Source organism: Bacillus sp. BC08, from assembly GCF_054326875.1.
Map to the genome: position 1 here is coordinate 57672 of NZ_JBTGPA010000037.1, position 230686 is coordinate 288357.

Genomic DNA, 230686 nt, shown 5'->3' on the forward strand with positions numbered 1-230686 from the left:
GATCCGTGCGTGTAAATAATTAATAAGGGAAGTTATTTGCACGGTAATGAAAGAAAACGGTACAATAGAAAGTAGTAATGCGGTATCGGTGTCATATTCGAATCGTTATCAGTGAAAGTACAAGAAGAAGTATGCTCATTCTAAAGGTTGCGTTCTTACACCTAGTTGCTTATGATAAAGTGAAACTTTAATCAGTGGGATGTTTATTCTCCACTGATTATTAGCCCGCACCAATCGGGGTAAATGAACAGAAAATAATATTTGTTAGAATTAAAGGAGACGTTTATGCAAAAGTTTGAACAAGCTGTTTCATATATTGAAAATGGTGAAGCGGAAAAAGGATTACAATTATTAAAAGAACAATTAAAAGTTGCGAATGATGAAGAGAAGTATGATATCGCTCGTTACTATCATACACTTGGATTTACGGATGAAGCGCTATCTATTACAGAAGACTTGCGTTTATTGTACCCAGAAGAAAGTGAATTCACTGTATTTTTAGCAGAATTATATATTGATCTAGACAAAGAAGATGAAGCGATTGAAGTACTTCATGATATTCCAGAAAATGATGATTTGTATGTTCAATCGTTATTACTTGTTGCGGATTTATTCCAAATGCAAGGTTTCGATGATGTAGCAGAACAAAAACTATTAAAGGCGAAAGAAATGATGCCTGACGAGCCTGTTATTACGTTTGGATTAGCAGAGTTATATAGTAGTAAAGGGGAAGAACAAAAGGCAATCACTTATTATGAGACGCTATTAGCGGAACATAAAGTAATGGGTGGTGTTGTCATTGCACTTCGCCTCGCAGAAACGTTAAGTGCGATTGGAAATTGGGAAGAAGCGATTTCTTATTATGAAGCAGGTTTAGAGGAACAAAAAGATATCCACTCATTATTTGGATATGCCTTCACATTATACCAAGGTGAAGAATACCAAAGAGCAATTGGTGCTTGGCAAGAATTAAAAGAATTAGATCCGGAGTATGCATCACTTTACATGTATTTAGCGAAAAGCTATGAAAAAGAAGGAATGCTTCAAGAAAGCTATGAAACACTTCAAGAAGGAATTAAAGTAGATGAGCTTTCTGTACCATTTTATGTAGAATTAGCGAACATTGCGGCGAAATTAGGAAAAATAGCGGAAGCAGAGGAAGTGCTTCAAAAAGCGCTGGAGTTAGATCCAGGACATTTAGGTGCAATATTAAAATATGCGTATATCCTAAAAGAACAAGAAAAGTATGAAGAGCTAATTGCAGTTGTAGAGCGTGCGATTGATAGCGGAGAGCCAGATACACAACTACTTTGGGATCTTGCATTTGCAAAAAAACAATTAGAAATGTATTCGGATGCATTAAAACACTATGAAAGTGCATATACTTCTTTTAAGAATCATCCAGACTTCTTGGAAGAGTACGGTTATTTCTTATTGGAAGAAGGTATGCGAAAAGAGGCGAAAGAAGTATTTACTCAGTTAATACAACTAGACCCGACACAAATTCATATTGAAGAATTGTTATATAATTTAGAGGATTTTTCATAAGTTGGAAGGAAACTGAATGCCGCTTCTTGAATCTAAAAAGAAAAGAGAAAGACAGAGGAGGGACTTAATTGCTATGAATACCCCTGTTTCTGTAAACGAGAAGAAGGATTTTGTAAAATGGTTTTTGAATAATTACCAACTGAAACAGCGTGAATGTGTATGGATTTTGAATTATTTAATGAGTCACGACCAATTGATGCATAAAGTCCACTTCGTAGAGCATGCAAAATATTGTCCGCGTGGCTTAGTGATGTCCGCGAATTGTGTAAAAGATACACCGTTTCACTTTTTTAAACAAAATGTTATGACAACAGATGCTGAAAAATCGTTTCATGATATTCGTTTAAATCGAGATGAGGATATTTATATTCAACTCAATTTTAAATCATCGTTTCAAAATGCCAATTATGTAGCTGTATTAGAAGAAAACCCGTATTTACCGAAGCATATTGAAGTAAACGAGAAAGATCGTTTACTTGCAGAAAGATTTTTAGAAGAAAGTGTATTTTCTTTTAGAAGAGAACGCCTTTTGAAACAAATTGATGAAGCGCTGGATAAGCAAGATCAGGAAGCGTTTCATAGGTTAACAGCTGAGTTAAAGATGTTATAGAATTCATTTGGATTCATAAAATTTTACAAATTTCAGACTTTTTGAGAAAAACTACCTTAATATAGGTAGTTTTTCTTTTTTTACCTCTTTTAGTATGGTTTAATATATATAAAGTGAAAGTTCTGTCATTTACAGGTGAGGGGAGGGAAGAAATTTGAAATGGATTGTAAAAGATGTGGAACAGTTTGAGCAAGCAAGAGAGTATGTAGATACAGGTGTTATACCGCTTTTATCAATTTCGGCAGCAAAAGAAATGAAAATGGTAGTAGAACAAGGCGAATTTATCGAATTGTTGAGTATGGAGTTGGAAAGGGAATATAAGGGAAGAGTACTTTTACTACCATCATTTACGTATTTAGTAGAAAGTCAAAAAAATGAAAAAGGTCGTTTGCAAGAATGGACAAATCATTTACAAGAGCAAGGTTTTAAGCATATTGCTTATGTTACAAGTGATTTTTCATGGAAAGAAGGTATGCAAGAATTGCAGGGAGATTTATTTTGGTTTCCTTCATTAGCGTTAGAACAATTTAGTGATCAAGCGAAAAGAGAAGTTATTCATGCGCATATAAAAAATATAATGGTGATGTTAGAAGAAAAATGGGGAAAACAACAATAAACAGAAAGTTCTTATTATTATGAGTAGTATGATATTGACCTGTGCATGAGCGTATTATATCATGATAGTGTCCTAGTTTTTATTTTTTATATAATTTATCACGAGGGGACAATTTCTGACAGAGGGGGGAAATTTTCGTGAGCGAGAAAGAACATCGTGTATCAAGAAGACAGTTTTTAAATTATACCCTTACAGGGGTAGGAGGCTTTATGGCAGCGGGTATTTTAATGCCGATGACGCGATTTGCGCTTGATCCGGTGTTAAGAAAAGAAGCGGGAACGGATATGGTTGCTGTTGCACAAGTAAAGGATATTACAACAGAGCCGAAACGTTTCGACTTTAAGGTGAAGCAGGTTGATGGTTGGTACAAGTCCGAAGAGCCAAAATCAGCTTGGGTTCATAAAGATGAAAGCGGAGACATTGTTGCGTTCTCTCCGGTATGTAAACATTTAGGATGTACAGTGAACTGGAATTCGGACAAAGCACATCCGAATCAATTCTTTTGTCCATGCCACGGGGGCCGTTACACAAAAGACGGGATGAACATTAAAGGCACGCCGCCCCTTGCTCCACTTGATGTATACGAATCTAAAGTGAAAGATGGAACGCTGTATTTAGGAAAAGCGAAGCCAAGAGGGGGTGCAAAGTAGATGCTAAATAAAATTTATGATTGGGTAGATGAAAGGTTAGATATTACACCAATATGGCGTGATATCGCTGATCATGAAGTACCTGAACATGTAAACCCGGCACATCACTTTTCTGCATTCGTTTATTGCTTTGGAGGACTTACCTTTTTCGTTACTGTAATTCAAATTTTATCTGGAATGTTTTTGACGATGTATTATGTGCCTGATATTAAAAATGCTTGGGAATCGGTTTATTATTTACAAAATGAAGTTGCATACGGGCAAATTGTTCGTGGTATGCACCACTGGGGTGCTAGTCTCGTCATTGTAATGATGTTTTTACATACACTTAGAGTTTTCTTCCAGGGTGCGTATAAAAAGCCTCGTGAGTTAAACTGGATTGTTGGTGTTCTTATTTTCTTTGTTATGTTAGGTCTTGGTTTTACCGGATATTTATTACCATGGGATATGAAAGCATTATTTGCTACGAAAGTAGGGATTCAAATTGCAGAGCAAACACCGCTCATTGGTCCTTATATTAAAACATTACTAGCTGGTCATTCCGAAATTGTTGGCGCTCAAACACTAACTCGCTTCTTTGCTATTCACGTCTTCTTCTTACCAGCAGCACTTCTAGGTTTAATGGCCTTCCACTTCATCATGATTCGCAAACAAGGTATTTCCGGTCCGCTATAAGAGATTGCTAAATAAAAGGGGAAAGAACTAAAGGAGGGAGATTATGCATCGCGGCAAAGGGATGAAGTTTGTAGGAGATTCTCGGGTACCAGTAGCTCGGAAACCAAATATTCCAAAAGACTATTCTGAATACCCAGGAAAAACAGAAGCATTTTGGCCGAACTTCTTGTTAAAAGAATGGATGGTTGGTGCAGTTTTTTTAATCGGTTATTTATGTTTAACAGTGGCGCATCCGTCACCACTTGAGAGAATGGCGGATCCAACTGATGCCGGATATATACCACTTCCAGATTGGTATTTCTTATTCTTGTATCAGTTATTAAAGTATTCTTATGCTTCTGGTTCATTTACTGTAATTGGAGCGTTTATTATGCCAGGGATTGCGTTTGGCGCATTACTGTTAGCTCCATTTCTTGATCGAGGACCAGAAAGACGCCCGTTGAAGCGTCCTGTAGCAACTGGATTTATGCTTTTAGCAATTGCATCGATTATCTTTTTAACTTGGGAATCTGTAGCGCACCACGACTGGGAAGCTGCAAAAAAACAAGGAGCAATTGTAAAAACAGCACCAGTTGATAAAAATGATGACGGCTATAAATTAATGCAAAAAAATACTTGTTTAACGTGTCACGGTGACAATTTACAGGGCGGGGCAGCGGCGCCTGCACTGCAAAACTTAACTTTAAAGCCAGAAGAAATTGCTAAAATTGCGAAAGATGGAAAAGGTTCCATGCCTAAAGGTGTATTTAAAGGTACAGATGAGGAACTGAAGAAACTTTCGGAATTCGTTGCAAAGTATAACAAAAAATAATAAAAAGCTGACTACAAAAATTTGTAGTCAGCTTTTTATTTTGATGAAAGAAAGTTTACTATATAATAGAGTAGAGTTTGAGGAAAGAATGACTTTGTTTGAAAGGTGTTGGACATACAGCTTGGTTTACTTGTATGCAATGTTAAGACAACGCTCCGTATTATTATTTTTATTAGTTGTTAACATATTAGGTACAATATACGGATTTATATGGTATGGAAATCAATTAAAAGAAACTTCACCTATATTTTGGCCGTTTGTACCTGATAGCCCGATGGCGAGTCTCTTTTTTGTCTTTGTTTTAATTGCTTTTTTAATAAAGAGAAATTTGGGATTAATAGAGGCGTTAGCGATTGTTACTTTAATAAAATATGGTATATGGGCTGTTGTTGTAAATGCAATTATGATCTATGTAAAAGGTCCTATTGGTGTTATGGGGTATATGTTAATGCTTTCGCATTTTGCGATGGCAGTACAAGGATTGTTATATGCACCGTTTTATCGTATAAAAAAATGGCATTTTGCGGTAGCAGCTATATGGACATTACATAATGATGCAATTGATTATTTATTTTGGCAAATGCCAAGATATGGAATTATGCATTTGTTTGTAGAAGAAATTGGTTATTTTACGTTCTGGCTAAGCATCGCTACACTATGTATTACATATTATTCTTGCTTGCGTGAGAACCGAAAACAGTTTTCTTTATGATAGTTAAAACATGTAGGGGGAGAAAATGAAGAAAAATAAGAGTGGTACAAAAATATGGGATCGATTGATTACGATAGTTGTTTCATATAGTATAGCATTTTCTATATTTGCACTCGCAACAACGGCGGTTGTATACGGAAAATGGTTGTATTATTTTGAAATTGATTTTTTAAACATTCCAGATTTAGCGGATATGACGAAGGGTGATATTAAAAGAAATTATGATGTGCTTATCACATATTTATCGCCATTTTATGATGGGGCATTACAGTTGCCAACATTAGATATGTCTACAAATGGCCGTATTCATTTTGTAGATGTTAAAAATATTTTAGTAAAGATTCAATATGTGATGTATGCGACAATTATGATTGCGATGATAGGCGGCATTTATTTATTAAAAAAGAAAAATGAAAAGTTTTTACTGCACGGATCGATTTTAACAATTATCTTTCCGATAGCGCTGATGCTACCGATTGCTATTAATTTTGAAAAAAGCTTTGTATTATTCCATAAACTTTTATTCAGTAATGATTATTGGATGTTTGATATTGAAACGGATCCGATTATATTAATGCTACCAGAAGAATTTTTTATGCATGCAGCGTGTGCTATTTTATTATTTATTTTATGCGGCAGCATACTTTGTTACAGCTTGTATAGATATTTCGTAAAAAAGAAAAGAATTTCAAAGGAAAAATTCTCTGTTTAAAGAGAATTTTTTTTGTTTGTAAAACGATAATATATTTTTCGGTTCAGTTCTGTTCTATTCTTGTCCAAATTAACATATTTTGTACTAGTAGTTATAGGGGGGACCGTGATGAAGAGAACATTAATTGGATTGATAGCATTTCTAATTATAATGTTTCCGTTACGTATATATGCTGAAGAGTGGAGTGAACTAACAGGGTTGTTAGACGACTCATTACAATTAGTGAAGCGTAATGAAGATGAAAAAGCAGTACAAGTATTACAACATTTCTCGGAGCAGTTTGTAATAAAGGGGAATGAAGAGAAGCAAGAAATAACGCCAGATCAAGTTAGAGTTATTTCTTTAGCTTACGACAGGGCGAAACAATCTCTCGCGGAAACAGATTTAGGTAAACAAGTTAAAATTGATAATGTGTTAGCACTGCAGCTCGCTGTTGATGCGCAAGTGTCGAAATATCAACCACTTTGGATGGAAAGAGAAACAAAAATAATGGGTGCTTTTTCTCAAATGGAAAAAGCGATGAAAAAAGAAGATACGGGACAGTTTCAACAAACGTTAAACACATTTTTACATGAATTTAATATTATTTATCCCAGCTTAATGATCGCCTTGCCAGAAAAAGAAGTGCAGCGTGTAAATGCCCATTTGTCTTATTTGGATGAATTTCGTAACGTAATGTTAAATACGAAAGGTGGGCAAATGCAAATAGGAATCATTAAAGGGGATTTGCAAAAAATATTTCATACGGTAAAAAAAGATGAAATTGCACCCTCGCTCATTTGGTTTATGACAATTACTGGAGGTCTTATTCTATTCACATTAACTTATGTTGGATGGAGAAAGTATAAAGGGGAGAGAGAAAAAAGAAAAAGTAATGTACACTCTAAAAATAGATAATGCAATAAATAAAGATACGGATTGTAAGGTTTATTCATTGACAATGATGGCGGAAGAAAATAGAATGAGAAGTACTATAATTAAAACTTCAATGGAGGTTCATGATGTTTTATTTAATTTACTTCGCGATCATAATGATCATACCGTTGTATGCACAGTCGAGAGTACGTAGTGCTTATAGCAAGTATTCACAAGTTTATTCAACATCGGGTATGACAGGAGCGGAAGTGGCTCGAAAAATTTTAGATGAAAATGGATTATACAACGTAGCTGTAGAAGAAACACCAGGTCATTTATCAGACCATTATGATCCAACTGCCAAAACAGTTCGATTATCAACAGATAACTATTACGGTCATTCAGTTGCTGGTACAGCAGTTGCAGCACACGAAGTAGGACACGCAATTCAAGATGCAAAAGATTATAACTTTATGCGTGTACGTCATTCATTAGTGCCAGTTGCCAATTTTGGTTCCAACATGTCATGGATTTTTGTCCTAATTGGTGTATTTGCACAAATGTCTGGTTTATTGTTATTAGGTATTATCTTAATGGCAGCAGGTGTTGTGTTCCAACTTGTTACATTACCAGTTGAGTTTGATGCATCAAAGCGTGCAATGCAACAAATTGAAGCGTTAGGCATCGTATCAACAGATGAATATGGCCAAGCTCGTAAAGTATTAAATGCGGCAGCATTAACATATGTAGCGGCTGCAGCTGTAGCGGTATTTGAATTATTACGTCTCGTATTAATGTATACTGGTATGCAGCGTAGCGACGACTAAAGACTATCATTTGATAGTCTTTTTTTTGTTTTGTGGATTGAATTATATAATGTACTGCAAATAGAAATAATAGAAGCAATGCGGAAAGGCGGTGGGGGAAATGAAATATCCAGACCATTTAGTAAAACAAGTGAAAGAACGTAGTGCTCCTTATCAGCTAGAGGGCTTTTTAAGTGGAAAAGGTCCTGAAAATCCAAAATTTATGTTGCTAGGAGAAGCGCCTGGTGAAACAGAAATTCATAATGGGATTCCATTTAGCGGGAGAGCGGGAAAACAATTAATGGAGTTTTTAGAACGGATTCACGTTACAAGGGAAGAAGTATATATTACGAGCACTGTTCGGAGCAGACCTTATAAGTGGCGAGAGAAAAAAGAACGAAGTGGTGAAATCATACAAAAAAAGTATAATAGAACGCCAAATCAAGGAGAAATACTTGCCCATGCACCTTTGTTAGATTATGAATTAGAGAAAATAAACCCGAAGCTTATCGTCACGCTTGGAAATATCGGCCTTCAACGTTTAACAGGAAAAAATACAAAAATCACAGATGTGCACGGACAATTATTAAAACAGCCTATTCAAAAATTAAAGGATATGCAAAGTGCAGAGTTTACATGGTCAGAGAAAGAATATCATATTTTCCCGACTTTTCATCCTGCTTCCATTTTTTATAATCGGAGTTTATTGGAGCTTATTTATGAGGATTTAGATAAACTTGAAAAATATGTAAGAAAAAACTAGAAAAGTTAGAGAGCTTTTCTAGTTGCATTTATGTATGTAACGGATTTTTATTTTCATCTAATGTAAAACCTTCACCAACTACATCATGTACATCACTTACAGCAACAAAGGCATGAGGATCTACAGACGTAATAATATTTTTTAATTTCACGATTTCATTTTTAGCAACAACGCAATATAATACGTTCCGTTCCACTTTTGTATACGATCCAACAGCTTTTAAAAAAGTAGCTCCGCGTTCCATTTCAGATAAAATCTTGGCAGCAATTTCATCATTTTTATCCGAGATAATAGTTGCTCCTTTCGCAGCATAGGCTCCTTCTTGCATAAAATCAATGACTTTCGCACCGATAAAAACAGCAACTAACGTATACATGCCTTCGCGGTATGATAAATAGGTAAGAATCGAGACGATAATGATGATAGCATCAAACATAAACATCGTTTTTCCCATACTCCAGCCAACATATTTATGAGCGAGTCTCGCGATAATATCTACACCGCCGGTAGTCCCGCCGTATTTAAATATTATGCCAAGACCAATACCAATAAATGCCCCAGCGAATAGAGCCGCGAGTGTCATATCATTTTGTAAGTTTAAATGTAAGTTAAGAACTTCGTATCGCTGAAAAATCCATAGAAATAAAGATACGCTAAAGGTGCCGATTAGTGTATAGATAAATGTCGTTCTTCCAAGTAACTTCCACCCAATAAAAAATATAGGGATATTTAAAATTAAGTTTGAATAAGAAGGATCAAACTTAAATAGAAAATACAATAATAGTGTAATACCGGTAAATCCACCTTCTGCAAGATGATTTTCAATATTGATATTCACAATACCGAAAGAAAAAATAGCGGAACCGATTAAAATGAAAATGATATTTCGAATCTTCAAATTTGATGTCATATAGAAATCCCCCTAATTATGTAGATTGCATTGCTCCGCTGATACGGTAAAACATAATGATAAGTAATTTCTAGTTGTTAGTAAAAATAGTGCAGGCTATAAAAAACGATTGGTTCGGGCTGATCTTTTGCAAAAATCGCAAAAGAAAGTTTCACTTTACCCCGTTCCAACGGCTGGTAGGGGATAAAGCTTTGAAGGAGGGCAAACCAGCCGTAGAAACCCGATTGGTTCAACTAATCTTTTGCGAAAAGCATGCAAAAGAAGTTTCACTTTATTATAGTGTATCCAAAAAAGGGTAGCAAATAGGTGTTTGGCGGGGAATAATATTTGTCAAATCGCGATGAATTGGCTAACATGAAAGAGGAAGGATTAGAGGTGAGTTGTATGGAAGCGAAAACGATGAAGGATATGCAGAAAGAAGTAGATGCATATATTGGTCAGTTTAAAGAAGGTTATTTCAGTCCACTTGCAATGATGGCTCGTTTAACGGAAGAAATGGGGGAGCTTGCAAGAGAGGTTAATCATTATTATGGTGAGAAACCGAAGAAAAAAACTGAAAAAGAACGTAGTGTTGAAGAAGAGCTTGGAGATGTATTATTTGTTATGATTTGTATGGCAAATAGTTTAAATATTGATTTAGAAACAGCACATAACATTGTAATGAATAAATTTAATACTCGCGATAAAGATCGCTGGACACGTATTGATGAGGGAGAGAAAGAATAATGAAAGAAATTAAAGTAATTATCGCTGGACCAAGAGGACGTATGGGACATGAAGCAGTCCTTCTTATGGAAAGAACGGAACATTTTAATTTAGTAGCAGCAGTAGATTATAAGCATGGCGGAGAGAAAATTTCTGATTTACCAGGCATGCCAGCGATAAATGCACCGATTTACGCAGATTTACATACTTGTTTAGAAGAAGTAGAAGCTGATGTGTTGTTAGATTTAACAACGCCAGAAATTGGGAAACAACACGTTACACTTGCAGTTGAGCGTGGACTTCGTTCTGTTATTGGTACAACTGGATTTACAGAAGAAGAACTAAAGCAATTAACAGAGACTGCAAAAGAAAAAGCAGTAGGAACTATTATCGCTCCAAACTTTGCAATTGGTGCAGTTCTTATGATGAAATTCTCACAAATGGCAGCGAAGTATTTCCAAGATGTTGAAGTAATTGAATTGCATCATGATCAAAAATTAGATGCACCATCTGGTACAGCGGTAAAAACAGTAGAATTAATTCGTCAAAACCGTGAATCAAAGCAGCAAGGTCATCCAAATGAAGTAGAGCAACTAGAAGGAGCTCGTGGTGCAAATGTAGACGGCATTCACATTCATAGTGTACGTTTACCAGGACTTATTGCACACCAAGAAGTAATGTTTGGTGGAGATGGGCAAATGTTAACGGTTCGCCATGATTCATTCAATCGTGCATCATTTATGTCTGGTGTAAAACTATCAATTGATACAGTAATGAATCTAGATCATCTTGTGTACGGGTTAGAAAATATTATCGACTAAAGGGGAGACAACGGATGAAAATTGCCTTAATCGCACATGACAAAAAGAAAAATGACATGGTTTCGTTTGCATACGCATATAAACCAATTTTTGAAAAACATGAATTATTTGCAACGGGAACGACAGGACTTCGTATTATGGAAGCGACTGGCTTAGTTGTAACAAGATATCAATCGGGTCCTCTTGGTGGCGATCAAGAAATTGGTGCAATGATTGCAAAAAATGATATGGATATGGTGATTTTTTTCCGGGATCCACTAACTGCTCAGCCACATGAACCAGATGTAAATGCATTGCTTCGTCTATGTGATGTATATGCGATTCCACTTGCAACGAATATGGCAAGTGCTGAAATGTTAATGCACGCATTAGAGCGAGGAGATTTAGATTACCGCAAGTTAAGAAAATGAGGGGAACAATTATGAGTGGATTACATATATTAGCGTTTGGTGCTCATGCCGATGATGTTGAAATCGGCATGGCTGGTACCATTGCAAAATATACGAAACAAGGGTATGAAGTAGGTATTTGTGATTTAACAGAGGCTGATCTTTCTTCTAATGGAACGATAGAGTTGAGAAAAGAAGAAGCAAAGGCGGCAGCTCGTATAATGGGAGTAAAAACGAGACTGAATTTAGCGATGCCAGACCGTGGTTTGTATATGAAAGAAGAGTATATACGTGAAATTGTAAAGGTGATTCGTACATATAAACCAAAACTAGTTTTTGCGCCGTATTATGAAGATCGTCATCCAGATCATGCAAATTGTGCGAAACTTGTGGAAGAAGCTATTTTTTCAGCGGGAATTCGTAAATATATGCCAGAGGTTCCACCACATCGTGTGGAGTCTTTTTATCATTATATGATTAATGGTTTTCATAAACCGAATTTTTGTATAGATATAAGTGAGTACCTTTCTATAAAAGTGGAGGCATTAGAAGCTTATGAAAGTCAGTTTTCAACAGGGGGTGATGGTGTGAAAACGCCGTTAACAGAAGGTTATGTTGAAACTGTGGTCGCTCGAGAGAAAATGTTTGGAAAAGAAGTTGGAGTCTTATATGCCGAGGGATTTATGAGTAAGAAACCGGTTTTATTACATGCTGATTTAATAGGGGGATGTAAATGAAATTAAAAATAGGTATTACATGTTATCCTTCTGTAGGTGGTTCTGGGGTTGTTGGAACAGAATTAGGAAAGCAATTAGCGGAACGCGGGCATGAAATACATTTTATTACATCGGGTTTACCATTCCGGTTAAATAAAGTGTATCCAAACATTTATTTTCATGAAGTGACGGTAAATCAATACTCTGTATTTCAATATCCACCATATGATTTAGCGTTAGCGAGTAAAATGGCAGAGGTTGCACAAAGAGAAAACCTAGACATTTTACATGTGCATTACGCAATACCACATGCAATTTGTGCTTATTTAGCAAAACAAATGATTGGAGAGCGTATTAAAATTGTTACAACCTTACATGGAACAGATATTACTGTGTTAGGTTCCGACCCTTCGCTAAATAATTTAATTCGTTTTGGTATTGAGCAATCTGATGTTGTGACGGCTGTTTCGCATTCATTGATTAGCGAAACGCATGAGCTTGTAAAACCAAATAAAAACATTCAAACGGTATATAACTTTATAGACGAGCGTGTATATTTCAAGCGTGATATGTCTCAATTAAAGAAAGAATACGGTATAAGTGAGAGTGAAAAGATATTAATTCACATTTCAAATTTCCGTAAAGTAAAACGTGTGCAAGATGTTGTTCAGGCATTTGCTAAAATTGTTACAGAAGTAGATGCGAAGTTGCTTCTTGTTGGAGATGGACCAGAATTTTGCACGATTCTACAGTTAGTGAAAAATTTACATATTGAAGATCGCGTCTTATTCTTAGGAAAGCAAGATAATGTTGCAGAGCTACTTGCGATGAGTGATTTAATGTTGCTTCTATCAGAGAAGGAGAGTTTTGGTCTTGTTTTATTAGAAGCGATGGCGTGTGGTGTACCTTGTATTGGAACAAGGGTTGGAGGTATTCCAGAAGTCATTCAACATGGTGAAACAGGATATTTATGTGAAGTTGGCAATCCAGCAGGAGTGGCAAATCAAGCCATTCAGCTATTAAAGGATGAAGAATTTCACCGTAATATGGGAGAGCGAGCAAGAGCAAGTGTTTACGAGCAGTTCCGCTCTGAAAAAATCGTCTCACAATATGAAACGATTTACTATGATGTACTAAGGGATGACAAAAATGAAAAGATTTAAAAAAGCTAGTTCTATTATTGAGACTTTAAAGCAACAAGGACATGAGGCCTACTTTGTCGGTGGAAGCGTACGAGATCTTATTATCGATAGGCCGATTGGAGATATTGATATTGCGACATCTGCTTTACCAGAAGAAGTGATGGCTATATTTCCAAGACATGTTCCTGTTGGTCTTGAGCATGGAACTGTAATTGTGGTAGAAAATGGTGAACCTTATGAGGTGACCACTTTTCGAACAGAGAGCGAATATGAAGATTTTCGAAGACCTAGTAGTGTTCAATTTGTTCGTTCATTAGAAGAGGATTTAAAACGTCGTGATTTCACAATGAATGCAATTGCGATGACAGAAGAAGGCGAAATGGTTGATTTATTTGCTGGACAGGAAGCGATTCAAAAGAGAGAAATTGTGACAGTTGGCAATGCTGCGGATCGTTTTCAAGAAGACGCCCTGCGAATGATGCGTGGTATTCGTTTCGTAAGTACGTTAGGTTTTTCTTTAGAAATGAAAACGAAACAAGCAATTGAAACATATGGACATTTACTAGAACATATTGCAATTGAGCGAATTACAGTGGAATTTGAGAAACTGTTAACTGGTACATATTGTGTGAAGGGCTTGCAAGAATTAGTAGAAACGAAGCTATTTTCTCATCTGCCATATTTACAAATGTCAGAAGAGAGATTATTAAGAGCTACGCAGTATAACTGGGATTCTTTTGAAACGGACATTGAGGCATGGGCATTCTTCTTATATTGTATCGGAGAAGAGCATCCATCTGTCTTTTTACGTCAATGGAAGTTTTCGAATAAAAAAATAAAAGATATCGTCGCAGTTTTATTAACAATTCATACGAGAAAGGAGAAGGATTGGGATACAGTCCTTCTTTATAAAACGGGAATTCATATCGCTGAAATGGCCGAAAGAGTATATGAAGCGATGATTGAAAGCTATGATCATACATCTGTTAAACGAGTACAAACGTTGTTTGAAGCATTGCCAATCAAGAGTCGCCAAGAAATGAATGTGACTGGGAATAATTTATTAAACTGGGCAAATAAAAAGCCCGGTCCATGGGTTGCTGAAATGATTCGAAAAATTGAAGAAGCAATCGTACAAGGAAAAGTAGTTAATGAGAAAGAGTGTATAAGGGAGTGGCTGCAAGAATGCAATCTACTATAAGAAAGCAGTTATTGCAAGTTTTTTCGGAAGCGGATGGCGCGTTTGTATCTGGCCAAACGATTAGTGATAAACTTGGTTGTTCAAGAACCGCTGTGTGGAAACATATGGAGGACCTTCGGAATGAGGGATATGAACTTGAAGCTGTGCGTCGATTAGGTTATCGCATTGCGGGTAAGCCAGACAAAGTAACTGCTAATGAAATTCAGTTAGGGTTACAAACGAAACATATTGGTAGAACGGTATATTTTGAAGAATCTGTTGAATCTACGCAGCATATTGCAGCAAAACTTGCTTATGAAGGTGCAGAAGAAGGCACCATTGTTGTGGCAGAAGAACAAACATCGGGCAGAGGCCGTTTAAGTAGGAAATGGTATTCACCAAAAGGAACAGGAATTTGGATGAGTATTATTTTACGTCCATCAATCCCGGTTCATCATGCACCACAACTTACTTTATTAGCGGCTGTTAGTGTTGCACAAGCAATTGAAAAATGCACAGGTGTAAACGTAGGAATAAAATGGCCAAATGATATTTTAATTCAAGGTAAAAAGGCTGTAGGTATATTAACAGAAATGCAGGCGGACCCTGATAAAATTAATGCTGTCATTATGGGTATTGGTATTAATGCGAATCAAAAACAAGAACATTTTGATGAGGAGATTCAGCATATTGCTACTTCTTTAACGATTGAGTCCGGTAAGCCAATTGTTCGTGCAGAGCTTATGCAACAAATCTTTTTACAACTAGAAAAATTATATGAAGAGTATTTACAAAATGGTTTCTCTGTCATTAAAATTCTTTGGGAAAGTTACGCTGTGAGCATCGGGAAAGAAATTACCGCTCGAACGATGAGAGAGACAATTATAGGGGTAGCAAAAGGGATTACAGAGGATGGTGTATTGCTTCTGGAGGATCATGAAGGGAAAGTACATCACATTCATTCTGCGGATATCGAAATTAAGTAAAAGAAGTTCCTTTTTGGAACTTCTTTTTATCCCGCTTTAATGGGCAGTAAGCCCCCCACCTCAAAATTCAGCGAAAGCAAAGAAATTAGGTGGGGATCGGGCTGCCCATTAAAGTCCGATTGGTGAGGGCTGATAATCAGTGGGGGATGAAGAGAACCCCCACTGATTAAAGTTTCACTTTATTTGACAATTACTTTGCCTTCCATTCCTTTAAGAAGATGGTACCGGCATATTAATTCATATGTACCAGTATTTTTAGGTTTCACGGTAATATTTTTTTCTTTTCCTGACTCGACTACGACGTCAATGCCAAGTTTCTTCACTGTAAAGGTGTGTTCATTTTTACCTTTGTTTTTTAATAATAATGTTGTTGACTCTTCAATTGGAATCGTGATGACGTTTGGCTGAAAGTAATCATCGTTTAATTCAACCTCAATTATTTTCGTTGAATCGATAGGTTGTGTTACGGCGTTAACTGAGGCAAATGCATGGAAGGAGTTAAACGTTATCACCCCTACAATCACCACAAGCAGACCGCTGAATCGAAATAACCATTTGTTCATAGACATTCGCAATTCTCCTTTTGTTAAGTATGTTCTTCCATTAACCTGCATCATTAGTTTAAGAGTTATTCGAGGCTAAAGGTTTATCTTTCTATGTTTGAGTTATTTATAAAAAATTTCACATACCGTAATGAGAATAAAAATTATTTTTTCAAAAAAATGTAGTAATCCCGTTTTGGAGTTTGCTATAATTAGTTCGAATGTGGGCAGTATCAGAGCGAACTGCACCATGATTCGAAGCAATACGAAAAAATAATAACTTGGATTCTGCCTTGATCCAATAACGGACTGGGACAGAGGGATGAATAATGCCGACTAACACACAACCCTTCTGCCCTTTTATGGCCAGAGGGGTTTTTTATATGATTTCGGCCATCTCCTCTCTCCTGCATAAAGGAGGAGTAGTTTTTGAAAACAAAAACAGATTTTTTGAAGATGAAAGAGCAAGGTGAGCCGATTACGATGCTAACGGCGTATGATTATCCATCTGCTAAATTAGCAGAAGAAGCTGAAGTTGATATGATTCTAGTTGGAGATTCCCTTGGGATGGTGGTGCTCGGATACGATTCAACAGTACCTGTAACAGTAGAGGATATGATTCATCATACGAAAGCTGTACGCCGAGGAGCGAAAGAGACGTTTATTGTAACTGATATGCCATTTATGTCGTATCATGTGTCGCCTCAAGATACGATGGTGAATGCACGCCGCATCGTTCAAGAGAGTGGTGCTCATGCATTGAAGGTAGAAGGTGCAGGGGAAGTAGTATCAACAATTCATTACTTGACGAACGCGGGAATTCCTGTCGTGGCGCACTTAGGCTTAACTCCTCAATCTGTAGGAGTACTAGGTGGGTATAAAGTACAAGGAAAAGATGCTGAAAGTGCAAAAAAATTAATAGAAGATGCGAAGAGATGTGAGGAAGCTGGTGCGATAGCGCTTGTGTTAGAATGCGTGCCAATGCAGTTAGCAGAATTAATTTCGAAGCAACTAACAATTCCAACAATTGGAATTGGAGCAGGGAAAAAAGTAGATGGGCAAGTACTTGTTTATCATGATCTTATCTCATACGGCGTAAATCGTGTTCCAAAATTTGTGAAGCAATATACGTCTGTTCAAGAGGAGATTGTGCGAGGGATTTCACAATACGTTACGGAAGTAAAGACAGGGCAATTTCCAGAAGAAAAACATTCATTCACAATGAAAGAGGAAGAATGCTTAGCGTTATACGGAGGAAAACAATAATGAAAATCGTAACTACAGTGCAAGAGATGCAGCAAATTACAAACGAACTTCGTACAAGTGGAAAAAGTATTGGTTTTGTTCCAACGATGGGTTATTTACATGAAGGTCATGCGACTTTATTACGTAAGGCAAGAGCAGAAAATGAAATTGTAGTTTTAAGCGTATTTGTCAATCCGCTACAGTTTGGACCGAATGAAGATTTAGATCGATACCCTCGTGATATTGATAGAGATGAAAATGTAGCAAAAGAAAACGGTGTAGATTATTTATTTTATCCGGGCGTAGAAGAAATGTATCCAGCAGAACAAACGACAACAGTAGCAGTTGTGAAGCGTACCGATGTATTATGTGGCAAACAAAGACCTGGTCATTTCGCTGGTGTTGCGACTGTACTAATGAAACTATTTAATATTACATTGCCAACGCGTGCTTATTTCGGTATGAAAGATGCACAGCAAGTTGCTGTCATTGAAGGATTTGTCGCTGATTTTAATATTCCGGTTACGATCGTACCAGTAGATATTGTAAGAGAAGAAGATGGATTAGCGAAAAGTTCTCGTAACGTGTATTTATCACAAGAAGAGCGTGAAGAGGCTCCTCATTTATACCGCAGTCTATGTATAGCAAAAGAAAGAATTGAGGCGGGCGAGCGTAATGCAGAAATCATTACAAATCTCGTGAAAGAGTATATTGAGACGTATACGAAAGGCACTGTAGATTATGCTGATTTATATGCTTATCCTTCACTACAAGTAATAGATAAAATTGAAGGGCGAATTATTTTAGCAATCGCAGTTAAATTTGAGAATGTACGATTAATTGACAATATAACAGTAACGGTAAAATAAGGGGGAGCATCTATGTTTCGCACAATGATGAGAGCGAAGTTACATCGCGCAACAGTAACAGAAGCAAATTTAAACTATGTAGGTAGTATTACAATTGATGAAGATTTAATGGATGCAGTAAATATTGTAGAAAATGAAAAAGTACAAATTGTAAATAATAATAATGGTGCTCGATTAGAGACATATGTTATTAAGGGCGAACGTGGTAGCGGTGTTGTTTGTTTAAATGGTGCAGCTGCAAGGCTTGTACAGCCAGGGGATAAAGTTATTATCATTTGCTACGGTTTAGTGGCAGAAGAAAATATTCATAAACAAGCGCCGAAAATTGCAGTATTAGACGATGAGAATCAAATTATTGAAATGTTAGGTGCTGAAAAAGCGGGTACGATATTATAAGTAAGAAGGCTATCTCTATTACGGAGATAGCTTTTTTGTGCATCTTTTCATTAAGATGAGATAAAACGTGGTATAGTAACATTATATAATTTTGTGTTTGATAGGTAAGAAATTGAGGTGTTACATATATGAGTAAGCGTTATGTCGTTGTGGATTTAGAGACGACAGGGAACTCCTGGAAGGATGGGAAGGATAAAATTACCCAAATTGCAGCTGTTGTAGTGGAAGATGGAGAGATATTAGAGATTTTTTCATCTTTTATTAATCCGAAGAGAGAGATTCCGCCATTTATTACAGAGTTAACAGGGATTGATGAGAGTATGGTTAAGCAAGCCCCGTTATTTCAAGATGTAGCCCCGATGGTTGTTGAGCTATTACAAGGTGCAGCTTTCGTTGCACATAACGTTCACTTTGATTGGAATTTTTTAACGGAAGAATTAAGGCAGGCTGGATATACAGAAGTACATTGTCCTAAAGTTGATACAGTTGAGTTGGCACAAATTCTTTTGCCGACGGCTGATAGTTATAAATTACGTGATTTAGCTAAACAACATGAACTAGAGCACGATCAACCGCATCGTGCGGATAGTGATGCTCTTGCAACAGCTGAATTGTTTTTACAATTTTTAAATGAAATTGAAAAGTTACCACTTGTCACCTTGCAATCGCTCTACGAATTGAGCGATGTTTTTCAAAGTGATATAGCGGATGTACTTTCTGAAAATATTTTAAAGAAAATGATGCATGGTAAAAAAGCGGCTGAGGGGTATGAAGTGTATCGAAATATTGCGCTTCGAAAGCGGAATTATTCTTTAAATCTCAGTGAAACATGTTCATCTAAATTTGATGCTTTCTTGTATAAAACAATCGATAAACTTGCATTGAATATGCCAAAGTTTGAAAAAAGAGAAAGCCAACAGATTATGATGAAGGAAATATATACGGCACTAAGAGATTCTAGGTTTTCACTAATTGAGGCAGGAACAGGAACAGGAAAGACTCTTGCATATTTACTTCCAAGTATTTATTTTGCAACGAAAAAAGAAGAACCTGTCATCATTAGTACCCAAACAGTACAACTGCAACAACAGATATTAGAAAAAGAAATTCCATTATTACAGAAAATAATGCCATTTTCATTTGAAGTAGCTCTTTTGAAAGGAAGAAAGCATTATCTTTGTCTACATAAATTTGAATATGCTTTGCAAGAGGAAGAGAAAAATTATGATATGGCGCTCACAAAAGCAAAGATTTTAGTATGGTTATTGCAAACAGAAACTGGTGATCGGGATGAGTTAAATATTCCTGAGGGCGGAAAGTTACTTTGGAACCGTATTTGTAGTGATGTACATAGTCCAGGCGGGATGCAAAGCAACTGGTATAGTCGTTGTTTTTATCAAAGAGCAAAGAATAAAGCATTATTTGCCGATATCGTTATTACAAATCATGCTTTATTATTTCAAGATTTTTCAAGTGAAGAACCACTTTTTGCTTCATGTGAACATATTATCTTTGATGAAGCTCATCATATTGAGGAAGCGGCGAGTAAAACATTAGGTGAACAGTTCTCCTGTATGTATTTCCAGCTAGTGTTATCTCGACTTGGTACGCTAGAAACAGATGATGTACTTTCTAAAGTATATAAAATGATGAAAAAATCAGAGCAAGCCTCTCGTTCAACTTTCCGTATGGTGAGTCATAGTTTAAAGGAATTGAAATTTGATGCGGATGAGCTATTCCAAATGTTACGTGCTTTCATCTTTAAACAAACAAAGCAGGAACAAGGGATAAGCAATATGCCACTAATTTATCGATACAACACGGAAGTAGAAAAAGGTAAGTTATGGGATAGCATTACCGAGTTAACAAATCGTTTTGTATACGATGTAAGAAAATTGTTGACTACACTTGAGAAGCAAGTTGACATATTGCAAAGTAAATTAGAATGGGAGATGCATGTTGTTACAGGTGAATTTATGCATTTAATTGAGTTGTTGAGAAAGATGGAACAATCTTTACAATTACTCATTTTAGAAAAAAATTCATACGTGACATGGATGGAGACTGAAACGAAGGGGACAATTCATTCAACAGTTTTATATGCACAACCTGTTCATATTGGTGAAAGGTTTGCAGATGAATTTTTAACACAGAAAAAGAGTGTTATTTTCACATCAGCAACGTTAACAGTAAACGATTCATTTGACTATATAAAAGAGGAGCTTGGTTTACATGATTTTGCTCCAAATACATTACAGGTCCCGTCACCATTCCGTTTTGAAGAACAGATGAAATTAATGGTTTCAACAGATGTGCCGTTTATTAAGCAAGCAAGTAATGAAGAATATATTGGATCTGTGTCGGCCCATATTGCAAAAATAGCGAAAGCTACAAAAGGTAGAATGCTCGTTTTATTTACTTCGTATGAAATGTTGAAAGAAGCGTATACAAATTTGAAAAATGATGAGGAATTAGAAGGTTATTTATTATTAACGCAAAGTGTGAATAATAAGAGCCGAAGTCGTCTCATTCGTAAATTTCAAGAGTTCGACAAATCGATTTTGTTAGGAACAAGTAGCTTTTGGGAAGGGATAGATATACCTGGGGATGCCCTTAGTTGTCTTATTATTGTCCGGCTTCCCTTTACGCCTCCTCATCAACCGATGATGGAAGCAAAAGGAGAGTGGTTAAAAAATCAAGGAGAAGACGTATTCGCTAAGTTAGCACTCCCGCAAGCGATTTTGCGTTTCAAACAAGGATTTGGTCGTCTGATTAGAACAAGTACAGATACCGGAACGGTATTTGTATTAGATCGTCGTTTGACAAGCGCTTCTTATGGGAAACGTTTTTTACAATCAATCCCAACTGTCCCGCTTTATGAAGGCCCTTTAGAAGAATTGTTAGAACAATTAAAAGAACGGCCAACTGAATAAAATTGGAAGAAAAATACGCCTGAAGTACATTTAAACTTCAGGCGTAAAAAATGTGGGTAGGAGGAATTTTATTTTTCTTACTTCTTGTATACAAAATGTATTGGTTTTCGACTTGAAACCTTTTTTTGCAGTACATGTCCTGCTATAATAGATGGGTGATGAAGCAGGGGTTGTAAAGAATGTACTCTTATTGTAACCGCATTGCGTTCTTCTATAATTAGAAATTTTTGTGTAACGGAGGAGTTTTTTCATGGATAAGAAAATCGAAGTCCTATCAACGACGCGTCTTAAATATTCGTCTGACTTGTATAAAGTCGTTGATAGTTTGAATCGTACGTTAAAAGAGCAGGACCTCATGTTCGGATTAGCATTAGACGAAAAAGATAAAGAAACAGCTGTATTTACGATTTACAGAACGTAGTGATACAATGAAAAAGTGGATCTTTGCAATCGTTATCGTAATCGTTGCTAGCGGAATATATGGGGCGTATGTTTATAATAAAGCAATGGAAAAGAAAATCCCTAAAGAGGCAAAATCTGTAGAAATTGCGAAAGAAAAGGCAAAGCTTACAAAAGTAAAATCTGTTGATTATTATAACGGAGAATCTTCATATACAGTCGTACAAGGTACAGATGAAAAAGGAGAACAACTTATTGTTTGGGTGCCTGAGAAAAAAGGGGAAACTATAGTAAGGAAAAAGAGTGAAGGTATTTCTGAAAAAGAGGCTTTACAAAGAACGATTGAACAAGTCGGAGATGACAGTAAAGAGCCCAAAAGTAAGCCTAAAGAAATTTTAAAAGTAAAATTAGGCTTTGAAAACAATATACCATTATGGGAAGTTACATATATTGATGATGAAAATCGTTATAGTTATTACTATCTTGCATTTAAAGATGGTCAGTTTTTACGACGATACAGCATTGAAAAATAGATGTAGGGGGAACCACAAATGAAATTAGCAAAGCGAGTAGCTGCTTTAACACCATCTGCAACTCTAGAAATTACAGCAAAGGCACAAGCGTTAAAAGCAGAAGGTCATGATGTAATTGGATTAGGGGCAGGAGAACCTGACTTTAATACGCCAGAACATATTATGGATGCTGCACATAAAGCGATGTTAGAAGGACATACGAAGTATACGCCAACAGGTGGATTACAAGCGTTAAAACAAGAAATCGTGAAGAAGTTTACTCGCGATCAAGGAATTGCGTATGATCCATCTGAAATTATTGTATGTAACGGCGCGAAGCATGCATTATATACATTATTCCAAGTATTACTTGATGAAGGAGATGAAGTTATCATCCCAACTCCTTATTGGGTAAGTTATCCTGAGCAAGTAAAGCTTGCTGGTGGTAAGCCGGTTTATGTAGAAGGTCTAGAAGACAATGAATATAAAATTACAGCGAAGCAGCTGCGTGAGGCAATTACAGAGAAAACGAAAGCAGTTATTATTAATTCACCGAGCAATCCAACAGGAATGATTTACAGCAAAGAAGAATTACAACAGCTTGGAGAAGTATGTTTAGAACATGATATTTTAATCGTTTCAGATGAAATTTATGAAAAATTAATTTATGGTGGAGCAGAATATACTTCGGTTGCCCAGCTTTCTAATGCATTAAAAGAACAAACACTTATTATTAATGGTGTATCTAAATCTCATTCTATGACAGGATGGCGTATTGGATATGCAGCAGGAAATAAGCAGCTTATTAAAGCGATGACGAACTTAGCGAGTCATAGTACGTCAAACCCTACTTCAATCGCTCAATACGGCGCAATCGCGGCATATGCAGGCTCACAAGAACCTGTAGAAACAATGCGTCAAGCATTTGAAGAGAGATTAAACATTATTTATGATAAATTAATTCAAATCCCTGGCTTTACTTGCATTAAACCACAAGGTGCATTTTACTTATTCCCTAATGTAAAAGAAGCTGTAGCTTTATCAGGATACGAAAATGTTGATGATTGGGCAAAAGCTCTATTAGAAGAGGAAAAAGTGGCTCTTGTACCAGGTACAGGATTTGGTGCTCCGAATAACGTTCGTTTATCATATGCGACTTCTCTTGAACAAGTAGAGAAAGCATTAGAACGCATTCATACGTTTATGAAAAGTAAAGTGCAAGCTTAATTGTATATTTTATTAACGCAATACAAAAAACCTTCCTACATAATAGGGAGGTTTTTTTGACGAATTGTGGCAAAAAGAAATAGTGAAAGGTGTGTTATACTAGAGAACGAGGTGTTTGGTGATGAAAAAGAAAATGATGTTACAGTGGTTTGAGCAGGGAAGCATTGCAATTCCAAAATTACTTATGATGCATTATAAAAAATTAGGGTTAAATGAAATGGAATTTATGGTTGTACTTCATGTACACACATTTTTAGAATCGGGCAATTCGTTTCCGACTCCGTCAGAGATTTCAGAACGAATGACGATTACTGAAATGAAATGTATGGAAGTCATTCAGGCATTGATTCAAAAAGGTTTTTTATCACTAGAAGGTGGACAAAAATCAGAAGCAATGATGTGTGAAAGTTATTCTTTACAACCGCTGTGGGAAAAAATATTGCATTTCTTAATGAATGAATCAGTAGAGGAAGAACAAAAAGAAATAAAACAACTGCAAGTAAATTTATATACAGTATTTGAAAAAGAATTTGGAAGACCACTTTCGCCGTTTGAATGTGAAACGTTGGGTATGTGGGAAGATCAAGATCAACATCATCCGAATTTAATTCAAGCGGCCCTCAGGGAATCTGTAATGAGTGGTAAGCTTAATTTCCGATATATTGATCGTATTTTATTTGAGTGGAAAAAGAATGGTATTAAAACAGTAGATCAAGCCCAAAACCAAGGACGAAAATTTAGAGAAAATCAACAACGAACGCAGCAAACGACAAAACAAGAGACGAAATTTACTGGGAAAGTGCCTTTTTATAATTGGTTGGAGCAGTAATGTAGGAGGAAGTATATGTTAAATAAAACGCAAATTCGCTATTGTTTAGACACAATGGCGGATATGTATCCAGAAGCACATTGTGAATTAATTCATGATAATCCGTTTGAATTAGTAATTGCGGTGGCATTATCTGCACAATGTACAGATGCACTTGTAAATAAAGTGACGAAAAATTTATTTCAAAAATATAAAACACCAGAAGATTATTTAAGTGTTTCCCTAGAAGAGTTACAACAAGATATACGTTCTATTGGGTTGTATAGAAATAAAGCAAAAAACATTCAAAAATTGTGCCGAATGTTGCTGGATGATTATGATGGAAAAGTTCCAGAAGACCGTGACGAGCTGACGAAGTTACCAGGGGTAGGGAGAAAAACAGCAAATGTAGTTGTTTCGGTAGCATATGGCATTCCGGCAATTGCTGTTGATACGCATGTAGAGAGAGTGAGTAAACGGTTAGCGATTTGTAGATGGAAAGATTCGGTGTTAGAAGTAGAAAAGACATTAATGAAGAAAATTCCGATGGATGAATGGAGCGTTACACATCACCGTATGATTTTCTTTGGGCGTTATCACTGTAAAGCACAGCGACCACAATGTGAAGAGTGCCCTTTACTAGAAGTATGTCGTGAAGGAAAGAAACGAATGAAGGTGAAATAAAGGATGGAGCGAGTGATAGAAATACCGAAAGAATTTCGATGCTTACCATTTTTTAAAGAAAGTATGGATTCGATTACGTATCATACAGAACAATCTTTTGAAGAAATCATACAAAATACTTACTTTATATATGATATGGAAAGACAAGATGAGCCGTGGAATGAAATTGAAAATAGTATTCCTATACTGTTGAACGTATGGAAAAGTAAGCATGAAAACATCGCTACACTATTTCGAAACAGAAATAAGCAAGAAGCTGAAGGTCCAATGATTCTTTTTGCGGCACATTTGTTATCGATTGTATATTGGCTAAATGAGCAACCTGTTCATAGTTTGAATGAACTGGAAGCTTATACGAGTAATTTAGAAGTACAACCAGTTAATTTTATGGAGCGATATTCGTTTATTATAAAGAAACCGAATAATTATCATTCCTACATTCAGTTAGTGCAGTTGTATATTGAAATAGAAAAGCTATATGTAAAGAAAATGATAACAAAAAAGAAGTCTTTTTCTCGTTAAGAGAAAGGACTTCTTTTTTTGTATTAAGACTCTGTTGTAACAACATTTCCGTCTGCGTGAGGTGTATCTCCACCTGTATTTTGTTGTTGCTGCTCTTGTTGTTTCTTAGCTTCTTCTTCAGCTTTTTTCTTGGCTTCTTCTTGTTTTAATTTATCTTCATTAGCCTTTTTCTGAGCTTCCTCATCAGCCTTTTTCTTAGCTTCTTCTTCGGCTTTCTTTTTGGCAGCTTCCTCATCAGTTTTCTTCGCATCTGGAGTTCCGCCAGGCGCAGTGAAGGATGCTCCAACTGCTGGGCTTGTTCCAGTGCCTTTTTTCGCTACTACAGAGAAGCTGTAAGTAACGCCTGGTTTAATACCACCAAGAGTAGCTGTCGTACCACTTATTGATAGGCTACCACTTGAACCGTCAGTCGCTTTATAGCTTGCTGCATACGCATCAACTTCTGCTGGTCCAGACCAGTTTAGTGTAACGGTGCTAGCCCCATCGAAAGTAACATTAAGACCACTAGGTGCATCTACTTTAATTTGTTTCACTGCATCTTTCTTAGCACCTTTTACGTACAATTCACCGTTTAATTCTTGTACAGAAGAAGGGCGTTCGAAACGTGAGTTATCTGTAGCGAATTTGCTCATCATTACTTGGAACATTTGTTGCGCAATTCTAGTATAACGATCACTAATGTAGTTTTCTGGGCCGTTTTTTTCGTAACCTGTCCAAACAGCCATTGTATATTGCGGCGAATATCCAGCGAACCAACTATCTCTGTTTGCATCAGCTGGAATACCATATTTTTTAATAACATCTTCATCAAAGTTTTGTGTTCCTGTTTTACCGGCAACATCAACACCTGAAACGTATGCTGTTGGACCAGTACCGCCAGAACCAGGTTTTACTACGTCACGAAGAACGTCAGTCACCATGTAAGCTGTGTAGTCTTGCATCGCACGTTGTTCTTTCGGTTTAAAACTTTTCTTTTTCCCATCTGGGAAGATAACTTCTTTTACAAAGTGTGGTTTATTGTAGTTCCCACCGTTACCAAAGGCTGCATATGCCCCGGCTAATTGTAATGGAGAACTATCGTTACTACCAATTGCTGTTGATTCATATGTTTTGCCGTCTTTAAATGTCATACCTAAACCTTCAGCAAACGCTTGTGACTTAGGAAGACCAACCGCTTGGGCTGTTTTTAAAGCTGGAATGTTTAATGACTTTTTCAAAGCTTCACGTAGTGAAACGTCACCTTTGTAACTATTTGTTGCATTTCGTATTTTTTTACCAGTGGAATACGTATACTCTGAGTCATTTAATTGATGGTATGTAGACCATTGTAAATTCTCAATTGCTGGTCCGTAGTCGAAAATTGGTTTCATTGTTGAACCAACTTGGCGTTTTAAATCAGTGGCCATATTATGACCTTTGAAAGTAGACTTGCTTTCTTTACGCCCAGCTCCAATTGCTCGAACTTCTCCAGATTGTGTATCCATAAATACGAATGATCCTTGGAATTGATCGTTCGGATACTTAATAAGATTGCCATCCATAATTTTTTCAGCATAATCTTGAGCATCTTGATCAAGTGTTGTATGAATTGTTAAACCATCCGAGCCGATATTTACATCAGGATATTCTTTTTCAACTTCTTTTACAACCGCATCTAAAAATGCTTGATACTTCATCTCCGTTATTTCTGAAGATGGTTGAAGACCCTCTGTTACTGTGATTTTAACTGCGTTATTCATTTCTTCTTTTGTTATATAACCATGTCGATTCATTAATGATAATACGACGTTACGACGTTGTGTAGCTCGTTCAACGTTATCTGGTTTTGTTGGATCATAAATATTAGGACCTTGGGGTAAACCTGCAAGCATTGCAGCTTCATGTAACTGTAAGTCTTTTAAATCTTTACCATAATATTTTTGTGCTGCTGTCGCAATACCATATGAACGGTTACCTAAATTAATCTTATTTAAGTACATTTCTAAAATCTCATGTTTAGAATATTGTTGCTCTAATTTGTAAGATAGGTACCATTCTTGCACTTTTCTCTTTGCAGTTTTGTCCATCGTTAGAAAATAGTTTTTGACTACTTGTTGTGTAATCGTACTACCACCTTGAGATCCGAATCCTCCAGTGACATTTTCCATAACTGCTTTTGTAGTTCGTTTAAAATCAATTCCATTATGATCATAGAAACGTGAATCCTCAGTTGCAAGGAATGCATTTTCAACTACTTTTGGAATTTGATCATACGTAACATGGGTTCGTTTTTCAGCACCGTATTCATAGAAAAAGTTCCCGTCCTTGTCAAGAAACTTTGTTGATAAAGGATTGACAAGTTTTGATTTGTCTAATTTTGGAGCATCCTTTACCATAACAAAGAAAGCGGAAACGCCAGCTACAAGACCAACGATACCAAGAAGTAGACAACCTATAAGGAATTTTTTAAAAAAGGAGCCTTTTTTCTTTGGTTTTTTCTCTGTATTTGTTTCTTGCTTTTGATTTTTTACATGATTTCGTTCTGTACGAGAACGATAATTATCTGACATTATACTTTCTCCTACCTTTCATTCTCTCCCCAAAAGTCGAAAAAAGAGCCTTAGTGATGACTCTATCACGAAAAATAAACCGTGTCTAGTACACGGATATAATCAATCCGAGGGTGATAACCGCACGATAATAAAGATCCATGCTCTTCTATTTCTTCTTTCGTAATCGATTTTCTTCCACCAGTATTTTGACGATTCCAAAATGCAATAATATGTTTTGCATCTAATAAATAAAGTTCATCAAAAAGTGTAAATTTAATAATAACAAATGCAATTCCATTATGAGCGATTACTTGCTTCATATGTTCAATTTGATGAAGGTGGAAGTTTTGAAGTGGAAAGCTGGTTTTATTTTTTGTTTCTTTCGCTTCAAAATCGATGTACTTCCCTTTATATACACCGTTGTAATCTGTTGTAGAAGGTTGTTTAAAATACGCTTCTTTTACCACTGCAGCACTTCGAGCGGGGTAATCTACTTTTACAATTTGAAGAGGTGTAGGTTTTTTATGTACGCATGCAATATTATGGGTTAAGTAATATTCATTTGTTTCATTCAATTCCTCTTCAAGGGACATACCTCTATTACTATAAGTATGTTTTTTAATTGGTGTTTTATGAGGTTGTGAAGCTTGATTGTACCGTTTTCCATTTGGGTAACGAATGGTCATAGTGTGTCCACTCCCAACTTGCTAAGAATTACTTACAAAGGTGATTATAACAAAAAATGAAAAAAGATGTGACCTTTTTGAAGAAAGGTATGATGACTTATTTATGATTACTTGGAAAGATTATGAGAAAATTAAACAATATCGTAAAGATATGGTCTGCACAGAAGAAGAAAAAACAATCGTTTACAACATTAAGAGGGAAATAGAACTAGCTAATATGGACAACATTTCTCGAACACAGTCCTATCAAGAATATTATGTAAGAAATAGTGAAATTAGGTGGGCTTTTTTAGCAAGTATGGTCTCAAGAAATGCGGGATGGAATATGACTGATTTAAAAGGGCGATTTTATGCTACTGTTTTACCTCAAACAGTAAAAAAACATTTATTTCTGACTTATGAAGAAGCGAATTGGGTTATTTTTTTAGATGCATTTCCTCAGCTATTGTTATACGAAGAAAGTAAGAGGAGGCAAGTACCGCTATTCCATTTGTTACAATATTTCAACGTATCAATTTTTATGGAAAAAGAATGGATATATTTTTGGGAGAAAAAAGATAGAAATAGGCTCATGACAGCGCTTATTATAAATGAGCAAAATAAAATTCAAAAACCAGTTATTGAGAATACATATTTTAAAAAACATGTATTTCATACTGCACTTTTTAAATTGCAAGAAATGCTTCATATAAGTGCTGTTATTTTTCCAACCGTTGAAGGGGGGATGTATGGGTTTTCAGTATATCAATTTGAAACGTTACAAAAGCGTATAGAACTAGGGAAGAAATTAGCGGATTTACTGTTTCATCCGAATTATAAAAGTTTATTCCATAGGTTTGCATTGCAAACTATACACACAGGATCAAGAGCAGACTTTGAATGTTATGTAAGAGAAGTTAGAAAATCTTGTACGCCAGCCCTTAGAGAGGTTTATCCTGTCGTTGCACATAAGGAAATAAGTATGAGAGATTGGTTTTGTAGAGATACGGAAATACATGAGTTGTTTTTACTGGAAGAGTATAAGGGGGAAGTTGATATAACAGAATGGTATAAAAGAAAGAGGGAGCAAATCTATGTTGCTTCTATTGTAAATCGTTTTGTTAAAAGGATGGATGAGTTCGTGATATAATAACAAAGAAGTCCCGTCTTCATTTATGAAGACGGGACTTCTTAATGAGAAGTAATCCTGCCATGTGTGCGAAAAATTTAATCTCAAAACGTAATGAACATAAGAGATTAAGGATGCTCCAGAAATTAGCTTTTTGTAAAAGTGCTAAAGTTTCACTTTATGTAGCAGGGAAGTTTGGACCATCTAACTTTGGATTGCCAGTCTCGGGTTTATTTTGTTTGTTTTGTTTTTTCTTTTTTTCGTTTTTGTTCTTTGTCATTTTCATACACCTCCTTTTTGTATTGTTACCATTTCTATCAATGACATACAAAATGATTTCTTTGACGAATAACAACTAGTTTTGTCATGTGGGCAGGAGTGAGGAATCATTCGGCGAAATTACATGACAAAGGAAAAGCAAAGAAGGGGGCGTTTTGTATATGGCGATGGTTCAGAAGGAAGATGTAATGAAAACAATGGATCAAATGTTAAGTTCTCTCGATTTGCTGGAAATGAATATAGGGATTAGAACGAATCATGCATTGAAGGATAAGAGTGAAAAAATATGCAATAAGATAGAAATAACAGAAATGCATATTGAACATATGGAAAATAAATTAGTGCATCACGAAGAAAAAGGGAATTGGGTGAAGGCATTTCAAAACGTCGTAGTGAGTGCATAATAAGGTGGGAATAAAATGAAGTATGAAGCATTAATACAATCTTCAGAAAAACTCATGCAGTATAATAATGAAGCGAATGTGAAAAAAAGAGAAATGATTGAGTACGATTTTTATAAGGATATGAAACCATTTGTGGATATGGTAGATGGGGAGTTAAAAGTGTGGAAAGAATTAGCTTATAAATGGATTAAGGAAGAAAAACCGAAGTATATACATGTACAGCAAATTGATCAAGTGTACGATAATTTACAGACAAATGTATTGCAATGTTTTGTAAATAAAGGTAAAGGTAAGCGATTCTTTGAAACACATCAAGCCATTTCGTATACTTTGCAAAATATAATTGAGCAATGTAAGTAACAAGAGGGGAAACCCTCTTGTTTTTTTTATGCTTCTGTCAATGTTGTAGGTTTTGTTGCACCGTTTATTTCTAATTCTTTTATTAATGTTCGGTAATCTGAAATGCATATTTTTCCTTCGAGATACCAATGTCTCGCAAAGTCTAACAATTCATTTACATTCTCTGTGTAATACCCCTTTTTTTGAGAAAACGCTTGTTTTAAATCCCCTAATACCATGTTGATTCCTCCCCCATGAGAATCTTCTTCTTCATTATCATAGCATGGAAGGGTTTTCTTTTTTAATTTTTTAAAAATTTAAACTTCCGACAAAAATAGACAGATACTCCGTCACACATATTATTTTACTGGTACATATTATATATGTAGAAACTTATGTGAAGGAGGAGAGAATGCATGTTTCAACAACCAAACGTATATCAGCAATCTAATCCATATGCACAGCAAAATATGTACCAATATAATACGGATACATATTTACGGTATAATATGTATCCTTTCGAGCCTCATTATGGAAATCAAAATTATTACCAGCCATTTGAAGTGTCGTTTATGAATCAACAGCAACAGCAACAGCAACCTTATATGAATCAACAGCAACAGCAGCAGCCCTATATGGATCAACAACAACAAACTTATATGAATTCACAATACTATATGCCACCACCATCTCCCTATGGAAATCAACAAGCGATGTTTTATCCACCAAAACAACCGTATCCGACGCAGAATAAACAAAAACAACAACAGCAACCGAGTCAATTTTCTAGTTTTGTTTCCCAATTTAAAAACTCAGATGGTAACTATGATGTAAATAAAATGATGAATACAGCTGGACAAATGATGAATGCGATGAATCAAGTGACAGGTATTGTAAAACAAGTTGGAGGTTTTTTTGGTAAGTAATTTTGAAGGATTGTCTATAAAAAACATTGTATAGGAAGTGGGGACTAGACAAATTTCCTTGTAATAAATGGGTATATATAACAAGCGGCTTAACCTCCTTTCTCATATTGTAAAGTGTAATCAGATTTTTTTTATGAGAGAGGAGAGAAAAAACTATGCATCATTGTCATCCTTGCTTTGGAGGGCATAAGCCTACAGGACCTATTTGTACAACTGCTCCTGTCATTCATCCGACGAAACAATGCGTAACACATTCTTTTTCGACAACGGTGGTGCCACACATTTTCCCGACGCATACAACACATGTACACCATCAACAAATTAAAAACCAAAACTTTTTCCCGCAAACAAACTCGAATGTAAATGTTGTAGACCCGGTTGATCCAGGATTCGGCGGCGGATGTGGACCATGTGGTCATGGTCATCATGGTCATCATGGACATCAAGTATCTCCATTTGGTCCAGGACCAAATGTATCTCCATTTGGACCAAACGTATCTCCATTCGGGCCAAATGTATCACCATTTTTACCAAACAATGTATCACCAGTAGGTCCGAATATTGGACCAAACGTTGGTGGAATGTTTAAAAAGTAAATGATATGTTAGAACTAGCGAAATGCTAGTTCTTTTTTTGTAATTGGAGTGTTGATATGAAAGTTATTGCTATAACGGGATATAAGCCGTTTGAACTTGGTATATTTAAAAATGATCATCCAGGGGTGGACTGTATAAAAAAAGCATTGCACCGAAAATTAACTACTTTTGTAGAAGAAGGTTTGGAATGGGTGATAATAAGTGGACAGCTAGGGGTCGAATTATGGGCTGCTGAAGTTGTTTTTGACATTCAAGTAGAATATCCAGATTTAAAATTAGCGGTATTTACTCCGTTTTTAGAACAGGAAGAAAGTTGGAAGGAAGATAACCGTGAATATTACGAATATATTCTCTCTCAAGCAGATCATATTGATAGTATTACGAAACGGAAGTACGAAAGCCCAGAGCAATTTAAATTAAAAAATCAATTTTTTATTGAAAAAAGTGATGCACTTTTAGCTGTATATGATGAAGAAAAACCAGGGAGTCCTAAATATATTGTAGAAGCAGCAAAGAAAAAAGGAGAAATAGAAAATTATCACAGTTATTTTATTCTTTTTTCTGATTTACAAGATATAATAGAAGAGGAACAGTGGAATAATGCTGAGTAATATGTAATATAGTACTCGTATATATGATTGACAAAAGGCATTGTTTCTGAAAAAATTTAGGTAATGAAAGTTTTGGCAAAAATTTGAGGTGAAGAAAATGATTTCGGATAAAATTAAATTAACGGCGAAAGATATTTTAGAAAAAGAATTTAAAACAGGCATGAGAGGCTATCAACAAGAAGAAGTAGACAAGTTTCTTGATATGATCATTAAAGACTATGAAGCTTTCCACAAAGAGTTTGATCAATTAAAGCAACAAAATGCTCGTTTAAAGCGTGAATTAGAGGAACAAAAATTAGTAGCAACGCAAGTGCCACAACAACCAGTTGTACAAACACCAGTTGCACAACCTGTATATAACAACACGAATACGGACATTTTAAAACGTCTATCTAATTTAGAAAAAGCTGTATTTGGAAGTAAGTTATACGAATAATTTCTAGTGGTAAAAAGGTTAAAGCATTTTACATAGAAAAAAACATTGCAAAATCTTTTTGTTTCCACTATACTAATGGATGTCATAACGTTTGGGTAATCGCTGCAACGCCAACGTTGTAGAGGAAAGTCCATGCTCGCACGGCCTGAGATGGCTGTAGTGTTCGTGCCTAGCCAATTCATAAGCTAGGGTATTCTGGCTGTAAGGCTGGTTTAACGGCAGGGAAAAAACCTAAGTCCTTTCGGATATGGTTTGACTACCTTTAAAGTGCCACAGTGACGAAGTCCTTGAAGAAATGATAGGAGTGGAACGAGGTAAACCCCACGAGCGAGAAACCCAAATAATGGTAGGGGAATCTTTTCCAAGGAAATGAACGATGGGAAAGGACAGGTTGTATAACCTGTAGATAGATGATTGCCACCGGAGTACGAGGCGTGGGCCGTTTGCAGTACAAAGGAACAGAACATGGCTTACAGAACGTTATGAACCAACTATGAAATAACTCAGCTCTCCTTTGTTAGAGGAGGGCTTTTTATTTGTATGAAGTTATAAATTATGAGTTAAAATGGTTAATGAGAAATTTCTTCGTAAAATGTAATGATTAATAGGACAAATTGCTATTAATTATTGTTTGACTATACATAAGAGGTGAATGCAAATGGGAAAAGTTACTTTAATTGCAACAGCGGCAATGGGTATTGAAGCACTAGTTGCCCGAGAAGTTCGTGATCTTGGTTATGAATGCCAAGTGGAAAACAGCAAAGTAACATTTGAAGCAGATGAAAAGGCGATTTGTCGCACGAACTTATGGTTACGTACTGCGGACCGTGTGAAAATTAAAGTTGGCGAATTCAAAGCGACAACATTTGATGAGCTGTTTGAAAAAACGAAAGCATTAAACTGGGGAGATTATATTCCAGAGAATGGAGAGTTCCCAGTAATCGGTAAATCATTAAAATCTGAGTTATTCAGTGTTTCGGATTGCCAACGTATCGTTAAAAAGGCTGTCGTTGAAAAATTAAAAACAACATATAAACGTACAACTTGGTTTGAAGAAGATGGTCCGTTATTCCGTATTGAGATCGCAATGCTAAAGGATATTGCAACGTTAACAATTGATGCAAGTGGTGTTGGACTTCATAAACGTGGATACCGTATGGATCAAGGGGAAGCTCCATTAAAAGAAACATTGGCTGCGTCTTTAATTAAGTTAACAAACTGGAAGCCAGATCGTCCTTTCGTGGATCCTTTCTGTGGATCAGGTACAATTCCGATTGAAGCAGCATTAATTGGCCAAAATATTGCACCAGGATTTAACCGTGGCTTCGCATCAGATGAGTGGGGCTGGATTGGTAAACAAAACTGGCGTGAAGCTCGTCAAGAAGCGGAAGATTTAGCGAATTACAATCAACCACTACAAATCATTGGATCAGATATCGATCATCGTATGATCCGAGTTGCTCAAGATAACGCTGAAGAAGTAGGTTTAGGTGATTTAATCACATTTAAACAAATGCAAGTAAAAGATTTCACGACAAAAGAGGATTATGGCTATGTTGTAACGAATCCTCCATACGGAGAACGTTTAAGTGAAAAAGCACTCGTTGAACAATTGTACAAAGAAATGGGACAAGTATTCCGCCCATTAGACACATGGTCAGCGTATGTATTAACAAGCTACGAAGCATTTGAGAAGTGTTACGGAAAAGATGCATCGAAGAAACGTAAACTGTTTAATGGATTTATCCGTACAGATTACTACCAATACTTCGGAAAACGTCCACCGCGTAACTCATAGTATAAAACTCCTCCAGCGCGCATATACTGGCTATTATGTAATGCGTAAAGGAGGGCGTGATATGGATAGTTTCCAATTATCGATGATTCAAAAAGCTATTCATCGTACGTATGATGAGATCGGGAAAGAAGTGGATAGCCAAGGTACGATTGTAGATGAAATACAAAAAGCACAAGAAGAATATTTGTCAGCTCTTTCACACGAAACAGCGATTGATAAACGGTATTTAAAGTCATTAATATAGAAAAAAATTTTCCTTTTTCGAAAGGAAAATTTTTTTTCGTGTATTTCTATGTATGGCAACAGGGGAAAGTGGCTGCACACATATGAGTAGCAGTTGTTATATCTTTTTATAGAAAAACTTTTTGGTTGGAGGCTAAGGATGTTTACTGAGAAGAGATTACCATTTGAAGTAGGAAAACAAGATAATTTTTATGATAAGTTGAATGAATGGATTGGAGATGTGTTTTACGATATCCTTCCGGAAAAAGGCTTTGAAGAGCGTGATGAACAAATTTTTATGGCGTTTCAATTAGAGCGTGCTTTCCAAGAAAAGAAAGTAATGTTCGCAGAAGCGGGTGTAGGAACAGGGAAAACAATTGTATATCTTCTATATGCAATTTGCTATGCGCGTTATACTGGAAAACCAGCTATTATCGCTTGTGCTGATGAAACGTTAATTGAGCAGCTTGTGAAAGAAGAAGGGGACATTGCTAAGTTATCTGAAGCATTAGGACTATCTGTTGATGTAAGACTTGCGAAATCAATGGATAATTATTTATGTTTACGTAAACTTGAAGATGTTATGAGTGGACGAGCTCCAGAAGTAATTGAAGATGTATATTACGAATTACCGCAGTTTGTATTCGATCATGGTACGATGCAAAACTTTACTCACTACGGTGACAGAAAAGAATTTCCTCTTTTAAATGATGAGGAATGGTCAAAAGTAAATTGGGATTACTTCCAAGATTGCTTCACTTGTGATTCTCGTCATCGCTGTGGTCAAACTCTTTCTCGTGAACATTATCGTAAAGCGGCAGATTTAATTATTTGTTCTCAAGATTTCTATATGGATCATATTTGGACGTACGATGCTCGTAAACGTGAAGGGCAAATTCCGTTATTACCAGAAAGTAGCTGCGTTGTATTCGATGAAGGACATCTTGTAGAATATGCAGCTCAAAAAGCTTTAACGTATCGTTTAAAGCAGACGATGATGGAGCAACTTTTAACGAGATTGTTGCAAAACGATATTCGTGAAGAGTTTGCACATTTAGTAGAAGAAACAATTTGGCAAACAGAGCGATTCTTTGATGTGTTACAAGAAAATAAAAAGGAAATTGCCGGTTCTGATCGTTTAGGAATTACTGTGACAGAAAAAGTAACTGCTGAAGCGAAGCGACTTTATGCGAAAATTGGTGAAGTCGGCGATGCATTAGTATTTGAAAGTGAAATGCATACAGTAAACACGTATGACTTAAATATCGTTGATGAACATCTAGATGTATTAGAACATTCACTTCGTCTGTTCATGCACGAGAAAAATGTAATTACATGGGGTGAAGAAGGTGATGGAGCCTTCACGTTAGTGATTATGCCACGTGCAGTAGAAGAAGTATTACAAGAGAAAGTATTCTCGAAGAAAATCCCGTATATTTTCTCGTCTGCTACATTATCTAATAACGATTCATTCGCATTTACAGCAAATAGCCTAGGGGTAAAAGATTACTTATCATTCTCAGTTGCCTCACCGTTTGATTATGAGGAGCAAATGGCAGTAAACTTACTATCGCATACGAAAGAAAATGAATGGGAAAGAAAGTGTCAATATACACTTGAAAATATACAGAAAACAAATGGACGTACACTTGTATTATTCCGTACAACACAAGAACTTGCAGCGTTTAAAGAATATGTAAGCAAAGAACAAATGTCCGTTCCGTTCCTATATGAAGGGGATCAAGAAATTAGTCAGCTCGTTTCTCGTTTCCAAAATGAAGAAGAGACTGTACTTTGTGCCGTTCATTTATGGGAAGGTTTAGATATTCCTGGTTCATCATTATCACATGTTATCATTTGGTCATTACCATTCCCTCCAAACGATCCTGTATTTGAAGCGAAGCGTAAACATGTAAATGATCCGTTCTGGGATGTAGATGTACCATATATGATTTTACGTCTTCGTCAAGGGATTGGACGTTTAATTCGTACGAGCGACGATAAAGGTGCTATATCAATCTTCTTATCTGATACAGAAGATGAGAAAGTGATAGAAGCGGTGAAAAACGTACTACCAGTAGAAGGTAAAGAATTATAAGGAGAAAGCTTGGCGCTTGCCAAGCTTTTTTTCTATTATAAAAGGAATTTAGATTTCCATGTCGAATTAAGTTTGAGGTAGAAAAGGGAGGTTTTATACGATGACAGTAGCTACATATGAAGTAGAAAAACAATTTTTAACATATGTGAAGAAGATACAAAATTACGGAGAAGCATTAAGCTTAATGTTTTGGGACTTAAGAACAGGTGCGCCTAAAAAAGGTGTAGATCAGCGTTCAGAAGTAATTGGTATGCTTTCATCAGAAGTATTTGTAATGTCGACTTCAGATGAGATGGGGAATTATTTAACAGAACTTGAAGCTTTAATACGTGAAGATAAAATTTCTGAAACGACGAAGAAAATGGTTGAAGAATGTCGTAAAGAATATGATAGAAATAAAAAAATTCCACAAGCGGAATATGAAGCGTATGTGAAATTAGAAGCGAAAGCGGAAAGTGTGTGGGAAGAAGCTCGCGAAAAATCTGATTTCGAAATGTTCCGTCCGTATTTAGAACAAATAGTTGAATTTAAAAAGAAATTCATTACATATTGGGGTTACGAAACATATAAATATAATACATTATTAGATATGTATGAGCCGGGTATTACAGTAGAAGTGTTAGATCACGTATTTGGTCAGCTTCGTGAGCGTATCGTTCCGCTCGTAAAAGAAATATCGGAGTCACAAAAAAGATTAAAGACAAGTGCTTTATCAGAACATTTTTCAAAAGAAAAACAAAAAAACTTTACATTAGAGCTATTAAAGCAATTAAATTATGACTTTGAAGCAGGTCGTCTTGATGAAACGGTACATCCATTTGAGATTACATTAAATAGAGGGGATGTTCGTATTACGACACGCTATGACGAAAAAGATTTCCGTATGGCTGTGTTTGGAACAATTCATGAATGTGGTCATGCTGTATATGAGCAAAATATTGCTGAGAAATTTGAAGGTACACCGCTATGTAGTGGAACATCTATGGGGATTCATGAGTCACAATCATTATTCTTTGAGAACTTTATCGGTCGTAATAAATCATTCTGGAAGAAAAATTATGATTTATTAAAAGAGTATAGCGATGGCCAATTCAATGATATATCAGTAGACGAGTTTTATGATGCGATTAACGAATCGAAGCCATCATTCATTCGTATAGAAGCAGATGAGCTTACGTATCCGCTTCACGTTATGGTTCGTTATGAACTTGAGAAAGAATTATTTGATGGTACATTACAAGTGAAGGATTTACCAGCGGCTTGGAATGATAAGATGGAAGCATATTTAGGAATTCGTCCGGAAAACAATGCACAAGGTGTATTGCAAGATGTTCACTGGGCTGGTGGTTCATTTGGGTACTTCCCATCTTATGCGCTTGGTTATATGTATGCAGCGCAATTTAAGCAAAGAATGTTAAAAGACATTCCGAACTTTGATGCATTATTAGAAGAAGGAAACGTAACGCCAATTCGTGAATGGTTAACAGAAAATATTCACCAATACGGTAAAACGAAAAAGCCACTTGAAATTTTAAAAGATGTGACAGGTGAAGGGTTAAATGCAAACTACTTAGCGGATTATTTAGAAGCGAAGTATAAAGAAATTTATGAGTTATAAAAAAGAGCTGCTTAATTGCAGTTCTTTTTTTAAAGGGGATAGAAGAATGACTTATACATATACAGTAATGACGCAAGAAGAAGCAGAAAAAATTGCATATAACTGGCATTATGAAGGGGAATATTCCTTTTACGATATAGAGGCAGATGAAGAAGATTTAGCTGAGTTTTTAGCGGGAGACAGTAGAGGAGATCATACATTTTCTGTGAAGGAAAATGGCGCTCTAATTGGTTTTTTAACTGTTTGTAAAATAAATGATGGAGCGGTTGATATAGGTCTTGGAATGAAACCTGATATAACTGGAAATGGATTTGGATTACAGTTCATAAACGCTGGACTAGCTTTTAGTAAAGAACAATATGGTTGCAATTATATAACATTATCAGTAGCGACATTTAATGAGAGAGCAATCAAAGTGTATAAAAGAGCAGGGTTTGAAGCAGTTGGAACGTTTGTTCAGAAGACGAATGGTAGTTGTTTTGAGTTTTTGAGAATGAGTTATATATGTAAAAAATAAAAAAACAGAAGAATCTTCTTCTGTTTTTTTGTAACTTCATTAACTTTCAGTTGCTAGCATGTGTACAGCTATTTCATGCATGTCTTTCAAACCTGACACTTGAGCGTATTCAGCAACAGTGATACCACTCGTTGCTAGAAGTTCGATAATATGTTCATCCATTCTTGACCAAGTTTTACCGCCAGCGTTGTCATAAGAGTGAATTAAATTTGTTAGTCCATCTTTCCCAAAGAGCAGATAATGAGATGTGAAATCGATTGAAACATCAGCAACCCCTACTTCTGTCCAATCGATTAAGCCTGTTACATTATTTTTATTATCAATCAGGATATGACCTGGATGTATATCCCCATGCTTTACTCCTACATGAGATGGCCAAAAAGAGTCTTCAGCTAGCCATGCTTGCCAACGATCCCATAAGTTTTGATTGATATCGTATTGTTCCTTCACTCGATTCATCCTTTGTTTCATAGAAGTTCTTAATTCATTAGCAGTAAGCATTTCAACACCTATATTGTTAAATTTTTGTTGAGGTAATGAGTGTAAATTCGCTAGAACTTTTCCTAATGAAATATTGTATTCAGTCGGTACATTCTTTTCATTAAAGTTCCATACATATTCTTGTCGTTCTATATCGATAGTAGCGGCAGGAACGCCACTTAGTTGTTTATAAGCGATTAGTTCCTCAGAGAATATAGACCAATCAGGAACTTGGAATTCTGCATGTTTTTTCATGAGTTCTAATGCTTTTTTTTCTCGGTGGGAATGTCTCATAGATTCTGGTCTACGAGGAATTCTTAGTATCCATTTATCCCCGTTTTGTTCTTTAACGTGTGCTACTTGAAAGTCAACGCCAGATTCATTAATTACTATTGAATCTTCTAATATATTTAGGCCTTCCATATTTGCTAATTGTTTAACTTTAAGTGTATTCATTTATATTTCCTCCAAATGTTTATTCTAATTTTCATGTTTTCTGTTACTAATTGTTTCTAACTACATCAATATGATTAAAGTAGCGAGATATGAGAAAATGTAATCATAAAAAAACCACAGACGGGCTTCTGTCTGTGGTTAAGAGTAAACGAGGATATAATGAATAAACGCCTCTCTTTGTATGAAGAAATATACGAAAAAAAGACAGACATATATCTGCCTTTCTTCATGTGGAAAGTGTACTCTTCCGTTGAAGATTATTAAAAATGTGCAGACTAATCCCGTTTACTCTGCTTTATGAAAACAGAGCCTTTGAACATATTAAGTTACTTATTGTTCAAAGTTTGCTGACGTAGTCTTCCTGCGTGCATCATCTTTAACAATCCTCCTTTTAATAGTATAGTAACAATATACTTTGTTTATAAATAAACATCAATAAAAAATACTAGATGTAATACCTAAAAAACGAATGAAATAAAAATTTACATTCAGAAAATAGGGAAAATGATGTTTGGTTTTATAATTGGGAAGTTTTTGGGAAATGTTTGTGTTAGTAGCAAATAGTATTTTAGCAAGGAGAGGTAGCGTGGTTACAATTAAAACGAAAAATGAAATAGATTTGATGCACGAATCTGGGAAATTACTTGCTTCATGTCATAGGGAAATTGCGAAAATAATGAAACCAGGTATTACGACAAAAGAAATTGATACGTTTGTTGAAGCGTATTTAGAAAAGCATGGTGCAACATCTCAGCAGAAAGGTTACAACGGGTATCCATATACGATATGTGCATCTATAAACGATGAAATGTGTCATGGGTTTCCGGCCGATATTCCTTTAACTGAGGGCGATATTGTAACAATTGACATGGTAGTAAACTTAAATGGTGGTCTTTCAGATTCTGCTTGGACGTATAGAGTTGGAAAAATTTCTGATAAAGCAGAAAGGTTATTAGTAGTAGCTGAGAATGCTTTGTATAAAGGGATTGAACAGGCAGTAATCGGTAATCATGTAGGGGACATTGGCTATGCAATTGAAAGTTATGTAGCAAATGAAGGTTTTTCTGTTGCAAGAGACTTTACAGGGCACGGGATCGGTAAAGAGATTCATGAAGAACCAGCGATTTTTCATTTTGGTAAACAGGGACAAGGGCCTGAGCTACAAGAGGGAATGGTAATTACAATTGAGCCCATTGTAAATGTAGGCATGCGCTACTCTAAAGTAGATTTAAATGGATGGACTGCAAGAACGATGGACGGTAAATTATCAGCTCAATATGAGCATACAATTGCGATTACAAAAGATGGTCCAATCATTTTAACGACGCTTTAATAAGAAATGTAAGAGTTTGCAAAACTCGAACGAAAATAGTGTTTTTATAAAATTTGTACGTGTTTTTTTAATAAACGCTTTCCAAAATGTAAAAAGTGCGTTATAATCCTTCTATAAAATAAATAGTTAGCTACACTCATATAATCGCGGGGATATGGCCTGCAAGTTTCTACCGAAGTACCGTAAATACTTTGACTATGAGTGAGGACGAATATATTTGCTTGTTTAGCATTCTTTTTTGCGAAACTCCAAAAGCGCGTCTCTCACTTGTAACGAGTGGTGGCGGCTTTTGGAGTTTTTTATTGCATAAGAGGGGGAACAAACATGAAAGTATTACAAGAAAAGATTTTGAACGAAGGAAAGGTATTATCTGGTGACGTATTAAAGGTAGATGCATTTTTAAATCATCAAATTGACCCAGTACTTATGCAAGAGATCGGAAAAGAATTTGCTAAACGTTTTAAAGAAGAGAACATTACAAAAATCGTGACGATTGAATCTTCAGGCATTGCACCAGCAGTTATGGCTGCATTAGAGCTTGGTGTAAAAGTAATCTTTGCAAGAAAACGTAAATCGTTAACGTTACAAGATAATATGTACGTTGCAAACGTATACTCATTTACGAAACAAGAAACGAATGAAATTTCATTATCTCGAAATCATATCGATGAAACTGATCGCGTTTTAATTATCGATGACTTTTTAGCAAATGGTCAGGCTGCTTTAGGTTTAATGAGTTTAGTAGAGCAAGCAGGAGCAAGTATTGCAGGTATTGGTATTGTTATTGAAAAAGCATTTCAAGATGGAGGAAAGAAGCTGCGTGAACAAGGAGTTCGTGTTGAGTCACTAGCAGAAATTGCATCACTTGATAACGGCACAGTTACATTTGTACAGCATGAAACTGCGGAGGTGAAATAAGCGATGAAGCAACATCCATTTAAAATCGCATCGCTTGGTATGCAGCATATGCTTGCTATGTATGCTGGCGCAATTATCGTTCCGCTTATTGTGGGCGGTGGACTTGGTTTAAATCAAAAAGAGTTAACATATTTAGTCTCAATTGATTTATTAATGTGCGGCGTTGCGACAATTTTACAAGCATTATCAAATCGCTTTTTCGGTATTGGACTCCCAGTTGTACTTGGTTGTACATTTACAGCGGTTGGGCCGATGATTGCAATCGGAAAACAATACGGCGTGTCTTCTATTTATGGGGCAATTATTGCTGCCGGGTTATTCGTTGTTATTTTTGCGAAATTATTTGGAAAGCTTGTAAAACTGTTTCCACCAGTTGTAACAGGATCTGTCGTTACCGTAATTGGAGTTACACTTGTTCCAGCAGCAATTAATGATATGGCTGGAGGAGTAGGAAGCAAGGATTTCGGTAGTCTTGAAAATTTAGCATTAGCATTTGGTGTGTTACTATTTATTATCATTATGTATCGTTTCTTTGACGGGTTTATCCGTTCGATCTCTATTTTACTAGGTCTTTTATTTGGTACAATCGTTGCAGCATTTATGGGGAAAGTAAGCTTGCAAGCAGTTGGAGAGGCTGATTGGTTCCATGGTATTCAGCCATTTTACTTCGGTACACCAACATTTGAATTGACGCCAATTATTACGATGATTTTAGTCGCTTGCGTAGGGATTGTAGAAGCAACAGGTGTTTACTTTGCATTATCTGATATTTGCAATAAAAAGATCGGTGAAAAAGAATTAACAAAAGGCTATCGCGCAGAAGGATTAGCGATGGTGTTAGGTGGTATTTTTAACGCGTTTCCATATACAACATATTCTCAAAACGTAGGACTTGTTCAATTAACTGGAGTAAGAAATCGCGTTATTATTTATACTTGTGGTGGTATGTTAATCGTTCTTGGGTTCATTCCAAAAATCGCAGCTATTACAACAATCATTCCGAAATCAGTACTTGGCGGTGCAATGTTAGCAATGTTCGGTATGGTAATGGCATATGGTATTAAAATGTTAAGTAGTGTTGATTTTGGAAGACAAGAAAATTTATTAATCGTTGCATGCTCTGTCGGAATTGGACTTGGAGTTACAGTTGTTCCAACATTATTCTCACAACTTCCTGAAAATATTCGTATTTTAACAGATAACGGAATTGTACTTGGAAGTGCGTCAGCAGTACTTTTAAATATCGTATTTAATATGGTGCCGCAGCGTAAAGCGAAAGTAAAAGAAGAGCCAGTTTCTATACAAAGTGCAGTAAGAGAAGCGTAAAAAAAGCAAGGTCTCGTTATGAGACCTTGCTTTTCTTTTTAAGTGGCATCATTTTCCCGTACGTACCAAGACGCCAAATGTACTCAAGTGGACCGTATTGATAACGTGACAGCCACCAGCGGCTAATAAAGATTTGTAACGTGTAGAAACCGACGCAGAATAGCGGTCCTACCCATAATGGAGCAAGATAATCATTTTTGAACAATAGTCCGAATACAAGTAACGTAACAATTGTATGTGAGATGTAATTTGTTAACGCCATTCGACCAACGTATTGGAATGGACGTAATAATGTTTGCCATTTTTCTTTTTGTAATAAACGCATGAGCGTGAAAATGTAGAAGATGAATAATGTCTTTCCGCTAAACATTGTAAAGGCCTGCATATAAATTGGTTCATAAGATGGTTTTGATAAGAAATAACGGACCATGAAGAACCACATTGGCAATGTTAAAATGAACATAATAATTTGCCATTTTTTAAGCTTTGGATCTAACTCTTTCGTACGGCGGAAAATATCCTTTTTACCGGCATATAAACCAAGTAAAAATAGCCCAACTGTTTCTGGGAGCATGAATACGTTTAGTCCAATTCCATCAGCATAAAATGCATGGAAACGATTTTGTATTTGTGACACCCAGTCTTCAAGTGGCATGATTGGTAAGGATAACCCAAGTTCCTCCTTTGGCATGAAGGCAATACCAATACTAGCAATTAGCATAAGAAACTGAAAAATACTTAATAAAACGATTGCCCATATTAAAATGGTACGAGGTTCTCTCTTATAAAATAAAAATAAGAAAAATCCAGCGATTGCATACGTATGTAAAATGTCTCCGTCCCATAAAAGAACGTAATGTAAGAAACCAAATAATAATAAAATAAGTAAGCGACGAACAAATAAAGTTTTTGGACGATCTGTTTTCGCTTCAGCACGAGTCATAAAAATGTAAAAGCCTAGGCCAAATAAAAATGAAAAAATAGTATAAAACTTTGTTTGAATAAACATATCGTAAAACAGACGGATATAGCTATCTAGCCCCTCATAAATTCCTGAAAGATCACGTGAGTCAATCCCAGCGATAACAGGCCAGTTAACAAGAAAAATACCTAGTACAGCTATTCCTCTAATAATATCGATGGAGTGTATCCTCTCGCCTTGCGCAATATTTTGTGTCATTATTTTCCTCCTTGTTAATTAATTCCCTTTTATTATACAAAATGTAAGATGGAGGGTATAGGGTAGATTTCCATTTTTTTTAACTATTAAGTTGCGTAGTATGAGATATAATAAGAGTGCACAACAAGTTTTAACCTTCTTCAAAACAGGCAGTAAAGCTCCTTCTTATAAGGGGCTTTCTTTATGAAAAGTGTTGATAATGATTCTCTTTAATGATAAAATGTATTCAAAAGTGATAATCATTATCAAAAAAGGTTGGTGCATGAGTATGGTATATGCATTAGTAGCAGGTACAGTTGCTGTATATGCAGTTATTGCAAAGTATGTTTTAAATGGAGTAGGAACAGCAAAATGAGTGATATGACATAAAATCCCTTTCATTTGTAAAAAGAATGAAAGGGATTTTTTATTTTTAATGAGAATATGCTGAAAATTTAGTATGATAGTAAAGTGAAACTGTAATCAATGAGAGGATGTATGTCCCGTTGATTATGAGCTCGCAAATAGCGGGGAAAAGTATATACATCTTGGATAAAGGGGAACAAGGGGATGACAAACATAGTACAGACAAACGGTATGAAAAAACTTGTTTGTTTTTATGAAGAGTGGCAAAAACACGGCGATGCAGAGAATAGTTTAAAGTTGTTTGAGGTGATTCAAAAATATAAGCAAGAGCAGCTTATGATTGCGTTCTGCGGTCACTTCTCTGCAGGGAAATCAACGATGATGAATCATCTATATAAAGCACAGTTGTTACCAACAAGTCCAATTCCGACAAGCGCTAACGTTGTCAAAATTGAAAAAGGGATGGATCGTGTTGTTGTAACGGTTAAATCTGGAGAACAGTACGAGTATGACGGTGCATATTCAGCTGAAGAATTAAAACAAATTTGTAAAGACGGTGATGAGGTAATTGGTGTTCACATTTATCGGAATGATGCGCCAATTCCTGAGGGTGTTATGTTAGTTGATACACCAGGGATTGATTCAACAGATGATGCCCACCAACTAGCGACAGAATCAACGCTGCATCTAGCAGACGTAATTTTTTATATGATGGATTATAATCACGTCCAATCGGAAGTGAATTTACAATTTGTTAAAGAATTGAAACAACGTAATAAAACGGTTTATCTCGTTGTAAATCAAATAGATAAACATAAAGAAAATGAATTATCGTTTGAGGATTATAAAGATAGTGTAAAACAATCGTTCTCTAACTGGGATATTGAAGTAGATGGAGTGTATTATACTTCATTACGAATGATGAACCATACACATAATGAAATTGGAAGCTTAGAAACATTAATTACTTCTATTATGAAAGAAAAAGAGCAGTATGTAAGAGATGGAATGGAGCGAGAAACAGAATATTTAATGGGGGAACATTTATCGTTTATTCTTTCTGAAAATGAAAAAGCTCTTTTGAAATATGAGGAAGAGTTAGCATCACCGCTTTCCATTTCAGAGATAGTTGAAAAGAAAGAAGAGCTAACGGAAACTAAACATCGCGAGGCTAGTAAAGAATCTCATGTGAGAAACGAATTTATAAAAGGCTTACAAGCTATATTAGATAACGCGTATTTAATGCCATTTGAAATGAGAGAATTGGCAAATGCGTATTTAGAAACGAAATTAACTAAGTTTAAGGTCGGTTTGCTATTTGCGAAAGGAAAGACGGAGCAAGAAAAACAGAGACGTTTAGATGCTTTTTATTCGGCCTTGCAAAAGACTGTTGAAACGCAACTTGATTTCCATGTGAAAGAATTTCTTGTTACCTTCTTAAAAGAAGAAGGATTGTTTACAGAGGAAATTGGGAAAGACATATATGCATTAGAAATTGCTTTTGGACCAGAAATGTTAGCCGAAGTCATTAAACAAGGTGCAGGTTTCACAGGTGATTACTTACTTCTTTATACAGCGGATGTAGCGAATGAACTGAAGAAACGTTATTTTACAAAAGCACGGCAAATTTTTGATAAAAGTGCAGTCGTTTTAAAGCAAAAGGTGAAGGAAGAAGTTGCTCGTATTGAAGAAGAGATAGAAAAATATACGATGTTGCAAACGGCAAAAGAAACGAAATTGCAATACAGTAACAATTTTGGGACATATGAAAGTTATTTGCAAAATGTTTGGCATGAGCGTATTGCTACACCAGAAGGATTGCAAATAGAGGAGATATTGCAAAGTAAAACACAAATTGTTAGTGAGAAATTCACACTACAAGAGCAGGAAAGCGTAAACGGTAACGTAATGGCTCGTGAGGAAGAGATAAAAGGAACGGTAGCTTTAAATATTCAGCGTATATTAGAGAAAGTGAAGAAAGCTGAAACGATATTAGAGCCATTGCCAGCGCTGAAACACGTACAGAAAGAGGTAATAGAAAAAAGGCGTCGTGTGGAAACGAAACAATTTACAGTAGCGTTATTCGGAGCTTTTAGTGCTGGGAAATCATCATTTGCCAATGCGTTGCTTGGTGAGAAGGTACTTCCTGTGTCACCAAATCCGACGACGGCAACGATTAATCAAATTTTGCCAGTTACAGAGGAAAAACCACATGGAACAGTAATTGTTCAATTTAAATCAAAGCAAGCTCTATTAGAAGATATGAAAGCTGTTTATAAGCTGTTTCATTATGAGATTACTACGTTAGATGAAGCGTTAGCACAAATTGATAAAGTTATGAAATATCCTTCACCAACTGGGAAGCAAAAAACAACATTTAGTTTTTTACGAGCGGTACAAAAAGGGTATGATACGGTTTCTACTCATTTAGGAGAGCAAGTACAAGTTACATTAGAAGAGTTTTCTGATTATGTAGCGAATGAAGAAAAATCATGTTTTGTTGAGTACATGGAGTTGTATTATGATTGTGCTTTAACAAGGCAAGGAGTAGCGCTTGTAGACACACCTGGAGCGGATTCCATTAATGCCCGCCATACGGACGTTGCGTTCCAGTATATTAAAAATGCAGATGCTATTTTATTTGTAACATATTATAATCATGTGTTCTCTCGTGCTGACCGTGAATTTTTAATCCAGCTTGGTCGTGTAAAGGATACGTTTGCTCTTGATAAAATGTTCTTCTTAATTAATGCGGCCGATTTAGCAGAGTCTGAAGAAGAACTTGAAATGGTAAAAGGGTATATCGCAGACCAGCTACTGCAATACGGTATTAGAAATCCGCGTTTATTTGCAATTTCAAGTTTATGTGCGCTTGAAGAGAAACAAGGAAAGAATATTGAAAAAGAGAAGTACGGTATTTTACAAAACTCTGGGATTGCTAAGTTCGAGGAATCATTTACATCCTTTATGATGAGAGATTTAATGCTCGTATCTGTTCATGCTTTATATGGTGCATTGCAAGGCGCAGATCAGCTTTTAGTAAATATGATAAATGGTGCAAAACAGGGGAATGAAGAGAAAGAGGAGCAAACGAAAAAATATGAAGCAGAGCGTGATCAACTACTTCATATTATTTCATCATATAGTGTGCTTGCTGAAGAGCAGGCGATGCAAAATGAAGTGAAAGAATTGCTGTATTACGTGCACCAGCGTCTATTCCTACGCTATAACGATGTGTTTACTGAATTTATTAATCCAGCATCGCTGCGAACAGATGGAAATGTGAAAGTGCAGTTGCAACAGTGCGTTATGGAATTAGTAGCATTTATTCAGCATGATTTATTACAAGAAATGCGTGCGACATCATTACGTCTTGAAAAATGGATAGATGAAGCGATGAAACGTGCAAAGAATGAAATTGTGGTGAACTGTAAAGTAGAAAATGAATCAATTTCTATGAGTGGAACAGTGGATTATGAATATAAAGATATTACACATAAAGAACCGTTCCCGTCAGTTGAAATAAAAGATTTCAAAAAAGCATTGGCACATTTTAAAAATGAAAAAAGCTTTTTTGAAAAAAATGATAAAGCTTTCATGCAAGAAGAGGCTAAAGTTGTATTAGAGCCTTTCGTATCAAACTATGTAGCTGATGAAAAAGATTTATTTGTTCATCATTATGAGAAAGAATGGGATATGAAATGGAACTTATTCCAAAAAGTGATGCAGCAAGATGTGATGAACTACTATGAAAGTATATTATTTGCATTGGCTGAAACGATTGATGTATCACTATATGAACAAAGTAAAGAGCAATTGCGAAAGCAGTTAGTGGAGATTGAAAAAGAAATTTATGTAATCTAGTCGTTATGAGAAAAAGATTCGTTCAATTTTCTTTTGCAGTACTGTATCTAAAGATTTGACAAACCCAGCAAATTCATCGGTAGAAATCATATGAGTAAGAACGAGTCGTCTGCCGTCTGGTGTTTCACCGCATAAGACGAATGAAGAAAATTCATATGTTTTGTTTTCTACTACTAATTTTGGATAGGAATACGTGTCGCTTTTCTTCTTCTTTCCATCAATAGAGATGACGTTGCATTTTTTCTCATTGTTGTCCATGGTGAATCCCTCCTTTCTATTACTTATGGTAGACAAGGAGGGATTAGAACAATAGAGAAAGGGGAATTTTTTATGAGTGTAGTAATAGAGTATATTTCGAAAGAAGCTATACCGAAACCGTTATTATTGCTTGCTGATCCAAGTGAGGGGCAAATTGATGCATATGTACAAAGAGGCTTAACATATGTAGCTAAGCAAGAGGAGAGTGTTATCGGTGTATATGTTCTTTTGGAAACAAGGCCGAAGACGATGGAAATTATGAATATTGCGGTTGTAGAGCATTTGCAAGGAAAAGGGATTGGGAAGAAGTTAGTAAGTCATGCCATAGAAACTGCTAAAGGATATGGTATGTCAAAACTTGAAGTTGGTACAGGCAATTCTAGTGTTTCACAACTTGCTTTATATCAAAAATGTGGATTTCGTATTTTTTCTATTGATTTTGATTACTTTTCGAAGCATTATGAAGAAGAGATTATTGAAAATGGGATTGTATGCCGTGATATGATTCGGCTTGCAATGGAATTGAATCAGAACGTATAACTTATTTAGGGGGAAGAGAAGATGGAAGTACATAAAGCAATTACAGCACATTCTCGTAAACAAAATGAAAGCGTAAAAGCATGTTTGCAATTAGATGCGCAGCGTGAAGCAGCTATTGAAGCAGCCGTATCTCTTGCGTCAAATGGGAAAGAATTTTCGGTTGATGTCATTAATGTTGTAACAAAGCAAATTAATGCTCTTGCAAAAAATGGTGTTACCTTGCAGCGTAAATATGTTACAGAAGAAATGGTTATGGAGTATGTAAGTCGTTTGCAACAGAAAGAAGGTCGTTAAAGATGATAGTTACAGTCGAATGGTTACGTGAGCATATAGAAGATGAGAATGTCCGTATAATCGATTGTCGTTTTGATTTAGCGAATCCTAATTGGGGTAGAGAAAAGTATGAGGAAGAACATATTCTTCATGCATTATATTTTGATTTAAATTCAGATTTATCAAGTCCTGTAACAGAACATGGTGGTCGCCATCCATTGCCGAATATTGAGGAGTTTGCAGACAAGCTTTCACAAGCTGGTATTGATGAACATACGACAGTAATTGCATATGACAGTCAAGCAGGTGCAAATGCTTCTCGTCTCTGGTGGTTATTAAACTATGTAGGACACGAGAAAGTATATATCTTAGATGGCGGATTTCCAGCTTGGAAAAAGAATGGACTACCGATAACAACGGAAATTCCTGTTGCTAAACGAAAAGCATTCAAAGCAAATGTACAAGATCATATGCTTGTAACGATGGAAACGGTGAGAGAGAATATTCATGCAGGTGCAAATGTTACGTTAATTGATTCTAGAGAACCAAAACGTTATGCTGGTGTAGAGGAACTAGTTGATCCAAAAGCAGGGCATATTCCGACAGCAGTAAACTATTTTTGGAAGGATGGAATTGTCCAATCAGGACAATTTAAGAATGAAGCTGGACAACAAGAACGATTCCAAAATCTTTCGAAAGATAAGGAAACAATTGTATATTGTGGTTCTGGTGTTACAGCATGTCCAAATATTCTTGCATTGAAATTAGCTGGATTCCAAAATGTTAAATTGTATGCAGGTAGCTGGAGTGATTGGATTTCTTATCCAGAAAATCAAATTGTAAAAGAAGAAGATTAATCACTTGCATGCAAAAATAATTTGTATTAAAATAAGGTCACAAGCAAGAAATTGCTCGAAAAACTTTGTATTTTACACATTGGAAACAATGTGATAATATAACGACAAGTAAATAATACATCCTGCGGTGTACGTAACTTATTTATGTCTAAAACCGATGTTAGTTATACGGAAGCTCAATATTTAGCGACCATCATCAAGCCTTCCTAGTGGAGGAAGATGTACGGTAACTGTGAGGGCATCCACCTGCGAGTAGCGGGTTTTTGGACATTTACGAGGAGCGGCACGTGCGGGGGTCTTATTTCAACTAACATTATATAAAATTCCTATGGTGTACGTAGCTTATGTATGTCTTAAACCAATAAGTTTAATATGGAAGTTCAATATTTAAATGTAGCTAACATGCCATCTTTTTAAGAAGGAAGTTACAAACATTTGTGAGAGCATCCACCTGTGAGAGCAGGTTTATGGACATCTAGAGAGAACGGCATATGTGGGGCTAAATAAAAACCTTACGTTTTATACGTAAGGTTTTTTTGTTGCATAAATGTATCCATGTTATCCCGCTTTAATGGGCAGTAAACCCCCACTGATTAAAGTTTCACTTTATCTCGATTCACCTGTGAAGTTTCCATAATAAATATAGCATTTTCTATCTTCATCAATTTCTCTTGAATCTAAAGTGAACTCCATATGCATGCCGTCGCGCTGAATATATATAATATCTGAATGAAGAGATGGTAAAATTTCTTCATAGTTCCATACATCTTTACTTTCAATCAAGTTTGAACTCGTATCCTTTAGCTCTCTAATTTCAAAACCGATGTGGAAGTAAGTAGGATCTGAAGGGTCGTTAGAAAAAGTCTCTTGTTGAATATATATAACTGCTGTGCCGTCTGGATCTACTGAAGTTGCAGTAACAACATATGTATTTTTATCTTTTATAAAATATTCACAAGTCATGCGGGCGATAATTTCAGAATTAGAAATATTTGCGTAGTTCCATAAAGCAGGATACCCTTTCGTTTCATCATTAAGTCGATATTCTAAGCGCATTTTATCCCTCTTCTTCCTTTTTCTTCTACTTTATCATGTCATCCTATATAATAGGAATAGAATTTAAAAAGGGGAGTGCGAAGGTGACAAAAACGAAATGGCTAGTAGGTGGTGTCGTAACGTCTTTAATGACTGGCACCTTATTTGGTTGCGCACAAGATCTTCCCCCAAAACCGAATGATAAGAGTTGTTCAGATTGGGATTGGGATGATGAACTTGGGGTATGGCAGTGTGATGATAGTAGTTCAGGTTATCGTGGACATTATTTCTATGGTGGGCGATACTATCAAAATAAATCCACTTTTAAAAATTCATCGGCGTTTAAATCGTATCAATCGTCTGCCGAATTTAAAGGGGGAATTGGAAGCGGTTCAAAGGGAGGATTTGGGGGCTAACATATGTCGCAATACATAAGGGATCGAAAAGAGTTTTATTCGAAATATCCGGATTTTTGGTCGGATTTATATGAATGTGAGTATAGTTTGTTTCATGTTTTCTCTATAACAAATGAGATTATGAAACAATTGCAATTAGCAACTGAACGAATGGGGAAAATATTTTTTAAGACTGCTAGACTTTTGCGTAATTTAAGTGACGAACAGCTTCTTGAGCTTGGATTTCCTACTGCGAGCTTATCCTTCATTAGAATGAAAGGATTATATCCTGAATCTGTTATTTCGCGTTTTGATTTCGTTTTATCAGGTGATAACCGAATTAAAATGCTTGAGTTTAATAGTGATACACCAACTTTTATTATGGAATGCTTTCAAATGAATGGAAAAGTTTGTGAAAAACTAGGCTATGATGATCCGAACTTGGGGCAAGAACAGTTACTATCTTCTGGTGTTACAAAAGCTGTTATGGAAGCAATAAAGGGAATAGATAACCCAAATGTTGTTTTTACAGCACATCATGAACATATTGAGGATTGGAATACGACTATGTATTTGAGCCAGTTATGCCATGTTGAAAATAAAGCAGTGCCAATGTCAGAACTTAGAATTACAAAAGATGCTTTAGTGGATAGTGATGGAGTACCGATTGATGTTTTATATCGTCAAACATATCCGATAGAAGATTTAATTGAGGACCAAGATCCTGAAACAGGAGATTTGGTAGGTGTGGAACTGTTGCAACTTGTAAAAGAAGGGAAGCTTTTTATTGTTAATCCTATATCGGCATTTTTACTTCAGCCAAAATCAATTCAGTGTCTAATTTGGGGGCTAGCAGAAGAAGATGTTTTTTATACAAATGAGGAACAACAGTGGATTAAAGAATATATGTTACCTACATATTTAGAACCAGATTTATTTTTAGGAGAAAGTTCTTTCGTTCAAAAACCTTCATTTGGTAGAGAAGGGGACACAATTACCGTTCGCGATAAGGACGAAAATATTATGATTCAAAATGTATACCAAACGTATAAAGCGTCACTGCCGATATTTCAAAAGTATACAGAACTTCCAGTCGTATCCTTGGAAACAGAGAAAGGGATAGAAAAACTGTCGTATGTGTTTGGTTCGTTTTTAATTGCTGGAAAAGCGAGCAGTATCGGTATTCGCGCCGGGGAAAAAATTACGGGGAATGAATCGTACTATTTACCGGTAGGGATAAAAAGGGGGAAAGTATATGATTAATTTTTTATTATATTTAGCAGTAACACTGGGTCTTTTATGCATTGGTCTTTTCCTAATGGAAGTGACAACGAAAGTAAAAGAATTTAAGTTAATGGCTCAAGGAAATAAGGCGGTAAGCTATGTGCTTGGAGGACGATTACTTGGGTTAGCTATTGTTTTATATTCGACAGCAGCTAATTCCATTTCACTTCTTGATATGGTTTCGTGGGGAGCTGTTGGTATTTTGGCTCAAATTATTGTTTATTATTTAGCTGAGTGGCTTACACCACGCTTTAATATAAACAAAAGTCTTGAAGAAGATAATCAAGCAGTCGGTCTGTTTCTTATGTTTTTATCGCTTTCCATTGGGATTGTAATTGCAGGTTGTATAACTTATTAAAAAACTTTACGCTCAACGTAAAGTTTTTTATTTTTATATACGTTAGTTTGCCGTACCTTTCGAAAAAATTGTAGGCTACTGTTGACATCTATTTTAAATAAGAGTAACATTTTCTATGTAATAAAAATAAGTCTCTGTTAGGTGAGGCTCCTGTATAGAGAAATGCTACTGCCCAAAAATGTCGAGAGACGCCAATGGGTCAACAGGAATGATCGAATTAAGGTTTTTCTTAACGTAGCTGGTAATGTACCTATGCTATACAGTGCTAAAACTCGGCGAGGGAGAGGTCCGTAGATTTCTAATTCTATTAGGAATCGTTTATTTGTGTATGTCATGACCTTTACTCTTTTCAGAGTAAGGGTCTTTTTGTTACCAAGCTATGAGTAATTTCATAGTATAAACTATAAAATTAAATGAGGAGGTGAGGAGCATGTCAAATTCTGACTCGGTTCCGTTACCCATATACTTCAATTCAAAAATATATGATGTAGGCAGGAAACGACTTGTTCCTCCCTCTATATTTATCATAATGTAGCGTTTATATGCATGTTTAAGCGCTAGACACTGTTACGGTAAAGTGGATAAATTGAGAAACAAAGCGTTTCTTCCTATGTTGTACAGGAGGAGACGATAATATGTTATATGCAAACAAAACTGTGGGTAACACGTCATATAAATTAAGTAAAAAATCAATGAAAGAACAAACAATGCTTCAAAAAAATAAAGATTTATTAATTGAGATCGCAACGAGAGATGTAAAATCTGTATTTGCGTATTTTAAAACAACAAGAGACGGATTATCTATGAAAGAGGCGCAAAAACGCATTCAAGTATACGGCCGAAATGAATTAACTTCAAAAAGAGCGCGTATTGCGGAAGTAATGATGAAGCTAAGTGGAATGATTCCAGGTTTTTCAAAACAACATGTGCGTGATGGATCACAATGTGAGAAAATTATTGTGTCTCGAGTAGAATGTTCTAGTGTAACAGGGTTAACCGGTGAATTAAAAATGATGAATTTGCCAGTACAAGAGCTTGTTCCTGGTGATATGATTTTTCTTTCAGAAGGTGATATAGTACCAGCAGATGTACGTATCATTTATGCGAATGATTTATTAGTAAATGAATCTGTGCTAACAGGAAAAGATACAAATATTGAGAAATTTGAAAGCTGCTATCACCTTGAGCGCAAAAGATTTATTCCTTTAAAACGAATGAAAGACTATAATCCACTTGAACTTGAAAACGTATGTTTCAAAGGGACGTATATTGTTGGCGGAAACGCAAAGGCTGTAGTTGTTTCGACTGGGAAAAATACGTATTCAGGAATTCTTCATACTTGTTGTAGTAGAATGTCTTAATGTGTAATTGATGCTAAATATACAAAAACAATGTATAATAGACAAAGTTGAAAAACGTAGAATGGTAATCTATTTATATAACCTTACGTGATAACGTGGGGTTATTATTTTTTGTAGTAGGAGAGGGATTATGAAAAAAGTATTATTAGTTGATGGTATGGCACTATTATTTCGTGCTTTTTACGCAACAAGTGTCTACGGACAATTTATGAAACGACAAGATGGTACCCCTACAAACGGGATTCATGGTTATATGAAACATTTATTAACAGCTATGCAAGCAATTGAACCGACACATATCGTAACATGCTGGGATATGGGTAGTACGACATTTAGAACAGAATCGTTCTCAAATTATAAAGCGAATCGTGCAGCGCCGCCTGAAGAATTAATTCCGCAATTTGATTTAGTACAAGAAATGACTGCGAAATTGTCTATTCCAGTTATCGGTATGAAAGGGTATGAAGCGGATGATTGTATCGGTACGCTTGCAAAACAATACTGCAATGAAGCAGAAGTATATATTTTAACAGGCGATACGGATTTACTTCAGCTTGTTAATAAGAACGTTACAGTTATGCTCTTGCGCAAAGGAATTGGAAATTACGAATATTACACACCAGAGAAGATCATGGAAGAAAAAGGTGTGGAGCCTTGGCAAATCGTGCATGCGAAAGCATTCATGGGAGATACGAGCGATAATTACCCAGGTGTAAAAGGTATCGGGGAAAAAACAGCGTATAAACTGATTCAAGAGCACGGAACAGTAGCAACTGTACTAGAAAATGTAGCATCATTAACGAAAGCGCAGCGTACAAAGATTGAAATTGATTTAGAGAACTTAAATATTTCATTACAATTAGCACAAATTCACTGTGAAGTTCCAATTTCATGTTCACTAGAAGAAGGATTACACACAATGGATGAAGAAAAACTTAGATTCGTTTGTGAAGAAATGAATTGGGGAAGACCTGAAATATTAATCAATATGCTATAAATACTAGGAAGACCGATTACAAGTAAAATGAATCGGTCTTTCTTTTTTTGTATGTTCACAAAGTTGTCAGAAAATAAACGGAATTTTCATATGAAGTTCAAATAGAATTCACAACAATCCATTATTATAAGAACAACCAGATAACTCTTTATCTTTTATATAAACCATCCCCCAAGGAGGAAAATGAAAATGAGAAAAAAAGTGAGAAAATCTTTTAAACAATTATTAATTGAAAATAAACAATCACTATTAAATAATAAAGAAAATATGAAAGAAATTGAAGAAAGAATTGAGAAACGACATGTAGCATACAGAGTTGCTAGTAATTGAGTATGATAATTTTGCATATGAAAAAAGCTTGTAGTTTGGATAGTATCTAAACTACAAGCTTTTTCTTTTTTTATTATTTCCACCAAATCCAAGCCCAAAAGTAATTTCGTATATTTCGAGGAGTGATGCGTATAAAGCGTTCCCCGTCAAAGAAGCAATTTAAATTTGGAAGTGTTTCATTTGGATTTTCTGAAATAAAGGTGACGATATTTTCGTTGCTTGTAACGGTTACTGTAATTGGTGGGTCGGTAGGTGAAACTTGAAGTTGTAATGAAATATTCGCCGTGTTTTTAAATTCATTAGTAATAGGCGGGCTTATCACTTGTACTGTGAATAACACGATAATTGTTTCGTTTGGTTCTAAATTAGTAGCGACTAGGAAGCCGATATTCGGATTCGCTAGTGGAGAGCGTTCGCCGTTAATAAAGACAGTGCCGTTCATAAATTGTAAACCTGCTGGAATGGTATCTTGTAATGAAACATTTGAAAGTGAAATATCAGAAGTATTCGTAATACGCACCGTATAATCAAAATATTGGTTTAAATAAGCTAAGCTGACGGAAGCGTTTTTTACTACTGTCGCAGTTATAAATTGAACTGGTATACGAACGATATTTGAATTAACAATAAAAGTAATAATTGGATCTTGTGGTGTCAACTGGAATGCGGCTGTAACTGTTGCGGAATTAATAATTGTACTGTTTGAAGGAATAGAAGTGACGAGAACTTTAAATGTTATCGTTGCTACTCCATCTGCAGGTAGGGCGCCGATATTAATACCAGTGTCTGGACGAACATTTGGTACCGGAGTATCGTTAATTGTTACGCTATTTTCTATAAATGTTGTACCAGTTGGAATGGTATCTAAAATAGAAGTACTTATCGTAGGAATAGGGGAATGGTTCAATACCTCTAATGTGAATGTAATAACATCTCCTATAACGGCGATAGATGTGTCGGCTGTTTTGTTAATTCGAACCATTGGGTCTATTATAGTTGTTGTAACGGTATTTGTTTGCTTTGTGATTGTAATAGGCGGTTCATTCGGATTAATGGTAACAGTATAGGAAACAGAAGCATCGTTATTGATAGTAGATTGGAGAGTTGAAGGAGATATTGTTACTTGGAAAGTAATGATAGCAGATTCATTAGGAGTAAGGTTTCCTAACGTAATACCATTTTCAGGATTTGCATTAGGTTGATTGATTCCGTTAATCGTAACGCTACCCGTAACGAAGGTTGTATCTACTGGTACGGTGTCTATGGCAAAAAGATCTTCAATCGTTATATTACCGTTATTCGTAATTGTAATTGCATACGTTAAAGTTTGACCAGGTAAGGCATTCGCTACATTAGCGGACTTAATAGCAAAGACATTATCATTTTGCACAGTTGTTGTGACGGTATTTGTTGTAGTTGTATTCGTAGCAGGTACGTTATTTGGGTTGACTATATAGTTAAAGGTAGTAATTGCGTTGTTGTTGAGTTCATTTGGTATTGGAATAGAAGTTACAGAAACTTGGAATGAAGCATTAGCATCTCCGCCAACAGTTATAGGACCAATTGGTATACCGCTTACTGGATTAACTCCCGGAAGATTTTCTCCGTTTACAATGACGCTATTTTCTATAAACGTAGTACCTTGAGGAATCATATCTTGAATGATTACATCATTTGCTGCAACATTACCAGTTTGATTGAGTGTAATCGTATACGTTAACGTATCACCGATTGTTGCAAATGCAAGGTCAACAACTTTATTACTATTCAAATTTGCGTGATTAATTGTTGTTACGGCAGCTGATGAAATAATAGTTTCAGTAATAGGTGGTCGATTCGGTAACGTGTATTGGTATTCAATTGTACTTGTGTTAGAGATTGGATTGGTTTGCGGAATTGAAGTAACTCGTACTTGGAATAGAATAGTTGCTGTTGTATTAGGCGGAATGTTATCAAGTTGTATCCCGTTAAGTGGATTGTCATTTGGACGAGCGTTTCCATTCACAATAACACTATTCTCTATAAAGCTCGTATTTGCTGGAATGATATCTGTAACGATAATGTTTTCAACTTGTATATTCCCATTATTTGTGATGGAAATTGTGTAAGGGATAATCGTTTGTAGGTCAGCATATTGGATAGGTGTTGTTTTTGTTGCAATTACATTAGCAGAAATAACTTCAGTGAAGGTAATATTACTAGTCGATACTTGTTCTTCGCCACTAATTGTATAACGAGAAGTGGATTGATTTTGAATAAGACCGCTAGCTGGAAGAGCTAACACAGTAACGGAAAACGTGACTGGGATAGAAGCGTTAGGAGCAATCGTTCCTACAAGTATACCAGTACTTGGATTCGCGTTAAGCTGAGGAATATGATTTACTAAAACGCTACCGTCTATAAAGGTTGTTCCAACAGGAATATTGTCTGTAAATACAACAGCAGTAGCATCTGCATTTCCTATATTCGTTAAAGTTGTAGTATAAGTTAAAATGTCACCAATCGTAACAGAATTCAAATCAACAGTTTTCAGTGAAACGATATCAGCGTCATTAATTTGGACGAAAGTAGTATTGGAAGTAGTCGATTTTTGAATAGGTGCAAAGTCAGGGTTGAAAATAAAATCGTAGACGATGTTTGCAGTATTAGGTGTTGGGTTTACAGCAGGTAAATTCGTAACGGACACTTGGAACGTTATTGTAGTCACTTGACCTGACGTAATATTAGGGATGGAAAAGCCGATATTTGGATCTGCTGCAGGAAGTGCAGTATTGTTAACTATTACACTTCCCGGAATAAATACTGTTCCATCCTCTATAGTATCTGTAAAAAAGATGGAGTTAGTTGTAGTGGATCCGTTATTTTGAATGAATACTGTATATTCAATGGTGTCATCAATATTAGCTAATACTTTATTAGTAGATTTTGTAGCGATAAGAATCACATCAATAAATTGTATATTTGTACTATTGGAAGATGTCGTTTCTGAAATTGGTGGCAAGCTTGGGTCTGGTTGATACTCATAGTGGATGACGGCGATATTATTAATGTTATTTTGAGAAGGTATAGAGACTACATTTACTTGGAATGTAACGATAATTGTATTGTTTGGAAGGATAATATCAAGGGTGATTCCGGTAATTGGATTTTCATTAGGTCTTGGTATGCCATCTACAAGAATGCTATTTGGAACGAATGTGGTGCCAGCAGCAATTGCGTCAATTAGGAGAGTATTTGTAATAGGTACTGTACCAGCGTTTGTAACTGCGACTGTATATGTGATGATTTGACCTATGCGTGTAATAGATCTGTTAGCGGATTTAATGGCACTCACATTTGCCGTCCGCACTTCAGTATTTACTGCATTTGATAATGATCTACGCTGAATAATCGGAGAACTAGGGTCAATTTGGTATTCATACGAAGTGTCTGAAATGTTAATGACTGTGTTGCCCTCTGGAATATTTGTAAGTTGTACTTGGAATGAAATAGTGACTGTTTCATTTGGTTGTATCGTGCCGAGGGTTACTCTATTTTCAGGGTTCACACCAGGCTGAATAACATTATTTATTGATAAGCTATCTTCAATGAATATAGTACCTTCTGGAATGTTGTCAATGAACAACGTATTGTTAGCTGGAACAGTTCCTATATTTTGTAGTGTATTTGTGTAGGTAACAATTTGCCCGATGGATACGAAAGTAACATCCGCCTGTTTAACAGAAATAATATTTGCATTTTGAAGTGATGTTGTAACAATATTAGAATTTGCAGAGCGATTCACTGGTGGAGCTGTAGGAATACTTACATATTGGTAATTTACAGATGATTGATTTACAATTTCGGTTTCAGTAGGTGGATTATTTGTTTGTACTTGAAATAGTATCGTTTTGGAACTATTTGGTGGAATCGTTCCAATTGGTATTCCGTTTTCAGGATTTGCATCAGGCTGAAGTACACCGTTAATTGTGACACTGTCTGGAACGAATGTAGTCCCAGCTGGAATAGCATCTGTAAAAGTAATATTTATTGCGTCAACATTTCCGGTATTTTTCACTTCAGAAATATAAAGTATAGTTCCGCCAATATCTACAGTGATTGGATTGGACGTTTTTGTAACTGTCAATTGTGCTTGCACGAAATTTGTAATGACAATATTACTTGTAGATGTTTCAGTAATAGGCGGTTGCCCTGGGTCTGGTTGAATTGTATATGTTGTATTAGATTGATTTGTAATCGATTGTTGCGAGAATGAATCGTTAATAAGAATTTGGAACGAAATAAGGTGAGTAGCGTTTGCTACTAGGTTAGGCAAAGTAACACCTGCATTTGGATTTGCACCCAGTATAGCTGTTCCGTTAAGTGTAAAACTATTTTCTACGAATGTAGTCCCTTCTGGAAGCGTATCTGAAAATATGAGATTAGTAGCTGGAATATTTCCGGTGTTTTCTAGCGTTATCGTATAGGTCAAAATGTCACCGGTTGTTGCTTGTTGTGCATTGACTGCTTTTAAAGAAAGAACATTCGCATCCGAAATTTGTGTGAAAGCTGGATTAGACGTAATCGTTCGAGAGATGATAGGAGCAGTTGGATCGGCGATAAAAGTATAGTCAATACGGGCTATATTAGAAATTGGATTCACGCTTGGAATGGATTGAACGATAACTTGGAATGTGACGGTGACGATTTCTGAAGGTGCAATGGCGTTTAAGGAGATTCCTACGTTTGGATCAGCACCCGGAGCTGAAACGCCATTTATGGTTACGCTATTCGGAATAAATACAGTTCCTTCTGGGACCGAATCTGTTAAAGTAACTGTATTTGCAGTTGTATTCCCGTTATTTTGAACGACTACAGTGTAAGTGATTGTACCGTCAGTAGACTGTACGAGGGAATCTGTATTTTTAATTACAGATAGCGATGCATCAACGACAGCTGTATTTACCGTATTTGATGAAGATGTTGCTGTAACTGGAGGTTGACTTGGGTCGACAATATACGTGTAACTTGTAAGTGCTTGATTTATAATTGCTCCTTGCGGTGGATTAGAACTTGCAAGAAATTGGAACGTAATAGTAGCAGAATCACCTGGTGCGATAATACCAACTGGAATACCGAGAGTTGGACTTGCATCTGGAAGTGAAATCCCGTTAAGCGTGACACTATTGGGAACAAATAATGCCCCTTCAGGAACTCCGTTAATGAGTAATACAGAATTTGCAGGGAAGTTTCCAGTATTCGTTAATGTTGCTGTGTACGTAATGATATCTCCAATAGATACGATTGTACGATTTGCTTCTAAAACAGTTGTAACAGTCGCGTTATTAATTTGTGTGGAAGCATTATTAGAATTTATTGTTCCTGTAACAGGAGGAGAGGCCGGATTAACTATAAATTCGTATTGAATAGATGCAACGTTTGTAATCGGATTCGAAGGTGGAGTAGATGTAACTATGACTTGGAAAATAACAGTTAAGGAACTACCCGCGTTAACGGTTCCGATATTCACTCCGTTATTTGGATTTGCACCTGGAATGGTACTTCCATTTACAGTGAAACTATTTTCAACAAAAGTCGTTCCTGCTGGAATCGAGTCTGAAAAATTTACATTCGTAGCGTTTGTATTGCCGCTATTTTGAAGTAAAACTGTATAAGTGATCGTGTCGCCGATGTTTGCAAAGGCAGTATTAGCAGTTTTTACGGCTGAAAGTATTGCTGAATTAATAGAAGTAACGAAGACGTTCGTTTCCACATTGCCAGGCTGAGCTTGTAATGCATTTCCTACGTTATATTGGAAGTTTACAAATCCTAAGTTTTGGAGCTCTGGTGTGAATGTTGTTGGATTGCTTACGATTTGAACTTGGAATATGATTGTTACAGTTTGAGTTGGAATGATCGTATTTATGCCAATACCGTCAATGATAGAAGCGGATGGTAACGGAGTGCCATCAACAATAACTGATCCTGCAACAAATTGTGTCCACGATGGTATCGGGTCTGAGAAAATAACGTTATTGGCAGGAATATTTCCAGTATTCGTAATCGTAGTTGTATACGTAATCGTATCACCAATCGTTGCAAAAGCTTTATCTCCGATTTTAGTAGTAGTTAAAATAGCACTTTCAATTGTTGTTGTAACACTATTTGAAGTAATGTTTTTTGAAACAGGAGGATTAGCTGGATTAACGATATGCTGGAAGCTAACGCTAGCTTGATTAGAAATTGGATTTATAGGCGGAATTTCATCGGCACTAATATGAAATGCTACGATGACAGACTGGTTTGGCGCGATATCATCAATTGGAACGCCTGTAATTAGGTCTGCATTTGGGATGGTAGTTCCGTTAAGTGTAAAACTATTCGGTTCAAAGGAGGTTCCGTCTGGAATAAGGTCGGTAAAAATAACATTCGTTGCACTAACATTTCCGCTATTTGTAATTGTAACGGAGTAGACGATATCCTGCCCGATATCTACTGTTTCCGCATTTGAATTTTTTTGTGCAGTAAGGATAGCGCTATTAATTTGTGTTGTCGTTGTATTAGATTGATTAGAAGTTGAAATGAACGGCTGATCTGGATCAACAATATAACGGTAAGTGGTAAGAGCCGAATTAGAAATAGGATTGTTGATTGGGAGGGTTAAAACGATCGCTTGGAATGTGACGATTGATGTGTTTCCACCAGTAATTGAACCGATATTTACACCAGTAGATAAATCAGCATTTGGAATGGTTTGCCCATTAACTGTGAAACTGTTTGGAACGAAACTTAAATTGCTATCAAGTATATCGATAACGGTAACATCAGTTGCAATCACATTCCCGGTATTAGGAAGGTTGAGTGTAAATGTTATTGTATTACCAACATCTGCAAAAGTAAGATTTGCTGTTTTTGTACTAATAATAGTTGCGTTGTTTATTTGAAGAAGCGTAGTGTTAGAATTAGCTGTACTTGAAACGGGAGGGGTAACAGGATCAACAGTAAACTCATACGTCGTTGATGCTGTATTTGGTGCCGGATTAATAGGTGGGATACTGTTAACCGTAACTTGAAATACAATACTATATATTTCATTTGGTGGAAGTGTTGCAAGTAATACACCTGTATTTGGATCCGCATTAGGTTGTAAAATGCCATCGACAGTTAATGTGTTAGGAACAAATGTGAATCCACTTGGTAATACATCTGTAAACACAATATTAGTCGCATCCGTATTTCCTATATTTGAAATAGAAGTAGTATAAAAAGCAGTTTGCCCGATATCTGCAAAGGGGACACTTTCATTTTTCGTCATGGATAATATAGCTTCTTTTATTTGCGTTGAAACAGGATTACTAATTGAAGTTTCTGCATCAGGCGGTGAGACTAATTGATACGATGTTGATGAGAAATTTACAATTGGGTTTTCGGTTGGTAATGACGCCACGTTTACTTGGAATGAAACATTTACTGTAGAGCCAGCTGTTATAGGCCCAATATTTACACCATTCGATGGGTCCGCACCACTTTGAGGAACCCCGTTAATAGAAAATGAGTTTGCAATAAATGTAGTTCCGTTCGGCAATGTATCTGAGAAAATAACATTTTGTGCGGATGAGTTTCCATTGTTTGTTAAAGTAACAGTATAGGTGAGTGTGTCTCCAATACGACTAAAGGATTTATCGACTTGTTTTAATGAAAGAATGGTAGCTGTGTTAATTGTAGTGAACACTGTGTTTGAAGTAACATTTCTTGAAACAATAGGGGCATTAGGATCAGCGATAAATGTGTAAGAAGCACTAGCGGAATTGGCAATAGGATTTTGAACTGGAGTAGAAGTAGCTGTAACTTGAAATGCTATTGCTATTGAGCTGTTAGGAGCAATCGAACCAATTGTAATGCCTGTATTAGGATTAAGACCAAGTTGTGTGATGCCATTTATTGTGACACTATCCGAAACGAACGTTGTACCGTCTGGAATAGGGTCAGTGAACGTAATATTCGTAGCATTTGTATTCCCACTATTCGTTAAAAGTGTCGTATAGGTAATGGTATCACCTAGCGTTACAAGTGTTTGATCGACTGATTTAATCATCGTAATCATAGCATCTAATACAGGGTTTGTAACAATATTCGTTGAAGTAGAAGTAGTAGCAGGAGCTCCGTTTGGATCAACAGTGTAAGAGTATAAAATCGTATCGTTACCCATAATCGAGCTTGAAGGGGGAACAGAAATAACATTTACTTGGAAAGTAACAGTTACTGTATCACCTGGAGCGATATTTGGTATAGTTACTCCAAGTGCTGGCTGTGTACCAAGCTGTTGGATGCCATTTACTGTGACTGAATCCGGTACGAAAGTAGTGCTAGGAGGAATGGCACTTGTAAAAGTTATATTTGTAGCAGGTGTATTTCCTGTATTCGTAATCGTAGTTGTATACGTAAGTGTATCACCGACGGAAATAATAGATTTATCAACAGTTTTTGTCGTATTTAATATTGCACTATTAATTGTTGTTGAAACTGCATTAGATATATTCGTTTGTGTTACGGCAGGTTGGCTAGGATCGACCACATGTGCAAATTGCACAGAACTAAAATTCGAAATTGGATTTATACTTGGAATGTTTGTAACAAGTACATTGAGAGTAATAACGGTCGTTCCACTTGGGTTTATATTTCCAATCTGTATTCCGTTCCCAGGATTTCCAATTTGCTGTGTACCAGAATCATTTGTTAAAGTTCCGGAAATAAATGTTGTTCCTTCAGGTAAAATATCAGTAAATATCACATTTTGTGATGCTACATTTCCAGGATTACTTAATGAAATTGTATAAGAAAGTGTATCCCCAATTGTTGCGAAATTTTTATCTACAGATTTAACGAGTGCAACTTCTCCAGAATTTATTTGTGTCGAAACAGGATTAGATGTTGTACTTCGTGAAACAAGTGGTAAATTAGGTCCTGTCATAAATTGATAATCAATTGAAGCGCCGTTTACAACCGGTGAGTTTGGACCTCCAGGTCCAATTGTGAAAATTGGATTTGGAATACTAACTACTTGCACGCGGAAGGTGACGTTTGTAAAATCTCCTGCAATAATATCCCCAATTGGTATTCCATTTGCTGGATTTACCCCAGGTAATAAAACTCCACCTACTCGAACGCTATCTTCTATGAATATTGTGTTATTTGGAATTGGATCTGTAAAAATGATATTCGTAGCAGTTGTGTTTCCTATATTCTCTAATAAAACTGTATACGTTAAAAATGAATTTCCAGGAGCGATGTCAGAAAATAGACGATCCACGCTTTTCGTTGCTTGGATGATTGCTTCGTTAATTTGCACTAAAGTTGGATTACTTGTAGCTGTTTCTGTCACTGGCGGCTGGGTAGGATCAACAATGATAGAATATGTCGTGCTAGATTGATTCAACGTTGGATTTGTAGCTGGTATTGAACCAACGATCGCTTGAAAACTAATTGTTGTCGTTCCTCCAACTGGAATTGCGTCTAAAGAAATTCCGCTATCTGGTCTAAAGCCGAGTTGTGGGATAGTGTTAATTTGTACGCTATCAGGCACGAATGAAAGTTCAGGTGGTAATATATCGATAAAAACAGGTGTGTTAGCGGTAGTATTTCCGTTATTAGTGAGTGTAGTTGTATACGTAATTGTATCTCCAACAGCGGCAAATGCACTGCTTGCAGTTTTTGTTGCGATAACGGAGGCAGTATTTACTTGTGTAAAAGTTTTATTGGATTGAACTGTTCGTGAAACAGGCGGCTCATTTATATCAACAATAAAGCTATATTGAAGAGATGATTTGTTCGGAATTGGATTAGGGTTTGGAAGAGTTGTAATATTTACTTGAAAACTGATTGTAATCGATGCATTTGAATTCAAGTTACCAATATTAATACCGTTTTGTGGATTTGCATTCGGGACGGTTACACCGTTTATTTTAAAACTATTTGGGACAAAGGCAGTACCGTTTGGAATTGTATCTGTAAAAACAATGTTGTTCGCAGTAGTATTTCCTGTGTTTGTAACAGATGAAGTGAATGTAATCGTATCACCAATCGTAGCGAAAGTTGTACTCGCATTTTTATTTAAAACTAAAGTAGCGTCAATAATTGGGGTAGCAGTCGTGTTTGTTACAGTGCTTCCAACAGCAGGTGTTTGGTTTGGATTCACTGTATATTCATAATTTACAAGGGCGTTATTCGTTAAAGTACCGCTAGGAGGAATTTCAAGAATTTTTACTTGGAATGTAAGAAAAGTAGTTCCTCCTGGTGAAATATCGTCTAAATGAATACCTAATGAAGGATCTAATCCAGGTTGAGAAACGTTATTTATCGTAACGGAATTCGGTATGAAGGATGCACCTGGTCCAAGTCCGTCTGTTAAAACGGTTGCACTAGCAGGGATATTACCCGTATTTGCCATTGCAATCGTATAGGTAACAATATCACCAATTGCAGCTGTCGGTGTATTCACTGACTTCGTAGCGATAATAGTAGCGTTATTAATTTGAGTTGTTATTACGTTACTTAGTGTATTGGCGGATGCTGGAGGTAAGTTCGGGTCTACGACATATTGGTACGTTGTGTTACTTTGATTTTGGATTGGATTCGGATTCGGGATGGAATTTACTTGCACTTGGAACGAGATGGTCGTATTTGCATTGGGGTTTATTGGATTAATTGCTATGCCATTAGCTGGATTTGCATTAGAGAGTGGAGTACCATTTACTGTTACACTATTTGGAATAAAAGACGTCCCGCTTGGAATAGCATCTGTAAATACTATATTTGATGCAAGTGTGTTTCCGTTATTCATTAAAGTAGTCGTATACGTAATAATATCATTTACGTTCGCAAACTGTTTATCCGCAGATTTTGTAGCGGTAATAGAGGCGTTATTAATAGTTGTCTGTACAGTGTTAGATGCCACCATCTGCATGACAGTTGGTTTGGATGGGTCGTACGTGTATTGGAAAGTAGTGCTTGATTGATTTGTAATCGGATTTAAAGCAGGAATAGTTGGTACAAAAACTTGGAATGCAACAGTACGTGATGAATTTGCTCCTATCGTACCGATAAGAATCCCGTTAGCAGGATTTGCATTTGCTATAGGAACACCGTTAATCGTTACAGTGTTAGGAAGGAAGATAGTACCAGCTGGAATGATATCTGTAAACGTTACATTGGAGGCAGGTATATTGCCATTATTACTTAAAACTGTTGCATAAGTTATGACATCACCAACATCAGCGAAATTTGTGCTCGTTAGTTTCGTAGCAACAATATTAGCGGTATTAATTTGTGTCGTTACTATATTGCTAGTAGCATTTCTAACAACAGCAGGTAAATTTGGATCTGCGATAAAGCTATATTGAAGTGCAGCGCTGTTTTGAACTGGATTTGGTGAAGGTAAACTATTTGCACTAATTTGGAAAACAATTGTTGTAATGCCGCCTGCTGGAATCGTACCAATTTGAAGACCGACACTTGGATCCGCACCTAGCTGTAAAGCGCCGCCTATAAAAGTACTATTTGGTACGAGAGCTGTGCCAGGAGGGAGTATATCGGTAACGACTACATTATTTGCTGGAGTATTTCCAGGGTTAGCTAGGGCAATTGTGTATGTGATCGGTTGCCCAACATCTGCAATAGTTAAATCTACCTGTTTGACAATAACTACATTTGCTAAGTTGATTTGTGTACTTACAGTGTTACTTAAAGATGTTTCTATAGTTGGTGGGTCGCCCGGATTTAAAATAAAGCTATACTGTGTACTAGATGAATTTATTGTTGGGTTTTGTGTGGGTAAAGAGGTGACAGTTACTTGATAAGAGACGGTAAGTGAGCCGTTAGCAGGAATGGAAGGTAACGGAACACCGACATTTGGATCGGCGTTATTTTGGAGTACACCATTAATAAGGAAAGTGTTTGGGATAAAGGTAGTACCATCTGGATTTGTATCTACGAAAGTTGGACTATCAGCAGTAACGCTTCCTGCATTCGTTAAAAGAATGGTATAAGTTAATATATCTCCTACGGTAGCAAACGCTCGATCCACTGCTTTGTCTGAAATGACATTTGCGTCATTCACTTGAGTAAATGTAGTGGTTGAAGTTGTGTTCTTACTTACAGGGGAAGCATTTGGATCCACGATAAAGTTATAGGAAATAGAAGCACTATTTGAAATAGGGTTTGGATTTGGGATGCTAGTTATTAATACTTGGAATGAAGCAGTAATTGTAGTATTAGCATTGATGCTACCAATATTGATGCTAGCTGGTGTAACACCTGGCTGAGCAACATTGTTAACTATAACACTGTCTGGCACAAAGGCAGTACCATTCGCAATTGAATCGGATAGTACTACATTGTTCGCCGCAACATTTCCATCGTTTGTAAGAGCAAAGGTATAAGTTAATACATCTCCAACTTCCGCAAATGTTTTATCTACAGATTTTAAAGCATGAAGATTTGCGAGTCTAATTGTTGATGTAACAGAATTAGAATTTGCTGTTTTTGAAGTTGGTGGTAAACTCGGATTTACAGTATATAGATAAGACACGAAAGCATTATTAATGATAGGATTTTGGGCGGTAATATTGATGACTGTTACTTGGAAAGAAAGGGTAAAAGTAGCTCCGCCAGGAATTGTGCCGATAGGTAAGGCAATGAGAGAATCTACATTTTGCAAAACTCCGTTTAGTGTTACAGTACCAGGAGTTAATATCGTTCCATTTGGAAGTGGATCTGTTAGTTGCACGTTCGTAGCAGCTGTATTTCCACTGTTTGTAATGAGGATTGTATAACTTATCGTTTCGCCAATTGTGGCAAATTGTTTATTTGTTGATTTTGTTAATGTTAAATTCGCATTGTTAATTTGAGTGGAAACGAGATTAGAAGAAATGTTTTTTGTAGTGGGTGATTGGCTAGGATTGACGGTATATTGATAAGAAGCGCTGGATCCATTAGATACGACATTTGACGCGGGTATTGTGTTTACTACTACTTGAAATGAAACATTTTTTGTTGTACCAGTTGGAATAGATCCTATATTCACACCAGTAGCGGGATTTGCTCCAACTTGTGTCGTGCCATCTATTGTTAAACTGTTGAGAACAAAAGTTGTTCCAGTAGGAATGACATCTGTAAAAATAACGTTATTCGCATTCGTATTACCTGTACCTGTAAAGGAAACAGTGTACGTTAGTGTGTCACCAATATCTGCAAAATTTTTGTCTACTGCTTTCGTCATTGTTACAGTAGCATTATTCACTTGAGTGGAGACAATATTCGTCGTATCAGTCCCGCTTACTGCCGGTTGATTTGGCACAGGAATGTATTGATAAGTTGTTGTACCACTATTTAAAATTGGATTTGTTTGCGGGATAGAAGGAACGAATACTTGAAATGAAACCGTAGTCGTAGAATTAGCAGCAATAGATCCAATTGATATACCGGTAGCGGGATTTGCGCCAGCTTGAGTAACCCCGTTAACAGTTACACTCCCTGGAATGAAAGTAGTTCCGCTAGGAATCGGATCCGTATATATAACGTTCGTTGCCGCGATATTTCCTACATTAGCTAAGGCAATACTGTAAGTTAACGTTTCTCCAATATCAGTAAATATTTTGTTAACTGATTTTGTGCCATTAATATCTGCGAGGTTAATTTGTGTTCCTGCAGAGTTGCTTGTTGCAAGACCATTAAAAGTCGTTCCACCGGCAATTGGTGTATATTGAAATGTAATATTAGCAGTGTTAGAGATAGGGTTTTGGTTTGGAAGAGAAACGACAGTAGCTTGAAAAGTTACTGTACGAGAAGAATTATTATTAATGGTTCCAAGAGATATACCAGCAGCCGGATTTGCATTTGTTTGTGGTACGTTATCTACCGTGACAGTGCCAGGTATAAAGGAAGTGCCGTTAGGGAGTATGTCTGTAAAAGTAACGTTATTAGCAGGCAGAAGACCGGTGTTAGGGATAGTAACGGTATAAGTGAGAATATCTCCAATTGCAGCGACGCTTTTATTCACGCTTTTCGTTGCTTGTATGTTAGGTGAATTTATGTTGATTTGTAAACCGACTGTATTCAACATATACGCGTCTCCGTTAGTTGTTAAACGGATTGCGGCGGATACTTGGGAATTTGTTAAATAAGGAGAAATATCAATAGAAGTAATGTCCCAGCCTTGCCTTCCTGCGGAGATATTTGTACTTGTAGAAGCGCTTTGATTTCGTGTTCCAAATGTCCCGGTTGTATCTAAATTTCCGGCGGCATTATTTACTTGAGAACCGAAGAAATTATTTACAGCATTATTTGGCCCGGATAAAGCATTTAATGAACTGAAATTTGGTCCAAATAATGCTTGATCCCCAGTTAAATCAGCATCCCCTTCAGTAGAACTTATAAATAATCTCCCGCTTACAGGTCCTCCGGCAGGTGTTAAAAACCCTGAAACAGATACATCTGCACTACCAGTTTCTACAGAAACACGGTTACCGGCTACGTAAATTGTTAAATTTCTTGCGGGTAAGGAACCGTTTTGATAAGCGACAATGAGTGTCCATCCAGAAGAATTGATAGCTCCGTTAGAAGCATCTAAAGGATCAACAAGTCCAGGGACAGAGCCGGTTGTATAAGAGCCAGATCCTCCAGATTGAACGAGGGATGTTACATCTGCGGAACGTGTATAGAATCCAAATGTGACAGATCCAGAAACGAATGTTTGATTAGAAGCTGTAACGGTTGAAGGGGTAATTGAGTATGTTGACACAGGTGTTGTAAAAGAAACAGGGTTCCCTAATACACTCGTAATGTTTTGATCACGAGATAAATAGTTTCCACCCCAAACGAGTTCTGCGTAAAGAATAGTACTACCAGCAGGGATATTTAAAATAGCGGTAGAACTATTTTGTGTATAGTTTAATGTTGTACCAGCAGGAAAAGTCGTTACTTGTAAAGCAGTATTCGTAGTTACGAATGCACCAATTGCCCCGATTGTACCAGCACGGTTTTGATTACTAATTTTACTTAACCCGAGTGTATTACCTGTAATTGCGAGTGCGCCGTTAGTGGTGGTAGAAAATCGATTCGTAATGGGCATGTTGTCACCTCATTTCCAATATAGTCTTGGTCAAAATAGGATATGTGTGTGACAAATAAAGGGAAACATGTACAAGTTGATTTGGTAATAATGATTTAAATGTCTAGATAAGGGGATGGAGTATGCTTGAATTGGAAATTAAGGTGGAGCGTCTTAGGGAAGAACAAATAGGTGATATTGTAGCATTATCTTCTAATATTGGGTGGGATTATAATAAAGAAGAAATTGAGACTATTTTTGATTCAGGTATTATATACGGTGTGTGGAATAAGAGAAAGGAACTTATTGCTAGCGCGGCAATTATATTATATGGGGAGAAATTAGCGTCTATCGGAATGGTCATTGTACATCCAGATTATAAGGGGAGAGGGATTGGAAAGACGATAACGAATGCATGCATGAAGAGCGTATCGGTTCAAACTCCCATTATGCTTATTGCTACGGATGAAGGAAAGTCGTTATATGAAAAACTAGGATTTAGGGCAGTAAGCTATGTTTCTAAATACATATGTAACTCGTACAATGTGAATGATTATTGTGTAGGAAATGAAGATTATATGGTGAAGTATGAAGAGTGTGATTTAGAAGAAATAATAAAATTAGATGAACATGCGTTTGGAACAAATAGAAAAGCATTTTTAACGAAAAGAATTATACAAAGTGAACAGTGCATCGTTGTAAAGGACAACAAACAAAATGTATTAGGTTACGGTTTAAGTATACAAACATCAGAAAATAAAATAATAGGACCAGTCGTTGCAAGAAACGATGCGATGGCAATGAGGATTGTACATGATTTAGCAAGAGAGCATCATGGTAAATTAAGAATTGATGTACCAGAAGGAAAGAAAGGTTTTATGAAAGAATTAGAGGTTACTGGTTTTCAAAAGGTTCATACACCACCAATTATGATGAGAAATAGCGATAAATTATTAAAAAGGAATAATGAACTGTATAGTATTGCAGCACAAATTTTTGGATAAAAAAGAACCCTTCTGAATGAAGGATTCTTTTTTATAGCCAACTTAATCGCGATATTGATCATGAATAGGTTGAAAAAGGTCTTCCTCGACACCTCTAACCATTGAAAAATGATCCACGTTATAATGTCCATGTAGAATTTTATTATGATGAGCAATAATTTGCTCTGCAGATAATACGTTAGAATCAGTTGTGGAATGACCGTCTTTAATTAATGTAACGTCAAATCCTTGTACAGTAGCTGTTCTAACAGCGGTATCGATACAATGTTCTGTTTTACATCCACCGATAACGATATGGTTAATTTTTTCTTCTTTTAAAAGTTCGAGTAAAGAAGTGCCATAGAATGCGTTTGTTGCTGCTTTATTAATAAGGATTGCAGACTGAGGTACTTTAATTTGATTATGTACTTCAAATCCTTCTCCGCTGCCAGAAGCAACATCGATATCTCTTACGAAAACAATAAGGGCATTTGAATCTATCGCTTTTTGTACGGCTGTATTTAGTGTAGATAATAACCCTTTTTTACGAAAAACTTCTTTTTCTTGTTCATTCCCATCCATTAATTCTTGCTGCGCATCGATAATTAATAGTGCTTGTTTCATCGTGTCTCCCCTTTAATATGAAATAAGTTCCACTATACATATTCATTCATATTGCAAGGAAATCCTCTATTGTCTATGCAGTAGACGATAGATTTACAAAGTTGTCAAAGAAATTTCATTCTCATAGCGTGTAAAAACATGTATGATAGGAGATGGAGAATTTTTGAGTAGGTGGGAATAACATGCAGACAGTAGAAGATTATCTTTCATTCTTACATACGAAAGGATTTAAATTATCAGAAGAAGCACAAGGATTTATTATGTTCGGACAAGGATATACTGGTGCATCTGATGGAATTGTGAACGCAGCAATAGAAGCGACAATTAAACATCAATTACAGTTTGATGGGAGTTATTTTGTTGCGTTATTAGAACGATTGAAAGAAGAAGAAATTACAGATAAAAAAAGCGCTAAGGCTTTTATGCGGAAGTTACAAGCGTAACTTCATGCAGCCTGCGCTTCTTTTTTTGTTTTGGAAGGTAGTTCAACAAAAACCATGCCTAGGAAAATACATAGGCATCCGATAATAGCAGAAACAGAAAGTTGTTCGTTTGCAACGAGAACGCCTGTTAAGGCAGCAAAAACGGGCTCCATTGCGAAAATGATTGCTACTCTCGTTGGAGACGTATGTTTTTGCGCTGATGTTTGAATGAAAAAAGCAATGGATGTTGCGAATAGAGAAGTTAAAAATAGGGCGAATAAAAAGGAAGAATTCGTCCATAGTGCTATTGAAAATAATTTTTCCCAATCTTCAAACAAAAAGGCGCAAATAGAAGAAAACATGCCGACAGCTAATACTTGCGACGTGCTTAATAATAAAGGTGATATTTTTTTAGAGAAGAAGCCGTTAACAAGAATATGAGCAGCGAAAGCAACTGCACAACCGAGAACGAGTATATCTCCAATGTTTAATTGAAAAGAATCACCAGCTGTTAATAAGTATAAACCTGCTGTTGCTACAGCAATGCCCATTACGATAAAAATAGTAGCTTTTTGTTTTAAAAAGATAAAAGACAAAATGGGTACCATAACGATACTAAGTCCTGTTAAGAAACCTGCTTTTGAAGAAGTTGTATAAAGTAAGCCAAATGTTTGTAAAACATAGCCAACACATAAGAAGAATCCAACGATTAATCCAGCGAGGCTACTCTGTTTTATATCTTGTTTTGTAGTTTTTTTTGCAAAAATCATTTGAACGAATAATAAAATAATTCCAGCAAATAAAAAGCGAATACCATTAAAGGTAAATGGACCCACGAAAGACATAGCATTTTGAACGACAACAAACGTAGCTCCCCAAATAAAAGAGACAAATAATAAAGCAAGAGGAGCAATCCAATCTTTTTTCACACCCATACCCCCGTTAATTTTGTAAGATAGCTTTTCTAGCTAATTCATCAGCTACTTTATTTTGGCTACTTGGAATCCACTTAATAAAAAAGAGATCGAAACTTTTTATGTACTGCAGTGCTTCCTCTAATAGTGGTGCGAACATTTTATTTTTTGCGTATTCTTTTTCGACAGCTCGCTCGACAAGTTGCGAATCTGTACGAAAAGAGACAATGTTATAATTATGCTCCGTGCAATATTTTAATGCAGCAAGTAAAGCGTGGTATTCTGCTTCATGATTGGACATTGTCCCAAGGGGCAATGATAATTGTACAGCTGGTTGCACCCCTTTAATAAATACGCCTGCACCAGAAGGACCAGGATTTCCTTTTGATGCACCATCAATATATACTTCAATCAAAATGAGAAACCTCCAAATGATAAGATGATCCCCTACTTATATGTTTCCTTTTAAGTAGGGGATAGAGTAACTTAGCCGATTGTAATACTATAACGACATGTAAATGTTTCATTCGCTTGTAAAGATTGAATTCCTTTTTTTTCCTTGAAATCTTTTGCTGGATTTACTTCATCAGCAATCCCGTACCAAGGTTCAATACATAAGAAAGGTGCGTTTTCCCCTGGTGTCCATACGCCGACAAATGGGAACCCGTCAAATTCTACTTTTACAAATTTATTATGTTTATGAGAACGAATAGAGATTTCATCCGTATTCATATTTTCAAAAATAAGTGCATCATTTTTGAATAAATCGTATGTAAGTGGTAATTCATTCGTATTTTCAGCGATTAATTGCGTTTTGCTTGAAAGGTAAGGTCCTTCTAATACGCTTGTTTCTAAGCGTTCAGAACCATTAAATGATAAATGATAATCTGTAAATGCTTCGCCCTCTAATAAGGGGAAGTTGAACCCAGGATGTGCTCCGATTGAGAAGAACATCTCTTTTGAAGCAGGGTTATTTACTTCATATGTTACATGGACGATTTGTCCGTCTAGCTCATAAGAAACGAGTAATTCGAATTCGTATGGGTATTTTTTTAATGTTTCTTCATTACTAGTAACAATATAAGTGATTTTCGTTTCACTTTGTTCTTTTACAGAGAATGTAAGGTCACGAGCAAAGCCGTGTTGTGTTAAAGAATATGGTTCACCATCTACGTAGTATGTATTATCTACTAATCGGCCGACAATCGGGAATAAAATTGGTGCGCGGCGCCCCCAATAAGTAGAATCGCCTTGCCATAAATATTCAGTGTTATCTTCTTTTAAGCGAACGCTTTGTAATTCTGCACCTTTGTCAGAAATGGAAACGATCACTTTTTTATTTTGAATTGTTGCTGTCATGAAGTGAAACCTCCTAAAACTTTCATATGTTTTATTATACGTTGTCTAAAAGAAAAAAGGTAGTTAATGATAGGAATCTATTGACGAAAGAGTGTGTATTGCGTAGAATATAATCTTGTTGCTTAAAAAACGAATAACGTGGTTCGAGACCATCCCACGTAAAAAAACTAAGGAGATTTTGTCATGAATATTAGAACATTAGTCGGTAATGGTATTTTAGCGGCATTATATATTGCTGTTTCTATGCTTATTCAGCCATTTGGCTTTACGAATGTACAGTTTCGTATTTCAGAGATGTTTAATCATCTTGTTGTATTTAATAAGAAAGCAATTTACGGAATTGTATTAGGTGTATTTTTAACAAATCTCTTTTTCTCACCAATGATCGCTTACGATTTAGTATTTGGAGTAGGGCAATCTATTCTTGCATTAGTTGCAACGATTATTTCTATGCGATTTATTAAAGGTGTTTGGGCTCGTATGATTTTTAATACAGTTATTTTTACAATTACAATGTTTATGATTGCAATTGAGCTTCATCTTGCATTTGATTTACCATTTATGTTGACTTGGTTAACATGTGCAATCGGTGAATTTGTTGTCATGGCAATTGGTATGCCTGTAATGTACTGGATTAATAAACGAGTACAATTTGAAAGATTTATGTAATAGATGAAAGAGCTATTCCTATAGGGATAGCTCTTTTTGTATGTAATCACATTGAATATAATGCTGTGACTCTTGATACAATATAATAAAATAAAGTGAGGCTTTCATTAGCTGGCTACATATAAGAAGTCTTATATAAGGGGAATCTAGTATGAAATATAAAATTCATTGGTTGTATAAAACAAAGCGCGGTTTGCAGACGGAATTAACGACAGATTATATGAACATAGAAGATGTACTACAATTTGCAGATGATTTCGAGAAAACAGGAAGAGTGAAAGAACTATCATTTTATGATGAAATGGATGCAGAATGGTCATTAAAGGAAATGAAAAAGCTGAGTAAACAAGTGGAGGAAGAGCCCCAAGAAATACTTGTTTATTTTGATGGGGGGTATGATGTTCAGACGAAAGAAGCTGGAGTAGGTATATGTGTATACTATAAAAAAGGAAATACAAAATACCGAATTCGCCGTAATGCATATATAGAAGGTATATATGATAATAATGAAGCGGAATATGCATCATTATTATACGGAATGAATATACTCGAGGAATTAGGGATTAAGTATGAAGCAGTTACGCTTCGCGGTGATTCTCAAGTTGTACTGCAGCAATTGGCTGGAGAATGGCCATGTTATGATGAGCATTTAAATCATTACTTAGATCAAATTGAACAAAAAGCGAAGCAAATGAAATTAAAACTTGTATGTGAGCCGATATCTAGAAAACAAAATAAAGAAGCGCATCAATTAGCTACGCAAGCATTAGAAGGAACAGTCATTGATAGTCATAAAGAAATAACCGAATAGAGAGGTGCAAAGGTGGATAAAAAGCAACTCATTACAGAGGTAAATGACTTATTAGAAACGTATTGTGAAGGGTGTTTCTTGAGAGAACATAATCGAAAGACAAATAGTAAGTATTATGCTCATTCCTTTTGTATTAGGCAATGTACAGTTGGAGAAACATTGAAAAAGTATGGAGAACAGTTATCATGAAAAAACATCCAGAGAAAATTCTCTGGATGTTTTTTAGTGTCTTGCTTCATTTAATTGATGCTCGCATTTACTTAATTTCTTTTCCTCATTCATTAAAAATGGCTCATCTAAATCTGTCGCAACAGATTTCATAATTTCAAGCTGAGAGCGAGCGGCTTCTACAGCAGTAGTCGCATGCTCTAATGTATCTGGATCCATTGAAATTGTCGCTGACCCTACCATTTTTTGTGCTGTTTCTACACGGAATTTCACTTCTTCAAAATCATTTACTTCTGATCCCATTGATAATTCCTCCTTTATATATTGCGCATTTCACATAGTTTTTGCTCTGTAAAACGGAAATATACAAAGGAATAACAAAGGAGGTTACCAAATAAGGTAACCTCCTGTTATATGTTGGATTAAAGTTTTACTACGTTAGCAGCTTGAGGTCCGCGGTTGCCTTCAGTGATATCGAAAGATACTTCTTGACCTTCTTCTAAAGCTTTGTAGCCGTCACCTTGAATAGCAGAGAAATGTACGAATACATCGTCAGCGCCTTCCATTTCGATAAATCCAAAACCTTTTTCGTTGTTAAACCATTTTACTTTTCCTTGCATGTTACAATTCCTCCTAAAAACATTTGCTTTTTTCATTTAGTGAAATTCATTTGAAAGATAATATAAAATAAAAATGCTATAATCTTGAATATTCTGCTAAATGATTAATTTAAATATACACGAATTGGTAGAATTTAGTCAAGTAAGCGATTTTATTTTTTTGTATTTTTAAATAATTTTTCAGCCAGATTTTTAAATAGGTATAGGACAGGCCGAGTATGTAATATTCTTAATTGAATGCTATACATAATGAGGTGAAAGAAAGAATGAATGAGTCTTATTTATTAGATAATGAAGGAATGAGAACGAGAACTGACATACCAAATTGGGTTACAAAAGAATTTCAAAATTTTTCGAGTGTCGTGCTAGAACCAACTTTTCCGTGCTATTTCGGCTTAACAGCTTTGAAAAAGAATGAACTTCGTTATTCATTTCTCTCTCATAATGATTGGAGTCATTTGCCACATACAATGTTATCCTTTTTAGAGTTAATGAAAGAGCGCCCAATTGTAAGAAGAGGATTTTTTCTTTTTGTGGAACCGGAATGTGGGGAACAATCACTGGAATATTATCGTGATTACTTTTGGAAAATACTACAATATTTACATGGAAACGATGATCAAACATGGCCGAAGCAAATTCCTGAAGATCCAGACCATTACTTATGGGAATTTTCATTTGGTGGTGAACCGATATTCGCATTTGGAAATGCGCCAGCTTATAAACAACGAAAAACGAGGCATTTAGGAAATTCTCTCGTTATTGGGTTTCAACCACGCACCATCTTTGATGGATTAGAAGGGGATCGTCCTAAAGGGGCATATTCAAGACAAACGGTCCGAGATCGAGTTGAAAAGTGGGATCAGCTGCCGAAGCATCCTAATATTAGTCATTATGGTGATCCAAATCATCGGGAATGGAAACAATATTTCATAGGAGACGATGTAGAGCCGATAAAAGGAAAATGTCCTTTTCTTCATAAGTTGGAAAAGTAAGAGCCATCATCCAGATGGCTCTTTTGTATATTTTGGATAAAAAAGGGTATTTTAGTAGTAAATATTTTGATGAAAGCTAGTCTATTTTTAATCATTACATCATTACTTAATAGTAAAGGAAGTAGAAAGGATAGAGCGATGTTTGGAGCGATTATACAACAAATTGTATTAGGTATTTCATTAGCTGCGCCGGTAGGTCCGATTAATATTGAAATGTTAAAACGAGGAATTGAACGAGGTTTTTGGCATGCGTGGGTTGTTGGAATTGGTGGAATGACTGCGGATATTTTGTTTATGCTTCTCATCTACTTCGGTTTATCTTCTGTGTTTATGTATACATATGTACAAGCTTTTATGTATTGCACAGGGTTTTTCTTATTATTTTATTTAGGGTTTCAAAGTGTAAAACAAGGAATTTCCCACACGAATATGGAATATAAAAAGGAAGAGGTAGGTGGCCTTAAACAATCGTTTATAGCAGGTTTTTTAATTGCGATATCCAATCCATTAAATCTTGTTTTTTGGTTTGGTATATACGGAAGTACACTTAGCTCATTGCTTACGAAAGTAACGAAACAAGAAGCCTTTTTGTACAGTCTTTGTATTATCGTTGGTATTATTTTATGGAATTTAAATATTGCTTTTTCTGTCCATTTTGGCAGAACTTTATTAAAGCAAAAAGCACTTGGCTATATAACAGCCGGAGCAGGTATTATTTTAGTAGGATATTCTATCCATTTTGCATACAAAGCTTTACAGTTGTTCACATAAGATTGAAGGGGAGATTTTTATGTATCGAACCACTATTGACGGAAAAGAAATTATTATTACGTTAGCACCAAAAATCCGAAAAGAAATCACTGATAGGAATCCACTATATGAAGCGGTATTTCATACTGCAGCAAGATTACTACAAACAAAGCAACCAACGTTTGCGGTAAATCATGAAGTATTTGGGCTCATTATTGGAGAGGTGCAAAGAGGAGAAGTAACAGTGTTTGCGGTGGAACATATTATTCCAAAGCAAAATATATTTGGATCGAACAATTTTTTCTCGACAATAGAGCAGCAGGCAAATTTGTAAAGTGAATAGAATAAAATAAAAAATAAAAGAAATAGTCGTAACGATATGTTGCGGCTGTTTTTTTGGAAAAGGGGGAAGGAAGATGAAGAGAGTGGGGAAAGAGTTCTTTTTACAACATGATATCGTTATTATGTATAGTATTTTATTTATTTTCATCATTATTTTAAAAATGCAATTTTTCACATGGATCGGTATGTTGGCGTGTTTGTTTGGAATTGTTTTTTATACGCTTAACGAATATATGACACATCGATTTTTATTTCACTTAAAGCCACCAAAAAACGTATTTTTATTAAAAATGTTAAGAAGATTACATTATGATCATCACGTATATCCAGATGATTTAAAACTATTATTCTTGCCTGTATGGTTTAGTATACCTAGCTTTACTATATATTTACTTATATCATACGCTATAACAAAAAGTGTTACTATTACACTTTCATTTGGAATCGGAATGATTATTATGCTTCTCGTTTATGAATGGAAACATTATATTGCACATAAGCCAATTCGTCCGTTCACAAAGTTTGGGCGCTGGCTTAAAAAACAGCACATATTACACCATTATAAAAATGAAAAGTTTTGGTTTGGTGTTTCAAATCCAGTATTTGATTTCCTATTTGGAACGCTTAAAGATGGGAAAGACGTTGAATTAAGCGAAACAGCTCGTAATTTAGAAAAAGAGAAAAAGACAGAAGTAGTGCGATAAGCACTACTTTTTTATTTGATTTTAATGAGCATCACATCTTGACTAGTATGAGATTGCAGTACGTAAATTTTATGTTGAAAAAGTATATTAAAAACTTAGGGGAAAATGCCGAAAAATGTCTATCGAAAAATCTTTGCAGGAATGTATGGATTGTCTAAAATGAAAATAAGTTTCTGAATATTTATAAAATTTAGTCTTTAGCTATGCAAGGGGGAATTGTATTTCTAGTAAGAGAGGGGATTGGAGAATGAAACGAGATGATACGTCAGCACGTAAGTTACAAAATAAGGTCAATTATACAGAGGTTGTTCAGTCAGAAGAATTTCAATTGCTATTAAATACGAAAAAGAAGTTTATCGTTCCGATGAGTATTTTCTTTTTAAGCTTTTTTATTGCATTACCTATTTTAACATCGTATTCAAAGGTGCTCAATACACCAGCATTTGGGGATGTTACGTGGGCATGGGTGTTTGCATTTGCACAATTTATCATGACGTGGTCATTATGTATGATGTATAGCAAAAAAGCAGAATCCTTTGATAAAATCTCTCAAAACATTCTGCAAGATATGCAAAAAGGGAGGGGCTGACTTTGAATACAACTGCATTTGCACTATTTTTAATCATCGTTCTTGGTACGCTCGTCATAACTTATTTTGCATCGAAGAAAACAAAAAATGCGAGCGAGTTTTATACAGCTGGAGGGGGATTAACTGGTTGGCAAAATGGTCTGGCTATTGCGGGAGATTATATGTCTGCTGCGTCTTTTCTTGGTATAGCTGGAGCGATCGCGTTAACTGGTTTTGATGGGTTCTTTTATAGTATCGGTTTCTTAGTTGCTTACTTAGTTGTATTATACTTAGTTGCAGAGCCACTTCGTAATTTAGGGAAGTACACGTTAGCAGATATGATTGCGGCGCGTTTTGATGCGAAAAAAGTTCGCGGCGTTGCAGCGCTTAATACGATGACGATTTCAATTTTTTATATGATTGCACAACTAGTTGGGGCGGGTGCACTTATTAAATTATTATTAGGGATCGAATATACGACATCCGTTTTAATCGTTGGTACATTAATGACGGTGTACGTTATTTTTGGCGGAATGACTGCGACGAGCTGGGTACAAATTGTTAAGGCTGTATTACTTATGGCTGGTACATTTATTATTTCTGTTATCGTTTTCTCAAAATTTAATTTTAGTGTGACTGAAATGTTCGCTCAAATGAAAACAGCTACACCATTAAAAGATTCATTTTTAAATCCAGGAGTAAAGTATAAAGATGGTCTTGATACACTGTCTTTAAATTTAGGACTAGTCCTTGGTACTGCTGGATTACCACATATTCTTGTTCGCTTTTTTACAGTACGTGATGCAAAAACAGCACGTCAATCTGTTGTATACGCTACGTGGTTAATTGGCGCATTTTATATTATGACAATTTTCTTAGGGTTTGGGGCAGCGGCATTTGTAGGGAATGAGGCGATTATTAAAGCGAATCCTGCTGGTAATATGGCAGCACCTTTATTAGCGAAAGCGTTAGGCGGAGATTTCTTATTTGCTTTCGTATCAGCAATTGCCTTTGCAACGATTTTAGCTGTAGTGGCGGGACTTGTATTAACAGCAGCATCAGCATTTGCACATGATTTTTATAATGAAATTATTCGCAAGGGGAAATCAACGGAAAAAGAGCAAGTGTCAATGGCTCGCTATGCGTCTATTGGAGTAGCGGTATTATCCATTATACTAGCGTTATTTGCCCAAACATTGAACGTAGCATTTTTAGTTTCATTAGCATTTGCAGTTGCAGCGAGTGCAAATCTACCAGTTATATTATTCACAATTTATTGGAAGCGCTTCAATACAACAGGTGCTATCTCTGGTATGATTGTTGGTCTTGTATCAGCAATAGTTCTCGTAGCGTTAAGTCCAAATGTTTGGAACCCTGTAGCTGGAAAAGCTATATTTGTTGGGGAAGCGATTTTCCCATATACGACACCTGGAATTATTTCCATTCCGCTTGGATTCCTTGCTGCATATTTAGGAACCGTGTTATCTAGTAAGAAAGAAGATGAAGCGAAATTTGATGAGATTCTTGTGAAATCTAATACTGGTCATGGTATTAGTGATGCATCTTCCCATTAAAAAGAGAAGGGCTTTTCGATATATAAGAAAAGCTCTTTTTTCTTGTAAATATTACTGTAGTGTAAGTAGGATTTTGTCTTAATTTTGTGGAATGAAAATAAGTAGGGAGAAATTTAAATCATCATGGCACCAGCGCAGCTTTTGTGAAAAATAAGTTGTTATGGAAGGTGGAAGAAATGATGAAAACGAAACAGACTGATGAATTGTTAGCAAAAGATGAGCAATATGTTTGGCACGGAATGCGTCCCTTTAGTCCAAATAGTACAATGGTAGGGGCAAAAGCAGAAGGGTGCTGGGTTGAAGATATAGAAGGGAAAAGATATTTAGATGGTATGAGTGGTCTTTGGTGTGTGAATAGTGGATATGGCAGAAAAGAGCTCGCAGAGGCGGCATATAAGCAATTACAAACATTATCATACTTTCCGATGTCACAATCGCATGAACCAGCTATAAAGCTTGCTGAAAAATTAAATGAGTGGCTTGGAGGAGAGTATGTTATTTTCTTCTCTAATAGTGGTTCGGAAGCGAACGAAGCAGCTTTTAAAATAGCGAGGCAATACTATGCGCAAAAAGGTGAACCGCATCGTTATAAATTTATGTCACGTTACCGCGGGTATCATGGAAATACAATGGCTACGATGGCAGCGACGGGACAAGCGCAGCGTAGATATCAATATGAGCCATTTGCTTCAGGATTTTTACATGTAACGCCGCCAGATTGTTATCGTATGCCTGGAATAGAAGCAGAGAACATTTATGATGTAGAATGTGTAAAAGAAGTAGATCGCGTTATGACATGGGAGTTAAGTGAAACGATTGCAGCTTTTATTATGGAACCAATTATTACGGGCGGAGGCATATTAATGCCGCCACAAGACTATATGAAAGCTGTTCATGAGACGTGTCAAAAACACGGTGCATTGCTCATTAGCGATGAAGTGATTTGCGGTTTCGGACGTACAGGGAAAGCATTTGGATTTATGAATTATGATGTGAAGCCAGATATTATTACGATGGCAAAAGGGATTACGAGCGCATATTTACCATTATCAGCGACAGCTGTGAAAAAAGAAATATATGAAGCATTTAAAGGGAAGGGAGAATATGAATTCTTCCGTCATATTAATACATTTGGTGGAAATCCTGCAGCTTGTGCATTAGCACTTAAAAACTTAGAGATTATGGAAAATGAAAATTTAATTGAGCGATCTGCACAAATGGGTTCGCTTTTATTAGAACAATTAAAAGAAGAAATTGGAGAGCATCCACTTATTGGGAATATTAGAGGGAAAGGTCTACTAGTTGGAATCGAACTAGTAAATGATAAAGAAACGAAAGAGCCAATTGATAACGACAAAATTGCAAGTGTTGTAAATGCTTGTAAAGAAAAAGGGTTAATTATAGGACGAAACGGCATGACAACAGCAGGATATAATAACGTCCTAACATTAGCGCCACCACTTGTTATTTCAGGTGAAGAAATTGCCTTTGTTGTTGGAACGTTGAAGACAGCGATGGAACGTATTTAATGAATCGAGCGAGCTGTAATATACAGCTCGCTTTTGTTTATTATGTGAAATATAATACATTTTCAAAGGGAGGGGAATTTATTATGAAGAAATATGATCCTAGTCAACATTATCACATCGGATATTATGAAGATGGATATGATTTAGAAGTGACGGCGTACAAAAGAATAAATGAACCAGTTTGGGATGCATATATTCCGCACTATGAGGCAAGCGATTTTTATAAGAAAGTGGAGAAAATGAAACTAGGTGAATATATAGATGATTACGGCATTTTGGTGTATTCATTTCGTAATGATATGGATGATGAAGAAGCCCGAATTTTTTTGAAAAATGGTTAAAAAAGAACGGGATTGTGTAAAGATAAAATAAAAAAGAGATTGCTATCTTATAAGATAGCAATCTCTTTTTTTATATATAAAATTTATTTACTTGCTTTCATTGCTTTATCTTTTGCACCAAAAGTGTATTTTAACATTGGTGGTGTAATCATTGTAGTTAAAATAACGACAATAACGATTGCTGTAAAGTAATCTTGTGCTAATAGGCCTGAAGAAAGTCCTGTTCCTGCGATGATAAGTGCAACTTCACCACGAGAAACCATTCCGGCACCAATAATGGCAGAAGACTTAGCGTCAAATCCAGTCATTCGTGCACCGAATCCACAACCAATTAGTTTCGTTAATACAGCGATTACTGTTAATGCTAGGATGAACCAAATTTGATTACCAATACCGTCAAATGTAATATTCATACCGATACTTACGAAGAACACTGGAACGAACATAGCGTAAGCGATTGGTTCTACTTTCTTTTCTACTTCATGTTTGTAGTTCGTTTGAGAAATAGCGATACCAGCTGCGAAAGCACCGATAATACCAGCAATTCCTAATAACTCACCGAAATATGCAAATGAGAAACAGATGATAAGCGCCGCGCTCACGATAGACTCAGATACGCGAAGTGGTGATAACCAGCGCATAATCGCAGGAACACCTTTCCATCCGATTAAAATAATAGAAGCGAAGAATACAACTTTCTTTAAGATAACCATTGTTAAGTTAACATCGTCTGTACCTAAGAAGCTCATTGCAAATGCTAATAAAATAACGACAAGAATGTCATCAAATACAGCTGCGCCCAGCATAGTTGTACTCTCACGTGTTTTCATCTTTCCTAAATCGCGAAGTGTTTGTACGGAAATACTAACACTTGTCGCACATAGAAGTAATCCTAAAAATACTGCATTTCCTTGTTCCATTCCCATAACAAGACCTGCAACGTAACCACCTACGAATGGAAGAATGATACCTCCGAGTGCAACGGCTAAAGAAGAATTACGATTTGCGTTTAATTCCTCTAAGTCTGTTTCAAGTCCTGCCATAAACATTAAAAGAATAACACCGACATTACTTAATTGTGTTAGAAGTTCTGAATTTTCAATCCAACCTAATACAGCTGGACCGATAACGATACCGACAATTAATTTACCGAGTACAGAAGGTTGACCTAGTCTAACACTAAGATCACCAGCAAGCTTTGTACTTAATAAAATAAGTGCAATTTGAAAGAAAAATTCGAATTCCATCGGATCCTCTCCTCATCATTTTTATTTTTATCATACGATTTCTCGGAATTTGCCTAATGAAAATATGTAAAACCCATTAAACAAAGGATCTGATTACGAGTTCTTTTGAACTTGTAATTTGAACCTGTAATTAATATATAATAAAATGTATGAAAAATCAATGAAAAAATAGCAGATTTTCATGATAGGATTCGATTTAGGTATGGAGGAAATCACTATATAATAAGAAGAAACAAGGTGACATTTTTTATGAATTGGAGAAGGACATATGTTATTAAATAAACGCTTTACAATTGGAGAAATGGCAAAAATGCATAATATAGCAGAATCTACATTACGTTATTATGATGAAAAAGGTATTTTTCATCCGTCTACTGTAGATCCGCAAACGAATTATCGTTATTACACAATCGATCAATTTTCACTATTAGATACGATTAAGTTTTTACGCCAATTAAATATTCCATTAAAGGAAATTAAGAAATATATTGATGAAAGAAATCCAGCATATGCACTCAATTTACTGGAAAAACAACAAGAAATGATGTTGAAAAAACAAAGAGAAATTGAGTATGCTTTGGCGAAAATGGAGCATAGAATTCATTTAATTAAGGAAGCAACAAAAGCAAAAGCTGAACAAATGGTAATTAAAGAGATCCCGCAGAGGAAAATTACAGCCATCGCGGTTGCCCCGAATACGACGGATGATATGTTTGAGTACTATATTCATTCGCTGCAAAAAAATATGAGACAAATGGATGATAGCTTATTTTCTGGAGATATCGGTGTAACAGTTGTGAAAAAAGGATTAATGCAAAATGAGTTTCAAGCATATAGTAGTGTTTTCATTCTTTTAGATTACATGCCTTTTCAAGTACATAGCTCAGATGAAATTAAAGAAGGTATGTTCGCTTGTGTATACCATCACGGCCCATATGAAGAAACGGATGAAACATATAAGAAATTAATGAAATATATTGATCAAGAAGGATACGAAGTAAGTGGAGATGCGATTGAGATTGCATTAATTGATTGGTCTGTAACAGAAAATCCAGAGGAGCAAGTAACTGAAATTCAAATTCCTATCATGAAAAAACAAAGCAATAAGATGTAGAACTCGTATCATTACAAATTGACGTCAAACAGAATAATTAAGTTACCTATTTTTCAAATTCTCTATTGACCTTCAAGTAACTTTAAGGTTTAAACTGTGAACAGAGCATTGAAAAAAGGAGCATTTATATGATGGAAACAACAGAAAAGTTAAGAGAAAAACCGATAAAAAGTTTATTTATTTCATATTTAATACCAGCCGTTCTTGGAATGGTGTTAATGTCAGTTAATATTGTGATTGATGCGGTTATGATTAGTAGGGGAGTTGGAGCAAACGGTTTAGCAGGAGTAAACGTGGCTATTCCAGCCTTTTCAATTTTCTTCTCTATTTCATTATGGATTGGAATGGGTGGGGCAACGTTATACTCCATTGCACTAGGTGAAAATAAAGTAGAAAGAGCAAGGTCTATTTTTACGCAATCTATGACGGTAGCAGTAATTATCGTAGGTGTTTTAGCAGCAATTTGCGTATGGAGAATAGAAGATATAGCGTACTTATTCGGTGCAAATGAAGTGATTTTACCGTATGCGTTAGACTATTTACATGTGTTATTAACATTTGGAATGATATACGTTTTAGAAAATATTTTAAGTACATTTATACGAAATGATGGAAATCCTAATTTAGCAATGGCAGGTCTAGTTGTAACGGCTGTATTAAATATAGTGTTTGACTATATCTTTATTTTTATCTTTGGATGGGGTGTAACAGGTGCTGCTTCAGCGACTATTCTTTCAGCAGCAATTGGCTTCCTTGTCTTATTAACGCACTTCTTTAGAAAAAGTAGTATTTTAAAGTGGACGAAATTCCATTTTGAATGGGATACAGTTAAACAAATTATGATAATCGGTTTCCCGAGCTTTACAGCAGAAAGTACAGTTGCAATTGTAACAATCGGTTTTAACATTGCATTCGTTCAATATGCGGGAGAAGTAGGAGTCGCTTCTTATGCGATGGTGAATAGTATTCATGCGATGACATTACTATTATTCTTCGGTGTTGGAGCAGCATTACAACCGATCGCTAGTTTCCATTACGGCGCAAATTTATCAGAGAGATTGCGCGAAGGATTAAAGTTCGCTGTAAAAATTGCGGTAGTACTCGGTGGTATTGCAATAATTGTCGGATTATTCTTCGGGAAATATATTATTGGTTTATTTGATGTCCAATCCCCCGAGCTGTTGGAGTTAACATTAACGGGTATTAGCTTGTTCTTTATCCAATATGTATTTTTAGGTTATAACATTGTGTATGGAGAGTACTTCCAATCAGTGCGACAAACGACAAAATCAGTGCTGATTATAATGAGTCGAGGGTTACTATTTATTATTCCATTATTATGGATTATGCCAAAATTATTTGGGATAAATGGAATTTGGCTCGTTATGCCAGTAGCTGAAGTATTGACAGCGATTATCGTATTTACGATGAATCGTATGAAACATCCTGTTCCATTAAATATGGCGGGAGAGAAAGAAGCGATATAATGAAGAAAATCCCCTTGAGCAAGTGAGGGGATTTTTTTATTCTTTTAAACTAATCGCAAAAGATCCATCTGTTTCTTGAACAGATGCGAAAGCAACGCTTTTAATATTAGTGATGCCTTTTTCTTTTAATTCTTTATATAACCATTTTTCGTCCTTATGAATTAACTTTAAGTTATCGTATTGAATTTGCGAATCAACGATAAGGGCAATGGGTAATCCGGCATACGTAACATCTATGTTCAAATCTTTTGGAGTTAATGGTACAAGCTCACGCTTTGGTAAAATACTAATGGCTCCGTTTGCTTCTAAAATAGCATATTCAATTTCATGAACACTTGGGTATCCTGCGACGCGAAGGTTAGACAGTAGTTCAGCAATTGGATATCTACTTTTTTGTAAGTTCTCAAAAATAATATCACCATGTTTAATTAAAATGATAGGGTGTCCAAGAATAAAACGATTTAGTTTGTTTAGTAAACTTAATTTTGTAAGAAGTAAATGCAAACATGTAATAACGACCATACCGAGAAAAGCTTGCAAAGCACCAGAGACTGGTATGGCCTGAAAAGCTAAATAAGATAAAAAGATAATAGCACCAAAATCATGAGGAGTTAGTTGTGCTAAAGCAGATTTACCGAGCATCTTAAGTGATAGTAAAAATAAGATAAAAAAGAACGATACGTTACATAAAAAGAGAAGCAATAGAGACACTCCTTCGTGCAAAGTTGTACTTACTGTTCCCGAAAGAAAATATAAATATTACTTTCCGGAGGATAAATTAGGGTGAATTGGAATTTGTCTGTATACAAACAAATAAATGGATATTATCATGAAAGAAGAAAAGAACATAGGGGTATATGGATATGAGAAAGAAGAAAATAATTAAGTATATAATAGGAATTATAATGGTTTGTGCCGTTTATGCGGGATTTTTACAATATAATATTTATAAGCATGGGCAAATGAATGCTACCTACGATGCGGATTATATAATTGTATTAGGCTCGAAAGTAAACGGAACGAAACCGTCGTACTCATTGCAATATCGTATTGATAAAGCAGCTGAGTATTTACAATCACATGAAAAAACAATTGCGATTGTGTCTGGAGGGAAAGGAAAAGGCGAAGATATTTCAGAAGCATTAGCAATGAAAAATGGATTAATGAAACTAAAAATTGCAGAAGACCGCATTATTATGGAAGATAAGTCAACAAGTACAGATGAGAATATTACATTCTCAAAACCGTTAATTCCGGGCAATATGGAAAAAGGAATGATCGTAACAAACGATTTCCATATGTTTAGAGCGAAAAAAATAGCAGCAAAACAAGGATTACAATTAGAAGGTCTTCCGGCCGAAACACCGAAGCGAATTGTCATTCCATCGAATATACGAGAGTATTTAGCTATTACGCAATATTGGTTTATGAATCGAATATAGAGAAAAGTAATCCCGCCTGGAAATCTAGGCGGGATTATTTTTGATAAAAATCTTACAAAGATGTCATGTTTATGAAAGGTAAAGCGATAGTTTCTGGAATGGATTCCTGACATAATGAAGATAACAAAAAATATTTAGAGGTGAATCGGATGAAAGGAAATAATATATTATCTTCCCTATGTTACTTTAGTATCTTTTTTGCACCATTTTTACTGCCAATTATCGTGTACTTCGTCGCGGAGGATGAAGTGAAATATCACGCGAAAAAAGCATTTTGGTCACATATTTTCCCGTATGCGATTTTAGTTGGTGGATTAGCAGTATCGGGCATATATGGTTTAAGCTTCAATCAATCTGATGGTGCTGGAATTGGGATCATGATCACATATGCAGTATTCATTCTTGTAGGGATTTATTACTTCATTTGGAATATCGTAAAAGGTATTAAAGTTTTGAAAACAGCGTAATAAGATAAGGCATAATTTGATGTGAGTTTGTCGTTAAGTCGATATAATTTCATTTACCGTAATAATATATATGTTAAAAAGAGCAATTCAAAAAGAATTGCTCTTTTTGTGCTTATAAGTTGTGAATATTGAAAAAGATGTGTTAATTTTTCATTATGAAGAGAAAAAAGGAGTGTTTTTCATGAATGAGATTATACATAAAATGGAGCAACACGTTTCAGTTCGTAAATATAAAGAAGAATCAATTCCGAAAGATGTAGTGGAAAGAATGGTGCAAGCTGCGCAGCATGCCGCTTCCTCACATTTTGTACAGGCGTATTCTGTTATATATGTAACAGATCAAGACCTAAAGGCTAAACTAGCAGAGTTATCCGGAAATCGTCACGTGAAAGACTGCGCAGCATTCTTTGTTTGTTGTGCGGATTTAAAACGCCTTGAAATAGCGTGTGAACAGCATAGTACAGAGATAAAACATGAAGGAGTAGAAGACTTTATCGTTGCGACGGTAGATGCTTCACTTTTCGCACAAAACTTAGCGTTAGCGGCAGAATCGTTAGGATACGGTATTTGTTATATTGGTGGTATTCGTAATAATCCGAGAGAAGTGAGTGAATTGCTTCATTTACCGGATAAAGTATATCCTGTATTCGGAATGACAGTCGGTGTACCAGATGAAAATCATGGAGTGAAACCACGTTTACCAGTAGCAGCAATCCTTCATGAAAATGGATATGATGAAAAGAAATATGATGAATTATTAAACGAATATGATGAAACGATGAGCTCGTATTACAAAGAAAGATCATCAAACAATAAAAATGTAACGTGGACAGAATCAATGAGTTCGTTTATGTCTAAAGAGAAAAGAATGCATATGAAAGACTTTTTAAGTGAAAAAGGATTTAATAAGAAATGAGTAAAGAGGCAGACCTACATGCAGGTCTGCCTTTTTTGGAGGAGAAATAGGATTGTCTTCGAATAAGTATAGGGGAGCTGCTAAAGGGGAATCGAGGATTGAAAATAAAAAGCGGTATAATAGCCGCTTTTTATCGTTTAAGTCTATATGTTTTTGTACAATCTAAAGCATCTATTATCTTGAAAAGCTTACTATAACAAATGTAAACTCTCAATAAGAAGATACATACCCGTACAACTCAAAAGGATATACGTAAATATTTTGAAAATCCGTTGATTAAGCCATTTGAAAATAATTTGACCTATATACAAACCTAGAAATACGATTGGAATAGCATAAAAACTTGATTCCCAAATTGTTTTGTTTGTGCCAGTAAAGAGTATTTGAGTTAGTAGACTAATGAAATATATAAATAGATAAAAAGCTAAAGTGGTTGCTCTCAATTTCTCTTTTTTCGTATCAGTTCCTGTAAAGTAAAGCAACAGAGGTGGTCCTGGTATACCGATACTTGTCGTTAAAAGACCAGATAATCCGCCAACTATGAAATCTCTAGATTTTGTTGATTGAATCTTAAAGTTGCATATTAGCATCAACGTTAATAGTAAGAGCAGGACGCTAATTGCTAATTTAAAAGTGTTGATGTTAATAGAGGTGAAAATTAAAATACCAAAAGGTACACCAACTATACTACCGAAAATTAATCTTTTCAGTAGAATAAAATCAATGTCCATTCTTATTTTCCAAATAAGTGATATGGAAATAATTAATGATAAAATGATATTTATTTGTATAGCTTCTTGTGGTAGAAATAACATGAGTAAGAAAGGTGTTGCCATAATAGAAAAGCCAAAACCGGTACTCGTTTGTAAAATAGAAGCTACTAATATAATACATATGAAAATGAATATAATCTCCAAAATAGCCCTCCTACATAATCAAATCCAATACATATTTTAACATAAAGTGAAACTTTAATCAGTGGGGGCTTACTGTCCTTTAATACGGGAAAAAAGGCGGCTAAATAGCCGCTTTTTATGTTGCATTTAATATTCCAATGACGATCCTGTAGCTTTAAAATATTTTTCACGTGAAGGGGTCATTACTCGGCGTGCTAATAAACAGGAAAGGAAAAGAATGAGTAACGAGCTACTGATTACAGTAATTTGAATAGAAAGAAATTGTGCGGATGCCCCAATTGCTAAAATGAAAAAGATTTGGATGAAATTTTTTACGGAATCAAATACGCTATCAATCCGTCCTATCATATGAACCGGGATGTTATTTTGATAAAATGTGATAAAGCCAGTACCAGCGAATGATGAAGAAATGCCCAGTAAAATGAAACCGCCTGCCGCGACTATAAATGAATTTGAAAAGGAGAAAATTACATAACCTATTGCTGTGAATATAGTACCGAATCCGATACAATATTGAATCGGTAATCGTTTAGCAAAGAGAGAAACAAGAAATGAACCGAAAATATATGCAGCACCAGTTATACTAACAAGCATGCTATATTCCATGTCGGATAAAAACAGTACTTGTTTTGTGAATACAACTTCTTGTGAATCGAGTGCCATAGAAACAAGCATAGTAGCTTGAAATAAAACGAATATGAGAATGATGTAAGTTTCAGTTCGAGCGAATGAAAAAACTTGTTTCCAATCACTTCGTAATGTTTGTACGAAAGTATTTGCAACTTCTTCGTTTTGCTTTGTTTGTAGTGTAATGTTTGGTAAGAAATAAATGAGAATAGTAGAAAGTAGAAAGGAAAGTGAGTTGCAGTAAATTACAAAGGATGCTGAGTACGTGGTGAGAAGTATTCCAGCAAGGGCTGGACCGATAATAAAAGCCCCGCTTGTACAAAAGTTATTCCAAGCGTTGAATTGAGCGCGTTCTTCAGCTCGTATGAGCATTGTTCTATAAGAAAATGAAGCTGGATCGAAAAAGGATGTGGCAATACGAGTCAAAAAGATAAAAATATAAATGGCCCAAATAGAATCAAATAGTGGAATACAGCCAATGAGAGCTGCTCGAATTATATCTGTGATGAGCATAATGGATCGTTTGTTTAATCGATCCACCATACTGCCAGACCATATTTTTGTAAAAACGGTCGCAATTGGACCTACAATCCATAATCCTGCTACAGCAGCAGGGGAGTTTGTGCTATTTAACACCATTACGTTTAGGGCGATGAGATACATAAAATCACCTAAACGAGAAATTCCTGTTCCCGACAATAATAATAATTTATTTTTCATGAGCAGCTGGACCTTTCTTTCATTGTTTTTTAATCCTGCAGGAAATAGCGTATTCCTCTTCGGAGTTTGATTGACGAGCAGTTTTGTTTTCCCAGCGTAATAAAACTTGTGAAACTTCCCAAGTAAGCTGTTGTAATTCCTCTGGAGTTAAAAATAAATGAGATACAATATGACTACCTGTATTCGTTCCTTCTGTGCCGCTTTCTTCAATATAGAAATGAGCAGATTTTGCCTTATAATATTTTTCAATAATTCCTCGTTTTTCTTTCGTGTCAACTAATTCAAGTAACCCTCCATCATATAAAATTTGAACGTGATAATGTACGCTACCAGCAGATTTATTTAGTTTAGTAGCTACTTGCTTTGCAGTGAGTGCTTCGTCTTTTAAAAGGTGAAGAATTTGAATGCGAGTTGCGTTGGAAATGAGCTTCTGTTGCTCAGCTGAAATAGTAAGTCTATCGTCAAACATTATGACATCCCCTTTCTTATAGTCTAAATTTATTGTACATTCTAAAAAATTAGAACGTAAGGAAAATAAATCGCCTTTTTCCTTTATATTTCGACATGAATAAAAATAGCATGTACATAAACATGCTATTAAGTGATAGTGGATTCTTTACTCAGTTTCCCGCGATAAAATAGGTAAAGCCATATAAAACTAACAAAAATACAGCATATAGCTAACAAGGTACCAATAACTTGCGGAGAAAGAACTTCTAAAAGCGCTCCTGTAAAAAACATAGCTAACTGAATAAGAGATCCGTAAATGGAATAATGGAATGAAAAAACTTTACCCATCATATTTTCCTTCGTGTAAGTTTGAAGTAATGTCGTATCAAGTGGAACGATGATTCCTCCTGCTATGCGCATACAGAGCAATGTAATAATACCGACAATAAGCTGATCGGATAAAATGAATCCGAGAAAGAAAATTCCTTGTAGGAAGTAGGCCCAGCCAAATGCTTTTTTCATTCTTTCTTTATTATGAGATATATAAAGATTAACGAGGAGACTTCCCATCATAAGCCCAGCCCCTTGAACCGTATATAAAATTCCAATATTCGTGTGAAAAATTTTTTCGGCATAGATCGTTAGAAGTAGCTGATAAGCACCGCCGATAATGCCCCATGAAATGCCGACAAGAATTAAGGTTAAAATGATTTTTGTTTGTAATATGTATGTATAACCATCTTTTATATCAGTAAAAAATGCTTTTTTCTTATTACAAGTATCATGAGAAGGGACGCTCATATTATAAATAAAATAGGCTGAAATAAAGTATGACAGGCTATTTACTAAAAAAGCGAACTCAATATGTAAAGATTGTGCAAGGATTCCACCCAAAGAAGCCCCCATAATAGACATAAAGCCATTCATTGTACTAGAAAGGGAGTTAGCAGTTACGAAATGATTTTGGTGTACGATATTTTTTAAGGTTGTTTGTTTAGCTGGTTCAAATAAACAAGAAAGTACGGATAAACATATATTAGAGATGAAAATAATCTCAATTTTATATAATGCAAATAAGTAAGTGAGGACGATTATGCCTCGTAAAATATCGGTAAAAATCAGAATCTTCTTTTTAGAAAAACGATCTACAATCCCTCCTATGAAAGGACTAAGCAAAAGTTGAGGCAAACCTTTACTTATAAAGGTGAGTGCGATCATAAACGGAGATTCCGTTATGCTATAGACGAATGTTAATATAGCTACAGTATGAAACCAATCTCCGAGTACACTTAACGTTTGACCGTAAAATAGTTTTTTGAAGTTATTATTTGTTTTAAGAAGTGCGGAATAAGAAACTGACATAACAAAATTAATCTTTATGTAATGATGATGCTTGAACTTGTTTTTTCCACTCGCTTAAATACACTTTCTCCGCTGTAGGAAGTCCAACAGGTAATTGTGCAATCAATTCTAAACTATTTCCGTCAGGGTCGTTAAAGTATACGGCGGCATGCGCTAATTCTGGAAAAACAATCGGTTCAATTGGTTCCATTCCGAAATCTTTTCGTGCTGAAATGCCTTTTTGATTTAGCCAATGAATCGCATTTTCTAAATCATGTAAGCTTACTTGAAAGGCGATGTGTCGTAAAGAGGGATGATAATTAACTTTGTATTCTGTGCCTTCCCAAAGGCCGAGCCAACTTTCATTTTCTTTAATCCAAAAGAAAGCAATATCATCTCCTCTTTTATATAATTTCAGTCCAAGTGATTCATAAAAAGGTATTGATATCTCTAGGTTACTGACAGGTAAATGTGCTTCGTAAAGACCTTTAATCATTGTAATCCTCCTTAGTAAAGTATTTCTTAATTTCATAGTAAACGTTTTTTTTATTAGTTGAAATCGTAAAAAAGAAGGATATTAATTCATACGAAAGTATGAAAAAACAGCTCAAATATGAGCTGTTTTCGTATAGTTTTTCGTTCATTTGTTAAGGATAGGATATATTAGTATCCGTATCCGCCGCCACCCCAACAGCTACATCCGATGATGATTAGAAGGATGAATAGTACGATAAGCAAAGCAAATCCACCGCCGAAACCAGCGCAACTTCCACCATAGCTCATATGTTTTCCTCCTTTTGAGTAAGTTAATCTATATAATTCATGGACTACTATATACAGTATGTTTTTTGTATGGAAAAGGAGCCAGTCTCTTTTGTAATTAGACAAACGCCTGTATGGTCATTTTGATTGTATGTTGGGCAAGGAATATGTGAATGAATTGTATATATTTTGCAATTTGTTCATAAAAAAATATAAAAATTGCAAAAAAAACCATTTTTATATTTTTTTATGAGAGGATTTGTACTATAATTTTACAAGTAATATTATGGGAAAAGGGAGTTTTAGTAAAGAGATGGAGATGGGAAAATTACACAATAAAATAGAAAACAAAAAGAAAGAGCTAATCCAACTTGTTGCTAGACATGGATTGGAACATGATAAAGTTTTGTTATTTAGCCGAGATTTAGATATACTTATTAATAAGTTTATGAATGTAAAAGATAAAGTACATAAATAAATAATTTGTAGTTTTTTATATTAAGATATTTTGTAAAAAAAGGAGAGAACAGTATTTGGAACATTTACAAGAAGAGTTATATAAACAAATAAAAGAAGAAAAAGGTATTGTTACAGTTTTTTTAAAGAGTGGCGTTAGAATAGTAGGAGAAGTTGTTGCGGTAGACAAATTTACCGTTTTAATGTTAGTTGATGGAAAACAACAACTGATTTACAAGCAGGCTGTATCAACGATAATGAAATAAGACACTCAAATTGAGTGTCTTTTCATTATCGTTTGCAAGCTTCCACGTCAATGCCGGCAGCGAGTAACTTCTTTTCTCCATCTTGTTCAATCATTTTTTGTAATTTAGATAGGAAAGAATCAAAGTTTGTATGCTTTGCTACTTGGAATGTCATTTTATGCTCAATTGGTAGCCACGTATCAATATCAGCTTCGTTATGCTGAATCTTTACCTCAAGCTTATCAAGTGCGTTAGCTACTTTTGCTTCGTACGTTTCTTTCGCTTCAAACTCCATCCATAAATCATATAATTCCTCACCGAGAGAACCTTTTAATGTTCGTTTAATATTTAAAATTGCTTCTTGCTCATTTATTTGTTTTTGTAATTGTAATTCATGACTATTCATTGTATCAAAAGCAGGAATATCACCAGCTTCAGCTTCGACTAGGTCGTGAATAATAACCATTTTAAGTAATTTTTCAATGTTTACTTTTTGATCTAAATAAGGCTCAACTAAAATGGCCATTAGAGACATGCGCCACGTATGTTCAGCAACACTTTCTTGACGTCCGTTAGAAAGCCAGCTATGTCGCATTTCATATTTTAGTTTTTCTGCTAGTGCAATGACTTGTAAAATGTTATGTTCCATCGTAATCCTCCTCATATTTCCATACTATAATTCTAATATGGAAATGAAATGTGTCAATTCTATGAGTATATTGCGATAAACAGATGATAAGCGTATAATACTTATTATATGTGAAAACGCATTATTAAAATAAAAAAATGTTTTATAAAAATGAAAAAGGAAGGGCAGGAATATGGGAGACGAAAATCAAGGATTTGCTAGACCAGAAAGAAAAAAAAGGAAGTTTGATATTTCTAGCCCAGTTGGCATAATAGTAGGTTTTGCTATTGTAATAGCGGCAATTATGCTTGGCGGCGGTGGAATAAAAGCTTTTAAAAACTTTTTAGATGTTTCATCTATTTTAATTGTCATAGGGGGAACAACTGCCACAATTATTGTGGCATATCGATTTGGAGAAATAAAAAAATATACGAAAAGTATTTTTACTGTTTTACATAGAAGAGAAGAAAATTTAGAACAGTTAACGGATTTGTTTGTTGATTTTTCGAAAAAGTCTAAAAAACACGGCCTACTTTCTTTAGAAGTTGATGGAGAGCAAGTAGACAATCCTTTTATACAAAAAGGAATTCGATTAATGTTAAGTGGTTACGATGAAGCGGAATTAAAAGAAGTGTTAATGAAAGATGTTGAAACGGAAGTGTATGAGTTAAGAAAAGGTGCAGCATTATTAGATAAAATTGGTGATTTCGCTCCAGCTTGGGGCATGATAGGGACTTTAATCGGTCTTATCATTATGCTTCAAAACTTGCAAGACACATCGCAAATTGGTACAGGGATGGCAGTTGCGATGTTGACGACATTGTATGGATCAGTACTTGCAAATATGATTGCAATCCCTCTTGCTGAAAAAGTGTATCGTGGTATTGACGATCTATATACAGAGAAGAAGTTTATTATTGAAGCAATTTCAGAATTGTATCGTGGACAAATCCCTTCTAAATTAAAGTTGAAACTCGATACATACGTATATGAAACAAAGATAAAAAAAGTAAAACGAGCAGCCTAATATTGCAAGGAGTGGTATGGTTATGATGAAACGACCGCAAAAGGGATCGCCTCGTTGGATGACGACTTTTACAGATTTAACGATGTTATTATTAACTTTCTTTGTATTACTAGTTGCTACATCAAAGCAGGATGCAGTAAAATTGTCGAAGATGCTTGAAAAGTTTAGTGACGCGGAGCAAGTAGATGCAAAAGTAATGGAAAATACAATACCAGATATTTCACATGAAAAAAATGATGAAAAAATGATTTCGAAAAAAAGAATGGATGAATTATATAAGAAGTTAAAAGCATATGTGGATAATAACGGTATTAGTCAAGTGAACGTATACCGAGAGGACACAGGGGTAAGTGTCGTTATAGTAGATAATTTAATATTCGATACGGGTGATGCGAATGTTAAACCGGAGGCGAAAGAGATAATAAGCCAATTAGTTGGATTTTTCCAATCGGTACCAAACCCCATTGTTGTAGAAGGACATACAGACAGTAGACCGATTCATAACGATAAATTCCCTTCAAACTGGGAATTATCTTCCGCACGAGCGGCAAATATGATTCATCACTTAATTGAAGTGTATAATGTGGATGATAAAAGGCTAGCTGCGGTAGGATATGCAGATACCAAGCCAGTAGTACCAAATGATTCACCGCAAAATTGGGAAAAAAATCGTCGCGTTGTCATTTATATAAAAGAATAGTATATTGTTATTTTGATAATAAATAATAAAAATACGAAAATTCTTTTAAAAAAATATTAAATTTTATCATTTTATTTTGTATAATGAGTGAGAATGATAAGGTGAAATATTAAGATATATTTATACATAGAAGGAGAGAATCAAAAAGAATGGCACATAAAATTTTAGTTGTAGACGATGCGATGTTCATGCGAACAATGATTAAAAACTTATTAAAAAGTAATTCTGAATTTGAAGTAATCGGAGAAGCGGAAAATGGAGTAGAGGCAATTCAAAAGTATAAAGAACTTCAACCTGATATAGTTACATTAGATATTACTATGCCAGAAATGGACGGACTTGAAGCATTAAAAGAAATTATTAAAATTGATTCAAGTGCAAAAGTTGTTATTTGTTCTGCAATGGGACAACAAGGTATGGTATTAGATGCAATTAAGGGTGGAGCAAAAGACTTTATTGTAAAGCCATTCCAAGCAGATCGTGTAATCGAAGCTTTAACAAAAGTAGCAAACAGCTAATATAGAAGGGGTGCCACAAGGAATCTAAACATTGATAGCGGATATGCGTGAGGCCCCCTTTTTTCTTGCTTTAAAACACTAAATTGTTATACATAAATGAAATGTTTGTTAGACAGGTAGGGGATTAAAATGCAAACAGATCTATTAAATATATTTTTTGAGGAATCAGAAGAACATTTACAATCGCTAAATGAAAATGTGCTAACTTTAGAACAAAATCCCACTGATATGGATGTTGTGGGAGAAATATTCCGCTCAGCCCATACATTTAAAGGTATGTCAGCGAGTATGGAATTTACGGAAATGGCGGATTTAACGCATAAAATGGAAAACGTTTTAGATGAAATTCGTCATGGGAATATAGTTGTAAATGCGGAGATTATTGATGTGATTTTTGAGTGCATTGATAATTTAGAGAAGATGGTTGCAGATGTGCAGCAAGGTGGAATGGGCAATATTGATGTAATTGCAACGAAACAGAAATTAGAAGCATTATTGAACGGCAATATAGAAATTCCTGCTGAACATATAGAACAAGAAACTATAAATAACGATGATGCAGCTTCACATGAAGTGCATATAACTGTTGAGCAACAAGCTATTTTAAAAGCAGTACGTGCCATTATGTGTATTGAAGCACTGCAAAATGTAGGAAATGTACAAAAAACAGTTCCAAGTATTGAAGAAATTGAAGCAGATGCTTTCGGATTTGAGTTCACAGTATTTATGGATACTGATCAAAGTGAAGAAGAATTAAAACAAGTAGTGCTTCATGTTTCTGAAATTGAGAAAGTAGAAGTGAAGCAAGGACATACATCAAAAGAAGTAGTTTCGGAAGTTTTGGCTACACAAGAAGTCGTACAAGAAGTTCCACAAGCGGCTACGCATGTGGAATCAACTAAAGAAGTATCTAAACAATCTGCTAATGCTACACCAGCTAAAAGCACTGCAAAAACGAAAAATGGTAAAGTAGAAAATCGTTCCATACGTGTTCAATTAGAAAAAATTGAAAGATTAATGAACATGTTTGAAGAAAGTGTAATTGAGCGTGGTCGCATAGATGAATTGGCACAAGCAATTCAAAATAAGGAATTAATTGAGCATTTAAATCGATTAGGTGATATTTCAAAAGATATTCAAAATGTACTACTAAACATGCGTATGGTGCCAATTGAGACAGTCTTTAATCGTTTCCCACGTATGGTACGTATGTTAGCGAAAGATTTAGGGAAGAAAATCGATTTACAAATTACAGGTGAAGACACCGAAGTTGATAAAATTGTTATTGATGAAATCGGTGATCCACTCGTTCATTTAATTCGTAATGCAATTGATCACGGTGTTGAAACTGTTGAACAACGTCGTGATGCAGGTAAAAATGAGACTGGTACGATTAAATTAGAAGCGTTTCATAGTGGAAATCATGTCGTTATTCAAATTACGGATGATGGAAATGGTATTCATAAAGGGAAAGTATTAGAAAAAGCGATTAAAAATGGTGTTGTAACAGAATCTGAGGCAAATAAATTAACGGACCGTGAAGTATTTGATTTAATCTTCCAACCAGGATTTAGTACAGCTGAAGTTGTATCAGACCTTTCTGGGCGTGGCGTTGGATTAGATGTAGTGAAACATACGATCCATAGTTTAGGTGGACATTTAATTATTGATTCTGAAGAAGGAAAAGGTAGTACATTTAGAATTGAACTGCCATTAACGTTGTCTATTATTCAATCTATGCTTGTTCAAACGAATGATAAACGTTATGCTTTCCCTCTTGGTAATATTGTTGAAGCAATTCGGATTAAGAGGGAAGACATCCAATCCTTACAAGGAAAAGATGTGTTAAATTACCGTAATCAAATTATTGAAGTGAAGCATTTAAGTACTGTATTTGGTGAGAAAACAGTAGATGAGGCGTTTGCGTCATATGATGGTCAAATGGTTCCTGTGTTAATTGTTCGTAATACACATCGCAGCTATGGACTTATTGTAAACACAATTATCGGTCAAAGAGAAATAGTCCTAAAGTCATTAGGTGACTTCTTTGCAGAGAGTTCTAACTATTTCTCTGGTGCGACGATTCTCGGTGATGGACGAGTGGTCCTCATTTTAAACCCAGAAGGTTTATAATAGGAATGAAGGAAAGCTCCCCACTTGTATACAATTGGGGAGCTTTTTGGTTAATCGTTACTAATCTAAAAATGGGAATAAATACATATTAACGTTTTATATAATAAGTTTGTTAAAATAAAATGAGAGTTTATATCATTTGATAGAAAAACAGAAATGAGGAGGCAGAGAAAATGCCTGAGCAACACACAAAAGGGGATACGAGCACAATTGTGCTAGAAAAAGAAAATGAGCATTTAACGCCTCAAGAATGCGATATTCTTGGCGAAATTGCAAATATATCATTTGGTTCAGCTTCGACTGTATTATCAACAATCTTAAATAGGCAAGTAAGCATTACTGCTCCTCGTATAGAATTGGTAGATTTATATGATTCAAGCGACGTCGAAGTTCCACACGTTGTATTAAACATTCATTTTACAAAAGGATTAGATATGGAAAACCTTCTTGTCCTTAAGCAAGATGTTGCATTATCCATTGCTGATTTAATGATGATGGGAACAGGTGAAGTGGAAGACGGAAAAGAACTCGGTGAATTAGAGCTAAGTGCTGTACAAGAAGCGATGAATCAAATGATGGGGTTCGCAGCTACATCTATGTCTGAATTCTTCCAAGATACAGTAGATATGTCTCCGCCGACAATTAAAGTTGTAAAGTTATCAGAAGAAATGGAGAAAATCTCTGAAATCGATGGGAATCAAACGATTGTTAAAGTATCGTTTGATTTAAAGATAGATAATCTTGTAAATTCTAAACTTGTGCAAATTGTTTCGGTTGAACATGCGAAACGAATGGTAAATAAATTGATGCAATTATCTGGTGACGTAGAAGAGCAAGACGAACCAGCAGAAGTAGTGGAAACTGAGATTGTAGAAGAAGTTGAAAAAGAGCATTTAACACAAGAAGAGAAGGATGTCCTTGGTGAAATTGCAAATATTTCAATTGGTTCCGCTTCAACAGTATTGTCAACACTTTTAAATCAGCCAGTTACAATTAGCACGCCCAATGTAGAATCAATCAATGTTCGTCATTATGACGGAGTACCAGTCCCATTTGTTATTTTAAATGTTGATTTTGTTGAAGGACTAAAGAATGAGAATGTATTCGTATTTACGAAAGATGTCGCTTTAACAATGGTAGATTTAATGATGATGGGAACAGGAGAAGTTGATCCAGAGAAAGAACTTAGTGAATTAGAACTGAGCGGTATTAAAGAGATCATGAACCAAATGATGGGGCATGCTGCGACGGCGATGTCAGAAATGTTTCAAGAAAAAATGGACATGACACCGCCAAATGTTAAATTCGTAACGTTAAAAGAAGAAATGGAATATTTGGGAGAGTCAATGAAAGTGGACGAACTCGTCCAAATTACGTTCAACCTTGAAATTGGCGACCTGCTTCAATCGAAAATGTATCAAATTTTACCGATTTCAGAAGCGAAAGAAATGGTTAGAAGACTTCTATATCCAATGCTGGAAGAGGAAGAAGAGATTGTTACGGAAGAAATTGAAGAAGAAAAAATTGTAGAACCTGTTGTGCAACCTATTGAATTTAAAGAAGTAAAACAAATGGAACCAGTATACATGGACACATCCATCTTACAAAATGTAGAAATGAATGTGAAATTTGTATTTGGAAGCACAGTGAAAACAATTCAAGATATTTTAAGTTTACAAGAAAATGAAGCCGTTGTATTAGATGAAGATATTGATGAACCAATTCGAATCTATGTAAATGATGTATTAGTAGCGTATGGTGAACTTGTAAATGTAGATGGATTTTTCGGAGTAAAAGTGACGAAATCACTATAAGGCGTTGAAATAGTAGATGAAAAGCGTAAAGGTCTTTCTAATTTGCTGGCTATGCATACATGTATGCTTGCTCTTCCCGCTGCAAAGTCAGGCGGAAGAGCAAGATGTGCCAGAACAAAAATTAAATGAAGTGAATGTGCAAGAAGAAAATAAAGAAGTTCAAGAGCAGCCAGAGCAAGAAGAAATGAAGCAAGATAATGAGAAACAACAAGAAGTAGCAAATGAACAAGAAATCGAAAAAAAGATAGAGACGGATCAAGGGGTTATTACAGTAAATAAGCCGGAATTAAAAGTTGGCGAAGAAGTGCGGCTTATTGTAGAACCGAAAGAGCAAAATGTTCAAAGTATAAAAGGTATTTTGCGCTTGCCAAAAAACGGCGATCAGTATGAACAAGAAAGAATACTATCGTTTAAGTATGAAGAGGAAACGAAGCGATGGATTGCTAACTACAAGGTCGAGACTTTTGATTTACAAGGTGATTGGAATCTTCAGCTCATTCAAAGTTACAAAGAAAATGAGAAAGAAGAGCTTGTAGAAAATGAAGTGAAAGTCCCGCTCATTCGTATAAATAATGAAGTGCCAACTCTAGATAAAGAGTTACCGAAGTTGCATAAAGTTACGATTGATGAGACGAAGGGAAACGTAATTGAACGAAAACAAGGCGATTCTATACGTGTGCGAGTGAAGGCAACAGACGTAGAATCAGTTGTGAAAGAAGTCCATGTGATATTAAAGGGGAAAGAAAATAAAGAGATTACCTTTTTATTAGATTACAATAGGCGTGATATGGATTGGCAAAAAGTATTTGAAATAACGGATACGTTGCCAATTGGCACATACGAACTAGTTGTAGAGATAGTGGATGCGGCCGGCAATAAACTGGTTGAGGCAAGTGAGTATATCGTTTCTGTTTTGGAGCAAAAAACAGAAGAGGATAACAAGGTAGAAGAACGAGAGAAAGAAGATAAATTAGAAGATAAGAAAGAACCTGAGAAGCAGGAAGACTCGAAAGAAGAATTCCCGCTTCCAGAAGAAAACCCGCCAGTTGTTCAAATTCCGAAAAAAGAAGAGAAAGTAAACGATCGTATAAAAGAACCATTGAAAGAGAAAGAAAAAATTACTTATGTTATAAAAGAGCCTTTCACAGACAACAAGGAAGTAAATAAAGCGAAGGCACAAATAGATAAAGATAATAACAATCAAGTCATTTCGAAAAAGAAAGAGAAAAAAGAAAAGCCAGAAGATAAGAAAGAAGCTAAAAGTGAACAGGGAATACAAGCCTCTAATGTATTTGCCATCATGTCAGGTTTATTCGTATTGTTTTTAGTTTTAAAAAGTAATAAAGAATGGGGCTAATAATTTCATAGTAGTGGAGGCGCTTAGATGGAGATTAAACGTACGACAATTGAAAATAAGACGCTACAACCATTAAAACAGCCTGCAGCTATTTCGGAACATGAAATCCAGAAAGAACGAAAGCATAGTAATCTAGTGTTTACTGGACAGTCTAAGATTATTTCGAAAAATAATGAAATAGGGATTTTACTTGCGAGTTTAGGTGATGGAAAGGTTATGAAGGAAATGCTTTCTAAAGAGATGGATACAGTACTGCAACTCTTTAAAAAGTTGCATACGTTATCTGGAGAAGGGAAGCAAACAGAAAAAGTATTTGAACAAGTAATGAGAAGTTTACAAGGGCTTGTTAAGCAGGCGCATATAAAAGAGCTTCCTTTGTTAGATGGGACGTATGATTTTGCTGAAGTACAACTATCATTTGGTAGAAAAGTACATATTCCGTTATTGGATGTAAGTGCACTCCTTTCTAGAGTGGAAAGTGATTCTTCAGAAGGAAATATAAATTTAATGGTAACGGTTATTACTGCTTACATAACGAAATTGTCTAACGAAACTATTTTAATTAACGTTACAGATCGCACTGCTAAAGAGCGGGATGTAAGTGTATGGAGAGCGCTCGCAGAAATGAATATGACACAATTATCACAGGCCCTGAAACAAACGATGCAAGAACATAAATGGTCTATGACATTTCTTTTTCTCTTTGTATGGATTGTTGCTATTATTTTAATTCGAGTTATATAAAAAGGTCGTCACTTTACATTGTGACGACCTCTTTTATATTTTTTCGTAGAAGAATGTATCAAATCTCTGAAGGTTATAACGTTCAGGTGTTAAAATTTGTTCGGTACTACCAACAAATAGTACGCCGCCTTTTCGTAAAGCACGACTAAACTTTTCGTAAAGTTTTACCCTTGCTTCTTCAGTAAAGTATATCATTACGTTGCGACAAATGATTAAATCGTAATTTGTATCGAACGACTGCATTAACAGGTCATGTTGTTTGAACGTAACGTTTTGCTTAATGTTTTGATGTAATGAATATATATCATTCTCTTTTGTGAAATGACGTTCTTTCAAATCGGTAGGTAATTCTTTTAAAGAACGTTCTGTATATTGACCGCGTTTTGCAGTTTCTAAAATGTGAAAATCAAGATCTGTTGCTTGTATTTCAAAACGAAATGGAGCTAGATGCTTCGATAAAATTAAAGAGAGTGTATATGGTTCTTCACCGGCAGCGCAAGCGGCACTCCATACTTTTAATTTTCCGTTATTTTGTTCCAGTAATTTTGGTAGTGCTTTCGTCTCTAACGTTTGCCAACGTTCTTTATTTCTGAAAAATTCTGAAACGTTAATTGTAATATAATCAATAAAACTTAAAAATAAATTTTGATCGGTACGTAAATTACTTAAAAAATTAGTGTAGTTCTCAAAACCTTTTCTCGAGATAAAAGCATCGATTCTACGACGCATTCTATCTTGTTTATATGAAGCAATATCCATATTAAATTGTTGTTTAAAACTCGCGATAAAATGATCATAATCTTGTTCAATTATCATATTTATAATAGGCACAATAACGATATTGTGCCTCCCCCTTTACATCATACGGATTTTTTGTTCAAAGTTTTTCTTCATCTGTTTTTCATGTAAACCAGGTAAATCATAAATAACAGCATCAATTCCTGCATCTTTTGCAACGTCAACGGGAATGACAGATGTATGCTTGTCCCCATTATAAAAACAGAGAACTAAATCGGTATCTTCGATTATTTGTTTTACAAAAAACATATAATCTGATCGGTAAATGGAGTCGGAAGGATGATCAAAAGTAACATACTCGGCTCCATGTCTTCTTAAGTAATCAACGACCTCTTGGAATTCATCTGTTAATGCTTGTAACGGTTGTAGCGTGTAAAGGCATAAATTTTGAGCGAGTCTTTCGTTTTCGATGAAAAAACGAAGAATCTCATTTTCGATAGATTTATAACATAATATGTAAATTTTATGTTTGTGAGCATAGTCAGTTAAAAATTTTTTTATTTCTTCTTGATCTAATGCTGTTAATTGATTTGAACCACAAAGAAAAATATTCATAGATTTGTGCCACCTCATGCTAAATTGTAACATATCTTTTATAAAAAATAACTGCAAAATATTAGTGTTCAGAGTATAATTATAAATAACTGGATTTTACGATTAAGTTTAGGAAGAAATAAAAAAATAAATAGGTGATATATATGCTGCGTTCGATCTCACATAATCCGATTTTATCGCATATACCGCCTGCTACTCAAATGCCGAAAGAAGCAAATGTCAGGACAGGACTTGCATTTTCGGATAATTTGCATGCAGATCCGAAAAAAGATAAATTGCTAGAACAAATGGAAGCATTTGTCGATAACATTGGAGAAATTAAAGAGAAAATTGAAATGGAATTAACGCTTGATAATGTAATGGAATACAAAAATACAGTAAAATCATTTTTGAATTTTTACGTAGATAATGTATTGCAATATAAAGATGTCATGTCTCGTCATCCGCGTTACGGATATTCACAGAAAATGACGATTGTGAAACAGGCGGAAATGGGATTAAATGAGTTAGAAGATGTTATGAATTTAATTAATACGAAAACGGGACATTTAGAAATGTTAAATCAAATTGGAGAAATTCACGGTTTAATTGTAAATTTAGTCTTATAAAAGGGAAGGAAGCTATATGTACATACAATTATATGAAAAGCTCGTTATTATTCAAAAAGCATATGAAAACATTCAAGCGCTTGGAGAACAAATATATGAGAATTTGAAACAAAAAAATGTAAATGCAGTTCAAAAGTTACAAGTAGAGCAATTGCAGTACATTGATGGTTTAAAAAAGTTATCAAGTTCATTTGAAGAAATGGTTGTTCAGCTTTGTAAAGAAAAGGGCGTGGAATCATTTCGTGTAAGTGCATTATTTTCGCATTTTTCTAACGAAGAAATTGAAAAAATGGAAGAATTACAAAAAAATGTAGCTGAATTAGAAGAGAATGTAAAAATGATTCTTTTGAAAAATCAATATTACTTAAACGTACTATTAAAAACTACAGAAAGTATTGTGGATTCCGTTTCTGAATATAATTTAGAGCGAAACAATAATTCACAAATCTTTATGAACGAACTATTGTAAAGGGGAAGTGAAACATTATGAGACTATCTGATTATAATACGCCGTTATCGGGTTTGTTAGCGGCACAAATGGGATTACAAACGACGAAACAAAATTTATCTAACATTCATACGCCTGGTTATGTGCGTCAAATGGTGAATTACGGATCGGCTGGAGCAAGTCATGGCTATTCACCGGAACAAAAAATAGGTTACGGTGTACAAACGCTAGGTGTTGACCGTATTACAGATGAAGTGAAGACGAAACAGTTTAACGATCAATTATCTCAACTCTCTTACTACAACTACATGAATTCGACTTTATCACGTGTAGAGTCTATGGCTGGAACGACAGGAAAGAATTCATTATCTAGTTTAATGGATGGCTTCTTCAATGCCTTTCGTGAAGTTGCAAAGAATCCAGAACAACCAAATTACTACGATACATTAATTTCTGAAACTGGGAAGTTTACAAGTCAAGTAAATCGTCTGGCGAAAAGCTTAGATACAGCAGAAGCACAAACGACAGAAGATATTGGAGCGCATGTCAATGAATTTAATCGTCTTGCTGCTAGTTTAGCGGAAGCGAATAAAAAAATTGGACAAGCAGGTACACAAGTACCAAATCAGCTTTTAGATGAACGCGATCGTATCATTACAGAAATGTCTAAGTATGCAAATATAGAAGTGTCTTATGAATCTATGAATCCTAATATCGCGAGTGTTAGAATGAATGGTGTTTTAACAGTAAATGGACAAGATACATATCCGCTTCAATTAAATAAAGAAAAAGAGCCAATGACTGCTGAAATTTACGGTTCGGAAATTCCTTTAACTAGTGGAGCAATCCAATCAGCGATCGATACGAAAGCGAAGATTGCTAGTTATAAGAAAAACCTTGAAGAATTAATGAGTTCTGTAAAGAATGAAGTGAACACAGTAATGGGGAAAGAGTTCTTCGTTGGAGATCAAGCGAAAGATATGAAATTAAACCCGGAATTTGCAAAAGATGTTTCGAAAATGAAAATATCAGCTGAAACAGCAAATAAACTAGCAGCAATTACAGATGGAGAATATAAAGAAGGTCTTTCTTATAAACAAGCATTAGACCAATTCGTAGTTGGTATTGCATCTGATAAAAGTGCAGTGAATGCATATCAAAAAATTCATGGGGATTTATTAGAGGGGATTCAGGAAGAAAAGATGGGTGTCGAAGGCGTTAATATGGAAGAGGAAATGGTTAATTTAATGGCCTTCCAAAAATATTTCGTTGCAAACTCTAAAGCAATTTCTACGATGAATGAAGTGTTTGATAGTCTATTTTCGATTATTCGATAAGTGATAGTAATTGATTGGAAATATATAAGGAGGAGATAGAAATGAGAGTATCTACATTTCAAAATGCAAGCTGGGCAAAGAATCAGTTAATGGATTTGAATGTGCAACAACAATACCACCGAAATCAAGTAACTTCAGGGAAGAAAAACCTTCTTATGAGTGAAGATCCACTTGCAGCAAGTAAATCATTTGCGATTCAACATTCATTGGCGAATATTGAACAAATGCAAAAAGATTTAGCAGATTCGAAAAATGTATTAACACAAACTGAAAATACTTTACAAGGTGTTTTTAAATCTTTAACGAGAGCAGATCAATTAACAGTTCAGGCGTTAAATGGAACGAATAGTGAAAAAGAATTGAAGGCAATCGGTGCAGAGATAGATCAAATTTTAAAACAGGTCGTATATTTAGCGAATACGAAAGAGCAAGGTCGTTATATTTTCGGTGGTGATAGTGCAGAGAAGCCACCATTTACAGAAGATGGTACGTATCAAGGTGGACAAAATGATGTGAACTGGCAACTAAATGACGGTTATGAATTAAAAGCATTTCGTAACGGCGAAGCGTTATTATCCCCTGTTATAAAAACGTTAAAACAGATGAGTGAAGCGATGCAAAGCGGTGACCAAAAAGCGTTACAGCCGTTATTAGGAGAAAATAAGAAAAACTTAGATGGCATCATTAACCGTACAACTGAAGTTGGTTCGACAATGAACACAATGGAGACATTTAAAACAATTTTAAGCGAGCAAAATTTAGCGCTTCAAGAAAACCGTAAAGAAATTGAGGATGTTGACTTAGCGGTAGCCATTTCTGATTTAGCTTATATAAACGCAACGTATGAAGCTACGTTAAAAGCTGTTAGTACGATGAGTAAAACGAGTATTTTAGACTACATGTAATCTATAAGGAGTGAGAAATTATGGCAGGAACAATGACAGGTATCGGTGGTAGACAACAAATATGGAACCTCGGAAATAATATGATCGATACTTCTAACTTCGTTGAATTAGAAATGAATGCGTTAGATATGAGAAAGACGCCTTATGCTAATGAAAAGAACCAACTTTCACAAGATAAACTATTATATACAAGTTTAAAATCAGAATTTAGCTCTTTTACGCAAACTTTTAAAAACTTAGCGGCCTTTAAAGGAAATGAGAAAAAGGTAACAACATCACAAGACGGTTATATTAATGTAAAAGCTGATGGTGGTGCGATTGCCGGCACTTTCAATATGACAATTACACAACTTGCACAGCGTCATCAAATAGCTTCTAAAGAAATTGATGTAGATGCAAAGCTTAATAGAGATGAAACATTAAAACTAGGTGGTAAAGAATTAAAAGTAACATCTGATATGACATATAAAGATTTAATTAATAAAATTAATGATGGAGATTATGGTGTATCAGCTTATACGCTTGGAAATAAAATTTTTATGACCTCAAAAAAAGAGGGAGAAGATGGAGTAATTAATTTTAAGGACAATACATCTACATTGTTTCAAGATATAGGGTTAGCTAATAAGGATGGCGTAGCGGTTAATGTAATCAATAAAGCGCAAAATGCTGAATATACGATTAATGGTATCGAAGGCAAGAGCTCTACCAATACAATTGAAACACTTCCAGGTGTGAAAATTGAATTATTGAAAGTAACTGAGCCGAAAGTAGAAGGAACACCAGATGCAGGTACAACAACAGAACCAAAAGCAAAAGGGATAGATCTAAAATTCACAGTAAGTGACTCAAACGTAACAGATGCATCAAATATTATTAAAAAGATGGTTGCAGATTATAATAAAGCTGTTTCTACAGTGGATATCTTTGCTGGAAAAGGCGGGGCGTTCCAAGGACAAGCTATTATGCAAAGTGTGCGTCAAGCTATGAACAATGTTGTAACATTTTCACAAGATGGCAATTACTTATTCTCATTTGGTATTCAATTAAAGCAAGATGGAACGATGGAAGTTAATGATGAAGCATTAACGAAAGCGTTAAAAGAAAAACCGGATGCAGCGAAGCAATTTTTCTTTAGTTCTAACGGTTTAGGAAAAATGATGGAAGAGCCACTTGATAAGTTATTTGGTGATAAAGGTGTAGTTGGAGAACGAGTAAAAAACATTGATTCACGTGTAAGTGATTTAGATAAAAAGATTAAAGATATTGAAACGCAAAACTTGCAAAAACAAGATGAAATTGTGAAGAAGTATCAAAAGCTAGAGAGTACATTAGCAGCGCTTGATAGCCAATTAAAAACAATTAAAGCAATGACAAAACAAAAAAGTGATGATTAATGAAAGGTAAGGAAGTGATCGTATGCAAGCATGGCAACGTTATATGCAAAATGATATTATGACGAGTAATCCAATTAAAAATACAATTTTTATTTATGAAAGATGTATTGTAGAGTTTCGTAATTTAGAAGAACTGTTACATACTTTTAAACTACAAGAAGGAGATGCACTTCTTGAAAAGTTAGAACGTATTTTTGAAGAATTAAAGCTTCAATTAAATCCTGAAATTACGAAAGATTTATATGATAGTTTATATGGCTTGTACGATTGGATTAGCATTCAAATTCAAACGATGAAAGTAACACGTGAAGCAAAAGACATGGATGCGATTGTGAAAGTGTTACAAGATTTAATAGATGGTTACCGCGGAGCACTTGAAAATGAACAATGATATTTATCGGACGTTTGTCGGCTGTTTTAATGAAATCGGTGAATTGCAAGTGTCAGATGGAGAGTTTGCTGAGAAGAGTGAAATGTTAAATCGCTGGATGATGACATTGGATGAAGAAACACGTGCGCAAGTTGCAGCAGAAGTAAGTCCATTCATTATTAAGGCGGCGCAGCATATTCGAGATAAGCAAAAGATTTTAGAAGAAATGATCATGACAAATGATGGGCGTATGAAAGCTAATTCATTTTACGGTAAATTTTAATGATAGAGTTTAGAAACGGATTCCCCTTTTAGGAGGGGATCCATTACTTTGTTTAAATAAAGACTTCCGCTGATTGAGGTTTCATTTTATGACTGTAATGAAAAAAAGTAGTAATCTAAATAATGTAAAAATGAACTTTAGTTTGTAGATTATATATTGAAATGTTGCATAGATTATTACGTGTATACAGTTTTTTTGTATTCTTTTTTATATTTTTGTATTTTTCTAAAGACAACAATGGAAAAATGGAATAAAATATGTAAGGGTACATGATTGTTAATATTTTAATAAACACATATAAGAAAATAAATAATGAAATGAAACTTCCATCAGTGGATCATGAAATTAGAAAAGAAAGGGTGTGGAATATGCCAGATTTAGTGAGTGATGTAGGGCATTATATGAATTATTTAGTGACGAAACGAAATACTGTTTCTAGTAATATTGCAAATGCGAATACACCCGGCTTTAAAGCACAAGATGTAACATTTGCTGAGCAAATGAATAAAAGTAGTGCATTATATAAGAACAATGCTGCGGACTTAAAGAGTAATCCGGATTTATATCAAACGAATGAAATGCACTTACCGACAATAAATACGAAAAATACATATGCAAAGATTCAAACAAAATCAATGCAAACGAATAAAGATGGGAATAGTGTGGATGTAACGACAGAAATGCTAGATTTAATGAAAGCAAATCAGTTATACGGTATTTCAATTAACGCGATTAATACACAATATGCAATTAACCAAGCGGCACGCGGACGTTAAAAGTAGAAGGAGAGACAACGATGTTTCAGGCAATTAATGCAAGTGGCTCAGGGCTAACGACAGCGAGAAAGTGGATGGAAGTTACTTCTAACAATATTGTAAATGCAAATACAACGGCTGCTCCGGGGGCGAATTTATATGAGCGTCGTAGTGTAGTGCTAGAATCAAACAATAGTTTTGCAAATATGTTAGATGGGTCTCCTACTAATGGGGTAAAAATAAAAAGTATTGAAGCAGATCAAACTGAAAACTTAGTGTATGATCCAACACATCCGCATGCAAATGAAGAAGGATATGTACGTTATCCAAATATTGATGTGACTGCTGAAATGACGAATGTAATGGTTGCCCAAAAAATGTACGAAGCAAATACAAGTGTATTAAATGCGAATAAAAAAATGCTTGATAAAGATTTAGAAATTGGCCGAGGATAAGGGGGAATATAGTGATATGAAAATCCAACCAATGTTAAATACGCAACCATTTGGAGCAATTCAGTCAATTGGTGCACCGAAAACTTCTCAAACATCAGTAGTTGAGGGGAAAAAGTTTATCGATTTATTGGAAGATATGAATCAAACACAAAACAATGCGCAAACAGCGGTATATGATTTACTAACTAAAGGGGTAGGAGAAACGCATGACGTTTTAATTCAGCAGAAGAAGGCTGAGTCTCAAATGAAAACGGCTGCTCTCGTACGTGATAATCTTATTGAAAATTATAAGTCACTAATTAATATGCAAATTTAGGAAAGTGGACGGGTGTGTTTAAATGGAAAAGATGAAAAATGTTATCCAATCGTTAAAAACGTGGCATAAGTTAGTAATCGGTGCTGCGCTTTTAGCGATTGTAACAGGAGCACTTTTATACTTCACCTTGCCAGATAAATATGTTGTTGTATATCAAAATTTAAATGATGCAGATAAGCAAGAGATTACAGCAGAATTATCAAAGTTAGGTGTCGATTATCAGTTAGCGGCCGATGGATCGATTCGTGTGCAAAAAAATGATGCTCCATGGGTTCGAAAAGAAATGAATGGGATGGGCTTACCGTTTAATTCTAAAAGCGGTGAGGAAATTTTATTAGAAAGCTCGCTCGGTTCAAGTGAGCAAGATAAAAAAATGAAGCAAATTGTCGGTACGAAAAAGCAATTGGAGCAAGATATCGTAAGAAACTTTGCGACAGTTGAAACGGCGAATGTTCAAATTACATTACCTGAAAAAGAGACAATTTTTGATGAAGAAAAAGCAAAAGGGACAGCGGCGATTACGGTTGGTGTGAAGCGTGGCCAATTATTAACGGCAGATCAAGTTGCGGGTATACAGCAAATGATTAGTGCAGCAGTTCCTGGCGTGAAAGCAGAAGAAGTAAGTGTGATTGATAGTAAAAAAGGTGTCATCTCAAAAGGGGCAGATGAAGCGCATTCTACTAGTTCCTCTTCTTATGAAAAAGAAGTAGAGATGCAACAACAAATTGAAGGTAAATTAAAGCAAGATATTGATGCAACATTAATGACGATGTTTAAACCGAATGAATATAAAGTGAATACGAAAGTGTCTGTAAACTATGATGAAGTTACTCGCCAGTCAGAAAAATATGGTGATAAAGGTGTACTTCGTAGTAAACAAGAGCAAGAAGAAAGCTCTACTGCACAAGAAGGAGCAGAGACGAAACAAGGCGCTGGTATTACAGCAAACGGCGAAGTACCAAACTACGGTACGAACAATAATCAAAATGGTAAAATCGTCTATGATAATAAAAATGGTAACAAAATTGAAAACTATGAAATAGATAAAACAGTTGAAACAATTAAGAAACACCCAGAATTAACGAAAACAAATGTTGTAGTATGGGTAGACAACGATACGTTAGTAAAACGAAAAATAGATATGACTACTTTCAAAGAAGCAATCGGCACAGCTGCTGGGCTTCAAGCTGATCCGAATGGAAACTTTACAAACGGTCAAGTTAACGTTGTAACTGTTCAGTTTGATCAGCCGAAAGAAGAGAAGAAGAAAGAACCAGAAGAAAGCGGCATAAACTGGTGGTTATTCGGTGGAATTCCAGCTGGTTTATTAGCGATTGGTGGTCTAGTATGGTTCTTCTTAGCAAGACGTAAGAGAAAGAAAGAAGAAGAAGAAGAGGAATATGAAGAATACTTAGCAGAAGAGGAAATTGCTGCAAGTAGTGAAAGTATTATGGAAATTCCTGAAGAAAAAATAGTACCAGAACCAAAACCTGAACCAGAAGAACCGAAAGAACCGACATTAGATGAACAAGTGCAGGATGCTACGAAAGAACATGTAGAAGGAACTGCAAAAGTAATTAAAAAATGGTTAAATGGACAGTAAGGGAGGAACAACGATGTTAGATGAAATCTCCTCCAAAGAAAAAGCTGCCATCCTTATTCGTACATTAGAAGAAGGGGTGGCAGCAAAAGTCATTGAATATATGACCGCTGAGGAAAAAGAAGTATTACTTCGTGAAATTGCGAAGTTTCGTGTATATAAACCGGAAACGTTAGAAAATGTACTAGGGGAGTTCTTGTATGAACTTAATGTAAAAGAATTAAACCTAGTGACTCCGGATAAAGAATATATTCGTCGCATATTTAAAAATATGCCAGAAGACGAACTAGAAAAATTATTAGAAGATCTTTGGTATAACAAAGATAATCCGTTTGAATTCTTAAATTCACTTGCGGATTTAGAACCACTTCTCACTGTACTTAATGATGAATCGCCACAAACGATTGCGATTATCGCTTCTTATATTAAACCGCAGCTTGCTTCTCAATTAATTGAGAGATTACCAGATCATAAGCGAGTAGAAACGGTAATGGGGATTGCGAAGCTAGAGCAAGTAGATGGTGAATTAATAAATCAAATTGGGGATTTATTAAAATCAAAATTAAATAATATGGCGTTTAATGCAATTAATAAAACAGATGGCTTGAAAACAATAGTAAACATTTTAAATAACGTTTCACGAGGTGTTGAAAAAACAGTCTTTCAAAAGCTGGATGAAATGGATTATGAGTTATCTGAGAAAATTAAAGAAAACATGTTTGTATTTGAAGACTTACTCGGACTTGAAGATCTTGCACTTCGTCGTGTGTTAGAGGAAATTACAGATAATGGTGTTATTGCGAAAGCACTTAAAATTGCAAAAGAAGAGATTAAAGAGAAATTATTTACATGTATGTCTTCAAACCGTAAAGAGATGATTCTAGAAGAATTAGATGGCTTAGGACCGCTTAAGATGACGGATGCTGAAAAGGCACAGCAAACGATTACGGGTACAGTGAAAAAGCTAGAGAAGGAAGGAAGAATTATCGTTCAAAGAGGTGAAGATGATGTCCTTATTTAAAAACAGAATTCCGAAGAATTCTGTTTCTTTTTCTGAAGAAACGTATGAATTACAATACCCAAAGCCAGCCGCAGTTCATATAGAAGAGGAAGAATTACAAGTTGATCATGCAGAACTTCGCGCGCAGCAAGAATCGTTACATATGGAAATGAATCAGCTAAGGCAAGAGCAGAAAATGCTAGAACGAGAGCGTCAACAGCTATTGCAAGATAAAGAAGAATTTCAAATGCATATTCATGAACAAATGGAGCAGATGGAAGCAGCACGTATGCAGTTTCAAAAAGAACAACAAGAAACAGCATATGAATGGACAGAGTTATTATGGGATCAATCTTTTCATCTAGCAGAAAAAATCGTGAATCAAGCGGTAGATTCACGATCGCTTGATGTGTTACCCATTTTAACTGGTATCGTTCAAACGTTGCCTACTTCGTTTGAAAAATTAGTCATTACAGTACATCCAGAAACGTTTGAACGCATTCAAGAAGAAAAGGAAAATACGAAAGAATATTGGCTACTACAATTAGTAGAATGGAAATATGATTTCTCCTTACAGTACGGTGAATTTGTACTTGAAGAAGAGAAAGAGTTCTTTGAATTTAAATTTGCACCTATATTTGCGAAACTTCGCCAGAAATGGGAAGAAGAGAAGTTATTTGAGGAGCAAAATGTATGACTCGACTATTAATGAATGAAAACCAAAAATGGAATACGTTTATTGAAACGCCGTTTTATACGAAAGTCGGTAAAGTTCATAGTGTACAAGAACAATTTTTCGTAGCGAAAGGGCCAAAGGCGAAAATCGGTGATGTTTGTCTCGTTGGAGAACATAGCGTCTTATGTGAAGTAATTGCAATTGAAAAAGAGAACAACATGTTACTTCCATTTGAACAAACAGAAAAAGTATGTTACGGAGATTCAGTTACACTAATTGCAGAAGATGTTGTTATACCTCGTGGCAATCATTTACTCGGAAAAGTGTTAAGTGCAAATGGCGAAGTACTAAATGAGGATGCAGAGAATATTCCATTACAAAAAATAAAACTAGATGCCCCGCCTATTCATGCATTTGAACGTGAAGAAATTACCGATGTATTTGAAACGGGAATCAAATCAATTGATTCCATGCTAACAATTGGCATCGGTCAAAAGATTGGTATTTTCGCTGGGTCTGGTGTTGGTAAATCTACTTTACTCGGAATGATTGCGAAAAACGCAAAAGCTGACATTAATGTTATTAGTTTAGTAGGAGAACGTGGCCGAGAAGTAAAAGACTTTATTCGAAAAGAATTAGGTGAAGAAGGAATGCGAAAAAGCGTCGTTGTTGTAGCGACGTCAGATGAAAGTCACCTAATGCAACTTCGTGCAGCGAAGCTTGCGACATCTATTGCTGAATATTTCCGTGATCAAGGTAATAACGTACTACTTATGATGGACTCTGTTACTCGTTTTGCTGATGCGCGTAGAAGTGTTGATATTGCTGTGAAAGAGTTGCCAATCGGTGGTAAAACACTCTTAATGGAAAGTTATATGAAGAAGCTGTTAGAGCGCTCTGGGAAAACACAAAAGGGATCTATAACAGGTATTTATACCGTACTCGTTGATGGAGACGATTTAAACGGTCCTGTACCAGATTTAGCTCGTGGTATTTTAGATGGGCATATTGTATTAAAACGTGAACTTGCAACGCTCAGTCATTACCCTGCCATTTCAGTGTTAGATTCAGTAAGTAGGATTATGGAAGAAATCGTGTCATCTAACCATTGGCAACTTGCAAATGAAATGAGAAAAATCTTATCTGTTTATAAAGAAAATGAATTGTATTTTAAATTAGGGACGATTCAAGAAAATGCAGAAAATGCTTATATTTTTGAATGTAAAAACAAAGTAGAAGGTATAAATACGTTTTTAAAACAAGGTCGATCTGATAGTTTCCAATTTGATGATATTGTTGAAGCGATGCACCATACAGTATAAGACCTCTGCCCAAGAGGTCTTATTTTTTTGTTTTTTAATATTTCACAGATTTTTTTGGAAAAAAACTATATAATAGAAAAAGAGAGCGTTATAATAGGAAGGGGCTATAAAAACAGGTGAATAAGCAGCAGTACGACACGATAAAATTGCAAATAAATCAAGAAAAAGAACAGATTTTGAAAGAAGTGTATGAATTAACAGCTGAAAAAAGAAAAATAGAACAAAAAAAAGAATATGATTTATATGTAGTAAAATCGCGTAGTAAAGTCGTACAAACTGGGCAACGTATAATGGCTGGTATGCTTTCCTCACATACGTTTTCACCTGAAAGAATAGAAGAATGGAATCGGAAAATTAAAAAAACGGAAGATTTTATTCAAAAAAATGAAAGCCTTTTAGAACAAGTAAAAGAAAAAGAACGTGTCATTGATGAGATGTATCAAGAAGATTGTAAAAAGCTTGCGAAAGTAAGAGAAAAGCAGGAAGAAAAAATGCTTCTTGATTTGAAAATGTGTATGAATGGATGAGGTGAATATAGTGATACAGTCTGTATTACCGGTGCAACAAAGTTTACCTCCGCAAAAAGAAAAAGGGCTAGAAGTACAATCAAAAAGTGAAGATTCTTCATTCGATCGTACGATGAGAATGGAAAATAAAAAGCAGCCGAAAACGGAGAAAATGAAACGAGAAGAAGCGCCAAAAGAAGAAAAAAAAGAATATATTCTTTCTAAACAATCAGCAACGAAAGAAGAACCAATTGTAAAGAAAGAAGAAAAAAAAGAGACAGAACAGTTGTTATTAGCTGTATCTGAGCAAATGGTTGCAATTGAGCAATTACGTGTGCAGCCAGAATTGTTATATCAATACATACAAAAAATACAAGAGCTGTATAAAGAATATGGAAATATAAAACTTAACGAATTACCCGCAGCAGAATTACAGCAGTTACAAGAGCTCCTTTCAAATATAAATATCAAAAATGCTATATGTTTAGAAGATACAATGCAAATGGCATTAGACAAAATAAAGATGCCAGAGCAAACGATGCAAGTATTGAAAGTTGTAGAAACAGAAACTTGTAATATCGCAAAAAAACAAGAAGATTCCAAAGACTTAGATGTAGATCTTCCAAAAGCTGAGGGCGATGATGTAAAGATAGAGTTGCCGGAAGGTGATGTGTTAAAGGATTCTAGTTCAACGGGTGCGGAGTTACTAAATAAAGCAACGGGTACGGATCAAATAGGAAAATCAAATAGTGGCGCTGAGAAAGTTACATTACCTGACTTAGGAAAGAAAATGGAAGCGCAAGTAGAAGCGTTGCAAAAATTTGTAGTGAAACAAGAGCGTGTATTATTTCAGTTAAATCCAGAAAAACTTGGTACATTAACGGTGTTTATGAAAAAACATGGAGATCAAATTGATGTTCACGTAGAAATGGAAAAACATGATGCGAAAAAACGTGTTGAAATCATTTTTGATGAATTGAAACTGAAGTTAAAAGAAAAAGAAATAAATATTCAAATTAGCTATTCAGATAAAGATGAAAATCGAAAAGAACAGCGAGAACAAGAGCAAAGACAAAAACAAAAACTAGCAAGTACGAAACATGAAAAACAACATTCAAAAGAATTTGCGGGATTATTGGAGGAATAAAGTGTGCCAACAGTTGGATTAAATACAACGAGTACAAATCATATTCCGTTACAAGCAGGAGCACAAACAAAAAACGCATCTGTTACTGGTGCACAGTCGACAGCTCAACAAGCAAACGGAGTATCAGCAAGTACTCAAAAAACACCCGGTATTATGGATAAAGATGATTTCCTGAAACTTTTCTTAGCAAGCTTTCAACATCAAGACCCGTTTAATGCGATGGATATGAACCAAATGATGAACCAAACAGCACAGCTATCGCTTATGGAGCAAGTACAGAATATGACGAAAGCAGTAGATAAACTGCAATCAACGATGTATTCGACGGCTCTTGATGGAGGGATGAAGTTTTTAGGAAAGTACGTTAGAGGTGTAAGCAATAATGGAAAGCAAGTGACTGGTCAAGTGGAAACAGTTCGACTTGCTGAAAATAACGATGTGCAACTTATTGTTGATAATCAAGTTGTCTCACTTCGTTTCATAGAGAGGGTTTCTGATAAACCGATAACAGAAACTAATCCGGAAGATGAGAAGAAAGATGATATAGAAAAAAATGAAGAGGTTAAGCAAGATTAATAAAAGGAGTGTACAAAGGTTATGATTAAAGCGTTATATACAAGTATTACAGGGATGAATGCAGCACAAAATGCATTAAGTGTTACTTCAAATAATATTGCAAATGCACAAACAGTTGGATATAAAAAGCAAAAAGCTATTTTTGATGATTTACTATATAATAATACGGTTGGTTCACGTGGTGATGGTGCTTATGCTGGCACGAATCCAAAGAGTATTGGTAACGGTGTAAAATTCAGTGGGACATCTACAGATTTTAGTGATGGTTCTATTACTTTAACTAGTGATAAGATGGAGACAGCGATAGAAGGAAACGGTTTGTTTTTAGTTGGTGATCGTAACGGTGGAAATGTAGAGTATACGAGAAAAGGGTCTTTTGGTGTATCGAAAGATAGCTATGTTACAAATACAGGTGGACAGTATGTACTAGGTTATGGTGTAAAAACAGGAACACAAGAAGTAGATTTTTCTTCACGACCAAGCCCAATTCATATTCCAATGGGATCAGCTGTTGGTGGGATTCAAACAGATAAAGCGACAATAAGTGGAAACCTTCCTAGGAACCAAAATGCATTATCTCACGAATTCACAGTTTTTGATGCAGAAGGGAACTCGTTAACGTTACGTGTAAATATTAAGCAAAAGACTGAATCGGAGACTGTAGATGGTAAAGTAGTTGAAAAGCCGAAGGCAGGTGAATATACATATTCAGTTTCTGTAAGAAATGATTCTAAAAACGACAAAGAATTTAAGCCTATTGAAGGCATGCCGGAGAATAAACCTCTTATATTTGATACATTAGGGAATTTAAAGCAAACAGATGAACCTGTACAAAAAGATCCAGTAACTGGTGAAATTACTAAAGGTGGAACGATTGATATTCCTTTTGGAAAGGGATTGAAACTGGATTTAAGTGGTCTAACAAATTATCCGACAGGGAAAACTATTTCTACAACAGAAGTAACGGGGCGTCCAGCTGCAATTGCAAATGACTATTCTATTTCTGATGGTGGTTTCGTTATGATGAAATATTCGGATGGTAGTATGAAAGTTGTAGGACAACTAGCTGTAGCTACATTCCCGAATTCAGGTGGATTAATGAAAACTGGGAATGGAAATTACGTTGCAACACCATCAGCGGGTATTCCAGGGGTAGGTGTTGCTGGTGAGAATGGTGCAGGTAATGTACGAGGATCAGCAAAAGAAAGTTCAAACGTAGATTTATCTGTAGAATTCGTTGACTTAATGCTTTATCAACGCGGATTCCAAGGAAATGCGAAAGTAATTAAAGTGTCAGATGAAGTATTAAATGAAGTTGTAAACTTAATTCGATAATATATCATAAAGAAAAATTGTAATGTAGTAGAAAGGGTTTTTTATTCGTATGACGACAAGACAAGAGCGAATTTTACAATTGCCTTTTTTCGAAAATAAACGTGAACTTGCCGAGCAAGTGTTAAACATGGAACGAGAAGAGCATATATATTTACCTGATCAATTTGAAATTCAGCAAGTACCTCCATATTCATTTGGTGAAAAGCAATCGATTATTGGCCGTATTCATGAGTTTTATTTCGTAAGTATTGGTAGCGAAGGAGAATGGAAGTATCAACTGTTTAAGGACGAGATGAAGTGCCGTGAGTTTTTTATTACACTATCAGGGATAACGGATCAGCAGATTGCATTTTGGTTCAATAACATCGAGTTGTTGAAAAGCTCTTAAAAAGCTTTTAAAAGCCCCTTTTTAGGTTTTGAGAGAGGACACCTGGCGGTTGCTTATGTGGGTGCTCGACTGTTGTTTAAGACCAGAGATATGGGGATTTACTAGGTTAGTTTAAGATTTAAGCGAAGTGTAGTATGAATAATACCTGTGGTCTTAGCGTGTTAGATGGACTAATAAGTTTATTTGTGAAGATAGATTTCTATAAAAGGAGAGGTGAGGAGGATGGCGCAGAATAAGTATCGCGTTACATTCATTTCGCCGAGTGAGGTTGAGCAGCGGACTGTAATGGCGGCGAGTAGTTTGCCAGATTTAATTCGTAAAGTAGAGAGTATTATTGCAGATCCGAACGGTTACTTTGTAAATGATAAAAAAAATAATTGCTATTTTAAAGTGATTAAAGAAAATGTTACGTTCATTCAATATGAGTTACTATTTTCGGATAAGGAAATTCATATTGAAAAATTAAAACATATAGCACCAGCTATATTGAAACAATTATTTAAAAAACTAAATGATCCAGAATTATATGCGCTTGCGCTACTTGATGTTGATATAGCGACGAAAGAATATGTGCTAGAAGAAATGGATTCGGTGCTAAGAATACGAGTAGAAACGGAGCTTGCAAAAAAGTGGGAAGCAATGCCGACAGAAATTGTAGGAGCACAAGAAGTGTTATTAGAGGCACTTGCTTCGTTTATACACGATTAAGCGTCTTTTAAAATAAATCGTTCGACTATCTATATTTTGTATATAGGTAGTTGACTTTTTCTCTTTTATAAAGCTTAATAATTAGATATACGGAATTAATGGAAGGGGAGCGACACCTTTATGTCACAAGCACAAAGTATTTTATTAGAAAGCGGAACAAATGAATTAGAGATTGTTACATATACTGTTGGTGAAAACCTATTTAGTATTAATGTAATGAAAGTACGTGAAATCATTAATCCATTCCCTGTTACAACTGTGCCAGAATCTCATCATGCAGTTGAAGGTGTTGTTCAAGTACGTGGTGAAATTTTACCTGTTATTAATTTAGCAACGGCTCTTAATTTAAAATCGACAAAGCCACTTGATCAAACGAAATTTATTATTTCAGAGTTAAATCAAATGAAAGTTATTTTCCGTGTTGATGAAGTGCATCGTATTCAACGTATTTCGTGGGAACAAATTGATGAACCAGCTTCATTATCTATGGGACTAGAAGAAACGACATCTGGTATTGTAAAACTAGATGGAAAAATCATCTTACTATTAGATTACGAGAAAATTGTATGTGAAATTAGCGGAACTGGTTATGATAATAAATCCCTTTCAAAATTAGAACAAAAAACAGATCGAGCTGAAAAAGTGATTTATATTGCGGAAGATTCAGCGATGCTTCGCCAAATATTAGAAGAAACATTATCATCAGCTGGATATACGAAAATGAATTTCTTCAGTAATGGTGCAGAAGCATTAGCACAAATTGAAAAATTAGCGAAAGAGCAAGGCGAAAAAATGTTTGAACATATTCACTTGCTAATTACGGATATTGAAATGCCGAAAATGGATGGACACCATTTAACGAAAGTAATTAAAGATGGTGAAATAATGAATCGTTTACCAGTCGTTATTTTCTCTTCACTAATTACAAATGAATTATTCCATAAAGGCGAAGCTGTGGGGGCGAATGCTCAAGTAAGTAAGCCAGATATTCAAGAGTTAATTGGTTTAGTTGATAAGTTAGTGTTGTAAAAGAGTTTGGAAAAGCGCTTTTTTTAGCTGGAATAGAGGAGCTAGCCATGCGTGGTGGCGGTTAGTGCCTAATAGAGCCCCATGCCATGTTAAGACCAGAGGTATGGAGCTGGTTTTAGGTGAAGTGGACAAGAGAGTGGCCAGGATAGTTTTAGTAGAGTTAGAGTATAACTCTACTCTGTTTATAGGAATAGAGGAACTAGCCATGTGTGGTGCGGTCAGTGCTTAATAGAGCCCCATGCGATGTGAGACTTGAGATATGGAGTAGTTTTAGGTAAGTGGAAGAAGTGAGACTTTGATTGAGGATTTGCAGACACTATTTACAACTCTATTCTTCTAGTGGAGAGAAGGGAACTAGCCATGTGTAGAATTGGTTAGTTCCTTTTTAGTATTCTATATTCTGTATAGGCGGAAAGATGGAATGTTTTGGAGTGTTTGTAGTTGTAAGTATCAAAAATCTTCATTTGAAGATTTTTGATTTGAAAATATAAAAATGTATCTTTGGATAATTTTAGTAATATTTCGTGGTAACACAAACTTTTTCGGTGAAAATACATCCGAAATACCATATAATATAATTAGATGTAATTAATATGCAATTATACATATTAATTAAAAAATCTTTTTTTATTTCTATACTTTCTATATATTTTTGTATGTTTATTATTTGACAGATAATTTTGAAATGTTATAATATGGATATGTAAAAATTGCTATTTTCTGAGAAGACATGGGAGTCAGATGAGAATTGTGAAAGGATGAGGGGGAGTGACACAGATTATGTATCACCACACAGCAATCAATGTATTAAGTCTTTTACAAAACATGTCAAATAATAAAATGAACGATGTGCAACTAGAAGAGGAATTTAAAAAAATAGAAAAACAATTCCAAGTAAAATATGAAGAACTAGTTGATTTACATAATAGAATGGTATTATTTCAAATAGATATAGAAAAAAATGGTGGGATGCGGGCGTATGAAAAATCAACAATTACATGGCTAAAGTCTGAGCTAGAGTTACTGTATGAAGTGTATCAATTTTCCCAACGTCACGGTTTAAACATTATTAATATTTCAAAATACGTTAGTAAAAAAGAACTAAATCTTTTTCCAAAAACAGCAAGTCAATTACAAAATACGTATTACAAATTAAAAAAATGTGAAATACCATTTGAAAATGTTGAAAAACAAAAACCAGGACGAAAGCGAAAATATACGCCTGTAAAAGAACCAATTGTTGAGATGAAAACAGAAAACAAGAAAGAATTAAGAAAAGAAGTTCCAAATACAGAGAGTGAAAAAAGTCTTGTAACAGTTATATCTGGTATTGTTGATAATTTTGAAACGATTAGCCAGTATAGTGAAAGAAAAGAGCATGAACTACATCAGTTCATGGAAGGGATTTATAAGCTTTCTAGCATGGCTGCAGAGCGTTCAAAAGATGAAAAGAACGCACGTGGTCTTGAAGGCGAATTACATGTATTACAGGCTGAAAATGAAAGGCTAAAACGAGAAAAGGAAGAGCTTGTTCATGATATAAAAGAAATGACGCATCATTTAATTCATTTCATTACGAGCTCTGATATTAATCAGATTCGCACATTACCTTTCTTCGTAAAAGAATGTAAACAAGATTTGCATAAATTAGGGTTATATAACGCACAAGACGGTAAAATGAAAATTATGGTTGATCGTAGTGGGCAGGTTATGACTGTAACGCAGTAATAAAATTTGGGTACAAAATAAAAGGGAGATACATAGTTTATATGTATTTCCCTTTTGTTTTGTATGGAATCGTTTCAAAGAAGGAAGATGATTTTTTAAGATTGTAGTAACTTGGAAACCATTTGCGGAATTTGATTTGCTTGCGAAACCATACTAAGGGCAACTTCAGTTAACAATTTAAATTTTAAAAAATCGCTCATTTCCTGCGCCATATCCGCATCTTCAATTCGAGATACAGCATCTGTTAGGGCCATACTTTGGCTATTTAAATTTTCAATATTAAACTGTAAACGATTCATCATAGCCCCAAGATCAGCACGATGAAGTGATACATTTTGTAAAGCCTCTTCAATTTTACGAATCGCAGCTCCTGCTTCTTGCTCTGTTGAAATCTTGATGTCATGTTGTGTAGGGGAAGGGGGAATATGTTTCGTAATATTTACTGTATGACCAATATCATCTAACGTAACAGGCCGGTTTTGTCCGTCAAATACGGATAAATCATTAAACTCAGTCGTCTCATCAATATAGCCAATTTGTTCTGTTAAAGATTGAAACTCTTTATTTAGTGAATCACGGTTTTTATTTGAATTTGTACCATTTGCAGATTGAACAGCTAAATGACGCATACGTTGCAAAACATTCGTTACAGTTTGAAGGGCAGCTTCTGCTGTGCGAAGCATCGATATCGCATCCTCATTATTACGAATCGCCACACGCATACCACTTGCTCTCGCATGCATACGAGTCACAATTGCAACATTAGCTGGATTATCAGAAGCATGATTCAACTTCTTACCAGTTGTCAAATGCTCCATTGCAACATTCATACGCTTCTCATTCTCATATAGCGATTGCCTAGCATTCATACTCAAAACATTCGTACCAATACGCATTATAGACACTCCTTATAAATTGATATAGTTAGTGTTCTAAAGCTAATAAACGGTTATGAAAAGATAAAAAGGCTTATGCTTATTTTTGTTACTTGTGTTTTAACATAAGAGAGGATCAAGATAAGAACTGACCGCTTCTATGCATCGCAGATGCTCTCTTCCACATAAAAAGAAAGCTTTTATAAATAATCTATCTATATAGAAAAAATAAACCTCTCCGCAAGCAGAGAGGTTTATTCAGGAAACTAACTCAAATGGTTTATTGTAATAATTTAGAAACCATTTGTGGAGTTTGGTTTGCTTGAGAAAGCATGCTGATTCCAGCTTCGTTCAAGATTTTGAACTTAGTCATTTCAGACATTTCTTTCGCCATGTCAGCGTCTTCGATTTGAGAAGCAGCTGAAGCCATACTTGATGCTTGGCTCTTAAGGTTGTTTACGTTAAAGTCAAGACGGTTTAATGTAGCACCTAGAGTTGCACGGCTGTCAGCAACAGTTGTTAAAGCTTTGTCGATTGCAGCAATCGCATCAGATGCATTTGGCTTAGTCGCTGCTTTAGTAATTTCTTTATCCACAGTAGGTTCCATTGTTTTTGTAAAAGCTTTTCCCATATCTTGAGCAGCTTTTAAAGTAGGAGCTGCTTCTTTAAATTCATCAATTTTAGTTTGAACTGTCGTGATATCTGCATCACTCATTAATGGCTGCATTTTTTCAAAGGCAGATTTAAAGTTATTTACAGCAAGTTTGATATCGTCTTCTGAACTAGCTCCTGTTATAGTACCAGAACCATCGTCGGTACCTGCTGTTAATTTTGCTAAATTCTCTTGAGCTTTAGTGAATGCTTCAATATCTGATTTTGCAGATTCAAGTTGTTCAGCTGTAATTTTAGATATTGTTGTTTTGCCTGCAATAGGAGTTGAGCCACTAATTGTTAGTGAATCGATCTCTAATGCTTTAGTAGAAGTATTAGATAGATTAATATTAATTTGCTTGTTAGTATCAGCATTATCTAATGTTTGAATTGCGATAGATTTATTAGAACCATCTAATAATTTTTTATCGTTGAACTCAGTGTTCGTAGAAATATAATTGATTTGCTCTTTTAATGCATCAAATTCTTTATTAAGAGCTGCTTGGTTTTTATCTGTATTCGTACCGTTTGCAGATTGGTTAGCAAGATCACGCATACGAAGTAAGATGTTAGATACTGAGTTCATTGCTGAGTCAGCTGTACGGATTAAAGACATACCGTCTTGTGTGTTGTTAGCTGCAACACCTAATCCGTTTTCACGTGCACGCATACGAGTTGCGATTGCAAGACCTGCTGCATCGTCAGAAGCGTTGTTGATACGTTTACCGCTTGATAAACGGTCCATAGAATTGCTCATTTTTGCTTGGTTTTGGCGCATGTACTCTTGAGTACGCATGCTGTTAATGTTTGTATTAATTCTCATGTTAAGAAACCCCCATTTTTTTATATTGACTTTTCTGCAAATTGAAAAACGGTAATATGCGAAAAAATCAATTTCGAGATTTATTGTAATCCTTGCTACAACGGGTGTCAACTAAAAATTCGAATTAATAAATATAAAAAAATAACAGTTTAACAATATATTCATTTTTTTATTACAATATTATTAAAAGGATTATTGCAAACTTTAAAAAAAAACTCTAATATTAGATTATCTTTGTTTACCGAAAAGGTGATATTATGATAGTTGGAAATATAGTAAAAGAAGTGCTTGCATATAAGAAAGGACAAATTCAGCAAAAGCTAAGTAGTCCACAAGCATTCGTTAGTAGTCGTTTTCAAGAGAAGTTGCAGAGTGAACCTGCGAATGAGACGAAGGGTACTACGCAGCCGGCAAAGGTAGAGGATATGAGTCAGCCGGTACAATCTACGAAAATAGAAACGGTTGTAAATAAACTGGAACAATCTATTCATAAAGTAGAGGAAGCGAGTAAGCCTGAAGAAAAGGCTGAAACGAAGAACGTAGATGAAGTGCAAGTCGCACAAAAAGAGTTTGAACGACGTTTCCCAGAAACGAAAAATGAGGCTGCTGATACGTGGGAATTAACGAAGAAGTATAATATTCAAAAAATACGTTCTTCCAATGAAGGGAAGTATGAGGATATTATTGATCGCGTGAGCCGTTCATACGGAATTCCGAAAACGTTAATTCAAAAAATGATTGAAGTAGAGTCTAATTTTAATCCGAAAACGGTGTCACATGCAGGTGCAATGGGTCTTATGCAGCTTATGCCAGCGAATGTGAAAGAGATGGGTATAAAAAATCCATTTTCACCAGCTGAAAGTATTGAGGGCGGCGTGAAAGAGTTAAGCGGTTATTTGAAGAAAAATAACGGCGATCTTGTACTAGCGCTTGCATCTTATAATGCAGGTCCTGGTAATGTGAGAAAGTACGGGGGCGTACCGCCATTTAAAGAAACGCAAGGATATATTAAAAAAATATTAAATATCGACGTTTCAAAATAAGAAGTTTCATATATAGAGAGAACATGAAATTTTCGTGAACATGATATGGGAGTTGGCTAGATTTGAAATTACAAGATGATATTCCGTTAACAATTTATTTTGAAATCGGAAATACGAAAAAGAAAATTGAAGATTTGCTTCATATAACGAAAGGTACATTGTATCGTCTTGAAAATTCAACGAAAAATACGGTGCGTCTTATGCTTGAGAATGAAGAGATTGGAACCGGAAAGATTTTGACGAAAAACGGGAAGATGTACGTTGAAATCGTTGAATTGAAAGGGTAGGGAAGGGGATTGTCATGAGTGGCGAAAAATTAAGCCAAGAGCAAATTGATGCCCTGCTGAAGGCGGTAAATGAAGGCGAGGAAATGCCAGCTTTCGCACAAGAAGCAGGGAAGCAAGATAAATTTCAAGAGTATGATTTTAATAGACCGGAGAAGTTCGGTGTTGAACATTTACGTAGCTTGCAAGCAATTGCTTCTACATTTGGTAAACAGACGTCACAGACGTTGTCAGCGCGTATGCGTATTCCGATTGAGTTAGAGCCTTCAACGGTTGAGCAAGTTCCATTTACGAGTGAGTATGTGGAGAAAATGCCGAAAGATTATTATTTATATTGCGTTATTGATCTTGGTCTTCCAGAGCTTGGAGAAATTGTCATTGAGATTGATTTAGCGTTCGTTATTTACATTCATGAATGTTGGCTTGGCGGAGATAGTAAGCGTAACTTTACGATGCGCAGACCACTTACCGCATTTGAGTTTTTAACACTGGATAATATTTTTATGCTCCTTTGCAAAAACTTAGAGCAATCATTTGAAAGCGTTGTTGCGATTGAACCAAAATTTGTAACGACGGAGACAGACCCGAATGCATTAAAAATTACGACAGCAAGCGATATTATTTCATTATTGAATGTAAATATGAAAACAGAGTTTTGGGATACGACGGTACGCATCGGAATTCCGTTCTTATCTGTTGAAGAAATTATGGATAAGTTAACATCTGAAAATATTGTGGAACATTCTTCGGATAAACGTAAAAAGTATACGTCTGAAGTGGAAGTGAAAGTAAATCAAGTGTACAAACCTGTTCACGTTGCAATTGGCGAGCAAAAGATGACAATGGGTGAGATTGAACAAATTGAAGAAGGCGATATTATTCCGCTTCATACGAAAGTTTCGGATGAATTACTCGGTTTTGTAGATGGAAAGCATAAATTTAATTGTTTTATTGGAAAAGATGGAACGCGTAAGGCGCTCTTATTTAAAAGTTTTGTAGAGTAGGAGGATCCATATGAAGCATGAAGTATCTCCTGTGTCATTAATGGGATTAGAAGATTTTGCAGGGAAGCGAAATGAAGCGGGTAAAGCACATATTGATACTGTTTCAGATATTTCGATTGAACTTGGTGTAAAGCTTGGAAAGTCATCTATTACGCTTGGTGATGTGAAACAGTTAAAAGTTGGCGATGTTCTGGAAGTAGAGAAAAACCTAGGACATAAAGTAGATGTGTATTTAAGTAATATGAAAGTCGGCATCGGTGAAGCGATCGTAATGGACGAGAAGTTCGGTATTATCATTTCTGAAATTGAAGCTGATAAGAAGCAAGCTGCGCTTATGAAAGCGCAAAGTCAAATGCTAGATAAAGAGTAGAGGAGGAGTCATATGTCGTATATGACGACCTTATTTCAAGTCGTTTTACTGTTTGGTGCGCTCGGCTACGGTGCATATTATATGACGAAAAAGACGCGCAAACAGCAGTTTTTTAAACAAGGTGAAAATGGCCATATTCAAGTGAAAGACGGCGTTTATTTAAATCATCAAACGAGTGCCTTTTTATTTGAAGTAGACGGCAAACAAGTGTTTACTGTTATTAGTAATAACGGTGTACAGTCTGTGCAATTAACAGGAACAGGAAATCAGTTTCAACAAGCGCTAGAAGATGCGGTGAAGAGTGAAACGAAAAAAGTAGAGGATCCATCATGAGAATAAAGAAACAGTTATCATTATTAGCCGTTATTTTCGTATTTTCTATCGTTTTTTCAATTATTTTTGTAAATCCAGCGTATGCGGCCCAAAACGGTTTTATTAATTTCGAAAATGGAAAAGAGTTTACGAGTAATTCAAGTGTACAGTTATTTGCGCTCGTTACCCTTTTATCATTATCTTCTTCTATCGTTCTATTATTTACACATTTTACTTATTTTATGATCGTTCTTGGGATTACACGTCAAGGACTTGGGGTAATGAATTTACCACCGAACCAAGTGCTTGTTGGACTTGCGTTATTTTTATCACTCTTTACGATGCAGCCTGTACTTGGGCAACTGAAGAGCGATGTGTGGGATCCGATGACGAAAGAGAAAATAACTGTAAGTCAAGCTGCGGAGACGACAGCTCCGATTATGAAAGAATATATGTCAAAGCATACGTATAAGCACGATTTAAAAATGATGCTGAAAGTGCGCGGAGAAGAGTTACCGAAAGATTTGAAAGATCTTTCTTTATTTACACTCGTACCATCCTTTACGTTAACGCAAATTCAAAAAGGGTTATTAACGGGGATGTTCATTTATCTAGCGTTTGTATTTATAGATTTGATTATTAGTACACTTTTAATGTACCTCGGGATGATGATGGTACCGCCGATGATTTTAAGTTTACCATTTAAAATACTCGTTTTCGTATATTTAGGTGGATATACAAAAATCGTCGACATTATGTTTAAAACGGTCGCCTGAAGCGTTTGATGCTATGTGATAGGAGTCATATAAATGAATACGTCACCAATTATAGATATTTTTCAAACCTTTTTTTATAAAGGGGTTATGATTTTAATGCCGGTTGCCGGTGTAAGTATGATTGTCGTTATTATCATCGCTGTCATTATGGCGATGATGCAAATTCAAGAGCAAACGCTGACGTTTTTACCGAAAATGGCGAGTATTGTACTCGTTATTATCATTTTAGGTCCGTGGATGTTTCAAGAGTTAACGACGCTTATTTTAGATTTATTTGATAAAATCCCATCGCTATTGCGTTCGTACTAAGATAGGTGAACTGAAATGAATATGGAATTATGGGCGGCGACGTTTTTTGCGTTTTGCCGCATTACTTCATTTTTATATTTTTTACCGTTTTTCTCAGGTCGATCCATTCCAGCGATGGCAAAGGTTACAGTTGGACTTGCTCTTTCAATTACAGTGGCCGATCAAGTTGATGTCTCTCACATAAAGACAACTTGGGACGTTGCAGCTTATGCAGGAACGCAAATTGTAATCGGATTATCGCTTTCAAAAATTGTAGAAATGCTGTGGAATATTCCAAAAATGGCAGGGCATATTTTAGACTTCGATATCGGTTTATCACAGGCAAGTTTGTTTGATGTAAATGCAGGCTCACAGTCTACTTTACTATCAACCATTTTTGATATATTTTTCCTCATTATTTTTATTTCACTTGGCGGCATTAATTATTTCGTTGCCACGATTTTAAAGTCGTTTCAATATACAGAGGCGATTTCAAAATTGCTGACGACTAGTTTTTTAGATAGTCTACTCGCAACGTTATTATTTGCGATTACATCAGCGGTTGAAATTGCTCTTCCGCTTATGGGAAGTTTATTCATCATTAACTTTGTTCTTATTTTAATCGCAAAAAATGCACCACAATTAAATATTTTTATGAATGCATTCGTCATTAAAATTACGTGTGGTATTTTGTTTATTGCGATGAGTGTACCGATGCTCGGTTATGTGTTTAAAAATATGACGGATGTATTGCTTGAAGAATATACGAAACTATTTAACTTTTTCTTAACGAAGTAGGGGGACGCGCATGGCAAAGGATAATAAAACAGAAAAGGCCACCCCGCAGAAGCGTAAGAAATCGCGTGAAGAAGGGAATATTGCCCGGAGTAAAGATTTAAATAATTTATTTTCCATACTTGTATTAGCAGTTGTCGTTTACTTTTTCGGAGATTGGTTAGGGTTTGAGATTGCAAATTCTGTCGCGGTACTGTTTGAGCAAATTGGAAAAAATACAGATTCAACACAGTATTTTTATTTAATGGGTATTTTATTACTAAAAGTATCAGCTCCGATATTAATACTCGTATACGCTTTTCATTTATTCAATTATATGATTCAAGTCGGTTTCTTATTTTCTTCTAAAGTCATTAAGCCGAAAGCGTCGCGTATTAACCCAAAAAACTATTTTACGAGATTGTTTAGTCGTAAAAGTTTAGTAGATATTTTGAAATCACTGTTTTATATGGGATTAATCGGTTACGTCGCTTACATTCTCTTTCAAAAGAATTTAGAGAAAATCGTTAGTATGATTGGATTTAACTGGACTGCGTCACTTACTGAAATTATTAGGCAAATTAAATTTATCTTTTTAGCTATTTTAATTATATTAATCGTTCTTTCTATTATTGATTTTATTTATCAAAAATGGGAGTACGAACAAGATATTAAGATGAAAAAAGAAGAAGTAAAAAGAGAGCATAAAGATAATGAAGGGGACCCACAAGTAAAGGGGAAACGAAAAAACTTTATGCATGCGATCTTGCAAGGGACAATTGCGAAAAAGATGGATGGTGCAACGTTTATTGTAAACAACCCGACTCATATTTCGGTCGTACTTCGGTACAATAAACAGGTTGATGCAGCACCAATTGTCGTTGCAAAAGGGGAAGATGAGCTCGCATTATATATACGAACGCTTGCCCGCGAACAAGAAATACCAATGGTGGAAAACCGTCCGCTTGCTCGTTCTTTATATTATCAAGTCGAGGAAGATGAGACGATTCCAGAAGATTTATACGTAGCTGTAATTGAAGTTATGCGCTATTTAATTCAAACGAATGAACTTGAAGTATAATAGCGCGGTTGGAGGAGATCTCTTGTGTTTAAGATAGATTCTGCAAGAACCTATTTTTCTATCTTTTTAGCAGCGTCATTCGTAGTGGCGCTCTTAATTCCACTTCCACCATTTATACTTGATATCGTTATCGTTTTTTTACTAAGTATGTCAGTGCTTATTTATATGCGAGCAACAAGTATTAACGAGTGGGATGAATTAAAGTCATTTCCAACGATGTTGTTATTAATCGGGATTTTCCGCGTATCGATTAACGTATCGACGACGCGAGCGATTTTGACAGACGGAAATGCGGGGCATGTTATTGAAGAGTTTGGCCAGTTCGTAATTGGCGGGAACTTATTAATTGGTATCGTTATTTTTATAGTATTAATCATATTCCAGTTTATCGTTGCAAACGGTGCGTCTCGTACAGCTGAAGTTGCGGCTCGTTTTACACTTGATTCTTTACCCGGGAAACAAATGTCAATCGATGCGGATTTAAATCAGCGTATTATTACTGAAAAAGATGCACAGGCAAAACGAAAAAAGTTAAATATGGAAACAGAGTTTTACGGGGCGATGGATGGTGCCGGGAAGTTCATTAAAGGGGACGTTATTTTCGGGATCGTCATTTTATTCGTAAACATTATTTTCGGTTTAATTGTCGGCATGATGCAGCAGGGCATGAGTTTTGCTGAAGCAGCTATTCACTATACACAGTTAACTGTCGGTGACGGAATCGTAAACCAAATTGGTTCGTTAATGCTTGCGATTTCAACAGGTATTATCGTAACGCGTGTATTTGACGGTTCACCTGATACGGTAACTGAAGGTATCTTTAAAGAGTTATTAGCACATGAAGTCGTTGTATATGCGCTTGGTGGTTTATTTATTGCAATGGGTATTTTTACTCCGCTACCATTTCTACCATTCGCACTCGTTGGTGGAACAATTATCTTCTTAGGAATTCGTAATAAAAACCGAATAAAGAAAGAAAAAGAAGACGAGCTTCAAAAAGAAATAGAAATGATTCAAGGCGAAGATGAGCAACTGCAACAAGTGGAAGATTCATTTGGAGTATTTACGGATAAATATCCAATTATTGTAGAGCTAGGTTTAGATTTAGCAGCACTTGTAAAGCAGAAGATTAATGGGGAAACCGCTCGTGATAAAGTTGTTCTCATGAGGAAGTCGATTATTACCGATCTTGGTATTAACGTTCCTGGCATTAACTTTAAAGATAATACGAGTTTTAGACCACGCGGACGTTACATTATTCGCATTAAAGGTGCGAAGGCAGCTGAAGGAGTTTTAAAATCAGGTTACTTATTAGCATTGAAAACACCGAATGTAATGGCCGATTTAGATGCAGAACCAGCGAAAGATCCAATTTTCGGTGAAGATGGATATTGGATTTTAGAGCATATGGTACAAGATGCACAAATGAAAGGCTATCAAGTATTAGAGCCACTTAGCATATTAATTACACATTTAGATGTTATCGTTAGACGTAATCTTCATGAGTTAATTCAGCGTCAACATGTAAAAGACTTAATTAACTCGCTTGAAAACGATAACGGCGTTTTATTAGAAGAGATTAAGAAGAAAGAAATCGACTTATCACTCGTTCAAAATGTTATTAAACAATTGCTAAAAGAGGGTATTTCTATTCGTGATTTACCAACTATTATCGAAGGTATTATTGACGGAAAAGAAATTTATCAAAATCATGTAGACGGTGTAACATCATTCGTCCGTGAATGTATTTCAAAAGTAATTTGTGAAAATGCAAAAAATCCTGACGGTAAAATATACGCGGCGCTCTTCTCAGATTCAATCGAGTTAGATGCGGATGTTGTAAATAATTCATACCAAGGTTACTTATTAAACTGGGATTTAGATTTAGAATCGCGTGTCGTTGAACAAGTACAACGCGTATTTAAACAAGCGAGGTTAATGGGAAGAGAACCAGTATTATTAACGCGTAGAAAAGATTTCAGGTTTGCGATTGTAAGACTCCTTGAGCGCTATCAAGTAGAAGCGCAAGTACTTTGTATTAGCGAATTAGCACCAGAAATTGTTGTAGATCAAATTGCCTATATTGAATAGTAGGGGGTGAAGTAATGGAAAGTACAGAAAAGAAAGAAGCGTTAATGCGTATAAAAGCAGCTTCGAAAAATGAATTGTATCGAAAGTTATTTGACCAATATGGTACAGATTATTATTACGTTGTCGATGAAAGTGTAAAACGAAATATCCCGTTTTTTTGGAAAAAGAATTATGAAATGTTAGTTGCTTTTCCAGAGGATAAACAGGAAGAAGTGAACGAAGGCGCAGCCCAATTTCATGAACAATTAATGGATGTTGTGAATGACCCTTCAGAACAAATTATGAAGGCGAATGGAATTCAAACGGTACTGCACAATTTAGAAAACGTGACGACCCCTATGTCATATTCGGCGATGCAAACAGGAAATAGTGAAGAATGGGAAAGAAAGAAAGAGAAACTATTAAAGTTGTTTGAAAAAGGAATCGTCGTTGTGAAACAGACGGAAGAAACGAAAGTAACGAAAAAGCAAAAACCTGTGAAGAAAGTCGTTCCTGTCAAGAAAGAAGAAGTAGTTGTAAAAAAAGAAAAGCAAGAATCTGTACCATTTATTATTCAAAAAGTAATTCGCATGCTAGAGCAAAACGATGTAGAACAATACTTCATTCATGCATATGCTGAAAAGTTAAAAGTGAAGTTTGAGAATGCAACGATGATTACAGAAGAAGAAGTGATCGAATATATATTGGAAGATATGAGATCTCATTTCAACACGGAAAACGTATTTGAAAAAGAAGTACAAACAATTGCATTAATCGGTCCAACTGGTGTTGGAAAAACGACGACACTTGCGAAAATGGCATGGCAGTTTCACGGTAAGAAAAAAACGGTCGGTTTTATTACGACAGATCATTCACGCATTGGAACAGTACAGCAACTGCAAGATTACGTAAAGACAATTGGATTTGAAGTAATCGCTGTCCGTGATGAGGCTGCCATGACAAGAGCACTTACGTATTTTAAAGAAGAAGCTCGCGTCGATTATATTTTAATTGATACAGCCGGAAAAAATTATCGTGCGTCAGAAACAGTAGAAGAAATGATTGAAACAATGGGACAAGTAGAGCCAGATTACATTTGTTTAACGTTATCAGCTTCGATGAAAAGTAAAGATATGATTGAAATCATTACGAATTTTAAAGATATTCATATTGATGGTATCGTATTTACGAAATTTGATGAAACAGCAAGTAGTGGTGAATTATTGAAAATTCCAGCAGTATCATCAGCTCCAATTGTATTAATGACAGATGGGCAAGACGTGAAGCAACATATACATATCGCTACAGCTGAACATTTAGCGAAACAAATGTTGCAAACATCATAGAAGAGAGGTGAAGGATAAGGCAACTGCCTTATTCAAGCGAGTATGAACGGTCTTTATATAGGTTCTATGGGTATGATGAATTACATGCAGCGTATTAATGTTCATTCGAATAACGTTGCAAATGCTCAAACAACAGGATTTAAAGCAGAAAATATGACTTCTAAAGTATTTGATGTACAAGACACATATCGCCGTGGTGATGGAGCTGTGACAAATATCGGTTCGACTGATTACGCTGTAGTACCAGCCGCAACGCATGTGAACTTAGTACAAGGAAATATACAAATAACAAATAGTGATACAGATTTCTTTTTAGATGATGGAACTGCTGGCACAGCTTCGTTTTTCGTTACATCTAAAAATAATGAAACGTTTTTAACGAGAGACGGTAGTTTTACATTAAATAGTGATCGTTATTTGCAAACATCATCTGGTGCTTTTGTTATGGGAGAGAATAATGAACGTATTCGTATTCCTGAAGGAGCAAAGGTCGCTGTACAAGCAGACGGTACGTTATATGATGCGGTAACACAAAATAATATTGCTCGCCTGCAAACAAAAACAGTAGGTGCAGAAGCGAATAATCGTCTCGTACAAAGAGAGAACAAAAGCTTTACACTAGCAGAAGGGAACATTGCTGATTTACCGAATGGAACAGGCTTAGTAAAAAACCATATGCTAGAAAATTCAAATGTAGATATGACGAAAGAGATGGCTGATCTTATGACAGACCAAAAAATGATTTCAGCATCACAACGTGTTATGACTTCATTTGATAAAATTTATGAAAAAGAAGCGAATGAAATATTGAGATAGGAGACTCCCATTAGTGGGAGTCTTTTTTTATTATTGCTTTTATTACAGTCACACCATAAAATGATATTGATAATCATTATCATTTTATCTAATTTTATAATGACAGCAATATTTGTTTAACTAGGTAAATTAAAAACAAGGGGATGGTGTGTATGTCTACAAAAAAACAACTTTGCATTGGATTATGTTTAATTTTGAGAAAGAAAGAAGATAGTATATTTAATTCGGGAATTAATGAGCAAGTAGAGTTGGCACTACAGGCAGAAAAGGCTAAGTTAGATTTTGTTTTTAAAGCGGATTATTTAGTGGCGCACCCAGATTTAATTGCTCGCAATAAAGGAAATGTCATTTTAGATCCGACATTACTATTTACAGCTATTGCTTATGCAACAGAAAAAATTGGAGTGGTTACGACTGCCTCGACTTCGTTTTATCCACCATATATATTAGCGAGGCAATTACAATCTTTACACTGGATTAGTAACGGCCGAGTAGGGTGGAATATTGTTACATCCATTGACGGTGCTGAAAACTTTGGTGAGGAAGGGATGCCATCATCCGAGCAGCGATACGCGAAAGCGGCAGAATGTACAGCGTTAGTAAGAAAACTTTGGAAAAGTCATCCTAATGAAGTATTGAAAGTAGATAACCCTGATGTGATTAGAGAGATGGTAAAGCCTATTGAGCATAATGGCGAATACTTTAAGGTGAAAGGTCCTCTTAATATTCCGCAGCACATTTCAGGGGAAATGCCATTATTCCAAGCTGGTGCTTCAGAGTCAGGGCGGAATTTTGCTGCATCTGTTGCGGATGCCATTTTTGCTGCAACGCCAGATGTAGAGTCAGGAATGGAACTGCGTCAAGATTTAAGAAGAAGAGCAGAACAGCATGGCCGAAAGCAAGATGATATACGCGTATTACCTGGATTATATTTCTTTATTGGTGATACATATGAAGAAGCGTTAGAAATGCATAGACAAGCACATCAACATCTCACAAAAGAGAAGAGATATGCGTTACTTGAAATGGTTCTTGGACTAGATGCGAGAGAGATGCCGCTAGAAAGTAAGATTACGGAAGAAATGTTGCCAAGTCGGGATCAAACTGTTCGCAGTAAAACACACGCTGAATTATTACGGAACTTCATTATCAAAAATGAACCAACACTGGAACAAATACTGGAACGACCAGAAGTTGTTGGATCGGCTCATTGGGTTGCGGTTGGTACAGCGCAAGACGTTGCGAAACAAATTATGGATAGGTTTGAGACGGGAGCGTTAGATGGATTTATTGCTATTCCAGGAGGACCTCCAAAGTCACTAAATCTATTCTTTAGTGAAGTTATTCCTTTAGTCGTGAAAGCTGGTTTATTTAGGGAAGAGTATACAGGTACTACTTTACGGGAGCATTTGGAGGAGAATTTATCAAATACGTTGCAGCTAAAATAAGTGAAATAGTATGTACTAAAAGCCTTTCATAAGAAGGCTTTTTATTTGCGGTTAAAATTTCAGAATTATCAATTGACTTTGTGTGTCTGTTTTTCTATATTAGTAGGTATACTAATAACTACTAATATATATGTATCGTTTTGAAATGAGAGTTATATAGAATGTGAGGGATTGCCGATGGATGAAATTATAAAGGAATTACAAAAGTTAGGTTTTTCCCAGTATGAATGTAAAGCATATATTGGACTACTAAAACATTCCCCAGTAACAGGGTATGAAGTGAGTAAACAAACAGGGGTACCTCGTTCGATGATTTATGAAGTGCTCGGTAAATTGATGGATAAAGGAGCGGTGCATATCGTTCCTACTGAACCAGTGAAATATGTACCAGTACCAGCTACGGAGTTAATGAATCGAATGCGAAAAGATTTTGAAAAGTCCTTTGAATTTTTAGACCAAAAATTAAATGGTTTAGAACAAGAGCGACAAATAGATGTAATTTCGCATATTCGCTCCAATGATCGTGTTGTAAAAGAAATATGCAATATAATTAATAGAGCGAAGGAAGAGCTATGGATTTCTGTATGGGAAGATCAAGTGCAAGAAATTGAACCATATATTCATCAAAAGGAAGAGGAAGGTGTACATATATTTTCAATTTTATTTGGTGCTCCACATACAAAAATAGGCGCGACGTTTCACCATAATTATATGACGCCCCACGTTGTTGAAAAGAGAATGGATGGTCATTTAACCGTTATTGCTCGTGATGGGGAGGAAGTATTAATTGCGAACTTCTCAAATGATAGTACTTCATGGGCCGTTACAACGTATGACCCAGCTTTAGTTCTTGTTGCTACAGAGTATGTGCGGCACGATATTATGGTTGAAGAAATCACGAAGGAATTTGGAGCTGATAAGCTAGATACGTTATGGCGTGAAAATATTGATTTAGTTCATGTCGTAACAGGAAAAAGAACGATGGAAGGAATGGAGGATGATATGGATGAGTAAAGCTCAGGCACATGTAGCTTTGCAGAGCGATGATACATTTCAGCAAGGAGTAAAAGATTGTTTACCGACTGTATTTGGTTATTTGAGCATCGGTATAGCAGCTGGTGTAATTGCAAAAACAGCAGGTTTCTCCATCATTGAAATTGCGTTTATGTCCACTTTAATTTATGCAGGTTCTGCCCAATTTATATTAGCTGGTATGTATGCAGCTGGTGCGCCTGCTTCAGCAATCATTTTCACCGTCTTTTTTGTTAATTTACGCCACCTTCTAATGAGTGCTGCGCTCGCGCCGTACTTTACGAAACTTCCTCTACTAAAAAACGTAATGATCGGTTCTCAAATTACAGATGAAACATTCGGCGTTGCAGTGCAGCATGCAGCGCAAAAAGGATATGTAGGCGAAAGATGGATGATGGGATTAAATGTAACAGCATATTTAAATTGGATTCTTGCTACCATTATTGGTGGGTTATTTGGTGAGTGGATACCGGATCCGCATACGTATGGCATGGATTATGCATTACCAGCAATGTTTATCGGGTTATTTGTACTTCAACTCATAAGTAGTAAACCGAAACTAGCAATTCATCTTACTGTTGCTATTGTAGCGATTATAATCGCATACGTTTCACACTTATTTATGCCAGATAGTATAGCGGTTATTATCGCAACATTACTAGCTGCGACGATTGGAGTTGTGATTGAAAAATGGAAATGAGATTGGACGTAATATTACTTTTACTAGCGGCAGGAGCTGTCACACTCGTGCCACGTATTTTACCTCTACTCGTATTTAGCAAACTTCAAATTCCAGACTGGGGTTTAAAATGGTTAAATTACATACCAATTGCAATATTAGCAGCACTTTTAGCACAAGTATTATTTATGCATGAGACGATGCAGTGGGATTACCTTATCGCAGCAATCCCAACATTTCTTGTAGCGATATATACTCGTAGTTTATTAGGTACAGTATTAACCGGAGTGATTGTGATTATTTTGTTACGTTTCTTTTTCTAAAAAGGATTACGCTCATTTAATAGCGAAAGGTGTAATAACATGAACGATATAGGGGTGGTGTTATGATACTTTTAACGATAGGCGCAATTTTGTTAACGTTGTTTATTTTCTTTATTATCGGCTTCATTACGTTTATGATGTTTGTTGATAAGGCGACACCTCAAATATATTACACACCTTGCGAATCAGTGACAGTGAAAACTAAAGGTAAACATAGAAGGAAGAAAAGTTGATTGTTGGCTTTTCTTTCTTCTTTTTTATCTGATTTTTCTGTATAATTTAAGTTAGTTATACAACTAACTTAAAAGGAGGGCGTAGAAGTGGCAAAACCGAATGTTGTTAATAGAGAGAAGTTACTAGAAGCAGCAAAAGCAATTATTGCAGAGAACGGGATGGAAAAGTTGACATTAAAAGTAGTTGCAGAGAGTGCTCAAGTTACGCAAGGTACTGTATACTATCATTTTAAAACGAAAGATCAATTATTACTTGAAGTAACTGAATCGTTTTGTAAAGCGTCATGGGAACAAATAGGAAAGGATGTACAGTTAGAGAAGGCTTTACAGTCTGCGGAAAGTAGATGTGTGAAAGATTCAATGTATCATCATTTGTTTTTTCAATTAGTAGCTAGTGGATTACAAAATGATGCGATGAAAGAAAAAATTGGTGGATTGTTACATTATGAAAATCAAGAATTAAAAGAAGTGTTAAATAAAAAAATAGGAGATACAATGACATCTGAAATTTCAACTGAAACATGGAGCGTTTTATGTAATGCATTAATTGACGGATTGGCATTGCAAGCATTATTCAATCCATCATTTTCTACAGAGAAAGTATATGGTGATTTATATATGCTCTTGGAAAAGTTTACAGTGCTACAAAAGGGAGGTAATGTCAGTGAATAATAGATTTTGGCTCACTATTTTATTTTCGATTGGCATTTGGTTTTTTGCCTCAGCATTCTTCATTATTTTCGGTTCTTCCGTTTTATTAGAATACACTTCAAATAGATTTTTTCTACAATTGACGTATCTGGAATTAGGAACAGCTATAGCTTTATACTTTGTAATGTGGTTATACCAAAAACTAGATACTACGAAATATGCAGTTATTAAGTTAGGTATATGCGGTACAGCAATCGGTTTAATTTTAGATTCTTACATCTTATATCATTCCTCTAAGCTATTTTCACAATTCTCCTCACAGCAAATCATATCATTTACCATTTGGATGGTTATTGCTTATGCATTATATTTAACAATCCCTTTCGTTATGGAACGAAAAAAATTGATGTAAAGAGGTATGTTATCCTCTTTACATCAATTACATCCCCGAAAGAACTAACAACAATAACCCAAATAGAAAACTAATAAAAGAAAGAAAACTGATACATATGGAGAACACACGATTATTTCTCCATTCCCGCCAGAAAACGATACAACCTAAAATACAAAGGAAAAACCAAATGGGTAAGAATATGAACTCGCTAACTTTCTCGGGGAGTAACGTATAAAAAGTTGTTACATATAAGATCCAATTTGTAAAAAATAAAATACAAACAATAATAGATTGTAAGTGGGGGCGCTTGAAAAACTCCCCTTTTTTTATGGTTATAAAAATGATAGTTAGCGCTGCGAAAAAGGCAATGAATATGAAAAGAAGTAAGAGTAATGTAAGTGTCATTTACATCTCCTTTATCCCGCTTTAATGGGCAGTAAGACCCCCACCTCCAAATTCAGCGAAAGCAAAGAAGTTAGGCGGGGTCGGGCTGTCCATAAAAGTCCGATTGGTGAGGGCTAATAATCAGTGGGAGATGAAGAAAACCCCCACTGATTAAAGTTTCACTTTATAAGATTGTTCTTGCAAGAAATGAATCTATTATATTGTATGCCTGTTTTGTAGAGTTCTCGCTATATTTTTCAGTGTACGGGTTTAGAAATCCATGTTCACCGTGTAGTTGTTGTATTTCTAGTAAAGGATTATTTTGTTCCTGCAATGTTTGAATTAAAGAGGATACTGAAAAACTAGCTTCTTTTTCAGGGAAAATAAGTAGGGTAGCACATGTTGGTTTTATATGAATATAGTCACGTATACGGGAACCATAACATCCAATAATAAAATCTATTTTCGGATTGTTACTGCATAGCCATGAGATGGTAGCACCAACACTAAAGCCGATAAGTCCAATATGTGTGTAAAGACTGGAAAGACGAGTAATAAATTCTTCAATTTTCTTTTTTCCATCATCAAATCCAATATGATTCATAAAAAAATGATATGCTTTTTCTTCATCACTGTAATGAAATGCATGTTGCGATTGTAGAAGATTAGGACAGAATACATCTATATGAGATGAAGTGAAGTGTTGGGTAACGTGATGCATATGGTCGTTCACACCATATATTTCATGAACAGTAACGAGAGCTAATTTTTTCTTCATCGTTACAATGTATCTCTATGAAACTTAAACTCTTTCTCAACACGGCATATACGCAGATGGAAGTTTTCATACCATTGCTCACGGCCTCTTTTTTTCGCTTCTTTATGTAAGGCGTTTTGTTTCCAATTGTCAATTGCTTCAAGTGATTCCCAATAAGAAATGGTGATTCCGAGTCCTGTCTGATCACGTGCACTTTCTACACCTAAAAATCCAGGTTGCTGCTTTGCAAGTTCCTCCATTTTGTCAGCAACGCTACTATAATCTGTCGTATCATTTGATAAATTAGAAGTGAATATAACTGCATAGTAATGCTTGTTTTTTTCTAAATCAAATCTCATTATCTTTCCCCCTTAATATACAGTGCGAATAATTCATTCATAGTTTGTATTTTAGCAGGTTAAAAAAAGAAAAGAAGTAGAAGATTCTTATTTTTTCAGTTGTTGTAAAACAAGGGGGATAGAGAATTTATATGAAAGTAAGAAAAATGCCACTTCAAAATCGAAGTGGCATTTTTTATATTTCCTCTAAGCTATTAACTGGAACAGTTAATTCGCGTTTTGGATTTGTTACTTCATATATGCGGGCGGTTTCGTTGCTTTCATCGACGTGTTGAATCATAACAGGCATGCCTTGAAAACTGACATTGGCTTCTTCAGATGACTCGGAGAGCTCTTTTGCGCGTTGTATATTCATTTATATTCCTCCCATCATTATTATCTTTGCTAAAAAAGAGGAATAATATACCATTTCGAGACATTCTTAAAGTTTTTGTATTATTTGTAATGTTTCTTTAATAAATGCAGAGAAAATAGAATCCGGATACGATTGTATCATTTCATTTGCTTTTGTTGCTTCTTCAAGAGCTCTTTTTTTATCATTCAGTTTGACGTAACAAAGTGCACGATATGCACCTGCTGTTGTAAGCCACGATTGATCCAATGGATGGTTCATATAATCTGGTATAATACCACGTTCCAATGCTTCTAAAGCTTCTTCGTAACGTTTTAATCCGTATAAAGATTTTCCTTTTTCAAGATAATACAATCCATCGTCTTGAAAAATGGGCTGATCTTTTAGTTTTTCTCGATATTGTTCTAGATGTTTTAATGCGATTGTATATTCATTAGTAATCGTGTTGTAGTAGTAGGCTTTTAAAATATTAGTCATCGCAATGGATAGCGTATCTTCTGTAAAAATGGCAAACTGCTCAGATTTTTTTATGTAATATAAATAACGCTCTTTATCAACTGTAATGACTTTTTGGTAAGATAAAATCCGGTAAAAAACATCAGTTTTATAATATACTTGATGTTTTTTTGAAAATGCGAGTGTCTCTAATATCGTTTCTTCACATTTTTCATAATTGCCACATGCTAGTAATATGATGGCTTCATATAAACATAAATCAATATGTATAATAAGATCCATTTCTAAATGTTTCTCTTCATAATCATTTCTAATATTAGATATAAGTTGTAAACATTCTGCATACTTTTTACGTGTGAATATCGTAAAAGATAATTTTAATTTTGTTTCCGTACTGTCTCGGTATAACTTATATTTTTCGAAAATAGAAACAGCTTTTTCTACGTAAGATTCAATGTTGTAATCTTTCATAATCACCGCAGCAGTTACGAATTGTTTGTATATACGAGCCGTATTTAAAGTAGAAGGGAGCTCTTTTTGAACGATAGGTAGTAAAGTCTCGTACACTTCATCACATTTGTTTTCCTTTATGAGTTGCTCCATTTTTGTAATGAGTTCTACAATTTCTCCATCATCATCTTCTAATAAAAAACTCGCTTCACATTCAAGTTTTTCAGCGATATATTGTAATGTTTTCATAGAAGGTGTAGCTTTTCCATTTTCAATTTGACTAAGCATACTTTTTGTAAGTTTCGAACCTGCCAGCTCTGTTTGTGTAAGTTTTTTTTCTTTACGTAACGCTTTAATTTTTTCACCGAGAGTTGCCATATTATTGCTCCTTTATAATTGGAAAGTTAAATTTTATTTAACTTTTCGTTGTAAAAATTGGAAAGTCGATTATATAATAAGTTTAACACAATTTAACTTTTAAGGGGAGAGAGTCATTATGGGAGATGTAAGTATAGGACAACATGATACAAGAATGAAGATTGCAACAAGAAATATTATTTTAATGATGATTGGAAAGATGACGTCTTTATTGGGGGCAGGAATTTATACATTTGCCATGGGGTTATACGTTTTAAAGACAACTGGTTCAGGAATGGGTTTTGCAACTACGCTTGTTTGCGGATCACTTCCAAGGATGATCTGTGGTCCGATTGCGGGTGCTGTAGCTGACCGTGTGAATCGAAAATGGCTTGTCATTGGCACTGATTTATTAAGTAGCTTAACGATGCTTATTATGTTTATTCTTGCTACTATATTTGGACCATCACTTCTTTTTATTTATGTTTCAGCAGCATTATTATCAGTTTGTGCCAGTTTTTATTCTGTTGCATTAACTTCGTCTATTCCGAGTTTAGTAAATGAGGAACGTATTCAAAAAGCGAGTGCTTTAAATCAAACGGCAGCTTCTTTATCAAATATTTTAGGGCCGATTATTGGCGGAGTTGTATTTGGTTTCTTTTCCATTAAGTTGTTCTTTTTATTAAATAGTATCACGTTCTTTTTAGCGGTTATTTTGCAATTATTTATTGTATTTGATTTATATAAAAAAGAAATGGTTGAAAGTAAGGAGCATTTCTTGACGAGTATAAAAGAAGGTTTTTCATATGTAAAACGACAGCATGAAATATATGGTTTAATGAAAATAGCGCTGTGGGTAAACTTTTTTGCGTGTGGGCTAACCGTTGCACTTCCATATATTATCGTCCATACATTGCATTTATCTTCAAGGCAACTCGGTACTGTAGAGGGAATGTTAGCGGTCGGGATGCTAATGGGGGCGATTGCTTTATCAGTGCGTAAAGAAGTGGAAAATCCGTTTCGTTCTATTTATACAGGACTTTTTTTATTTGCGGGTTTAAGTTTATGTACAGTCTTCCCATTATTAGTTACCATTCCAAAAGTGGCAAGTTTTATTTACTATATTGCTTTTATGATGTTAACGGGTATAGCAATTATGATTGTAAATATTCCGATGCAAGTACATATGCAAAAAACGACAGATCCGAGCTATTTAGGGCGTGTGTTTGGCCTACTTGAAACAATTGCTACTGCAATCGCACCACTCGGTATGATTGTATATGGATTATTATTAGATATGTTGCCTACTAGCATTGTTATGGTGACATTAGGCGGAGGTTTATTGTTAGTTGTATTAGTTGGGGTAAAGCAACATATGGCGAAAAAACAAGTAGATGTGTCGGCTTAATAATAAGAAAATAATAAAAATTTGACTTATCATAATAAAAATGACCGAATTAGTATTTTAGTTTTTGAAACTCTTTTTCATGTGTGTTACAGTAAAGTGAGCAGGCAAAGAAAAGGAGAAAACATCATGAAAAAATTAAGTTTTGTTATGCTTTTTCTGTTAGTCGTAATGGCTGGATGTAGTAATTATGACACATATATTGATACAGGTATGCAATCATTGAAAGATGAAAAATATAGTGATGCAACGATGTGGTTTGATAAAGCGGAAAAAGAAAAATCAGGAAATGAAGCGAAATCATATAAAGAAATGGCCGAGAAAATGGATCACGGAGCAACAGCATTAAAAGATGGTAAGTATTTAGAAGCGAAAGACATTGCAAATGAAGTGTTGCAAATGAAAAAAGACGATGCACTTGAAACAGCTGTAACATCAAATGCAGAGAATATGCTTCAAAAAGCAAAAGATGTAGAAGAGAAAGTGAATGAAAGAGTAGCAAAGCGGAGAAAAGTAGAAGAAGAAGGAATCGATAAACTCATTAAAGCTGTCGATAGTATAGACGATGTGAAAGAAAAAGAGAAGAAAGTTTCAGAAGCATTAGATAAGGCTGAAGAGGCACAAGCAAAAATTGAAGCGAAGAAAAATAAATAGAGTTATAGTTTAAAAGGCTGTCGTGCATAACGACAGCCTTTTAATTTTTTGCGGCATAAGAAGTGATGTTATGTAGTAAAAAAGAAATAATTTTAGAATTCCATCTGTCCTCATGATGAATCGTATAAATGTTACGTTGAAATTCAAATCCAGGGATGGGTATGTAGCATAGTTCATTTCGGTGTACTTCTTGTTCAATAGCGAGTTTAGAAATAAAAGCAACGCCATTACCATATTTTAAAATTTGTTTCATCGTTTCTAATGAATCTAATTCAATTTCAGATTGGAACGTAATGTTATGTTCTAACATCCATTGCGTAAGTAAATCTCTCGTTGTAGATGGGTTACGATGCAATAGTATACGTTCTTTTTCGATATCTTGTAATGATACATTTTCTTTTTTTGAAAAATGATGTTCTTTAGAGAAAGCAAGAACAAGTGTATCAGGTATTATTTTTGTTTCTTTTAAAGGTGATTCATCAAACGGTGCCGCAGAAATTATCCCGAGATCAATTTCATGATTTTGTAGCATCGCTCGAATTTCAGGAGCTGTTTTTACCATAATTGTTATTTTTATATTTGGGAATTCGCATTGAAATTGGTGAATAATTTCTGGTAAAAGATAAGTCGCTGGTACATAACTAGCGCCAATTGTTATAGCACCTTTATGAAAATCTTTAAACTCTTGCGTGACCCGTCTAGCTTCTTTCATAAGTGCATCTATTTTACAAGCATAATGATGCAATGCCTCACCAGCCTCTGTTAAGAAATATCTTCCTGAACGTAATTCAAATAAAGGAACACCAAGTTCCTCTTCTAAGCTTTTTATATGGAATGTAATAGTAGGTTGTTTAACACCAAGTTTTTCTGCAACTATCGTAAGTTTTTTATACTTCTTAATAAGTACTACAATTTCTAATTTTAAGAGATTCATTATGAGTTGCCGCCTTTTTTATTTTAACTATAGAAAAAATCTATAGAAATAAATAGTTTATTAGAAGTTTTTTAATTTAATCTTTACAGTACATTAACATTCAGTATAAATCTTCCAGATAGAATGAAAGCAGGTTAAGAGTGAGGGGAAAGAGGTGAAACGATGGATATTAAAATTCATGGATTAGAAAAGAAGTTTGGAAAAACGCAGGCGTTAAAACCGTTACAAATTGTTATGAAACAAGGTGAATTCACCACATTGTTAGGACCTTCTGGGTGTGGGAAAACGACTTTACTTAGAATGATTGCAGGACTGGAAGAGCCAGATAAAGGTGAAATATATTTTGGAGATAGGTGCATGCATTCTTCAACCAAAAAAATAAAAACATCTCCTCATGAACGTAATATCGGGATGGTATTTCAAGATTTTGCTTTATGGCCGCACATGACAGTATTTGAAAATGTTGCATTTGGTTTAAGGGCTACAAAGCAAACGAATCAATATCGGGAAAAAGTAGAAGATGCAATAAAGCGAGTTCGCTTGCAAGGGATGGAGAAAAGATATCCGCATGAACTCTCTGGTGGACAGCAGCAACGTGTTGCATTTGCGAGAGCGATTGTAACAAAGCCGCATTTTATTTTGTTTGATGAACCGCTGAGTGCACTCGATGCAATTTTGCGAGAAGAAATGCGATTAGAGCTTATGGATATCGTTCATTCAATCGGTTTAACGGCATTGTATGTCACGCATGATCAAACAGAAGCGATGTCAATGTCAGACCAAATTATTGTCATGAAACAAGGAGAAGTATTACAAAAAGGAACACCGGAAGACATTTACGTGAAGCCATCTCATGAATTTGTTGCAAAATTTGTTGGTAAAGCAAATTGGCTTGTAGAGGGGAAACAAATGGTTCGTCCAGAACATGTAAGCTGGACAAAAAATGAAGTGTGCGAAATGTATACAGGTGAAATTCAGCACGTTACATATGTAGGAGAACGGTATGAAATGAAAGTAAACATGGGCGCACTTGGGATATGGACAGCTTATCATAATAGTAAATTAAGCATCGGTAAACCAGTATCGTTATATGTGTCAAAAAAATGTATTCATCATATAGGGGGAGAATCGTATGAAGAAATTCAGTTCGCTTAAGTCTTTATTTGTATGTACTTTATTATTTTCTGCTGTAGTAACAGGGTGTAGTTCAAAGACAGGAAATGCAGATGCAAAAAGTAAAAATACGAATGAAAAGAAAATTGTTGTATATAGTGCAGGACCAAAAGGATTAGCAGAAAAGATTCAAAAGGACTTTGAAAAGAAAACAGGTATAAAAGTAGAAATGTTTCAAGGAACAACAGGTAAGATTTTAGCGAGAATGGAAGCTGAAAAGAAAAATCCAGTCGTTGACGTAGTCGTACTTGCATCATTACCAGCGATGGAAGGATTAAAAAAGGATGGGCAAACGCTAGCTTATAAAGAAGCGAAACAAGCTGATAAGCTTCGTACTGAATGGTCGGATGATAAAGGACATTATTTTGGATATAGTGCGTCAGCGTTAGGAATTGTGTATAACACAAAAAATGTGAAGACAGCGCCTGAAGATTGGAGTGATATAACGAAAGGGGAATGGAAAGGAAAAGTGAATCTTCCAGATCCAGCACTTTCAGGTTCCGCGTTAGACTTTGTAACAGGATATGTGAAAAAGAATGGAAAAGATGGATGGGATTTATTTGAACAGCTTAAGAAAAATGAAGTTACAGTAGCGGGGGCAAATCAAGAAGCGTTAGATCCAGTAGTAACAGGTGCAAAAGATATGGTCATTGCGGGCGTTGATTATATGACGTACAGTGCAAAAGCAAAGGGTGAACCGGTTGATATTGTTTATCCAAAAAGCGGAACAGTTATTAGTCCACGTGCAGCAGGGATTATGAAGGATAGTAAAAATGTAGAAGGTGCAAAAGAGTTTATTGATTATTTATTATCAGATGATGTGCAAAAACAAGTTTCTAAAGCGTATTTATTACCGGGCAGAACAGATATAAAAGCTGAAAATAGACCGAATGTAGAAGAGATTCCAGTATTAAATATTGATTGGAAAACAGTTGAGAAAGAACAAGATGAAATAGGAAAACAATTTAAGAAAGTATTTCAATAAGATGGTGATTACATGGTAAATCGATTCGTATCAGTAAGGCAAATTGGAATGACGGTAGCGCTGTTACTTGTGGCGATGTTAATCGTCGTTCCGCTTTTTCTCATTTTATTTTCTAGTGTATATGAAAATAGTAGTTGGAATTTTTTAAAGCCTTTTGAAGTGATGCAGAGCGTTGGATTAGCGGGGATTTTTCTAAACTCGATGCTTTTAGGTGTACTCGTAGTAATAGGAGCAACCATATTTGCATTTCCATTAGCATTCATCATGAGTAAAACAGATGTTGGAAAGTATAGTAAGTTGGATATTGTTTTTATGATTCCATTTATGACTCCGCCGTATATTGGATCGATGGGCTGGATTTTGTTCATGCAGCCGAACGGCTATTTCGAGCAGTTTTTCCCGATGCTAAAGACGATTTCATCTTCGTTTTTTAGTTTAGGAGGTATGGTTTTAATTATGAGTCTGCATTTATTCCCATTCTTATACTTCATGTTGAAAAACACGTTACTTCAAATTGGGAGTAGTAAAGAAGAAGCTGCAGCAGTTCATGGTGGAAGCTTTTTCTATCGTTTAAGAAAAATAATATTGCCGTTATTAGTATCAAGTTATGTAATGGGTGCTTTACTTATTTTCGTAAAGACGATTGCTGAATTTGGAACACCGGCTACATTCGGACGTAGAATAGGATTTCATGTATTAACATCAGAGATTCATAAATTTATTTCGAGTTGGCCGATTGATTTTAGTAGTGCAACAGCATTATCTTCTTTATTGCTTAGTGCATGTATGCTCATTTGGTATATGCAAAATGTATTGAATCGAAAGTACTCATATGCAATGGTTAGTGGAAAAGGTGTGAAATCTAAAAGGTATACATTGTCTATATTTACACGGGTCGTAGCATGGGCTTATGTAATTGGTTTATTAATCGTATCAATTGGAATCCCGTATTTTTCTATACTGATTGCTTCATTATCGAAATTAAGAGGCGGCGGCTTACAGTTAAACAACTTTACAACGAGCCATTATGAAGCATTATTTACAATTGGATCTCCAGGATTAGAGGCTTTATGGAACAGTTTTCTTTTTTCGCTTATAACAGCGATTATTGCGGTAATCATTGGAGTATTTTTGGCGCTTATGATCCGAAAGGGGAAAAAGTCCTCTGAAAAATGGCTTGATATGTGTGGTATGTTACCGAATATGGTACCAGGAATCGTGATGGTTGTAGGGCTTATTTTATTTTGGAATTCACCCTATATGCCCCTATCAATTTACAATACACCAGTCATGGTTATCGTAACGTACGTCGTTCTTTTTTTACCTTATACGGTGCAGTATGTAAAAGCATCGCTCGGGCAAATTGATGATTCTCTTGTACAGGCAGGAAGTATTTTTTCTGGGAATTATATTTATATCTTTAGAAAAATAATATTACCTCTTATTGTCCCGGGTATTCTTGCCGGATGGGCGATGACATTTACAATCTCGATAAGAGAGTTAGTAGCATCGCTTCTCGTACTACCTCCATCAGTAGAAACGTCAGCAACATTTATTTTCGCTCAATTTGAACAAGGAGAAGTATCTATTGGAATGGCGATGGCTGTCGTTTCAGTTGGACTTACAACAGTATGTTTATTACTTCTGCAACATATGGAGCAAAAGCGAAAAGGGGTAGCATGATGAGGGTAGAAGTATGGGGAGGAGCGGGAGAATATGGTCGTTCCTGCTACTTCGTAAAAAATAAAGAGACGAAAATAGTATTTGATTGTGGGATTAATCGATCATATGAGGATAGTTATCCAAAAATAGAGAGGGAAGTTGTACCATTTTTAGATGCAGTATTTTTATCACATATTCATGAAGATCATACGATGGGATTACCTTTATTGGCAAAGTATGGATATAAGAAAAAAATTTGGACGACTCGTTATACGAAGGAGCAACTTCCCGCTTATTATCAAAAATGGAGAAACTACAATTTGGCGCAAGGATGGAATGTACCTTATAACGACCAAAATGTTAAAGATTTAAATTATGTATACATTGATGAGATTAGTGATCCAAATGAATGGATACAGATTACACCTACATTGCGGTTTCAATGGGGGTATAGTGGGCATGTATTAGGGGCTGTTTGGTTTTTAGTGGATATGAGTCATACATATGTATTTTATTCTGGCGATTATTCAGCTGAGTCTCACATATTACGAGCTAATTTACCTGAGAAACTGCGCGGGGGGATAAAAGTGGCAATCGTAGATGCCGCTTATCATACTGACGATGTTTCGCAACATGAAAGAGTAAACGAATTGTGTACAGAAATTGAACGAGTTGCGCAAAAGAAAGGAATAGCATTATTGCCATTGCCACCGCTTGGTAGGGCGCAAGATATTGTATTGTATTTGTATAAAAAATATAAAGAATATAAAGAACTTCCCATTATAGTAGATCAAGAAATTTTGGATGGATTTCAAGAGATGTTCGTATATAAAGATTGGATCAAGAACAATGAAGAACTTGAAGAGCTTATGGAGAGTTTAAAGAGAAACATAATCGTTATGGATCATGACATCGGTACGCAAAATAGTTATGGAATCGTTGTAATGAGTGATGCGAATATGCAAACGAAAAGAGCTCAGTTATATTATGAACAACTTCGGCATGAAGAACGAAATTCTATTATCTTTACTGGGCATATTGCTAAAGGGAGTTTTGCGGAAAAGGTTATGAAAGAACGTATAGGTAAAGGATGTAGGGTGAAGCGAGTTCCGTATAAAGTTCATCAAAGTATAAGTGACGTTAAGGCAATGTTAAATACACTATTACCAGAACATACGGTGTTAGTACACGCTTTGAAAGAAGATACGGATCGATTGCAGGAAAAGCTTAGCATGGCAGGGTATGAAAATGTGTATTCACTTACTATGGAACGTATAGAAGTTATTTAAAATGTAAAGGGGATCGGTATATGAAAAAGGTATTTGTATTCGCAAGCATTTTCTTTTGTTGTTTTCTTTATAACGTTAAGGAAGGCTTTGCCGCCAGTCCGATGAAACCTAGTTTTGAAGTGAAATTATTATTAAAGCCAGAACAAGTATTAGGTTATAACAAAGAAATAAATCAAGAGGTACTAGAATATTTCCATACTGGTACAAATTATGAAAGAATACAAGTGCAATTTTTAGATACGGCAAATAAAGATTTAAGTAAGGAAGGTTGGTTTGCAAGAATTCGAAAGAAAGAATTTAGTAAAGATTTTGAGCTAACATATAAAAAAAGATATCCCATTCAAAATGGTGTAATACAAGATGCACTAGAAGTGGCTAAAAAGGATGGATTTGATAGTAAAACTGATAGTTATGAGGCAGAAGTAGATTGGGGATTTGAGAAGAAAACGTTAAGTATTTCAAATAAAAAAAGTTACAGTGCTAAAGGATATGGAGTACTTGATTTACCAAACGAACGAGCCGCTCAAAACATGTTAATAGAAAAATTACCAGGGAAAATGAACAAATGGCTGTATACGAATTGGGGAGAAGAAATGCTCAAGAACTCTCGTATTTACGGCCCTGTATTAATGCAAAGGTATACAGGGGAGTTTGGAAATATAAAAACGAACATTGAAGTTTGGCCATTAAGTAATACAGGGAAAATAGAAGATGATTTCGTAATAGAAGTGTCGTTTAAAACAAATGAGGAAAGTATTACAACAAAACAAAGAGAATTATTAATGAGGAATGTAGAACAAAAAGGATGGTTGTTGCCGAAAGATAGTTTGAAGACAGAGCTTATTTTTCAGTGAATAGTAAAAAAGGGATCCATATGCCATGGATTCCTTTTTCTAATATAGGAGTATTAAGCTAAATCAGCTGACACGAACATATCATTATTTTGAAGGTTTTTAGAGCGTAAACTATAAGCAACTACCTTCTTTTTATGTTGCTTTACAACATCAACATGCTCTTCATGACTATAAATGTAAAAGATAAAATCCTTTTTACCGCGTTTTGCATTGATAATTAAAGGTGTGCCCTCATTGTGTGGTGGTGCATAATAGCGATCTAAAAATAATCCTTCGTTAAAATCATGAATGATTTTGGATTTTTGTTCGCCTTCTAAGTTATTTCCATTGATTGTAACAGTCGCATTCGCTTCTTCAAGTTGTGGATGTGTTTCGTACTTGCTAATGATGGATTCAATAACAGAGTTAGGAAGACTAGAAACGATAATTTTAAATGCCCCAAATACAACTAACATAACAATAAACCAAGTCGTCATAGTATATCATCCCCTTTATTCTATTAAATAATATAACTCATATGGTAATAGTACATATGGTGAAGTTTTGTATAATTTGTGAAAAATATGCCATTTTCATGAACAAAATGTTAGAAAAATCAATTTTGTTACAAAAAGTTGAAATCGAAGTATTTTAAAAGAAAAAGGTTTATAATAAAAATATAACTAATAACCACATTACTAATTATAAGGAAGTGTAACTATGAGTACTGTAACAATCGTATATGGTATTATTCTTTCCACAATTATCGTTTTATTTTTCGTTGGGGTTTCACGTTATATTCATAAATGGAAAGAAGGCGTTGCGAAATTAAATCACATTGAAGAAGAACTGAGTGATTTAATGTTACATCATGGTAAGTAAAAAGTTTATTTTTTAACTAAACAATGTGAAGGATATCACAAAACATGCTCTCATCATGAAGGCATGTTTTTTTGTTATGTGAATGATTAGGCACATTCATACATTTTTTCCATACGATACAATGTGAAGGTGGAAATGTTCGGAGTGGAAAAGAGGGATAAAATGAGTAGTTCAGGTTATGTTCCAGATAATAAAAATTTAAAGAAAAGCTCAGGAACTCCAAACCTTTTCTTTGATTCGAGAAAAAATATCTTTTTTAAAAGGGATGAGAAAAACGTTGCATATGAAGTTACGTCAACGCAGTTACCAGCGATGATAGGTGGAGCATTTGTTGATTTATTTATGACGAAAGGGCATATGCGAGAACCGCATTGGCATCCGAATGCGTGGGAGTTGGATGTTGTTGTATCAGGAGAAGCAGTTACTTCCATTTTAAATCCGGAAACGAATCAATTGCAAGATTATCATGTAAAAGCGGGGCAAACTGTCTTTATTCCAATGGGATGGTGGCATTGGATCACAGCGGTAACAGAAGAAGTACAATTACATTTGTTCTTCAATAACGATCAGTTTGAAACAGCAGAAGGATCAGACATACTTAGATTAACACCGCCAGAAGTATTTCAAGCTGCATACGGTGTAAGTGCAGAAAAACTAGGAAAGGACCTCTCGCCAATTAAGGAATCAGTTGTAATTGGTCCTCCTAACTCCAATCGACTAACAGATAGTAAACAAAGTGACGACTCAAATATAATCGTTACGTTAAATGGGCAAATAACATCATGTGAAATAGAGTAACTCTTTCTTTTTTAGGAAGAGTTACTCTGTTTTGTATAATTTTATAATTTAATTCGTTATAATTATAATAATTGAATAAAGTAGAAATTGTCATTATGTTTAACGATATAGAAGATCAAGTTGCATATCAAAAGCTGAGAAATAATGTAGATTATTTTATTAGAGACATTATAACAAGTGAGGAATTCAAAAATAAATTATAATAGAATAATTTTATTATGTAAACAAGATGCTATTAAAGGTAGGTGTTGAGATGAGGTTGAATGAGTATATGCTTGAAACGTTTCCAAATTTAGAACTTAGACCACCTCTATTTTATAATGGGGATATTGGTATTCGCTTTAGATTAGGTGTGAACTATGATTGCAATAACATTTATGAAAACTGCCCATATTTAGAAGGCGTTTATAATAGAGCGATTACTTTATTTCAGTCTTTACATGCAACAGAAGATGATATTTATATCGTAGTGGATGCAAATGACTATGCAGACGGTGAAATTTTCAAACACAAATTGAATATCTTTTCTAAGTATGTAAAAGAGAAGTCCGATCTGTTTAAGTTACAGAAAAATACAATCCCTTATATTTTTCCAGAAGACGATGAAGACGGGGTATATAAAACTCATAGATATACTTTGAAATGTAAAGTTTCAGACTTGAAATACATTCCTATGCTAAAAGCAATTTGTAATCAAGATATGGGAATAAAACCGCGTATTTTTCATAGGGTGTATTTCATAAATATTAACAAGAATACTATATTTCACGTTTATGATGATAGGGGTTGTGATGTATTAGCTACCTCTCCTAATACAATTAGAGATATTTATCATACATATAATGATTGGATATTAGAATACGACAGAAATAAAATTGATAAACTATTTAATTGAATGTAGTCTATTTTAAATGAGGGAAATACCATAGAGGTGTTTCCCTTTTATTAATATGAAAATCAACATTCAAATTTGACAGCGCTTATTATAAAGGTAAAGGAATTTGATGGTAATGTATTGAATTTGGATAGAAACAGAAAAGGGGGATGAATGAATGACGACAATATATTTCGTTCGCCATGCCCACTCTACATATACAAAAGAAGAACGGGAACGGCCTTTATCTGAAAAAGGGCATTGTGATGCAGAGAATGTAACACGCTTGTTAAAAGATAAACATATTGATGTTGTGATCTCTAGCCCGTATAAAAGAGCAATTCAAACTGTGCAAGGAATTGCGAATACATATCATGTATCGATACAAATAGAAGAAGATTTACGTGAAAGGTTATTAAGTACAGAGCCGGTACAGGATTTTAATGCTGCTATGGAGAAAGTGTGGGGAGATTGGAATTATGCATACGAAGGCGGAGAATCAAATGATGTAGCACAAAGACGCGTTGTAACATGTATGCAAAGTATATTAAAAAAATATAAAGGTAAGAATATTGTAATAGGTACTCATGGGAATATTATGGTATTACTAATGAATTATTTTGATTCCAAATATGATTTTCAGTTTTGGAAAACCCTTCATATGCCTGATGTGTATAAATTAACTTTTGATAATAATTGTTTCAGTTCTGCTGAAAGAATACAGTCTACAGATTATCAGATAAAGTGAAACTTTAATCAGTGGGGGTTTTGTTCATCCCCCACTGATTATTAGCCCTCACCAATCGAGCTTTTACGGGCAGTTGATCCCCCATCTAACTTCTTTGCTTTCGCTGAATTTTGAGGTGGGGGTCTTACTGCCCGTTCATGCGGGATAAATAATTTGTAAAAGTTTATCAAAAAAAGAGGAAAGAGAGAAGTTATTGTAGAAGTATGACTTTGTAACATAAAAATTATGTGTTAAAGGAGGCTGTTTACATGTTTGAGAAAGAGAAAGAAGGGCTTATTGAAGTTCACAACGTATATGAAATTGCACCAGCAGATGGAACAATTATTGGTATGGCAACGGAAGAAGAAATGGAAATTGCTGCTGAACTAGAGCTGCAGTACTATGCCCATTCTCGTTTGCTAGAAGCAAATATTCAGTTAGACGGTTCCTCCTACAAAGAGTTACTTCAGGAGTTCCAGGAGTACGAAAGAAAATCAATGAGCTTTTGGCGAGCAATACATAAGCGTCTAGCTGTGCCATGGGCATGGGTATTACGTATTGACGTTGCGAATGGCCCTATATATGTAAGTAATGGGAATTCGTATTACGAAGAAATCGATGATGAAGAAGATTATGAATAGATAAGTAAGGAAGCAGCGTTAGTTGCTTCCTTTTTTTATTTATAGAGATTGAATTGCTTCAATAATGATATCTGGTCGATCAATTTCGATTCCGTGACCAGCATGTTCGGCAAGTATATATTGGCCATGTATCGAGAGCTGTAATTGTTCATGAATCAGTTCTTGCCACATTGATTCAAGTTGCGTCGCTTCCTCTTTTGGCATGCCACCTTCAGTCAACTGAGTAATAGAAAATTGAGGGTCTCTACCGATAACGATTAAAGGTGTTTCTAATGTTTTATATAGTTCTTTTATTAAGCGGGCACAATTTTTCCACTCACATAGTTCAGAAGCTGTCGCTTTATATAATAGAGGCGAGGTAGAAAATTCAATGTACTGTCTTGATTGATTAACGAGTATAGATTTTAGTTCATTATAAAGCATGTCTACATTCATTTTGGAATACGTATTATATTTTTGAAGCCACATATCATCCGAGTCAGTCTGATCAGAAATTGGTAAATGAAGTTCATCTAGTCGGTGTAAGTTCATGGAAGTAGAATCAACTAAAATAAGTGCTTGCAGCTTATCTTCATATAACATCGCAAAATGTTGTGCGCATAGGCCGCCATAGGAATGACCGATTAGAATGATTGGCTCGTGAATATCCAGTTTTTGTAGCAACAAATGAAGTTCTTTTGTTACTTGTAATGTAGTACGTGAATGATTCCCTAGTTCACTTTTTCCGTAACCTGGGCGATGGTATGAAACGACTGTAAAGTGCTGTGAAAGCTTTTCTATAGTAGGAAGCCAATCATAAAATGAGCAAGTCATTCCGGTTTGAATGACTACCGTTTGTTTACTACTTCCTGCTATATATACTTCTATAGTTTGCCCCAATACCTCTACAAGTTTATAAATAATAAACCCTCCTAACTAAGCTTGAAATAATTTTTGACAAGCGAAAACGATACACCAAACACCTATACCGAACAGGACAGATGTACTAAGTGAAAATGAATTTTTTAACCCAATATAGACGATAAATAATAGTAGTGCGGATGCAGGAAATCCATATAATACGCCTATCGCAAATTGACTTAATTCTTGTTTGTTCCCGCCTTCAAAAGAAATCCAAAATAGACTTAGTAAACTAACGAGTGGAAGGGCAGCAATAAAGCCGCCTATCGCACTGTAATGTTTAGCGACTTCAGTAATCACACCGATAATAAGTGCCGAAACGATTACTTTAACGAGGAAATGCATATTTTGCCTCCTTCGCTAATAACGAAAAGGCTTTTTCAATTAATTGTTGTTCTTCTTTTGATAACTGAGATTCTAATATTTTTATCTTTTCTTTATCTAGTAAAGTATGCTTTTCTAATCCTTCAATGCCTTCTTTCGTTAATGTAAGGTTCACAACTCTTTCATCTTGTTTGTTTCTTTCTTTTATAATAAATCCTTTTTGAATAAGGCGCTTTACGTGTTCAGATGCTGTGTTATGAGAGAGACTAAGCTCAGTAGCGACTTTTCCAATTGTTATATCTTTCTCACGAGAAACGATTTGTAAAATACGAATAGCTTGATGGGAAAGGTTGTCTTCATATTCGTATCGTAAGTGATAATAAATACTCTCCCAATGTTGATTGATGTCTTTCATAATGATAAATCCCCCTATTTTTATATCGTACAATAAGATATATTCGTTAGTTTAGAAATAAAATCCTTTTATTTGGATGGAAAATGTTGAAAAAGTTTATTTTTATTGAAATATAAGGTAATCTATGTGTAAAGGTATACATTTAGCAAGAGAGAGGATGATAGCTGTGAATACATTCAAATGGATGAGTCATGAACAGATGTATGTAGATGAAATACATGTTGAAAAATGTGGTCCTCTTTCAGTCGGCGTATATGGGGGGAATCAAGAAAGTGATGCATATGAAAGAGGAGATGCGGTGCTTGCTTGGTGGGATCCTGAATTACAATTTGAATTTGTTATGATTTTTGATACACACCACAAAACAAAAAATATAAATTATATAATAGAAGCAATTTCAGAAAGAAAAGAGAAATTAAAAGAGTTATTTTCCTACCCGATACATTTAGCTTTTCATCATACACATATGTACTTATTAGCGTTATTTACAGATGAGTTGTTTATTGAAAAATGTGATCAAGATGATGAGGAACTTGCATGCTTAATTTGTTTGCGAAAAGGCGAATTTTTATATTGGCTATCAGTTGGTGATTGTTTCGCATATTTATTCCATTCTGAGAAAACAAAGAATAGTAAAGGGCGATTAAATAAACGGAAGAATTACGAATATATCGGTAGAAAAAATATTTTTGCGGCAAATACACCTTGCTTTACGTCAGGTGTAAGAGGATTAGAAAAAGGAATGAATCATATTGTAATGGCAACGGACGGTATTTTAGAGTGTGATAAACAAAGGTTTGATGATGATCAATCTTTAGTAGAAATATTGCACGACGGAAATAGCTTGCAGATTGAACCAGTATTAAAAAATGTACTGCAGTGGAAAGGTAGAGATTGTGCCACAATTATTGGATGGTCCATTGATACTGAAAATAAACGATGCGCTAATTAATATAAAGTGAAACTTTAATCAGTGGGGGTCTTACTGCCCGTTAATGCGGGATAAAAGGAGTTCAAGGTTTTTATCCCTGAACTCCTTTTTGTTAAGCGATATGGATGTGATACGTTTTTAACCATTCATTTACTTGAAGCATATATTCCATAGTACTTCTTGCTTCAAAATTATTAATTTCTTTATTGCTTTCATCGGCAACGGCAAGTAATGTGGCATGATTAATAAGTGAGAAAATAGGATTGTTTTTATTACTGCACATGTCGAGTGATAAATGGCGGATTGTTTGCAGATAATGTGGATCTTGTGAAGTTGGATAAGCACTTTTTCTTCTATTACGTACATCGTCAGGTAAAGCAGGCTGCAGTGCTCTACGTAAAATGCCTTTTTCAATATTATCAATGCTTTTTATGTTGAAAGGAACGTTCCATAAATATTCAACTAATCGATAATCGCAAAACGGTACACGAACTTCAAACCCTACAGCCATACTCATACGGTCTTTACGGTCAAGTAAGAAAGGGAGAAATCTCGTTAAAAATAAATAAAACATTTGACGTTGTTTGGCGGATTTTTTACTTTCGCCTTCAAGAGTAGGTACTTCAAGTATCGCTTCTTGGAATCGTGCATCAATATAGTTTTCTAAGTTGCATTGGTTATTTACTTCATTTAGTAGAAGAGGAGAAGTATTCTTCCAATTAATTAGCCACGGAAACTTATCTACATATAGTAATTCTTCTTGGTGAAACCAAGGATACCCGCCGAATACTTCATCAGCAGATTCTCCAGATAAAGCTACAGTTGCATCTTTTTTCATTTCGCAAAATAGTAAATATAGTGAAGTTTCCATTTCACCAGCACTCGGCAAATCTTTTGCACGGAGGGGAACGAATAAGTGATTTGCTAATTCTTCAGCATTCACAATAATGTCATGATGCGATGTCCCTACATGTTCAGAAACGCGTTTTACCCAAGGAGCGTCTAAACCAGTGCGAGCAAATGTCAGCTCGAAATCTTTTGCGCTATTTACAAAGTCAACGGAATACGTATGAAGTGTTTTATTTTCAGCAGCAAATTCTTTCCCCGCTAGTGCAGTAATCCCGCTAGAATCTAATCCTCCTGATAACATACAAACGAGAGGAACATCGGCAATTAATTGTCTTTTTACTGTATCTTGTAAAATAGATAAAATATGTGAGGATGTATCTTCAATAGAGTCAATATGAACTTTACTTTCTAAATTCCAGTACTTTTTAACTACTTTTTTATCACGTGTAAACGTTATAGAATGTCCAGCACGTACTTCTTGAATATGTTTAAAGACGCCACACCCTGGAGTTCGAAATAAGCCTAATCCAAATATTTCGTTTATGCCATCCGAATCAATTTCAGCAGGAACAGATGGATGCGCTAATAGCGCTTTTATTTCAGATCCGAAAATAATGCTGTCATTTCTTTCAGTATAAAAGAGTGGCTTTACGCCTAAATGATCACGTGCTAAAAATAATTGTTGCTTCTGATCATCCCATAAGGCAAAAGCGAAAATTCCATTCAAATGTTGTACGCAATCTTCTTTCCATTCTAAATAAGCATGTAGTAACACTTCTGTATCTGAATGCGTTTCAAATGCATGACCACATTTCCCGAGTTGTTCTCTAAGCTCACGGAAATTATAAATTTCTCCATTATAAGTAAGAGCATACGTATAATCACCAGCACGAAATGTCTTCGGCTGCGTCCCGCCTTCTGGATCAATAACAATTAAACGTCGGTGTGCAAAGGCCGCACGAGGTGAAAACCAAAATCCTTCAGCATCTGGACCACGATGCTGAATACTATTTGCCATCTTTTCTAAAATAACATGTTGATTTGAAAGATCTTCCTTCCAATCTACCCAACCTGTAATTCCACACATACACATCTCATCTCCTAATTTAAAATGTTGAAAAGTAAATTAATGAAATAAAATATACACTAAGTTAAAGAGTGACTATATAAATAGTGTACTACATGAATTAAAAGGAAGACTTGAGAAAATTTTCTTGTAATACATAGGTATGTGAGACAATGGCTAAGGGAAAGTATTCCATAACATAGAAAAAATAAAAAAAGATGAGAGAAATTTTTTTGTAAGACGTTATATAGGGTGTAAAAGCTTTTACAAAAAAATAAGGGGAATCGCTACATGAAATCAAATGAGAAAAATTTTATAAAAAGATTACAACGGCAAAAAGAAGATGCGCTAGAATTTGTTGTCGATACATACTTACCACTCATAAAAGGAATCACGCACAAAGTTCTACTTCCAGTTCAAAATGATGGACTCATAGAGGAATGTGTAAACGATATATTTCTTTCCATTTGGAATAACGCAAATAAATTTCATGGAGAGCCAAGTGACTTTAAAAAATGGATTGCGGCGATTGCGAAATTTAAAGCGATTGATTATTACCGGAAAGCGACTAGAAAAGTAGAAATTATTTCAGATGAGTTTCATATTAGTACGGAAAAGTCAGCGGAAGACGAATTAATCGTTATGGAAGATAGGGAAGAGTTATTAAAGCTTATTAATCAATTAGAACCGTTAGATCAAAAGGTGTTCATTATGAAATATCTTCTCGGTATGAAGACAGAAGAAATAGGAGACAAGTTAGGGTTAACTCGGGCAGCGATCGATAATCGCGTGTACCGTGGGAAAAAGAAACTACAACAAAATACTACGAATATTAGTTTTGGAGGTAGTGCCATATGAAAGACATTTATGAACTATTAAATAATATTGATATAGATGAAAAAGAACTTGAGGAAATTGAGGCTTCTGAAATTGAAAAAGAAAAAGTGAAGCGCAATGTAAAACAATCGATACGTACGAAGAAAAAGATGAAAAGTTGGAAAAAAGGTGTTGCTGCTGCATCTATTTTAGTAGGATTATCAGTTGCGACGCTTGGTATTGGGTTTCCTACATATGCAGGGGGATTGCCAATTGTAGGTGATATATTCCGATTTTTAGATAATGGTAGAACAGGGTTATATGAAAATTATAAAGAGTTTTCGACTGAATTGAATATGACGAGAGAGAGTAATGGGGTTAAGGTTACAATTAATGATGCTGTGTTCGATGGTAGAACAATTACAATCACATACTCTATTGAGAGTAATAAAGATTTAGGGGAGAAGCCAAATATATTTGGATATCCACAGGTGATGGGATTTAATGGCGGGGGAGGAAGCTCTCAAGTAACAAAAGTTGGAGAGAAAAAGTACGTAGGTATGACTACGATGAGTGGTAATAGTAGTAAAAGGTTAGATGTTGCAAATATTTGGTGGGATATGGAAGAAATTGAGATGGATTATAAAGGTAATTCAATTAAGGGGAATTGGAATTTCGCACTTAGTTTAAAGGCAATGGATAGTAAGGAAATAAAGGTTAATGGAGTTTCTGAAAATGAATTAATAAAAGTAAATATAGAAAAAATGGAAGTAAATCCGATGTCATTTATTGTTTTTTACAATCAAGAAGAATCTAAGGCATTACGAAGTATATGGGATAGCGCTGATGTGGAATTAGAAATAAAAGATGATTTAGGAAATAAATATGCTGGTGAAGGAAATGGCGGAACTAGTACAGTAGCAGAGCCACATAAAAGTAGTTGGAGTGCTACATTCCAAAAGTTAAACGAAAATGCAACAAAGCTTATCGTTACACCTCGTGTGCACTTGCGAGTGCATACACCTGAAAATCATGGTGGAGTGGAGTATGTGAATGGAAAAGAGAAGAAAATTGAAGTACCGAAAAAAGAAGCGAAGAGTAAAAATATTGTTCTAGATGATATTGTAATTGATTTAAAGAAATAGAAGAGAGACTGCCTAAAACCATTAGGCAGTCTTTTTTCGTTAAGAACTAGTTACGAGTAACGCATGGGGATGCTGCGTTCTATACTCATCTTTCCAAGGAATATTTAGTTGTTCCCACGATTTGCCGCTATCATTGGATTGAAACACGCCATTGTTATTTAAAGTGTAAAATGTATGTGGCTCTGCTTGGTTTGTCGCAAACATCGAAATGACTGTACCGATTGCAGATGGTAGACCTTGCTGCAATTGCTCGAACGGAGTATCTTTCGTTTTACGATATATATAAGATTCATAAGGAATACGGTGATGAGCGAGGTCAGCGCTTGGTGCGGCAGAAACGAGAATTGTATCGCAATCGGCCGGATCGATAGCCATGCTGTATAAATAATGATGTTCAAGTCCTTCGCTGCATGAGACCCAGCTGTTTCCACTGTTATAACTTTCAAGGTATGCACGATCAGGTCCGCCCATAAATCCGTCACCACATGATGCATAAAGGCGATTTGGAGCGTCAGGGTGCATAAGCAATTGGTGAGCATCGATAGGAGCACCAAATTTTTTATCAATCCATGTATGCCCTTTATCATTACTTTGAATAACAGCACCAGCTTCAATTGAAACATGGATTGTATTTGGGGTGTTTGGATCAACTGTAATCCAGCGAACATGATGGGTGAAAGGTCTAGGCGGGAAAGCCCACGTATAAGAAGATAATAATGATTTCATATTTTTAAGTTCAGTCCACGTTTCACCGCCATTTTCTGAACGGAATAAAGCGCTCGGTTCTGTGCCGACATAAACGACGCCATAGCCGTTAATTTGTTCATTAGGGCTTATCGTAATGGAAGTGATTGAAGAATGTAAAATACCATCTTCATTTGGAAAATCAAAGTAACGATAGGAATCTCCAATCGGTCTCCATGAATCTCCGCCATCGTCGCTTAACCATAAACCTCGTCCAAATGTTCCGCAATATACACGGTTTTGTTGGAACGGATCAACAGCGATACAGGTAGGTTGCATATTTTGTAAGTGATAGGATGCTTCATAGTTACCATATTGTTCTTTTACAACAACAAGTTCACGCTCCATACAGAGAAATAATCTTTTCAATTTCGTCCCCTCCTTAAAAATTCTTTCTTTAGTAAACAATATGAAAATAAAAAAGAAGTAGTCTTGTTTTTATTTGAGAAAAAGGACTTGTTTGAAAAAGAGCGAAGTGTGTATACAGAGGAAGCGGGATAAAGATGGGGAGTTTGTTTCATACTAACATACAGATATTGCACTTAAAGGAGTATTCGTATGGGACATTCACATGATCACGGTCATTCTAACAATAAAAAGGCGTTACTAATTGCTTTTGTACTAACAACGAGTTTTATGATTGCTGAAGTAATTGGAGGATTTGTTACAAATAGTTTAGCACTACTATCTGACGCGGGGCATATGTTAAGTGATGCGGTATCTTTAGCTTTAAGTTTACTTGCGTTTAAGCTTGGAGAAAAAACAGCAACAGCTGCCAAAACATACGGATATAAGAGAGTCGAAATGTTAGCGGCATTATGTAACGGTGTCGTTCTTATTGTCATTTCAGTATACATTTTTATTGAAGCAATTCGCCGTTTTACAGAACCAGTTGAGATTGCTAGTAATGGGATGCTCATTATTGCCGTACTTGGTCTACTTATTAATATTTTATCAGCTTGGATATTAATGAGAGGCGGAGATGTGAAGGGCAATTTGAATTTAAGAAGTGCTTTCTTACACGTATTAGGCGATCTATTAGGATCAGTCGGAGCGATTATTGCAGCGCTATGTATTAAATTTTTCGGATGGACTGCTGCAGATGCGATTGCTAGTATTCTTGTGTCTATTTTAGTCATTACTAGTGGATGGCGTGTAACACGTGATACGGTCCATATATTAATGGAAGGCGCACCGCAGCACATAAATGTTGAAGAGGTAAAAAGTACATTATTAAATATTACGGTTGTAAAAGAAGTTCATGATTTGCATATATGGTCTGTCACATCTGATTTTCAAGTATTAATTTGCCATTTGATTATTAAAGATAATGAAACGCAAAGTGTATTAAAAGAGGCTACGGATGTATTAAAGGAAAATTTTCATGTAGAACATGTCACCATTCAAGTAGAAATAGATGGTGAATTTAATCATGGTGAGACAACTTGCAAAGTATGAAAGAAAAAGGATAAGAAAATGTGTCATAACATTTTTCGCACGGCATACATATATATAATGTGGCCACAAATACTTTGTAAGGTAAATATTTCATGAAATTACTTTACTTATAAAGAGTCATCTTTTATAATCAAAAGTGGTAATTGATAAAGATTATCATTTTCAATGATCGTAGAAAGGAGTTTTTTAAAAGATGAGTAGTCAACTCCGTTTTGCTGTTGAAAATCGTAAGAGGCATATAATCGATGAGTTAATTGGAGCAGGTGTGTTTAAAATTCGCGACCGACAATTATACGAGCTATCTTTAGAGGAATTGGAAAAAGAGTACGAAGATATGGAAGATTATGCAGATATTCAGGCATAGCTATATAGATGAGTAAAAGTGAGCTGGTTACGATTTTGTGTAACCAGCTCTATTATTATTTCGTAGAAATTATTTTTGATATTTCTTTCATTGGACGGAGCCAGTTTTGAGACATCATTTGTTCCATTTGTTTTTCGTCCTGCTCCTGCAGTGCTTGAATGATAGAGTGATGTTCTTCAATAGATTGACTTGCTGGAACGAAGTTTTGGAAAAACAAGTATTCAAGACGTAAAACGTGAAGTTGCATATTTTCTAGAAATGGTTCAATATATTGGTTTTTAGCAATAGAAGAAATTGTATTGTGAAATTGTATATCTAGCTCTAAAGCTTGTTTTGCGTTTTTCTTCTCTATAGAGCGCTGAAAATCATCATTTATTTCAGAAAGTAGTTTCAGATCAGCGTCTGTAATATTTTGAAGTGCTTGCTTTCCTATAATAGAGTGAAGACCGGCCATCGTTTCATAAATGATAGGTATGTCATCTAACTTAATAGGAGCAATTTTTGTTTTTTGCCCAGGTACCATTTCCACTAATCCAGAAAGTTCTAATATTTGAAGTGCTTCTCTTACAGGTGTTCTGCTTACGCCTAGTGCTTCAGCCAATTCCCCATCATTGATTTTTTCATCAGGCTGCAGTACACCTTCAATAATCCAATCTTGTAGTTGATTTAACACGAGTGATTTTGCCGAAACTCGTCCTTGTTTTTTATAATTTTGAGGGATAGGCATAGTGAATTCAATCCTTTCATTGTATATTTTCCTTTTTCTCATGAATAGGCTTTAATTCGGGTTTTCCTTCATCTGGTTTTTGGCTTAAGATAAGCACCATTACAATGACACAAAGAGCCCCTAGTAACTGAAAAGATTGAAACGGTACGTGTAATATAACTACAGAAGAAATAATAGCTGCGAGTGGTTCTGTACATCCGAATAATGTCGTTTCTTTCGGAGTCAAGTATCGTATGCTGTCTAAGTATAAATAAAATGCAATAAGTGTCCCGAAAATGACGACAAATGTGATAAGTGGTAGGGTACTTAGTTTTACATATTTCATAGTTGATAATAAAATGAATTTTTTCGTAGAAATAAATTGTACAATCGTTACACCAATCCCCCCAATAATCATGCCCCATCCAACGATAACAGAGGAAGACCATCTTTCTAGTAATCCCTTTGAATATAAACTATAAAAAGCAAGAGATAATCCAGATAAAATCCCCCAAATAGTAGCTGGTGTAGAAACAGCCAAGTTATGAACAGACCCGTTTGTTAGTAAGAGAAAAGTTCCTACTAATGAAAGGGCAATTGAAATAAAATCAATTTTTGATGGACGAACGTTCCATTTGAAAAGTAAGTATACAGTGATGAATATAGGAGCTAAATATTGTAATAATGTTGCGACGGCGGCATTTCCTTCTTTAATAGAAGCGAAATACGTGTACTGTACAGCAAGCATACCGAATAGGCCAAACAAAATCATTTTAATAGCATCAGATTTTTGTTTCCATATGCCGAATATTTCTTTTTTTCTCGTTCCGAATGATGAAATAATAAGCAAGATAGCCCCCGATATAAGCAATCGGATTGTAACTAACCACTCAGTAGAAACGTGTTCATATTGAAAAAGTTGTTGTGCAGCTGTTCCAGACAGTCCCCATAAACAAGCACCAATTACAACCATAATGATTCCTTTTAAACGATTTGGATCCATATAGTTTTATTTCCTTTCTCTAAAAATAGGTTTTGAATACAATATGCAATATATCACGAACTGTATAAAAAATAAACTGAAATTTCTGTGTTGTGAGGTGGGAATTGTAGTAGTTCCAGTCATCTTTACGATACAAGTGGGTAGGTTAAATAAAGCGAGATAAAATTATAAAATTAAATCATAATCAAGAGGATAAAAAAATAAAGATAAGAGTAATTTGGTTTGTTAAAAATATGTGTAGAAGGAGAAATGTGATGAGCTGGGTTACTCATAAACCAATATTTGAATTTGATCAATATAGTCCATATATTCGAATGAATTCTGCGTGGGTGGGACATTTAAACTTTGCTTATGATTTAGTAAGATTTGAAAAGCCAGAAATATTAGTTGAGTTAGGTACTCATTTAGGAGCTTCTTTTTTCAGTTTTTGCCAAGGGATAAAAGATGAAGGCTTATCTACAAAATGCTTTGCTGTAGATACTTGGGCAGGAGATGAGCATACAGGTCCATATGGAGAAGGTGTTTTTCAAATAGTGAGTAAATTCGTGAGTACGAGTTATCCTCAAATAGGGAATTTAATTCGGTCTACTTTTGACGAGGCGGTGGATCAGTTTCAAGATGGAACGATAAATTTGTTGCATATTGATGGTTATCATACGTATGAAGCAGTTTCTCATGATTATAAAACATGGTTACCGAAACTTGCGAATAACGGTATTGTTTTATTTCATGATATTGAGGTGAAAGAGCGAAACTTCGGCGTGTATAAATTTTGGGATGAGGTCAAAGCGAAGTACCCTCATTTTCAGTTTGAGCATTCATATGGACTCGGAGTATTGTTTCCGAAAGGTTGTAACGATAAGTTTGTGGAAATACTTAAAAATAAAGAAGAAATACAAAATATGTATAAATAAAAGTGGAGCATGCATCATTTTAATGATGTGTGCTTTTTTGTGGAGACAAATGGTAGACCTTAAAAGTGAGGATAATAGTAAAAAGTTTTGTTGTGGCAAATATTAAAAAAGTTATTTTTGGAGTGTTCTATATAAAAATGTAACATTTTTTATATTTTCCATTGCGAAAAGTAACATCTACTTTTACAATAGAAAAGGTGTTATATTATACTGGAAAAATAAATCGAAATAATATGAAAATTTTGTTTTGTCTTCGCTAATTGTATATTACATACATGTAAGACGACATATGTCATGTTATCGACTTGTAAGGAGAGAAAAAAATGAAAAGTGTAAGATTACCATCGATGCTAGAAATCATAGTTCTTTTATTACTATTTCTTGCTGTTGTCTTTTCCTTCCAAACGATTTTTGATCTCCCAATTCAATTAGCGCTATTTATTTCATGGTTTTTAGTAATTGCGCTTGGATTAAGATTAGGATTTCGTTATCAAGAATTGCAAGATGCAATTACGAAAGGGATTTCTAACGGATTAGAAGCAATACTGATTTTAGTTGCAGTAGGTGCTTTAATTGGAACTTGGATTGCTGGTGGCGTAGTGCCAACATTAATCTATTATGGATTAGAGTTTATTCACCCTAGCATATTCTTACTGGCAACATTAATTATTTGTTCGATAACTTCTATCGCGACAGGAACATCATGGGGAACAGTAGGAACAGCGGGTATTGCTATGATGGCGATTGGTGAAGGGCTTGGATTACCACTTCCGCTTGTTGCTGGTGCAGTTCTTTCAGGAGCTTATTTTGGCGACAAATTATCACCACTTTCTGATAGTACAGTTCTTGCAGCTTCTATGGCGAAAGTAGATGTTATTGCTCACGTTCGAGCTATGCTCGTATTAGATGTTCCAGCTTACATTATAACTAGCATTATGTTTACTGTAGCTGGTTGGATGTATGGCGGCGATAATGTAGATTTGAATCGAGTAGAGTTTTTAAAAGAAGCTTTATTAAAGCAATTTGATATTAAAATATGGATGCTTGTTCCGGCGGTCATTGTTATCGTACTATTAGCGATGAAGAAACCGTCTATGCCAACAATTGCAATGGGAGCTTTAATTGGTGCGATTTGGGCAACTCTTTTCCAAGGAATGAACTTTGGAGAGGCGATCGGAACAGCGTATAACGGATTCTCAATTCAATCTGGTGTCGAGTTTGTTGACAAGTTATTAAACCGTGGTGGAATTGATGGTATGCTTGGTTCAGTGGCGGTTATTATTTTCGGTTTAGGATTTGGTGGATTACTTGAAAAACTAGGTGTTTTAAAAGTAATCGTATCGAAATTCGAGAAGAAATTGAATTCTGCTGGTAATGTAACATTGTCTACATTAATCGTGGCATTCTTAGCGAATATATTTGGTTGTGCGATGTACGTATCACTAATTTTAACACCGAAAATTATGGAAGATAGCTATGATAAATTAAAAATAGACCGACGTGTATTAGCGCGTAACTCAGAAGTAGGTGGAACGTTAACTTCTGGTATGGTTCCGTGGTCGGATAATGGTATTTTTATGGCTGGAATTTTAGGTGTAGCAACGTTCTCATACGTTCCGTTTATGTGGTTAAGCTTTGTTTCATTAATTTTGGCGGTTATTTACGGATATACAGGCAAATTCATCTGGTATGTAGATGACGTTGAAAAAGGAAAGCAAGTATCATAAAAAAATACCTTCTGCGATGGCAGGAGGTATTTTTTTCATATATACGAGTGAGAATTCTTATCATTTGGGTGAAAGTCTGTTAAAATGAGAAATGTAGGTATTTTATTTTCAAGGGGATGAAAAAATGGAGTACAGAATTGAAAGAGATACAATAGGAGAAATAAAAGTTCCAGCTGATAAATTATGGGCAGCACAAACGCAACGTAGTAAAGAAAACTTCCCGATTGGAACAGAGCAAATGCCGTTTGAAATTGTAAAAGCATTTGCGATTTTAAAAAAGAGTGCAGCACTTAGCAATCAAAAATTAGGAAAGCTATCAGAAGAAAAAGCAGAAGCAATTGTGGCAGCAGCTGACGAAGTGATTGCAGGGAAATGGAATGAACATTTTCCACTTGTCGTATGGCAAACGGGTAGTGGTACACAGTCAAACATGAATGTGAATGAAGTAATTGCGAATCGTGGGAATCAAATTTTGAAAGAGAAGGGATCTGACATACATATTCATCCGAATGATGATGTGAACATGTCTCAAAGTTCAAATGACACATTTCCGACAGCGCTTCATGTAGCATGTGTAATTGCAGTAGAAAATCAGGTATTGCCAGCAATTACGAAATTAAAAGAAACGTTAGCAGAAAAAGTAACTGCATTTGAACATATTATAAAAATTGGTCGTACACACTTACAAGATGCAACGCCTTTAACATTAGGACAAGAAATTAGCGGATGGCATCGCATGCTTGAAAAAACAGAGCGTATGATTGCAGAGAGCAATACATATATGAAAGAGCTTGCAATTGGTGGTACTGCAGTTGGAACAGGTATTAATGCTCATCCTAAATTTGGTGAGATGGTGTCAGAGGAAATTAGCCAATTTACAGGTAAGCAATTTATTTCTGCACCAAATAAATTCCACGCATTAACGAGCCATGATGAAGTTGTATATACGCATGGTGCATTAAAGGCATTAGCTGCTGATTTAATGAAGATTGCTAACGATGTACGCTGGCTGGCAAGCGGTCCGCGTAGTGGTCTAGGCGAAATTATTATTCCGGCAAATGAGCCAGGAAGCTCTATTATGCCAGGTAAAGTAAATCCAACGCAAAGTGAAGCGTTAACGATGGTTGTAGCGCAAGTGATGGGAAATGACACAACAATCGGATTTGCTGCGAGCCAAGGCAATTTTGAGTTAAACGTATTTAAACCAGTTATTGCATATAACTTCTTACAATCCGCTCACTTATTAGCTGATGCAATTGTTTCATTTAATGATAATTGTGCAGTGGGTATTGAAGCAGATGAAGAAGTAATTAAAGAGAATGTAAATCGTTCATTAATGCTTGTTACAGCATTAAACCCGCATATCGGATATGAAAATGCAGCGAAAATTGCGAAGCATGCTCATAAAGAAGGGCTAACTTTAAAAGAAGCAGCATTGCAATCTGGACTACTAACTGAAGAGCAATTTGATGAAATTGTCGATCCGAACAAAATGATTGCTCCGAAAGAGTAATAAAAAAAGCCAAGGTTCTTTGTTTAGAATCTTGGCTTTTTTGATATATTTGTATGTCTTCCATTTGTATTACTGCAAGTGCCAAAATATATTATTTGTTAGCAGGACTATTCAATACTTTCATTTGTGGACAGTTTTCTTTTAAGAGTGCAATGAATTTTTCTTCTTCTTTGGGTACGAAAGTTGTTACAGTATCAAATAAATTGTAATGGATTTCTAATTGCTGCCTAGTCCACTTTTCAGAGCGAAGTGTTTTACCAGAGTATTTAATGTGACGAATATCTTCAAATGGAATTTCAATACGCAATATGAAACCATGTTTTAAAACAAGAGAGGATTCCGTTACGTTGTAGTGAGAGAAATAGAATGAAGAAAGGTTCACCATATTTAACAGCATCATGAGAGTGAAAAAAATAGAATTTTCATTTTGGAAGAATAGTGAAACGAGAAAAATACTGATAAATAATGTAATGAAAATGACGTGAAATGGATTCTTTTTCGCTTTAAATTTCAAGTTAGTCACCTCAGTATACGTGTACTCTAATTAAATTAAATCACAACATCGTAATAAAACGTGTGAATATGCAGAATTGCATATTCACACGTTTTATTATTCATGTAAAATTTCTTGATGGGGTAAATTCAAAGGAAGTTTTTTAATAGTGGAGTGACATAAAGTGACTTACAAGAATAGAAAGTTAGTGTTAGTCATAATTAGTTGTATGATGATTATGGGTAGTTGTGCTAATAAATTTGTTGAAAATCGAAACCTAAAGCATATATTCGTACAGGTAAGTAAAGTTTTACTAGAGATTGCAAATAGAATATATAATGGGTAAAAGGTGTTTTCGTATATGGAAACACCTTTTTTGTAGTTACAATTGAATGCTAAAGTTTTGGAATGAGTGAGTACCGGTTCCATGTTGAACGAGGTTGTTATCATTTAAATATTGAATAACATATTTTACTTCTTTCAATTAGAAATTCACTTATTAAATACATTCGCTTTTCGTTGCTTTAAGTCCTTTTGTAGGATTATTTAATAGATGTTTTTATAAAAGTTTATAAAATGGGTAAACGAAACATTGAAATGTTTATTTATTGTATGTTAAGATGATGAAGTGATAGCAAACGTTATTGGAAAATGTCTGTTTTTTAGATAAACATTTTAAAGGAGTGTTTAGTATGAGTGATATTTCAGAGAAGTTTTGGGATGCTTCGGTTGAGGAATTGAAGAAAGGGTATGTATTTGAAACGGAAGTAGAGGAATATATTTGTTTAGCTTGTGGAGAGGCGTTTATTAAGGGTGTAATTTATCAAGATAATCAAGTTTTGTATGAAGCTGAGAAGTTTGTGCAAGTGCATGTGCAAAATGAACATACGTCTATGTTTGATTATTTATTAAATCTTGATAAGAAGTATACGGGCTTAACTGATTTGCAAAAGAAAATGGTTCAGTTTTTCCATATGGGGCTGAATGATAAAGAGATTGTAAAGGAGATGGATGGTGGAAGTACTTCAACCATTCGCAATCATCGATTTACACTTCGAGAGAAAATGAAGCAAGCGAAGGTGTTTTTAGCATTAATGGAACTGTCAGAAGAAAAATCAAAACTACAAACGAAATTTGTACCTATTCATAGAACAGCGACGATGGTAGATGATCGCTACAATATAACAGAAGAAGAAAATGATGAAGTATTAAAAGCACATTTTACAGAAGGATTAGATGGACCGCTTTCTAAATTTCCGAAAAAGCAAAAGCGTAAATTAATTATATTACGCCATTTAGTGACGAAGTTTGATAGTAATAAAAAGTACACTGAAAAAGAAGTGAATACTGTCATAGAAAGTGTATATCCGGATTTTGTAACGTTAAGAAGATATTTAATCGAATATGGGTTTTTAGATAGAACAGCTGATGGAAGCCAATATTGGGTGAAGTTATAATCATACGGACAAGAAAATGAATAGAAGCACATTATTATAATAACTATACAAAGAGATAGAAGTTGAAAAATAGATTTTTAATAAAAGGAGAAATGAAATTTGAAACCACCTACAGATAACAATAAAGAAGATGCGGATCCACATAAGTTAGAAAGTGAGAGTAAACCGATTTGGAAGTCGATGTCCATGTTTTTAGTACCGTTACTATTAAGTAATGTATTACAATCGATTGGACAATTATTCGGTATGGTAGTAGTAGGAAGATGGCTTGGAGTGAATGATTTAGCAGCCATATCAGCATTCTTCCCTCTATTTTTCTTACTCGTTTCATTTGTAATTGGTATTGGTTCAGGTAGTTCTATTTTAATTGGTCAGGCGTTTGGCGCTAAAAACGAAGATCGTTTAAAAGCTATCGTTGGTACGACGCTGACATTTACATTTATTATTGGAGTTGTGCTGGCGATAGTAGGCAGTATTTTTGCAATGGATATTATGCGCCTTATGGGAACGCCAGAAAATATTATTGAAATAAGTGTACATTATGCAAGGATATTATTTATATCGATGCCAGTTTTATTTTTATATTTCGCATATACAACATTTATGAGAGGTACAGGAGATTCTAAAACGCCATTTTACTTTTTAATTGTAAGCACAGCGCTAAATATGATCTTATTACCAATTCTTATTTTTGGATGGTTAGGAGCTCCGAAATTAGATGTGTATGGAGCAGCGTATGCTTCTGTTATATCTACAGTTATTACGTTTATTGTCATGTTGGTGTATTTAAAGAAGAAAAATCACCCACTACAATTAGATAGTATGGTAAGGAAATATCTTCGCATGGACGGGGAGTTATTGAAGCTATTGCTACGACTTGGTATTCCAGCGAGTATTAATATGATATTAGTTTCATTATCTGAAATTGCGGTCATCGCGTTTGTAAATCGTTACGGTTCGGATGCAACGGCAGCATATGGCGTCGTGAATCAAGTTGCAAGTTATGTACAAATGCCAGCAGTTAGCCTCGGTATTACAGTTTCCATTTTTGCAGCACAATCAATTGGTGCAAATCAATTTGATCGATTACAGAAAGTTGTGAAGGCCGGAATTATTATGAACTATGTCATCGGTGGTGTGCTAATATCTCTTATTTACTTGTTCTCAAGAGACATACTATCACTATTTTTAACGAGTCAAACTACAATTGATATTGCTCACAGCCTCGTTATGATCACATTATGGAGCTATTTAATTTTCGGTCATGCGCAAATTATTAGTGCGACAATGCGAGCAAGTGGTACAGTATTATGGCCAACTGTTATCGGCGTTGTATCAATTTGGCTTGTTGAAGTACCTGTAGCGTATTACCTTTCTTATCATACAAGTCTTGGTATAGAAGGGATATGGATTGGATACCCAGCAGCATTTATTGTCAGCTTAATTTTACAGTATGCATATTATAAGCTTTCATGGCAGAAGAAACGAATTACACGATTAGTGAGCTAAATCATGCAAATGTCCCTAAGTTATTATACTTAGGGACATTTTTTGTAAGTGTAGGTTTATCCCGCTATTCGCCGGGCAGTAAGACTCCCACCTCAAAATTCGGCCGGAGCAAAGAAGTTAGGGGGGAGTCTTACTGCCCCTAAAGGCCCGATTGGTGAGGGCTGATTAAAGTATCACTTTATAAATAGCTTTTTAAAGTGATATCAAAATGTTGTCTAATGAGTTTGTTATCACTCATATAAAACTCCCACGCTTTTTCAGGTTCACCGATAATTTCAAAAGATTCTTCTGTAATATATAAAGCGCAATTATCCTCTAGTGCAATTCCTTCTATATTACCTTGATGATTTTGTAAAAAGGAATGGAAGGCATTCATTCTATTTAATTGATTATAATGTGGACAAAATCTTTTGTTCACAATCCCCCAGCCGTTGCTCTCTATATAACCAGAATCTTCATAATCGGAGCGGATACTAGATGTGAACCAACACATAGCACCGGCGCTATACCCCGCGATGAGCGTTCCTTGTTGCAAAGCAAATAATAATTTTTCATCTAGTTTATGTTTTTTCCATTGTGTAAGCATGTGAATATAGTTCCCGCCACCGAGATAAATTAAATCAGCTGATTGAATCATTTCGTCTATTTCATATTTAGAAGGCGTATCGGCTATAGTACGTAAAATTTGTACTTCACAGTGTAATTGTTTTTCGAACGTATCTAAAAATAGTTTGATATAGCTTTCATCATCATGACTTGCTGTAGGAATGAATAATACTTTTGGATACTGTTTATTTGTTAATGCTATAAGTCGTTCATTAATAGGCGAGTGATTTGAATCTTGTAAGTCACCGCCACCAATGACAGCTAATTTCATAGTAAAGCACCACCTAATCATTTTCGTTATATAAAAATTCGATAGAAGAGACTTACATTCCTTCTCTATGTAATGAATAAGTAGAAAATGTAGTTTCAGTATATCGGAATAGTAAAGGTGGTGAGAGCTAAATAGAAAAATGAATTAGAAACAGTTTATTGATATATAATATTTCATACTATTGTTTCAAAATATAGGAAAAATATGTTTAAATTAATATAACAACGCAATAATTAATATTGAATTAAAAAAAGAATTAGAAAAAATAGGGGTTTGAAAAGTGCTTTTTACTTTTAATAGGAACTTGTACCGCAATATGGTAAAATTATTTCAATATATTTATTTGATATAGAATGAATAGAGGGAGCGTGAAAAAAGTGGATTTTCGATTTGAATTTACAACGAAGGTGAAAGAATACTTAGATGATGAGAAGGATGAAAAAATAATAAAAGATGGACATAGAGATATCATTTTTCAGTATTTATACCCATTAGAGAGTGAAATTGGCATTTATAAAAATCCTAACTTTACTTTTTTGGCATCAGGAAGACGCTCACATATCGTATTAGAAAATATTGAATTTAAAACAGAGGTAAATGTAAAAAGTAACATCATTGAAATTACAAAAATAGTGGATAATGTCGTTATTCCGTTAGATACGATTGTAGTGAAAGATCGGGAATTATTTGCACTTGGACATAATGAGAAGTTTAGTGTGCAAATATTAGAGCAGTATCTCTTTGATACATTTGGAGAGAAATTAGGTTTACGATGAATAGAACGGGGTACTGATTTATAGGTAGTGAATTTTAGTGCATATCATTCGTGTTTGACCTTTCATTTAATTTATACTACAATTCGTAGTGTGAAAGGAGCCATACGATGTTTACTCAAAACTATAAGTTAAATGAGCAAGGGCTAAATCATTTCTTTGGACCGCTTGAAGCGAAAATTATGGAGATTGTCTGGTCTACCGAGGGGATTACGATTAAAGAAGTGCAGCAGAAATTAAGTGAAGAATCACCTGTGAATTTTAATACGGTCATGACAGTTATGAACAGGTTAGTAGAGAAATTTCACTTAGAAAAACAGACTGTGAAAAGAAGTGGCATATATCGTGCTGTGCAAACAAAAGAAGAATTCTTATCCAATCAAACGAAGAAAATGACACAGGAATTGATGGGGGAATTTGGAGATTTAGTTGTCACTCATATGCTTGATGAGTTAGAGCAGGCTGATCCGACTTTAATAAAAAAATTAGAAGACAAATTGAATCAGTTAAAAAAAGAGGATCAATGAAATGAAATGGCAAATGCGTAAAATCATATTGTTAGCAGTAATTGTTAGTACTCTCTTTTTCAGTATGTTAGTGTATTACGTTACATATCCATTTCTGTTTCAAAATAAGGCGTTCTTTCTTTCAAAGTTTTGCTTGTTTCAGTTAGAACAACATATGAAGGAATTATCGCTCATTCGTATTATAATTGCTGGATTACTATTACTTACTGTACTCATAGTATGCAACAGAATTTGGCGACAATTTTTCTATAGTAAAAAATTACAAAAAGTACTTATCCCTTTCATTCGAAAAGGAAAACAAATATATATATTGCCGACCTCGGAAGTTGCGGCATTTACAATTGGGTTATTTCGTCCGAAAGTTGTCATGTCAGAAGGGATGATTCAAACATTTTCAGATGAAGAAATGGATGCAATTATTTTCCATGAAGAATATCATCAAACTAATCGAGATCCGTTAAAATTATTTTGTTTTACGTTATTAGCAGAAGGAATGATATACATCCCGATATTAAAAGGGCTATTGCAACGCTATCATGTGTATCAGGAGTTAGCTGCAGATAAATATGCAATGCGAAAAATGAAATCTAAATTCGAGTTAGGTAGCGCATTATTAAAAATAATTAAAATAAAGACAATGGAAAATCGATGCGTGATAGCTTCATTTGCAAAAACAGCAATAAATTTACGAATCGAGCAAGTGTTAAATGAAAAAGTCGTAAAGCTTAATATTCCATTACATACGAATTCGGTATATGTAACATTAGGTTTATTCTGTATATCGATTGTACTTATTGTCGGAGAGTGCATATAGCCTCTTTTTTTTAAGAATTAACACTACTCAGTGTAGTGTATTTAGGGGGAATAAAATGAATGCAGCAGATTTAACAATTTGGCTTGTAGCTGGGGCAGGGGTATTGTCATTTATATCACCATGTTCTTTACCGCTATATCCATCTTATTTATCATATATTACAGGTGTCTCTATTCAAGATTTAAAAGATAATCGTGGAATGATGCAAAAATCAGCGATTATGCATACCGTATTTTTTATGATCGGATTTTCGGTAATATTTTATGCGTTAGGTTTATCAGTAAGCTGGATTGGAATAACATTTTCATCTAACCAAAAATTGATTCAACAAATTGGTGGGATTTTCATTGTTTTGATGGGGCTGTTTATGACAGGTTTGTTTCAGCCTAAGTGGCTTATGGCAGAGAAAAAGGTACAGTATAGAAGTAAATCGACTGGATATATTCGCTCAATTTTAGTCGGTATGACATATGCAGCGGGTTGGACGCCATGTGTTGGACCGATATTTTCAGCTGTACTCATGCTTGGGGCGACGAATCCTGAAGGTGCACTTCTTTATATTACAGCGTATACTCTTGGGTTTGCGGTTCCGTTTTTCGTGATGGCATTCTTTATTGGGAAGGTAAAATGGATTGTTACATATGCCAATGTCATGATGAAAATTGGCGGTGGAATGATGATTATAACAGGTATTTTACTGTATACAAATCAAATGACAAAAATTACAGCATTCTTTATTCGTCTGTTTGGTGGATTTACAGGTTTTTAATAATGAGGAGGAAGAAAAGTGAAGAAACTAATTGCGATTATACTGGCCGGGGCACTAATTTGGGCCGGGGTTAACTTTTATAATACAAAAAAAGAAGAAAAAGAAAGAAAAGCAAAACAAGCGGAGTTACAAGAAACAGAAGTGTTACCACAAGTAGGATTTAAAGCACCGAACATAACGTTAAAAGGATTAGACGGTAAGCTGCATTCGTTAAATGATGCAAAAGGAAAACCATATCTTATTAATTTTTGGGCATCATGGTGTGGCCCATGTGAAATGGAGGCACCTGACTTAGTTCATATGTATGATAAATATAAAAAGGATGTTGAAATTTTTGCGGTAAATGCGACAATTGGAGATCCAGTACAAGAAGCGAGTGCGTTTGCAGATCGTCACGGGTTTAAGTTTCCTGTTTTACTAGATATGGACGGAGTAGCTGGATTAGATTATAAAGTATTTTCGTTACCAACGACATTTTTTGTTAATAAAGATGGAATTATCGTAGAGCAAGTACGAGGTGTATTACCTCCAGATCAATTAGAAGAGAAATTTAAGAAATTAATTGAGAGTTAAGGAGATTTAGTATTAATGGAGTGGATCGTGAGGTTACAACCCGTATCTCTTATCATTGGAAGTCTATTTGGATTTATGTTAATGAAAAGAAAGATGAAGGACGAAAGTGTACCATATGAAAAAATGATGGATGCAGTAACAAGTGCTTTTCTTATCATCGTATTTGTATGGAAATTTGCACCGGCATTTTTAAATCCAGTATGGGCTTTTAGGTCGCCAGTGCAAGCACTATTAGCTATAGGAAGTATGGAGCATATGATAGTAGGATGCGTAATTGCGAGTGCATACATTGTTTGGAAAAGTAAAAAGGAGCAATTTTCGCTTCGTATTTTACTTGATGCATTGCCTATTGCACTATGTATGAGTATTGTTTTCTATTTTCTATTCCACCAAAAAGTAGGCATACAAACGACACTGCCTTGGGGTGTGAAAGTATATGAATCTAAATTTTTGTATCACCCCGTTTTCGCATACGAGATCATTCTTGCCCTTTGTATAATGGGCTTGTTATGGATGAAAAATGAAAGACTCGGAAATGGAAAGAACATAAGTGTTTTTCTAGTAGTTGAGGGTGTTGCTCATATTATTATTTCGCTTATTAGTGAACAACACTCGGTTGTATTTGGTTTATCAGTACAGCAAATAATGAGCTTCTTTATTATTAGTTTAGGAATTTTGTTGGTACCGAAAAAGTAAAAAGATAGCTACATATGGAGTATATCCATGCGTGGCTATCTTTTTTATTTTATATTAAAAGATTGGCGGAGTAACAGAAAATAAAACAATGGCGTTTTTCTCGAATTGATTTACCCATTTATGTTTTAAATAAGCGGGTATTTTTACACTATCACCAGTTTCTAAAGTGTACTCTTCTTCGTTTAAATACAATGTAATTGTTCCGTCTAATACAAATGCCAATTCTTCACCTTTATGTTCTAGTACATTTTCTGATGAAGCTGTATTTGGCGGAACAGTCATAATTGCTGTTGCTAAATTTCCTGTGAAATCAGGTGATAACAATTCATATGATAAATTATCAATAATCATTTTTTTTCGTTTATGAGAACGTACAATTAAATCGTCAGTATTTGTATCTTCAAGTAAAAAGCTAAATGTTGGAACATCTAACGCTTTTGCGAGTACTTTTAATGTTTGGATAGAAGGGTTAGCAGATCCACGCTCAATTTGACTTAACATAGAAGGTGTAATACCTGCCATCTTTGCGAGTTCTTTGCTCGTTAAACCTTTTTCTTTTCTTTGTTTTTCAATCTTTTTACCAATATCTATATTTTCCATAATGAAAAGCTCCTTACTAATTATTAAATTATATTTAAATAAATTAAATTAAAATTAACTAAAGTGAATAATTTGTGTTAAACTATATTAAAATTAATTTAATTATAATTTATTGAATCGTAAGCTACAAGGTTATGAGGAGGAAGAAAAATGAGGGAAATAGAGAAATTAAAAGAGCAATATCCACTAATAAATAAATTAATCGAAACAGAAGAAGTGTTTTGGCTGAATCCGAACATGGAAAAGTATGAAACGGCAATAAAAGATTCGCCACTTAATGAAGAGAATGTAAAAGATGCAGAAGAAAGATTAAATCGTTTTGCACCATACATTGCGAAAGTGTTTCCGGAAACGAAAGAAACAGGCGGTATTATAGAATCACCCTTAGTGAAGATACCTTCTATGAAGAGGTCTTTAGAGAAAAATTACGGGCAACCTATATTAGGAGAATTACTATTAAAATGTGATAGTCATCTTCCAATATCAGGATCTATTAAAGCAAGAGGAGGGGTATACGAGGTACTGAAACACGCTGAGGACTTAGCATTTGAACATCATTTATTACATGAACAAGATGATTATTCCGTACTAGATAGTAAAAAGTTCAGGGATTTCTTTTCAAATTATTCTATTGCAGTAGGTTCTACTGGAAATTTAGGTTTAAGCATTGGAATTATGAGTGCGAAGTTAGGATTTAATGTAACTGTTCATATGTCAGCAGATGCGAAAAAGTGGAAAAAGGATTTACTTCGAAGCAAAGGGGTTACTGTTATTGAATATAAATCGGACTACAGTAAAGCGGTAGAAGAAGGAAGAAAACAAGCTGATAAGAATCCAATGTGTTATTTTATCGATGATGAAAATTCAAGACATTTATTTTTAGGCTATGCTGTAGCTGCTGCGCGCTTACATGCACAATTAGAGGAACTTCAAATAAAAGTCGACGAATCTTGTCCTCTATTTGTCTATTTGCCATGTGGAGTAGGCGGAGGCCCAGGTGGTGTTTCGTTTGGTTTAAAGTTAATGTATGGAGATAATGTGCATGTATTTTTTGCAGAACCTACTCATTCCCCTTGTATGCTATTAGGTATGATGACTGGGTTGCATGATGGAATATCTGTGCAAGATTTTGGGATTGACAATAAAACAGATGCAGACGGACTCGCCGTGGGAAGAGCATCTGGATTTGTAGGTAAAACAATAGAGCCATTTTTAAGTGGTATATATACAGTTAGCGATAACCATCTATACAAGTTACTAAAAGGATTAGTAGATACAGAGGGGATAGAGTTGGAACCATCAGCATTAGCGGGTATGATTGGGCCAATTAAATTGTATAAAGAAGGAAAAAGATATATAACAAATAATGATTTAACCAAAAAATTGAATCAAGGTATTCATATAGTGTGGGGAACTGGGGGGAGTATGGTTCCAAAAGAGGTAATGAAAGTATACTATCAGACGGGTTCGCAGTTAATCGAAAAAAAATATTGATAGATATAAAATGAGTTCATTTCTCAAGGCTACTTAGGAGAAGATGAACTCATTTTCGTTTTTTGGGTGATGGGCATTTGGTGGTACCATATGCTCATCAAGAAATACCTCCCAAATGAAAAAAAGTCGTTCTCTGTCAAAAATACACGGGATTTTCATCCTGAGGGTGTTATAAAAATTCTTAAGTTGATGGTTATGGGGTACCATAAGGGAAATGCGGGTTTACAACGCTAAACCCAATTTTAAGACAATTCCCTCATTTTTAACAATGTTAAGAGAGTTTTAGTGATTTTAAAGAATCTAATGATACTACATTATCCAATTTAATATGGTATTATCCTAATGAAATGATACATTCCCTCTAAAGGTAACTGTAGAAAGCTATCAGAAGGGAACAAATAATGATTTCTTATCCATAAATAAAATAGTAAATGAAAATACAATTTGAAAAAAATAAGAAAAATATTTAAATATTAATTTCGAAAGAAATGAAAATATCGTAGATTACTTATATAAATTTTATGTTGATGATATTTCGCTTTGTATAACTCCTTTAGTTTACCTAGAATAGATAGGCTAGGAGAGAATTTTATGAATCAAGGATTAACATATAAATTAGTTCAATTGTAACGATTAATTTAACTATTAAGAGAGTATGTGATATAAAAATTTATTTAGAAAGCAATTCTAAATATCTAAATACATTAGGATTTTTGAATAAAGTATATATAACCTATATAGAAGAGTTAACATTCTTTTTTATAATAGTAAATAGTACCAAAGTAGTACTTAAAGACTTATGAAGAAAAGTTATTTTTTTCTAAAATTTGAATATTAATGCGTGATATATAATTATTATGCGTATATGGTTTTATATTTCATTAACATATTACTTTCCATCTACAATAATTAGTTATTGCAACAGCTTTACGTCTAAAATAAGATGTTTCAACAAAGGATAGTATAAGTATCTTTATAATGATTTTCCAATATAATCAAGGTGTTAATGAAAGGAAATCTGTGCTATCTTTACTTTTCTACTAACTAATACAGCTTCAAACAAAGGACACAATTGCTACATGCTAATTGTAATTTATTATCCATTCAAGATTCTGTTTATTCAATCTTTCTAAAAATAAAAAAATATTAAATTCATAAATATACAAGTTATAATGAGGGCGTCGAGAGATAGTAGATTACCTCTAGATAAAATATCAAACCTAGTTTTGGTGCAAAAATTCTAAAGACCTTACAAGTAACTTTCTTAAATTGGACATGCTGATACGATTACTCTACAAAGGATGTGTAATCAGAAAGGAAATTTATTCAACATCAAAAGAAAGCGCTATCAATACGATTTTGTTTTGAATTAATTATTCAAATGACTTAGTTTCAACTGCAATTAAAATCATAAATTATGGGGGTGCTTATATGAACATAAATGTAGCATCTATTAAAGAAAAAAAGGTTGTTAAATACAAAAGTTGTTTTGATGTGATTGGGCCGGTAATGATAGGACCTTCGAGTTCACATACTGCAGGAGCTTTGGCTATTGGAACAGTTGCAAATAAATTATTTCAAGGTCTTCCCAAAAAAGTCGTGGTTAGGTATTATGAATCATTTGCTGAAACCCATAAAGGACATGGAACTGATTTTGCGATTATTGCTGGGATATTAGGATTTGCAGCCGATGACAGCAAAGTGCCAGATGCTATTAAAATAGCAGAATCTAAAGGAATTGACATTACCTTTATTGAAAAAGCGGGTGATAGTCCTGCTGATCATCCAAATACGGCAGATGTATATTTAGAGGATGAAAACCGAAGTATTAGAACGATGGGTATTTCTGTCGGCGGTGGATTAATTGAAATCAAACATGTTGAAGTTGACGGATTTAGTTTAGATCTGCAGGGACCATTGCCGGTTATTATTGCAATTTCCGAAAGAGCTGACTTTGAATTTGTTTTACGCAGGATTTTTAAACAATATGATGTAGAAATTAATAACTTTCATAGTTTGGAAGAAAATGGTAAATTTTTGTATGCATTCGCATTGGATTCGCTATTGCCTGGTAATGTCCAGGAGGAATTGGGGAATTTAAGCAATATAGCTAAGCTCATTATTCTTTAGTTACATTGAGGAGTGAAAAATATGTATATGGCCATAAAAGAAATTATAGATGCAACTAATAAAAGCCAAAAGACAATTTATGAATTAGCAATTGAACAGGAAATTGAACAAACTAAATCTACTTATGAAGAAGTTTGGAGTAAAATGGAACGAAATTTAGCGACTATGCAAAATGCTATAAATAAAAGTATTGAGGGCGACGGGGTATTTTCTCCAACTGGTTTAACTGGAGGGGATGCTGTTAAAATTAAAAACTATCGAGAAAATCGGAAAACTCTTTCTGGAGATTTGATGGTGTTAGGGATCCAAAGTGCTATCGGTGTTAATGAAGTAAATGCTGCATTAGGAGCTATTTGTGCAACTCCAACAGCAGGTGCGAGTGGGACGATTCCGGGAGTTCTATTTAGTATTAAAGATACGTTGGAGTTAAGTCATGAAGATATGATTCATTTTCTATTTACTACAGCGTTATTTGGAACAATAGTTGCAAACAATGCTTGTATTTCAGGAGCGTACGGAGGATGCCAAGCGGAAATAGGCAGTGCCTCAGCAATGGCGGCCGCAGCTGCGGTAGAAGCTGCAGGTGGAACGCCACAGCAATCTTCGGAAGCTTTTTCGATTGCATTACAAAATTTACTCGGTTTAGTTTGTGATCCGGTCGCTGGTTTAGTAGAAATTCCTTGTGTAAAGAGAAACGCCATTGGAACGGCAAATGCTTTAGCAGCAGCGGACATCGCATTAGCCGGCGTAAACAATATCATCAATGCTGATGAAGTTATTGAAGCAATGTATAGAGTTGGAAGACAGATGCCTCGCGAATTAAGAGAGACAGGTTTAGGTGGAATTGCAGCTACACCTACAGGGATTGCAATTAAAAATAAAATATTTGGAGAGAAACAATCAAAACAATGAACAATTATCGGATACATTGTGAAAAAGTTAACAATCTATTCTCTATTGCTCGCCTAAGGGTGTCTGTATATTGGGGGAATTACTAATAAAATATACTACTATATAATTGAAACATTTTGTAAGTGGTAACACCCCCGTCAGGTTTATGATTCGCTAATTTTTTGATTTAGATTAACTTAGAAGAAGGATATACGATGTGACGCACTTTATAAGCAATTCATTTTTCAAGAACGGTCTATATTCCGATGCCTAAAATAGAGAAGTAAGAATAGGAAACTAGGAGGAATTATTATATGAATGGGAATACTGCAAAAAACATAGAATTTCAGGTTGATAATACTGCAGTAAAAAATGAGAAATATCTAGACCCTAAAAAGTGGCATAAACAGGATACTACCTGGGCATTGAGTCTATTTGGAACAGCAATTGGAGCAGGAGTACTCTTCTTACCTATTAATGCAGGTTCAGGTGGTTTATTATCATTGCTGTTAATTACTATACTTGCATATCCTGTTATGTATTACTCACATAGGGCACTTGCTAAAATGATATACGCTTCGAATTCTGCCGATGAGGGGATTACAGGCACAATAAGAGAGTATTTCGGAAATAAAGCAAGTATCATTTTTAACATTGTATATTTCGTCTCAATTTATACGATCGTGCTGATGTATTCGGTTGCACTTACAAATACTGCAAGTAGTTTTATCGTACATCAATTGCACATGCCAGAGCCTCCAAGGGCTATTTTATCACTTGTATTAGTTCTTGGTCTTATCGCTATACTAAATTTTGGTCAAGATATTACTGTAAAGATCATGAGTATGCTAGTGTATCCTTTCATAGCTTCTCTACTGTTTATCGCAATATCTTTAATTCCACAGTGGAATACGTCAATGCTTAGCTTTTCAGCTGTTTCTACTGCTTCAACAGGAACAGGATATTTGGGAACGATATTGATGATTCTACCAATCATCGTATTCTCGTTTAACCATTCTCCTATGATTTCTTCATTCGTTATGAAACAGAGAGCTACGTATGGAATAGACGCTACTGATGCCAAGTGTGCGCAAATACAAAAAGTTTGTTATATCATGACATTCGCTGTTGTTATGTTCTTTGTTTGGAGCAGTACTTTAAGTTTGACTCCAGATGATCTTAAGGTGGCAAAAGAACAGAACTTGTCAATCCTTTCATATCTTGCTAATGAGCTTAATTCGCCAGTAATCACTATTGCAGCTCCAATCATTGCGTTTATGGCTATTACAAAGTCTTTCCTTGGCCATTATATAGGAGCATATGAGGTAATGCGTGACATGATTATCAAGTCTGGTAAAAAACGTGGGAAAGATTTAGGAGAGAAAACAGTTAAGACAATGATTCTTACTTTTGTCGTATTAACATGCTGGTATGTTGCTTATACAAATCCAAGTATTCTTGGAATTATTGATGCCCTTAGCGGTCCGTTAGTTGCTGCTATCTTATGTCTATTACCAATGTATGCAATTCGTAAAGTGCCTGTACTAGCTAAATATAGAGGGAAGATGAGCAATGTATTTGTTATTGTTATAGGTATCCTTACTGTCCTAGCAAGTATTAAGTCATTATTCTAATTCACTATTGTTGGATCTCATGCGAAAATCGTAGGATATGAACAAAGAAAGATTTCTATCGTAATTGAATTTTATATTGTTAAATCAAATAGATTATAATTTTGGACAAACTTTTCACCTTAGAGAGTTTGTCCTTTTTTGATTATATGCTTAGCTTTTATTTCAGCAATTATTTTTTAGCGCTTACAAAGATTATAATTCAAGCATATTAGATTGATGTCCCATGCCATGAATTTTCTCCCCTCACTAATTAGGTGAAATGTGCTACCCCGCTATTATATTAGAAGAAAAAATAAAATTCATATTAGTTGGCTGTCAATTGTCGTAAGATGATGATGAAAAATTCATGCATTCCATGAAAGAGCTTGCATCGTTAGCGAAAACTGCGCCAGCTGAATTGCTAGTGTCAATAACGCAAAATGTCGGAAGTTTCATCGGGCGGCTTAACAGCCATGTAATTATAAAATAGAAGGGGTTTGACCAAGGTACTTATATACCCCATATAAATGAGAGAGTTATAACTGAACAAAATATGACTCTATCAACCTAAGTGTTTACCGGTATGAGTGTTTTTTTTGTATATGGTTACTATTTAGAAGAACTAAAATTTGGTCTTATCCCTGTCAAGTGGACATATTCAAAAAGCTTTGCAGTCTTTTCATGCGTCAAAACTTCGTGTGATTATAGTAGATAAGAATCTAACTTATTTAGTTGCTATCATAGGATTGAAGAAAGCATCACCTTATGTACTTACACGTGCATATCCATAAATATTTGCCACGTTTTGTATTCTCCCTGCACTTATTACCCTAATTATCCAATTTTTTATTTATAAAGCTATTCGTTAAAAATAATCGTTTATAAAATGATTTGAATCACTTTTACAAGTTGTTGGTAGTTTTCAAGGAACTTAGTATAGTTAATCTTTTAATCATTTATAGAAAGATATTTTAAGTAGATTTAATTTATATACCATGAATGAAATGTTGTTATGGGGATTTTTAAACTACATAAGTAGATAGTCTCCACTGAAAATAAAGAACTAAGAGCATGGTTTGAAATAAGATTGCAAAATGGAAGTAGATTAAAAATTTAATGGAAATTTAATGTTTTCCTTACTTTTTATTTAATTAATTATCTATATCCTTTATATGTGTATTGAATCAAGGGAGGATAAGAAATGAAAACAGTATTAGAAGGAAAAAAGATAAAAAAGGTATACGACACAGGTGGAAATAGATTTGAGGCTTTAAAAGGGATTAACTTACAAGTGCAAGAAGGTGAGTTCGTTGGCATTATGGGACCTTCTGGATCCGGTAAGACGACGCTATTAAACGTTCTTTCAACAATTGATACTGTGACGAAAGGGGAGATTTTCATTGATGGAGAAAACATCGGGAAGATGAATGATGATAAGCTGGCGTTATTTCGCCGGAATCATTTAGGGTTCGTTTTCCAAGATTTTAATTTATTAGATACGCTAACGGTGAAAGAGAATATTGCGCTTCCACTTGCGCTATCAAAAGTGGAAGCGAGTGAAATTGATCGACGCGTTTTGGAAATTGCGAAGAAGTTTGGGATTGATCATATTTTAAATCAATTCCCATACCAAGTATCTGGAGGACAGAAGCAGCGCTGCGCAGCATCTCGTGCAATTGTTACAAATCCCAGTATGATTTTTGGAGACGAGCCAACAGGAGCACTTGATTCTAAATCAGCAACAGATTTATTAGAAAGTATGAAGTCATTAAACGAACAGGATAACTCAACAATTTTAATGGTAACGCATGACGCGTTTGCGGCAAGTTACTGTAAACGAGTGATTTTCATTAAAGATGGTGAGTCATGTAAAGAATTACATCGCGGGAAATTAACACGTAAACAGTTCTTCCAACAAGTAGTTGACGTAATGTCCGTCATTTCTGGAGGTGCAATTGATGACGTTATTTGATATCGTTCAGCGGAATATACAACGTAATTTTAAAGAGTATATACTCTATTTTGTATCCCTAACTGCGAGTATGGTTATCTATTTTATGTTTGCATCACTTCGTTATAATACTCAAATAAATGCAGCGTTGACTGATAGTGTGGTGGTTAAGAGCAGTCTTCAATCTGCAAAAGTGATTCTCATTGTTTTTATTGCCATATTTATTATTTACTCTACAAATTTCTTTATAAAGAAGCGTAAAAAAGAAGTAGGATTATACTCTTTACTAGGTATAACTAAAAAACAAATCGGTACAATGTTATTTTGTGAAACCATAATAATGGGGAGCGTAGCTTTAGTAATTGGAGTACTAATTGGCAGTTGGGGTTCAAAGTTAGCTTTAGAAATACTAATGGGTTTAATGAAATTAAAGGTACCCGTTTATTTTGAGTTTTCTATAAAATCGCTAATAGATACATCCGTAGTCTTTTTAGCAATTTTATTATATACTGCGTGGAAAAACTCTCACGTAATTTATCAATTTTCTTTAATTGAGATGTTTCAAGCTGATCATCAAGGGGAAAGTATGCCAAAAGTATCAAGAATCATGGCATACATGAGCATTATTTTAATTGGATTAGGTTATTTGTCAGCCTTTTTTATTCGTGAAATCGTAAAATTTGTGAAGCAGCCTATGGATCCGGAACCTATGTATATCCCGGTTATTATTTTGATTGCAATTGTACTTGGAACATATTTACTATTCACGTCTTATACAGTTGTTATATTAAAGAAAATGAGAAGTAAAAGAAAAATGTTTTATAATGGTATGAGCATAATGAACATTTCACAGTTAATATATCGAGTAAAAGGAAATGCAAAGTTACTTGCGACAATTGCTATATTAAGTGCCATATCTTTAACAGCAATTGGGGCTGTTGTATCAGGTTATTTTGAAGCGAAATTTGAAGCGAAAAGCAAGGCACCGTACAGTTTTTCATATAAAAAACAAGAGGATGCAATTGAAAAGCGCATACAGGGCATTTTCGAAGAGAATAAGAAAAAAAATTCAATTATCCGTGATTTTGAAGTTGAAATGGTAACAGTTAAGGGAGGGCCTTTTGAGGTGGAAGGAAATACAAGTCTATCCAATCCCCCTTATAAAATATCATATGATTTTCAGCTTATGTCCCAATCTATTTTGAATAAGAATGCTAAAAATATGGGAGTGAAGAAAGTCAACTTAAATCCAGGAGAAGTATTTATATATAATCTACAGCCTGATAAGAATTTTGAAAAGGGAAATAGACTTCAATTCCCCCTTGAAGTTGAGCCGAAAATATCTGTCATCCAGGGTATCGAAATTCGTAAACTAACAAATTTAGGGGATTTGGTTGTCATTGTACCTGATCAGTTCTATGAAATGGTTAAGCAAACACAGCAGACCTATATTATAAAAAATATTGATGTAACACAGCAAAAGGATAGTAAAGAATTGACTGAAGGTTTATTAAAGATAGTACCTGATGATGATGATGTTAAAATCAATACTTTCTATAAAGCAAATTTAGATGTTATGGAGACGTATGGTACTATGTTATTTATTGGAAGTTTTTTAGGGGTCGTATTTGTAATGGCAACAGGTTCTATTATCTATTACAAACAATTATCTGAAGCGCATGCTAATCAGAGATATTATGAGACTCTTCGTAAGATTGGTGTTACGAAAAAAGAGGTAAGAACTTCAATTTCAAAACAAGTTCGCTTTAGTTTTATTTTACCCTTGATAATCGGACTTGTTCATAGTTTAGTTGCTTTACGAATAATTAACGACTTGCCTATTAACGACTTGCCTATTAATATCATAATTCCTATTTTAATTAGTAGCGGTGTATATTGCATAATTTATTTCGGATATTATGTGTTAACTGTTTATTCGTATTATAGAATTGTTTATAAATAATAAATTATTTGATGTTACGTCAATAAAATAGGAACTAAAACTTACTAAATTTCAAATGGTGAATAAAATAGTTATTTTTAACTATTTTATTCACCAAGTTTAATATTCATTAAATTAATAATTAAATGAAAAACGAAAATATTAAATTAAAGATAGTAAGGTATTTGAAAAAAATTTATTAAAGAGATTTTTTGCATCCCTCCTGCAAATGAAAGATTTCGATGTAGAAACGTGAAATTGTAGAGCCTGGCGCAACACATAGCATTCAAAAAATCCTAAAATAATTTGTCTCCTCAAAGGAATAATAGGATTTTAAACTATCTCCCAAAAGAATGAATTAGACTTTAGTACTTTTACAGGTGGCATAAATAGAGTAATCAAGTTTTAAATTGAAATATATGAAAGTGAAAGGTGATGGAGAATAAAATGAAACCCATTACAATTTTAATAGCTGATGATGAAGTGGAAATTACTGAGTTAATTGGGATACATTTAAAAAAAGAAGGATACCAGGTTGTGAAAGCAACTGATGGAGAAGAGGCAATTCGAATTATTCAATCTCAGCCAATCGATTTAGTCGTGTTAGACATCATGATGCCGAAAATGGATGGTTATGAGGTGACGCGTCAAATCCGTGCCAAACATCATATGCCGATCATTTTCTTAAGCGCAAAAACATCTGATTTCGATAAAGTGACAGGTCTTGTAATAGGTGCAGATGATTATATGACGAAACCTTTTACGCCAATTGAATTAGTAGCACGTGTGAATGCTCAACTTCGCCGATTTCTTACGTTAAATCAACCGAAAGTAGAAGAGGAGAATAAATCCGTTTTAGAGGTAGTCGGCGTTGTTATTGATTTTGAGAGACGAACGGTACATGTATACGGAGAGCAAATAGAATTAACTCCAAAAGAGTTCGATATTTTATATTTATTGGCGAGTCATCCAAAGAAAGTATATAGTCTTGAAAATATTTTTCAGCAAGTATGGACAAATGACTATTATGATGATAACAATAATACAGTTACGGTGCATATTCGTACTTTACGAAAGAAACTTGGAGAAGATAGAAGAAAGAACAAGTTAATAAAAACGATATGGGGAGTAGGTTATACTTTCAATGGCTAAATTAATGAAAAGTTTTCGATTTAAAATGATTGCCTTGTTCGCACTAAGTATGGTGTTAGCAGCTGGTGGAACATATATAATTCATAAAACATTAGGGTTCTCATTTAGGAAGGTGGTTAGTCATGAAGACTATGTAGCAAGTAGGTTGGTTAGTGAAAGTAATTATTTTGCTTTCATTCCCTTCACCTTGTTATCAATTTTCTTCTTTTTCTTTTCAACAAAACCATATTTAAAATATTTTGATGCCATTTCTATTGGTATTCATCATCTTGCAAAAGGAGATTTCACAAATAAAGTCCATATCTCATCAAATGATGAATTTAGCAATATTGCACGCGAAATTAATATCGCGAGTGAAAAATTAAAAGAAGCGGTTGAAAGAGGAGACTTTGCAGAAAGTAGTAAAGATCAGCTCGTTGTTAACTTAGCCCATGATTTAAGAACACCATTAACATCTGTACTAGGTTATTTAGATTTAATTCTCAAAGAGGAGAATTTGACGAAGGAACAAATTAAATATTATTCTACAATTGCATTTGCAAAATCGCAGCGGCTTGAAAGTTTAATTGATGAGTTGTTTGAAATTACACGAATGAATTATGGCGTGCAAAAATTAGATAAAAAATCCATTAATATAAGTGAATTGCTCATACAGCTGGATGAGGAATTATACCCATTAATGGAAAAGAAGCAATTAGATGTGAGATTAAATCTTAAACCTCATTTATATATTAATGGTGATGGGAATTTGTTAGCTCGTGTATTTGAAAATCTTGTAACAAATGCGGTTCGATACGGAAATAAAGGACAATTCGTTGATATGAATGGATACAGTGAAGATGGAGACGTTGTTGTACAGATTGTAAATTATGGAGAGAGCATTCCTGAAGAAGAGTTACCTTATCTTTTCGATATGTTTTATACAGGCGATAAAGCGAGAACAGTGCAGAAAAACAGTACGGGACTTGGTTTATTTATTGCTAGAAATATTGTTGAGCAACATAATGGGAAGATTTCTGCTGAAAGTAATGTAATGAGAACAATATTTGAAGTGAGATTGCCAAAAGAAGAGAATTTAAACATTTAATAAATATTTAATTTTTACCCCACTTTTTATTTAATTAATTTCTTCTATCCTATACATAGGTTAGGTCAAGAAGAAATTAGAAATAAAAAGTGTTTTTTTTTTGTAACAGGATGATTTTAAAAAGGAGATGTTTATGTTTTTAAATTTAATTTATATAGAATTCCCGAAAAAATTAACTAATTACCCAAAAAGAAATAATGTTTTCCAAAAATAAAATATAGGAAAAAGTGAGGATAATATGAAGAAAGTAAATAAAGTAGTCATCGTTGGTGTGGTAACAATTGGTATAGGATTTGGAGCGTATATGACGTTTGCTGAGGGATCTGAACCGGTTATATCCTCTAAAGTATATCAAGTAACAGAAAAACAAATAGAGAATCAGCAAAAATTTGCTGGTGAAGTGATTCCAAATGGAATGGAAACCATTTCATTTGATCCAACAAAAGGTACGTATGAATTAGTTGTTCAAAAAGGGGCTGAAGTAAAGAGAGGGCAGCTTCTGTTTAAATACAATGATCCAACTGTTAAACAAGGCGTAACAGAAGTAGAAATGCAAAAGAGAATTGCACAAAAAGAGGTAACATTACAGCAAAAACAAATTGATGTAGCAAAACAAAAACTACAAAAAGATAAAAATACGGATCTTCCTGCGGAAGCAGTAAAGGCATCAGAAATTGAAATTCAACAATTAGAATCACAACTTGAAATGAAGAAGTTTGAAGTAGAAAAAGCTGATGAAATGATTAAAGTAGCAAAAGAGAAAGTAAATACTCTTTCTGTAACAAGCCCTGCTGATGGTGTAATTGATGATATTGTTACAACTTCAAATGAAAACAACGGTATGAGCGGTATTACACTCCGTCATGATGGTCCGTTTAAAGTGAAAGGTCAATTAACTGAATACGAGCTTGCTAGCGTGAAAGTGGGACAAGAAGTAACGGTTTCTTCAAAAACTGTTGCTGGCAAGACTTGGACAGGAAAAGTAACAGAAATCGGTTCTACACCACTAAAAAGTATGGATGAAAACAAGACAGTTTCTAACTATCCATTCACTGTTATATTAGATAATAATGAAGAATTACAAAACGGATTCCATGTATATGTAATGCGTAAATCTGGCGAAGCAACAGGTACAATCGTCCCAAAAGCTAGCATCTTGAAAAAAGGGGATAAAAATGTTGTCTTTGTTGTAAAAGACGGAAAAGCAAAAGAACAAGCTGTTAAGGTTGAATTCGAAACAAGTAGTGAAGCAAAAGTTGCTGGAGTGAAAAAAGGTGAACAGATTATCTCTGAACCTACTGTAAATCTAAAAGATGGTATGGAGGTTGTCGCTCAATGATTAACTTACAGGGAATTACCAAATCTTTTCAAAATGGTACAGAATCTATTCAAATTTTACATGGAATTGATGTGACTCTGAATCAAGGAGATTTTACCTCTATCATGGGACCGTCTGGTTCTGGTAAATCTACATTAATGAATATCATCGGTTGCTTAGATAAGCCCACGTCGGGTATGTATGAATTAGCTGGTCAAAACATTTCAAACATGTCTGAAACAGAACTCGCACATGTTCGCAATAAAGAGATTGGATTCATATTCCAAAACTTCATGTTATTACCGAGACTTACAGCACTTCAAAATGTAGAACTCCCTCTTATTTACGCCGGAGTCGATAAAAAAGAAAGGCAAAAGCGTTCATTAGCAGCTTTAACGAAAGTTGGTTTAGCTAATCACGATACCAAACTTCCAAATGAATTGTCAGGTGGTCAAAAACAGCGTGTTGCAGTCGCACGCGCAATTGTAAATAACCCGAAATTTATTTTGGCAGATGAACCAACAGGTGCACTAGATACGAAAACAGGTGAACAAATTGTAAATCTATTTTACGAATTAAACAAACAAGGTTCAACAATTGTTATGATTACCCACGATCGTGAAATCGGGGAGGCCGCAGCACGTCGAATTGTTATTCGAGACGGAAATATTGTTCAGGATTGGAGAGAATAAATTTGAATATACATGAAAATATACGTATGGCTATATCTTCTATCTTTGCACATAAAATGCGATCCATTTTAACGATGCTGGGACTTATTGTTGGAATCGTTGCAATTATTACGATTCTTGCAATGGGTGATGGGCAAACTGCAAAGATGCAAATAGAGTTTGAGAAGAACAACCATATGGATGAGATTAATATAGAGTATTACAATCCGGATTTCCCATTAGAGAAAGCGAAAATCACATCAGATATGGTAAAGCAATTACAAGTGATACCAGGTGTAAAGGATGTGTATCCAGATGTGAGTATGAACGTAAAAGCATATACGGGGTCACAAGATGTTGCTTTTAATTTGTTTGCGGGAACAGGTAATTTTATGCAGGACCGTAAAATAAAAATGGTACATGGACGTGAGTTAACGGAGGATGAGCTAAAAAAACCAATTCCTATTGTAATTCTCCATGAAGATTTATTTACAAAGGTATTTGATACTTGGAAAGATGATTTATATATAGATATAAAAGGAAAACCATATAAGATTGCCGGGGTGTACAAACATGAGGATAGTTCGAATCGACAATTTAAATCGTATTCAGGATATACACCGATTGATAATGTACCGCTGATTTCAGGGGTTGAGGAGTATGATACAGTGCAAATTAAGTTATCTTCTCCTAGTGAAAGAGAAACTGTAGAGAAGCAAGCTTTATCTGTATTAAATGAATTGAAATCACCGGAATTCGAGCATCCATTTACAGCGGTGGATACGGGAACAAATAGTCAAGGACTAGAAGAAACATCCCGAGAGTTGAAAATGGTGTTCGCTTGTATCGCTGGGATGTCTTTAATGGTAGGTGGTGCTGGTGTGATGAATATCATGCTTATATCCGTTACAGAGCGCACGCGTGAAATTGGTGTTCGAAAAGCACTTGGTGCAACAAGAGGGGAAATACTAATGCAATTTCTCATTGAAGCTTGTATTTTAACAGCATTGGGCGGAGCGATTGGTTTTGGATTAGGTATTATCATTGCCTGGATAGCTACACTCATAGGTGAATGGCCACTTATTATTTCTATAAACCTTGGTCTACTATCTGTTGGAATATCAATATCAATCGGCATTGTCGCTGGTATACTTCCGGCTAATAAAGCATCTAAATTGGATCCAGTTGATTGCCTACGATATGAATAAGAATAGTTAAAGAGATAAGCTTGATGGGAGATATTTTCGCAAAATATTGAAGAGGAGGGGAATATAGAGATGAAAAGAGTATTAGAAGTGGAAAATATAAAAAAAGTATATGGCACAGGTGGAAATGAATGTGAAGCCTTAAAAGAGACTAACTTACAAGCGCAAGAAGGTGAGTTCATTGGCAGTATGGGAACTTCTGGGTCTGGTAAAAAGGTGCTATTAAACGTCTTTTCTACAATTGATAATGTGACAAATGGCGAGATATTAATTACTGGAGAAGACATCGTACAGATGAATGATGATAAGTTAGCTTTATTCCGCCGTATTCATTTAGGTTTCATTTTCCAAGATTATAATCTGTTAGATACAAAAAAATTTGAAAATTATAACAATTAAATTTAAATAATATTTCATAGCTTTATATGCAAATCTCCTCTGATATTAGCGAATGGGGAATAAGTACATGCTTTACCCCTAGTCAGCATGACAAAAAATCATTAATCTCTATCGAGGGTGCTATAACCAACTAGGTTTTGCTATGTAATTAAGTGTTTTACGATATTTAACTTGGTTAAAAGAACTACCTGGCCAAATTTCACTAGAATCCTTTTTAAAGGTAATTGAACGTTTAGCGTATATAAAAGGTTTCTAGTGAAATATTGGTAAAAGGTATATATCCTAATCGTTTACGACAATTATCTCGGATTGGAGTACGCTATGAGGCTTATTCATTTCGAAGTTTTAAAAAAGTATGCCATATAGCTACTAATTACATTATATAGAATTTTCTTATTTGAGGGGAATTAATTTTGAGCAAAAGAATCCTTTTGTATACCTAAAAATTTATAAAAAGAGTGCTAGTAATTATGATGAAAAGTGGAATTTATTGAGCACTTTAGGAGAGTTTCATGAATAAAATAATAGAATTATTAAGGAATTTAGATAAAAAACTACTTTTGATTTTATGCATGTTTTGTATTATTAGTATCACTGCAATTTATAGTAGTCAACAAACTGGTCAGTATGGAAGCACAAACTTTGCATTGCAGCAAGGTAGGAACTATATAATTGGTTTTGTACTGTTAATAATTGTTGCAAGTATTGATTGGGATCAATGGCAAAAGTTATCTTGGCCACTGTATATTGTTGGTTTTGCATCAATTGTTATATTAAAAATATTACCGGAATCAACGTTTACTCCCGTTAAATTAGGCGCAAAAAGATGGTTTCAATTTCCTGTCATCGGTCAAATTCAACCATCGGAGTTTTTCAAAATTGCACTAATTATATTTGTCGCAAATTTAGTAGTGAAGCATAACGCCCAGTTTATGATTCGGACATTTAAAACTGATTTATTATTGGTAGGGAAAATTATGTTAGCTTCAATTCCCCCCATTGTTCTAGTATATAAACAGCCAGATACAGGTATGGTGTTCTTATATGCTGCAGCTATTGCAAGTATTATATTTATATCAGGGATTCAAAAGAAATTAATTGCAATTCTTACAGTCATTCCGGTAACTATATTATCTACGTTAATATTTATATACGTAAGATATCCAGATTTTTTCTTTAACGAATTGGTTATTAAGTTAAAAGATCACCAACAATCACGTATTAAAGGTTGGCTAAATCCAGTTGAAAATGTAGATCAAGGGTATCAAACGCAACAATCTCTTTTAGCAGTTGGAAGTGGTGAATTACATGGGAAAGGGTTCAGCCAAGGAAGTGTATATATTCCTGAAAAGCATACTGATTTTATTTTTGCTACTATCGCTGAAGAGGGCGGATTTATAATTGCATCTTTCGTTATATTGGTCTTGTTACTTCTTATATATCGAATAACTATAATTGCTCATTCAGCAGAGAGTCTGTTTGGTACATTATTATGTGCTGGGGCAATTAGTGTTTTAACACTACAAATCTTCCAAAATATTGGTATGATTGTTGGGATGATGCCGGTAAAAGGAATTGCACTTCCTTTTTTATCATATGGAGGGAGTTCACTATTTTCAAATATGATAATGATGGGACTTATCTTATCGGTGCATAAAAGTTATAAAAAATACATGTTTCAAGTTAATTAAAAGTTAAGAATTTATTTAGGGATATTTTGGTAAACATTAATATCTACAAACGAAAAGAAATGAGATATAGTCCAGCTAGAAAATTAGAGAAAACTAATTCAGTAAAAGGTAGCGCCATATCGCTATCAAGCTAATAAAAAGAAATCACACCTAAAATAAAAAATGCGCCATCTTTTCCTATAATTCTACAGAAAGGATAATGTCTGCTTTATGGATAGTGCAAAATCTTAGCTTTATAGCGATGTGTTGAGACCTCTATAAGCTCTATATAGCTAAAGAATATGGTTTTCCTCTTGAATAGTATCCTCTAATATAAAATTCCTCTTCAAAACCGATATTAATTAAATAGTAATAAAGGAAAACGTGTATGATTATAAATTCTTTGTTATTTTCGCATTAGTTCATTATAGTATAGATATAAAGAACGAATATCAAATCAATATAACAAAAAGCTTTATTTTACATAATAAGAGGATGTGTATACGATGTCATTACAGACTAAATATATAGCGGGTATTTCGCTTGGGGTTATGGGAGTAGGTTTTGCGGCTTCTATCCCGTTTCAAGGAACGGTAGCTGGAGAGATTATTCAAGGGGGATTTGAAGCTGGGTTAGTTGGCGGACTTGCGGATTGGTTCGCAGTTACAGCATTATTCCGTCATCCGATGGGAATTCCAATTCCGCATACAGCGTTATTACCTAAAAATCGTAAACGAGTAACGAAGGGGCTCATTCATACGTTAGAAAATGAGTGGCTAACGAAAGAAAGTATTACGAATAAAGTAAAAGAAATGCAGTTAGCGCAAATGGTGCTACAAATTGCTGAGAGAGAAATGCAGTCTGACGCTGTGAAAAAAGGGATTGTAACGATTGCGGAGAAAGCGATTGTAACAATAGATACGGAAAAATTAGCGGTTATTATTGAAAAAGAATTAAAAACGTATTTGCATACAATCAATACAAGTAACATTTTACAAGTGCTTGTTGATCAATTAGTTGTGCAAGAATATGATGAAAAGACACTGGATTACATTTTAGTAAAAGTGAAAGATTGGACAGCGCAAGATGAAGCGCGTTACCAGCTCGGAAGCTTAGGTATGAAGGCGATGGAAAACATAAAAGTAGATGGATTCTTACAGTTTACTTTGAAATCGTTTATGAATATTGTAGATGAAGATAAAATTGGCGGCATTTTGCAGAAATTCATTATTAGCAATATTAACAGCTTACAAGATGCAGATAATAGCACAAGACAACTTATCTTATCAAAAATTCGCCAAGAAATTATAAATGTAAAAGAAAATGAAGCGTTACTACAAGAATTAGAAAATTGGAAAGAAAAATGGATTGCCAATTGGAATGCTACTGACAAAATTAAAGAGATGCTGGAGCAAGTACAACAAAGGGCAATTACTTTTGTGAAAAATGAAGAATTTACGGATAAATATGTTATTCCATTTTTACAAACACAAATGAATAAAATAAAAGAAGATGAACAGACTGTACAAAAAATAGAAGAGTGGTTACAAAAACAAGTTGTCACACTTGTTGAAAAGAATCATTCGAAAATCGGAAAACTTGTACAAGAAAACCTTGATAAGTTAGATGATAAAACGTTAATCGAAATGATTGAAAATAACGTCGGTAAAGATTTACAGTGGATCCGAGTAAACGGGGCTGTTTGCGGATTTATGATTGGATTAGTGTTAGAAGGAATTAAAGCGATTATATGAGAAAAACCTTCCACAATTGTGGAAGGTTTTTATTTTTCAATTATACTCATATTGATATTATAAGCTTTTTCAATATTTAACTTGTACGTCCCGTTGCCTGTTTTAATCGAATTTTTATACCAATGTTCTTGCTCGTTGAATTCTGGATTTTCTTCTGAAGAATTATTTTCTTTTTTCGTTAAATCTTCAACTTGTTCCCAAGGTGTGTTTCCGTGTGCTTCTTTTTTGTTTGTTACGGCGATTACAGATACATCGCTTTCTTTCGTTAAATGAACAGATACATGTGAACTTTCTTGTACAAACCAATTATTTTGTAATTGACCTGGATAAAGGGATAGTTCGTTATTTGAAGCACGAACTTCTACATTTTTATTTTGCGGAAGAACGAGTGTCGGTTTGACCTGTGGTGCTGAATTCCATAACGTATGTTGAACTGGTAATGATTTTAAAGTGATATACATCGTTTCCCCAGCTGTTTGAACTGAAAGGAAATCTTCTTGTTTTAAATTGAGTTTTTCATTAGCTTTCGTCGTTATTTCATATGTTCCAAGAAGGTGAATTTGATTTGTATCAGTACCCTCTATTGTTAGAGGGTACTGTCCTGCATCCACTACAATTTTTTTGATAGATTCAGGTATATCAAGTTGTCCACTTGGAATATTACTCGTTTGGCGAGTGGTATGAATAGAATGACGAACTTCATCTAGTAATCCAGTTGATAATAAACAGTAAAAAGCAATTCCAACGCTTCCTAAAACGCCGATAAAGAAAATACTAAAAATATCATATTTAATAAAGGATTGTTCCTTCTTAGAAAATAGAAGGTATAGTAAAATTTCCACGCCAAGTATAATAAGTAAAACAGGCCACCATGCTGTTAAGGAATCTAATACCTCAGTACCTTTTATAACTGAAAATAGTAAGAAGCAACCTAATGAAATAATAGAAAGTCCCATTGAAAATGTTCCAACGCGCCATGTTCTCATTCTTTTGTACCACCTTTGTTTTCTTTATTTCCAATTAACAATTTAAAGCCGCCACCAATTAAGAGGAGTGCAACGATAGATGTTTGGAAATAGCGATAATATAGCTCGCTAAGATGAATGTTAAATATAGTTGCAAAGTAATCATTCAAAATAGGAAGGAGTGTTTGATCTAATAAATAATAACCACCGAGTGTAATTAACCCAATACCGATCCATCTTTGATGATTGATAAAATAATCAATGATAGGTTCGTCATGTACACGTTCTTTTCCATACTTTGCAGTTTGCTGTAAAGCGTCAAAGAAGCTGTAGAACCAAATGATTGGAACTAAAAATAAAAACGCAGAAAGTCTTAATAAATCGAGTAAATATATTGAAAGTAAAAAGGCTGCCATAAGCTGAAGGCCGCGGCGTTGTAAACCTAAATACATATGTCCTGCTCCGGGGAACATGGCTAAAATAGAAGCGAATGTTTTATTCTTCTTTCCTTGTTCACGATGCTCTTCAAACTCTTCGAAAATAGTACGATCATCTAGTTGCTCGCCACGTTCTTTTTTCTGGAGCTGCTGAACAACATCGAAGAAATTGTAAATCCATAAAACAGGTAATGTAATAAGGAAGATTAGGAAACTTTCTTGCGATGTTAAAAGTGCAACGAAAATAATCATACTTCCGATTCCTGTGCAAGCTACTAAAAATGTCAGTCCACGTTGCATAAGTCCTAATTGAAAATGTCCAAGTCCAGGGATGATTGATAGAAGAATGATATAAAATCGTTCGCTCTCTTTAGAGGACTCTGTAAATTCTCCGGTTGCTTGTTTTTTCGATTGATTAATAATAGTGATAACTAAATCTAATAAATTGATCGCCCATAACACGACTAGTAAAAATAGAGAAAGAAAAGCTATATCACGCGCTCCTAATGCTATTGTACAAAATGCTGCGAAGATAAATAGAAATACAGCCCCTCCGCTATATAAAATAAACCGTCCAAATTTCTTTAAATATAAATGTCCAAGCCCGGGAATTAGCCCTAATACAAGTGCTAAAAAGGGATTTTTATTCATGCTTTGAACCTCCGTCCTTTTTTGGTATGTCTCCCGATTTGTTTACAATTTGTTGTGAGATAGAAGACTCGTTATGTTTTGAAGATTTCTCGAAATTTGATGTTGCTGTGAAAATATATTGGAATAAACCACTTACCATAAAAATAATTGTAGCTGCGGTTGCAATTATGTAGTGAATAATCGTTCGCTTTAGTGAGTTTGTTTTTATATTTTCGTTAGGTTGTAGCATTTCAAAATCAATTTGCTTCATAACTTCGTTCGTAAATGAATCATCATTTATCATTGGAAGGTTTTCATGTTGATCATCAATACTTTCCATATAAAGCGCTAAGCAATGATCACATTCATAAAGGTGTTCTTCCATAGATTCACGTTCATTGCTTTCTAAAAAATCTAAAGTATAATTGAGCCAATCTTCTTTTGAATAATGCGTCATAGAAACTCTTCCTCCTTCCAATGTTTTTTAATCCATTTTCTTGCCCGATACAGTTTCATTTCGACTGTTTTCACTTCGATGTTTTCTTGTAAAGCAATTTCTTGATAGCTTTTTTCTTCTAAATAATGTGAGAGAACGACGTCGCGGTAATTTTCGGGAAGTTCTCTCAGTTTTTGAGCAATGAGTAATTTTTGCTCTTTCGTCAATAATAAAGCCTCAATATTTTGAGAGGATTTTATATTTTCCTCAGTTTCTTTACATAAGGAGAGTTCTTCGTTTTCTCTAGCTTTTTTTCTCTTATAATCAATAGCGTGATTGGTGGCAATACGCGCCATCCACGTTTTTAATCCGCGAAATTGATAATTTGGGAGAGAGGCGTGAATTTTTACGAATACTTCTTGTGTAACATCTTTCGCATCTTCTTCATGTCTTAAAATAGAAAAGATAACTTGGAAAATATAGTGACGATATGTTTGCACAAGGATACGAAAAGCATGTTCGCTTCCTTGCTGTGCTTTTTCAATTAATTGTTTTTCCTCAATGGGTCTCTCCCTCCTTTTTGACGCATTCTATTATATAGACGTAAGAAATGACTGGTCACCCTACACATGTTGTAAAAAAAGAATAATATATTTTTAGAAAGGAGGCTATATGAAAAAAGGTGTGAAAAAATGGTAAAAAGGAGTATATAATGAGCAAGTGGGAAATGTTACGGGAAGAAAGGATGTGAATGTTAGTAGGGGAAGGTCCATACTAACAAACATGAAAATAAAAATATTAATAGCAGATGATAACTCTTTTATTAGAGAAGGCATGAAAATTATTTTAAATACATATGAAGAGTTCGAAGTGGTAGATACAGTAAATGATGGGAAAGAAGCAGTGGACTATTGCAAAAAGAACGACGTTGATATTGCTCTTTTAGATGTTCGTATGCCAAACATGAATGGGGTAGAGGCGACGAAATTCATTTGTGAAGAGACGAAAACGAAACCGCTAATTTTAACGACGTTCGATGATGATGAATATATTTTGGACGCAGTAAAAAACGGAGCGAAAGGTTATTTATTAAAAAATAATGATCCAGAGCGTATTCGTGATGCAATAAAAGGAGTATATAACGGTCAAACTGTTATGCAAGATGTAGTGCTTGATAAAATTAAGTGCAATTTAACGGAAAGCAAAGAGAACGAATGTAAAATAGATACAAGTCTTTTTACAGAAAGGGAGCTTAGTATTATCGCATTAATTGCGAAAGGTTTCTCGAATAAAGAAATTTCAAAGCAACTTTTCATATCAGAAGGAACGATTGCAAATTATATTACATCAGTTTTAGGGAAAACGGGACTTGAACATCGTACACAAATTGCGATTTATTACTTAACAGGGAAAGTAGATTAAAGATATGGAATTTTGGTTAATTGTAAGTAAATTAATTGTCTTTATATATATTGTGTTTAGTTACATTTATTTAAATGTCGCGAACTTACCATGGATTATACTCACTTTGCTTTTATATCTTTCTGTAAATGTGCTGATTTCTATATTTAAAAAAGATACGTACAAAAACATATTAACTTCTGTGTCAATTGGCGTAGTTATGTTATTTACATGGAAGATTCATCCGCTTTTTATTTTGTTTTTACCATTGAACTTATATGAACTTGTATTTCGATATATAGAGAAGAAATGGCAGCTCTTTATCATGATGATGGTTCCTATTATTTTTACAGATGAAAGTATTCGAATGACATATGGATTAATTGTTGCATTTTCTTTCATAATATTAACTATGGCAGAACGGTATATATCGCGTGTATTAAAGCTTGAATCACAAAATGATAAGATGCGAAAAGATATGCAGCGGCTGACGAAAAGCTTACATGAAAATAAAGAGTACATAAAGCAATCAGAGTACACATTTAAGTTAGAAGAGAGAAACCGGCTCTCACAAGAAATTCATGATAAAATTGGCCACTCGATGACAGGAGCGCTAATTCAAATGGAAGCAGCAAAGAGATTAATGGGAATAGATAAAGAAAAATCTGCCGAGTTATTACAAAATGCAATTCATATTTCGAAAGATGGAATTGAAAGTATTCGGGTTACATTAAAAAATATGAAGCCACCAACTGAGCAAATTGGTATTCACCGTATGAAATTATTCATAGAGGAATTTGCCGGTAAGCATGATATAAATATTCCTTTCGTATATAAAGGGAATTTAGATATGATTTCACCAATTCAGTGGAAGATTATCGGTGAAAATGTTACGGAGGCATTAACAAATGCGATGAAATATGCTGATGCGACAGTCATTTCAATTGATATTCATGTACTTAACAAGATGGTGAAAGTGCAAGTGAAGGATAACGGAAAAGGTGCAACTCTCGTTAAGAAAGGTCTCGGGATTATGGGGATGGAGGAGCGAACAGCATCAGTAAACGGAAAAATTATTGTAGACGGAACAAGTGGTTTTTCAGTAACAATGCTGTTGCCGATATAAGAGAATGGGACGAAGATGAATCATCTCATATGAAAAAAGTGAATAATCTCATGTGAAAAGAATGAACTTCTGCACTGAGCGGGTTCATTTTTTTTGTTTATAATGATAGCAGAGAAACCGAAATAGGGGTGAAATGATGAATACATTAGAAATTAAAAATTTAACGAAAAAATTTGGTGATTTCATCGCAGTAGATAATATGTCTTTATCTATTAAAGAAGGAGAGATATTTGGCTTTTTAGGATCAAATGGTGCTGGTAAAAGTACAACGATAAATATGATTGCTGGGTTGTTAAGAAGTAATGAAGGTGAAATTAGTATATTAGGAAAAAATATAAAGAAACATAGTCGATTTGCGAAAATGAATATCGGTATCGTTCCGCAAGATATTGCGATTTATGAAGAGTTAACTGCCTATGAAAATGTGAAATTCTTTGCTGGATTGTACGGGTTAAGAGGAGCTGAGCTAAACGCAAGAGTAGAGGAAGCGCTTCAGTTTGTAGGGCTTAGTGATAAACATAAAAGTTACCCGAAAAACTTTTCTGGTGGGATGAAACGAAGACTGAATATCGCTTGTGCGATCGCTCATAGACCGAAGTTAATTATTATGGATGAGCCGACAGTTGGAATTGATCCACAGTCAAGAAACTATATTCTCCAGTCTGTTCGAAAATTAAATGAGATGGGAAGTACCATTATTTACACGAGCCACTACATGGAAGAAGTAGAAGAGATTTGTACGAAAATAGCAATTGTAGATCACGGTAAAGTAATTGCAGAAGGTACGAAAGAACAGTTAAAAGCGATTATTACTGATACGAAAGATATTTGGGTTGAAGTGAAGTCAGTCGAAAATTTAGATGTAGAACAGTTAAAAGAGATAAACGGTGTGAAAGCTGTTCAAATTGAAGAGAACGTAATTAAAGTAAACTCGGATGCAGGAGTAAACAATTTAAATAAAATTATTCAGCACTTCATTAATCATGATATTGAAATCCGCTCGTTAGAGGAGCAGGCTCCAAACTTAGAAACAGTATTCCTTACGTTGACTGGAAGAAACTTACGAGATAAATAAAAGGTAAATGAAGAAAAGGTAAAGGGAGGTTCATCAATTGAACATCTTCAATATTGCAGTTATGCATATTAAAAGAGATTTCAGGGACGTAAGAACTTTAGTTTTTATGTTAGCATTTCCGATTGTGCTTATGCTTGTGTTAGGAACAGCGTTAACGAATGCATTTAATAGTGATAGTCAATCGATTAAGGATATACAAGTGCTGTATAAAGATGAAGCGAGTAGCACACTTTCTCAATCGTTTGCAGCATTTACGAAAGAAATCGATAAATCGGGTATTCATTTTAAAAAAGCTTCAGGCAGTATAGATGGGAAAGAAGAAGTGAAGCAAAATAAATATGCTGCTTATGTAGAATTAAATGAAGATGGTGCAAAATTTTACGGAAGTGACAAAAGTAGTATTGAGGGAAGTATTGTGGAAGGCATGCTTTCAACATTTGTTGATAAGTACAATGTAGCAACCGAAGTTGCAAAAGTAGATCCTAGTAAGGTGAGCGCAGTTATTTCAAATGGAAATCATAATGATTATATAAAAGAAACATCTTTACAAGCTGCGAAAAAACCAGGTTCTATGGATTACTATGCGGTTGTAATGACGACGATGATAGCACTATATGCTGGGATGGGAGCGAGTTCTTTAATTCGAGGAGAACGAATACGTAAAACAGGAGATCGTCTCATTGCTGCACCTATAAGTAAGGCTGAAATATTCATTGGAAAAGTACTAGGTAGCCTAGTAGCAAATGCCCTTTGCGTATTACTTGTCATGTTATTTAGCAAATTTGTATTTCAAGCGAATTGGGGCGAACATCTTGGAATCATATTTATTATTTTATTAACACAAATCTTTCTAGCAATTAGCTTCGGTTTAGGGATTGGATATATTACGAAAACAGCTGAATCATCGAGAGCGATTATTCTTGTAGTTGTGCAATTAGCCTCTATTTTTGGTGGTGCATATTTCGTAATAGAAGAAAACGTCGTTACGAATTTATCACCATTAACTTGGGCAAACACAGCTGTTATGAAAATTATTTATGCAAATGATGTAGGAGCAGCACTGCCGGTAATATCTTTAAATCTTGGCATTTCGGCACTCTTTTTATTAATAGCAATTATTGCATTACGTAGACGGGAGGGGCTATAGTATGAAAGATATTTTATGGCTCATACAAAAAACGTTATCTGTACTTTTGAAAAATAAAAAAGGGTTATTCATTATTATTAGTTTGCCGATAATCGGAACGCTAATCTCCTTCTCAATGTATGGGAATGTGGGGCAAGGGACGTTAAATATCGGGGTTATAAATAAAGAAAATCAATCTATAGCAAATGATACGGTGAAATTTTTAGAAGGATTAAATCATGTAAAGGTAAGTAAAATTAAAGAATCTGAAGTAGAAGATAAACTCACTTCTAAAAAACTTGATGGAGTTATTACATTAGATTCTGGTTTTTCAAAAAGTGTTCGAGAAGGGAAACCAGCTCATATTGAAATTTCATCGATTAAAGGTGATCAAGTAACAGGATTTATAAAATCATATTTATACAATTATATTGATAATGTAGCGGCTATTAGTAAAGTAGCAGGAACAGATCAAAGTACATTTGATACTATGTACGCTGGGTATCAAAAAAGTGCATTTAAAATGAAAACTGAAACGCTAGAAGATACTTCGAAAAATAAAGATATGACAAACCAATCGATGGGTTATCTTATTATGTTTATGTTGTTTTCAGCAGCGAACTTATCTGGTCAGATTTTAAAAGAAAAAGAGAATAGAACGTATTTTAGACTCATATCAACGCCGATAGATGGGAAGAAATTCATATTATCTAATGTCGGGGTAAATATGATGCTATTAACAGTACAAATTCTAATTACAATCTTATTCCTAACAAATGTTTTTCATACGAATATCAATATGCCTTTCATCGTGATGATTGGTGTACTCATGCTGTTTGCTTTAATAGCGATTGGAATATCGTTAGTCCTTGTCGCTTTTTCGAAAAACTCAGCATCGGCAAATGCACTGCAAAATATGATTATTGTACCGACATGTTTGCTGGCTGGATGTTATTTTCCGTATGACATTATGCCGAAAGCAGTGCAAAAAGTAGCTGATTTTCTTCCGCAGAGATGGCTATTAGATACGGTATCAAAACTACAACAAGGAATTCCAATTTCAGATTTGTATTTAAATATTTTAATCCTAATTGCCTTTGCGGTAGCATTCTTCTTAATTGCTATTTATAAGTTTGGAAGAAATAATGATGCGAGAAACTTTGTTTAATATGAAAAGGGTGTGACGTTAAGTCGCATCTTTTTTTGTATGAAGCATGAAATCTAAATTTGAATGACAAAATAGAAGGGTGGAAAGAAAAGGAGCGGAAGGAAATCAAAATGATAAAAAAAATATTGCGAGTTACTTCTATTGTAATTACTATTTTCGTTTTTATTTTAATTTGGATGCATATCGATGTTACTTTAGGTAGAAAAATGGAAGCCGGGAAAAATATGCCGACAGAGTATGCACCTCATCATAGTGATTTTCAATTATATGTAGAAGGGAAGTCATTTTATAAACAGTTATTTACTGATATAAGAGAGGCGAAGCAATCTATTTACACGTATTTTTATATTTTGTCGGATGATAAAAGTAGCCATACTTTTTTAAACTTATTAAAAGAGAAGGCGAAAGAAGGGGTAAACGTCTATTTATCCGTTGATCGCATTAATGATTTATCATTCGAAAGAAAGATGATAAATGAATTGCGGGAAAGTGGTGTACATTTTACATATAGTAGAAAACCTGAATTGCCATTTGGATTTTATTCACTTCACCATCGCAATCATCGCCGTATTACGACGATTGATGGGGAGATTGGCTATACAGGTGGTTTTAATATAGGAGATGAGTACTTAGGAAAAGATAAGCGATTTGGATATTGGCGTGACTATCATGTACGGCTTAAAGGAGAAGGAGCAAAAGATTTAGAAGAACAATTCGCTTTAGATTGGAAACGAGATACGAAAGAACATATAAAAAGAAGTACGAATAAAGCGAGTAAAGGGAACACATTACATACGATGACTAGCTACAATGGACATCACGTCGCTGAAACATATATCAAATTAATAAAACAAGCGAAGCATTCAATTGTCATTACAACACCTTATTTTATAGCGACAAATAAAGAATTAATGAATGCTTTAATGGAAGCGCAAAAACGTGGTGTTACAGTAAAAATACTTTGGTCATATAAACCAGATATTCCTCTTATTAAAGAGGCGGCGTATCCGTATATTCGTCAAGCTGTTAATAATGGAATTAAAGTATATGGTTATAAAAAAGGGATGTTTCATGGGAAGCTAATGTTAATTGATAATGAACTAACTGTTATCGGTACAACAAATTTTACTTCACGAAGTTTCAATATAAATGATGAAATGAACTTGTATATTCATGGTGGTTCAATTGTAGGGCAAGTTAATGAGGCGTTAACGGAGGATTTTCATGATTCAAAAGAAATGACGAAAGAATTTTTTGAGAAGTTATCGTTTTGGGAGCGTTGTAAGGAGAAAATTGCGGGATTAGTGGATTTTTATTTATAAAGGTTAATGGAAAAGGATGTCTTTTATAGACATCCTTTTTTAATGAGAAATAATTAGTTTTCATGCACAAGCAATGAAGCATCATCATTAATCAATGTCCCCACATGCTCACCTAAGCAAATTCGTTTCATTACTCCAGGTTCATCAAAGTTAAAGACGTGTGCGGGTAAATTATAATCACGGGCAAGTAATAAAGCGGCTTGATCCATGACTTGAATGTTTTGCCTAACCACATCGTTATAGTTTAGTTTTCTGTACATTTTCGCTGATTTATTATGTTTTGGATCACTAGTAAAGACGCCATCTACGCCTTGTTTTGCGACTAATATTGCGTCACTATTCATTTCAATGGCTCTTTGAACACTTGGATAATCTGTCGTAACGAACGGTTGCCCGTTACCGCCGCCAAAAATGACAACATAACCGTTATCTAAATGATGTACTGCTCTGAGGCGAATATAAGGCTCTGCTACTGCATTAAACGGGATGGAAGTCATAACGCGTACTTCTCTATCTGTTTTACTTGTTAAAACGCCGCGAAGCATTAAGCTATTAATGATTGTACCTAACGTACCGATATTATCAGCTTCTACACGGTCAATTCCCCATTCTTCAGCTAGATGACCTCTGAAAATGTTACCGCCGCCGATGACAATGGATACTTCGATACCTAAGTCAATAATGGATATAATTTCGTTTGCGATATGTTCTAATCGTTTGGAGTTAAAGCTATTTCCGGATTGATCAGCAAGTGCGCCGCCGCTTAATTTAATTAAGACTCTTTTGTATGGCTTCATAACAATTCCCCCTATATAGATCGCAATAAAAAAGGAACAAAGGCAAATGCCTTTGTTCCTTTTTAAGAAAATGAAAAAGAAAAGAAGAAGATAGGTCGAATTTTTGTACATAATTTTTCATACCATCCACTCCTTTTCGCTTCGATTTGTTGTAAGTATATATCTTTTTGATTATACGAAACAATCTGATTACTTATCAAGTATATTTTATTTCTTTTTCATGAAAAGGTGTCAATGAAAAAGAGAAGAAAAATTTTTGAATTTTTTGTGACGAACTTGTAGGTTTTTGTATGATTTTGTAGGTTCGCCTATATGATGTGTGTGTAAGCTTTTATAAATAGGAAATGAAAGCGTTCGCATAAAGGGGATGAACATAAATGAAAAAATTCGGATTGGCAACACAAATTTTTGTTGCACTTGTTTTAGGGATTGTAGTAGGGGCAATCTTCTATGGTAATAAAACGGCGATTTCTTATATCACACCAATTGGGGATATATTTATTCACTTAATTAAAATGATTGTAGTACCGATTGTTATTTCAGCATTAATTGTTGCGGTAGCTGGTGTAGGAGATATGAAGAAGCTTGGGAAACTGGGCGGGAAGACGATTCTTTATTTCGAAATCATTACGACGATTGCTATTTTAATGGGATTACTTGCAGCGAATATATTCCAGCCAGGTACTGGCGTTGATATGAGTAATTTACAGCAAAGTGATATTTCTTCTTATAAACAAACAGCAGATGCAACAGAGAAGAAAGGCTTTGCAGAAACGATTGTTCATATTGTACCGAAAAATGTATTTGAATCGATTTCACAAGGTGACTTATTACCGATTATTTTCTTCTCCGTATTATTCGGTTTAGGAGTTGCGGCAATTGGAGACAAAGGAAAGCCTGTCTTTAACTTCTTTGAAGGTGTACTCGAAGCGATGTTTTGGGTTACAAATCAAGTTATGAAATTTGCACCATTTGGTGTATTCGCATTAATTGCGGTTACAGTTGCAAAATTTGGTGTAGCAACACTACTTCCTTTAGGAAAACTAGTGCTAGCTGTATACGTAACTGTTATACTATTCGTTGTGATTGTATTAGGTATTAATGCACGAATGGTTGGCGTAAACATTTTTACATTAATGAAAATTTTAAAAGAAGAACTTATTCTTTCATTTACGACAGCAAGTTCAGAAGCTGTTTTACCTAATATAATGAGAAAAATGGAAGAGTTCGGTTGTCCAAAGGCAGTTGCCTCTTTCGTAATTCCGACAGGTTATACATTTAACTTGACTGGATCGGCTATTTATCAAGCGTTAGCGGCATTGTTTGTTGCACAAATGTACGGTGTGCACATGTCACTGACAGAGCAAATTACGTTATTATTCGTTCTCATGTTAACATCCAAGGGTATGGCGGGAGTTCCAGGTGCATCATTCGTTGTTGTATTAGCAACGTTAGGTTCAATGGGATTACCACTAGAAGGTATCGCGTTAATTGCGGGAATTGACCGCATTTTAGATATGATTCGCTCATCTGTCAATGTATTAGGAAATGCATTAGCGGCCATTGTTATGTCGAAGTGGGAAGGCGAATTCGATAATGAGAAAGCAAAACAATATGTAGAAACAGTCAAAGAAACAAAAGCAGCATAAGAAATCGTTAAGGAGTGAATAATCATGGCAACATTAACTGAAGTTAAAAATGGTGTTCGAATTGAAAAAGATTTTTTAGGTGAAAAAGAAGTACCAAACTATGCATACTATGGCGTACAGACTATGCGTGCAGTAGAAAACTTCCCAATTACAGGATATAAAATCCATGAAGGCTTAATTAAAGCATTCGCAATTGTGAAAAAGGCTGCAGCGCTTGCTAATACAGATGTAGGAAGATTGGAATTGAACAAGGGCGGCGCGATCGCAGAAGCCGCTCAAGAAATTCTTGATGGAAAATGGCATGATCATTTCATCGTAGATCCAATCCAAGGCGGAGCAGGTACTTCAATGAACATGAATGCAAATGAAGTCATGGCCAATCGTGCTCTTGAATTATTAGGAATGGAAAAGGGAGACTATCATTATATTAGTCCAAATAGTCATGTAAACATGGCGCAATCAACAAATGATGCATTCCCAACGGCGATTCATATTGCAACATTAAACGCATTAGAAGGTTTATTACAAACGATGGGTTATATGCACGATGTATTTGAATTAAAAGCTGAGCAGTTCGATCATGTTATTAAAATGGGTCGTACACATTTACAAGACGCTGTGCCAATTCGTCTTGGGCAAGAATTTAAAGCGTATTCTCGTGTACTTGAACGTGATATGAAACGTATCAAGCAATCACGTCAACATCTATATGAAATAAATATGGGAGCAACTGCAGTTGGTACAGGCTTAAATGCAGATCCAGAATATATTGAAGCAGTTGTAAAACATTTAGCTACAATTAGTGAACTACCACTTGTTGGTGCAGAAGACTTAGTAGATGCAACGCAAAATACGGATGCATACACAGAAGTGTCTGCTGCACTTAAAGTTTGTATGATGAATATGTCTAAAATTGCAAATGACCTTCGCTTAATGGCATCAGGTCCACGCGTTGGTTTAGCGGAAATTATGCTACCTGCTCGTCAACCAGGTTCATCTATTATGCCAGGGAAAGTAAACCCTGTTATGCCAGAAGTAATTAATCAAATTGCGTTCCAAGTAATTGGTAACGACCATACAATTTGCCTTGCTTCAGAAGCAGGACAACTAGAATTAAACGTTATGGAACCAGTACTTGTTTTCAACTTACTTCAATCAATTAGCATTATGAATAATGGTTTCCGTGCCTTTACAGACAATTGCTTAAAAGGAATTGAAGCAAATGAAGATCGCTTAAAAGAGTATGTTGAGAAGAGTGTAGGAATTATTACAGCCGTGAACCCTCATATCGGTTATGAAGCAGCAGCTCGCGTTGCGAAAGAAGCAATTGCGACAGGGCAATCCGTTCGAGAACTTTGTGTGAAAAATGGTGTATTGTCACAAGAAGACTTAGAGTTAATTCTAGATCCATTCGAAATGACACACCCAGGGATTGCAGGAGCAACTCTTTTAAAGAAAAATTAAAAGAAGAGGGGGACAAGCCCCTCTTTTTTGTTTACAATATAGAAATGCTATATATGAATAGAGGTAGGGATGTTATGAGTAAGTTTACAGTAGCTTCTAATGGTTCATTAGAAACGACATTAAGAGGAGTAGAAGTATTATCAACACCACTTTTAAATAAAGGGGTCGCTTTCACGCAAGAAGAGAGAGAAGAATTAGGTTTAAAAGGGTTATTACCGCCAGCAGTTTTAACGTTAGAAGAACAAGCACGCCGAGCATATGAACAATTTTGTTCTCAGCCAGATGATTTATTAAAGAATGTATACTTAACAGCGTTGCATGATCGAAATGAAGTATTATTTTATCGTATATTAACAAATCATTTACGTGAAATGTTACCGATCGTATATACACCAACTGTTGGTGTAGCAATTCAAAGATATAGTCATGAATATCGTAAACCACGTGGTGTGTATTTATCAATTAACGATCCGTCAGGTATTGAAGAAGCATTCGCCAATATTGGTGCAACAGCAGAAAATATTGATTTAGTCGTTGTAACAGATGGAGAAGGCATACTTGGAATTGGTGACTGGGGCGTTGGTGGTATTAACATCGCAATCGGAAAACTAGCTGTTTATACGGCCGCGGTTGGAATCGATCCTAGTCGTGTATTACCGGTAATTCTAGACGTAGGTACAAATCGTGAAGAACTATTAAATAATCCATTTTATATTGGAAATCGTCACCCTCGTATAACTGGTGAAGCTTACGATGAGTTTATTGATACGTTTGTACAAGCGGTAAATAAGCAATTCCCGAAAGCACTATTACATTGGGAAGACTTTAGTTCTCGAAATGCACGAAAAATTTTAGATAAATATCGTCATGATATTTGTACATTTAATGATGATATTCAAGGTACAGGTGCAGTTTCTCTTGCTGCTGTATTATCGGCAGTGAAAGCTTCAGGTGTACCGTTAAGTGAACACCGCGTTGTTGTATTTGGTGCTGGGACGGCTGGGATCGGTATCGCAGATCAAGTTAGAGATGCAATGGTCCGCGTAGGCGTATCAGAAGAAGAATCATATAAGCGTTTCTGGTGTATTGATCGTAACGGGTTAGTTACAGATAATATGGAAGATCTTCTTGATTTCCAAATGCCGTATGCACGAAAAGAAGTGGAAGTAAGTGAGTGGAAACAAAATGATTTGATCGGACTTGCTGAAGTTGTGAAACATGTAAAACCGACAATTTTAATTGGTACATCAACGGTTGCAGGAGCATTTAAAGAAGAGATTATTAAAGAAATGGCTTCTCACGTAGAAAGACCAATCATTTTACCAATGTCGAATCCGACGCCACTTGCTGAAGCGAAACCAGCTGATTTAATCGAGTGGACAGAAGGAAAAGCATTAGTAGCAACAGGAAGTCCATTTGAACCAGTTACATATAACGGTGTAACGTATGTGATTGGACAATCAAATAATGCACTTATTTTCCCAGGGCTTGGCCTTGGAACAATTGTTGTACGTGCAAGCGTCATGACGGATGGAATGTTCGCAGCAGCTGCTGAAGCGGTTGCAAGCATGGTAGACACAAGTCAGCCAGGAGCACCTATTTTGCCAGAAGTTGAAGAGTTACGTAATATCTCGGAAATGGTTGCAATTGAAGTAGCGAAAGTTGCTGTTGCAGAAGGTGTAGCTAGAGAGAATTTAAGTGATAACGATATCAAGATTGCAGTGAAAGAAGCAATCTGGGAGCCAGAGTATCGCCAAATAAAAGCGGTAGAAAAGGTTAGAATATAGAAATAAAGCCCGTTTATTATATAAGCGGGCTTTCACTTTTACTACTGACAAAAAGTATAGGAAGTGGCACCTTTGAATTGGAATCAGTTATGGAAGAAAGATATATCCCTTTTAATTATATTAATGGTTGTTGTTCCGATTGCTGGAGAGCTTAATTTTCATCCTTTTAATGATACGTTTCGTGTTAGCTTTGGGACACCGCTTTTCTTCTTTTTATTGCTATTTTTAAGAAGAATACCAGCAGCGGCTGCGGGTATTCTTGTCGGTATATGTGTCGTTTTATTCCGTGTATGTCTTGACTGGGTTATGCAAGGTTCATTTCATATGACAGAATCATTTTATTTGCGTTATCCTGTGTTCTTTTATTATTTTATTTATGGAAGTCTTTTTTCATTTTGTAGGGTAAATAAATTTCATCAGAAACCAATCGTTATTGGTTGCCTTGGAATTACAATTGAAATTATCGCAAGTATGTCAGAACTAGCGATTTATCATATGGTCGTGCTTGGTACAACGATAACAGTTTCTGAGGTAAATAAACTTATCATTATTGCTATTTTCCGTAGTTTTTTTGCACTAGGCTTTTTAAATATGATGATTTTATATGAAACGAAATTAAAAGAATCGCAAGTCCGAAAAGAAAATGAAAAAATGTTCATGCACCTTTCAAATTTATATGTAGAATCAGTTCATTTGAAAAAAACGTTACAAAATGCGGAGTTAATTACACAAGAAGCATATCAACTATATCGAAATTTACAGGAGAAAAATGATTCTAGCAGTAAAGCAGCATTGAAAATAGCAGGAGAAGTGCACGAAATAAAAAAGGATAATCAAAGAATTTTTGCAGGATTATCTAAACTGTTATTAGATAAAAATGTGGCGGAGTATGTAGAAGGTCATGAGCTTACAGAAATGATTGTAAGAATAAATGAAAAGTATGCTGAAATGCTAGGTAAAGATATACGTTTTTCTAAACATATAAAAGGTGAACACGCTGCATATCACGTGTATACAGTGCTATCAATCTTTAATAACTTAGTTGCGAATGCAGTAGAAGCAATTGAAGATAGAGGTCTCATTCATATTAAGTTATATAAACGAGATCAACATGTAATCTTTGAAGTAATTGACGATGGCCCTGGTATTGCACAAAAGTATAAAAAATTAGTATTTAAGCCCGGGTTTACTTCCAAGTATGATCAAACAGGAACACCGTCAACAGGTATTGGACTTTCTTACATACACGAAATGGTAACAGAGCTTGGCGGAGAAGTAAGATTAGAAGACAATGAAACTGTAACAGGGTGTAAGTTTATCGTTTGTTTACCGGAGTGCAGTTTAAAGCGGGAAGGGGAATAGGTTTGTTTTATTATATCGTAGATGATGATGAAGTTTTCCGTTCGATGCTTTCGCAAATTATTGAGGATGGCGATCTTGGGGAAGTAATTGGAGAATCGGAAGATGGAGCTTTTGTTGAAGCGGAACAGCTAAATTATAAAAAAGTAGATATTTTATTTATTGATTTATTAATGCCGATGAGAGATGGCATTGAAACAGTTCGCCATATAGCGCCTTCATTCAATGGGAAAATTATTATGATTTCTCAAGTCGAATCGAAACAGCTCATTGGTGAGGCATATACACTTGGTGTGGAATATTATATTACGAAACCACTAAATAAAATAGAAGTAGTATCTGTTGTACGAAAAGTGATGGAGCGTATTCGTTTGGAACGCTCTATATATGACATTCAAAAATCATTAAATAATGTGTTTCAGTGGGAGAAGCCGCAAATACGTAGTGAAACAATGCAAGAAGGAAAGAAGATATCGGATTCAGGACGCTTCTTACTAGCGGAACTCGGTATTGCGGGAGAGAACGGAAGTAAAGATTTACTTAGTATGCTGGAATATTTATACGGACAAGAAAAGGCGCAAACATTTGAATTTGGATTTCCTGCGTTAAAAGATATTTTTCATCAAATAACAGTCAAAAAAGTAGATCATATAGCTTCGGATGCAGATATAGATAAGGAGAGAAAAGCATCTGAACAACGTGTAAGAAGAGCGATTTATCAATCATTGAATCATTTAGCTTCCCTTGGACTGACAGACTTTTCAAATCCGAAATTTGAAAGCTATGCTCCGAAATTTTTTGATTTCACTGTAGTTAGAAAACGGATGACAGAAATGACAAAGGATGAAATAGCGACTTCTGGCCATATACGAATTAATACGAAGAAATTTATTCAGGTGCTTTATTTTGAAGCGAAACGGTTGATGGAGATAGAGTGAAGAAGGTGCTTATAAATAAGCATCTTTTTTTGTTAAATCAATATTTTATATTTTCTCGTAGAGCATGTAAAATGTTAAGTAAGAGAAAATGGTTTTACATTAAGGAAGTGTCAAAACAATGAGTTTTACATTAAATAAATCGATTATAAAAGAAGTATGCGGAGAGACCTCCTATAAAAGAGGCGAAGCTTATTATAAATCAAATAAAGTAATCGTGAATCATTATGATGAAACGAAAGAAATTTGTGAGGCGACAGTAAAAGGGAATGAAGATTTTCATGTTACAGTAGCAAAAGCTCAAAAAGGTGATGTAGTTGCGAGATGTAGTTGTCCTTCGTTAGCGTCTTTTCAAACGTACTGTCAACATGTTGCAGCCGTACTAATACAAATAAATTATAATCAGCAAACGGGTGGCATGCTCCCTGCTAGTAGTGAAAATATGAGCGGAAGTGATCAATTAACGAATGGGATGTTTCAGTTGTTTGCAGACAAACCACTGCGGCCCAAAAGTAAACAACACCGTTTTGATACACGTGAAATATTAGATGTTGCGTTTATATGTTCACCAGTAGCGACGAAAAGTGGTGGGGCCCTTCTTGGAATTCAGTTAAAACTTGCGAAAACATATTTTATAAAGCATATTAGAGAATTTCTTTCTAAAGTAGAAAAAAGAGAAACTTTTCATTGTTCCAATGAATTTACATACACGCCAGATGTACATAGCTTCAGGCAAGAAACGGATGCGGTTATTCAGCAGCTGATTAAAATGTATCATAATGAAAAAATGTATGAAGATGCGTTAGAAGTACATGCGAAACAAGATGAAAGTATGATATTCATACCGCCAGCTTCGTGGAAAGATATGCTCTCTTCACTTACTAAAGTTGAGTATGTACAGCTGAAACAAAATGAGCAGCTGTTTCATGGCTTACAAATGTCAAACGGTTTATTACCATTACATTTTGAGTTTACGAAAGGAAATAATGGTGGATTCACACTTCATATAGACGGCCTACATCGTGTTCAAGTTATGGACATGTATAACAACGCTCTTTACGATGGGAAATTATATCATTTACCTATGGAAGATTGTATGCGACTTATTGAACTACAAAAGATGATGAGTCGCTCAAATAGCAATCAGTTTTATATTCCTGAAAGTAAGATGGAACATTTCGTAGCGAAAGTTGTACCAGGATTAATGAAACTTGGAACGGTACGCATTGATGAAGTAATATCAGATCATGTTGAAACACCGTCGCTAAAAGCAAAACTATATTTAGATCGAGTGAAAAATCGCTTGTTAGCAGGTCTTGAATTTCATTATGGCAATGTCGTGATTAATCCGCTAGAAGAAGACGGGCAGCCGTCTGTTTTTAATCGGGATGAGAAAAAGGAAAAAGAGATTTTAGACGTTATGAGTGAAAGTGCCTTCGCGAAAACAGAAGGTGGTTACTTTATGCATAATGAAGAGGCTGAGTATAACTTTTTATATCATGTCGTTCCAACGTTAAAAGGTTTAGTTGATATTTACGCGACAACAGCAATCAAATTACGCATTCATAAAGGGGATACAGCACCTCTTATTAGAGTAAGAAGAAAAGAAAGAATTGATTGGTTATCATTTCGTTTTGATATAAAAGGAATACCGGAAGCGGAAATTAAAGGTGTATTAGTCGCTCTTGAAGAGAAACGTAAATATTACCGATTAGCGAACGGTTCTTTATTATCACTAGAAAGTAAAGAGTTTAATGAAATTAATCAGTTTGTAAAAGAATCAGGTATTCGAAAAGAATTTTTACATGGGGAAGAAGTGAATGTTCCACTTATTCGGAGTGTAAAATGGATGAACGGACTTCACGAAGGTCATGTTTTAAGTTTAGATGAGTCTGTTCAAGATTTAGTTGAAAGCATTCAAAACCCGAAAAAATTAAAGTTTACAGTACCGCAAACTTTACAGGCTGTAATGAGAGAGTATCAAGTATACGGATTCGAATGGATGAAAACACTTGCCTATTACCGTTTTGGCGGTATTTTAGCAGACGATATGGGACTTGGAAAAACTCTGCAAAGTATTGCTTTTATAGATTCTGTTTTGCCTGAAATTCGGGAGAAGAAGCTACCTATATTAGTCGTTTCACCGTCCTCGCTCGTCTACAATTGGTTTAGTGAATTGAAAAAATTCGCCCCGCATATTAGAGCGGTTATTGCAGATGGAAATCAAACAGAACGACGAAAAATTTTAAAGGACGTAGCGGAATTTGATGTCGTAATTACGTCATATCCGTTACTGAGAAGAGATATAAGATCGTATGCGAGGCCGTTTCATACACTATTTCTTGATGAAGCACAGGCGTTTAAAAATCCTACAACGCAAACTGCAAGAGCAGTGAAAACTATTCAAGCTGAGCATCGTTTCGGACTAACGGGAACGCCTGTAGAAAATTCATTAGAAGAGCTATGGTCTATCTTCTATGTCGTCTTTCCGGAATTATTACCGGGAAGAAAAGAATTCGGTGATTTAAGGCGAGAAGATATAGCAAAGCGCGTAAAACCTTTCGTATTAAGACGACTAAAAGAAGATGTATTACAGGAGCTTCCAGATAAAATAGAGCACTTACAGTCATCGGAGTTATTACCAGATCAAAAGAGACTATATGCTGCTTATTTAGCGAAATTAAGGGAAGAAACGTTAAAGCATTTAGATAAAGATACGTTACGTAAAAATAAAATTAGAATTTTAGCTGGCTTAACGAGATTACGACAAATTTGTAATCATCCCGCTTTATTCGTTGATGATTACAAGGGGAGTTCAGCTAAATTTGAGCAACTGTTAGAGATATTAGAGGAATGCAGAAGTACTGGTAAGAGAATTTTAATCTTTTCTCAATTTACGAAGATGCTGTCTATTATTGGTCGTGAGTTAAACCGTCAAGCTGTTCCATACTTTTATTTAGACGGAAATACACCTTCGCAAGAACGTGTAGAGCTATGTGACCGGTTTAACGAAGGAGAAGGGGATCTATTTCTCATTTCTTTAAAAGCTGGTGGTACGGGTCTTAATTTAACGGGTGCCGATACGGTTATATTGTACGATTTATGGTGGAATCCAGCTGTTGAACAACAAGCAGCAGATAGAGCATATCGAATGGGACAAAAAAATACGGTACAAGTTATTAAATTAGTGGCTCACGGAACAATTGAGGAAAAAATGCATGAACTGCAAGAGAGTAAGAAAAATTTAATCGCTGAAGTGATTGAGCCGGGAGAAGAGAAATTGTCCTCAATTACTGAGGAAGAAATTCGAGATATTTTAATGATCTAATATAAAAAGCTATGCCTTCAAATGTATGAGGGCATAGCTTTTTTGTTGTAATAATTATATTTTGTTTTGTACAAAGTAAAGAAATCAAATGTTATTTAGATTACTTCTTTGTGCCTTTACTTTTGTATGGCTTGGCAGCTGCCTTTTTCTTTGCACTTGATTGCCAACGGTTCCACCCTTTACTTCCTGTACCTTGTCCTACACCTTTTTTTGGTTTTGCTTTCGTTTTACTCATATGATCACTCCGTTATATAAAAATCTTATTTGATAATAGTCAATGATTTAGAAAATACTCTTTATAAATGACTATGTTTACTTTAAGTAAAAATAAACTGCTTGAATGCTATAGTATAACACGAATTTGCACTTAAACTGAAAGGAATTACAAAGAAAATGAAAATAATACGAAATACTGCGGATTCTATATTTCGAACGATTACATTACTTGTTGTGTATATGTTAGTTTCGGTTAGTGAAACATTTTTTGGATTGACAAGACAGAAGAAGTAAAGCCGTTATATTGAAAACAATCAATAAAGCCGTAAAATAAAGAATTGAAAAATATTTTTTAATTTTTGTTGACTTTCTTTATTTTTTGTATAGAATAATCATTAATAAAATGTTTCAGAGATGTGACAACAAAACGACTATGAAAGGACGAGTAGTAGTAGGATGTAGTCTAAGCGAGTCAGGGGTGGTGTGAGCCTGATACGAAGCCTATTATGAAGAACCTCCTGGAGTTGCTAACCGAAATCCTTTACAGGAAAGTAGATTTAGCCGGGAACTTCGCCGTTACAAGAAGAACAGTATCGAGATATTTCATCTCCGTACTGTATAAGTGAGCAACCTCTGTTGCTAATTTGGGTGGTACCGCGGAACCAAAGTCTTTCGTCCCAGTTTTTTTGGGAAAGAAGGGCTTTTTTTGTTGGCTTCTTTTCACAACATCCAAACATTTTAGGAGGAAACCACCATGTATCAATCATTAATGACAGTAAGAGAGACTCAAATCGCAATTAAGGAAGTTAAAACATTTTTTGAGGATCAATTAGCAAAACGCCTTGAACTATTCCGTGTATCTGCACCATTATTCGTAACGAAAAAATCAGGATTAAACGATCACTTAAACGGTGTAGAACGTCCAATTGAATTTGATATGTTACATTCAGGAGAAGAATTAGAAATTGTTCACTCACTAGCGAAGTGGAAAAGATTCGCATTACATGAATATGGATATGAAGCTGGTGAAGGTTTATATACAAACATGAACGCGATTCGTCGTGATGAAGAACTTGATGCAACACATTCCATTTACGTTGACCAATGGGATTGGGAAAAAATCGTTCAAAAAGAATGGCGTACTGTAGATTACTTACAAAAAACAGTACAAACAATTTATGGAATATTCAAAGATTTAGAAGATCACTTATTTGAAAAGTATCCGTTCCTTGGAAAGTATTTACCAGAAGAAATTGTTTTTATCACTTCCCAAGAACTAGAAGATAAATATCCAGAATTAACACCGAAAGATCGTGAACACGCAATTGCAAAAGAACACGGTGCAGTCTTCATTATCGGAATTGGTGATGCACTTCGTTCAGGTGAAAAGCATGATGGGCGCGCAGCTGATTATGATGATTGGAAATTAAACGGTGACATTTTATTTTGGCACCCAGTATTACAATCTTCATTCGAATTATCATCAATGGGAATTCGTGTTGATAGCAAATCACTTGATGAGCAATTAACGAAAACAGGTGAAGATTTCAAACGTGAGTACGATTTCCATAAAGGTATTTTAGAAGACGTACTACCATTAACAATTGGCGGTGGTATTGGACAATCAAGAATGTGCATGTACTTCTTACGAAAAGCACATATCGGTGAAGTTCAATCTTCTGTATGGCCTGACGATTTACGTGAAGCTTGCAAGAAAGAAAACATTCATCTGTTTTAATAGAAGAGAGAGAATAACTCAAAGAGTTATTCTCTCTTTTTTATGGTGTAAACGAATGGTTTACAGTGGATTGTACCAATAGTTTCTTTCTTTTTTATCTCCTATTATGTCATAATTTGTTAAAGGAGGGGACGTTATGAGCTTAGGACAACAACTTAAAAGACTACGAGAGTCAAATGGGTTTTCGCAGGAAGATGTTGCTAAAAAGATTGGTATAACGAGGCAAGCAGTGTATAAAGTGAAACTTTAATCAGTGGGTGATTTATCCTACTGATTATTAGTTGAACCAATCGGGCTTTTATAGGCAGTTAATCGCATCTGGTTGCCTTGATTGTGCTTAAAAGCTTTGATGAGATTTACTGCCTGTTAAAGCGGGGTAAGTGGGAAAATGATAAAAGTTGCCCTGATATTGAAAATTTGATTTTATTGAGCGAAATGTATAATGTTACGCTCGATGATTTAATAAAAGGGAACCAAAATTTAAAAGAGAAAATACATATTGATGAAGATGAGGATTTTGAGAAAGAGAATGAGTTTGGTTTTTAGATTGGGTTTGGTTTGCTAATTGTGAGTGCTTTCGTTGATTATGAAGGAATGCAAGAAATCTTATTAGGAATAGCACTATTCATGATGGTTTTTTACTCTGACGTGAAGAAAGTTATTTTGAATGAGTTCAGATCGTTTTTTTAAAGAAAAGATATATATGATAAAAAGTGATAAGAGTCCGTTATATTTCCTAGGAAAGAGTATAACAAGCAATTGAATTGTTTTATAATAATTTTGAGGTATTGATAGTATGTTAAAAAGTTCAAACAAGCATAACCCCGTTCTAAAGTTAGGACGGGGTTCAAAATCTAAGTTTTATTAAGCGTAAAATTCTTTCAAATATTTTTACTTCAGTAAAACATTACTTACTTGTTACCAAGTTCTTCCGCTAAACCGATTAAAATTCCTTCGGTTCCACGAATGTAGCAGAGTCGATACGAGTCCTCGTACTGAACTACTTCACCAACGAGCTGAGCACCATGATTCTTAGTAAGTCTAGATACCATTTCGTCAATGTCTTCAATGGTGAACATAACGCGCAAATAACCGAGGGCATTTACAGGAGCTGTCCGGTGATCTGCAATAGTAGGTGGTGTGAGAAAGCGCGAAAGTTCAATTCGGCTATGGCCATCTGGGGTTACCATCATAGCAATCTCTACGCACTGAGAACCGAGTCCGGTTACGCGCCCAGCCCATTCACCTTCGACAGTAGCTCGCCCTTCGAGTTTTAATCCAATCTCTTCGAAGAAAGAGATTGCGTTATCAAGAGATTCTACAACGATGCTGACATTGTCCATTCTTAGTAATTTGTTGTTTGCCATAGTTTTTATCTCCTTATACGTAGAAATTTATTATTTAATTCTCCTCATAATTATACTAAAGTTCCTTCTAAACAAAAAACACCTTGTCACAGTGTAGGAAAATGTGACAAGGTGTTTTCGGGTATAGAATAAACATTTTGTTAACGAACAAAACCTCGGAAACCTTCTACTACTGATATACGCATGAACTTTATTTCGTGAATGCTATTATTGTAAGAATTTGATAATGTAGTTTCTATTCGATAATATAACTTCGACTTCCCCGCAAAATATTCCCATCCTATTTCTATTAATATAGGAAGGAAATAGATTCATATAATTTATTTTAAGTTTTACTAGTAGAAATTAACTCATCTGCACGAAAGGCTCAATTTTCGCCATAAATGATTGATGCAGTGCCTCGACACCTGTTACTAAATGAAGGCGGTCAATAACAACTGATACTTTAATTTCTGATGTACTTACCATTTTAATATGGATATCTTCTTCTTTTAAAGTAGTGAACATATTCGCAGCAACACCAGGATTAGAGACCATACCAAATCCTACAATTGATATTTTTGCTAAATGATTTTCATATTCTACTGATTCATATTGTAATGTTTCTTGATGTTGCTCTAATACCTCTAATGTTTCTTTTAAATCATTAGAATGGATTGAGAAGGAGAGATGAACAGTTCCTTCATTTGTAATACTTTGAATAATGATATCTACATTAATATGTGCCGCTGCTAATGTAGAGAAAACTGTTGAAAGTGCACCTTGTTCCAAACCTTTCATTGTGACGCGTGTAATATTATCTTCAAATGCAATACCTTTAACGATTGATTGTTGTTCCATGTTACATTCTCCTTTTACAATTGTTCCATTTTCTTGTTCCATACTTGAGCGAACTTCTAAAATAACACTATGATTTTTAGCAAATTCAACAGCACGTGGGTGTAATACACCAGCACCAAGATTCGCTAGTTCTAACATTTCATCATAAGAAATTTCATCTAATTTATAAGCATCTTTTACAACTCGTGGGTCCGTCGTATATACACCGGTCACATCTGTGTAAATATCACATTTTTTTGCTTTCAGTGCAGCAGCTAATGCAACAGCCGTTGTATCAGAACCACCGCGCCCAAGCGTTGTAATTTCATGTTTTCCACTAATTCCTTGGAAGCCAGCTACAATAACAATCGTACCTTCAGTAAGATAAGACTGAATTCGATCTGTATGAATGTCAGTAATCCGTGCACTACTATGTACAGATTCTGTCGTAATACCAGCTTGCCATCCTGTTAATGAAATCGCGTTATAACCTTTTGCTTGTAGTGCCATCGTTAATAATGAAATCGTTACTTGTTCTCCTGTAGATAAAAGCATATCCATTTCGCGTTTACTCGGATTTTCTGAAATCGCGTTAGCAAGTGCGACAAGTTCATCTGTATTTTTCCCCATTGCCGAAACGACAGAGACGATACTATGTCCTCGTTCATATTCTTCAATAATTAAATTTGCTACATGTTGAATACGCTCAACACTTCCGACAGAAGTGCCACCAAATTTTTGTACAATCGTTTCCATTACGAATTCCTTCTTTCATCCATTTTTAAGAATAGATTAGGACATATATAAATCCCAATATTCCTGTAGTTACCAGAGAAAAACAAAAAACACCATCTCAAATAAGTGAGGATGGTGCTGTTACAGGAAAAGGGAAACAGAAAACGGAGCTAATAAAAAAACCGCCAAAAAAGGAATATCATAAAAATGATATCTCTTTTTTGTAGATAGCTCTTCATACATACACTTCTGTACATATGACAGTTCTGTTTCTATTCGAAAACAGCCCCAATCGATAAATGCAGAGAAAATTATCGATTTCGGCAATACTTCCTTTCATCTAATTTCATAGACATCTCTGTGTCTCCATTAGAATAATCATAAGTATTGCAACCTCTATCTCACGTTTTAGGCGAGAGTGTTTGATTTATGAAGTTGTTGGTAACATTTGTTTTATAATAATTTAAATTTTTCGGGGAATCAAGTGTTTTGTATAAGTTTTAAAAATTCTTTCTTTTCTTGGAGGAGTTTGTGAAAAGCGTAGCAAAATAAATTCATAGCATGTACATTAAATTTATAGTGTATTGGAGGTGGAAGAATGAAGGGGAAAAAGCCTATTTATGTTTCGGCAGAAATGAAAACGACAATGGAGAAATTATGGGAATATACGCAAGAGCCAAACATACATACAGAGTGGGATGCCCGCTTTACTGAAATTTCATATTTAGAGAAAAAAGAAGGAGAACCGCAGAAGTTTTTATATAAAACGAAAATCGGATTTGGACTTGAAATAGCTGGTGAAGGGGAATCGATAGGAGAAATAAGAAAAGAAACGGGTGAACGGATTTCTTCTTTAAAATTTTGGACAGATAATCAATTATCACTTATTCAAATAGGGCGTGGTTATTGGAGGTATACACCGTGTAAAGAACACATTCATTTTGAGACACAATATGATTATAATACGAGATTTGGTCGTATAGGGAATGTAATAGATATCTATATG

General features: G+C 35.1%; 233 protein-coding genes, 3 other RNA genes, 5 pseudogenes, 4 riboswitches and 1 other annotated feature (1 of these 246 running past the window's edge). Of the genes and pseudogenes, 185 read left to right on the plus strand and 56 right to left on the minus strand.

Annotated elements, in window-relative coordinates:
* The first annotated feature begins 285 nt into the window (after positions 1-285).
* The 11 genes from ACXVYO_RS23950 (at position 286) to ACXVYO_RS24000 (ending at position 8758) form a co-directional block, all read left to right on the plus strand.
* Positions 286-1548, plus strand: coding sequence for a tetratricopeptide repeat protein (locus ACXVYO_RS23950; RefSeq protein WP_458468668.1), 1263 nt, complete (start codon positions 286-288; stop codon positions 1546-1548).
* Between the two features lie 73 nt (positions 1549-1621).
* On the plus strand, positions 1622-2158 hold the full coding sequence (locus ACXVYO_RS23955) for a ReoY family proteolytic degradation factor (RefSeq protein ID WP_001095929.1): 537 nt from the start codon (positions 1622-1624) through the stop codon (positions 2156-2158).
* 154 nt (positions 2159-2312) lie between these two features.
* On the plus strand, positions 2313-2774 hold the full coding sequence (locus ACXVYO_RS23960; RefSeq protein ID WP_458468669.1) for a YpiF family protein: 462 nt from the start codon (positions 2313-2315) through the stop codon (positions 2772-2774).
* 137 nt (positions 2775-2911) lie between these two features.
* Positions 2912-3424: a menaquinol-cytochrome c reductase iron-sulfur subunit gene (qcrA, locus tag ACXVYO_RS23965; RefSeq protein WP_001290420.1), complete on the plus strand. Its 513-nt coding sequence runs from the start codon at positions 2912-2914 to the stop codon at positions 3422-3424.
* On the plus strand, positions 3425-4099 hold the full coding sequence (gene qcrB / locus ACXVYO_RS23970) for a menaquinol-cytochrome c reductase cytochrome b subunit (protein WP_000932700.1): 675 nt from the start codon (positions 3425-3427) through the stop codon (positions 4097-4099).
* Positions 4100-4142: 43 nt separating this feature from the next.
* Complete coding sequence (qcrC, locus tag ACXVYO_RS23975) at positions 4143-4910, plus strand: menaquinol-cytochrome c reductase cytochrome b/c subunit (protein ID WP_000554601.1); 768 nt, start codon at positions 4143-4145, stop codon at positions 4908-4910.
* Between the two features lie 121 nt (positions 4911-5031).
* On the plus strand, positions 5032-5622 hold the full coding sequence (lhaT, locus tag ACXVYO_RS23980) for a lipoprotein heptaprenylglyceryl N-acetyltransferase LhaT (RefSeq protein ID WP_458468670.1): 591 nt from the start codon (positions 5032-5034) through the stop codon (positions 5620-5622).
* Between the two features lie 25 nt (positions 5623-5647).
* Positions 5648-6334 carry a lipoprotein intramolecular transacylase Lit gene (gene lit / locus ACXVYO_RS23985; RefSeq protein ID WP_458468671.1) on the plus strand — a complete coding sequence of 229 codons (687 nt, stop codon included), beginning with the start codon at positions 5648-5650 and terminating at the stop codon, positions 6332-6334.
* Positions 6335-6442: 108 nt separating this feature from the next.
* The gene (gene ypjB, locus ACXVYO_RS23990) at positions 6443-7231 is read left to right on the plus strand and encodes a sporulation protein YpjB (protein ID WP_458468672.1); all 789 of its coding nucleotides are present in this window, start codon (positions 6443-6445) and stop codon (positions 7229-7231) included.
* A gap of 104 nt (positions 7232-7335) precedes the next feature.
* A complete protein-coding gene (locus ACXVYO_RS23995) occupies positions 7336-8016 on the plus strand; it encodes a zinc metallopeptidase (RefSeq protein WP_141499062.1) in 681 nt (226 codons plus the stop codon).
* 100 nt (positions 8017-8116) lie between these two features.
* Complete coding sequence (locus tag ACXVYO_RS24000) at positions 8117-8758, plus strand: uracil-DNA glycosylase (protein ID WP_458468673.1); 642 nt, start codon at positions 8117-8119, stop codon at positions 8756-8758.
* Between the two features lie 28 nt (positions 8759-8786).
* On the opposite strand, the gene ACXVYO_RS24005 is transcribed toward ACXVYO_RS24000, so the two are convergent.
* On the minus strand, positions 8787-9668 hold the full coding sequence (locus ACXVYO_RS24005) for a YitT family protein (RefSeq protein WP_046197274.1): 882 nt from the start codon (positions 9666-9668) through the stop codon (positions 8787-8789).
* A 384-nt stretch (positions 9669-10052) separates the two neighbouring features.
* On the opposite strand from ACXVYO_RS24005, the gene ACXVYO_RS24010 reads away from it, so the two are divergent.
* Genes ACXVYO_RS24010 through ACXVYO_RS24040 form a run of 7 tightly spaced genes read left to right on the plus strand, consistent with a single transcriptional unit; the run spans position 10053 to position 15607 of the window.
* Positions 10053-10394, plus strand: a complete 342-nt coding sequence (locus ACXVYO_RS24010) for a nucleotide pyrophosphohydrolase (RefSeq protein WP_458469139.1) — start codon at positions 10053-10055, stop codon at positions 10392-10394.
* Positions 10394-11194, plus strand: a complete 801-nt coding sequence (gene dapB, locus ACXVYO_RS24015) for a dihydrodipicolinate reductase (protein ID WP_458468674.1) — start codon at positions 10394-10396, stop codon at positions 11192-11194. Before ACXVYO_RS24010 ends, dapB begins: the two co-directional genes overlap by 1 nt.
* A gap of 14 nt (positions 11195-11208) precedes the next feature.
* Positions 11209-11604, plus strand: a complete 396-nt coding sequence (mgsA, locus tag ACXVYO_RS24020; protein WP_000684760.1) for a methylglyoxal synthase — start codon at positions 11209-11211, stop codon at positions 11602-11604.
* Positions 11605-11615: 11 nt separating this feature from the next.
* The gene (gene bshB1 / locus ACXVYO_RS24025) at positions 11616-12320 is read left to right on the plus strand and encodes a bacillithiol biosynthesis deacetylase BshB1 (RefSeq protein ID WP_458468675.1); all 705 of its coding nucleotides are present in this window, start codon (positions 11616-11618) and stop codon (positions 12318-12320) included.
* Positions 12317-13462, plus strand: coding sequence for an N-acetyl-alpha-D-glucosaminyl L-malate synthase BshA (gene bshA / locus ACXVYO_RS24030; protein ID WP_458468676.1), 1146 nt, complete (start codon positions 12317-12319; stop codon positions 13460-13462). The genes bshB1 and bshA overlap by 4 nt, the downstream gene beginning before the upstream one ends.
* Positions 13449-14642, plus strand: a complete 1194-nt coding sequence (locus ACXVYO_RS24035) for a CCA tRNA nucleotidyltransferase (RefSeq protein WP_458468677.1) — start codon at positions 13449-13451, stop codon at positions 14640-14642. The genes bshA and ACXVYO_RS24035 overlap by 14 nt, the downstream gene beginning before the upstream one ends.
* Positions 14627-15607, plus strand: coding sequence for a biotin--[acetyl-CoA-carboxylase] ligase (locus ACXVYO_RS24040; protein ID WP_458468678.1), 981 nt, complete (start codon positions 14627-14629; stop codon positions 15605-15607). The genes ACXVYO_RS24035 and ACXVYO_RS24040 overlap by 16 nt, the downstream gene beginning before the upstream one ends.
* A 179-nt stretch (positions 15608-15786) precedes the next feature.
* On the opposite strand, the gene ACXVYO_RS24045 is transcribed toward ACXVYO_RS24040, so the two are convergent.
* The gene (locus tag ACXVYO_RS24045; RefSeq protein WP_458468679.1) at positions 15787-16176 is read right to left on the minus strand and encodes a cupredoxin domain-containing protein; all 390 of its coding nucleotides are present in this window, start codon (positions 16174-16176) and stop codon (positions 15787-15789) included.
* 402 nt (positions 16177-16578) lie between these two features.
* Here ACXVYO_RS24045 and panB point away from each other — a divergent pair, with 402 nt between their 5' ends.
* From panB to ACXVYO_RS24095, 10 genes are all read left to right on the plus strand, one after another.
* Positions 16579-17415, plus strand: coding sequence for a 3-methyl-2-oxobutanoate hydroxymethyltransferase (gene panB / locus ACXVYO_RS24050; protein ID WP_000853116.1), 837 nt, complete (start codon positions 16579-16581; stop codon positions 17413-17415).
* Positions 17415-18263 (plus strand): pantoate--beta-alanine ligase, encoded by an 849-nt coding sequence (panC, locus tag ACXVYO_RS24055; protein ID WP_458468680.1) that lies wholly within the window; start codon positions 17415-17417, stop codon positions 18261-18263. Before panB ends, panC begins: the two co-directional genes overlap by 1 nt.
* A gap of 12 nt (positions 18264-18275) precedes the next feature.
* Positions 18276-18659, plus strand: coding sequence for an aspartate 1-decarboxylase (gene panD / locus ACXVYO_RS24060; RefSeq protein WP_061679513.1), 384 nt, complete (start codon positions 18276-18278; stop codon positions 18657-18659).
* A gap of 128 nt (positions 18660-18787) precedes the next feature.
* Positions 18788-21592: an ATP-dependent DNA helicase DinG gene (gene dinG, locus ACXVYO_RS24065; RefSeq protein WP_458468681.1), complete on the plus strand. Its 2805-nt coding sequence runs from the start codon at positions 18788-18790 to the stop codon at positions 21590-21592.
* A 250-nt stretch (positions 21593-21842) separates the two neighbouring features.
* Complete coding sequence (locus ACXVYO_RS24070; RefSeq protein ID WP_061679511.1) at positions 21843-22013, plus strand: YpmA family protein; 171 nt, start codon at positions 21843-21845, stop codon at positions 22011-22013.
* A 7-nt stretch (positions 22014-22020) separates the two neighbouring features.
* The gene (locus tag ACXVYO_RS24075) at positions 22021-22524 is read left to right on the plus strand and encodes a cell wall elongation regulator TseB-like domain-containing protein (RefSeq protein WP_088292808.1); all 504 of its coding nucleotides are present in this window, start codon (positions 22021-22023) and stop codon (positions 22522-22524) included.
* Positions 22525-22542: 18 nt separating this feature from the next.
* Positions 22543-23730, plus strand: a complete 1188-nt coding sequence (gene aspB, locus ACXVYO_RS24080) for an aspartate transaminase AspB (protein ID WP_097817822.1) — start codon at positions 22543-22545, stop codon at positions 23728-23730.
* A 121-nt stretch (positions 23731-23851) separates the two neighbouring features.
* Positions 23852-24559 (plus strand): DNA replication protein DnaD, encoded by a 708-nt coding sequence (gene dnaD, locus ACXVYO_RS24085; protein WP_098092972.1) that lies wholly within the window; start codon positions 23852-23854, stop codon positions 24557-24559.
* Between the two features lie 15 nt (positions 24560-24574).
* Positions 24575-25222, plus strand: coding sequence for an endonuclease III (gene nth / locus ACXVYO_RS24090; protein WP_458468682.1), 648 nt, complete (start codon positions 24575-24577; stop codon positions 25220-25222).
* A gap of 3 nt (positions 25223-25225) precedes the next feature.
* Positions 25226-25744 carry a YpoC family protein gene (locus ACXVYO_RS24095; RefSeq protein ID WP_458468683.1) on the plus strand — a complete coding sequence of 173 codons (519 nt, stop codon included), beginning with the start codon at positions 25226-25228 and terminating at the stop codon, positions 25742-25744.
* A gap of 23 nt (positions 25745-25767) precedes the next feature.
* On the opposite strand, the gene ACXVYO_RS24100 is transcribed toward ACXVYO_RS24095, so the two are convergent.
* Positions 25768-28293, minus strand: coding sequence for a PBP1A family penicillin-binding protein (locus tag ACXVYO_RS24100; protein WP_458468684.1), 2526 nt, complete (start codon positions 28291-28293; stop codon positions 25768-25770).
* Between the two features lie 65 nt (positions 28294-28358).
* Positions 28359-28961, minus strand: coding sequence for a Holliday junction resolvase RecU (gene recU / locus ACXVYO_RS24105; RefSeq protein WP_000155592.1), 603 nt, complete (start codon positions 28959-28961; stop codon positions 28359-28361).
* Positions 28962-29064: 103 nt separating this feature from the next.
* Between recU and ACXVYO_RS24110 the strand changes: the two genes are divergently transcribed.
* Positions 29065-30090: a DUF2515 domain-containing protein gene (locus tag ACXVYO_RS24110; RefSeq protein WP_458468685.1), complete on the plus strand. Its 1026-nt coding sequence runs from the start codon at positions 29065-29067 to the stop codon at positions 30088-30090.
* 157 nt (positions 30091-30247) lie between these two features.
* Here ACXVYO_RS24110 and ACXVYO_RS24115 read toward each other — a convergent pair whose 3' ends face one another.
* Positions 30248-30424, minus strand: a complete 177-nt coding sequence (locus ACXVYO_RS24115; RefSeq protein WP_458468686.1) for a phage portal protein — start codon at positions 30422-30424, stop codon at positions 30248-30250.
* An 85-nt stretch (positions 30425-30509) separates the two neighbouring features.
* On the opposite strand from ACXVYO_RS24115, the gene ACXVYO_RS24120 reads away from it, so the two are divergent.
* Positions 30510-30752, plus strand: coding sequence for a hypothetical protein (locus ACXVYO_RS24120; protein ID WP_001252043.1), 243 nt, complete (start codon positions 30510-30512; stop codon positions 30750-30752).
* Positions 30753-30767: 15 nt separating this feature from the next.
* Positions 30768-31112, plus strand: coding sequence for a YppE family protein (locus ACXVYO_RS24125; protein ID WP_073517795.1), 345 nt, complete (start codon positions 30768-30770; stop codon positions 31110-31112).
* 26 nt (positions 31113-31138) lie between these two features.
* On the opposite strand, the gene ACXVYO_RS24130 is transcribed toward ACXVYO_RS24125, so the two are convergent.
* The gene (locus ACXVYO_RS24130) at positions 31139-31330 is read right to left on the minus strand and encodes a YppF family protein (protein WP_073517796.1); all 192 of its coding nucleotides are present in this window, start codon (positions 31328-31330) and stop codon (positions 31139-31141) included.
* Between the two features lie 177 nt (positions 31331-31507).
* On the opposite strand from ACXVYO_RS24130, the gene ACXVYO_RS24135 reads away from it, so the two are divergent.
* The 10 genes from ACXVYO_RS24135 to ACXVYO_RS24180 all read left to right on the plus strand — a co-directional run bounded on the left by ACXVYO_RS24135 (position 31508) and on the right by ACXVYO_RS24180 (position 39913).
* Positions 31508-32017, plus strand: coding sequence for a YppG family protein (locus ACXVYO_RS24135; RefSeq protein WP_458468687.1), 510 nt, complete (start codon positions 31508-31510; stop codon positions 32015-32017).
* 155 nt (positions 32018-32172) lie between these two features.
* Complete coding sequence (locus ACXVYO_RS24140) at positions 32173-32613, plus strand: CotD family spore coat protein (protein WP_458468688.1); 441 nt, start codon at positions 32173-32175, stop codon at positions 32611-32613.
* 56 nt (positions 32614-32669) lie between these two features.
* Positions 32670-33224 carry a DUF1273 domain-containing protein gene (locus ACXVYO_RS24145; RefSeq protein ID WP_061679501.1) on the plus strand — a complete coding sequence of 185 codons (555 nt, stop codon included), beginning with the start codon at positions 32670-32672 and terminating at the stop codon, positions 33222-33224.
* A gap of 97 nt (positions 33225-33321) precedes the next feature.
* Positions 33322-33660: a cell division regulator GpsB gene (gpsB, locus tag ACXVYO_RS24150; RefSeq protein WP_000622425.1), complete on the plus strand. Its 339-nt coding sequence runs from the start codon at positions 33322-33324 to the stop codon at positions 33658-33660.
* An 87-nt stretch (positions 33661-33747) separates the two neighbouring features.
* An RNA gene (gene rnpB, locus ACXVYO_RS24155) (RNase P RNA component class B) lies at positions 33748-34138 on the plus strand.
* Positions 34139-34318: 180 nt separating this feature from the next.
* Positions 34319-35458: a THUMP domain-containing class I SAM-dependent RNA methyltransferase gene (locus tag ACXVYO_RS24160; protein WP_000521222.1), complete on the plus strand. Its 1140-nt coding sequence runs from the start codon at positions 34319-34321 to the stop codon at positions 35456-35458.
* Positions 35459-35519: 61 nt separating this feature from the next.
* Positions 35520-35702 (plus strand): DUF3921 family protein, encoded by a 183-nt coding sequence (locus ACXVYO_RS24165; protein WP_098130878.1) that lies wholly within the window; start codon positions 35520-35522, stop codon positions 35700-35702.
* A gap of 138 nt (positions 35703-35840) precedes the next feature.
* Entirely contained in the window at positions 35841-37778 is a 1938-nt protein-coding gene (locus ACXVYO_RS24170) for an ATP-dependent DNA helicase (RefSeq protein ID WP_088095810.1), read from the plus strand.
* 100 nt (positions 37779-37878) lie between these two features.
* Positions 37879-39396, plus strand: a complete 1518-nt coding sequence (ypwA, locus tag ACXVYO_RS24175) for a carboxypeptidase (RefSeq protein WP_073517799.1) — start codon at positions 37879-37881, stop codon at positions 39394-39396.
* A 46-nt stretch (positions 39397-39442) separates the two neighbouring features.
* Positions 39443-39913, plus strand: coding sequence for a GNAT family N-acetyltransferase (locus tag ACXVYO_RS24180; protein WP_458468689.1), 471 nt, complete (start codon positions 39443-39445; stop codon positions 39911-39913).
* Between the two features lie 39 nt (positions 39914-39952).
* On the opposite strand, the gene mphL is transcribed toward ACXVYO_RS24180, so the two are convergent.
* A complete protein-coding gene (gene mphL / locus ACXVYO_RS24185; RefSeq protein ID WP_458468690.1) occupies positions 39953-40849 on the minus strand; it encodes a macrolide 2'-phosphotransferase MphL in 897 nt (298 codons plus the stop codon).
* A gap of 586 nt (positions 40850-41435) precedes the next feature.
* Between mphL and ACXVYO_RS24190 the strand changes: the two genes are divergently transcribed.
* The 3 genes from ACXVYO_RS24190 to pbuX all read left to right on the plus strand — a co-directional run bounded on the left by ACXVYO_RS24190 (position 41436) and on the right by pbuX (position 44426).
* Positions 41436-42182 (plus strand): type I methionyl aminopeptidase, encoded by a 747-nt coding sequence (locus ACXVYO_RS24190; RefSeq protein ID WP_458468691.1) that lies wholly within the window; start codon positions 41436-41438, stop codon positions 42180-42182.
* A 116-nt stretch (positions 42183-42298) separates the two neighbouring features.
* Positions 42299-42400: riboswitch (purine riboswitch) on the plus strand.
* A 106-nt stretch (positions 42401-42506) separates the two neighbouring features.
* Complete coding sequence (locus ACXVYO_RS24195; protein WP_000866491.1) at positions 42507-43100, plus strand: xanthine phosphoribosyltransferase; 594 nt, start codon at positions 42507-42509, stop codon at positions 43098-43100.
* Between the two features lie 3 nt (positions 43101-43103).
* Positions 43104-44426, plus strand: coding sequence for a xanthine permease PbuX (gene pbuX / locus ACXVYO_RS24200; protein WP_016088588.1), 1323 nt, complete (start codon positions 43104-43106; stop codon positions 44424-44426).
* 16 nt (positions 44427-44442) lie between these two features.
* On the opposite strand, the gene ACXVYO_RS24205 is transcribed toward pbuX, so the two are convergent.
* Positions 44443-45606 carry a DUF418 domain-containing protein gene (locus tag ACXVYO_RS24205; protein ID WP_458468692.1) on the minus strand — a complete coding sequence of 388 codons (1164 nt, stop codon included), beginning with the start codon at positions 45604-45606 and terminating at the stop codon, positions 44443-44445.
* A gap of 549 nt (positions 45607-46155) precedes the next feature.
* On the opposite strand from ACXVYO_RS24205, the gene ACXVYO_RS24210 reads away from it, so the two are divergent.
* Positions 46156-49815, plus strand: coding sequence for a dynamin family protein (locus tag ACXVYO_RS24210; RefSeq protein WP_458468693.1), 3660 nt, complete (start codon positions 46156-46158; stop codon positions 49813-49815).
* Between the two features lie 3 nt (positions 49816-49818).
* On the opposite strand, the gene ACXVYO_RS24215 is transcribed toward ACXVYO_RS24210, so the two are convergent.
* Complete coding sequence (locus ACXVYO_RS24215; RefSeq protein ID WP_000369740.1) at positions 49819-50073, minus strand: DUF3931 domain-containing protein; 255 nt, start codon at positions 50071-50073, stop codon at positions 49819-49821.
* Between the two features lie 72 nt (positions 50074-50145).
* Here ACXVYO_RS24215 and ACXVYO_RS24220 point away from each other — a divergent pair, with 72 nt between their 5' ends.
* The 5 genes from ACXVYO_RS24220 to ssrS (ACXVYO_RS24240) all read left to right on the plus strand — a co-directional run bounded on the left by ACXVYO_RS24220 (position 50146) and on the right by ssrS (ACXVYO_RS24240) (position 52247).
* Positions 50146-50613 (plus strand): GNAT family N-acetyltransferase, encoded by a 468-nt coding sequence (locus ACXVYO_RS24220; RefSeq protein WP_073517805.1) that lies wholly within the window; start codon positions 50146-50148, stop codon positions 50611-50613.
* Positions 50614-50634: 21 nt separating this feature from the next.
* Positions 50635-50907 carry a YpbS family protein gene (locus ACXVYO_RS24225; RefSeq protein ID WP_458468694.1) on the plus strand — a complete coding sequence of 91 codons (273 nt, stop codon included), beginning with the start codon at positions 50635-50637 and terminating at the stop codon, positions 50905-50907.
* A gap of 2 nt (positions 50908-50909) precedes the next feature.
* Positions 50910-51743, plus strand: coding sequence for a sulfurtransferase (locus tag ACXVYO_RS24230; RefSeq protein ID WP_458468695.1), 834 nt, complete (start codon positions 50910-50912; stop codon positions 51741-51743).
* A 116-nt stretch (positions 51744-51859) separates the two neighbouring features.
* Positions 51860-52042: non-coding RNA, 6S RNA (ssrS, locus tag ACXVYO_RS24235), on the plus strand.
* Between the two features lie 21 nt (positions 52043-52063).
* Positions 52064-52247: non-coding RNA, 6S RNA (gene ssrS, locus ACXVYO_RS24240), on the plus strand.
* 102 nt (positions 52248-52349) lie between these two features.
* On the opposite strand, the gene ACXVYO_RS24245 is transcribed toward ssrS (ACXVYO_RS24240), so the two are convergent.
* Positions 52350-52799: a hypothetical protein gene (locus ACXVYO_RS24245; protein ID WP_001235514.1), complete on the minus strand. Its 450-nt coding sequence runs from the start codon at positions 52797-52799 to the stop codon at positions 52350-52352.
* Between the two features lie 83 nt (positions 52800-52882).
* Between ACXVYO_RS24245 and ACXVYO_RS24250 the strand changes: the two genes are divergently transcribed.
* The 6 genes from ACXVYO_RS24250 to ACXVYO_RS24275 all read left to right on the plus strand — a co-directional run bounded on the left by ACXVYO_RS24250 (position 52883) and on the right by ACXVYO_RS24275 (position 57503).
* A complete protein-coding gene (locus ACXVYO_RS24250) occupies positions 52883-53194 on the plus strand; it encodes a hypothetical protein (RefSeq protein ID WP_000169021.1) in 312 nt (103 codons plus the stop codon).
* A 3-nt stretch (positions 53195-53197) separates the two neighbouring features.
* Positions 53198-54436 carry a glutathionylspermidine synthase family protein gene (locus tag ACXVYO_RS24255; protein ID WP_458468696.1) on the plus strand — a complete coding sequence of 413 codons (1239 nt, stop codon included), beginning with the start codon at positions 53198-53200 and terminating at the stop codon, positions 54434-54436.
* Positions 54429-54815 (plus strand): DUF350 domain-containing protein, encoded by a 387-nt coding sequence (locus tag ACXVYO_RS24260; protein WP_000606861.1) that lies wholly within the window; start codon positions 54429-54431, stop codon positions 54813-54815. The genes ACXVYO_RS24255 and ACXVYO_RS24260 overlap by 8 nt, the downstream gene beginning before the upstream one ends.
* A gap of 126 nt (positions 54816-54941) precedes the next feature.
* Positions 54942-55107: riboswitch (M-box (ykoK) riboswitch) on the plus strand.
* 343 nt (positions 55108-55450) lie between these two features.
* Positions 55451-56176: a P-type ATPase gene (locus ACXVYO_RS24265; protein ID WP_458468697.1), complete on the plus strand. Its 726-nt coding sequence runs from the start codon at positions 55451-55453 to the stop codon at positions 56174-56176.
* A gap of 130 nt (positions 56177-56306) precedes the next feature.
* Complete coding sequence (locus tag ACXVYO_RS24270; protein WP_458468698.1) at positions 56307-57173, plus strand: 5'-3' exonuclease; 867 nt, start codon at positions 56307-56309, stop codon at positions 57171-57173.
* A 189-nt stretch (positions 57174-57362) separates the two neighbouring features.
* The gene (locus ACXVYO_RS24275) at positions 57363-57503 is read left to right on the plus strand and encodes an FbpB family small basic protein (protein ID WP_001228045.1); all 141 of its coding nucleotides are present in this window, start codon (positions 57363-57365) and stop codon (positions 57501-57503) included.
* Positions 57504-57576: 73 nt separating this feature from the next.
* Here ACXVYO_RS24275 and ACXVYO_RS24280 read toward each other — a convergent pair whose 3' ends face one another.
* Positions 57577-72609: a DUF7507 domain-containing protein gene (locus tag ACXVYO_RS24280; protein ID WP_458468699.1), complete on the minus strand. Its 15033-nt coding sequence runs from the start codon at positions 72607-72609 to the stop codon at positions 57577-57579.
* 122 nt (positions 72610-72731) lie between these two features.
* On the opposite strand from ACXVYO_RS24280, the gene ACXVYO_RS24285 reads away from it, so the two are divergent.
* A complete protein-coding gene (locus tag ACXVYO_RS24285) occupies positions 72732-73592 on the plus strand; it encodes a GNAT family N-acetyltransferase (protein ID WP_458468700.1) in 861 nt (286 codons plus the stop codon).
* A 42-nt stretch (positions 73593-73634) separates the two neighbouring features.
* Here ACXVYO_RS24285 and ACXVYO_RS24290 read toward each other — a convergent pair whose 3' ends face one another.
* Positions 73635-74195 carry a cysteine hydrolase family protein gene (locus ACXVYO_RS24290; protein WP_458468701.1) on the minus strand — a complete coding sequence of 187 codons (561 nt, stop codon included), beginning with the start codon at positions 74193-74195 and terminating at the stop codon, positions 73635-73637.
* Between the two features lie 182 nt (positions 74196-74377).
* Here ACXVYO_RS24290 and ACXVYO_RS24295 point away from each other — a divergent pair, with 182 nt between their 5' ends.
* Positions 74378-74638, plus strand: coding sequence for a DUF6123 family protein (locus tag ACXVYO_RS24295; protein WP_001195212.1), 261 nt, complete (start codon positions 74378-74380; stop codon positions 74636-74638).
* A 2-nt stretch (positions 74639-74640) separates the two neighbouring features.
* Here ACXVYO_RS24295 and ACXVYO_RS24300 read toward each other — a convergent pair whose 3' ends face one another.
* From ACXVYO_RS24300 to ACXVYO_RS24310, 3 genes are all read right to left on the minus strand, one after another.
* Positions 74641-75546 carry a DMT family transporter gene (locus ACXVYO_RS24300; protein WP_242250778.1) on the minus strand — a complete coding sequence of 302 codons (906 nt, stop codon included), beginning with the start codon at positions 75544-75546 and terminating at the stop codon, positions 74641-74643.
* Positions 75547-75559: 13 nt separating this feature from the next.
* Entirely contained in the window at positions 75560-75946 is a 387-nt protein-coding gene (locus ACXVYO_RS24305) for a reverse transcriptase-like protein (RefSeq protein ID WP_000573873.1), read from the minus strand.
* 71 nt (positions 75947-76017) lie between these two features.
* Positions 76018-76890 carry an aldose 1-epimerase family protein gene (locus ACXVYO_RS24310; protein WP_458468702.1) on the minus strand — a complete coding sequence of 291 codons (873 nt, stop codon included), beginning with the start codon at positions 76888-76890 and terminating at the stop codon, positions 76018-76020.
* A gap of 132 nt (positions 76891-77022) precedes the next feature.
* A riboswitch (PreQ1 riboswitch) is annotated at positions 77023-77067 on the plus strand.
* Between the two features lie 6 nt (positions 77068-77073).
* On the opposite strand from ACXVYO_RS24310, the gene ACXVYO_RS24315 reads away from it, so the two are divergent.
* The 3 genes from ACXVYO_RS24315 to ACXVYO_RS24325 all read left to right on the plus strand — a co-directional run bounded on the left by ACXVYO_RS24315 (position 77074) and on the right by ACXVYO_RS24325 (position 78559).
* Positions 77074-77559, plus strand: a complete 486-nt coding sequence (locus ACXVYO_RS24315) for a QueT transporter family protein (RefSeq protein WP_001026467.1) — start codon at positions 77074-77076, stop codon at positions 77557-77559.
* Positions 77560-77710: 151 nt separating this feature from the next.
* Entirely contained in the window at positions 77711-78370 is a 660-nt protein-coding gene (locus tag ACXVYO_RS24320) for a ribonuclease H family protein (RefSeq protein WP_144610692.1), read from the plus strand.
* Between the two features lie 12 nt (positions 78371-78382).
* A complete protein-coding gene (locus ACXVYO_RS24325; protein WP_000358801.1) occupies positions 78383-78559 on the plus strand; it encodes a zinc-finger domain-containing protein in 177 nt (58 codons plus the stop codon).
* A 33-nt stretch (positions 78560-78592) separates the two neighbouring features.
* Here ACXVYO_RS24325 and ACXVYO_RS24330 read toward each other — a convergent pair whose 3' ends face one another.
* The gene (locus ACXVYO_RS24330; RefSeq protein WP_000534395.1) at positions 78593-78841 is read right to left on the minus strand and encodes a DUF2564 family protein; all 249 of its coding nucleotides are present in this window, start codon (positions 78839-78841) and stop codon (positions 78593-78595) included.
* 119 nt (positions 78842-78960) lie between these two features.
* A complete protein-coding gene (cspB, locus tag ACXVYO_RS24335; RefSeq protein ID WP_001161731.1) occupies positions 78961-79158 on the minus strand; it encodes a cold shock-like protein CspB in 198 nt (65 codons plus the stop codon).
* 266 nt (positions 79159-79424) lie between these two features.
* Between cspB and ACXVYO_RS24340 the strand changes: the two genes are divergently transcribed.
* The 8 genes from ACXVYO_RS24340 to ACXVYO_RS24375 all read left to right on the plus strand — a co-directional run bounded on the left by ACXVYO_RS24340 (position 79425) and on the right by ACXVYO_RS24375 (position 85961).
* A complete protein-coding gene (locus ACXVYO_RS24340) occupies positions 79425-80153 on the plus strand; it encodes a YqcI/YcgG family protein (RefSeq protein ID WP_458468703.1) in 729 nt (242 codons plus the stop codon).
* 138 nt (positions 80154-80291) lie between these two features.
* Positions 80292-80924 (plus strand): LysE family transporter, encoded by a 633-nt coding sequence (locus ACXVYO_RS24345; protein WP_458469141.1) that lies wholly within the window; start codon positions 80292-80294, stop codon positions 80922-80924.
* Between the two features lie 19 nt (positions 80925-80943).
* The gene (locus ACXVYO_RS24350; protein ID WP_144610696.1) at positions 80944-81237 is read left to right on the plus strand and encodes a cytoplasmic protein; all 294 of its coding nucleotides are present in this window, start codon (positions 80944-80946) and stop codon (positions 81235-81237) included.
* 82 nt (positions 81238-81319) lie between these two features.
* Complete coding sequence (locus tag ACXVYO_RS24355; protein WP_458468704.1) at positions 81320-81949, plus strand: sterol desaturase family protein; 630 nt, start codon at positions 81320-81322, stop codon at positions 81947-81949.
* Between the two features lie 247 nt (positions 81950-82196).
* Positions 82197-82538, plus strand: coding sequence for a DUF485 domain-containing protein (locus ACXVYO_RS24360; protein WP_458468705.1), 342 nt, complete (start codon positions 82197-82199; stop codon positions 82536-82538).
* Between the two features lie 2 nt (positions 82539-82540).
* The gene (locus tag ACXVYO_RS24365) at positions 82541-84091 is read left to right on the plus strand and encodes a solute symporter family protein (protein WP_458468706.1); all 1551 of its coding nucleotides are present in this window, start codon (positions 82541-82543) and stop codon (positions 84089-84091) included.
* A gap of 179 nt (positions 84092-84270) precedes the next feature.
* Positions 84271-85620: an aminotransferase gene (locus tag ACXVYO_RS24370; protein WP_458468707.1), complete on the plus strand. Its 1350-nt coding sequence runs from the start codon at positions 84271-84273 to the stop codon at positions 85618-85620.
* A gap of 83 nt (positions 85621-85703) precedes the next feature.
* Positions 85704-85961: a DUF3986 family protein gene (locus ACXVYO_RS24375; protein WP_458468708.1), complete on the plus strand. Its 258-nt coding sequence runs from the start codon at positions 85704-85706 to the stop codon at positions 85959-85961.
* A gap of 83 nt (positions 85962-86044) precedes the next feature.
* Here the strand turns inward: ACXVYO_RS24375 and ACXVYO_RS24380 are convergent, their stop codons facing one another.
* Complete coding sequence (locus tag ACXVYO_RS24380) at positions 86045-87208, minus strand: cation:proton antiporter (protein ID WP_458468709.1); 1164 nt, start codon at positions 87206-87208, stop codon at positions 86045-86047.
* A 268-nt stretch (positions 87209-87476) separates the two neighbouring features.
* Here ACXVYO_RS24380 and ACXVYO_RS24385 point away from each other — a divergent pair, with 268 nt between their 5' ends.
* A complete protein-coding gene (locus ACXVYO_RS24385; RefSeq protein ID WP_458468710.1) occupies positions 87477-88322 on the plus strand; it encodes a MerR family transcriptional regulator in 846 nt (281 codons plus the stop codon).
* A 131-nt stretch (positions 88323-88453) separates the two neighbouring features.
* Complete coding sequence (locus ACXVYO_RS24390) at positions 88454-89809, plus strand: MATE family efflux transporter (protein WP_458469143.1); 1356 nt, start codon at positions 88454-88456, stop codon at positions 89807-89809.
* A gap of 36 nt (positions 89810-89845) precedes the next feature.
* Here ACXVYO_RS24390 and ACXVYO_RS24395 read toward each other — a convergent pair whose 3' ends face one another.
* A complete protein-coding gene (locus ACXVYO_RS24395; protein ID WP_000923941.1) occupies positions 89846-90511 on the minus strand; it encodes a DUF421 domain-containing protein in 666 nt (221 codons plus the stop codon).
* A gap of 161 nt (positions 90512-90672) precedes the next feature.
* Between ACXVYO_RS24395 and ACXVYO_RS24400 the strand changes: the two genes are divergently transcribed.
* The 3 genes from ACXVYO_RS24400 to nfsA all read left to right on the plus strand — a co-directional run bounded on the left by ACXVYO_RS24400 (position 90673) and on the right by nfsA (position 92634).
* Positions 90673-91251 (plus strand): YdcF family protein, encoded by a 579-nt coding sequence (locus ACXVYO_RS24400; protein WP_458468711.1) that lies wholly within the window; start codon positions 90673-90675, stop codon positions 91249-91251.
* Positions 91252-91400: 149 nt separating this feature from the next.
* Positions 91401-91718, plus strand: coding sequence for a DUF4870 domain-containing protein (locus ACXVYO_RS24405; protein WP_098520752.1), 318 nt, complete (start codon positions 91401-91403; stop codon positions 91716-91718).
* A 181-nt stretch (positions 91719-91899) separates the two neighbouring features.
* A complete protein-coding gene (nfsA, locus tag ACXVYO_RS24410) occupies positions 91900-92634 on the plus strand; it encodes an oxygen-insensitive NADPH nitroreductase (protein WP_458468712.1) in 735 nt (244 codons plus the stop codon).
* 191 nt (positions 92635-92825) lie between these two features.
* Here the strand turns inward: nfsA and ACXVYO_RS24415 are convergent, their stop codons facing one another.
* From ACXVYO_RS24415 to ACXVYO_RS24440, 6 genes are all read right to left on the minus strand, one after another.
* Positions 92826-93551, minus strand: coding sequence for a sulfite exporter TauE/SafE family protein (locus tag ACXVYO_RS24415; RefSeq protein ID WP_458468713.1), 726 nt, complete (start codon positions 93549-93551; stop codon positions 92826-92828).
* Positions 93552-93677: 126 nt separating this feature from the next.
* Positions 93678-94898 (minus strand): MFS transporter, encoded by a 1221-nt coding sequence (locus ACXVYO_RS24420; protein WP_458468714.1) that lies wholly within the window; start codon positions 94896-94898, stop codon positions 93678-93680.
* Positions 94899-94917: 19 nt separating this feature from the next.
* A complete protein-coding gene (locus ACXVYO_RS24425) occupies positions 94918-95367 on the minus strand; it encodes an ArsR/SmtB family transcription factor (protein ID WP_063263704.1) in 450 nt (149 codons plus the stop codon).
* 128 nt (positions 95368-95495) lie between these two features.
* Positions 95496-96710 (minus strand): MFS transporter, encoded by a 1215-nt coding sequence (locus ACXVYO_RS24430; RefSeq protein WP_458468715.1) that lies wholly within the window; start codon positions 96708-96710, stop codon positions 95496-95498.
* 7 nt (positions 96711-96717) lie between these two features.
* Positions 96718-97185, minus strand: coding sequence for a VOC family protein (locus ACXVYO_RS24435; protein WP_458468716.1), 468 nt, complete (start codon positions 97183-97185; stop codon positions 96718-96720).
* 167 nt (positions 97186-97352) lie between these two features.
* Positions 97353-97472, minus strand: a complete 120-nt coding sequence (locus ACXVYO_RS24440; RefSeq protein WP_000120179.1) for a YjcZ family sporulation protein — start codon at positions 97470-97472, stop codon at positions 97353-97355.
* Positions 97473-97710: 238 nt separating this feature from the next.
* On the opposite strand from ACXVYO_RS24440, the gene ACXVYO_RS24445 reads away from it, so the two are divergent.
* Entirely contained in the window at positions 97711-97929 is a 219-nt protein-coding gene (locus ACXVYO_RS24445) for an aspartyl-phosphate phosphatase Spo0E family protein (RefSeq protein WP_033656016.1), read from the plus strand.
* Between the two features lie 55 nt (positions 97930-97984).
* Positions 97985-98173, plus strand: coding sequence for an RNA chaperone Hfq (gene hfq / locus ACXVYO_RS24450; RefSeq protein WP_458468717.1), 189 nt, complete (start codon positions 97985-97987; stop codon positions 98171-98173).
* Positions 98174-98198: 25 nt separating this feature from the next.
* On the opposite strand, the gene ACXVYO_RS24455 is transcribed toward hfq, so the two are convergent.
* Complete coding sequence (locus ACXVYO_RS24455) at positions 98199-98801, minus strand: HD domain-containing protein (RefSeq protein ID WP_064476552.1); 603 nt, start codon at positions 98799-98801, stop codon at positions 98199-98201.
* Positions 98802-98973: 172 nt separating this feature from the next.
* Between ACXVYO_RS24455 and ACXVYO_RS24460 the strand changes: the two genes are divergently transcribed.
* The 7 genes from ACXVYO_RS24460 to ACXVYO_RS24490 all read left to right on the plus strand — a co-directional run bounded on the left by ACXVYO_RS24460 (position 98974) and on the right by ACXVYO_RS24490 (position 107073).
* Positions 98974-99807: a flagellar motor protein MotP gene (locus tag ACXVYO_RS24460; RefSeq protein ID WP_458468718.1), complete on the plus strand. Its 834-nt coding sequence runs from the start codon at positions 98974-98976 to the stop codon at positions 99805-99807.
* A 22-nt stretch (positions 99808-99829) separates the two neighbouring features.
* Positions 99830-100507, plus strand: coding sequence for an OmpA family protein (locus tag ACXVYO_RS24465; protein ID WP_098345411.1), 678 nt, complete (start codon positions 99830-99832; stop codon positions 100505-100507).
* A gap of 149 nt (positions 100508-100656) precedes the next feature.
* The gene (locus ACXVYO_RS24470; RefSeq protein WP_000940576.1) at positions 100657-101025 is read left to right on the plus strand and encodes a response regulator; all 369 of its coding nucleotides are present in this window, start codon (positions 100657-100659) and stop codon (positions 101023-101025) included.
* Between the two features lie 129 nt (positions 101026-101154).
* Positions 101155-103158: a chemotaxis protein CheW gene (locus ACXVYO_RS24475; protein WP_458468719.1), complete on the plus strand. Its 2004-nt coding sequence runs from the start codon at positions 101155-101157 to the stop codon at positions 103156-103158.
* A gap of 173 nt (positions 103159-103331) precedes the next feature.
* The gene (locus ACXVYO_RS24480; RefSeq protein ID WP_458468720.1) at positions 103332-104972 is read left to right on the plus strand and encodes a flagellar motor switch protein; all 1641 of its coding nucleotides are present in this window, start codon (positions 103332-103334) and stop codon (positions 104970-104972) included.
* A 16-nt stretch (positions 104973-104988) separates the two neighbouring features.
* Positions 104989-106329, plus strand: a complete 1341-nt coding sequence (locus ACXVYO_RS24485; RefSeq protein WP_458468721.1) for a transglycosylase — start codon at positions 104989-104991, stop codon at positions 106327-106329.
* Positions 106330-106356: 27 nt separating this feature from the next.
* Positions 106357-107073, plus strand: coding sequence for a hypothetical protein (locus tag ACXVYO_RS24490; RefSeq protein WP_458468722.1), 717 nt, complete (start codon positions 106357-106359; stop codon positions 107071-107073).
* Between the two features lie 33 nt (positions 107074-107106).
* Here ACXVYO_RS24490 and cheR read toward each other — a convergent pair whose 3' ends face one another.
* Both cheR and ACXVYO_RS24500 read right to left on the minus strand, forming a co-directional pair.
* On the minus strand, positions 107107-107889 hold the full coding sequence (gene cheR / locus ACXVYO_RS24495) for a protein-glutamate O-methyltransferase CheR (RefSeq protein ID WP_061680539.1): 783 nt from the start codon (positions 107887-107889) through the stop codon (positions 107107-107109).
* 39 nt (positions 107890-107928) lie between these two features.
* Positions 107929-108426, minus strand: a complete 498-nt coding sequence (locus ACXVYO_RS24500; RefSeq protein ID WP_458468723.1) for a flagellar motor switch protein FliG — start codon at positions 108424-108426, stop codon at positions 107929-107931.
* Between the two features lie 143 nt (positions 108427-108569).
* Between ACXVYO_RS24500 and ACXVYO_RS24505 the strand changes: the two genes are divergently transcribed.
* The 22 genes from ACXVYO_RS24505 to ACXVYO_RS24610 all read left to right on the plus strand — a co-directional run bounded on the left by ACXVYO_RS24505 (position 108570) and on the right by ACXVYO_RS24610 (position 127315).
* Positions 108570-109034, plus strand: coding sequence for a YaaR family protein (locus ACXVYO_RS24505; protein ID WP_000946323.1), 465 nt, complete (start codon positions 108570-108572; stop codon positions 109032-109034).
* A 16-nt stretch (positions 109035-109050) separates the two neighbouring features.
* Entirely contained in the window at positions 109051-109503 is a 453-nt protein-coding gene (locus ACXVYO_RS24510; protein WP_458468724.1) for a hypothetical protein, read from the plus strand.
* A 17-nt stretch (positions 109504-109520) separates the two neighbouring features.
* Positions 109521-110819, plus strand: a complete 1299-nt coding sequence (flgK, locus tag ACXVYO_RS24515) for a flagellar hook-associated protein FlgK (protein ID WP_458468725.1) — start codon at positions 109521-109523, stop codon at positions 110817-110819.
* A gap of 41 nt (positions 110820-110860) precedes the next feature.
* Positions 110861-111724: a flagellar hook-associated protein 3 gene (locus tag ACXVYO_RS24520; RefSeq protein WP_099004555.1), complete on the plus strand. Its 864-nt coding sequence runs from the start codon at positions 110861-110863 to the stop codon at positions 111722-111724.
* A gap of 20 nt (positions 111725-111744) precedes the next feature.
* Entirely contained in the window at positions 111745-113121 is a 1377-nt protein-coding gene (locus tag ACXVYO_RS24525) for a flagellar hook-associated protein 2 (RefSeq protein ID WP_458468726.1), read from the plus strand.
* A 22-nt stretch (positions 113122-113143) separates the two neighbouring features.
* Positions 113144-113512: a flagellar export chaperone FliS gene (locus ACXVYO_RS24530; protein WP_001149518.1), complete on the plus strand. Its 369-nt coding sequence runs from the start codon at positions 113144-113146 to the stop codon at positions 113510-113512.
* Entirely contained in the window at positions 113502-113774 is a 273-nt protein-coding gene (locus ACXVYO_RS24535; protein ID WP_001058080.1) for a hypothetical protein, read from the plus strand. Before ACXVYO_RS24530 ends, ACXVYO_RS24535 begins: the two co-directional genes overlap by 11 nt.
* Before the next feature lie 317 nt (positions 113775-114091).
* The gene (gene flgB / locus ACXVYO_RS24540) at positions 114092-114550 is read left to right on the plus strand and encodes a flagellar basal body rod protein FlgB (protein WP_458469144.1); all 459 of its coding nucleotides are present in this window, start codon (positions 114092-114094) and stop codon (positions 114548-114550) included.
* Between the two features lie 20 nt (positions 114551-114570).
* A complete protein-coding gene (gene flgC, locus ACXVYO_RS24545; RefSeq protein ID WP_087958211.1) occupies positions 114571-114984 on the plus strand; it encodes a flagellar basal body rod protein FlgC in 414 nt (137 codons plus the stop codon).
* Between the two features lie 16 nt (positions 114985-115000).
* Complete coding sequence (gene fliE / locus ACXVYO_RS24550; RefSeq protein ID WP_000701682.1) at positions 115001-115300, plus strand: flagellar hook-basal body complex protein FliE; 300 nt, start codon at positions 115001-115003, stop codon at positions 115298-115300.
* 22 nt (positions 115301-115322) lie between these two features.
* The gene (locus ACXVYO_RS24555) at positions 115323-116903 is read left to right on the plus strand and encodes a flagellar M-ring protein FliF C-terminal domain-containing protein (protein ID WP_458468727.1); all 1581 of its coding nucleotides are present in this window, start codon (positions 115323-115325) and stop codon (positions 116901-116903) included.
* A gap of 13 nt (positions 116904-116916) precedes the next feature.
* Entirely contained in the window at positions 116917-117921 is a 1005-nt protein-coding gene (locus ACXVYO_RS24560) for a flagellar motor switch protein FliG (RefSeq protein ID WP_000883360.1), read from the plus strand.
* Positions 117908-118597 (plus strand): FliH/SctL family protein, encoded by a 690-nt coding sequence (locus tag ACXVYO_RS24565; protein WP_458468728.1) that lies wholly within the window; start codon positions 117908-117910, stop codon positions 118595-118597. Before ACXVYO_RS24560 ends, ACXVYO_RS24565 begins: the two co-directional genes overlap by 14 nt.
* The gene (gene fliI / locus ACXVYO_RS24570) at positions 118594-119898 is read left to right on the plus strand and encodes a flagellar protein export ATPase FliI (RefSeq protein WP_458468729.1); all 1305 of its coding nucleotides are present in this window, start codon (positions 118594-118596) and stop codon (positions 119896-119898) included. Before ACXVYO_RS24565 ends, fliI begins: the two co-directional genes overlap by 4 nt.
* Before the next feature lie 116 nt (positions 119899-120014).
* Complete coding sequence (locus ACXVYO_RS24575) at positions 120015-120425, plus strand: cytoplasmic protein (protein ID WP_099004560.1); 411 nt, start codon at positions 120015-120017, stop codon at positions 120423-120425.
* 10 nt (positions 120426-120435) lie between these two features.
* Positions 120436-121551: a flagellar hook-length control protein FliK gene (locus tag ACXVYO_RS24580; protein ID WP_458468730.1), complete on the plus strand. Its 1116-nt coding sequence runs from the start codon at positions 120436-120438 to the stop codon at positions 121549-121551.
* A gap of 3 nt (positions 121552-121554) precedes the next feature.
* Positions 121555-122127: a flagellar hook assembly protein FlgD gene (locus tag ACXVYO_RS24585; RefSeq protein WP_001143483.1), complete on the plus strand. Its 573-nt coding sequence runs from the start codon at positions 121555-121557 to the stop codon at positions 122125-122127.
* Positions 122128-122148: 21 nt separating this feature from the next.
* Positions 122149-123462: a flagellar hook protein FlgE gene (gene flgE, locus ACXVYO_RS24590; protein ID WP_431069840.1), complete on the plus strand. Its 1314-nt coding sequence runs from the start codon at positions 122149-122151 to the stop codon at positions 123460-123462.
* A gap of 49 nt (positions 123463-123511) precedes the next feature.
* Complete coding sequence (locus ACXVYO_RS24595) at positions 123512-123850, plus strand: DUF3964 family protein (protein ID WP_458468731.1); 339 nt, start codon at positions 123512-123514, stop codon at positions 123848-123850.
* A 222-nt stretch (positions 123851-124072) separates the two neighbouring features.
* Positions 124073-124558 (plus strand): LysR family transcriptional regulator, encoded by a 486-nt coding sequence (locus ACXVYO_RS24600; protein ID WP_458468732.1) that lies wholly within the window; start codon positions 124073-124075, stop codon positions 124556-124558.
* Positions 124559-124678: 120 nt separating this feature from the next.
* Positions 124679-125587, plus strand: a complete 909-nt coding sequence (locus ACXVYO_RS24605) for a chemotaxis protein (RefSeq protein WP_061680553.1) — start codon at positions 124679-124681, stop codon at positions 125585-125587.
* 780 nt (positions 125588-126367) lie between these two features.
* Positions 126368-127315, plus strand: a complete 948-nt coding sequence (locus ACXVYO_RS24610; RefSeq protein ID WP_458469146.1) for a DNA-binding domain-containing protein — start codon at positions 126368-126370, stop codon at positions 127313-127315.
* A 95-nt stretch (positions 127316-127410) separates the two neighbouring features.
* On the opposite strand, the gene ACXVYO_RS24615 is transcribed toward ACXVYO_RS24610, so the two are convergent.
* Together ACXVYO_RS24615 and ACXVYO_RS24620 are read right to left on the minus strand one after the other, a co-directional pair.
* Positions 127411-128211 carry a flagellin N-terminal helical domain-containing protein gene (locus ACXVYO_RS24615; protein WP_458468733.1) on the minus strand — a complete coding sequence of 267 codons (801 nt, stop codon included), beginning with the start codon at positions 128209-128211 and terminating at the stop codon, positions 127411-127413.
* A 259-nt stretch (positions 128212-128470) separates the two neighbouring features.
* A complete protein-coding gene (locus tag ACXVYO_RS24620; protein ID WP_458468734.1) occupies positions 128471-129664 on the minus strand; it encodes a flagellin N-terminal helical domain-containing protein in 1194 nt (397 codons plus the stop codon).
* Positions 129665-129921: 257 nt separating this feature from the next.
* Here ACXVYO_RS24620 and ACXVYO_RS24625 point away from each other — a divergent pair, with 257 nt between their 5' ends.
* From ACXVYO_RS24625 to ACXVYO_RS24715, 19 genes are all read left to right on the plus strand, one after another.
* A complete protein-coding gene (locus ACXVYO_RS24625) occupies positions 129922-130707 on the plus strand; it encodes a lytic transglycosylase domain-containing protein (RefSeq protein ID WP_458468735.1) in 786 nt (261 codons plus the stop codon).
* Between the two features lie 62 nt (positions 130708-130769).
* Positions 130770-130994, plus strand: coding sequence for a flagellar motor switch protein FliN (locus ACXVYO_RS24630; protein WP_002202518.1), 225 nt, complete (start codon positions 130770-130772; stop codon positions 130992-130994).
* A 14-nt stretch (positions 130995-131008) separates the two neighbouring features.
* Positions 131009-131995 carry a flagellar motor switch protein FliM gene (gene fliM, locus ACXVYO_RS24635; protein WP_458468736.1) on the plus strand — a complete coding sequence of 329 codons (987 nt, stop codon included), beginning with the start codon at positions 131009-131011 and terminating at the stop codon, positions 131993-131995.
* 10 nt (positions 131996-132005) lie between these two features.
* Positions 132006-132365, plus strand: a complete 360-nt coding sequence (gene fliN, locus ACXVYO_RS24640; RefSeq protein ID WP_097864565.1) for a flagellar motor switch protein FliN — start codon at positions 132006-132008, stop codon at positions 132363-132365.
* A 12-nt stretch (positions 132366-132377) separates the two neighbouring features.
* Positions 132378-132698: a hypothetical protein gene (locus ACXVYO_RS24645; RefSeq protein WP_000121176.1), complete on the plus strand. Its 321-nt coding sequence runs from the start codon at positions 132378-132380 to the stop codon at positions 132696-132698.
* Entirely contained in the window at positions 132695-133453 is a 759-nt protein-coding gene (locus ACXVYO_RS24650; RefSeq protein WP_001220586.1) for a flagellar type III secretion system pore protein FliP, read from the plus strand. Before ACXVYO_RS24645 ends, ACXVYO_RS24650 begins: the two co-directional genes overlap by 4 nt.
* 33 nt (positions 133454-133486) lie before the next feature.
* Positions 133487-133762 (plus strand): flagellar biosynthetic protein FliQ, encoded by a 276-nt coding sequence (locus ACXVYO_RS24655; RefSeq protein WP_001098085.1) that lies wholly within the window; start codon positions 133487-133489, stop codon positions 133760-133762.
* A 15-nt stretch (positions 133763-133777) separates the two neighbouring features.
* A complete protein-coding gene (locus tag ACXVYO_RS24660; RefSeq protein WP_001055715.1) occupies positions 133778-134539 on the plus strand; it encodes a flagellar biosynthetic protein FliR in 762 nt (253 codons plus the stop codon).
* Between the two features lie 10 nt (positions 134540-134549).
* A complete protein-coding gene (flhB, locus tag ACXVYO_RS24665; RefSeq protein WP_458468737.1) occupies positions 134550-135596 on the plus strand; it encodes a flagellar type III secretion system protein FlhB in 1047 nt (348 codons plus the stop codon).
* A gap of 24 nt (positions 135597-135620) precedes the next feature.
* Positions 135621-137687: a flagellar biosynthesis protein FlhA gene (gene flhA, locus ACXVYO_RS24670; RefSeq protein ID WP_458468738.1), complete on the plus strand. Its 2067-nt coding sequence runs from the start codon at positions 135621-135623 to the stop codon at positions 137685-137687.
* A gap of 14 nt (positions 137688-137701) precedes the next feature.
* Complete coding sequence (flhF, locus tag ACXVYO_RS24675) at positions 137702-139012, plus strand: flagellar biosynthesis protein FlhF (protein WP_097841960.1); 1311 nt, start codon at positions 137702-137704, stop codon at positions 139010-139012.
* A gap of 42 nt (positions 139013-139054) precedes the next feature.
* Positions 139055-139828 carry a flagellar basal-body rod protein FlgG gene (locus ACXVYO_RS24680; RefSeq protein ID WP_097841961.1) on the plus strand — a complete coding sequence of 258 codons (774 nt, stop codon included), beginning with the start codon at positions 139055-139057 and terminating at the stop codon, positions 139826-139828.
* Between the two features lie 152 nt (positions 139829-139980).
* Positions 139981-141276: an NtaA/DmoA family FMN-dependent monooxygenase gene (locus tag ACXVYO_RS24685; protein WP_458468739.1), complete on the plus strand. Its 1296-nt coding sequence runs from the start codon at positions 139981-139983 to the stop codon at positions 141274-141276.
* Positions 141277-141453: 177 nt separating this feature from the next.
* The gene (locus ACXVYO_RS24690; RefSeq protein ID WP_458468740.1) at positions 141454-142290 is read left to right on the plus strand and encodes a TrmB family transcriptional regulator; all 837 of its coding nucleotides are present in this window, start codon (positions 141454-141456) and stop codon (positions 142288-142290) included.
* Positions 142283-143008 (plus strand): AzlC family ABC transporter permease, encoded by a 726-nt coding sequence (locus tag ACXVYO_RS24695; protein ID WP_458468741.1) that lies wholly within the window; start codon positions 142283-142285, stop codon positions 143006-143008. The genes ACXVYO_RS24690 and ACXVYO_RS24695 overlap by 8 nt, the downstream gene beginning before the upstream one ends.
* Positions 142999-143310 carry an AzlD domain-containing protein gene (locus ACXVYO_RS24700; RefSeq protein ID WP_000425935.1) on the plus strand — a complete coding sequence of 104 codons (312 nt, stop codon included), beginning with the start codon at positions 142999-143001 and terminating at the stop codon, positions 143308-143310. The genes ACXVYO_RS24695 and ACXVYO_RS24700 overlap by 10 nt, the downstream gene beginning before the upstream one ends.
* A 62-nt stretch (positions 143311-143372) precedes the next feature.
* Positions 143373-143543, plus strand: coding sequence for a DUF3951 domain-containing protein (locus tag ACXVYO_RS24705; protein ID WP_000602236.1), 171 nt, complete (start codon positions 143373-143375; stop codon positions 143541-143543).
* Positions 143544-143630: 87 nt separating this feature from the next.
* Positions 143631-144215, plus strand: coding sequence for a TetR/AcrR family transcriptional regulator (locus ACXVYO_RS24710; protein WP_458468742.1), 585 nt, complete (start codon positions 143631-143633; stop codon positions 144213-144215).
* The gene (locus ACXVYO_RS24715; protein ID WP_458468743.1) at positions 144208-144606 is read left to right on the plus strand and encodes a DUF5367 family protein; all 399 of its coding nucleotides are present in this window, start codon (positions 144208-144210) and stop codon (positions 144604-144606) included. Before ACXVYO_RS24710 ends, ACXVYO_RS24715 begins: the two co-directional genes overlap by 8 nt.
* A gap of 27 nt (positions 144607-144633) precedes the next feature.
* Here ACXVYO_RS24715 and ACXVYO_RS24720 read toward each other — a convergent pair whose 3' ends face one another.
* The 5 genes from ACXVYO_RS24720 to ACXVYO_RS24740 form a co-directional block, all read right to left on the minus strand.
* Positions 144634-144993 carry a hypothetical protein gene (locus ACXVYO_RS24720; RefSeq protein ID WP_458468744.1) on the minus strand — a complete coding sequence of 120 codons (360 nt, stop codon included), beginning with the start codon at positions 144991-144993 and terminating at the stop codon, positions 144634-144636.
* Between the two features lie 163 nt (positions 144994-145156).
* A complete protein-coding gene (locus ACXVYO_RS24725) occupies positions 145157-145750 on the minus strand; it encodes a dienelactone hydrolase family protein (protein ID WP_458468745.1) in 594 nt (197 codons plus the stop codon).
* Between the two features lie 2 nt (positions 145751-145752).
* On the minus strand, positions 145753-146088 hold the full coding sequence (locus ACXVYO_RS24730) for an antibiotic biosynthesis monooxygenase family protein (protein ID WP_458468746.1): 336 nt from the start codon (positions 146086-146088) through the stop codon (positions 145753-145755).
* 175 nt (positions 146089-146263) lie between these two features.
* Positions 146264-146443 (minus strand): H-type small acid-soluble spore protein, encoded by a 180-nt coding sequence (locus tag ACXVYO_RS24735; protein ID WP_001025736.1) that lies wholly within the window; start codon positions 146441-146443, stop codon positions 146264-146266.
* Between the two features lie 66 nt (positions 146444-146509).
* Positions 146510-147724: a helix-turn-helix domain-containing protein gene (locus tag ACXVYO_RS24740; RefSeq protein WP_458468747.1), complete on the minus strand. Its 1215-nt coding sequence runs from the start codon at positions 147722-147724 to the stop codon at positions 146510-146512.
* Positions 147725-147842: 118 nt separating this feature from the next.
* On the opposite strand from ACXVYO_RS24740, the gene ACXVYO_RS24745 reads away from it, so the two are divergent.
* Positions 147843-149111 carry an MFS transporter gene (locus tag ACXVYO_RS24745; protein WP_458468748.1) on the plus strand — a complete coding sequence of 423 codons (1269 nt, stop codon included), beginning with the start codon at positions 147843-147845 and terminating at the stop codon, positions 149109-149111.
* A 126-nt stretch (positions 149112-149237) separates the two neighbouring features.
* Positions 149238-149762 carry a hypothetical protein gene (locus ACXVYO_RS24750; protein WP_458468749.1) on the plus strand — a complete coding sequence of 175 codons (525 nt, stop codon included), beginning with the start codon at positions 149238-149240 and terminating at the stop codon, positions 149760-149762.
* 40 nt (positions 149763-149802) lie between these two features.
* On the opposite strand, the gene ACXVYO_RS24755 is transcribed toward ACXVYO_RS24750, so the two are convergent.
* Positions 149803-150696, minus strand: coding sequence for a LysR substrate-binding domain-containing protein (locus ACXVYO_RS24755; protein WP_458468750.1), 894 nt, complete (start codon positions 150694-150696; stop codon positions 149803-149805).
* Between the two features lie 162 nt (positions 150697-150858).
* Between ACXVYO_RS24755 and ACXVYO_RS24760 the strand changes: the two genes are divergently transcribed.
* The 5 genes from ACXVYO_RS24760 to ACXVYO_RS24780 are packed head-to-tail and all read left to right on the plus strand — an operon-like array spanning position 150859 to position 156659.
* Positions 150859-151851, plus strand: coding sequence for an ABC transporter ATP-binding protein (locus tag ACXVYO_RS24760; protein ID WP_458468751.1), 993 nt, complete (start codon positions 150859-150861; stop codon positions 151849-151851).
* Complete coding sequence (locus ACXVYO_RS24765; RefSeq protein ID WP_458468752.1) at positions 151829-152854, plus strand: extracellular solute-binding protein; 1026 nt, start codon at positions 151829-151831, stop codon at positions 152852-152854. The genes ACXVYO_RS24760 and ACXVYO_RS24765 overlap by 23 nt, the downstream gene beginning before the upstream one ends.
* A gap of 12 nt (positions 152855-152866) precedes the next feature.
* Positions 152867-154537 carry an ABC transporter permease gene (locus tag ACXVYO_RS24770; protein WP_458468753.1) on the plus strand — a complete coding sequence of 557 codons (1671 nt, stop codon included), beginning with the start codon at positions 152867-152869 and terminating at the stop codon, positions 154535-154537.
* Entirely contained in the window at positions 154534-155805 is a 1272-nt protein-coding gene (locus ACXVYO_RS24775) for an MBL fold metallo-hydrolase (protein ID WP_458468754.1), read from the plus strand. Before ACXVYO_RS24770 ends, ACXVYO_RS24775 begins: the two co-directional genes overlap by 4 nt.
* 20 nt (positions 155806-155825) lie before the next feature.
* A complete protein-coding gene (locus ACXVYO_RS24780; RefSeq protein ID WP_458468755.1) occupies positions 155826-156659 on the plus strand; it encodes a hypothetical protein in 834 nt (277 codons plus the stop codon).
* A gap of 53 nt (positions 156660-156712) precedes the next feature.
* On the opposite strand, the gene ACXVYO_RS24785 is transcribed toward ACXVYO_RS24780, so the two are convergent.
* The gene (locus ACXVYO_RS24785) at positions 156713-157135 is read right to left on the minus strand and encodes a YfmQ family protein (protein ID WP_458468756.1); all 423 of its coding nucleotides are present in this window, start codon (positions 157133-157135) and stop codon (positions 156713-156715) included.
* Between the two features lie 41 nt (positions 157136-157176).
* Here ACXVYO_RS24785 and ACXVYO_RS24790 point away from each other — a divergent pair, with 41 nt between their 5' ends.
* The 7 genes and pseudogenes from ACXVYO_RS24790 to ACXVYO_RS24820 all read left to right on the plus strand — a co-directional run bounded on the left by ACXVYO_RS24790 (position 157177) and on the right by ACXVYO_RS24820 (position 160560).
* Positions 157177-157293 (plus strand): multidrug transporter MatE, encoded by a 117-nt coding sequence (locus tag ACXVYO_RS24790; protein WP_080685354.1) that lies wholly within the window; start codon positions 157177-157179, stop codon positions 157291-157293.
* A gap of 65 nt (positions 157294-157358) precedes the next feature.
* Positions 157359-157520: a hypothetical protein gene (locus ACXVYO_RS24795; protein ID WP_000109006.1), complete on the plus strand. Its 162-nt coding sequence runs from the start codon at positions 157359-157361 to the stop codon at positions 157518-157520.
* A gap of 162 nt (positions 157521-157682) precedes the next feature.
* Positions 157683-158318: a cupin domain-containing protein gene (locus ACXVYO_RS24800; RefSeq protein WP_458468757.1), complete on the plus strand. Its 636-nt coding sequence runs from the start codon at positions 157683-157685 to the stop codon at positions 158316-158318.
* Between the two features lie 74 nt (positions 158319-158392).
* Positions 158393-158521: pseudogene (locus ACXVYO_RS24805) on the plus strand (serine hydrolase); the annotation flags it as partial.
* A gap of 50 nt (positions 158522-158571) precedes the next feature.
* Positions 158572-159213, plus strand: coding sequence for a DUF3885 domain-containing protein (locus tag ACXVYO_RS24810; RefSeq protein WP_458468758.1), 642 nt, complete (start codon positions 158572-158574; stop codon positions 159211-159213).
* A 157-nt stretch (positions 159214-159370) separates the two neighbouring features.
* Positions 159371-159940, plus strand: coding sequence for a histidine phosphatase family protein (locus ACXVYO_RS24815; RefSeq protein WP_458468759.1), 570 nt, complete (start codon positions 159371-159373; stop codon positions 159938-159940).
* Between the two features lie 248 nt (positions 159941-160188).
* Entirely contained in the window at positions 160189-160560 is a 372-nt protein-coding gene (locus ACXVYO_RS24820; protein WP_000461767.1) for a hypothetical protein, read from the plus strand.
* Between the two features lie 39 nt (positions 160561-160599).
* Here the strand turns inward: ACXVYO_RS24820 and ACXVYO_RS24825 are convergent, their stop codons facing one another.
* The 3 genes from ACXVYO_RS24825 to ACXVYO_RS24835 are packed head-to-tail and all read right to left on the minus strand — an operon-like array spanning position 160600 to position 162199.
* Complete coding sequence (locus tag ACXVYO_RS24825) at positions 160600-161439, minus strand: alpha/beta fold hydrolase (RefSeq protein ID WP_458468760.1); 840 nt, start codon at positions 161437-161439, stop codon at positions 160600-160602.
* 36 nt (positions 161440-161475) lie between these two features.
* Positions 161476-161805, minus strand: a complete 330-nt coding sequence (locus tag ACXVYO_RS24830; RefSeq protein WP_048527196.1) for a DUF3147 family protein — start codon at positions 161803-161805, stop codon at positions 161476-161478.
* Positions 161789-162199 (minus strand): MarR family winged helix-turn-helix transcriptional regulator, encoded by a 411-nt coding sequence (locus ACXVYO_RS24835; RefSeq protein WP_458468761.1) that lies wholly within the window; start codon positions 162197-162199, stop codon positions 161789-161791. Before ACXVYO_RS24835 ends, ACXVYO_RS24830 begins: the two co-directional genes overlap by 17 nt.
* 124 nt (positions 162200-162323) lie before the next feature.
* Here ACXVYO_RS24835 and ACXVYO_RS24840 point away from each other — a divergent pair, with 124 nt between their 5' ends.
* A complete protein-coding gene (locus tag ACXVYO_RS24840) occupies positions 162324-163151 on the plus strand; it encodes a protein phosphatase 2C domain-containing protein (RefSeq protein ID WP_458468762.1) in 828 nt (275 codons plus the stop codon).
* Between the two features lie 91 nt (positions 163152-163242).
* Here ACXVYO_RS24840 and asnB read toward each other — a convergent pair whose 3' ends face one another.
* Entirely contained in the window at positions 163243-165066 is a 1824-nt protein-coding gene (gene asnB, locus ACXVYO_RS24845) for an asparagine synthase (glutamine-hydrolyzing) (RefSeq protein ID WP_458468763.1), read from the minus strand.
* A gap of 270 nt (positions 165067-165336) precedes the next feature.
* On the opposite strand from asnB, the gene ACXVYO_RS24850 reads away from it, so the two are divergent.
* On the plus strand, positions 165337-165903 hold the full coding sequence (locus ACXVYO_RS24850) for a sigma-70 family RNA polymerase sigma factor (RefSeq protein WP_458468764.1): 567 nt from the start codon (positions 165337-165339) through the stop codon (positions 165901-165903).
* Positions 165900-167006 carry a DUF4179 domain-containing protein gene (locus tag ACXVYO_RS24855; RefSeq protein WP_458468765.1) on the plus strand — a complete coding sequence of 369 codons (1107 nt, stop codon included), beginning with the start codon at positions 165900-165902 and terminating at the stop codon, positions 167004-167006. Before ACXVYO_RS24850 ends, ACXVYO_RS24855 begins: the two co-directional genes overlap by 4 nt.
* Before the next feature lie 39 nt (positions 167007-167045).
* Here the strand turns inward: ACXVYO_RS24855 and ACXVYO_RS24860 are convergent, their stop codons facing one another.
* Positions 167046-168119 (minus strand): WD40/YVTN/BNR-like repeat-containing protein, encoded by a 1074-nt coding sequence (locus tag ACXVYO_RS24860; RefSeq protein ID WP_458468766.1) that lies wholly within the window; start codon positions 168117-168119, stop codon positions 167046-167048.
* A 189-nt stretch (positions 168120-168308) separates the two neighbouring features.
* On the opposite strand from ACXVYO_RS24860, the gene ACXVYO_RS24865 reads away from it, so the two are divergent.
* Both ACXVYO_RS24865 and fbpA read left to right on the plus strand, forming a co-directional pair.
* Complete coding sequence (locus ACXVYO_RS24865; protein ID WP_458468767.1) at positions 168309-169208, plus strand: cation diffusion facilitator family transporter; 900 nt, start codon at positions 168309-168311, stop codon at positions 169206-169208.
* Positions 169209-169401: 193 nt separating this feature from the next.
* Complete coding sequence (gene fbpA / locus ACXVYO_RS24870) at positions 169402-169572, plus strand: Fur-regulated basic protein FbpA (RefSeq protein WP_073517893.1); 171 nt, start codon at positions 169402-169404, stop codon at positions 169570-169572.
* Positions 169573-169627: 55 nt separating this feature from the next.
* Here the strand turns inward: fbpA and ACXVYO_RS24875 are convergent, their stop codons facing one another.
* Positions 169628-170299 carry a GntR family transcriptional regulator gene (locus ACXVYO_RS24875; RefSeq protein ID WP_458468768.1) on the minus strand — a complete coding sequence of 224 codons (672 nt, stop codon included), beginning with the start codon at positions 170297-170299 and terminating at the stop codon, positions 169628-169630.
* A gap of 16 nt (positions 170300-170315) precedes the next feature.
* Entirely contained in the window at positions 170316-171281 is a 966-nt protein-coding gene (locus ACXVYO_RS24880; RefSeq protein ID WP_458468769.1) for a DMT family transporter, read from the minus strand.
* A 254-nt stretch (positions 171282-171535) separates the two neighbouring features.
* Between ACXVYO_RS24880 and ACXVYO_RS24885 the strand changes: the two genes are divergently transcribed.
* The 3 genes from ACXVYO_RS24885 (at position 171536) to fumC (ending at position 175435) form a co-directional block, all read left to right on the plus strand.
* Positions 171536-172195 (plus strand): class I SAM-dependent methyltransferase, encoded by a 660-nt coding sequence (locus ACXVYO_RS24885; protein ID WP_458468770.1) that lies wholly within the window; start codon positions 171536-171538, stop codon positions 172193-172195.
* 323 nt (positions 172196-172518) lie between these two features.
* A complete protein-coding gene (gene nhaC / locus ACXVYO_RS24890; protein ID WP_458468771.1) occupies positions 172519-173922 on the plus strand; it encodes a Na+/H+ antiporter NhaC in 1404 nt (467 codons plus the stop codon).
* Positions 173923-174046: 124 nt separating this feature from the next.
* On the plus strand, positions 174047-175435 hold the full coding sequence (fumC, locus tag ACXVYO_RS24895; protein ID WP_458468772.1) for a class II fumarate hydratase: 1389 nt from the start codon (positions 174047-174049) through the stop codon (positions 175433-175435).
* 91 nt (positions 175436-175526) lie between these two features.
* Here the strand turns inward: fumC and ACXVYO_RS24900 are convergent, their stop codons facing one another.
* On the minus strand, positions 175527-175949 hold the full coding sequence (locus tag ACXVYO_RS24900) for a PH domain-containing protein (protein ID WP_458468773.1): 423 nt from the start codon (positions 175947-175949) through the stop codon (positions 175527-175529).
* 361 nt (positions 175950-176310) lie between these two features.
* Positions 176311-176412, minus strand: a pseudogene (locus ACXVYO_RS24905) (MBL fold metallo-hydrolase); the annotation flags it as partial.
* Positions 176413-176620: 208 nt separating this feature from the next.
* Here ACXVYO_RS24905 and ACXVYO_RS24910 point away from each other — a divergent pair.
* Together ACXVYO_RS24910 and ACXVYO_RS24915 are read left to right on the plus strand one after the other, a co-directional pair.
* A complete protein-coding gene (locus ACXVYO_RS24910) occupies positions 176621-177385 on the plus strand; it encodes a DUF2087 domain-containing protein (protein WP_458468774.1) in 765 nt (254 codons plus the stop codon).
* Positions 177386-177484: 99 nt separating this feature from the next.
* Complete coding sequence (locus ACXVYO_RS24915; protein ID WP_458468775.1) at positions 177485-178894, plus strand: MATE family efflux transporter; 1410 nt, start codon at positions 177485-177487, stop codon at positions 178892-178894.
* Between the two features lie 178 nt (positions 178895-179072).
* Here ACXVYO_RS24915 and ACXVYO_RS24920 read toward each other — a convergent pair whose 3' ends face one another.
* Complete coding sequence (locus ACXVYO_RS24920; RefSeq protein ID WP_458468776.1) at positions 179073-179771, minus strand: peptidase E; 699 nt, start codon at positions 179769-179771, stop codon at positions 179073-179075.
* 377 nt (positions 179772-180148) lie between these two features.
* Here ACXVYO_RS24920 and ACXVYO_RS24925 point away from each other — a divergent pair, with 377 nt between their 5' ends.
* The 6 genes from ACXVYO_RS24925 (at position 180149) to ACXVYO_RS24950 (ending at position 183923) form a co-directional block, all read left to right on the plus strand.
* The gene (locus tag ACXVYO_RS24925; RefSeq protein ID WP_458468777.1) at positions 180149-180547 is read left to right on the plus strand and encodes a DUF3942 family protein; all 399 of its coding nucleotides are present in this window, start codon (positions 180149-180151) and stop codon (positions 180545-180547) included.
* Positions 180548-180654: 107 nt separating this feature from the next.
* On the plus strand, positions 180655-181071 hold the full coding sequence (locus ACXVYO_RS24930) for a BlaI/MecI/CopY family transcriptional regulator (RefSeq protein WP_458468779.1): 417 nt from the start codon (positions 180655-180657) through the stop codon (positions 181069-181071).
* Position 181072: 1 nt separating this feature from the next.
* Positions 181073-181885: a M56 family metallopeptidase gene (locus ACXVYO_RS24935; RefSeq protein ID WP_458468781.1), complete on the plus strand. Its 813-nt coding sequence runs from the start codon at positions 181073-181075 to the stop codon at positions 181883-181885.
* A 55-nt stretch (positions 181886-181940) separates the two neighbouring features.
* Positions 181941-182654: a cytochrome c-type biogenesis protein CcdA gene (gene ccdA, locus ACXVYO_RS24940; RefSeq protein WP_061676592.1), complete on the plus strand. Its 714-nt coding sequence runs from the start codon at positions 181941-181943 to the stop codon at positions 182652-182654.
* Positions 182655-182672: 18 nt separating this feature from the next.
* On the plus strand, positions 182673-183227 hold the full coding sequence (locus tag ACXVYO_RS24945; RefSeq protein ID WP_242257000.1) for a TlpA family protein disulfide reductase: 555 nt from the start codon (positions 182673-182675) through the stop codon (positions 183225-183227).
* A 15-nt stretch (positions 183228-183242) separates the two neighbouring features.
* Positions 183243-183923, plus strand: a complete 681-nt coding sequence (locus tag ACXVYO_RS24950; protein WP_458468782.1) for a prolipoprotein diacylglyceryl transferase family protein — start codon at positions 183243-183245, stop codon at positions 183921-183923.
* A gap of 54 nt (positions 183924-183977) precedes the next feature.
* On the opposite strand, the gene ACXVYO_RS24955 is transcribed toward ACXVYO_RS24950, so the two are convergent.
* Positions 183978-184523: a helix-turn-helix domain-containing protein gene (locus ACXVYO_RS24955; protein WP_458468783.1), complete on the minus strand. Its 546-nt coding sequence runs from the start codon at positions 184521-184523 to the stop codon at positions 183978-183980.
* A gap of 150 nt (positions 184524-184673) precedes the next feature.
* On the opposite strand from ACXVYO_RS24955, the gene ACXVYO_RS24960 reads away from it, so the two are divergent.
* The 15 genes and pseudogenes from ACXVYO_RS24960 (at position 184674) to ACXVYO_RS25030 (ending at position 203800) form a co-directional block, all read left to right on the plus strand.
* Positions 184674-186017 carry a D-serine ammonia-lyase gene (locus ACXVYO_RS24960; RefSeq protein ID WP_458468785.1) on the plus strand — a complete coding sequence of 448 codons (1344 nt, stop codon included), beginning with the start codon at positions 184674-184676 and terminating at the stop codon, positions 186015-186017.
* A gap of 1431 nt (positions 186018-187448) precedes the next feature.
* Positions 187449-188147, plus strand: coding sequence for an L-serine ammonia-lyase, iron-sulfur-dependent subunit beta (gene sdaAB, locus ACXVYO_RS24965; RefSeq protein ID WP_458468787.1), 699 nt, complete (start codon positions 187449-187451; stop codon positions 188145-188147).
* 21 nt (positions 188148-188168) lie between these two features.
* The gene (sdaAA, locus tag ACXVYO_RS24970) at positions 188169-189059 is read left to right on the plus strand and encodes an L-serine ammonia-lyase, iron-sulfur-dependent, subunit alpha (RefSeq protein WP_458468788.1); all 891 of its coding nucleotides are present in this window, start codon (positions 188169-188171) and stop codon (positions 189057-189059) included.
* A 293-nt stretch (positions 189060-189352) separates the two neighbouring features.
* Positions 189353-190672, plus strand: a complete 1320-nt coding sequence (locus ACXVYO_RS24975) for an aromatic amino acid transport family protein (RefSeq protein WP_458468790.1) — start codon at positions 189353-189355, stop codon at positions 190670-190672.
* Between the two features lie 1180 nt (positions 190673-191852).
* Complete coding sequence (locus ACXVYO_RS24980; RefSeq protein WP_458468792.1) at positions 191853-192623, plus strand: ABC transporter ATP-binding protein; 771 nt, start codon at positions 191853-191855, stop codon at positions 192621-192623.
* Positions 192610-194565 (plus strand): FtsX-like permease family protein, encoded by a 1956-nt coding sequence (locus ACXVYO_RS24985; protein ID WP_458468794.1) that lies wholly within the window; start codon positions 192610-192612, stop codon positions 194563-194565. The genes ACXVYO_RS24980 and ACXVYO_RS24985 overlap by 14 nt, the downstream gene beginning before the upstream one ends.
* Positions 194566-194991: 426 nt before the next feature.
* Positions 194992-195696, plus strand: coding sequence for a response regulator transcription factor (locus tag ACXVYO_RS24990; protein WP_458468796.1), 705 nt, complete (start codon positions 194992-194994; stop codon positions 195694-195696).
* Complete coding sequence (locus tag ACXVYO_RS24995; RefSeq protein ID WP_458468798.1) at positions 195689-196783, plus strand: ATP-binding protein; 1095 nt, start codon at positions 195689-195691, stop codon at positions 196781-196783. Before ACXVYO_RS24990 ends, ACXVYO_RS24995 begins: the two co-directional genes overlap by 8 nt.
* Positions 196784-197021: 238 nt before the next feature.
* The gene (locus ACXVYO_RS25000) at positions 197022-198122 is read left to right on the plus strand and encodes an efflux RND transporter periplasmic adaptor subunit (protein ID WP_458468800.1); all 1101 of its coding nucleotides are present in this window, start codon (positions 197022-197024) and stop codon (positions 198120-198122) included.
* A complete protein-coding gene (locus ACXVYO_RS25005) occupies positions 198119-198793 on the plus strand; it encodes an ABC transporter ATP-binding protein (RefSeq protein WP_458468802.1) in 675 nt (224 codons plus the stop codon). The genes ACXVYO_RS25000 and ACXVYO_RS25005 overlap by 4 nt, the downstream gene beginning before the upstream one ends.
* A gap of 2 nt (positions 198794-198795) precedes the next feature.
* On the plus strand, positions 198796-199980 hold the full coding sequence (locus ACXVYO_RS25010; protein ID WP_458468804.1) for an ABC transporter permease: 1185 nt from the start codon (positions 198796-198798) through the stop codon (positions 199978-199980).
* Positions 199981-200049: 69 nt separating this feature from the next.
* Positions 200050-200349 (plus strand): annotated as a pseudogene (locus tag ACXVYO_RS25015) (ATP-binding cassette domain-containing protein); the annotation flags it as partial.
* Positions 200350-200539: 190 nt separating this feature from the next.
* Positions 200540-200732: pseudogene (locus ACXVYO_RS25020) on the plus strand (hypothetical protein); the annotation flags it as partial.
* A 156-nt stretch (positions 200733-200888) separates the two neighbouring features.
* Positions 200889-202067 carry an FtsW/RodA/SpoVE family cell cycle protein gene (locus tag ACXVYO_RS25025; RefSeq protein ID WP_458468805.1) on the plus strand — a complete coding sequence of 393 codons (1179 nt, stop codon included), beginning with the start codon at positions 200889-200891 and terminating at the stop codon, positions 202065-202067.
* 485 nt (positions 202068-202552) lie between these two features.
* On the plus strand, positions 202553-203800 hold the full coding sequence (locus tag ACXVYO_RS25030) for a DUF445 domain-containing protein (RefSeq protein ID WP_458468807.1): 1248 nt from the start codon (positions 202553-202555) through the stop codon (positions 203798-203800).
* 29 nt (positions 203801-203829) lie between these two features.
* Here the strand turns inward: ACXVYO_RS25030 and exsE are convergent, their stop codons facing one another.
* From exsE to ACXVYO_RS25050, 4 genes are read right to left on the minus strand one after another with little or no spacing between them, the layout of a single operon-like run.
* Complete coding sequence (gene exsE / locus ACXVYO_RS25035; protein WP_458468808.1) at positions 203830-204786, minus strand: exosporium protein ExsE; 957 nt, start codon at positions 204784-204786, stop codon at positions 203830-203832.
* Positions 204783-205853, minus strand: a complete 1071-nt coding sequence (locus ACXVYO_RS25040) for a hypothetical protein (protein ID WP_458468810.1) — start codon at positions 205851-205853, stop codon at positions 204783-204785. The genes exsE and ACXVYO_RS25040 overlap by 4 nt, the downstream gene beginning before the upstream one ends.
* Positions 205846-206289: a hypothetical protein gene (locus tag ACXVYO_RS25045; protein ID WP_458468812.1), complete on the minus strand. Its 444-nt coding sequence runs from the start codon at positions 206287-206289 to the stop codon at positions 205846-205848. Before ACXVYO_RS25045 ends, ACXVYO_RS25040 begins: the two co-directional genes overlap by 8 nt.
* Positions 206286-206768: an RNA polymerase sigma factor gene (locus ACXVYO_RS25050; RefSeq protein WP_235608063.1), complete on the minus strand. Its 483-nt coding sequence runs from the start codon at positions 206766-206768 to the stop codon at positions 206286-206288. Before ACXVYO_RS25050 ends, ACXVYO_RS25045 begins: the two co-directional genes overlap by 4 nt.
* A 283-nt stretch (positions 206769-207051) precedes the next feature.
* On the opposite strand from ACXVYO_RS25050, the gene ACXVYO_RS25055 reads away from it, so the two are divergent.
* From ACXVYO_RS25055 to cls, 6 genes are all read left to right on the plus strand, one after another.
* Positions 207052-207690: a response regulator gene (locus ACXVYO_RS25055; protein WP_458469148.1), complete on the plus strand. Its 639-nt coding sequence runs from the start codon at positions 207052-207054 to the stop codon at positions 207688-207690.
* Between the two features lie 4 nt (positions 207691-207694).
* On the plus strand, positions 207695-208795 hold the full coding sequence (locus ACXVYO_RS25060; RefSeq protein WP_458468814.1) for a sensor histidine kinase: 1101 nt from the start codon (positions 207695-207697) through the stop codon (positions 208793-208795).
* Between the two features lie 136 nt (positions 208796-208931).
* Positions 208932-209870: an ATP-binding cassette domain-containing protein gene (locus ACXVYO_RS25065; RefSeq protein WP_458468815.1), complete on the plus strand. Its 939-nt coding sequence runs from the start codon at positions 208932-208934 to the stop codon at positions 209868-209870.
* A 37-nt stretch (positions 209871-209907) separates the two neighbouring features.
* Entirely contained in the window at positions 209908-211017 is a 1110-nt protein-coding gene (locus ACXVYO_RS25070) for an ABC transporter permease (RefSeq protein ID WP_458468817.1), read from the plus strand.
* Between the two features lies 1 nt (position 211018).
* Positions 211019-212164 carry an ABC transporter permease gene (locus ACXVYO_RS25075; protein WP_458468819.1) on the plus strand — a complete coding sequence of 382 codons (1146 nt, stop codon included), beginning with the start codon at positions 211019-211021 and terminating at the stop codon, positions 212162-212164.
* A 110-nt stretch (positions 212165-212274) separates the two neighbouring features.
* Positions 212275-213486 (plus strand): cardiolipin synthase, encoded by a 1212-nt coding sequence (cls, locus tag ACXVYO_RS25080; RefSeq protein ID WP_458468821.1) that lies wholly within the window; start codon positions 212275-212277, stop codon positions 213484-213486.
* Between the two features lie 53 nt (positions 213487-213539).
* Here the strand turns inward: cls and pyrH are convergent, their stop codons facing one another.
* Positions 213540-214283 (minus strand): UMP kinase, encoded by a 744-nt coding sequence (pyrH, locus tag ACXVYO_RS25085; RefSeq protein ID WP_000806134.1) that lies wholly within the window; start codon positions 214281-214283, stop codon positions 213540-213542.
* Positions 214284-214660: 377 nt separating this feature from the next.
* Between pyrH and ACXVYO_RS25090 the strand changes: the two genes are divergently transcribed.
* From ACXVYO_RS25090 to ACXVYO_RS25115, 6 genes are all read left to right on the plus strand, one after another.
* Complete coding sequence (locus ACXVYO_RS25090) at positions 214661-215932, plus strand: cation:dicarboxylate symporter family transporter (RefSeq protein WP_063263619.1); 1272 nt, start codon at positions 214661-214663, stop codon at positions 215930-215932.
* Between the two features lie 24 nt (positions 215933-215956).
* Positions 215957-217396: an aspartate ammonia-lyase gene (gene aspA / locus ACXVYO_RS25095; protein WP_458468823.1), complete on the plus strand. Its 1440-nt coding sequence runs from the start codon at positions 215957-215959 to the stop codon at positions 217394-217396.
* A 74-nt stretch (positions 217397-217470) separates the two neighbouring features.
* On the plus strand, positions 217471-219183 hold the full coding sequence (malS, locus tag ACXVYO_RS25100; protein ID WP_458468824.1) for an oxaloacetate-decarboxylating malate dehydrogenase: 1713 nt from the start codon (positions 217471-217473) through the stop codon (positions 219181-219183).
* 63 nt (positions 219184-219246) lie between these two features.
* A complete protein-coding gene (locus ACXVYO_RS25105; protein ID WP_458468826.1) occupies positions 219247-220545 on the plus strand; it encodes a sensor histidine kinase in 1299 nt (432 codons plus the stop codon).
* 2 nt (positions 220546-220547) lie between these two features.
* A complete protein-coding gene (locus ACXVYO_RS25110; protein ID WP_458468828.1) occupies positions 220548-221480 on the plus strand; it encodes a response regulator in 933 nt (310 codons plus the stop codon).
* Positions 221481-221598: 118 nt separating this feature from the next.
* Positions 221599-224805 (plus strand): DEAD/DEAH box helicase, encoded by a 3207-nt coding sequence (locus tag ACXVYO_RS25115; RefSeq protein ID WP_458468830.1) that lies wholly within the window; start codon positions 221599-221601, stop codon positions 224803-224805.
* Between the two features lie 100 nt (positions 224806-224905).
* Here ACXVYO_RS25115 and ACXVYO_RS25120 read toward each other — a convergent pair whose 3' ends face one another.
* On the minus strand, positions 224906-225040 hold the full coding sequence (locus ACXVYO_RS25120) for a DUF3934 domain-containing protein (RefSeq protein ID WP_000047588.1): 135 nt from the start codon (positions 225038-225040) through the stop codon (positions 224906-224908).
* A gap of 405 nt (positions 225041-225445) precedes the next feature.
* Positions 225446-225704 (plus strand) — a binding site (T-box leader).
* 71 nt (positions 225705-225775) lie between these two features.
* On the opposite strand from ACXVYO_RS25120, the gene asnA reads away from it, so the two are divergent.
* The 3 genes and pseudogenes from asnA to ACXVYO_RS25135 form a co-directional block, all read left to right on the plus strand.
* A complete protein-coding gene (asnA, locus tag ACXVYO_RS25125; protein WP_061676615.1) occupies positions 225776-226759 on the plus strand; it encodes an aspartate--ammonia ligase in 984 nt (327 codons plus the stop codon).
* Positions 226760-226895: 136 nt separating this feature from the next.
* A complete protein-coding gene (locus ACXVYO_RS25130; RefSeq protein ID WP_458468832.1) occupies positions 226896-227009 on the plus strand; it encodes a helix-turn-helix transcriptional regulator in 114 nt (37 codons plus the stop codon).
* Positions 227010-227137: 128 nt separating this feature from the next.
* A pseudogene (locus ACXVYO_RS25135) lies at positions 227138-227449 on the plus strand (helix-turn-helix domain-containing protein); the annotation flags it as partial.
* Between the two features lie 221 nt (positions 227450-227670).
* Here the strand turns inward: ACXVYO_RS25135 and ACXVYO_RS25140 are convergent.
* Both ACXVYO_RS25140 and ACXVYO_RS25145 read right to left on the minus strand, forming a co-directional pair.
* Positions 227671-228126 carry a VOC family protein gene (locus ACXVYO_RS25140; protein ID WP_458468834.1) on the minus strand — a complete coding sequence of 152 codons (456 nt, stop codon included), beginning with the start codon at positions 228124-228126 and terminating at the stop codon, positions 227671-227673.
* Between the two features lie 345 nt (positions 228127-228471).
* On the minus strand, positions 228472-229701 hold the full coding sequence (locus ACXVYO_RS25145; protein ID WP_458468835.1) for an aspartate kinase: 1230 nt from the start codon (positions 229699-229701) through the stop codon (positions 228472-228474).
* A 199-nt stretch (positions 229702-229900) separates the two neighbouring features.
* Positions 229901-230087, minus strand: a riboswitch (Lysine riboswitch).
* 191 nt (positions 230088-230278) lie between these two features.
* Between ACXVYO_RS25145 and ACXVYO_RS25150 the strand changes: the two genes are divergently transcribed.
* A protein-coding gene (locus ACXVYO_RS25150; protein ID WP_458468837.1) for a DoxX-like family protein crosses the window boundary here: on the plus strand, positions 230279-230686 show its start. It continues 501 nt past the right edge of the window; 408 of the gene's 909 nt are visible here — the first part of the coding sequence; the start codon lies at positions 230279-230281; its stop codon lies off the right edge, out of view.

Bases quoted from the DNA above. Each gene is read 5' to 3' on its own strand.
- ACXVYO_RS23950 (WP_458468668.1), top strand. From the start codon at position 286: ATGCAAAAGTTTGAACAAGCTGTTTCATATATTGAAAATGGTGAAGCG.
- ACXVYO_RS23955 (WP_001095929.1), top strand. From the start codon at position 1,622: ATGAATACCCCTGTTTCTGTAAACGAGAAGAAGGATTTTGTAAAATGG.
- qcrB (WP_000932700.1), top strand. From the start codon at position 3,425: ATGCTAAATAAAATTTATGATTGGGTAGATGAAAGGTTAGATATTACA.
- qcrC (WP_000554601.1), top strand. From the start codon at position 4,143: ATGCATCGCGGCAAAGGGATGAAGTTTGTAGGAGATTCTCGGGTACCA.
- lit (WP_458468671.1), top strand. From the start codon at position 5,648: ATGAAGAAAAATAAGAGTGGTACAAAAATATGGGATCGATTGATTACG.
- ypjB (WP_458468672.1), top strand. From the start codon at position 6,443: ATGAAGAGAACATTAATTGGATTGATAGCATTTCTAATTATAATGTTT.
- ACXVYO_RS23995 (WP_141499062.1), top strand. From the start codon at position 7,336: ATGTTTTATTTAATTTACTTCGCGATCATAATGATCATACCGTTGTAT.
- ACXVYO_RS24000 (WP_458468673.1), top strand. From the start codon at position 8,117: ATGAAATATCCAGACCATTTAGTAAAACAAGTGAAAGAACGTAGTGCT.
- ACXVYO_RS24005 (WP_046197274.1), bottom strand. From the start codon at position 9,668: ATGACATCAAATTTGAAGATTCGAAATATCATTTTCATTTTAATCGGT.
- ACXVYO_RS24010 (WP_458469139.1), top strand. From the start codon at position 10,053: ATGGAAGCGAAAACGATGAAGGATATGCAGAAAGAAGTAGATGCATAT.
- dapB (WP_458468674.1), top strand. From the start codon at position 10,394: ATGAAAGAAATTAAAGTAATTATCGCTGGACCAAGAGGACGTATGGGA.
- mgsA (WP_000684760.1), top strand. From the start codon at position 11,209: ATGAAAATTGCCTTAATCGCACATGACAAAAAGAAAAATGACATGGTT.
- bshB1 (WP_458468675.1), top strand. From the start codon at position 11,616: ATGAGTGGATTACATATATTAGCGTTTGGTGCTCATGCCGATGATGTT.
- bshA (WP_458468676.1), top strand. From the start codon at position 12,317: ATGAAATTAAAAATAGGTATTACATGTTATCCTTCTGTAGGTGGTTCT.
- ACXVYO_RS24035 (WP_458468677.1), top strand. From the start codon at position 13,449: ATGAAAAGATTTAAAAAAGCTAGTTCTATTATTGAGACTTTAAAGCAA.
- ACXVYO_RS24040 (WP_458468678.1), top strand. From the start codon at position 14,627: ATGCAATCTACTATAAGAAAGCAGTTATTGCAAGTTTTTTCGGAAGCG.
- ACXVYO_RS24045 (WP_458468679.1), bottom strand. From the start codon at position 16,176: ATGTCTATGAACAAATGGTTATTTCGATTCAGCGGTCTGCTTGTGGTG.
- panC (WP_458468680.1), top strand. From the start codon at position 17,415: ATGAAAATCGTAACTACAGTGCAAGAGATGCAGCAAATTACAAACGAA.
- panD (WP_061679513.1), top strand. From the start codon at position 18,276: ATGTTTCGCACAATGATGAGAGCGAAGTTACATCGCGCAACAGTAACA.
- dinG (WP_458468681.1), top strand. From the start codon at position 18,788: ATGAGTAAGCGTTATGTCGTTGTGGATTTAGAGACGACAGGGAACTCC.
- ACXVYO_RS24070 (WP_061679511.1), top strand. From the start codon at position 21,843: ATGGATAAGAAAATCGAAGTCCTATCAACGACGCGTCTTAAATATTCG.
- ACXVYO_RS24075 (WP_088292808.1), top strand. From the start codon at position 22,021: ATGAAAAAGTGGATCTTTGCAATCGTTATCGTAATCGTTGCTAGCGGA.
- aspB (WP_097817822.1), top strand. From the start codon at position 22,543: ATGAAATTAGCAAAGCGAGTAGCTGCTTTAACACCATCTGCAACTCTA.
- dnaD (WP_098092972.1), top strand. From the start codon at position 23,852: ATGAAAAAGAAAATGATGTTACAGTGGTTTGAGCAGGGAAGCATTGCA.
- nth (WP_458468682.1), top strand. From the start codon at position 24,575: ATGTTAAATAAAACGCAAATTCGCTATTGTTTAGACACAATGGCGGAT.
- ACXVYO_RS24095 (WP_458468683.1), top strand. From the start codon at position 25,226: ATGGAGCGAGTGATAGAAATACCGAAAGAATTTCGATGCTTACCATTT.
- ACXVYO_RS24100 (WP_458468684.1), bottom strand. From the start codon at position 28,293: ATGTCAGATAATTATCGTTCTCGTACAGAACGAAATCATGTAAAAAAT.
- recU (WP_000155592.1), bottom strand. From the start codon at position 28,961: ATGACCATTCGTTACCCAAATGGAAAACGGTACAATCAAGCTTCACAA.
- ACXVYO_RS24110 (WP_458468685.1), top strand. From the start codon at position 29,065: ATGATTACTTGGAAAGATTATGAGAAAATTAAACAATATCGTAAAGAT.
- ACXVYO_RS24120 (WP_001252043.1), top strand. From the start codon at position 30,510: ATGGCGATGGTTCAGAAGGAAGATGTAATGAAAACAATGGATCAAATG.
- ACXVYO_RS24125 (WP_073517795.1), top strand. From the start codon at position 30,768: ATGAAGTATGAAGCATTAATACAATCTTCAGAAAAACTCATGCAGTAT.
- ACXVYO_RS24130 (WP_073517796.1), bottom strand. From the start codon at position 31,330: ATGGTATTAGGGGATTTAAAACAAGCGTTTTCTCAAAAAAAGGGGTAT.
- ACXVYO_RS24135 (WP_458468687.1), top strand. From the start codon at position 31,508: ATGTTTCAACAACCAAACGTATATCAGCAATCTAATCCATATGCACAG.
- ACXVYO_RS24140 (WP_458468688.1), top strand. From the start codon at position 32,173: ATGCATCATTGTCATCCTTGCTTTGGAGGGCATAAGCCTACAGGACCT.
- ACXVYO_RS24145 (WP_061679501.1), top strand. From the start codon at position 32,670: ATGAAAGTTATTGCTATAACGGGATATAAGCCGTTTGAACTTGGTATA.
- gpsB (WP_000622425.1), top strand. From the start codon at position 33,322: ATGATTTCGGATAAAATTAAATTAACGGCGAAAGATATTTTAGAAAAA.
- ACXVYO_RS24160 (WP_000521222.1), top strand. From the start codon at position 34,319: ATGGGAAAAGTTACTTTAATTGCAACAGCGGCAATGGGTATTGAAGCA.
- ACXVYO_RS24165 (WP_098130878.1), top strand. From the start codon at position 35,520: ATGGATAGTTTCCAATTATCGATGATTCAAAAAGCTATTCATCGTACG.
- ACXVYO_RS24170 (WP_088095810.1), top strand. From the start codon at position 35,841: ATGTTTACTGAGAAGAGATTACCATTTGAAGTAGGAAAACAAGATAAT.
- ypwA (WP_073517799.1), top strand. From the start codon at position 37,879: ATGACAGTAGCTACATATGAAGTAGAAAAACAATTTTTAACATATGTG.
- ACXVYO_RS24180 (WP_458468689.1), top strand. From the start codon at position 39,443: ATGACTTATACATATACAGTAATGACGCAAGAAGAAGCAGAAAAAATT.
- mphL (WP_458468690.1), bottom strand. From the start codon at position 40,849: ATGAATACACTTAAAGTTAAACAATTAGCAAATATGGAAGGCCTAAAT.
- ACXVYO_RS24195 (WP_000866491.1), top strand. From the start codon at position 42,507: ATGAAAGTATTACAAGAAAAGATTTTGAACGAAGGAAAGGTATTATCT.
- pbuX (WP_016088588.1), top strand. From the start codon at position 43,104: ATGAAGCAACATCCATTTAAAATCGCATCGCTTGGTATGCAGCATATG.
- ACXVYO_RS24205 (WP_458468692.1), bottom strand. From the start codon at position 45,606: ATGACACAAAATATTGCGCAAGGCGAGAGGATACACTCCATCGATATT.
- ACXVYO_RS24210 (WP_458468693.1), top strand. From the start codon at position 46,156: ATGACAAACATAGTACAGACAAACGGTATGAAAAAACTTGTTTGTTTT.
- ACXVYO_RS24215 (WP_000369740.1), bottom strand. From the start codon at position 50,073: ATGGACAACAATGAGAAAAAATGCAACGTCATCTCTATTGATGGAAAG.
- ACXVYO_RS24220 (WP_073517805.1), top strand. From the start codon at position 50,146: ATGAGTGTAGTAATAGAGTATATTTCGAAAGAAGCTATACCGAAACCG.
- ACXVYO_RS24225 (WP_458468694.1), top strand. From the start codon at position 50,635: ATGGAAGTACATAAAGCAATTACAGCACATTCTCGTAAACAAAATGAA.
- ACXVYO_RS24230 (WP_458468695.1), top strand. From the start codon at position 50,910: ATGATAGTTACAGTCGAATGGTTACGTGAGCATATAGAAGATGAGAAT.
- ACXVYO_RS24245 (WP_001235514.1), bottom strand. From the start codon at position 52,799: ATGCGCTTAGAATATCGACTTAATGATGAAACGAAAGGGTATCCTGCT.
- ACXVYO_RS24255 (WP_458468696.1), top strand. From the start codon at position 53,198: ATGTCGCAATACATAAGGGATCGAAAAGAGTTTTATTCGAAATATCCG.
- ACXVYO_RS24260 (WP_000606861.1), top strand. From the start codon at position 54,429: ATGATTAATTTTTTATTATATTTAGCAGTAACACTGGGTCTTTTATGC.
- ACXVYO_RS24265 (WP_458468697.1), top strand. From the start codon at position 55,451: ATGTTATATGCAAACAAAACTGTGGGTAACACGTCATATAAATTAAGT.
- ACXVYO_RS24270 (WP_458468698.1), top strand. From the start codon at position 56,307: ATGAAAAAAGTATTATTAGTTGATGGTATGGCACTATTATTTCGTGCT.
- ACXVYO_RS24275 (WP_001228045.1), top strand. From the start codon at position 57,363: ATGAGAAAAAAAGTGAGAAAATCTTTTAAACAATTATTAATTGAAAAT.
- ACXVYO_RS24280 (WP_458468699.1), bottom strand. From the start codon at position 72,609: ATGCCCATTACGAATCGATTTTCTACCACCACTAACGGCGCACTCGCA.
- ACXVYO_RS24285 (WP_458468700.1), top strand. From the start codon at position 72,732: ATGCTTGAATTGGAAATTAAGGTGGAGCGTCTTAGGGAAGAACAAATA.
- ACXVYO_RS24290 (WP_458468701.1), bottom strand. From the start codon at position 74,195: ATGAAACAAGCACTATTAATTATCGATGCGCAGCAAGAATTAATGGAT.
- ACXVYO_RS24295 (WP_001195212.1), top strand. From the start codon at position 74,378: ATGCAGACAGTAGAAGATTATCTTTCATTCTTACATACGAAAGGATTT.
- ACXVYO_RS24310 (WP_458468702.1), bottom strand. From the start codon at position 76,890: ATGACAGCAACAATTCAAAATAAAAAAGTGATCGTTTCCATTTCTGAC.
- ACXVYO_RS24315 (WP_001026467.1), top strand. From the start codon at position 77,074: ATGAATATTAGAACATTAGTCGGTAATGGTATTTTAGCGGCATTATAT.
- ACXVYO_RS24320 (WP_144610692.1), top strand. From the start codon at position 77,711: ATGAAATATAAAATTCATTGGTTGTATAAAACAAAGCGCGGTTTGCAG.
- ACXVYO_RS24330 (WP_000534395.1), bottom strand. From the start codon at position 78,841: ATGGGATCAGAAGTAAATGATTTTGAAGAAGTGAAATTCCGTGTAGAA.
- cspB (WP_001161731.1), bottom strand. From the start codon at position 79,158: ATGCAAGGAAAAGTAAAATGGTTTAACAACGAAAAAGGTTTTGGATTT.
- ACXVYO_RS24340 (WP_458468703.1), top strand. From the start codon at position 79,425: ATGAATGAGTCTTATTTATTAGATAATGAAGGAATGAGAACGAGAACT.
- ACXVYO_RS24345 (WP_458469141.1), top strand. From the start codon at position 80,292: ATGTTTGGAGCGATTATACAACAAATTGTATTAGGTATTTCATTAGCT.
- ACXVYO_RS24350 (WP_144610696.1), top strand. From the start codon at position 80,944: ATGTATCGAACCACTATTGACGGAAAAGAAATTATTATTACGTTAGCA.
- ACXVYO_RS24355 (WP_458468704.1), top strand. From the start codon at position 81,320: ATGAAGAGAGTGGGGAAAGAGTTCTTTTTACAACATGATATCGTTATT.
- ACXVYO_RS24360 (WP_458468705.1), top strand. From the start codon at position 82,197: ATGAAACGAGATGATACGTCAGCACGTAAGTTACAAAATAAGGTCAAT.
- ACXVYO_RS24370 (WP_458468707.1), top strand. From the start codon at position 84,271: ATGAAAACGAAACAGACTGATGAATTGTTAGCAAAAGATGAGCAATAT.
- ACXVYO_RS24375 (WP_458468708.1), top strand. From the start codon at position 85,704: ATGAAGAAATATGATCCTAGTCAACATTATCACATCGGATATTATGAA.
- ACXVYO_RS24380 (WP_458468709.1), bottom strand. From the start codon at position 87,208: ATGGAATTCGAATTTTTCTTTCAAATTGCACTTATTTTATTAAGTACA.
- ACXVYO_RS24385 (WP_458468710.1), top strand. From the start codon at position 87,477: ATGTTATTAAATAAACGCTTTACAATTGGAGAAATGGCAAAAATGCAT.
- ACXVYO_RS24390 (WP_458469143.1), top strand. From the start codon at position 88,454: ATGGAAACAACAGAAAAGTTAAGAGAAAAACCGATAAAAAGTTTATTT.
- ACXVYO_RS24400 (WP_458468711.1), top strand. From the start codon at position 90,673: ATGAGAAAGAAGAAAATAATTAAGTATATAATAGGAATTATAATGGTT.
- ACXVYO_RS24405 (WP_098520752.1), top strand. From the start codon at position 91,401: ATGAAAGGAAATAATATATTATCTTCCCTATGTTACTTTAGTATCTTT.
- nfsA (WP_458468712.1), top strand. From the start codon at position 91,900: ATGAATGAGATTATACATAAAATGGAGCAACACGTTTCAGTTCGTAAA.
- ACXVYO_RS24420 (WP_458468714.1), bottom strand. From the start codon at position 94,898: ATGAAAAATAAATTATTATTATTGTCGGGAACAGGAATTTCTCGTTTA.
- ACXVYO_RS24425 (WP_063263704.1), bottom strand. From the start codon at position 95,367: ATGTTTGACGATAGACTTACTATTTCAGCTGAGCAACAGAAGCTCATT.
- ACXVYO_RS24430 (WP_458468715.1), bottom strand. From the start codon at position 96,710: ATGTCAGTTTCTTATTCCGCACTTCTTAAAACAAATAATAACTTCAAA.
- ACXVYO_RS24435 (WP_458468716.1), bottom strand. From the start codon at position 97,185: ATGATTAAAGGTCTTTACGAAGCACATTTACCTGTCAGTAACCTAGAG.
- ACXVYO_RS24440 (WP_000120179.1), bottom strand. From the start codon at position 97,472: ATGAGCTATGGTGGAAGTTGCGCTGGTTTCGGCGGTGGATTTGCTTTG.
- ACXVYO_RS24455 (WP_064476552.1), bottom strand. From the start codon at position 98,801: ATGGAACATAACATTTTACAAGTCATTGCACTAGCAGAAAAACTAAAA.
- ACXVYO_RS24460 (WP_458468718.1), top strand. From the start codon at position 98,974: ATGGGAGACGAAAATCAAGGATTTGCTAGACCAGAAAGAAAAAAAAGG.
- ACXVYO_RS24465 (WP_098345411.1), top strand. From the start codon at position 99,830: ATGATGAAACGACCGCAAAAGGGATCGCCTCGTTGGATGACGACTTTT.
- ACXVYO_RS24470 (WP_000940576.1), top strand. From the start codon at position 100,657: ATGGCACATAAAATTTTAGTTGTAGACGATGCGATGTTCATGCGAACA.
- ACXVYO_RS24475 (WP_458468719.1), top strand. From the start codon at position 101,155: ATGCAAACAGATCTATTAAATATATTTTTTGAGGAATCAGAAGAACAT.
- ACXVYO_RS24480 (WP_458468720.1), top strand. From the start codon at position 103,332: ATGCCTGAGCAACACACAAAAGGGGATACGAGCACAATTGTGCTAGAA.
- ACXVYO_RS24485 (WP_458468721.1), top strand. From the start codon at position 104,989: ATGAAAAGCGTAAAGGTCTTTCTAATTTGCTGGCTATGCATACATGTA.
- ACXVYO_RS24490 (WP_458468722.1), top strand. From the start codon at position 106,357: ATGGAGATTAAACGTACGACAATTGAAAATAAGACGCTACAACCATTA.
- cheR (WP_061680539.1), bottom strand. From the start codon at position 107,889: ATGATAATTGAACAAGATTATGATCATTTTATCGCGAGTTTTAAACAA.
- ACXVYO_RS24500 (WP_458468723.1), bottom strand. From the start codon at position 108,426: ATGAATATTTTTCTTTGTGGTTCAAATCAATTAACAGCATTAGATCAA.
- ACXVYO_RS24505 (WP_000946323.1), top strand. From the start codon at position 108,570: ATGCTGCGTTCGATCTCACATAATCCGATTTTATCGCATATACCGCCT.
- ACXVYO_RS24510 (WP_458468724.1), top strand. From the start codon at position 109,051: ATGTACATACAATTATATGAAAAGCTCGTTATTATTCAAAAAGCATAT.
- flgK (WP_458468725.1), top strand. From the start codon at position 109,521: ATGAGACTATCTGATTATAATACGCCGTTATCGGGTTTGTTAGCGGCA.
- ACXVYO_RS24520 (WP_099004555.1), top strand. From the start codon at position 110,861: ATGAGAGTATCTACATTTCAAAATGCAAGCTGGGCAAAGAATCAGTTA.
- ACXVYO_RS24525 (WP_458468726.1), top strand. From the start codon at position 111,745: ATGGCAGGAACAATGACAGGTATCGGTGGTAGACAACAAATATGGAAC.
- ACXVYO_RS24530 (WP_001149518.1), top strand. From the start codon at position 113,144: ATGCAAGCATGGCAACGTTATATGCAAAATGATATTATGACGAGTAAT.
- ACXVYO_RS24535 (WP_001058080.1), top strand. From the start codon at position 113,502: ATGAACAATGATATTTATCGGACGTTTGTCGGCTGTTTTAATGAAATC.
- flgB (WP_458469144.1), top strand. From the start codon at position 114,092: ATGAAACTTCCATCAGTGGATCATGAAATTAGAAAAGAAAGGGTGTGG.
- flgC (WP_087958211.1), top strand. From the start codon at position 114,571: ATGTTTCAGGCAATTAATGCAAGTGGCTCAGGGCTAACGACAGCGAGA.
- fliE (WP_000701682.1), top strand. From the start codon at position 115,001: ATGAAAATCCAACCAATGTTAAATACGCAACCATTTGGAGCAATTCAG.
- ACXVYO_RS24555 (WP_458468727.1), top strand. From the start codon at position 115,323: ATGGAAAAGATGAAAAATGTTATCCAATCGTTAAAAACGTGGCATAAG.
- ACXVYO_RS24560 (WP_000883360.1), top strand. From the start codon at position 116,917: ATGTTAGATGAAATCTCCTCCAAAGAAAAAGCTGCCATCCTTATTCGT.
- ACXVYO_RS24565 (WP_458468728.1), top strand. From the start codon at position 117,908: ATGTCCTTATTTAAAAACAGAATTCCGAAGAATTCTGTTTCTTTTTCT.
- fliI (WP_458468729.1), top strand. From the start codon at position 118,594: ATGACTCGACTATTAATGAATGAAAACCAAAAATGGAATACGTTTATT.
- flgE (WP_431069840.1), top strand. From the start codon at position 122,149: ATGATTAAAGCGTTATATACAAGTATTACAGGGATGAATGCAGCACAA.
- ACXVYO_RS24595 (WP_458468731.1), top strand. From the start codon at position 123,512: ATGACGACAAGACAAGAGCGAATTTTACAATTGCCTTTTTTCGAAAAT.
- ACXVYO_RS24600 (WP_458468732.1), top strand. From the start codon at position 124,073: ATGGCGCAGAATAAGTATCGCGTTACATTCATTTCGCCGAGTGAGGTT.
- ACXVYO_RS24605 (WP_061680553.1), top strand. From the start codon at position 124,679: ATGTCACAAGCACAAAGTATTTTATTAGAAAGCGGAACAAATGAATTA.
- ACXVYO_RS24610 (WP_458469146.1), top strand. From the start codon at position 126,368: ATGTATCACCACACAGCAATCAATGTATTAAGTCTTTTACAAAACATG.
- ACXVYO_RS24615 (WP_458468733.1), bottom strand. From the start codon at position 128,211: ATGCGTATTGGTACGAATGTTTTGAGTATGAATGCTAGGCAATCGCTA.
- ACXVYO_RS24620 (WP_458468734.1), bottom strand. From the start codon at position 129,664: ATGAGAATTAATACAAACATTAACAGCATGCGTACTCAAGAGTACATG.
- ACXVYO_RS24625 (WP_458468735.1), top strand. From the start codon at position 129,922: ATGATAGTTGGAAATATAGTAAAAGAAGTGCTTGCATATAAGAAAGGA.
- fliM (WP_458468736.1), top strand. From the start codon at position 131,009: ATGAGTGGCGAAAAATTAAGCCAAGAGCAAATTGATGCCCTGCTGAAG.
- fliN (WP_097864565.1), top strand. From the start codon at position 132,006: ATGAAGCATGAAGTATCTCCTGTGTCATTAATGGGATTAGAAGATTTT.
- ACXVYO_RS24645 (WP_000121176.1), top strand. From the start codon at position 132,378: ATGTCGTATATGACGACCTTATTTCAAGTCGTTTTACTGTTTGGTGCG.
- ACXVYO_RS24650 (WP_001220586.1), top strand. From the start codon at position 132,695: ATGAGAATAAAGAAACAGTTATCATTATTAGCCGTTATTTTCGTATTT.
- ACXVYO_RS24655 (WP_001098085.1), top strand. From the start codon at position 133,487: ATGAATACGTCACCAATTATAGATATTTTTCAAACCTTTTTTTATAAA.
- ACXVYO_RS24660 (WP_001055715.1), top strand. From the start codon at position 133,778: ATGAATATGGAATTATGGGCGGCGACGTTTTTTGCGTTTTGCCGCATT.
- flhB (WP_458468737.1), top strand. From the start codon at position 134,550: ATGGCAAAGGATAATAAAACAGAAAAGGCCACCCCGCAGAAGCGTAAG.
- flhF (WP_097841960.1), top strand. From the start codon at position 137,702: ATGGAAAGTACAGAAAAGAAAGAAGCGTTAATGCGTATAAAAGCAGCT.
- ACXVYO_RS24680 (WP_097841961.1), top strand. From the start codon at position 139,055: ATGAACGGTCTTTATATAGGTTCTATGGGTATGATGAATTACATGCAG.
- ACXVYO_RS24685 (WP_458468739.1), top strand. From the start codon at position 139,981: ATGTCTACAAAAAAACAACTTTGCATTGGATTATGTTTAATTTTGAGA.
- ACXVYO_RS24690 (WP_458468740.1), top strand. From the start codon at position 141,454: ATGGATGAAATTATAAAGGAATTACAAAAGTTAGGTTTTTCCCAGTAT.
- ACXVYO_RS24695 (WP_458468741.1), top strand. From the start codon at position 142,283: ATGAGTAAAGCTCAGGCACATGTAGCTTTGCAGAGCGATGATACATTT.
- ACXVYO_RS24700 (WP_000425935.1), top strand. From the start codon at position 142,999: ATGGAAATGAGATTGGACGTAATATTACTTTTACTAGCGGCAGGAGCT.
- ACXVYO_RS24705 (WP_000602236.1), top strand. From the start codon at position 143,373: ATGATACTTTTAACGATAGGCGCAATTTTGTTAACGTTGTTTATTTTC.
- ACXVYO_RS24720 (WP_458468744.1), bottom strand. From the start codon at position 144,993: ATGACACTTACATTACTCTTACTTCTTTTCATATTCATTGCCTTTTTC.
- ACXVYO_RS24725 (WP_458468745.1), bottom strand. From the start codon at position 145,750: ATGAAGAAAAAATTAGCTCTCGTTACTGTTCATGAAATATATGGTGTG.
- ACXVYO_RS24730 (WP_458468746.1), bottom strand. From the start codon at position 146,088: ATGAGATTTGATTTAGAAAAAAACAAGCATTACTATGCAGTTATATTC.
- ACXVYO_RS24735 (WP_001025736.1), bottom strand. From the start codon at position 146,443: ATGAATATACAACGCGCAAAAGAGCTCTCCGAGTCATCTGAAGAAGCC.
- ACXVYO_RS24740 (WP_458468747.1), bottom strand. From the start codon at position 147,724: ATGGCAACTCTCGGTGAAAAAATTAAAGCGTTACGTAAAGAAAAAAAA.
- ACXVYO_RS24745 (WP_458468748.1), top strand. From the start codon at position 147,843: ATGGGAGATGTAAGTATAGGACAACATGATACAAGAATGAAGATTGCA.
- ACXVYO_RS24750 (WP_458468749.1), top strand. From the start codon at position 149,238: ATGAAAAAATTAAGTTTTGTTATGCTTTTTCTGTTAGTCGTAATGGCT.
- ACXVYO_RS24755 (WP_458468750.1), bottom strand. From the start codon at position 150,696: ATGAATCTCTTAAAATTAGAAATTGTAGTACTTATTAAGAAGTATAAA.
- ACXVYO_RS24760 (WP_458468751.1), top strand. From the start codon at position 150,859: ATGGATATTAAAATTCATGGATTAGAAAAGAAGTTTGGAAAAACGCAG.
- ACXVYO_RS24765 (WP_458468752.1), top strand. From the start codon at position 151,829: ATGAAGAAATTCAGTTCGCTTAAGTCTTTATTTGTATGTACTTTATTA.
- ACXVYO_RS24770 (WP_458468753.1), top strand. From the start codon at position 152,867: ATGGTAAATCGATTCGTATCAGTAAGGCAAATTGGAATGACGGTAGCG.
- ACXVYO_RS24775 (WP_458468754.1), top strand. From the start codon at position 154,534: ATGATGAGGGTAGAAGTATGGGGAGGAGCGGGAGAATATGGTCGTTCC.
- ACXVYO_RS24780 (WP_458468755.1), top strand. From the start codon at position 155,826: ATGAAAAAGGTATTTGTATTCGCAAGCATTTTCTTTTGTTGTTTTCTT.
- ACXVYO_RS24785 (WP_458468756.1), bottom strand. From the start codon at position 157,135: ATGACGACTTGGTTTATTGTTATGTTAGTTGTATTTGGGGCATTTAAA.
- ACXVYO_RS24790 (WP_080685354.1), top strand. From the start codon at position 157,177: ATGGTAATAGTACATATGGTGAAGTTTTGTATAATTTGTGAAAAATAT.
- ACXVYO_RS24795 (WP_000109006.1), top strand. From the start codon at position 157,359: ATGAGTACTGTAACAATCGTATATGGTATTATTCTTTCCACAATTATC.
- ACXVYO_RS24800 (WP_458468757.1), top strand. From the start codon at position 157,683: ATGAGTAGTTCAGGTTATGTTCCAGATAATAAAAATTTAAAGAAAAGC.
- ACXVYO_RS24810 (WP_458468758.1), top strand. From the start codon at position 158,572: ATGAGGTTGAATGAGTATATGCTTGAAACGTTTCCAAATTTAGAACTT.
- ACXVYO_RS24815 (WP_458468759.1), top strand. From the start codon at position 159,371: ATGACGACAATATATTTCGTTCGCCATGCCCACTCTACATATACAAAA.
- ACXVYO_RS24820 (WP_000461767.1), top strand. From the start codon at position 160,189: ATGTTTGAGAAAGAGAAAGAAGGGCTTATTGAAGTTCACAACGTATAT.
- ACXVYO_RS24830 (WP_048527196.1), bottom strand. From the start codon at position 161,805: ATGCATTTCCTCGTTAAAGTAATCGTTTCGGCACTTATTATCGGTGTG.
- ACXVYO_RS24835 (WP_458468761.1), bottom strand. From the start codon at position 162,199: ATGAAAGACATCAATCAACATTGGGAGAGTATTTATTATCACTTACGA.
- ACXVYO_RS24840 (WP_458468762.1), top strand. From the start codon at position 162,324: ATGTGTAAAGGTATACATTTAGCAAGAGAGAGGATGATAGCTGTGAAT.
- asnB (WP_458468763.1), bottom strand. From the start codon at position 165,066: ATGTGTGGAATTACAGGTTGGGTAGATTGGAAGGAAGATCTTTCAAAT.
- ACXVYO_RS24850 (WP_458468764.1), top strand. From the start codon at position 165,337: ATGAAATCAAATGAGAAAAATTTTATAAAAAGATTACAACGGCAAAAA.
- ACXVYO_RS24855 (WP_458468765.1), top strand. From the start codon at position 165,900: ATGAAAGACATTTATGAACTATTAAATAATATTGATATAGATGAAAAA.
- ACXVYO_RS24865 (WP_458468767.1), top strand. From the start codon at position 168,309: ATGGGACATTCACATGATCACGGTCATTCTAACAATAAAAAGGCGTTA.
- fbpA (WP_073517893.1), top strand. From the start codon at position 169,402: ATGAGTAGTCAACTCCGTTTTGCTGTTGAAAATCGTAAGAGGCATATA.
- ACXVYO_RS24875 (WP_458468768.1), bottom strand. From the start codon at position 170,299: ATGCCTATCCCTCAAAATTATAAAAAACAAGGACGAGTTTCGGCAAAA.
- ACXVYO_RS24880 (WP_458468769.1), bottom strand. From the start codon at position 171,281: ATGGATCCAAATCGTTTAAAAGGAATCATTATGGTTGTAATTGGTGCT.
- ACXVYO_RS24885 (WP_458468770.1), top strand. From the start codon at position 171,536: ATGAGCTGGGTTACTCATAAACCAATATTTGAATTTGATCAATATAGT.
- nhaC (WP_458468771.1), top strand. From the start codon at position 172,519: ATGAAAAGTGTAAGATTACCATCGATGCTAGAAATCATAGTTCTTTTA.
- fumC (WP_458468772.1), top strand. From the start codon at position 174,047: ATGGAGTACAGAATTGAAAGAGATACAATAGGAGAAATAAAAGTTCCA.
- ACXVYO_RS24910 (WP_458468774.1), top strand. From the start codon at position 176,621: ATGAGTGATATTTCAGAGAAGTTTTGGGATGCTTCGGTTGAGGAATTG.
- ACXVYO_RS24920 (WP_458468776.1), bottom strand. From the start codon at position 179,771: ATGAAATTAGCTGTCATTGGTGGCGGTGACTTACAAGATTCAAATCAC.
- ACXVYO_RS24930 (WP_458468779.1), top strand. From the start codon at position 180,655: ATGTTTACTCAAAACTATAAGTTAAATGAGCAAGGGCTAAATCATTTC.
- ACXVYO_RS24935 (WP_458468781.1), top strand. From the start codon at position 181,073: ATGAAATGGCAAATGCGTAAAATCATATTGTTAGCAGTAATTGTTAGT.
- ccdA (WP_061676592.1), top strand. From the start codon at position 181,941: ATGAATGCAGCAGATTTAACAATTTGGCTTGTAGCTGGGGCAGGGGTA.
- ACXVYO_RS24950 (WP_458468782.1), top strand. From the start codon at position 183,243: ATGGAGTGGATCGTGAGGTTACAACCCGTATCTCTTATCATTGGAAGT.
- ACXVYO_RS24955 (WP_458468783.1), bottom strand. From the start codon at position 184,523: ATGGAAAATATAGATATTGGTAAAAAGATTGAAAAACAAAGAAAAGAA.
- ACXVYO_RS24960 (WP_458468785.1), top strand. From the start codon at position 184,674: ATGAGGGAAATAGAGAAATTAAAAGAGCAATATCCACTAATAAATAAA.
- sdaAB (WP_458468787.1), top strand. From the start codon at position 187,449: ATGAACATAAATGTAGCATCTATTAAAGAAAAAAAGGTTGTTAAATAC.
- sdaAA (WP_458468788.1), top strand. From the start codon at position 188,169: ATGTATATGGCCATAAAAGAAATTATAGATGCAACTAATAAAAGCCAA.
- ACXVYO_RS24975 (WP_458468790.1), top strand. From the start codon at position 189,353: ATGAATGGGAATACTGCAAAAAACATAGAATTTCAGGTTGATAATACT.
- ACXVYO_RS24980 (WP_458468792.1), top strand. From the start codon at position 191,853: ATGAAAACAGTATTAGAAGGAAAAAAGATAAAAAAGGTATACGACACA.
- ACXVYO_RS24985 (WP_458468794.1), top strand. From the start codon at position 192,610: ATGACGTTATTTGATATCGTTCAGCGGAATATACAACGTAATTTTAAA.
- ACXVYO_RS24990 (WP_458468796.1), top strand. From the start codon at position 194,992: ATGAAACCCATTACAATTTTAATAGCTGATGATGAAGTGGAAATTACT.
- ACXVYO_RS24995 (WP_458468798.1), top strand. From the start codon at position 195,689: ATGGCTAAATTAATGAAAAGTTTTCGATTTAAAATGATTGCCTTGTTC.
- ACXVYO_RS25000 (WP_458468800.1), top strand. From the start codon at position 197,022: ATGAAGAAAGTAAATAAAGTAGTCATCGTTGGTGTGGTAACAATTGGT.
- ACXVYO_RS25005 (WP_458468802.1), top strand. From the start codon at position 198,119: ATGATTAACTTACAGGGAATTACCAAATCTTTTCAAAATGGTACAGAA.
- ACXVYO_RS25025 (WP_458468805.1), top strand. From the start codon at position 200,889: ATGAATAAAATAATAGAATTATTAAGGAATTTAGATAAAAAACTACTT.
- ACXVYO_RS25030 (WP_458468807.1), top strand. From the start codon at position 202,553: ATGTCATTACAGACTAAATATATAGCGGGTATTTCGCTTGGGGTTATG.
- exsE (WP_458468808.1), bottom strand. From the start codon at position 204,786: ATGAGAACATGGCGCGTTGGAACATTTTCAATGGGACTTTCTATTATT.
- ACXVYO_RS25040 (WP_458468810.1), bottom strand. From the start codon at position 205,853: ATGAATAAAAATCCCTTTTTAGCACTTGTATTAGGGCTAATTCCCGGG.
- ACXVYO_RS25045 (WP_458468812.1), bottom strand. From the start codon at position 206,289: ATGACGCATTATTCAAAAGAAGATTGGCTCAATTATACTTTAGATTTT.
- ACXVYO_RS25055 (WP_458469148.1), top strand. From the start codon at position 207,052: ATGAAAATAAAAATATTAATAGCAGATGATAACTCTTTTATTAGAGAA.
- ACXVYO_RS25060 (WP_458468814.1), top strand. From the start codon at position 207,695: ATGGAATTTTGGTTAATTGTAAGTAAATTAATTGTCTTTATATATATT.
- ACXVYO_RS25065 (WP_458468815.1), top strand. From the start codon at position 208,932: ATGAATACATTAGAAATTAAAAATTTAACGAAAAAATTTGGTGATTTC.
- ACXVYO_RS25075 (WP_458468819.1), top strand. From the start codon at position 211,019: ATGAAAGATATTTTATGGCTCATACAAAAAACGTTATCTGTACTTTTG.
- cls (WP_458468821.1), top strand. From the start codon at position 212,275: ATGATAAAAAAAATATTGCGAGTTACTTCTATTGTAATTACTATTTTC.
- pyrH (WP_000806134.1), bottom strand. From the start codon at position 214,283: ATGAAGCCATACAAAAGAGTCTTAATTAAATTAAGCGGCGGCGCACTT.
- ACXVYO_RS25090 (WP_063263619.1), top strand. From the start codon at position 214,661: ATGAAAAAATTCGGATTGGCAACACAAATTTTTGTTGCACTTGTTTTA.
- aspA (WP_458468823.1), top strand. From the start codon at position 215,957: ATGGCAACATTAACTGAAGTTAAAAATGGTGTTCGAATTGAAAAAGAT.
- malS (WP_458468824.1), top strand. From the start codon at position 217,471: ATGAGTAAGTTTACAGTAGCTTCTAATGGTTCATTAGAAACGACATTA.
- ACXVYO_RS25115 (WP_458468830.1), top strand. From the start codon at position 221,599: ATGAGTTTTACATTAAATAAATCGATTATAAAAGAAGTATGCGGAGAG.
- ACXVYO_RS25120 (WP_000047588.1), bottom strand. From the start codon at position 225,040: ATGAGTAAAACGAAAGCAAAACCAAAAAAAGGTGTAGGACAAGGTACA.
- asnA (WP_061676615.1), top strand. From the start codon at position 225,776: ATGTATCAATCATTAATGACAGTAAGAGAGACTCAAATCGCAATTAAG.
- ACXVYO_RS25130 (WP_458468832.1), top strand. From the start codon at position 226,896: ATGAGCTTAGGACAACAACTTAAAAGACTACGAGAGTCAAATGGGTTT.
- ACXVYO_RS25140 (WP_458468834.1), bottom strand. From the start codon at position 228,126: ATGGCAAACAACAAATTACTAAGAATGGACAATGTCAGCATCGTTGTA.
- ACXVYO_RS25145 (WP_458468835.1), bottom strand. From the start codon at position 229,701: ATGGAAACGATTGTACAAAAATTTGGTGGCACTTCTGTCGGAAGTGTT.